This is a genomic window from Ciceribacter sp. RN22, from assembly GCF_024054295.1.
GTDB classification, from domain to species: domain Bacteria; phylum Pseudomonadota; class Alphaproteobacteria; order Rhizobiales; family Rhizobiaceae; genus Allorhizobium; species Allorhizobium lividum.
Genome location: NZ_JAMXLD010000001.1, coordinates 345,966 through 570,324 on the forward strand (window position 1 = coordinate 345,966; position 224,359 = coordinate 570,324).

General features: G+C 62.2%; 218 protein-coding genes, 3 tRNA genes, 1 other RNA gene, 4 pseudogenes and 1 riboswitch (1 of these 227 running past the window's edge). Of the genes and pseudogenes, 119 read left to right on the forward strand and 107 right to left on the reverse strand.

The features are described from left to right. Nucleotides 1-61: 61 nt before the first annotated feature. Genes bioB through NHF53_RS01735 form a run of 5 tightly spaced genes read left to right on the forward strand, consistent with a single transcriptional unit; the run spans nt 62 to nt 5,079 of the window. A complete protein-coding gene (gene bioB / locus NHF53_RS01715; RefSeq protein WP_252832850.1) occupies nt 62-1,048 on the forward strand; it encodes a biotin synthase BioB in 987 nt (328 codons plus the stop codon). Further along, entirely contained in the window at nt 1,048-2,187 is a 1,140-nt protein-coding gene (locus tag NHF53_RS01720) for an 8-amino-7-oxononanoate synthase (RefSeq protein WP_252832851.1), read from the forward strand. Before bioB ends, NHF53_RS01720 begins: the two co-directional genes overlap by 1 nt. Continuing rightward, nucleotides 2,184-2,825: a dethiobiotin synthase gene (gene bioD / locus NHF53_RS01725; RefSeq protein WP_252832852.1), complete on the forward strand. Its 642-nt coding sequence runs from the start codon at nt 2,184-2,186 to the stop codon at nt 2,823-2,825. The genes NHF53_RS01720 and bioD overlap by 4 nt, the downstream gene beginning before the upstream one ends. Continuing rightward, nucleotides 2,822-4,099 carry an adenosylmethionine--8-amino-7-oxononanoate transaminase gene (locus NHF53_RS01730; RefSeq protein ID WP_252832853.1) on the forward strand — a complete coding sequence of 426 codons (1,278 nt, stop codon included), beginning with the start codon at nt 2,822-2,824 and terminating at the stop codon, nt 4,097-4,099. The genes bioD and NHF53_RS01730 overlap by 4 nt, the downstream gene beginning before the upstream one ends. Continuing rightward, nucleotides 4,096-5,079 carry a beta-ketoacyl-ACP synthase III gene (locus tag NHF53_RS01735; RefSeq protein ID WP_252832854.1) on the forward strand — a complete coding sequence of 328 codons (984 nt, stop codon included), beginning with the start codon at nt 4,096-4,098 and terminating at the stop codon, nt 5,077-5,079. The genes NHF53_RS01730 and NHF53_RS01735 overlap by 4 nt, the downstream gene beginning before the upstream one ends. Before the next feature lie 43 nt (nt 5,080-5,122). Here NHF53_RS01735 and NHF53_RS01740 read toward each other — a convergent pair whose 3' ends face one another. From NHF53_RS01740 to NHF53_RS01750, 3 genes are all read right to left on the reverse strand, one after another. Further along, entirely contained in the window at nt 5,123-6,142 is a 1,020-nt protein-coding gene (locus NHF53_RS01740; protein WP_252832855.1) for a GlxA family transcriptional regulator, read from the reverse strand. Then, on the reverse strand, nt 6,139-6,705 hold the full coding sequence (locus NHF53_RS01745) for an isochorismatase family protein (protein ID WP_252832856.1): 567 nt from the start codon (nt 6,703-6,705) through the stop codon (nt 6,139-6,141). Before NHF53_RS01745 ends, NHF53_RS01740 begins: the two co-directional genes overlap by 4 nt. Before the next feature lie 126 nt (nt 6,706-6,831). Continuing rightward, entirely contained in the window at nt 6,832-7,191 is a 360-nt protein-coding gene (locus NHF53_RS01750; RefSeq protein WP_252832857.1) for a DUF488 domain-containing protein, read from the reverse strand. 170 nt (nt 7,192-7,361) lie between these two features. Between NHF53_RS01750 and NHF53_RS01755 the strand changes: the two are divergent. From NHF53_RS01755 to NHF53_RS01765, 3 genes and pseudogenes are all read left to right on the forward strand, one after another. Further along, nucleotides 7,362-7,702, forward strand: a pseudogene (locus NHF53_RS01755) (arsenate reductase). Between the two features lie 8 nt (nt 7,703-7,710). Further along, complete coding sequence (gene ybaK, locus NHF53_RS01760) at nt 7,711-8,184, forward strand: Cys-tRNA(Pro) deacylase (protein WP_252832858.1); 474 nt, start codon at nt 7,711-7,713, stop codon at nt 8,182-8,184. Nucleotides 8,185-8,309: 125 nt separating this feature from the next. Continuing rightward, nucleotides 8,310-9,563, forward strand: a complete 1,254-nt coding sequence (locus NHF53_RS01765) for an aminopeptidase (protein ID WP_252832859.1) — start codon at nt 8,310-8,312, stop codon at nt 9,561-9,563. A gap of 62 nt (nt 9,564-9,625) precedes the next feature. On the opposite strand, the gene NHF53_RS01770 is transcribed toward NHF53_RS01765, so the two are convergent. From NHF53_RS01770 to NHF53_RS01785, 4 genes are all read right to left on the reverse strand, one after another. Then, a complete protein-coding gene (locus NHF53_RS01770) occupies nt 9,626-9,961 on the reverse strand; it encodes a hypothetical protein (RefSeq protein ID WP_114363668.1) in 336 nt (111 codons plus the stop codon). 181 nt (nt 9,962-10,142) lie between these two features. After that, nucleotides 10,143-11,033 carry an EamA family transporter gene (locus tag NHF53_RS01775; RefSeq protein ID WP_114363669.1) on the reverse strand — a complete coding sequence of 297 codons (891 nt, stop codon included), beginning with the start codon at nt 11,031-11,033 and terminating at the stop codon, nt 10,143-10,145. A gap of 158 nt (nt 11,034-11,191) precedes the next feature. Next, the gene (gene xseA / locus NHF53_RS01780) at nt 11,192-12,802 is read right to left on the reverse strand and encodes an exodeoxyribonuclease VII large subunit (RefSeq protein ID WP_252832860.1); all 1,611 of its coding nucleotides are present in this window, start codon (nt 12,800-12,802) and stop codon (nt 11,192-11,194) included. A gap of 87 nt (nt 12,803-12,889) precedes the next feature. Beyond that, nucleotides 12,890-14,722, reverse strand: a complete 1,833-nt coding sequence (locus NHF53_RS01785; RefSeq protein WP_252832861.1) for a hypothetical protein — start codon at nt 14,720-14,722, stop codon at nt 12,890-12,892. A gap of 156 nt (nt 14,723-14,878) precedes the next feature. Between NHF53_RS01785 and NHF53_RS01790 the strand changes: the two genes are divergently transcribed. From NHF53_RS01790 to NHF53_RS01805, 4 genes are read left to right on the forward strand one after another with little or no spacing between them, the layout of a single operon-like run. Further along, on the forward strand, nt 14,879-15,886 hold the full coding sequence (locus NHF53_RS01790) for a glycosyltransferase (RefSeq protein ID WP_252832862.1): 1,008 nt from the start codon (nt 14,879-14,881) through the stop codon (nt 15,884-15,886). 24 nt (nt 15,887-15,910) lie between these two features. Next, entirely contained in the window at nt 15,911-16,615 is a 705-nt protein-coding gene (locus tag NHF53_RS01795) for a class I SAM-dependent methyltransferase (RefSeq protein ID WP_252832863.1), read from the forward strand. A gap of 9 nt (nt 16,616-16,624) precedes the next feature. Beyond that, on the forward strand, nt 16,625-16,987 hold the full coding sequence (locus NHF53_RS01800) for a transporter (protein ID WP_252832864.1): 363 nt from the start codon (nt 16,625-16,627) through the stop codon (nt 16,985-16,987). A gap of 7 nt (nt 16,988-16,994) precedes the next feature. Next, nucleotides 16,995-17,363: a hypothetical protein gene (locus NHF53_RS01805; RefSeq protein ID WP_252832865.1), complete on the forward strand. Its 369-nt coding sequence runs from the start codon at nt 16,995-16,997 to the stop codon at nt 17,361-17,363. An 8-nt stretch (nt 17,364-17,371) separates the two neighbouring features. Here NHF53_RS01805 and NHF53_RS01810 read toward each other — a convergent pair whose 3' ends face one another. Beyond that, nucleotides 17,372-18,358, reverse strand: a complete 987-nt coding sequence (locus NHF53_RS01810; RefSeq protein ID WP_252832866.1) for a Gfo/Idh/MocA family protein — start codon at nt 18,356-18,358, stop codon at nt 17,372-17,374. 181 nt (nt 18,359-18,539) lie between these two features. Here NHF53_RS01810 and NHF53_RS01815 point away from each other — a divergent pair, with 181 nt between their 5' ends. Next, nucleotides 18,540-19,490: an aldo/keto reductase gene (locus NHF53_RS01815; protein ID WP_252832867.1), complete on the forward strand. Its 951-nt coding sequence runs from the start codon at nt 18,540-18,542 to the stop codon at nt 19,488-19,490. 7 nt (nt 19,491-19,497) lie between these two features. Further along, nucleotides 19,498-19,941 (forward strand): GNAT family N-acetyltransferase, encoded by a 444-nt coding sequence (locus NHF53_RS01820; protein ID WP_252834879.1) that lies wholly within the window; start codon nt 19,498-19,500, stop codon nt 19,939-19,941. Between the two features lie 15 nt (nt 19,942-19,956). Here the strand turns inward: NHF53_RS01820 and NHF53_RS01825 are convergent, their stop codons facing one another. Then, nucleotides 19,957-20,847, reverse strand: a complete 891-nt coding sequence (locus NHF53_RS01825) for a LysR family transcriptional regulator (RefSeq protein WP_252832868.1) — start codon at nt 20,845-20,847, stop codon at nt 19,957-19,959. Nucleotides 20,848-20,983: 136 nt separating this feature from the next. Here NHF53_RS01825 and NHF53_RS01830 point away from each other — a divergent pair, with 136 nt between their 5' ends. Next, on the forward strand, nt 20,984-21,982 hold the full coding sequence (locus tag NHF53_RS01830) for an aldo/keto reductase (protein ID WP_252832869.1): 999 nt from the start codon (nt 20,984-20,986) through the stop codon (nt 21,980-21,982). A 9-nt stretch (nt 21,983-21,991) separates the two neighbouring features. Here NHF53_RS01830 and NHF53_RS01835 read toward each other — a convergent pair whose 3' ends face one another. Beyond that, complete coding sequence (locus tag NHF53_RS01835; protein ID WP_252834880.1) at nt 21,992-22,732, reverse strand: helix-turn-helix domain-containing protein; 741 nt, start codon at nt 22,730-22,732, stop codon at nt 21,992-21,994. A 281-nt stretch (nt 22,733-23,013) separates the two neighbouring features. On the opposite strand from NHF53_RS01835, the gene NHF53_RS01840 reads away from it, so the two are divergent. Further along, complete coding sequence (locus tag NHF53_RS01840; RefSeq protein ID WP_252832870.1) at nt 23,014-23,922, forward strand: DMT family transporter; 909 nt, start codon at nt 23,014-23,016, stop codon at nt 23,920-23,922. A 47-nt stretch (nt 23,923-23,969) separates the two neighbouring features. Here the strand turns inward: NHF53_RS01840 and pheT are convergent, their stop codons facing one another. From pheT to infC, 5 genes are all read right to left on the reverse strand, one after another. After that, entirely contained in the window at nt 23,970-26,393 is a 2,424-nt protein-coding gene (gene pheT, locus NHF53_RS01845) for a phenylalanine--tRNA ligase subunit beta (protein ID WP_252832871.1), read from the reverse strand. A 13-nt stretch (nt 26,394-26,406) separates the two neighbouring features. Continuing rightward, complete coding sequence (gene pheS, locus NHF53_RS01850; RefSeq protein ID WP_252832872.1) at nt 26,407-27,492, reverse strand: phenylalanine--tRNA ligase subunit alpha; 1,086 nt, start codon at nt 27,490-27,492, stop codon at nt 26,407-26,409. Between the two features lie 133 nt (nt 27,493-27,625). Continuing rightward, nucleotides 27,626-28,030: a 50S ribosomal protein L20 gene (rplT, locus tag NHF53_RS01855; protein WP_112685882.1), complete on the reverse strand. Its 405-nt coding sequence runs from the start codon at nt 28,028-28,030 to the stop codon at nt 27,626-27,628. Nucleotides 28,031-28,066: 36 nt separating this feature from the next. Next, nucleotides 28,067-28,270 carry a 50S ribosomal protein L35 gene (gene rpmI, locus NHF53_RS01860; protein ID WP_112685884.1) on the reverse strand — a complete coding sequence of 68 codons (204 nt, stop codon included), beginning with the start codon at nt 28,268-28,270 and terminating at the stop codon, nt 28,067-28,069. A 213-nt stretch (nt 28,271-28,483) separates the two neighbouring features. Further along, the gene (infC, locus tag NHF53_RS01865; RefSeq protein ID WP_114363856.1) at nt 28,484-29,020 is read right to left on the reverse strand and encodes a translation initiation factor IF-3; all 537 of its coding nucleotides are present in this window, start codon (nt 29,018-29,020) and stop codon (nt 28,484-28,486) included. A gap of 181 nt (nt 29,021-29,201) precedes the next feature. Here infC and NHF53_RS01870 point away from each other — a divergent pair, with 181 nt between their 5' ends. Together NHF53_RS01870 and NHF53_RS01875 are read left to right on the forward strand one after the other, a co-directional pair. Further along, nucleotides 29,202-30,008: a carboxylesterase gene (locus tag NHF53_RS01870; protein WP_252832873.1), complete on the forward strand. Its 807-nt coding sequence runs from the start codon at nt 29,202-29,204 to the stop codon at nt 30,006-30,008. 107 nt (nt 30,009-30,115) lie between these two features. Further along, nucleotides 30,116-30,736, forward strand: coding sequence for a transglutaminase-like cysteine peptidase (locus NHF53_RS01875; protein WP_114363682.1), 621 nt, complete (start codon nt 30,116-30,118; stop codon nt 30,734-30,736). A gap of 21 nt (nt 30,737-30,757) precedes the next feature. Here NHF53_RS01875 and NHF53_RS01880 read toward each other — a convergent pair whose 3' ends face one another. Both NHF53_RS01880 and mbfA read right to left on the reverse strand, forming a co-directional pair. After that, nucleotides 30,758-31,945, reverse strand: coding sequence for an MFS transporter (locus NHF53_RS01880; protein ID WP_252832874.1), 1,188 nt, complete (start codon nt 31,943-31,945; stop codon nt 30,758-30,760). Between the two features lie 111 nt (nt 31,946-32,056). After that, a complete protein-coding gene (mbfA, locus tag NHF53_RS01885) occupies nt 32,057-33,043 on the reverse strand; it encodes an iron exporter MbfA (protein ID WP_114363857.1) in 987 nt (328 codons plus the stop codon). A gap of 217 nt (nt 33,044-33,260) precedes the next feature. Between mbfA and NHF53_RS01890 the strand changes: the two genes are divergently transcribed. Together NHF53_RS01890 and NHF53_RS01895 are read left to right on the forward strand one after the other, a co-directional pair. Then, entirely contained in the window at nt 33,261-33,740 is a 480-nt protein-coding gene (locus NHF53_RS01890) for a group III truncated hemoglobin (RefSeq protein ID WP_252832875.1), read from the forward strand. Nucleotides 33,741-33,921: 181 nt separating this feature from the next. Beyond that, complete coding sequence (locus tag NHF53_RS01895; protein WP_114363685.1) at nt 33,922-35,028, forward strand: TRAP transporter substrate-binding protein; 1,107 nt, start codon at nt 33,922-33,924, stop codon at nt 35,026-35,028. Between the two features lie 430 nt (nt 35,029-35,458). On the opposite strand, the gene NHF53_RS01900 is transcribed toward NHF53_RS01895, so the two are convergent. The 5 genes from NHF53_RS01900 to NHF53_RS01920 all read right to left on the reverse strand — a co-directional run bounded on the left by NHF53_RS01900 (nt 35,459) and on the right by NHF53_RS01920 (nt 38,920). Further along, nucleotides 35,459-36,487 (reverse strand): histone deacetylase family protein, encoded by a 1,029-nt coding sequence (locus NHF53_RS01900; RefSeq protein ID WP_114363686.1) that lies wholly within the window; start codon nt 36,485-36,487, stop codon nt 35,459-35,461. A 171-nt stretch (nt 36,488-36,658) separates the two neighbouring features. Further along, the gene (locus tag NHF53_RS01905; RefSeq protein ID WP_252832876.1) at nt 36,659-37,045 is read right to left on the reverse strand and encodes a hypothetical protein; all 387 of its coding nucleotides are present in this window, start codon (nt 37,043-37,045) and stop codon (nt 36,659-36,661) included. Between the two features lie 154 nt (nt 37,046-37,199). After that, nucleotides 37,200-37,742, reverse strand: coding sequence for a GNAT family N-acetyltransferase (locus tag NHF53_RS01910; RefSeq protein WP_252832877.1), 543 nt, complete (start codon nt 37,740-37,742; stop codon nt 37,200-37,202). A 24-nt stretch (nt 37,743-37,766) separates the two neighbouring features. Next, complete coding sequence (locus NHF53_RS01915; RefSeq protein ID WP_252832878.1) at nt 37,767-38,345, reverse strand: helix-turn-helix domain-containing protein; 579 nt, start codon at nt 38,343-38,345, stop codon at nt 37,767-37,769. Between the two features lie 53 nt (nt 38,346-38,398). Then, nucleotides 38,399-38,920 (reverse strand): MarR family winged helix-turn-helix transcriptional regulator, encoded by a 522-nt coding sequence (locus NHF53_RS01920; RefSeq protein ID WP_252832879.1) that lies wholly within the window; start codon nt 38,918-38,920, stop codon nt 38,399-38,401. Between the two features lie 114 nt (nt 38,921-39,034). On the opposite strand from NHF53_RS01920, the gene NHF53_RS01925 reads away from it, so the two are divergent. Beyond that, nucleotides 39,035-39,424: a DoxX family protein gene (locus tag NHF53_RS01925; RefSeq protein WP_252832880.1), complete on the forward strand. Its 390-nt coding sequence runs from the start codon at nt 39,035-39,037 to the stop codon at nt 39,422-39,424. Nucleotides 39,425-39,429: 5 nt separating this feature from the next. Here the strand turns inward: NHF53_RS01925 and NHF53_RS01930 are convergent, their stop codons facing one another. Beyond that, entirely contained in the window at nt 39,430-39,831 is a 402-nt protein-coding gene (locus NHF53_RS01930) for a ketosteroid isomerase-related protein (protein WP_252832881.1), read from the reverse strand. A gap of 82 nt (nt 39,832-39,913) precedes the next feature. Here NHF53_RS01930 and NHF53_RS01935 point away from each other — a divergent pair, with 82 nt between their 5' ends. From NHF53_RS01935 to lepA, 3 genes are all read left to right on the forward strand, one after another. Further along, nucleotides 39,914-40,507 carry a GNAT family N-acetyltransferase gene (locus NHF53_RS01935; RefSeq protein ID WP_252832882.1) on the forward strand — a complete coding sequence of 198 codons (594 nt, stop codon included), beginning with the start codon at nt 39,914-39,916 and terminating at the stop codon, nt 40,505-40,507. Then, nucleotides 40,504-41,379 (forward strand): carbon-nitrogen hydrolase family protein, encoded by an 876-nt coding sequence (locus NHF53_RS01940; RefSeq protein WP_114363694.1) that lies wholly within the window; start codon nt 40,504-40,506, stop codon nt 41,377-41,379. The genes NHF53_RS01935 and NHF53_RS01940 overlap by 4 nt, the downstream gene beginning before the upstream one ends. 72 nt (nt 41,380-41,451) lie before the next feature. Continuing rightward, nucleotides 41,452-43,275, forward strand: a complete 1,824-nt coding sequence (lepA, locus tag NHF53_RS01945) for a translation elongation factor 4 (protein WP_252832883.1) — start codon at nt 41,452-41,454, stop codon at nt 43,273-43,275. An 80-nt stretch (nt 43,276-43,355) separates the two neighbouring features. Here lepA and NHF53_RS01950 read toward each other — a convergent pair whose 3' ends face one another. The 6 genes from NHF53_RS01950 to NHF53_RS01975 form a co-directional block, all read right to left on the reverse strand. Then, nucleotides 43,356-43,637 (reverse strand): hypothetical protein, encoded by a 282-nt coding sequence (locus NHF53_RS01950; protein ID WP_252832884.1) that lies wholly within the window; start codon nt 43,635-43,637, stop codon nt 43,356-43,358. A gap of 138 nt (nt 43,638-43,775) precedes the next feature. Continuing rightward, nucleotides 43,776-44,129: a carboxymuconolactone decarboxylase family protein gene (locus NHF53_RS01955; RefSeq protein ID WP_129333198.1), complete on the reverse strand. Its 354-nt coding sequence runs from the start codon at nt 44,127-44,129 to the stop codon at nt 43,776-43,778. Nucleotides 44,130-44,244: 115 nt separating this feature from the next. Beyond that, nucleotides 44,245-44,451, reverse strand: a complete 207-nt coding sequence (locus NHF53_RS01960) for a heavy-metal-associated domain-containing protein (RefSeq protein WP_252832885.1) — start codon at nt 44,449-44,451, stop codon at nt 44,245-44,247. A gap of 127 nt (nt 44,452-44,578) precedes the next feature. Next, nucleotides 44,579-44,989 carry a Cu(I)-responsive transcriptional regulator gene (gene cueR / locus NHF53_RS01965; protein WP_114363699.1) on the reverse strand — a complete coding sequence of 137 codons (411 nt, stop codon included), beginning with the start codon at nt 44,987-44,989 and terminating at the stop codon, nt 44,579-44,581. A gap of 15 nt (nt 44,990-45,004) precedes the next feature. Continuing rightward, on the reverse strand, nt 45,005-47,500 hold the full coding sequence (locus NHF53_RS01970) for a heavy metal translocating P-type ATPase (protein WP_252832886.1): 2,496 nt from the start codon (nt 47,498-47,500) through the stop codon (nt 45,005-45,007). 155 nt (nt 47,501-47,655) lie between these two features. Then, on the reverse strand, nt 47,656-48,114 hold the full coding sequence (locus NHF53_RS01975; protein ID WP_252832887.1) for a YcgN family cysteine cluster protein: 459 nt from the start codon (nt 48,112-48,114) through the stop codon (nt 47,656-47,658). A 172-nt stretch (nt 48,115-48,286) separates the two neighbouring features. On the opposite strand from NHF53_RS01975, the gene NHF53_RS01980 reads away from it, so the two are divergent. The 3 genes from NHF53_RS01980 (at nt 48,287) to NHF53_RS01990 (ending at nt 51,684) form a co-directional block, all read left to right on the forward strand. Next, complete coding sequence (locus tag NHF53_RS01980) at nt 48,287-50,455, forward strand: transglycosylase domain-containing protein (RefSeq protein ID WP_252832888.1); 2,169 nt, start codon at nt 48,287-48,289, stop codon at nt 50,453-50,455. Nucleotides 50,456-50,552: 97 nt separating this feature from the next. After that, on the forward strand, nt 50,553-51,140 hold the full coding sequence (locus NHF53_RS01985; protein ID WP_252834881.1) for a DUF1214 domain-containing protein: 588 nt from the start codon (nt 50,553-50,555) through the stop codon (nt 51,138-51,140). After that, nucleotides 51,133-51,684 (forward strand): DUF1254 domain-containing protein, encoded by a 552-nt coding sequence (locus NHF53_RS01990; RefSeq protein ID WP_252832889.1) that lies wholly within the window; start codon nt 51,133-51,135, stop codon nt 51,682-51,684. Before NHF53_RS01985 ends, NHF53_RS01990 begins: the two co-directional genes overlap by 8 nt. Before the next feature lie 33 nt (nt 51,685-51,717). Here the strand turns inward: NHF53_RS01990 and NHF53_RS01995 are convergent, their stop codons facing one another. Then, on the reverse strand, nt 51,718-51,915 hold the full coding sequence (locus NHF53_RS01995) for a hypothetical protein (RefSeq protein WP_170141876.1): 198 nt from the start codon (nt 51,913-51,915) through the stop codon (nt 51,718-51,720). A 380-nt stretch (nt 51,916-52,295) separates the two neighbouring features. Between NHF53_RS01995 and NHF53_RS02000 the strand changes: the two genes are divergently transcribed. After that, entirely contained in the window at nt 52,296-53,297 is a 1,002-nt protein-coding gene (locus tag NHF53_RS02000) for a DUF2336 domain-containing protein (protein ID WP_254007817.1), read from the forward strand. Nucleotides 53,298-53,383: 86 nt separating this feature from the next. Here the strand turns inward: NHF53_RS02000 and NHF53_RS02005 are convergent, their stop codons facing one another. Beyond that, a complete protein-coding gene (locus tag NHF53_RS02005) occupies nt 53,384-54,082 on the reverse strand; it encodes a type 1 glutamine amidotransferase (protein WP_252832891.1) in 699 nt (232 codons plus the stop codon). 143 nt (nt 54,083-54,225) lie between these two features. Here NHF53_RS02005 and NHF53_RS02010 point away from each other — a divergent pair, with 143 nt between their 5' ends. After that, complete coding sequence (locus NHF53_RS02010; protein WP_252832892.1) at nt 54,226-54,531, forward strand: SelT/SelW/SelH family protein; 306 nt, start codon at nt 54,226-54,228, stop codon at nt 54,529-54,531. 45 nt (nt 54,532-54,576) lie between these two features. On the opposite strand, the gene NHF53_RS02015 is transcribed toward NHF53_RS02010, so the two are convergent. Further along, entirely contained in the window at nt 54,577-55,014 is a 438-nt protein-coding gene (locus NHF53_RS02015) for a BA14K family protein (RefSeq protein ID WP_252832893.1), read from the reverse strand. Between the two features lie 291 nt (nt 55,015-55,305). Here NHF53_RS02015 and NHF53_RS02020 point away from each other — a divergent pair. Then, nucleotides 55,306-55,390, forward strand: a tRNA-Leu gene (locus NHF53_RS02020). Between the two features lie 146 nt (nt 55,391-55,536). Here NHF53_RS02020 and NHF53_RS02025 read toward each other — a convergent pair. The 5 genes from NHF53_RS02025 to NHF53_RS02045 form a co-directional block, all read right to left on the reverse strand. Further along, nucleotides 55,537-55,926, reverse strand: coding sequence for a VanZ family protein (locus NHF53_RS02025; RefSeq protein ID WP_252832894.1), 390 nt, complete (start codon nt 55,924-55,926; stop codon nt 55,537-55,539). Nucleotides 55,927-56,021: 95 nt separating this feature from the next. After that, nucleotides 56,022-56,354, reverse strand: a complete 333-nt coding sequence (locus NHF53_RS02030; RefSeq protein ID WP_252832895.1) for a hypothetical protein — start codon at nt 56,352-56,354, stop codon at nt 56,022-56,024. 107 nt (nt 56,355-56,461) lie between these two features. After that, nucleotides 56,462-57,316, reverse strand: a complete 855-nt coding sequence (locus tag NHF53_RS02035; protein ID WP_252832896.1) for an NlpC/P60 family protein — start codon at nt 57,314-57,316, stop codon at nt 56,462-56,464. Nucleotides 57,317-57,325: 9 nt separating this feature from the next. Continuing rightward, a complete protein-coding gene (locus NHF53_RS02040) occupies nt 57,326-57,676 on the reverse strand; it encodes a helix-turn-helix domain-containing protein (protein ID WP_148156548.1) in 351 nt (116 codons plus the stop codon). An 86-nt stretch (nt 57,677-57,762) separates the two neighbouring features. Then, a complete protein-coding gene (locus NHF53_RS02045) occupies nt 57,763-59,154 on the reverse strand; it encodes a M17 family metallopeptidase (RefSeq protein ID WP_252832897.1) in 1,392 nt (463 codons plus the stop codon). A 145-nt stretch (nt 59,155-59,299) separates the two neighbouring features. Between NHF53_RS02045 and NHF53_RS02050 the strand changes: the two genes are divergently transcribed. Then, nucleotides 59,300-60,124 carry a tetratricopeptide repeat protein gene (locus NHF53_RS02050; protein ID WP_114363711.1) on the forward strand — a complete coding sequence of 275 codons (825 nt, stop codon included), beginning with the start codon at nt 59,300-59,302 and terminating at the stop codon, nt 60,122-60,124. A 28-nt stretch (nt 60,125-60,152) separates the two neighbouring features. On the opposite strand, the gene NHF53_RS02055 is transcribed toward NHF53_RS02050, so the two are convergent. The 10 genes from NHF53_RS02055 to NHF53_RS02100 all read right to left on the reverse strand — a co-directional run bounded on the left by NHF53_RS02055 (nt 60,153) and on the right by NHF53_RS02100 (nt 69,889). Next, a complete protein-coding gene (locus NHF53_RS02055; RefSeq protein WP_252832898.1) occupies nt 60,153-60,794 on the reverse strand; it encodes a LysE family translocator in 642 nt (213 codons plus the stop codon). A gap of 21 nt (nt 60,795-60,815) precedes the next feature. After that, a riboswitch (ZMP/ZTP riboswitch) is annotated at nt 60,816-60,898 on the reverse strand. A gap of 40 nt (nt 60,899-60,938) precedes the next feature. After that, nucleotides 60,939-61,925, reverse strand: coding sequence for a type II secretion system F family protein (locus NHF53_RS02060; protein WP_114363713.1), 987 nt, complete (start codon nt 61,923-61,925; stop codon nt 60,939-60,941). A gap of 10 nt (nt 61,926-61,935) precedes the next feature. Continuing rightward, a complete protein-coding gene (locus NHF53_RS02065) occupies nt 61,936-62,949 on the reverse strand; it encodes a type II secretion system F family protein (RefSeq protein ID WP_252832899.1) in 1,014 nt (337 codons plus the stop codon). A 5-nt stretch (nt 62,950-62,954) separates the two neighbouring features. Then, nucleotides 62,955-64,460 carry a CpaF family protein gene (locus NHF53_RS02070; protein ID WP_252834882.1) on the reverse strand — a complete coding sequence of 502 codons (1,506 nt, stop codon included), beginning with the start codon at nt 64,458-64,460 and terminating at the stop codon, nt 62,955-62,957. 30 nt (nt 64,461-64,490) lie between these two features. After that, nucleotides 64,491-65,780 carry a CpaE family protein gene (locus NHF53_RS02075; RefSeq protein ID WP_252832900.1) on the reverse strand — a complete coding sequence of 430 codons (1,290 nt, stop codon included), beginning with the start codon at nt 65,778-65,780 and terminating at the stop codon, nt 64,491-64,493. 33 nt (nt 65,781-65,813) lie between these two features. Next, nucleotides 65,814-66,554 (reverse strand): CpaD family pilus assembly protein, encoded by a 741-nt coding sequence (locus NHF53_RS02080; RefSeq protein WP_170141881.1) that lies wholly within the window; start codon nt 66,552-66,554, stop codon nt 65,814-65,816. A gap of 12 nt (nt 66,555-66,566) precedes the next feature. Next, nucleotides 66,567-68,159: a type II and III secretion system protein family protein gene (locus NHF53_RS02085; RefSeq protein ID WP_374590988.1), complete on the reverse strand. Its 1,593-nt coding sequence runs from the start codon at nt 68,157-68,159 to the stop codon at nt 66,567-66,569. After that, a complete protein-coding gene (cpaB, locus tag NHF53_RS02090; protein ID WP_252832901.1) occupies nt 68,156-68,977 on the reverse strand; it encodes a Flp pilus assembly protein CpaB in 822 nt (273 codons plus the stop codon). The genes NHF53_RS02085 and cpaB overlap by 4 nt, the downstream gene beginning before the upstream one ends. 89 nt (nt 68,978-69,066) lie before the next feature. After that, entirely contained in the window at nt 69,067-69,579 is a 513-nt protein-coding gene (locus NHF53_RS02095; RefSeq protein ID WP_252832902.1) for a prepilin peptidase, read from the reverse strand. Between the two features lie 133 nt (nt 69,580-69,712). After that, nucleotides 69,713-69,889: a Flp family type IVb pilin gene (locus NHF53_RS02100; RefSeq protein WP_252832903.1), complete on the reverse strand. Its 177-nt coding sequence runs from the start codon at nt 69,887-69,889 to the stop codon at nt 69,713-69,715. Between the two features lie 485 nt (nt 69,890-70,374). On the opposite strand from NHF53_RS02100, the gene NHF53_RS02105 reads away from it, so the two are divergent. From NHF53_RS02105 to NHF53_RS02135, 7 genes are all read left to right on the forward strand, one after another. After that, nucleotides 70,375-70,743 carry a pilus assembly protein N-terminal domain-containing protein gene (locus NHF53_RS02105; protein ID WP_244658798.1) on the forward strand — a complete coding sequence of 123 codons (369 nt, stop codon included), beginning with the start codon at nt 70,375-70,377 and terminating at the stop codon, nt 70,741-70,743. 137 nt (nt 70,744-70,880) lie between these two features. After that, nucleotides 70,881-71,489 carry a TadE/TadG family type IV pilus assembly protein gene (locus NHF53_RS02110; protein ID WP_252834884.1) on the forward strand — a complete coding sequence of 203 codons (609 nt, stop codon included), beginning with the start codon at nt 70,881-70,883 and terminating at the stop codon, nt 71,487-71,489. A gap of 107 nt (nt 71,490-71,596) precedes the next feature. Continuing rightward, a complete protein-coding gene (locus tag NHF53_RS02115) occupies nt 71,597-72,106 on the forward strand; it encodes a TadE/TadG family type IV pilus assembly protein (RefSeq protein WP_114363864.1) in 510 nt (169 codons plus the stop codon). A gap of 115 nt (nt 72,107-72,221) precedes the next feature. Then, entirely contained in the window at nt 72,222-73,442 is a 1,221-nt protein-coding gene (locus NHF53_RS02120; RefSeq protein ID WP_252832904.1) for a phosphopentomutase, read from the forward strand. Continuing rightward, entirely contained in the window at nt 73,439-74,431 is a 993-nt protein-coding gene (locus NHF53_RS02125) for an adenosine deaminase (RefSeq protein ID WP_252832905.1), read from the forward strand. The genes NHF53_RS02120 and NHF53_RS02125 overlap by 4 nt, the downstream gene beginning before the upstream one ends. A gap of 160 nt (nt 74,432-74,591) precedes the next feature. Continuing rightward, complete coding sequence (gene upp, locus NHF53_RS02130; protein WP_112686250.1) at nt 74,592-75,221, forward strand: uracil phosphoribosyltransferase; 630 nt, start codon at nt 74,592-74,594, stop codon at nt 75,219-75,221. 155 nt (nt 75,222-75,376) lie between these two features. Continuing rightward, nucleotides 75,377-75,892: a TIGR02281 family clan AA aspartic protease gene (locus NHF53_RS02135; RefSeq protein ID WP_252832906.1), complete on the forward strand. Its 516-nt coding sequence runs from the start codon at nt 75,377-75,379 to the stop codon at nt 75,890-75,892. 23 nt (nt 75,893-75,915) lie between these two features. Here NHF53_RS02135 and deoA read toward each other — a convergent pair whose 3' ends face one another. The 10 genes from deoA to NHF53_RS02185 all read right to left on the reverse strand — a co-directional run bounded on the left by deoA (nt 75,916) and on the right by NHF53_RS02185 (nt 85,115). Then, nucleotides 75,916-77,226 (reverse strand): thymidine phosphorylase, encoded by a 1,311-nt coding sequence (deoA, locus tag NHF53_RS02140; RefSeq protein ID WP_252832907.1) that lies wholly within the window; start codon nt 77,224-77,226, stop codon nt 75,916-75,918. A 3-nt stretch (nt 77,227-77,229) separates the two neighbouring features. Beyond that, nucleotides 77,230-78,003: a deoxyribose-phosphate aldolase gene (gene deoC / locus NHF53_RS02145; protein WP_252832908.1), complete on the reverse strand. Its 774-nt coding sequence runs from the start codon at nt 78,001-78,003 to the stop codon at nt 77,230-77,232. After that, a complete protein-coding gene (locus NHF53_RS02150) occupies nt 77,990-78,805 on the reverse strand; it encodes a purine-nucleoside phosphorylase (protein ID WP_252832909.1) in 816 nt (271 codons plus the stop codon). The genes deoC and NHF53_RS02150 overlap by 14 nt, the downstream gene beginning before the upstream one ends. Beyond that, nucleotides 78,802-79,194, reverse strand: a complete 393-nt coding sequence (locus NHF53_RS02155; RefSeq protein ID WP_252832910.1) for a cytidine deaminase — start codon at nt 79,192-79,194, stop codon at nt 78,802-78,804. The genes NHF53_RS02150 and NHF53_RS02155 overlap by 4 nt, the downstream gene beginning before the upstream one ends. Before the next feature lies 1 nt (nt 79,195). Next, a complete protein-coding gene (locus tag NHF53_RS02160) occupies nt 79,196-80,167 on the reverse strand; it encodes an ABC transporter permease (RefSeq protein WP_252832911.1) in 972 nt (323 codons plus the stop codon). 11 nt (nt 80,168-80,178) lie between these two features. Further along, nucleotides 80,179-81,282 (reverse strand): ABC transporter permease, encoded by a 1,104-nt coding sequence (locus tag NHF53_RS02165; protein ID WP_252832912.1) that lies wholly within the window; start codon nt 81,280-81,282, stop codon nt 80,179-80,181. A gap of 7 nt (nt 81,283-81,289) precedes the next feature. Beyond that, nucleotides 81,290-82,810 carry an ABC transporter ATP-binding protein gene (locus NHF53_RS02170; RefSeq protein WP_252832913.1) on the reverse strand — a complete coding sequence of 507 codons (1,521 nt, stop codon included), beginning with the start codon at nt 82,808-82,810 and terminating at the stop codon, nt 81,290-81,292. Between the two features lie 68 nt (nt 82,811-82,878). Next, nucleotides 82,879-83,871 carry a BMP family protein gene (locus NHF53_RS02175; protein ID WP_114363731.1) on the reverse strand — a complete coding sequence of 331 codons (993 nt, stop codon included), beginning with the start codon at nt 83,869-83,871 and terminating at the stop codon, nt 82,879-82,881. 237 nt (nt 83,872-84,108) lie between these two features. Then, nucleotides 84,109-84,759 (reverse strand): peptide-methionine (S)-S-oxide reductase MsrA, encoded by a 651-nt coding sequence (gene msrA / locus NHF53_RS02180; protein ID WP_252832914.1) that lies wholly within the window; start codon nt 84,757-84,759, stop codon nt 84,109-84,111. Between the two features lie 38 nt (nt 84,760-84,797). Beyond that, on the reverse strand, nt 84,798-85,115 hold the full coding sequence (locus NHF53_RS02185; protein WP_252834885.1) for a hypothetical protein: 318 nt from the start codon (nt 85,113-85,115) through the stop codon (nt 84,798-84,800). A gap of 185 nt (nt 85,116-85,300) precedes the next feature. Between NHF53_RS02185 and NHF53_RS02190 the strand changes: the two genes are divergently transcribed. After that, a tRNA-Ser gene (locus tag NHF53_RS02190) sits at nt 85,301-85,390 on the forward strand. Between the two features lie 49 nt (nt 85,391-85,439). On the opposite strand, the gene NHF53_RS02195 is transcribed toward NHF53_RS02190, so the two are convergent. From NHF53_RS02195 to NHF53_RS02225, 7 genes are all read right to left on the reverse strand, one after another. Then, nucleotides 85,440-85,892: a CoxG family protein gene (locus NHF53_RS02195; RefSeq protein WP_252832915.1), complete on the reverse strand. Its 453-nt coding sequence runs from the start codon at nt 85,890-85,892 to the stop codon at nt 85,440-85,442. A gap of 74 nt (nt 85,893-85,966) precedes the next feature. Continuing rightward, nucleotides 85,967-87,271, reverse strand: a complete 1,305-nt coding sequence (gene pncB, locus NHF53_RS02200; protein ID WP_252832916.1) for a nicotinate phosphoribosyltransferase — start codon at nt 87,269-87,271, stop codon at nt 85,967-85,969. A 186-nt stretch (nt 87,272-87,457) separates the two neighbouring features. Then, nucleotides 87,458-88,420: a glyoxylate/hydroxypyruvate reductase A gene (locus NHF53_RS02205; protein ID WP_252832917.1), complete on the reverse strand. Its 963-nt coding sequence runs from the start codon at nt 88,418-88,420 to the stop codon at nt 87,458-87,460. 16 nt (nt 88,421-88,436) lie between these two features. Beyond that, entirely contained in the window at nt 88,437-90,065 is a 1,629-nt protein-coding gene (locus NHF53_RS02210) for an ABC transporter ATP-binding protein (protein ID WP_252832918.1), read from the reverse strand. Continuing rightward, on the reverse strand, nt 90,062-91,210 hold the full coding sequence (locus tag NHF53_RS02215; protein WP_252832919.1) for an ABC transporter permease: 1,149 nt from the start codon (nt 91,208-91,210) through the stop codon (nt 90,062-90,064). The genes NHF53_RS02210 and NHF53_RS02215 overlap by 4 nt, the downstream gene beginning before the upstream one ends. A 1-nt stretch (nt 91,211) precedes the next feature. Beyond that, nucleotides 91,212-92,309 (reverse strand): microcin C ABC transporter permease YejB, encoded by a 1,098-nt coding sequence (locus NHF53_RS02220; protein WP_252832920.1) that lies wholly within the window; start codon nt 92,307-92,309, stop codon nt 91,212-91,214. A 160-nt stretch (nt 92,310-92,469) separates the two neighbouring features. Next, nucleotides 92,470-94,320: an extracellular solute-binding protein gene (locus tag NHF53_RS02225; protein WP_252832921.1), complete on the reverse strand. Its 1,851-nt coding sequence runs from the start codon at nt 94,318-94,320 to the stop codon at nt 92,470-92,472. Nucleotides 94,321-94,508: 188 nt separating this feature from the next. Between NHF53_RS02225 and mepA the strand changes: the two genes are divergently transcribed. The 6 genes from mepA (at nt 94,509) to NHF53_RS02255 (ending at nt 100,515) form a co-directional block, all read left to right on the forward strand. Continuing rightward, on the forward strand, nt 94,509-95,576 hold the full coding sequence (gene mepA / locus NHF53_RS02230) for a penicillin-insensitive murein endopeptidase (RefSeq protein ID WP_252832922.1): 1,068 nt from the start codon (nt 94,509-94,511) through the stop codon (nt 95,574-95,576). 92 nt (nt 95,577-95,668) lie between these two features. After that, on the forward strand, nt 95,669-96,049 hold the full coding sequence (locus tag NHF53_RS02235) for a methylglyoxal synthase (protein ID WP_114363766.1): 381 nt from the start codon (nt 95,669-95,671) through the stop codon (nt 96,047-96,049). Between the two features lie 34 nt (nt 96,050-96,083). Continuing rightward, the gene (locus tag NHF53_RS02240) at nt 96,084-97,106 is read left to right on the forward strand and encodes a glucokinase (protein ID WP_252832923.1); all 1,023 of its coding nucleotides are present in this window, start codon (nt 96,084-96,086) and stop codon (nt 97,104-97,106) included. A 116-nt stretch (nt 97,107-97,222) separates the two neighbouring features. Further along, nucleotides 97,223-99,016: an ABC transporter ATP-binding protein gene (locus tag NHF53_RS02245; RefSeq protein ID WP_252832924.1), complete on the forward strand. Its 1,794-nt coding sequence runs from the start codon at nt 97,223-97,225 to the stop codon at nt 99,014-99,016. A gap of 14 nt (nt 99,017-99,030) precedes the next feature. Then, nucleotides 99,031-99,855 (forward strand): 4-hydroxy-tetrahydrodipicolinate reductase, encoded by an 825-nt coding sequence (gene dapB, locus NHF53_RS02250; RefSeq protein WP_252832925.1) that lies wholly within the window; start codon nt 99,031-99,033, stop codon nt 99,853-99,855. 24 nt (nt 99,856-99,879) lie between these two features. After that, on the forward strand, nt 99,880-100,515 hold the full coding sequence (locus NHF53_RS02255) for a 2,3-bisphosphoglycerate-dependent phosphoglycerate mutase (RefSeq protein ID WP_252832926.1): 636 nt from the start codon (nt 99,880-99,882) through the stop codon (nt 100,513-100,515). Between the two features lie 16 nt (nt 100,516-100,531). Here NHF53_RS02255 and phnF read toward each other — a convergent pair whose 3' ends face one another. After that, the gene (gene phnF / locus NHF53_RS02260) at nt 100,532-101,269 is read right to left on the reverse strand and encodes a phosphonate metabolism transcriptional regulator PhnF (RefSeq protein ID WP_252832927.1); all 738 of its coding nucleotides are present in this window, start codon (nt 101,267-101,269) and stop codon (nt 100,532-100,534) included. 83 nt (nt 101,270-101,352) lie between these two features. Here phnF and phnG point away from each other — a divergent pair, with 83 nt between their 5' ends. The 14 genes from phnG to phnN all read left to right on the forward strand — a co-directional run bounded on the left by phnG (nt 101,353) and on the right by phnN (nt 113,623). Further along, complete coding sequence (gene phnG / locus NHF53_RS02265) at nt 101,353-101,826, forward strand: phosphonate C-P lyase system protein PhnG (RefSeq protein ID WP_252832928.1); 474 nt, start codon at nt 101,353-101,355, stop codon at nt 101,824-101,826. Beyond that, the gene (gene phnH, locus NHF53_RS02270; protein WP_252832929.1) at nt 101,826-102,434 is read left to right on the forward strand and encodes a phosphonate C-P lyase system protein PhnH; all 609 of its coding nucleotides are present in this window, start codon (nt 101,826-101,828) and stop codon (nt 102,432-102,434) included. Before phnG ends, phnH begins: the two co-directional genes overlap by 1 nt. Before the next feature lie 3 nt (nt 102,435-102,437). Then, nucleotides 102,438-103,544, forward strand: coding sequence for a carbon-phosphorus lyase complex subunit PhnI (locus NHF53_RS02275; protein ID WP_252832930.1), 1,107 nt, complete (start codon nt 102,438-102,440; stop codon nt 103,542-103,544). Next, nucleotides 103,541-104,431, forward strand: a complete 891-nt coding sequence (locus tag NHF53_RS02280) for an alpha-D-ribose 1-methylphosphonate 5-phosphate C-P-lyase PhnJ (RefSeq protein ID WP_252832931.1) — start codon at nt 103,541-103,543, stop codon at nt 104,429-104,431. The genes NHF53_RS02275 and NHF53_RS02280 overlap by 4 nt, the downstream gene beginning before the upstream one ends. Beyond that, on the forward strand, nt 104,428-105,204 hold the full coding sequence (phnK, locus tag NHF53_RS02285; protein WP_252832932.1) for a phosphonate C-P lyase system protein PhnK: 777 nt from the start codon (nt 104,428-104,430) through the stop codon (nt 105,202-105,204). Before NHF53_RS02280 ends, phnK begins: the two co-directional genes overlap by 4 nt. 12 nt (nt 105,205-105,216) lie before the next feature. Continuing rightward, on the forward strand, nt 105,217-105,924 hold the full coding sequence (phnL, locus tag NHF53_RS02290; protein ID WP_252832933.1) for a phosphonate C-P lyase system protein PhnL: 708 nt from the start codon (nt 105,217-105,219) through the stop codon (nt 105,922-105,924). Next, nucleotides 105,921-106,541 carry a DapH/DapD/GlmU-related protein gene (locus NHF53_RS02295; RefSeq protein ID WP_252832934.1) on the forward strand — a complete coding sequence of 207 codons (621 nt, stop codon included), beginning with the start codon at nt 105,921-105,923 and terminating at the stop codon, nt 106,539-106,541. Before phnL ends, NHF53_RS02295 begins: the two co-directional genes overlap by 4 nt. A gap of 116 nt (nt 106,542-106,657) precedes the next feature. Beyond that, entirely contained in the window at nt 106,658-107,515 is an 858-nt protein-coding gene (phnC, locus tag NHF53_RS02300; RefSeq protein ID WP_114363779.1) for a phosphonate ABC transporter ATP-binding protein, read from the forward strand. A 72-nt stretch (nt 107,516-107,587) separates the two neighbouring features. Beyond that, nucleotides 107,588-108,493, forward strand: a complete 906-nt coding sequence (phnD, locus tag NHF53_RS02305; protein ID WP_252832935.1) for a phosphonate ABC transporter substrate-binding protein — start codon at nt 107,588-107,590, stop codon at nt 108,491-108,493. Nucleotides 108,494-108,597: 104 nt separating this feature from the next. Beyond that, nucleotides 108,598-109,560, forward strand: a complete 963-nt coding sequence (gene phnE, locus NHF53_RS02310; RefSeq protein ID WP_252832936.1) for a phosphonate ABC transporter, permease protein PhnE — start codon at nt 108,598-108,600, stop codon at nt 109,558-109,560. Nucleotides 109,561-109,578: 18 nt separating this feature from the next. Then, the gene (gene phnE / locus NHF53_RS02315) at nt 109,579-111,066 is read left to right on the forward strand and encodes a phosphonate ABC transporter, permease protein PhnE (protein WP_252834886.1); all 1,488 of its coding nucleotides are present in this window, start codon (nt 109,579-109,581) and stop codon (nt 111,064-111,066) included. 103 nt (nt 111,067-111,169) lie between these two features. Next, on the forward strand, nt 111,170-111,859 hold the full coding sequence (locus NHF53_RS02320; RefSeq protein WP_252832937.1) for a DUF1045 domain-containing protein: 690 nt from the start codon (nt 111,170-111,172) through the stop codon (nt 111,857-111,859). Nucleotides 111,860-111,878: 19 nt separating this feature from the next. Next, nucleotides 111,879-113,018, forward strand: a complete 1,140-nt coding sequence (locus tag NHF53_RS02325; protein WP_252832938.1) for an alpha-D-ribose 1-methylphosphonate 5-triphosphate diphosphatase — start codon at nt 111,879-111,881, stop codon at nt 113,016-113,018. Nucleotides 113,019-113,035: 17 nt separating this feature from the next. Further along, nucleotides 113,036-113,623 (forward strand): phosphonate metabolism protein/1,5-bisphosphokinase (PRPP-forming) PhnN, encoded by a 588-nt coding sequence (gene phnN, locus NHF53_RS02330; RefSeq protein ID WP_252832939.1) that lies wholly within the window; start codon nt 113,036-113,038, stop codon nt 113,621-113,623. A 3-nt stretch (nt 113,624-113,626) separates the two neighbouring features. Here phnN and NHF53_RS02335 read toward each other — a convergent pair whose 3' ends face one another. The 8 genes from NHF53_RS02335 to pcaD all read right to left on the reverse strand — a co-directional run bounded on the left by NHF53_RS02335 (nt 113,627) and on the right by pcaD (nt 119,945). After that, nucleotides 113,627-114,682, reverse strand: a complete 1,056-nt coding sequence (locus NHF53_RS02335; RefSeq protein WP_252834887.1) for a 3-carboxy-cis,cis-muconate cycloisomerase — start codon at nt 114,680-114,682, stop codon at nt 113,627-113,629. Between the two features lie 2 nt (nt 114,683-114,684). Then, nucleotides 114,685-115,890, reverse strand: a complete 1,206-nt coding sequence (gene pcaF / locus NHF53_RS02340; protein ID WP_252832940.1) for a 3-oxoadipyl-CoA thiolase — start codon at nt 115,888-115,890, stop codon at nt 114,685-114,687. A 10-nt stretch (nt 115,891-115,900) separates the two neighbouring features. Then, the gene (locus tag NHF53_RS02345) at nt 115,901-116,590 is read right to left on the reverse strand and encodes a CoA transferase subunit B (protein ID WP_252832941.1); all 690 of its coding nucleotides are present in this window, start codon (nt 116,588-116,590) and stop codon (nt 115,901-115,903) included. Further along, on the reverse strand, nt 116,587-117,294 hold the full coding sequence (locus tag NHF53_RS02350; RefSeq protein WP_252832942.1) for a 3-oxoacid CoA-transferase subunit A: 708 nt from the start codon (nt 117,292-117,294) through the stop codon (nt 116,587-116,589). Before NHF53_RS02350 ends, NHF53_RS02345 begins: the two co-directional genes overlap by 4 nt. Nucleotides 117,295-117,371: 77 nt before the next feature. After that, on the reverse strand, nt 117,372-117,989 hold the full coding sequence (gene pcaG, locus NHF53_RS02355) for a protocatechuate 3,4-dioxygenase subunit alpha (RefSeq protein WP_252832943.1): 618 nt from the start codon (nt 117,987-117,989) through the stop codon (nt 117,372-117,374). A 1-nt stretch (nt 117,990) separates the two neighbouring features. Next, nucleotides 117,991-118,731, reverse strand: a complete 741-nt coding sequence (pcaH, locus tag NHF53_RS02360) for a protocatechuate 3,4-dioxygenase subunit beta (protein ID WP_374590991.1) — start codon at nt 118,729-118,731, stop codon at nt 117,991-117,993. Further along, a complete protein-coding gene (gene pcaC, locus NHF53_RS02365; protein WP_252832944.1) occupies nt 118,712-119,146 on the reverse strand; it encodes a 4-carboxymuconolactone decarboxylase in 435 nt (144 codons plus the stop codon). The genes pcaH and pcaC overlap by 20 nt, the downstream gene beginning before the upstream one ends. A 10-nt stretch (nt 119,147-119,156) precedes the next feature. Next, nucleotides 119,157-119,945, reverse strand: coding sequence for a 3-oxoadipate enol-lactonase (pcaD, locus tag NHF53_RS02370; protein ID WP_252832945.1), 789 nt, complete (start codon nt 119,943-119,945; stop codon nt 119,157-119,159). 91 nt (nt 119,946-120,036) lie between these two features. Between pcaD and pcaQ the strand changes: the two genes are divergently transcribed. Beyond that, nucleotides 120,037-120,960, forward strand: coding sequence for a pca operon transcription factor PcaQ (gene pcaQ / locus NHF53_RS02375; RefSeq protein WP_252832946.1), 924 nt, complete (start codon nt 120,037-120,039; stop codon nt 120,958-120,960). Nucleotides 120,961-120,966: 6 nt separating this feature from the next. Here the strand turns inward: pcaQ and polA are convergent, their stop codons facing one another. Continuing rightward, the gene (gene polA, locus NHF53_RS02380) at nt 120,967-123,954 is read right to left on the reverse strand and encodes a DNA polymerase I (RefSeq protein WP_252832947.1); all 2,988 of its coding nucleotides are present in this window, start codon (nt 123,952-123,954) and stop codon (nt 120,967-120,969) included. Between polA and NHF53_RS02385 the strand changes: the two genes are divergently transcribed. The 7 genes from NHF53_RS02385 to dnaJ all read left to right on the forward strand — a co-directional run bounded on the left by NHF53_RS02385 (nt 123,937) and on the right by dnaJ (nt 133,091). Then, nucleotides 123,937-124,434: a hypothetical protein gene (locus tag NHF53_RS02385; RefSeq protein ID WP_252832948.1), complete on the forward strand. Its 498-nt coding sequence runs from the start codon at nt 123,937-123,939 to the stop codon at nt 124,432-124,434. The two genes, polA and NHF53_RS02385, sit on opposite strands and share 18 nt — an antisense overlap. 320 nt (nt 124,435-124,754) lie before the next feature. Then, the gene (locus NHF53_RS02390; RefSeq protein WP_252832949.1) at nt 124,755-126,152 is read left to right on the forward strand and encodes a dipeptidase; all 1,398 of its coding nucleotides are present in this window, start codon (nt 124,755-124,757) and stop codon (nt 126,150-126,152) included. Nucleotides 126,153-126,398: 246 nt separating this feature from the next. Further along, entirely contained in the window at nt 126,399-126,857 is a 459-nt protein-coding gene (locus NHF53_RS02395) for a YbaK/EbsC family protein (protein ID WP_114363796.1), read from the forward strand. Nucleotides 126,858-127,060: 203 nt separating this feature from the next. After that, complete coding sequence (locus NHF53_RS02400) at nt 127,061-129,286, forward strand: transglycosylase domain-containing protein (RefSeq protein ID WP_252832950.1); 2,226 nt, start codon at nt 127,061-127,063, stop codon at nt 129,284-129,286. Between the two features lie 259 nt (nt 129,287-129,545). Beyond that, a complete protein-coding gene (dnaK, locus tag NHF53_RS02405; RefSeq protein WP_114363798.1) occupies nt 129,546-131,459 on the forward strand; it encodes a molecular chaperone DnaK in 1,914 nt (637 codons plus the stop codon). Between the two features lie 83 nt (nt 131,460-131,542). Then, on the forward strand, nt 131,543-131,938 hold the full coding sequence (locus NHF53_RS02410) for a hypothetical protein (RefSeq protein WP_252832951.1): 396 nt from the start codon (nt 131,543-131,545) through the stop codon (nt 131,936-131,938). A 4-nt stretch (nt 131,939-131,942) separates the two neighbouring features. Beyond that, complete coding sequence (dnaJ, locus tag NHF53_RS02415; protein ID WP_252832952.1) at nt 131,943-133,091, forward strand: molecular chaperone DnaJ; 1,149 nt, start codon at nt 131,943-131,945, stop codon at nt 133,089-133,091. 80 nt (nt 133,092-133,171) lie between these two features. On the opposite strand, the gene NHF53_RS02420 is transcribed toward dnaJ, so the two are convergent. Further along, nucleotides 133,172-133,429, reverse strand: coding sequence for a hypothetical protein (locus tag NHF53_RS02420; RefSeq protein ID WP_252832953.1), 258 nt, complete (start codon nt 133,427-133,429; stop codon nt 133,172-133,174). A 90-nt stretch (nt 133,430-133,519) separates the two neighbouring features. Here NHF53_RS02420 and NHF53_RS02425 point away from each other — a divergent pair, with 90 nt between their 5' ends. Beyond that, a complete protein-coding gene (locus NHF53_RS02425; RefSeq protein WP_252832954.1) occupies nt 133,520-134,137 on the forward strand; it encodes a TetR/AcrR family transcriptional regulator in 618 nt (205 codons plus the stop codon). Between the two features lie 11 nt (nt 134,138-134,148). On the opposite strand, the gene NHF53_RS02430 is transcribed toward NHF53_RS02425, so the two are convergent. Together NHF53_RS02430 and NHF53_RS02435 are read right to left on the reverse strand one after the other, a co-directional pair. Beyond that, nucleotides 134,149-134,358: a SlyX family protein gene (locus tag NHF53_RS02430; protein ID WP_252832955.1), complete on the reverse strand. Its 210-nt coding sequence runs from the start codon at nt 134,356-134,358 to the stop codon at nt 134,149-134,151. Between the two features lie 76 nt (nt 134,359-134,434). Beyond that, nucleotides 134,435-134,722 (reverse strand): hypothetical protein, encoded by a 288-nt coding sequence (locus NHF53_RS02435; protein ID WP_252832956.1) that lies wholly within the window; start codon nt 134,720-134,722, stop codon nt 134,435-134,437. Nucleotides 134,723-134,910: 188 nt separating this feature from the next. On the opposite strand from NHF53_RS02435, the gene recF reads away from it, so the two are divergent. The 3 genes from recF to NHF53_RS02450 are packed head-to-tail and all read left to right on the forward strand — an operon-like array spanning nt 134,911 to nt 137,346. Beyond that, the gene (gene recF / locus NHF53_RS02440) at nt 134,911-136,035 is read left to right on the forward strand and encodes a DNA replication/repair protein RecF (protein WP_252832957.1); all 1,125 of its coding nucleotides are present in this window, start codon (nt 134,911-134,913) and stop codon (nt 136,033-136,035) included. 44 nt (nt 136,036-136,079) lie between these two features. Then, on the forward strand, nt 136,080-136,844 hold the full coding sequence (moeB, locus tag NHF53_RS02445; protein WP_252832958.1) for a molybdopterin-synthase adenylyltransferase MoeB: 765 nt from the start codon (nt 136,080-136,082) through the stop codon (nt 136,842-136,844). A gap of 22 nt (nt 136,845-136,866) precedes the next feature. Continuing rightward, entirely contained in the window at nt 136,867-137,346 is a 480-nt protein-coding gene (locus NHF53_RS02450) for a GNAT family N-acetyltransferase (RefSeq protein ID WP_252832959.1), read from the forward strand. Between the two features lie 3 nt (nt 137,347-137,349). Here the strand turns inward: NHF53_RS02450 and NHF53_RS02455 are convergent, their stop codons facing one another. Then, nucleotides 137,350-138,354: a D-glycerate dehydrogenase gene (locus NHF53_RS02455; protein ID WP_252832960.1), complete on the reverse strand. Its 1,005-nt coding sequence runs from the start codon at nt 138,352-138,354 to the stop codon at nt 137,350-137,352. A 196-nt stretch (nt 138,355-138,550) separates the two neighbouring features. Here NHF53_RS02455 and NHF53_RS02460 point away from each other — a divergent pair, with 196 nt between their 5' ends. After that, on the forward strand, nt 138,551-139,084 hold the full coding sequence (locus tag NHF53_RS02460; RefSeq protein WP_252832961.1) for an SH3 domain-containing protein: 534 nt from the start codon (nt 138,551-138,553) through the stop codon (nt 139,082-139,084). Here NHF53_RS02460 and NHF53_RS02465 read toward each other — a convergent pair. Beyond that, nucleotides 139,077-140,069, reverse strand: coding sequence for an adenosine kinase (locus NHF53_RS02465; RefSeq protein WP_252832962.1), 993 nt, complete (start codon nt 140,067-140,069; stop codon nt 139,077-139,079). The two genes, NHF53_RS02460 and NHF53_RS02465, sit on opposite strands and share 8 nt — an antisense overlap. A 381-nt stretch (nt 140,070-140,450) precedes the next feature. Here NHF53_RS02465 and NHF53_RS02470 point away from each other — a divergent pair, with 381 nt between their 5' ends. Further along, nucleotides 140,451-141,395 (forward strand): AEC family transporter, encoded by a 945-nt coding sequence (locus NHF53_RS02470; RefSeq protein ID WP_252832963.1) that lies wholly within the window; start codon nt 140,451-140,453, stop codon nt 141,393-141,395. 98 nt (nt 141,396-141,493) lie between these two features. Here NHF53_RS02470 and NHF53_RS02475 read toward each other — a convergent pair whose 3' ends face one another. Then, the gene (locus NHF53_RS02475) at nt 141,494-142,054 is read right to left on the reverse strand and encodes a cytochrome c family protein (protein WP_252832964.1); all 561 of its coding nucleotides are present in this window, start codon (nt 142,052-142,054) and stop codon (nt 141,494-141,496) included. A gap of 152 nt (nt 142,055-142,206) precedes the next feature. Here NHF53_RS02475 and NHF53_RS02480 point away from each other — a divergent pair, with 152 nt between their 5' ends. Both NHF53_RS02480 and NHF53_RS02485 read left to right on the forward strand, forming a co-directional pair. Then, nucleotides 142,207-142,965 (forward strand): 3-deoxy-manno-octulosonate cytidylyltransferase, encoded by a 759-nt coding sequence (locus NHF53_RS02480; RefSeq protein ID WP_252832965.1) that lies wholly within the window; start codon nt 142,207-142,209, stop codon nt 142,963-142,965. Between the two features lie 10 nt (nt 142,966-142,975). Next, a complete protein-coding gene (locus NHF53_RS02485; RefSeq protein WP_252832966.1) occupies nt 142,976-143,830 on the forward strand; it encodes a prephenate dehydratase in 855 nt (284 codons plus the stop codon). Between the two features lie 49 nt (nt 143,831-143,879). Here NHF53_RS02485 and nudC read toward each other — a convergent pair whose 3' ends face one another. Together nudC and NHF53_RS02495 are read right to left on the reverse strand one after the other, a co-directional pair. After that, nucleotides 143,880-144,839 carry an NAD(+) diphosphatase gene (gene nudC / locus NHF53_RS02490; protein WP_252832967.1) on the reverse strand — a complete coding sequence of 320 codons (960 nt, stop codon included), beginning with the start codon at nt 144,837-144,839 and terminating at the stop codon, nt 143,880-143,882. Beyond that, a complete protein-coding gene (locus tag NHF53_RS02495; RefSeq protein WP_114363812.1) occupies nt 144,836-145,246 on the reverse strand; it encodes an HIT domain-containing protein in 411 nt (136 codons plus the stop codon). Before NHF53_RS02495 ends, nudC begins: the two co-directional genes overlap by 4 nt. Before the next feature lie 92 nt (nt 145,247-145,338). On the opposite strand from NHF53_RS02495, the gene ffs reads away from it, so the two are divergent. From ffs to NHF53_RS02520, 5 genes are all read left to right on the forward strand, one after another. After that, nucleotides 145,339-145,435, forward strand: an RNA gene (gene ffs / locus NHF53_RS02500) — signal recognition particle sRNA small type. A 74-nt stretch (nt 145,436-145,509) separates the two neighbouring features. Beyond that, nucleotides 145,510-147,375, forward strand: coding sequence for a DNA polymerase III subunit gamma/tau (locus NHF53_RS02505; protein ID WP_252832968.1), 1,866 nt, complete (start codon nt 145,510-145,512; stop codon nt 147,373-147,375). A 34-nt stretch (nt 147,376-147,409) separates the two neighbouring features. Further along, entirely contained in the window at nt 147,410-147,733 is a 324-nt protein-coding gene (locus NHF53_RS02510; protein WP_114363814.1) for a YbaB/EbfC family nucleoid-associated protein, read from the forward strand. Between the two features lie 122 nt (nt 147,734-147,855). Then, complete coding sequence (gene recR / locus NHF53_RS02515; protein ID WP_252832969.1) at nt 147,856-148,461, forward strand: recombination mediator RecR; 606 nt, start codon at nt 147,856-147,858, stop codon at nt 148,459-148,461. 33 nt (nt 148,462-148,494) lie between these two features. Further along, nucleotides 148,495-149,736, forward strand: a complete 1,242-nt coding sequence (locus tag NHF53_RS02520) for a lytic murein transglycosylase (RefSeq protein ID WP_252832970.1) — start codon at nt 148,495-148,497, stop codon at nt 149,734-149,736. A gap of 6 nt (nt 149,737-149,742) precedes the next feature. Here NHF53_RS02520 and NHF53_RS02525 read toward each other — a convergent pair whose 3' ends face one another. Then, the gene (locus NHF53_RS02525) at nt 149,743-151,371 is read right to left on the reverse strand and encodes an MFS transporter (RefSeq protein WP_252832971.1); all 1,629 of its coding nucleotides are present in this window, start codon (nt 151,369-151,371) and stop codon (nt 149,743-149,745) included. 256 nt (nt 151,372-151,627) lie between these two features. On the opposite strand from NHF53_RS02525, the gene rimP reads away from it, so the two are divergent. The 9 genes from rimP to NHF53_RS02570 all read left to right on the forward strand — a co-directional run bounded on the left by rimP (nt 151,628) and on the right by NHF53_RS02570 (nt 162,792). Then, nucleotides 151,628-152,236, forward strand: coding sequence for a ribosome maturation factor RimP (gene rimP / locus NHF53_RS02530; protein WP_252832972.1), 609 nt, complete (start codon nt 151,628-151,630; stop codon nt 152,234-152,236). Between the two features lie 47 nt (nt 152,237-152,283). After that, nucleotides 152,284-153,891 (forward strand): transcription termination factor NusA, encoded by a 1,608-nt coding sequence (nusA, locus tag NHF53_RS02535; protein ID WP_114363818.1) that lies wholly within the window; start codon nt 152,284-152,286, stop codon nt 153,889-153,891. Then, entirely contained in the window at nt 153,891-154,577 is a 687-nt protein-coding gene (locus NHF53_RS02540; protein ID WP_252834889.1) for an RNA-binding protein, read from the forward strand. Before nusA ends, NHF53_RS02540 begins: the two co-directional genes overlap by 1 nt. A gap of 98 nt (nt 154,578-154,675) precedes the next feature. Then, nucleotides 154,676-157,330 (forward strand): translation initiation factor IF-2, encoded by a 2,655-nt coding sequence (infB, locus tag NHF53_RS02545; protein WP_252832973.1) that lies wholly within the window; start codon nt 154,676-154,678, stop codon nt 157,328-157,330. A gap of 74 nt (nt 157,331-157,404) precedes the next feature. Further along, nucleotides 157,405-157,815 (forward strand): 30S ribosome-binding factor RbfA, encoded by a 411-nt coding sequence (gene rbfA, locus NHF53_RS02550; protein WP_112686128.1) that lies wholly within the window; start codon nt 157,405-157,407, stop codon nt 157,813-157,815. Between the two features lie 6 nt (nt 157,816-157,821). Further along, nucleotides 157,822-158,751: a tRNA pseudouridine(55) synthase TruB gene (gene truB, locus NHF53_RS02555; RefSeq protein ID WP_114363820.1), complete on the forward strand. Its 930-nt coding sequence runs from the start codon at nt 157,822-157,824 to the stop codon at nt 158,749-158,751. 152 nt (nt 158,752-158,903) lie between these two features. After that, nucleotides 158,904-159,173: a 30S ribosomal protein S15 gene (gene rpsO, locus NHF53_RS02560; RefSeq protein ID WP_112686132.1), complete on the forward strand. Its 270-nt coding sequence runs from the start codon at nt 158,904-158,906 to the stop codon at nt 159,171-159,173. Nucleotides 159,174-159,555: 382 nt separating this feature from the next. After that, nucleotides 159,556-161,700, forward strand: coding sequence for a polyribonucleotide nucleotidyltransferase (pnp, locus tag NHF53_RS02565; RefSeq protein ID WP_252832974.1), 2,145 nt, complete (start codon nt 159,556-159,558; stop codon nt 161,698-161,700). 75 nt (nt 161,701-161,775) lie between these two features. Further along, complete coding sequence (locus tag NHF53_RS02570; RefSeq protein WP_252832975.1) at nt 161,776-162,792, forward strand: class I SAM-dependent methyltransferase; 1,017 nt, start codon at nt 161,776-161,778, stop codon at nt 162,790-162,792. 87 nt (nt 162,793-162,879) lie between these two features. Here the strand turns inward: NHF53_RS02570 and fabI are convergent, their stop codons facing one another. From fabI to fabA, 3 genes are read right to left on the reverse strand one after another with little or no spacing between them, the layout of a single operon-like run. Continuing rightward, a complete protein-coding gene (fabI, locus tag NHF53_RS02575) occupies nt 162,880-163,686 on the reverse strand; it encodes an enoyl-ACP reductase FabI (RefSeq protein WP_252832976.1) in 807 nt (268 codons plus the stop codon). Between the two features lie 4 nt (nt 163,687-163,690). Beyond that, nucleotides 163,691-164,914: a beta-ketoacyl-ACP synthase I gene (gene fabB / locus NHF53_RS02580; protein WP_252832977.1), complete on the reverse strand. Its 1,224-nt coding sequence runs from the start codon at nt 164,912-164,914 to the stop codon at nt 163,691-163,693. A gap of 43 nt (nt 164,915-164,957) precedes the next feature. Continuing rightward, on the reverse strand, nt 164,958-165,473 hold the full coding sequence (gene fabA / locus NHF53_RS02585; protein WP_112686142.1) for a 3-hydroxyacyl-[acyl-carrier-protein] dehydratase FabA: 516 nt from the start codon (nt 165,471-165,473) through the stop codon (nt 164,958-164,960). A gap of 302 nt (nt 165,474-165,775) precedes the next feature. On the opposite strand from fabA, the gene irrA reads away from it, so the two are divergent. Continuing rightward, entirely contained in the window at nt 165,776-166,195 is a 420-nt protein-coding gene (gene irrA, locus NHF53_RS02590; RefSeq protein WP_114363825.1) for an iron response transcriptional regulator IrrA, read from the forward strand. A gap of 6 nt (nt 166,196-166,201) precedes the next feature. Here irrA and NHF53_RS02595 read toward each other — a convergent pair whose 3' ends face one another. Then, entirely contained in the window at nt 166,202-166,840 is a 639-nt protein-coding gene (locus NHF53_RS02595) for a trimeric intracellular cation channel family protein (protein ID WP_252832978.1), read from the reverse strand. 97 nt (nt 166,841-166,937) lie between these two features. Between NHF53_RS02595 and NHF53_RS02600 the strand changes: the two genes are divergently transcribed. After that, on the forward strand, nt 166,938-167,411 hold the full coding sequence (locus NHF53_RS02600; protein ID WP_252832979.1) for a hypothetical protein: 474 nt from the start codon (nt 166,938-166,940) through the stop codon (nt 167,409-167,411). Nucleotides 167,412-167,425: 14 nt separating this feature from the next. Here NHF53_RS02600 and NHF53_RS02605 read toward each other — a convergent pair whose 3' ends face one another. Further along, nucleotides 167,426-168,211, reverse strand: coding sequence for a YdcF family protein (locus tag NHF53_RS02605; RefSeq protein WP_252832980.1), 786 nt, complete (start codon nt 168,209-168,211; stop codon nt 167,426-167,428). Between the two features lie 131 nt (nt 168,212-168,342). On the opposite strand from NHF53_RS02605, the gene NHF53_RS02610 reads away from it, so the two are divergent. Then, complete coding sequence (locus tag NHF53_RS02610) at nt 168,343-168,537, forward strand: hypothetical protein (protein ID WP_112686152.1); 195 nt, start codon at nt 168,343-168,345, stop codon at nt 168,535-168,537. A 620-nt stretch (nt 168,538-169,157) separates the two neighbouring features. Here NHF53_RS02610 and NHF53_RS02615 read toward each other — a convergent pair. Then, a tRNA-Ala gene (locus NHF53_RS02615) sits at nt 169,158-169,233 on the reverse strand. Nucleotides 169,234-169,380: 147 nt separating this feature from the next. Beyond that, nucleotides 169,381-169,767: a TIGR02300 family protein gene (locus tag NHF53_RS02620; RefSeq protein ID WP_114363830.1), complete on the reverse strand. Its 387-nt coding sequence runs from the start codon at nt 169,765-169,767 to the stop codon at nt 169,381-169,383. Between the two features lie 348 nt (nt 169,768-170,115). Here NHF53_RS02620 and cmk point away from each other — a divergent pair, with 348 nt between their 5' ends. After that, on the forward strand, nt 170,116-170,775 hold the full coding sequence (gene cmk / locus NHF53_RS02625; RefSeq protein ID WP_252832981.1) for a (d)CMP kinase: 660 nt from the start codon (nt 170,116-170,118) through the stop codon (nt 170,773-170,775). A gap of 143 nt (nt 170,776-170,918) precedes the next feature. After that, on the forward strand, nt 170,919-172,625 hold the full coding sequence (rpsA, locus tag NHF53_RS02630; RefSeq protein ID WP_112686158.1) for a 30S ribosomal protein S1: 1,707 nt from the start codon (nt 170,919-170,921) through the stop codon (nt 172,623-172,625). Nucleotides 172,626-172,708: 83 nt separating this feature from the next. Here the strand turns inward: rpsA and NHF53_RS02635 are convergent, their stop codons facing one another. Next, nucleotides 172,709-173,329, reverse strand: a complete 621-nt coding sequence (locus NHF53_RS02635; protein WP_252832982.1) for a hypothetical protein — start codon at nt 173,327-173,329, stop codon at nt 172,709-172,711. 1,305 nt (nt 173,330-174,634) lie between these two features. On the opposite strand from NHF53_RS02635, the gene NHF53_RS02640 reads away from it, so the two are divergent. Then, nucleotides 174,635-174,970 (forward strand): DUF6665 family protein, encoded by a 336-nt coding sequence (locus tag NHF53_RS02640; RefSeq protein WP_252832983.1) that lies wholly within the window; start codon nt 174,635-174,637, stop codon nt 174,968-174,970. Between the two features lie 73 nt (nt 174,971-175,043). On the opposite strand, the gene NHF53_RS02645 is transcribed toward NHF53_RS02640, so the two are convergent. Together NHF53_RS02645 and NHF53_RS02650 are read right to left on the reverse strand one after the other, a co-directional pair. Then, complete coding sequence (locus tag NHF53_RS02645; RefSeq protein ID WP_252832984.1) at nt 175,044-175,670, reverse strand: ribonuclease D; 627 nt, start codon at nt 175,668-175,670, stop codon at nt 175,044-175,046. An 80-nt stretch (nt 175,671-175,750) separates the two neighbouring features. After that, nucleotides 175,751-177,271 carry an alkaline phosphatase family protein gene (locus tag NHF53_RS02650; protein WP_252832985.1) on the reverse strand — a complete coding sequence of 507 codons (1,521 nt, stop codon included), beginning with the start codon at nt 177,269-177,271 and terminating at the stop codon, nt 175,751-175,753. A gap of 613 nt (nt 177,272-177,884) precedes the next feature. Here NHF53_RS02650 and NHF53_RS02655 point away from each other — a divergent pair. The 11 genes and pseudogenes from NHF53_RS02655 (at nt 177,885) to NHF53_RS02705 (ending at nt 189,353) form a co-directional block, all read left to right on the forward strand. Further along, entirely contained in the window at nt 177,885-179,315 is a 1,431-nt protein-coding gene (locus NHF53_RS02655; protein WP_252832986.1) for a phosphomannomutase, read from the forward strand. A gap of 3 nt (nt 179,316-179,318) precedes the next feature. Further along, a pseudogene (locus NHF53_RS02660) lies at nt 179,319-180,194 on the forward strand (cisplatin damage response ATP-dependent DNA ligase); the annotation flags it as partial. A gap of 125 nt (nt 180,195-180,319) precedes the next feature. Beyond that, nucleotides 180,320-181,099 (forward strand): DeoR/GlpR family DNA-binding transcription regulator, encoded by a 780-nt coding sequence (locus NHF53_RS02665; protein ID WP_252832987.1) that lies wholly within the window; start codon nt 180,320-180,322, stop codon nt 181,097-181,099. A 102-nt stretch (nt 181,100-181,201) separates the two neighbouring features. Next, nucleotides 181,202-182,722: a glycerol-3-phosphate dehydrogenase gene (gene glpD, locus NHF53_RS02670; protein WP_252834890.1), complete on the forward strand. Its 1,521-nt coding sequence runs from the start codon at nt 181,202-181,204 to the stop codon at nt 182,720-182,722. A 41-nt stretch (nt 182,723-182,763) separates the two neighbouring features. Further along, nucleotides 182,764-183,840: an ABC transporter ATP-binding protein gene (locus tag NHF53_RS02675; protein ID WP_252832988.1), complete on the forward strand. Its 1,077-nt coding sequence runs from the start codon at nt 182,764-182,766 to the stop codon at nt 183,838-183,840. An 11-nt stretch (nt 183,841-183,851) separates the two neighbouring features. Beyond that, on the forward strand, nt 183,852-184,922 hold the full coding sequence (locus NHF53_RS02680; protein WP_252832989.1) for an ABC transporter ATP-binding protein: 1,071 nt from the start codon (nt 183,852-183,854) through the stop codon (nt 184,920-184,922). Between the two features lie 3 nt (nt 184,923-184,925). Then, the gene (locus NHF53_RS02685) at nt 184,926-185,792 is read left to right on the forward strand and encodes a carbohydrate ABC transporter permease (protein ID WP_114363841.1); all 867 of its coding nucleotides are present in this window, start codon (nt 184,926-184,928) and stop codon (nt 185,790-185,792) included. Between the two features lie 15 nt (nt 185,793-185,807). Continuing rightward, nucleotides 185,808-186,626, forward strand: a complete 819-nt coding sequence (locus tag NHF53_RS02690; RefSeq protein ID WP_252832990.1) for a carbohydrate ABC transporter permease — start codon at nt 185,808-185,810, stop codon at nt 186,624-186,626. Nucleotides 186,627-186,639: 13 nt separating this feature from the next. After that, entirely contained in the window at nt 186,640-186,921 is a 282-nt protein-coding gene (locus tag NHF53_RS02695) for a DUF2160 domain-containing protein (RefSeq protein WP_114363843.1), read from the forward strand. A 70-nt stretch (nt 186,922-186,991) separates the two neighbouring features. Beyond that, nucleotides 186,992-188,713: an ABC transporter substrate-binding protein gene (locus tag NHF53_RS02700; protein ID WP_252832991.1), complete on the forward strand. Its 1,722-nt coding sequence runs from the start codon at nt 186,992-186,994 to the stop codon at nt 188,711-188,713. A gap of 148 nt (nt 188,714-188,861) precedes the next feature. Next, the gene (locus NHF53_RS02705; protein WP_252832992.1) at nt 188,862-189,353 is read left to right on the forward strand and encodes a hypothetical protein; all 492 of its coding nucleotides are present in this window, start codon (nt 188,862-188,864) and stop codon (nt 189,351-189,353) included. 143 nt (nt 189,354-189,496) lie between these two features. Here NHF53_RS02705 and NHF53_RS02710 read toward each other — a convergent pair whose 3' ends face one another. After that, entirely contained in the window at nt 189,497-191,227 is a 1,731-nt protein-coding gene (locus tag NHF53_RS02710; protein ID WP_252832993.1) for a recombinase family protein, read from the reverse strand. Nucleotides 191,228-191,487: 260 nt separating this feature from the next. Then, nucleotides 191,488-191,826 (reverse strand): hypothetical protein, encoded by a 339-nt coding sequence (locus NHF53_RS02715; RefSeq protein ID WP_252832994.1) that lies wholly within the window; start codon nt 191,824-191,826, stop codon nt 191,488-191,490. A 302-nt stretch (nt 191,827-192,128) separates the two neighbouring features. Here NHF53_RS02715 and NHF53_RS02720 point away from each other — a divergent pair, with 302 nt between their 5' ends. Then, nucleotides 192,129-192,674, forward strand: coding sequence for a transposase (locus NHF53_RS02720; protein ID WP_252832995.1), 546 nt, complete (start codon nt 192,129-192,131; stop codon nt 192,672-192,674). Between the two features lie 16 nt (nt 192,675-192,690). On the opposite strand, the gene NHF53_RS02725 is transcribed toward NHF53_RS02720, so the two are convergent. From NHF53_RS02725 to NHF53_RS02755, 8 genes are all read right to left on the reverse strand, one after another. Beyond that, the gene (locus tag NHF53_RS02725) at nt 192,691-193,104 is read right to left on the reverse strand and encodes a phosphomannose isomerase type II C-terminal cupin domain (protein ID WP_252832996.1); all 414 of its coding nucleotides are present in this window, start codon (nt 193,102-193,104) and stop codon (nt 192,691-192,693) included. Nucleotides 193,105-193,129: 25 nt separating this feature from the next. Then, nucleotides 193,130-194,518: a nucleotide sugar dehydrogenase gene (locus tag NHF53_RS02730; RefSeq protein WP_252832997.1), complete on the reverse strand. Its 1,389-nt coding sequence runs from the start codon at nt 194,516-194,518 to the stop codon at nt 193,130-193,132. Nucleotides 194,519-194,680: 162 nt separating this feature from the next. Beyond that, nucleotides 194,681-195,235, reverse strand: coding sequence for an NUDIX hydrolase (locus NHF53_RS24245; protein ID WP_374590994.1), 555 nt, complete (start codon nt 195,233-195,235; stop codon nt 194,681-194,683). 64 nt (nt 195,236-195,299) lie between these two features. Continuing rightward, entirely contained in the window at nt 195,300-195,914 is a 615-nt protein-coding gene (locus tag NHF53_RS02735; protein WP_252832998.1) for a response regulator transcription factor, read from the reverse strand. Between the two features lie 5 nt (nt 195,915-195,919). Next, nucleotides 195,920-199,645 carry a PAS-domain containing protein gene (locus NHF53_RS02740; protein ID WP_252832999.1) on the reverse strand — a complete coding sequence of 1,242 codons (3,726 nt, stop codon included), beginning with the start codon at nt 199,643-199,645 and terminating at the stop codon, nt 195,920-195,922. Nucleotides 199,646-199,875: 230 nt separating this feature from the next. Next, a complete protein-coding gene (locus tag NHF53_RS02745; protein ID WP_252833000.1) occupies nt 199,876-200,427 on the reverse strand; it encodes a heme NO-binding domain-containing protein in 552 nt (183 codons plus the stop codon). Nucleotides 200,428-200,431: 4 nt separating this feature from the next. Next, nucleotides 200,432-201,610, reverse strand: coding sequence for an FIST signal transduction protein (locus NHF53_RS02750; protein ID WP_252833001.1), 1,179 nt, complete (start codon nt 201,608-201,610; stop codon nt 200,432-200,434). 134 nt (nt 201,611-201,744) lie between these two features. Next, nucleotides 201,745-202,896: a mannose-1-phosphate guanylyltransferase gene (locus NHF53_RS02755; RefSeq protein ID WP_252833002.1), complete on the reverse strand. Its 1,152-nt coding sequence runs from the start codon at nt 202,894-202,896 to the stop codon at nt 201,745-201,747. A gap of 222 nt (nt 202,897-203,118) precedes the next feature. Between NHF53_RS02755 and NHF53_RS02760 the strand changes: the two genes are divergently transcribed. From NHF53_RS02760 to NHF53_RS02780, 5 genes and pseudogenes are all read left to right on the forward strand, one after another. After that, entirely contained in the window at nt 203,119-204,510 is a 1,392-nt protein-coding gene (locus tag NHF53_RS02760; protein WP_308218620.1) for a phosphomannomutase, read from the forward strand. A gap of 117 nt (nt 204,511-204,627) precedes the next feature. Next, on the forward strand, nt 204,628-206,034 hold the full coding sequence (locus NHF53_RS24135) for an HlyD family secretion protein (RefSeq protein ID WP_252833003.1): 1,407 nt from the start codon (nt 204,628-204,630) through the stop codon (nt 206,032-206,034). Nucleotides 206,035-206,036: 2 nt separating this feature from the next. Next, complete coding sequence (locus NHF53_RS02770; RefSeq protein ID WP_252833004.1) at nt 206,037-207,608, forward strand: glycosyltransferase; 1,572 nt, start codon at nt 206,037-206,039, stop codon at nt 207,606-207,608. Nucleotides 207,609-207,922: 314 nt separating this feature from the next. Continuing rightward, entirely contained in the window at nt 207,923-208,306 is a 384-nt protein-coding gene (locus tag NHF53_RS02775; protein WP_256481250.1) for an RES family NAD+ phosphorylase, read from the forward strand. A 285-nt stretch (nt 208,307-208,591) separates the two neighbouring features. Further along, a pseudogene (locus tag NHF53_RS02780) lies at nt 208,592-209,659 on the forward strand (IS481 family transposase); the annotation flags it as partial. Here the strand turns inward: NHF53_RS02780 and NHF53_RS24140 are convergent. Together NHF53_RS24140 and NHF53_RS02790 are read right to left on the reverse strand one after the other, a co-directional pair. Then, nucleotides 209,618-212,407 carry a hypothetical protein gene (locus NHF53_RS24140; protein WP_308218621.1) on the reverse strand — a complete coding sequence of 930 codons (2,790 nt, stop codon included), beginning with the start codon at nt 212,405-212,407 and terminating at the stop codon, nt 209,618-209,620. The pseudogene NHF53_RS02780 and the gene NHF53_RS24140 overlap by 42 nt on opposite strands. A gap of 187 nt (nt 212,408-212,594) precedes the next feature. Further along, the gene (locus NHF53_RS02790) at nt 212,595-213,539 is read right to left on the reverse strand and encodes an AraC family transcriptional regulator (protein ID WP_252833006.1); all 945 of its coding nucleotides are present in this window, start codon (nt 213,537-213,539) and stop codon (nt 212,595-212,597) included. A 1,419-nt stretch (nt 213,540-214,958) separates the two neighbouring features. On the opposite strand from NHF53_RS02790, the gene cydD reads away from it, so the two are divergent. From cydD to cydX, 5 genes are all read left to right on the forward strand, one after another. Beyond that, entirely contained in the window at nt 214,959-216,656 is a 1,698-nt protein-coding gene (cydD, locus tag NHF53_RS02795; protein WP_252833007.1) for a thiol reductant ABC exporter subunit CydD, read from the forward strand. After that, a complete protein-coding gene (cydC, locus tag NHF53_RS02800; protein ID WP_252833008.1) occupies nt 216,653-218,314 on the forward strand; it encodes a thiol reductant ABC exporter subunit CydC in 1,662 nt (553 codons plus the stop codon). The genes cydD and cydC overlap by 4 nt, the downstream gene beginning before the upstream one ends. A gap of 126 nt (nt 218,315-218,440) precedes the next feature. Next, nucleotides 218,441-220,042, forward strand: coding sequence for a cytochrome ubiquinol oxidase subunit I (locus tag NHF53_RS02805; protein ID WP_252833009.1), 1,602 nt, complete (start codon nt 218,441-218,443; stop codon nt 220,040-220,042). Between the two features lie 4 nt (nt 220,043-220,046). After that, nucleotides 220,047-221,198 carry a cytochrome d ubiquinol oxidase subunit II gene (gene cydB, locus NHF53_RS02810; RefSeq protein ID WP_252833010.1) on the forward strand — a complete coding sequence of 384 codons (1,152 nt, stop codon included), beginning with the start codon at nt 220,047-220,049 and terminating at the stop codon, nt 221,196-221,198. 13 nt (nt 221,199-221,211) lie between these two features. Next, nucleotides 221,212-221,310, forward strand: a complete 99-nt coding sequence (gene cydX, locus NHF53_RS02815; RefSeq protein ID WP_252833011.1) for a cytochrome bd-I oxidase subunit CydX — start codon at nt 221,212-221,214, stop codon at nt 221,308-221,310. 81 nt (nt 221,311-221,391) lie between these two features. Here the strand turns inward: cydX and NHF53_RS02820 are convergent. Together NHF53_RS02820 and NHF53_RS02825 are read right to left on the reverse strand one after the other, a co-directional pair. Then, nucleotides 221,392-221,508, reverse strand: a pseudogene (locus tag NHF53_RS02820) (transposase domain-containing protein); the annotation flags it as partial. Nucleotides 221,509-221,581: 73 nt separating this feature from the next. After that, nucleotides 221,582-222,376, reverse strand: a complete 795-nt coding sequence (locus NHF53_RS02825) for a helix-turn-helix transcriptional regulator (protein WP_252833012.1) — start codon at nt 222,374-222,376, stop codon at nt 221,582-221,584. A 200-nt stretch (nt 222,377-222,576) separates the two neighbouring features. Between NHF53_RS02825 and NHF53_RS02830 the strand changes: the two genes are divergently transcribed. Together NHF53_RS02830 and NHF53_RS02835 are read left to right on the forward strand one after the other, a co-directional pair. Then, nucleotides 222,577-223,665, forward strand: coding sequence for an ABC transporter ATP-binding protein (locus tag NHF53_RS02830; RefSeq protein WP_252833013.1), 1,089 nt, complete (start codon nt 222,577-222,579; stop codon nt 223,663-223,665). Nucleotides 223,666-223,706: 41 nt separating this feature from the next. Then, nucleotides 223,707-224,359, forward strand: the 5' portion of a protein-coding gene (locus NHF53_RS02835; RefSeq protein ID WP_148160587.1) for a spermidine/putrescine ABC transporter substrate-binding protein. 508 nt of this gene lie beyond the right edge of the window; only the first 653 of its 1,161 coding nucleotides appear in the window; its start codon is at nt 223,707-223,709; the stop codon falls past the right edge of the window.

The window sequence follows — 224,359 nt, forward strand, 5'->3', positions numbered from 1 at the left end:
TTTAATAGATAATCTATTATTTGCCAAGCCTCGACGTTGGAAAATACGCGGAGATGCAGCCATGCACGATCTGAACCGGCAACAGAACACAACCATCGATGGCTCAGGTCCGGCCTGGACGTTCGAGGACGCCCGCGCCCTCTACCTGCAGCCATTCAACGATCTGCTCTTTCAGGCGCACAGCCTTCACCGTGAAAATTTCGATCCCAACCGGCTGCAGTTCAGCAAGCTCATCAACATCAAGACGGGTGGCTGTCCCGAAGATTGCGGCTACTGCAGCCAGTCGTCGCATCACGAGGCCGGCCTGAAGGCCTCGAAACTGCTCTCTTGCGCGCAGGTGCTCTCCGAGGCGCAAAAGGCGAAGGACGCCGGAGCGACGCGCTACTGCATGGGAGCCGCCTGGCGTAGCCCGAAGGCCCGCGACGAGGCGGCGATCGTCGCCATGGTGAAAGGGGTCAAAGCACTCGGCCTCGAAACCTGCATGACGCTCGGAATGTTGTCGCCCGAACAGGCGCAGACCTTCGCCGAAGCAGGCCTCGACTACTACAACCACAACGTCGACACCTCCGAACGCTTCTACCCCGAAGTCATCACGACCCGTCGATTCGAAGAGCGGCTGGAAACGCTCGCCCATGTCCGAGAGGCAGGCATCAAGGTCTGCAGCGGCGGGATCATGGGGCTCGGTGAAAGCGAGGACGACCGCATCGACATGTTGGTCACGCTCGCGAACCTGCCGTCTCCGCCGGAGAGCGTGCCGATCAACATGCTCATTCCGGTACCGGGCACAAAAATGGCCGATGCGGCGCCGGTCGATCCGATCGCATTCGTCCGCATCGTCGCCCTTGCCCGGTTGCTAATGCCCCGGTCTCATGTGCGCCTGTCGGCCGGGCGTAGCGACATGTCGGACGAGCTGCAGGCTCTCTGCTTTTTCGCTGGTGCGAATTCGATCTTCGTCGGGGACACCCTGCTGACGGCGGCCAATCCCGGGGAGGACAAGGACCGAAGCCTCTTCCGCCGGCTGGGCCTGACGGCCGAGGACAACCGCTGATGCTCGAGCAGCTGGCTCGCTACGACACCAAGCTCAGGCAGCTCGAACAGAAGGATCGCCGCCGCCGGCTCTGCGCCGAGGCCGGCGTCGACTTCTCGTCCAATGACTATCTCGGCCTCGCCGCCTGTCCGAGGCTGGCGGCCGCAACGATGGCAGCCTTGGAGCGTGGCGTACCGCTCGGCGCCGGCGGGTCACGGCTGCTGCGCGGCAATCATGAGGAACATGAGGCGCTGGAGGCCGAGGCAGCAGCCTTCTTCGGCAGCGAACGAGCGCTCTATTTCGGGAGCGGTTACGCCGCCAATCTTGCTGTCCTCTCCACATTGCCGCAGCGCGGCGATCTCGTGCTGTACGACGCCCTCATCCATGCGAGCGCGCATGCGGGGCTCAAGGCGGGACGGGCAGAAGCCGTGGCCGTTCGGCACAATGATGCCGACGCCTGCGAGGAGGCGATCCGGCGCTGGCGACAGGGTGGTGGCATCGGTACGCTCTGGATCGTGGTCGAGAGCCTCTATTCGATGGACGGCGACCAGGCACCACTTCAGGACCTGATGGCGATCGCCGATCGCCACCACGGATTTCTCTTGGTCGATGAGGCCCATGCGAGCGGCGTATGGGGACCGGGTGGCCGCGGCCTTGCGGCAGATCTCGAAGGGCGGGAGAACGTTCTCGTCCTTCACACCTGCGGCAAAGCCCTCGGCGTTTCAGGCGCAGTCATCGCCGGAAGCGCCATTTTGCTCGACTATCTCGTCAACCATGCCAAGCCCTTCATCTATTCGACCGCGCCATCGCCGCTTCAGGCGGCCTCTCTCCGCGAAGCTCTCAGAATACTCCGCGAGGAACCGGAAAGACGACAGCGCCTCCACCGCCTCGTTCGTCTTGCCGACGGGCTCAGCGCCGGTCTCCTCGGCGCATCGAGTGGTTCCCAGATCCAGCCGGTTGTCGTCGGCTCGAACGGTCGGGCTGTCGCTCTTGCCGAGCGACTGAGGCGGGATGGCTTCGACGTGCGGGCAATTCGACCGCCAACCGTCCCGGCCGGAACGGCGCGACTGCGCATCTCGATCACCTGCAATGTCAAAGAGGATGACGTCCGCGCGCTCTTCGATCATCTTGCCGCCGCACTTGCGGAGATATCGTCGTGAGCGCGCGCTACGTCGTCACCGGCACCGACACCGGGATCGGCAAGACGGTCTTCTCCGCCGCACTGACGGCCGCACTCGACGGTTTTTACTGGAAGCCCATCCAATCCGGCCTCGACGATGAAACGGACAGTCAAACCGTCGCCCGCCTGGGGGGACTCGCGCAGAACCGCATCCTGCCGGAGCTCTGGCGGCTTCGCACGCCGGCTTCGCCGCACATCGCAGCTGAAATCGATGGCGCCAGTATCGATCCGGACGCGATCGATCCTCCGGCGGTCGATGGCCCACTGGTGATCGAGGGCGCAGGTGGCCTGATGGTTCCGCTGACCCCGGACCGGCTATTCATCGACGTCTTCGCGCGTTGGGGGCATCGCGTCATCCTCTGTACCCGGACACGTCTCGGGACAATCAATCACACGCTGCTTTCGATCGAGGCTCTGCGGTCACGGCAGATTCCGGTTCTCGGCGTCGCGTTTGTCGGCGATCCGGAGGAGCGCGTGGAAGAAACAATCGTTCACCTCGGACGGGTTCGGCGCCTCGGGCGAATGCCGTTCCTTACTGATCCGAATCCGTCGACGCTCGCCCGCGCCTTTCGCGACCACTTCGACCTTTCGATCTTCGAGCCGGAGAGCAGACCATGAATGCTGCGAAATCGTCGCCTGTCTGGCACCCCTTTACCCAGCACGGTCTGGAGCAGCCCTTCAAGCGGATCGTAAGGACCGAGGGCTCCAGCCTGATCGACGAGGATGGGCGGCGGCTTTTCGACGGGATTTCCTCCTGGTGGGTGATTACCCATGGCCATCGCCACCCGGCGATCATGGCGGCAATCCGCGCAGCGGCAGACAACCTCGACCAGATCATCTTCGCCGAGTACAGCCATGAACCGGCCGAAGCGGTAGCCGCCGGCCTGATCGAACTTGCGCCGCCCGGCCTCACCCATGTCTTCTACTCCGACAGCGGCTCCACCGCGGTGGAGGTCGCCATCAAGATGGCGCTTGGTTATTTCCATCACCGCGATGAGCGAAAGGCCCGGATCATCGTCATGGAACACAGCTACCACGGCGACACGGTCGGCGCGATGTCGGTCGGTGAGCGCGGCGTGTTCAACGCGCCCTACCAGCCCCTGCTGTTCGATGTCGGCCGACTCCCCTTTCCCGCGACCGGTCACGGACAGCAGACGCTCGACGCGCTGGAGCAGCTCTGTCGCGGTGGCGACGTGGCCGCCGTACTCGTCGAGCCCCTGGTGCTCGGCGCCGGCGGGATGAGACTCTATGCCCCTTCGGTTCTGGCCGAGATCGCCGCCATCGCCAGCCGTTCCGGCGCGCTCCTGATCGCGGACGAGGTGATGACCGGCTGGGGTCGCACCGGCACGTTGTTCGCCTGCGAACAGGCCGGCATCACGCCGGACATTCTCTGCACGTCGAAGGGGCTCACGGGCGGCGCACTGCCGCTTGCCGCTACGCTCAGCAAACCGGAGATCTTCGACGCGCACCGCTCGACGGATCGAAGCCGGACATTCTTTCACTCCAGCTCCTATACCGCCAATCCGATCGCCTGCGCCGCGGCATTGGCCAATCTCGACATCTGGCGGCAAGAGCCCGTGAAAGAACGGATAGCCGTGTTGGCCAGTTTGCAGGGCGAAAAGCTCGCCCGTTTCCGCAACGACCCGCGTTTCTCGGAGGTACGGCAGATCGGGACGATTACGGCGCTCGATCTTGCAACACCGAGCACCGGCTACCTCTCCGACGTCGGGCCGAGATTGCGTCGGCTGTTTCGCGAAAGAGGACTGCTCATCCGCCCGCTCGGCAATGTCATCTACCTGATGCCACCCTACTGCTCGTCCGCCGAAGAACTCGACCGTGCCTATGCCGCAATCGACGAGTGCGTCGACCTGATCCGGAGCGCCGACCGATGATGCGGTCGAGCCGGATGGCCGGTTTCGGCCACAGCGTTCCCGAACGCATCGTCGAGAATTGCGAGATCGAACATCGGCTCGGCCTGGAGGCCGGCTGGATCGCGAGGCGAACCGGCATAAGGCGCCGCCGTTGGGCGGAGCCGCAGGATAACCTCACCGCGCTTGCGGCCCGGGCGGCTGAGGATGCACTCTTGAGCGCCGACGTGGACCGGCGCGACATCGGCCTGACGCTGCTTGCGACCTCGACACCCGATCATCTGGTGCCGCCGTCTGCTCCGTTGCTCGCTTACAACCTCGGGCTTACCCGTTGCGGCGCGGTGGATCTTGCCGGGGCCTGCACCGGGTTCCTGCAGGCGCTGGCACTGGCCGACAGCCACGTGGTGCGCCATGGCAGACCGGTGCTGGTGGTCGCGGCGAATATCCTGAGCCGCCGGATCAACCCCGATGAACGGGCATCAGCCGTCCTCTTCGCCGACGCGGCCGGTGCCGTCGTACTTGCGCCTTCGGATGACACCGACCGAGGATTGCTCTCCCTCGATCTTGCCAGCGACGGCAGCCAGTACGGCCTGATCGGAATCCCGGCGGGAGGCAGCTCGCTACCTTTCCGGCCGGACCTTCCGGACGACCAGTGCCGGATGAGCATTCGCGACGGAAAAGCCGTTTTCGCTTCCGCCGTCAGGATGATGTCGGAAACGGCCACGGCGGCCGTCGCACATGCGAGGCTGCAAATGACCGACGTGACCCGCTTCATTCCCCATCAGGCGAATGCCCGCATGACGGACGCGCTTTGCGAAAAGCTCGCGATCGGAAAGGACAGGACCGTCGAGACGATCGCCGAATTCGGCAATTCGTCGGCGGCAACGATCCCGCTTTCGCTCTCGATCAGCCATCGGAATCATCCCCTCGCGCGCGGAGAAACCCTGCTCTTGAGTGCCGCGGGCGCCGGCATGACCGGCGGATCCCTTGTCTGGCGAATATGAAGCGCGGCGGCCGGACAGTAACTGCGGAGGCATTTTCTCTGCGTTACGCGCGGTCACGCTCGCGCGGCAATTTCCTGGCGCGGCTCGGAGGTGCGGAATGTAGGCGGTTCCAGGCGCGACGGAACTGTCGCGTCGACGCGAAGCCCGCCCGCTCCGCCACGCTTTCCATGTCGAGCCGCGTGCCTACCACGAGCTCGTGCGCCAGGGCGATACGCATGCGGTTGACATAATCGCTGACGCTCATCCCCGTATGCTCATTGAACAGGCGCGAGAGATTCCGAGGACTCGTAGCCGCCACGCGGGCGAGTTCGTCGACCGACCAGTCCCGCGCGGGATCGGTCGCCACGGCGTCCTGCGCGCGATGGATCGCCGGATGAATGTGATTGCGCCCCTCGAGCCAGGGCGAGATCTGAGGATCGGCACCACCGCGCCGCAAGTAGACGACGAGATAACGGGCGACGGCGAGCGCCGTCGCGTGCCCCGCCTCCTTGGCCACGATGTGCAGCATGAGGTCGATGCCGGCGGTGATCCCGGCACTCGTCAGCCGCTCTCCGTCCTCGACATACAAGCGGTTCTCCTTCACCCGCGCCGTCGGCGCGAGCCGGATCAACTCGGACGTGGTCTCGTGGTGGGTGGTGCAGTCGTAACCATCGAGAAGCCCGGCGCGGGCAGCGAGCAACGCGCCCGAACAGATCGAGACAAGCCTCCGGCCGGGACCAACGGCACGTTTCAGCCAGGCGACGATTGCCGCTTCGAGCCGCGCATCGTCGGCGCGGCTGTTGAAGGCTTGGCCGAGCGGCTTGTCGGCAGCACCCGAGACAACCACCAGCGAACCTTCCGGCAGATTGTCCGGCAGAGGCTCGATCGCCGCAAGATGCAGACCGATCGAGCTCCCGACCGCCGGCGCCGGGCCGATATAGTGAACGGAGAAATGTACCTTGTCCTGGACGAGGTTGGCCTTGCGCAGCACTTCCATCGGACCGGCGACATCGAGGAGCAGCGCGCGGGGTGGCACGACCATATAGACCGGAACATCCCTGCGATGCTGCGTGTCGATTGTCATGCGGCAACCTTCTCGGCAAGACCGGAAAGGGCTTCCTGGACGGTGGCGATGCGGGCGAAGCGGCCCGCAAGCACGAGCTCGGTGCGGGCTCGGATCTCGTCAGCGCTCCACTCGCGACTGCCGGCGTCCGTCATCGGGAAGGTGAGCGTCGCCTCGCTGACATAATCGACAGCGTAGCCGAGGTCGGAGGCGTGGCGCGTCGTGGTTTCACAGCACTGCTCGGTGCGGATGCCGGAGATGATCACCTTGCGGATGCCGTTCCGAACGAGCCAGACGTCGAGGCCACTTCCGACGAGCGCGCTGTGACGCCGTTTGCGAAAGACTGCGTCCGGCTGGATTGTCAGTGGCTTCAACGTCGTGACGTTGCCGGATGCCTCCGAGAACGGCCCTTCGTCCTCGACGTGGAAAATCTGCACCACCGGAACGCCCGCAGCCTTGGCACCATCGATCAGCGCCTGCTGGCGGGCAATATAGCCGGCGAGGCCGTCTTCCCGGAAATACGGCCGGTGGCGAAAGGACTCCTGGGCGTCGATGACGATCAGGGCGACATCATGTGCGGACATTTCATGCATCTCCATGCGTTGAACATAGGGAAATCCTAGCGACATTCACACGGAGAAAAATTCCCCTTACTGACAAAGATGGGACATTTCACGCCAACTTCTCAGCATCAGCACGGACAAAGTTCGTCAGGTGTTCCCGGCGAGCCAGTCCCTCAGGGCGACGGCGTTGTTGCGCACCTCGTCGCGCGCGGCGTAGAGCAGCGTGATCGGTCCCTCGTCCAGATGATTGCGGAGGACATCCGCGGCGGACTTTGCCGCAGGCGCCTTCAGCTCGGCGAAATAGGCGGCGCGGAACTCCTCCCAGTCTTCCGGTTTGCCGTGGAACCGCTTGCGCAACGCGTCACTCGGGGCAATGTCCTTCAGCCAGAGATCAGTGCCGGCCTTTTCCTTGGCGATCCCGCGGGGCCAGAGCCGGTCGACAAGAATGCGCGTTCCGTCCGTATCGGCCGCGGGCTCATAGACGCGCTTCAGCATGATCTTTGCCATGGTCGGCAATCCTCCCTTCACCCACGTCGTCGAGTATTGAGGCGCAAACGGGCAACACTGTCAAAGCCGTTTCCTGCCGTTCCGGTCATTTGAAAGGCCGTGACGTTTTGCTATGCCATGGCCATCAGAATCGGGACGGCGACCGGCCCGAAGGCGCAGCAGGACGGCACATGCGAGTTACGCTCTACGGCATCAAGAACTGCGACACCATGAAGAAGGCGCGTACCTGGCTGGATGAACAGGGCATCGACTACGCCTTTCACGATTACAAATCGTCCGGGATTGACCGCGGCAGTGTCGAGCGGTGGTGCGATGCCGCCGGCTGGGAAACCGTGCTGGAACGACGTTCCGCAAGTTGCCGGAGGCGGAAAAGGGCAATATTGGCCGAGAGCGGGCGATCGCGTTGATGCTTGAGCAACCATCGATGATCAAGCGGCCGGTCCTGGAGACCGAGGGACGTGTACTCGTCGGCTTCAAGCCGGACCTCTATGACAATTTCTTCGCCGGCTGAGGTTCCCGATGTCCAAAACCACGCGCGCAACTCAGGTACTGGCGAAAGCGGGCATCGCCTTTTCCGTTCACCTCTATGACTACGATCCGGACGTCGAACGCATCGGTCTCCAGGCGGCTGAGGCGATCGGCGAGGAGCCGCGTCGCGTGCTGAAGACGCTGATGGCCGAGGTCGACGGCAAGCCGGCCTGCGTCGTCGTGCCCTCTGACCGTGAGGTCAGCATGAAGAAGCTCGCAGCGGCCTTCGGCGGCAAGTCGGCGGCGATGATGAAGCCGGCGGATGCCGAGCGGCTCACCGGCTATCACGTCGGCGGGATCAGTCCCTTCGGCCAGAAGAAGGTCGTGCCGACCGCCATCGAGGAGAGTGCACTCGCCGAGCCGCATGTCTACATTAATGGTGGCCAGCGCGGCGTGCAGGTCCGCCTCGATCCGAAGGACGCCCAGCGGGCACTCAAGGCGATCGCCGCCGCCGTGATCGCGTGACGAGGGCCCTCTTGTCTGGCCAAGACAGGCGATGAGCCATTCCGGGCACTTACGCGCACTTCAATTTCGCCGCAAAGACCTCTAAGTCTTCGTGTGACATGTTCCAACAGAATGGCAGGTTTCCCATGACAATTGCGCCCGATTTCAACACCACAGTCGATCCGGCAAAGCTCGAGAAGCTGGCCGAAGTGGCCGTCAAAGTTGGCTTGAACCTGCAGAAGGACCAGGAACTGGTCATGACTGCGCCGCTCGCTGCCATGCCGCTCATCCGGCTCATCACCAAGCACGCCTACATGGCGGGCGCGAGCCTCGTCTCCACCTTCTACTCCGACGAGGAGACGACCCTTTCCCGTTATCGGCACGCTCCCGACGCGAGCTTCGACCGGGCCGCCGGCTGGCTCTATGACGGCATGGCGAAAGCCTACGCCAGCGGCGGCGCACGGCTGGCGATCGCCGGTGACAACCCCATGCTGCTCTCCGGCCAGGACCCGGCAAAGGTGGCACGCGCCAACAAGGCGAACTCGATCGCCTACAAGCCGGCGCTGGAGCACATCTCCAACTTCGACATCAACTGGAACATCTGCTCCTATCCGAATCCGTCCTGGGCGACGCTCGTATTCCCCGGGCTTCCGGTCGATGAGGCCGTCCGCAGGCTCGCCGATGCGATCTTCGCCGCCTCGCGGGTCGACCGCGACGATCCGGTCGCAGCATGGGCGGAACACAATGCCGAACTCCACAAACGCTCCGCCTGGCTGAACGGCGAGCGCTTCGCTGCGCTACATTTCACCGGTCCCGGCACCGACCTGACGGTCGGGCTTGCCGACGGCCATGAGTGGCACGGCGGCGCGTCGGTCGCCAAGAACGGGGTCACCTGCAACCCGAACATTCCGACTGAAGAGGTCTTCACGACACCGCACGCGCTGAAGGTGGAAGGCCATGTGTCGAGCACGAAGCCGCTGTCGCACCAGGGCACGTTGATCGACGAAATTCAGGTTCGGTTCGAGGGCGGCCGTATCGTCGAGGCGAAGGCCTCAAAGGGCGAGGAGGTCCTGCTGAAGGTGCTCGACACCGACGAAGGCGCCCGCCGACTCGGCGAAGTGGCACTGGTGCCGCATTCCTCGCCGATCTCGGCCTCCGGCATCCTGTTCTACAACACGCTGTTCGACGAGAATGCCTCCTGCCACATCGCGCTTGGCCAGTGCTACTCCAAGTGCTTCCTCGATGGCGCCTCGCTGACACAAGACAAGATCGCGGCACAGGGTGGCAATTCCTCGCTGATCCACATCGACTGGATGATCGGCTCGGACAAGGTCGACATCGATGGCGTCAGGATTGACGGAAGCCGCGTGCCGGTGATGCGCAGAGGCGAGTGGGCCTGAGGCTGCAATCGCTTTCGGCAGGCGGCAGAAGCGCGCACTTCGCCGCCTCGAGAGCTCGAGCGTCAGTAGTGATAGATGATCCGGCCGCCGTTCATCGCGGTCTGGACCCAGATGACATTGTGCAGGGCGATGCCACGCCGCGACAACGCCTCGCCGAGGATCGGGTCGCTTGCCGCTTCCGCCTGAGCGGCGCGCATGAGTGCCGCAGAGGGATGTCGCACGAAGAGCGGAACATCCCCGTTCCTCCAGCGATAGCCCGCACCGACCTGCACCGCCGTGACACCGTCGTTGTATACCTTTCCGAACAGGATCGACGCGAGTTCGGCATCGCCCGCAAGTGCAGGCGTACCGACGGCCAGCGAAAGACCCGTGAGAATTATTCCCGCTATCCGCTTCATGATCTCATACTCCTCGCGCGACGGTCGGCATAAACGCAGCCAACGCCTCCGTGTTTGCTGACGATACGGATACACATAGGAAGTCCGAAGGGCGTTTAAATGGCGGCGATGCGGGCCTTCCCATCAACCGAGGAAAAGTCCGTCGCTGATGCAGACCGGCATCACTCGCTCCGCTGTCACCTCAAGACGCTGGTACGGACTTCGTCGCCGGTAGCGGCGACGCCGTCGCCCGTTGAGCGAGCCAGACGCTCGCCAGCACGACGAGGAACCCGAGGAATTGCATCGGCGACAGGCCCTGGTCGAGAATCAGCCAGCCGAGCAGGGTGGCGACCATCGGCGACAAAAAGCCCAGAGAGGCGACCGCCGACGGCTCCAGCCGCACGAGACCCCGAAACCACAATATGTAGGTGAGCGCAGCGCCGATCAGTCCGAGATAGGCGATGCCGGCGATATTCGTGAAGGAGAGTGCGGGCAAAGACGGCTCCAGCGCGAAGGCAAGGGGCACCAGAAGCAAACCGCCCGCCGTCAATTGCCAGGCCGTCGCCGTCAGGCTCGATACCGGCGGGCGCCAGTGACGCGTCAGCACCGTGCCCGTCGCCATGGAAACGGCACCACCCAGTCCCGCGGCAATACCGATTGGGTCAAGCGCCGCCTTGGGCGTCAACACCAGAAGGCCGACACCGACAAGCCCCGCAAGTCCCGCGATGATGGCGGCCGAGCGCACCGGTGTCGTCAGCACGAGACGAGCGAGCCCTATGACGATCAACGGCTGGACCGCACCCACGGTCGCAGCGACACCACCGGGGAGCCGGTATGCGGAGACGAAAAGCATAGCCCAAAAGATCGTAAAGTTGAGCGCGCCGAGCACCAGCATCCGCCACCACCAAAGCCCGCTTGGAAATTGACGCACGAGCATAAGCAGGACGAGCCCCGCCGGTAACGCCCGCAACATGGCCACCGTCAGGGGGTAGCCGGCGGGGAGCATGGTCGTCGTCACGATATAGGTGCTCCCCCATATCGCCGGCGCAATTGCGGTAACGGCAACTGTCGTGATGTCGGTGGATCTCGCCATCGGCTCTGCCCTCCTGTTTAGGGAACGGCATGCTTACGCCGATTTATCTTTATAACAAGATATATTCACGCAGTTGTGATGGTGGACAGAGAAGGGTCGAACGCGTGTCACGCTACATCTGGTCACCCCCACTCGGCGGGACAAATGCCTCGTGCTGGTCAGAAAAGGCTTCCCTGGCCGGTCGGCGGCTCGCTCTTCTTCGGAGACCTGGTCGACGGAGGTCCGGTTCTCGCCTCGCTGACTGAGGCGGCAGCGGCTTCCCCCGATTCTCCGGTGACAGCCGACACGCGGCCGTCGGCGAATTCGATGGCGATCGCGGTCCCCGTCGTCAGTGCGGCGGCTCGGGACACCGGACGATCACGGGCGTCTCGAATGACGGCGTAGCCGCGCATCAGAACATTCTTGTAGGAAAGTGACTGCAGCATGCGGTCATGCGCTGTGATCGCATGCCGGCGCTGCCGGGCCTCCGTCGTCACGGCGGCATCGGCGCGAGCGACCAGCCCCGCCAGCCGGTCGCGGGCACGCCCCGTCTGTGACTGCAGCCGCGAGGGCATGGCCGTGAGCGCGGCATCACACCGGCCGAGCCGCATCTTCAACCGATCGACGATCCGCTCGACAATCCGCTCTGCGAGCGAGGCGCGTTCGTTGAGACGCTGACGCCGCTCGACAATCCGCCTTGCCAGCACGTCGGCGCTGAGCCGCGAGGCGGTACGCTCGAAGCTGCGGCGCTTGTTCATCGTGTTGAGTTCGAGACTGCGCCCGAGGCCACCTGCGGCTTCATCGAAGCGGCGGCGCGGCAGTGCCAGCAACTGGTCGAGTGACGGGAGGGCGCGAGCAAGCGAACGCAGGCCCTGTCGCCGATTATCCATCTGGCGGCTGCAGGCGCCGGAGAGCCTTGCGCCAAGATTCGCCACCTGCGCCTCCAAGTCGGCCTTTACAGGTACTGCCATTTCGGCAGCACCTGTCGGCGTCGGCGCCCGCACATCCGCGGCATAGTCGATCAACGTCCAGTCCGTCTCGTGGCCCACTGCGGAAATCAGCGGGATCGCACTTTCGGCTGCAGCGCGCACGACGATCTCGTCGTTGAACCCCCAGAGGTCCTCTAGGCTGCCGCCGCCCCGCGCCACGATCAGAACATCGGGCCGCGGTATGGACCCGCCCGGGTCGATCGCGTTGAAGCCGTGGATCGCGTTTGCGACCTCCTCACCGCAGCCTTCGCCCTGCACCTTCACCGGCCATACCAGCACGTGGACCGGGAAACGGTCGGAGATGCGGTGCAGGATATCGCGGATGACCGCACCGGTCGGCGAGGTGACGACGCCGATTACCTTCGGCATGTAGGGAAGCAACTGCTTGCGGGCGGCATCGAACAGACCTTCCGCAGCAAGGCGCCGCTTGCGCTCCTCGATCAGCGCCATCAGCGCGCCAGCGCCGGCCGGTTCCAGTGCCTCGATGACGATCTGGTATTTCGAAGAGCCAGGGAAGGTGGTGACGCGGCCGGTCGCAATGACTTCCATGCCCTCTTCCGGGCGGTACTTCAGTTTCGAGAACGTGCCCTTCCAGATCACCGCATCGATGCGGGACTTGTCGTCCTTCAGGGAGAAATAGGCATGGCCCGAGGAATGGGGGCCGCGATAGCCGGAGATTTCGCCGCGTACCCGGACGTGATCGAAGGCGCTCTCGATCGTCCGCTTGATCGAACCCGAAAGCTCCGAAACGGTAAATTCTGTGAGATTGGTGGGCGAATCATCACTGAAAAAATTGGCCATGCAGGCTTACTAGCCCAATTGACGGCAAAGATCAGCCTCGAAGCGAGGCTTCGACGGTCGAAGAGTGTTTATCCAACCACGGCTGCGTCATTCAGCCGGCAGGTCGACCCTGTAGAGCTGAAATCCTGATCCCTCCGCATGCGGCAAGGCTACGAGGTAGGGCGGAATTTCACCACGGCCAAGGGCCGCATAGAGCCCGTCCGGCTTCATCGCCGCCAAACGTTTGGTCTGTGCGTTGCCGGGACAGTAAGCGATCATGCCGACCTTTGCCCCGCGAAGGAAGGCGACGGCCTCGCTCGGAGTCGCGAGCCCGATATGCAGTTCCGTCAGCATGCCTCCCTGATTGCGATGGTAGGGAGCCGAAAGCACGCGGTGGGCAGTAAACCGCAGGATATCGGAGCCGCTGTCCGAGGGTGCCGCCACCGTGGTCGGCGGTACTTCCGTCATCGGCGCAATAGCGGCACGGCTTTCACAATCCGCTGATATCTGCGCCCCCTGCACACTTCCACCGCTTCGAAACCGGTTGGCGACACCATCCGTCCCCTCGGCGGTGAGCACACCGAGAAAGGCCCACACGCTCGGCACCGCCATCAGGGCGCCGCCGAGAAAGAAGAAGCCGGCGCTCATATTCTCGGGATCGGCATGGGCATGACGGCGGAGTTCCGAGACCAGCACGGCCAGCGGCAGGATTGCCAGAAGATTTGCGAAGACGGCGCCGCGTACCTGGATCAGGGCGATCCCCCAAGCCGCGGCCACCAGGGCGAGAAGGATCGTGTGCAGTTCGACGCGGTCGCGCAGCATGATGCGCGAAAGGCAAACCATCAGGGCGAAGAAGCCAACTGCATAGAAGCCGCCGAACGTCCCAGGCTCGCTGCTCAGCTCGCTGAGCACGGATTGTGCTTCGATCACATTGGACAGCCAGAGCTTGACCAGCAACGGATCAAGATCGGCAAGGGGATTGCGCAGGCACTGCGGTGCGAGGACGAGCGCCGTCGCAGCCACGATCACGCCGTTGCCTGCAAGCGCGGCGAAACGCAACTCACGGCGAGCTCCGCTCGCGAGCAACGCCGAAAGAAACAACAATGCGCCACCGGCTGCGGTAATCCCGTAATAGCCGACTGAGAGACTGTCACAGGTGACCTCGCCATAGCGACTCGGCGGGACGGTAGCGAAGAAGAAGACCGTTACGCCGATCGTAATCGCCAGGGCGAATGCGCGTGCCGCGGCTGCGAACTCGCGTCCGTGCCAGACCCACAGCACTGCCACCAGCAGACAGACGACGGCGACAATGGGCGTTGTCTCCGCGCCGATGGCGATCGCCAGGGCGGCAGCCGTTCCGGCCAATGCGAAGCTCCACGGCTTGTAGTCGGCATCGACCAGCATGGCGGCCATTGTGGCGATGAGGACGAACTGGACGTTGTGGTGGTCGATCGCCCCCGGCAGAAACCGGTTCGACGTAACGACCAGAATGGCCGTCATCGCAAAGGCGATCTGCATCACCTGCGGCCCGCCTATTCTTCGACCGGCGAGCCCCATCATCGCCAGCAACGGGATGGCGAGCGACAACGGCCAGACCAGCAATGCCGCGGCCTCGGCCGCAGTCTCCGGCAGGAACTGCCGGAAAGACGTAATGAGCGCAGCGATCGGCAGGTCGATCAGTCGCGACCAGTGCATCGACGTGCCTCCGCCGAGGCCGAGGCGATGCTGCACATTGTCGAACCAACCCTGCCCCGCAAGGAGATCGCGAACCACGACGAGGCGCATCACATCGTCGTTGTCCGCTCCGACGTAGTCCTTCGCTCCCGGCAGATTGAGAAGGGCGAGTGCGGAGATCGTCACCACCGCGTAGAAGAGGAGCGACAAGCCATAGCGCGACCAGAACGGCCCGCGCTCGTCTTTCGTGATGTCGATGGCCGCCATGCCGGAACTGCTCCCTCGCCGTCGCACCGGCGGGGCCGGACGGCGGAAATTTCAGATGTCACATGCCGGCGAAACCTAGCCTTAACCTTCTCAAGAAATAGTAAAACCGGGCCTCGGATAACCCGGAGCGCCGGCTGTGTTTTGCGAGTAACGAGTATGCACGTATCCGGGTCGGAAAATCTCGACATCGCTGTTTTGCTGCCCTGCTACAACGAGGCGGCAACGATCGGAACCGTCGTCCGCAACTTCCGGCAGACCCTGCCCGACGCGCGCATCTACGTCTATGACAACAATTCCACGGACGGGACGGCGCTGCACGCGGTGCTTGCCGGCGCGACCGTCTTCCGCGAGCGCCGCCAGGGCAAGGGGCACGTCGTGCGCCGCATGTTCTCCGACATCGATGCGGATGTCTACGTCATGGCAGACGGCGACGGCACCTATGCCCCGGAGGACGCCGAAGAACTCGTCCGCACACTCATCACCGAGCGCGCCGACATGGTGGTCGGCATACGCCGCGGCGTGCACCAGGATGCCGGTCGCAACGGTCACGCCTTCGGAAACCGACTTTTCAACCGCCTCTATCGTTTCCTTTTCGGGCAGGATTTCACTGATATCCTCTCGGGCTACCGCGCCTTCTCGCGGCGCTACGTCAAAAGCTTCCCTGCCGTTTCCGGCGGCTTCGAGATCGAGACCGAAATGTCGGTCCATGCCTCACGCCTGAAGCTTCCCGTCTGCGAGCTCGAACTCGATTACGGTCGGCGGCCGGAAGGCTCCCACTCGAAGCTGTCCACCTTCCGCGACGGCGCGAAAATCCTCTGGATGTTCGCCATGCTGATGAAGGAGACGCGCCCCTTCGCCTTCTTTGGTACCTTCTCCGCGACGCTGATGACAGCAAGTATCGTCTTCATGACACCGGTCCTTTACGCCTATTTCCAGACCGGGCTGGTGGAGCGCATGCCGACCTGGGTGCTCTCGCTCGCACTGATGATGATGTCGCTTCTCTTCCTCACCGCCGGCACGATCCTCGATTCCGTCGCCCGCTCGCGCGCCGAGCAGTTGCGTATCCACTACATGACGCTCACTCGCTATTCCAAACCGGCCCGCAAACAAGACCACCGGAATCAAAGCGCCCCAGCCTCCTCGGACAAGAGCCATGCCGCCTGAAGACAGTTTCGGAGAAACCAACGCATGAACCGCGAGATGACGAACCGGATCCGGTTCATCATTGAGGACCTGCTGCCGCCGGTTCTCAAGGACTCTTCCCTCTTCCTATGGGCGGCCAAACGCGTGTGGGGCGAACACATCGTGCATCTGGCCGAGTTTCGCGCGCGGGCACCCTTTCTGACCGATGAGGAATATGCTGAGCTTTATCGCAATCACCCGCGGGTGCATGCAGGAACGGACAACTCAAAGGCATGTATCGACCGCATCTGCCAGTCGATTGTCGGCGAAAGTGTTTGCGACGTCGGTTGCGGCACCGGAGCCTTGCTGACCAGCGTCCGCAACACCAACCCCGGTCTCGCGCGTCTCACGGGTGTGGATTTCGTCATCGATGACGCTGCAGCCCTGCCGGGCATCGAATATGTCGCCGCCAAAATCGAAGCTCTGCCCTTCGCCACCGGTGAGTTCGACACGGTGGTGTGCACACACGTGATCGAACACTTGCTCGACTATCGGCAGGCGATCCAGGAGTTGCGCCGCATTGCCCGCAAGCGACTGATTATCGTGGTACCGCGAGAGCGAGAATACCGCTACACCTTCAACCCGCATTTCAACTTCTTCCCCTACCTTCATTCGTTCCTGCGGGCGATGTATCCCATCCCCAAGAGCTATCAGTGCGTGGATATCGGACGTGACATCTACTACTGCGAAGACCGGCAGAGCACCTTGTGAGGTTACGCCATGCTGACATCACTTTCTCCCGGCCTCTGGTTCGCGCTGGCAGGAACCCCTCTACTGATTGCTACGGGACAAGTTCTGTTCAAACTGACCAGCGGCACGACCGGAGACCTCAGTGTCCGTGGGCTTGTCGATCTCGCCCTCAATCCGCTGCTCATTGCAGCCCTCGCGATCTACGGCGCCGGCACCCTCATCTGGATCTACGTCCTGAAGAGCGTGCCCCTTACGATCGCTTACTCCTTCATGGGCCTCACATTCTTCTTCGTACCCTTGCTCGCCCAGATATTTCTCGGTGAGAGCATTACGCCCCGCTACGCGGTCGGCACTGCGCTGATCATTGCAGGGCTGATCACGATCAACTCATGATGTCCTGATGGGCCTCCTCCGGTTCTCGCTCGCCCTCATTTGCGGCCACGCGGTCGACGCGCTACTCCTCGTGACGCTCCTGCCGGTGGTCGCTCCGATACCCGCCGCTCTTGTGATCTGGCCAGTGGGCCTAACCATGTCCCTCTGGATGAACGAAACACCTACCCTTGGTCGGATTTTCGGCGACGACATATTCAACCGCAGGCGCCTGCGACCGACAATCTCGCTGGCAAGCGCACTGAAACTCGGGCTTTATGCCGCACTCGTTCTCGACATGCCGACAATACATCCGGTCACGTTGCAAGTGCTCTGCGCAATGGCAACGTTTGCCTTCACGCTTTTTGGCTACTGGCGCTTCTTCAACCGTAATGGCTAAGATCGCCCTTACACCGGCTCCCAGCCATCCTTTTCGCTCGCACGATAGATCGCGTCGATGAACCGCTGGTTGGCGCGCGAGTTCTCCAAGGTCACGATCTCCTCCGGCTCGCCCGCCGCGGCACGCGCGAAAGCCTCTGCCTCGCAACGGTACTGGCGGCTGTCCTGGAAACGGAAGACCTGCGAGAGATTATGCGACTGGTTCGTCAACTCGACCTCTTCCGGACCCCAGCGGTCGGCGTTGAAGGGCGAGCGCACCTCGATAAAGCCGTCGGTGCCGTGGAAGACCATCAGCTGGCGGTTTGCCATCTGCGTCGAAATGTAGAAACTGAGCTCGAAGCCGTCGAACTCGGCCTTCACGCTCGAATAGATATCGGTGCCGAAGACCGGGTCGCGCTCGGTGACCGCCTGGACGCGCAACGGCTCCTTGCCGGTTGCAAACCGTGTGGTGATCGTCGGATAGACGCCGATGTCCGGAAGCCCGCCGCCGCCGAGCTCGGGTACGTTGCGCATGTTCGCCGGATCACGATTGAAATACGTAAACGCGCCCTGCACGTGGCGCAGCCGGCCGATCGCCCCCTCCGACAGCAGTGCCCTCACCTTCCGCCAGACTGGTGCATAGGTCACCATAAAGGCCTCGGAAACAATGACCTTGTTGCGGTCGCGGGCGGCGATCACCTGGTCAATCTCCTCCGCCTTCAGCGCGATCGGCTTTTCGCACAGCACGTGCTTGCCGGCATTGGCGGCCTTGATCGCCCACTCGACATGCTGCGACGTCGGCAGCGGAATGTATGCGGCGTCGATGAGATCGGAGGCGAGCATCTCGTCGTAGGATCCGAAGGCATGGGGCACGGAAAAGCGATCGGCCACGGCGCGCGCCTTCACGAGGTCACGGCTCGCGATCGCGGAAACGACGCAGTTCTCGGCGTCCTGGATCGCGGGAATCACCAGTTCCCGGGCGATCTTTGCGGTCGATAGAATTCCAAAGCGCAGCATGGGGATCCCTCCTGAAACGATGCTGCGGCAACCTATCGATTGCCACTGAACGAGGCAATGGCGCCCGGACGGTTGTCCTCCCATCAAAGAAATTCGATGGTCGATCACAGCCACCATTGCTAACCTTCCTTCTCCAACCGGGCCGCAAGAGGCCCTCCCCACGAAGCCACGGAGTTTTCCCATGCAGAAGCGTCCGCTCGGCCGCACCGGCCTTTCCATCGCCCCCGTCGTATTCGGTGGCAATGTCTTCGACTGGACTGCGGATGAGAAGACTTCGTTCGCGCTGCTCGACGCCTTTTTCGATGCCGGGTACAACACGATCGATACGGCGGATGTCTACTCGGCCTGGGTCGACGGCCATGTCGGCGGTGAGAGCGAGACGATCATCGGCAAGTGGCTGAAGCGCGGCCACGTTTCACGAGACCGCGCGGTGATCGTCACAAAGGTCGGTTTCGACAACAACGGCAGAAAGACGGGCCTCAGCGCAAAGTGGATCGCCGAAGCAGCGGAGGCCTCGCTCAAACGGCTTGGTACCGATTACATCGACCTCTATCTTGCCCACAAGCCGGACCCCGACGTGCCGCACGAGGAAACGCTCGAAGCCTTCGCGAAACTGAAGCAGCAGGGGAAGGTCCGGGCGATCGGCTGTTCGAACTTCGATGCCACGCAGCTGCAGGCCTCATTCGATGTCGCGGCCGACCAAGGCCTGCCGCGCTACGATGTCGTGCAGCCGGAATACAATCTCTACACCCGCCAGGCCTTCGAGGGGCCTCTTGCCGACCTCTGCATTGCGCAAGAGATCGGCGTGATCAGCTACTACGCGCTCGCCGCCGGCTTTCTCACCGGCAAGTACCGCAAGCCGGAGGACGTCGAAGGTTCATCACGAAGCTATCGTGTCGGCGATTACCTGAACGAAAAGGGTTTCAGAATTCTGGCGGCGCTCGACAAGGTCGCGGCAGAAACCGGCACCAGCCCGGCCACCGTCGCCATCGCCTGGATCGCCGCCCGGCCGGGTATCACCGCACCGATTGCTTCCGCAACCAGCCTGAAGCAACTCGAGAGCCTGATTGCCGCCGGAAAGCTTCAGCTTTCTGCCGCGCAGATGGCACTCCTCACCGAAGCCGGAGCATAAGATGTTCATGCCCATGGAGATACGTGACGCGCAGCCTGGGAACGAAGCCGCCTGGCGGCGCCTCTGGCACGACTATCTGACCTTCTACAAGGTTGACCTGCCGGACGAGGTTACCAGGCACACCTGGACGCGCATCCTCGATCCGTCGTCCCGCGTCGCAATGCGGCTTGCCTTCGTGGACGGCGAAATGGCGGGCTTTGCCATCCACCACTTTCACGACTCGACATGGTCGATGACGCCGGACTGTTATCTCGAAGATCTCTATGTCGACGAGCGCTTCCGCGGACGCGGCATCGGACGGGCATTGATCGACGACCTGATCGCGCTCGCCAAGGTAAAGGGCTGGTCACGGCTCTATTGGCATACTGACCGAGATAACGCGACGGCACGTAAGCTCTACGACACTTACGCCGAGGAAGACGGACATGTGCGATACCGCGTCCGTCTGTGAGCGAAAGCAGCCAGCCTACGCGCCGAAGCGGTAGAAATCCACGAACGCCCTGAGCGCCGGCCGCATCTGCCGACGCGACGGATAATAGATGTAGAAGCCGTCGAAAGACGGACACCAGTCCTCGAGGACGCGCACCAGGCGGCCCCGCTTCAACTCCTCCGCAATCCGCTGGTCGAAGAGATAGGCTATCCCGGCTCCGCCGAGACACGCCTGCAGCATGAGCCGGTCGTCCGAGAGGATCAGGGGGCCGTCGACGTCAACGACCAGTGATCGCCCTTCCTTCTCGAACTCCCAGCGGTAGATCGCACCGCTCGAAAAGCGACGCCGGATACAGGGATGTCGCAGCAGGTCACGCGGATACACCGGCATCGAGTGAGTGCAGAAATAATCCGGCGTTGCGACGACCGCGCCTGAAAGCGATCCGCTCGCCTTTACCGCGATCATGTCCTGCTCCAGGCTCTCGCCGAGTCTCAGTCCGGCGTCGTAACCCTTCGCGACGAGGTCCTCGTACCGATCCTCGGTGACGAGCTCGACGGTAATATCCGGGTAGCGCTGCAAAAACGCACCCAGCCGGGGAACGATCACGTGGTCGGCCGCAAGTCGCGGAAGGGTGATACGCAGGTTGCCGGCCGGCCTCTCGCGTATCTCGGCAAGAGCGGTCAAGGCCGCATCGATCTCGCCGAGTGCGGGTGCCAGACTGTCGAGCAGGCGCCGCCCCTCCTCCGTCGGGCGCACACTTCGGGTCGTTCGTCCGAGGAGCCGAACCCCGAGACTATCCTCCAGACGTGCCACGGCATGGCTCACCGCTGAAGGCGCGATCTTCAGCTCCTTCGCAGCGGCGCGGAAGCTCCCATGCGCGGCGACGGCGGCAAGAACAGCGAGTTGCGAAAGCTGGGTCCGGTTCATTGTTACAACAGATAGAACAAGGCGTTTCATTTTGCAGCAATTATCAGAGCGATGCACGCCAACTATTTTGAAGTCGTGCCCAGAGACCGAAGGCTCTGCGGCACCAACGTCATCCGACGACACGAAGGAGCAACAGATGAAGACACGCAAACTCGGAAGTCTTTCCGTTTCCGCCTTCGGGCTTGGCTGCATGGGCATGAGCCATGCCTACGGACCCTCCGCTGACGAGAGCGCGGCGATCGCCACCCTGCATCGTGCCGTCGAGCTCGGCGTCACACTCTTCGACACTGCGGAAGTCTATGGACCGTACAAGAACGAGGTGCTCGTCGGAAAGGCCCTGCGGCCCCATCGCGACCGGGTCGTGATCGCCACGAAGTTCGGGTTCCGCATCGATCCAGCGAAACCGTCCGACCAGATGATCACGGGTACCGACGGCCGGCCGGAGAACGTTCGCGCCGTCGCCGAGGCCTCGCTGAAGCGGCTCGGCACGGACGTGATCGACCTCTACTATCAGCATCGCGTCGATCCGGACGTTCCGATCGAAGACACGGTCGGCGCCATGGCCGATCTGGTGCGGCAGGGCAAGGTCAAGGCTCTGGGACTGTCGGAAGCGAGTGCCGCGACGATCCGCCGTGCCAATGCGGTCCATCCGATTGCAGCGGTCCAGAGCGAATACTCGCTCTGGACACGTGATCCGGAGGAGAACGGCGTCCTCGACACGTGCCGGGAACTCGGCATCGGCTTCGTACCCTTCTCGCCACTCGGCCGCGGCGTACTGACCGGCGCATTGAAGACGCTCGACGGGCTTGCGTCCGACGACTTCCGTCGCTCGCTGCCCCGCTTCCAGGCGGAGAACTTCGACGCCAATCTCTCCCTGGTGAGACTGCTCGAGCGGATGGCCGAAGAGAAGGGCGTCACGCCGGCGCAACTTGCCCTCGCCTGGGTCCTGGCCCAAGGGGACTTCATCGTGCCGATCCCCGGAGCCAGCAAAATCCCGCATCTGGAGCAGAACATTGCGGCTGCAGATGTGCCGTTCTCGGAACAGGACGTGGCCGCTCTGAGCGAGCTCCTGGCACCCGGAAAGGTCGCCGGCGCGCGCTATCCGGAGAAGATGACGAAGATGTCCGGACGATGAGATGCCGGCTTAGGCGACACCGCGGCGGTAGGCGGAGGGCGTTGTTCCGGTCACCGCCTTGAACATCCGCGTCATATGGCTCTGACTGCTGAAGCCGCAGGCCGAAGCAATCTCGGCAAGGGGATCACCGTCCGCAAGCATCCTCCTTGCCCGATCGATACGCCGGTTGAGGATGAAGCCGTAGGGCGAGACCCCGCAGCTCTGGCGGAACATGCGCTGCAGGTGGAATTCGCTCAGCCCGGCGACGCCTGCGAGTTCCCGAAGGGTGATCGCGTGTTCAAGGCGGGCCTCTATGTAGTCGATCAGCCGCCGCCGGACCACCGGAGAGAGGCCACCGCGCAGAGAGACCGGTTGCGCTCCGCCGTAACGCGGGTCAGAAAACAGGCAGGCGATCGCTGCGGTGATCGCCTCCTCCGCCCTGAGGGCGTCCCCGGTCTGCGTCGCCGCCGCCAGACGCTGCAGACTTTCGGCGAGCCGGGGCGCATCGTCGAACGTCGCCTCGGGAACGGTCATCAGCCGCGCGTCGCGGTCGAGCGTCTCGGAGAATTGCCGGCGCAATTCGTCGTCCGTGACATAGAGATGGACGAATTCGAAGGTGTCATTGATTTCCCAGTCCGAAGACGCGCCCTGCGGCATCAGGCAAAGCGCGCCCGGCCAGCCATGCGCACGACCGGCATCAAGCCGCCATGTTCTTTCGCCGCCCCGCAGATAGAGACTGAACGTGTGACCGTCCGGCCGTTCGTAATGCATGCGGTCGAAGCTGTTGCGCCAGATCGCCGTCGACTTTCCGGCGCCGAGATTCAGCCCACCGAGCCGCTGGGTGCGGGGTGAGGAAGAAAGCATGCTGTAGACTGACGGGCGTTGCTGCATGGAAAGCCTGTTGTAGAAACGAGCCCATTTTACAGCAAGTTCGACGGACGACCACACGGAAGTCGTGACTGCGGCTCCCTTTCGATGCAGTTCGCCGCAAGATCGTGCAAGCCCGGACACCGGAATGGTCCTAGGTGTGACCCGAAATTCAGGGAACCACCATGACCAATTATCTGCTCTTTTCCTCCACCGTTCTGATCTGGGGCACAACCTGGATCGCCATCGCCCTCCAGATCGGGCCTGTTCCGGTGCTGGTATCCGTCTTCTATCGTTTCGCCGCCGCCGCGCTGATCCTCGTCGGCGCCTTGATCTTGACCCGCCGGATGAAAGTTCCGCCGCTGAGACAGCAGCCGTTCATTCTGGCACAGGCGCTCTGCCTCTTCTGCTGCAACTTCCTCTGCTTCTATTACGCTGCGGCCTATGTCCCGTCCGGCCTGATATCGGTGGTATTCTCGCTGGCAACCATCTTCAACGCCATCAACGCCCGGATATTTTTCGGTGATCGGGTCAGCCCCCGCACGCTTCTCGCGGCAATGTTGGGCGCCACTGGCCTCGTGCTGCTCTTCGGGCCGGACATATTCGTCGCGTTCAATCCGGACAGCTGGAAAGGCATCGGGCTCTCGGCGCTCGGCACGATGTTCTTCTCACTCGGCAACATGGCGTCGCGTCGCAATAGTGCAGCCGGCATCAGTCCGGTGACAGCCAACGCCTGGGGCATGAGTTATGGCGCCCTCACGCTCCTCGGCCTTGTCCTCATCACCGCAACCCCCGTTGTGATGCCGCCGGATATCACCTATCTCGGCGCGCTGCTCTATCTCTCGGTTGTCGGCTCCGTCGTCGGCTTCACGACCTATCTGATGCTGGTCTCACGAATCGGCTCGCAGAAGGCTGCCTATGCGACCGTTCTCTTTCCTGTCGTCGCGCTCACGCTGTCGAGCATCTACGAGGACTATCGCTGGACCGCGATCAGCGTCGCCGGCCTTCTTCTGACCCTTGCCGGCAACGTCGTGATGTTCGTGCGTCTGCCGATACGGGCGAAGGCGATCGGGGCAGAGCCGGGCAGAGCCTGAGCAAGAAAAGGGCGGTCGACCCGCCCTTTTCGCCTGTCCCCATCCGATCAGGCGCGCAAGGCACCGCCGGTTGTCTTTTCGACATTGGCGATGATCTTCTTGGTCAGCGCCTCGAAGTCCTCGTCGGTCAGCGTCTTCTCGACCGGCTGGATCAGCACCTCGATTGCAACCGACTTGCGGCCCTCGCCGAGAGATGCCCCCTCGAAGATGTCGAAGACGTTGACGCCGGTGATCAGCTTGCGGTCGGCGCTGCCGGCGGCCTTGATGATCGCGCCGGCCTCGACGGTCTTGTCGACCACGAAGGCGAAGTCGCGCTTGACCATCTGGAAGGGTGAAAGCTCCAGCGCCGGCTTGGTGCGGGTCGCCTTCTTCTTCGGTTCCGGTATCGCGTCGACATAGACCTCGAAGCCCGTGAGGGCGCCGGTGACATCGAGGGCCTCCAATGTCTTCGGATGGAATTCTCCGAAGTATCCGAGGATCACCTTCGGCCCCATCTTGATCGTCCCGGAGCGTCCCGGATGATACCACGACGGCGCGCCGGGCTCGATCTGGACGTTCGCCATCGGCAGCCCGCAGGCCTCCAGCACGGAGAGCGCATCGGCCTTTGCATCGTAGACGTCGACCGGCTTTCCACCGCCCTTGGCGGCGTTCGACCACATGCGGCCGGCGCCGGCAAGCGAGGCCGTGCCGCGGCGGACACCGGCAGCGACGCGGCGCTGCCCTTCCGGCGTATCATTCTCGTACGTGCCTGAAACCTCGAAGATCGCCACGTCGCCGAAGCCGCGGTCGGCATTGCGCTGGGCCGCAGAGAGCAGGCCCGGCAGCAACGACGGCCGCATGTCGGACATGTCGGCAGCGATCGGGTTTGCAAGCCGCAGTTCATGGTTCCCACCGCCGAAGAGCGTCGCCTGCTCATGCGAGATGAAGGACCATGTAACGGCCTCCAGCATGCCGCGAGCGGCCAGCGCGCGTTTGGCCGTGCGGGTGCGGATCTGCAACGGTGTCAGAATTCGACCGTTCACCGCCCCGGCGCTCGGCAACGGCGCGGGCTTAATGTTGTCGACACCGTGTATGCGCATGATCTCTTCGACAAGATCGGCCTTGCCGTCGATGTCCGGCCGCCACGAAGGAGCGGCAACCGTGACCACCTCGCCCGCGCCTTGGACTTCGAAGCCGAGACCGGTGAGGATTTCGCGACCTTCCTCGTTCGAGACGGTCAACCCCGTCAGGCGCTTTACTTCGGAGAACGGGAACTCGACCACCGTCTTCACATGACCCTTGTAGCCGGTGACCTTAGCGGCCGCCGCCGTACCCCCGCACATTTCGAGCACCAGTTCGGTGGTGCGCTCGAGGCCGGGGACCATGTATTCCGGATCGACCCCGCGCTCGAAACGGTAGCGGGCATCGGTGATGATGCCGTGGCTGCGGCCGGTCTTGGCGATGTTGATCGGGTCCCAAAGCGCCGACTCGATCAGCACGTTGACCGTGTTTTCGTCACAGCCGGAATGCTCGCCCCCCATGATGCCGCCGATCGATTCCGGACCGTTGTCGTCCGCGATGATGACGTTGGCCGGGTTGAGCTTGTAGGTGCGGGTGTCGAGCGCGAGGATTTCCTCGCCCTCGCGGGCACGGCGTACCACGAGATCGCCATTGACCTTGTCGGCATCGAAGACGTGCATCGGCCGACCCTGGTCGAAAGTCATGTAGTTGGTCACGTCGACCAGTGCGGAAATCGGACGAAGCCCGATAGCGAGAAGCCGCTGCTGCATCCATTTAGGGCTCGGGCCATTCTTCACGCCGCGAACCAGGCGGTAGGCGAAGCCGGGGCAGAGCCGCTCATCGTCGAGCACGATCCTGACCTCGACAGGCGTCTCGCCTTCGACCTTGAAATCCGGCGCCTTCGGCAGTTTCAGCTTGCCGAGACCGGAGGCGGCGAGGTCGCGGGCAATGCCGAAGATGGACGTGCAGTCGGGACGGTTCGGCGTGAGATTGATCTCGATGACCGGATCGTCGAGGCCGGCATAGGACGCGAACGAGGTGCCGACGGGCGCATCCGCCGGCAGGTCGATGATGCCGTCGTGATTGTCGGAGATGTTGAGCTCCTTTTCGGAGCACATCATGCCGTGGCTTTCCACGCCGCGGATCTTGCCGACGGCGAGCGTCACGTCGATGCCGGGGACATAAGTCCCGGGGCGGGCAAGCGCACCGACGAGACCGGCGCGGGCATTCGGCGCGCCGCAGACGATCTGCACCGGCTTGCCGTCGCCGGCGTCGACGGTCAGGATCTTGAGGCGGTCGGCCTCCGGATGCTTATCTGCCGTCAGAACCCTGGCGATGACGAAGGGCTTGTAGGCCGCCTTGTCATCGACATCCTCGACCTCGAGGCCGATCGCGGTCAGCCGCTCGCAGATCTCGTCGAGCGTGGCATCGGTTTCCAGGTGTTCCTTCAGCCAGGAGAGTGTGAATTTCATCGTTCTATCCTCCTCACGCGCTCAGGCCGCCGAACAGCGTCGGCACGTCGAGCGGGCGGAAACCGTAGTGGTTCATCCAGCGGACATCGGCATTGAAGAAGTCGCGCAGGTCCGGCATGCCGTATTTCAGCATGGCGATGCGGTCGAGACCCATGCCCCAGGCGAAGCCCTGGTACTCGTCGGGATCGAGGCCGCCGGAGCGCAGGACGTTCGGATGCACCATCCCGCAGCCGAGAATCTCCATCCAGTCCTTGCCCTCGCCGAACTTGACGATCGGCCCCGAGGAACGGTCACACTGGATATCGACCTCGAAGGACGGCTCGGTGAAGGGGAAGAAGGACGGCCGGAAGCGCATCACGACATTGTCCACCTCGAAGAACGCCTTGCAGAACTCTTCGAGCACCCAGCGCATGTTGGCGACGTTCGTGGTCTTGTCGATGACGAGGCCCTCGACCTGATGGAACATCGGCGAATGCGTGGCGTCGGAGTCCTGACGGTAGGTCTTGCCGGGAATGACGATGCGGATCGGCGGCTTCTGCGCTTCCATGGTGCGGACCTGCACCGGCGAAGTGTGGGTGCGCAGCACCTTGCGCTCACCGTTTGCGTCCGGCTGCAGGAAGAAGGTGTCGTGCATTTCGCGGGCCGGATGACCTTCGGGGAAGTTGAGCGCCGTGAAATTGTAATAGTCCGTCTCGATGTCCGGGCCTTCCGCGATCGAGAAGCCCATGTCCGCGAAAATCGCCGTGATCTCGTCGACGATCTGGCTGATCGGATGAATGCGGCCGCGCTCCGCCGGCGAGGAGCGGACAGGCAGCGAAACGTCCACCGTTTCGGCAGCAAGGCGGGCCGCAATCGCCGCGTCGCGAAGCTCGGCCTTGCGCACGGTGATCTGCTCGGACACCTCATTCTTCAGCGCGTTGATTGCCGCGCCCCGGGTCTGGCGTTCCTCCGGCGTCATCGAGCCGAGCGTCTTCAGCAGCTCGGAAATCGAACCCTTCTTTCCAAGAGCTGCGACGCGCAGCGCCTCGATTTCCGCTTCACCGTCTGCGGCGGCAATATCGGCCAGAAGGGCCGTTTTCAAACTGTCGAGATCGGACATGTCCCTTGTTCCTGCCCCTGATTGCCGGAACCGCCCTGCGGCCGGCATGACACCGAGAAAGAAAAAACCCGCGCCAGCCCTGCCAGCGCGGGTTTCCCAATCGAATTTTTAGAAAGCTTGGGAAGCGCTGGTCTTAACGAACCGCGCTTTCAAACTCGTTGGCCGAGCCGTCTTCCTTGAGGTACTCGAGGGCCTTCTTGGAGGCGGCAACGAGCGCACCGAAAGCTTCCGGCTCGCGGATGGCGAGGTCGGAAAGAACCTTGCGGTCGACTTCGATGCCGGCCTTGTTGAGGCCATCGATGAAGCGGCCGTAGGTGAGGCCGAATTCGCGGACGGCAGCATTGATGCGCTGGATCCACAGAGCGCGGAAGTTGCGCTTGTTCACCTTGCGGTCGCGGTAAGCGTACTGCTTGGAACGGTCAACCGCGGCCTTTGCGGCGCGGATGGTGTTCTTGCGGCGGCCGTAGAAGCCCTTGGCTGCCTTCAAAACCTTCTTGTGCTTGGCGTGGGCGGTAACGCCGCGTTTTACGCGTGCCATGTCATGATCTCCTTAGTAATCCAGTAGAGCCGGGTCTCAGAGACCGTTCGGCAGGTAGTTCTTGACGACCTTCTTGCCGTCAGCGTCGGCGAGAACCATGGTTCCGCGCGCATCGCGAATGAACTTGTTGGACCGCTTGATCATGCCGTGGCGCTTGCCAGCAGCAGCTGCCAGCACCTTGCCGGTGGCGGTGACTTTGAACCGCTTCTTGGCAGCAGACTTCGTCTTCATCTTGGGCATTTTGCTACTCCATTGTTTTTGTATCGAAAGGAACAGACGACGCCCCTTTCAAGCATTAGAAACGGCCACGGCATGCCCTGCCGGACCGTTCGGACGCGCGCTTATAACCGCACTCGGTCAAAAGCGCAACGGGTTCAGCCGGAGGAATCGGCCGAAAGACGTGAAAAGCCGCCGGCAGGCGGCGGCTTCGATTGCTAAGCGCGGGCTTTCACCTTACCTCGGCGCCAGCACCATCATCATCTGGCGACCTTCGAGCTTCGGTTCAGCCTCCACCTTGGCGATCGCCTGGGTATCTTCCTTCACCTGCTGCAGAAGCTTCATGCCGAGTTCCTGGTGGGCCATTTCGCGGCCGCGGAACTTCAGTGTCACCTTGACCTTGTCGCCTTCCTCAAAGAAGCGGCTCATCGCCTTCATCTTTACCTCATAGTCATGGGTGTCGATGTTCGGCCGCATCTTGATTTCCTTGACCTCGACAATCTTCTGCTTCTTGCGCGCTTCGGCCGCCTTCTTCTGGTTGGCGTATTTCAGCTTGCCGAGGTCCAGGATCTTGCATACCGGAGGTTCAGCATTCGGCGAGATCTCGACGAGATCAAGACCGGCCTCTTCGGCCATTCGAAGGGCTTCGTCCGTCGGCACGACGCCGAGGTTCTGACCTTCTTCATTGATAAGCTGAATTCTGGGGATCCTGATCTCCCGGTTTGAGCGCGGCCCTTCCTTTACGGGGGCGTCGGCTTTGAAAGGTCTGCGAATGGTCGTATTCTCCTCATTGGTTTCCGAATGCGGCACTGCCGGCCGGAGCGAAATCTCGTCTTTCCGTCGCTCTCGCAGTTACCGCGGCAAGGCTAATAACACGCTTCGGAAAGAAAATCACCTAGTGTGCTCGCAAGAACGAATCAGTTTTATGAATGCGTGGCGAGATTTGGAGTTCCTCATGACAGACATCAAGACCGAGCCCCGACTGCAGCATCTTGTTGTGGGCTCGGGCGAGGCAAGCCGTGAGATCGCGATGCTGATCCGACCGGCTTCCGATCGGACCGCCGACCCCGCGCTGATGTGGCTCGGCGGCTACCGCTCCGACATGAGCGGGACCAAGGCAGAGGAACTCGACCGCCTCGCAGCCCGCACGGGACGCCAGGCGATCCGCTTCGACTATTCCGGGCACGGCGCCTCGGGCGGCGATTTCAAGCTCGGCACGATCTCGCGATGGCTCGAGGAAGCGCTCGCCGTCCTCGACCACGCAGCACCGGAAAGTGTGGTGCTCGTCGGCTCTTCCATGGGTGGATGGATTGCCCTGCGTCTCGCCCAGGAACTCAAGCGCCGCGGGAAAGAAACGAGGCTCGAAGGCATGGTGCTGATCGCACCGGCGCCCGATTTCACCGTCGAGCTCGTGGAGCCCAATCTCAGCACCGCAGAGCGCCGATCACTGGAGGAGTGCGGCTATTTCGAAGAGCCGTCGCAATATAGCCCCGAACCGAACATCTTTACCCGAGCTCTGATCGACGACGGGCGCAACAACCGGGTACTCACCGGCATCATCGAGACCGGCTGTCCGGTGCACATCCTGCAGGGGATGAAGGATCCCGACGTGCCTTACACCCACGCGCTAAAGCTCATCGAATTCCTGCCCGCCGACGACGTCGTGCTAACGCTGATCCGCGATGGCGACCACCGGCTCTCCCGCCCTCAGGATATCGAGCGGATGAACGCTGCGATCCTCGGTGTTTCCGAAGGAAGGTGATGCATTTTAACCATAGCTGCGAAATGCCCGTCTTCAGCGTTGCTAATGATTGACTAACACGCCCGTCCCGCATTAACTCTTCGTTAACGATATAAAGGGACGGGTTCATGAGGAACGGTTCGCGCGTGCTTGCCGCGGCATTGGCGGCGACGGCATTTTTTGCGCCCATCGACAGCGGCTTTTCCGCGCCGGCGGCGCCGAAGGCCATGCTCACCGGAGCCCTCACCTCGCAGCCGATCGGTCACTATGAATTCTGCCGCAGCCACCGCGACGAATGCAATTTTCATGGCCGCGCGAACGCGCCGGCGCCCCGGATTACGGACCGTGGCTGGAGCGTCCTGCGTAACATCAATAGTTCGGTGAACGCCTCGATCACGCCGATGACGGATTCCGACATCTATGGTCGCGAGGAGGTGTGGGCCTACCCGACCGACGTCGGCGACTGCGAGGATTTCGTCCTGCTGAAACGCAAGAAGCTGATCGAAGCGGGTTTCGATCCTTCCGACCTTCTCATCACCGTCGTGCGCAAGCCGGACGGCGAGGGTCACGCGGTCCTGACGGTGCGCGCAGCCCAGGGCGACTACGTCCTCGACAACCTGAATGACGACGTCAAGCTCTGGACCGCGACGCCGTACACCTATCTGAAGAGACAGGCGAGCTTCGACAGCGGCCGATGGGTGACGATCGAGAACGGCACGACCGATCTGATGGTCGGCGCGCTGAAGTAGGCAACGCCAAATCGCACCTTCTCAGTCGCTCGACGCCTGAAGCGGGCGGAGACGCGAAAGCAGCACCATCGTCCCGGCGGAAATGCCGGCGACGCAGAGCAGAGACAGGATCGCGGCACCCGCCCCGGCTCGTTCGCTGACGAACACGATCGAAACCGGTGCGGCGGCGGAAAGCACCATGCGCACCCCCGAGAGAACTCCCATCGTTCGTCCGTAGCCCGCGGTGCCGAAATAATACAGCGGCAGCACGCCACGGACGATGGACGTCAGCCCCTGACCCGCACCGTAGACGACGGCAAAGGCGATCGGAATTGCCACGAGCGGCAGTGCGAGCGACGACGACAGGAGCGCGAAGGAAAAGAAGAGTGCACCAGACGCGACGAGCGCCGTCGTTACAGGGGTGAAGAGCCGACGTTGCGAATACTCGATGAGTCGTGCGAGCACCTGTGACGGCCCTATCAGGCTGCCGGCGAGCGTCGCGACGGCCGGAGAGAATCCGGCGGCGCCAAGCACCACGAGCAGCGAGACACTCACCGCCGAGATCAGGAAGCCGCCGGAGGCAAGGCTGATCGCCATCAGCGCCATCTGCAGCCCCGCGCCGCCGTCCTTTGTACTCCTTTTCCCTTCCACGGTCGTTCGCGCTTTCCGCGGCGGGCGATAGGCAGGAACCGCCAGATGTACCGGCAGCGCGAAGAAGAGATTAATGGCGGCGAGAACCAGATAAACGTCCCGCCAGTCCATCAGGGTCAACAGCCACTGATCGAGCGGCCAGAATACAGTCGACGCGAAGCCGGCAATCAGCGTAACCAGCGTAACGTGGCTCCTCGCCTCCTGGCCGTAGCGCTGGGCGAGCGCGGCAAAGCCGGCATCATACTGTACGGCGAAGGCGACGAACTCCGCGAGAAAGGTAATGGCCGCAAACTGCCACGCGTTCTGCATCACGGCATAAAGTACAAGCGCGAGTGTCGCAGCCAACGTTCCAAGTATCATGACCGGCCGCGCCCCGAAGCGGTCGATCGAGCGTCCGAAGATCGGCGCCGAAACCGCCCCAGCGAGCAACCCGGCTGAAAACACTCCGAAAACAAAACTCGTTTCCCACCCGAAATCGCGCGCGATCGCAGGAGCGAGGACTGAAAAGGAATAGTGGAGCGTTCCATAGCCGACGGTCATGGAAACGCCCAGACCGATGGTCAGGGGAGACGGTTTCATGGCAGGCGGTCAGGCTAGCTGCGTCGTCGCAAGTTGGCAACGGCCGCCGGACCGTAAAGCAAGACGGCATTCCGCCGGACGCCGCCTGTCGGGCGCCGTCCGGATGGCGGGTTAGCTGTTGCCGATCAGGATACCTGCGGCGAGCACGAGCGAGCCGCCGAGCACGACCTGCATGGCTGCGCGCAGGAACGGCGTTTCCATGTACTTGTTCTGGATGAAGGCAATCGCCCAGAGTTCGATGAAAACGATCACCGCCGCCGTGATCGTCGCCGTCCAGAAGTGCGGGATCAGATAGGGCAGTGCGTGGCCGAGGCCCCCGAGGGCCGTCATGATGCCGGAAGCGAGACCGCGCTTCAGCGGCGAACCGCGTCCGGAAAGCTTGCCGTCGTCGTGCGCGGCTTCGGTGAAACCCATCGAGATGCCAGCGCCGACGGAGGCCGACAGACCGACAAGAAAGGTCTGCCAGGTATCACCGGTCGCGAACGCCGCCGCGAAAATCGGCGCCAGTGTGGAGACGGAGCCGTCCATTAGGCCCGCAAGACCCGGCTGAACATATGTCAGGATAAACTGCCGTCGGGCGGTCTGAGCCTCTTCATGAGCGACCTCGGCCGGAACATGTTTTTCGCCGAGCATGCGGGCGGTTTCTTCATGTCCCTGCTCGGCCAGCGCCAGATCGCCGAGCAGACGGCGCGTTGCGGCATCGCTCGTCCGTTTCGCGGCCTCGGTGTAGAAGCGATAAGCCGATTGCTCCATCGCCTCCGCCTCGTCGCGGATTTGCTCAAGTGTTTGATTTGCCCGCAGCCAGTCGGGCTTGCGGGTGTAAAAGTCGCTGACATGTTCGCGGCGGATCAGGGGAATGCGCTCGCCGAACCGCTGACGGTGCATCTCGATCAGCATGTTCCGGTGGGAATGTTCGACCTCCGCCATATCCTCGAACACCTTGGCGGACTGCGGGTACTGGGCTCGCAACTGATCGGCGTATGCAAGATAGATCCGCGCGTCGTCTTCCTCGGAGGAGATCGCAAGGGCCAGCATCTCCTGCTCGCTCAGGCTCGCGAACGAGCGTTTGGAAGAGGATGGGAAGAATCGACCGAGCATGAATATCTCCATTTAGAATAATTCTAACTTACCTATTCCGGCAACGGGGTCAAGGGTCGAGCGCCGTCGTTCAAGGGGCATATCGCCGCATTGCGCTGAGCGTCTCACGCTCTAGATGCGCGGAGTAGATTCGCGCCCATGTTACTTCTCGTGGAGCGCCTTACATTTGACAGGTATCAAAATGATTCAGAAGAGACAAACCGGGGGAGGTTAATCCATGACCATCGAACTGACCGCCCGCGCAGCGCATGTTGCCGGCATACGCGAGCGCGCCCAGGCCGAGATGGAGCGCCGCGGTGTGAACGCGGCATTCATCGACCTGCTGGTCGAGACCTTTTACGGCCGCATCCGCGCCCATGAGCATCTGGGACCGGTCTTCGAGCACCGGCTTGCCGGCCGTTGGCCGGATCACCTGGCAAAGATGAAGAGCTTCTGGTCGTCGGTCGCATTCAAGACGGGGACCTATGGCGGCAAGCCGGTCCAGGCTCATCTCGGCGTCGAGGGCGTCTATGAGGGCGTGTTCGCCGAGTGGCTGACACTCTTTCGTGCGACACTCGACGATATCGCGCCGAGCGAAGAAGCCGCGCAATGGTTCATGGCGACCGCCGAACGCATCGCCCGAAGCCTCGTATTGGCGATGTTCTACAATCCCGCGCTCGATGACCCTGCGAACAGGCGACTCACATCGACGCAGTGAAGAACGGCCACCAGTCGATTTCAAACGCACGGCGGCCCGCTTGCGAAATCTTCATAAAAGAATGTCGCCATCGCCGACCGAAATTTGCGCGAACGGCCTTGCACCCACGACGATGAGGTGATTTATCCCGCGCCGGGAGAGAGGAAGATTTTACCCTATAACGACTATAAGGCTTCCCATCATGAACCGTCGCACGTTCTTCAAGCAGGCCGGCACCGCCGGACTGGGTGCCGCCTCGGCCGTGGCGCTTGCCGCACCCGCGATTGCGCAGCAGAACCCAAAACTCACCTGGCGCCTCGCCTCATCCTTCCCGAAAAGCCTCGACATCATCTTCGGTGCCGCGGAGGACATTGCACGAAGCGTCGCGGAAGCAACCGACGGCAACTTCACCATACAGAGCTTCGCCGCCGGCGAGATCATACCGCCGCTGCAGGCAGCCGATGCGGTGGCGGCCGGCACCGTCGAGATGGCACATACCTGCTGTTACTACTACATCGGCAAGGACCCGGCGTTCGCCCTCGGCACGGCGATCCCCTTCGGCTTGAATGCCCGCATGACCAATGCATGGTTCACCGCCGGCGGCGGCAATGACCTGCTCAACGCCTTCCTCGCTGGCTATAACCTCTATGCATTGCCTGCCGGCAATACCGGCGCACAGATGGGTGGCTGGTATCGGAAGGAAATCAAAAGCATCGAGGACCTGAAGGGCCTAAAGATGCGTATCGCCGGTCTGGCCGGCGAGGTGATGAGCAAGGTTGGTGTCACGCCTCAGCAGATCGCCGGTTCAGACGTCTATCCTGCGCTCGAGAAGGGGACGATCGACGCCACGGAGTTCGTCGGGCCTTACGACGATCTCAAGCTCGGCTTCTACAAGGTCGCCAAGTATTACTATTATCCGGCGTGGTGGGAAGGCGGGCCGGCGGTTCATGCCTTCTTCAACCGCGAGAAGTTCAACGAACTGCCGAAGAACTACCAGCGCATTCTCTCGGATGCCTGCGCAAGCGCCAACGCAAACATGCTTGCTCGCTATGACGCATCGAATGCCGCGGCCCTGCGCAAGCTGGTCGCCGAGGGTGCCCAGTTGCGCGCCTTCAGCTCCGATATCCTCGACGTCTGCCACAAGGCCGCCAAGGAAACCTACGCCGAGCTCAGCGCCAAGAACGAGAACTTCAAGACGCTCTACGACAGCCAGCAGGCCTTCAAGCAGGATGCCTATCTTTGGGCGCAGATCGCGGAGTACAGCTTCGACACCTACATGATGCTGCAGCAACGCGCCGGCACACTCTAGCCGGCGGCGCTAATTCACTGCGAAGCGAAGGCTCCTGACGCGCGTCCGGGGCCTTTCTCGTCTCACCGACGCACGGCGGCGGCGGAATGTGCTGCCCGACAGACCCAGCCGAGGCGGAGCCCACGACCGGCTGGGGGGTGGGGGTTGGACGCGGGCTCCTAACCACCTCAGGGGGTGGCTGGGCGGACCATATCAGTTGCACGCGTGGCGTTTAGCCCTTCCTCGCGAATGCACCGCTATTTCAACGGAGCTCATTAAAAGCAGTCTAACGATCGGGCTGAGACTGTCTCTATTCGAGACAGGAACGAAGGGAGGAGGAAGGCCCTCGCCGGCTTCGGGTCTGTCCGGCATTCGAAAGAGACACCGCTTTTGCCAGCAACCGCCGAAGAGAGCGTATTTCCCGTGACCTCCCTTCGGATGGCAGAAATCGTCAGTTTTCCAGCCCTTTGAGCACGTTGGCGACGTTGTGCCCGATCTGCGGAACGCCGTATCCTCCTTCCATGACCGTCAAGACCGGCAGACCGGCGGCGGCGATCATCTCGCCCATGCGAAGATAGTCGTCGCTCTTCAGTTTGAAGAAACTGATCGGATCCTCCTCGAAGGTATCGACGCCAAGTGAAAGGACGATCGCCTCAGCACCGCAAGAGCGGATGCGCGTTAGCGAATCCGCAAGAGCGGACGACCAGACATCCCATGCCGTGCCGGAGGGCATCGGATAGTTGGCGTTCAGTCCTTCACCGGGTCCCTCGCCTGTCTCGTCGGCATATCCCATGAAGAACGGGAAGGCGTCCTGCGGCTCCCCGTGGAGCGAGGCGAAGAAGATGTCACCGCGGCGATAGGTTATGTCCTGCGTGCCGTTGCCGTGGTGAAAATCGACGTCGAGGATCGCGACTTTTCCCGCACCGCTATCGATCAGGCGCTGGGCGGCAACGGCGGCATTGTTGATGAAGCAGTAGCCGCCAAAGAGATCAATACCGGCATGATGGCCGGGTGGGCGGCAAAGCGAGAAGGCGAAGCGGTTGCCTTGGGCAAGCCAGTCGGCGCCGGACAAAGCCACGTCCATCGAGGCAATGGCCGCCTCATAGGTGCCGCCGGAAATCGCCGTTTCGGCGGAGTTGGCATAATAGCCGACGGCACCGTCTATGTTCTTCGGAACCCGCCCGGTCTGGCTGCGGCGGCAAGGGAAGGACGTGGCTATTGCCTCGCCTTCGACGCCTTGCGCCTGCCAACGTTCCCAGCAGGTGCGTAGGAACTCCAGATAACCAGCGTCGTGGACCTTGAGGGCTGTCTCAAGTCCATGTTCTTCGGGCGCGGCGACATCGGCAAATCCCGCCTCCTTCACCGCAGCCAGGATCCATTCTGCACGGAACGGGCCCTCGAAGGGCTTGACCAGCAGGCCGCCATGCAACTCCGTCTTCGCATCCCGTAGCTTGTGCTTCTCCGAATAGAAAACCCGCATACTCGCGCCCCGTTGTCGATATGGGACGCACGCTAGCCTTGCGGCCGAGGGCTGGCAAGGCGGGGACGGAGGCCAGCTGCCTCTTCAGCCGTTCCAGAACCGGACCACGCCCGATGTGGACCTCGGGCAATCCAGACCCGACCGATCATGAAGTTCTCGGCAGCCTCATCATCACTCGACGAGGTTGATTTCCTCAGTCTCGCCGCCGGAGCAAACGTAGCAGCAGTCACTGCAGCTCTCGGCATTATCTGGTCCGGTTCCCCAGTAGGTACCACGGTCACCGGAAACCCAGGCGCCGTAGCAGATCGATTCACCCTCGTCGCAGGAAAGCGGAATCTGTTTAGTCTCGCCGTCATCGAGATAAAAGACCTGATTGTTCCCCGGCCAGACATAGTCGCGATCCTGGCTGTAAAGTTCGACTTCCACCGCGTTCGGATGTTCGTTGCGCATGACAAAGGTGACATCGGCGGCAAGCGCAGGCACAGCCGCGGAGAAAAATATACTAGCCGTCAGAAGAAGACCCGCAGGCCTGCGTATTGCCGAAGCGAAAGGCGTCATAAGATATCCCCCAGTTCCCGAGTGTTTTCTGCCAACGAATCGCTAGCATGACGATCCGGCCTTACGGGAGAGGTGAAACAGCGCGGAGTGCGCCCTTTTTTGGCACAACCCGTGACTCTGGTTCAGCCTTCAGAGCCAAAGCAGTCTGGGCCGATCACACGTCTGCAGCCGGGGTGAGACGTTTGTAGAAGATCGTGGTCGCGCAATAGCGACCGTCAGGAAACAAGGCGTAGTCCGGAACTACACCGGAACGTACCCAGCCGAAGCGCTCGTAGATTGCCTCAGCCGGCTCTCCGGTCGCAGTGTCCAGAACGAGCAGCCAGCGTCCGCGTTCCATCGCCTCCTGCTCGGCAGCCATCATAAGCAGCCGCGACAGACCGCGACCGCGGGCGGCGCGGTGCACGAGAAGCTTCATCAGGTCCGCCCGATGAGGCTGGTTCGGCTTCAGCGCGAAACCGACCTGCACAGTCCCCATGACACGCCCGACGTCGTCCTCGGCAACGAGAAGCAGCACCTCATTCCGACCGACAGCGGAGGCAACTCCCCGCCAATACGCCACCGCGTCGGCATCCGCCAACGGCGCCATGAAACCGACCGAGGCGCCGCCGTCGACACAGTCGCAGAGCACGTCACAAAGGTCGGGGACACGGGCAAGCGCTTCTTCTTCTTCGTTCAGCAGGCGAATGAGGGTGGACATGAAAGGCTCCGGGAGAGGTTTGCGTCAACGTGGGCCGAGGTCGATGACCACGGCATAGCGGGCGGGTTTGCCGGTCGGGTTGCGAAAAGCATGCACCTCACCGACGTTCATGTGCAGACAATCGCCGGCAGCCAGGCGATAGGTCCGTTCGCCGACCGTCAATTCCATTTCGCCCTCGAACAGCCACACATGCTGCCATTGGGTGCGGCTTGCCGGCTGGCTGCCGAAACGGACCTCCGCCGCAGGCGGAAACTCGACCTCGACGACATCCACCCGTGCGCCGGTCCCTGCCGGCGCCACCGTCCTGCGCAGATAGCCGCTTTCCGGATCGCGCCAGATCGGCTGGTCGACACGGCGCGCCAGAGGCTCGGACGCGTCGCCGGCGGTATCGAAGAAAACCGACAGCGAAAGGCCAAGCGCCGAACAGAGCCTCGCCAGCAACACGGCCGTCGGGCTCGCCTCCGCGCGCTCGATCCGCGAGATCATCGCCCGGCTGACGCCGGACATTTCTGCAAGCTGGTCGAGCGTCAACCCGCGCTCGCTGCGCAGCGTTCTGACGCGCGTTCCAATCGACCGGGCGAGCTCTTCCTCAGCATCTTCCATTATATAAGATCTATATGATCTCATATTGGAGTCAAGAGAGCTCGTCGACGCATTCAGGTGTCGAGCGCTATCGCCAGTTTCGCCAGAAGGCGCCCCAAGTCTGCCTTTTCTTGCTCGTCGAGGCACTTCAGCAGATCGGCCTCGACCGCCATGTCGGCGCGAAATGCTGCCTCAGCCCGCTCGCGACCGAGAGTCGTCAGTTGCACGGGAAGGCTGCGCCCGTCCTCGGCGCTCGGGGGTCGCTCGACGAGGCCGGCCTTCTCGAGACGCGCGAGCCTCGGGGTCAGGCCACCCGATGTGATCATCAATTGCTGAAAAAGCTCTGTCGGACGAAGACGATAGGGAGGGCCCGACCGAAGCAGCGTCGCGAGCACGTCGAACTCACCTGTATCGAGCCCATGCTCGGCAAACACCGCCTCGATGGGCGGCCGAACCTTCAGCGTTATCCACCGCGCGCGACCGAGAATCGCCATGCCGACCGTGTCCAGGTCCGGGAGCTCCTTTGACCACTGGCGCCTGCGCACGCCAACGTGATCATGCTGCAGATCCTGCTCCGAAGCAATTTGTCTTGCCATAAAGATATTTCCTCATTATCTTTCCAGAAAGATAAAGCGGCGCGAGGCTCTTCTCAAGAGAAAGATACACCGCGAAGGCACTTCGGACCTGGAACCGAGAGAGGAGAACGACCGATGAAAGAGGAAATGATCGCCCTTTGGGCCGGGCGCGGCCTGTCGCTGATTTTCGTGCTGTTCATGCTCGGGGCTTCCGTAGCGCCCAAGTTACTCGGCATGCCGGTTGCGGAAGAGACGCTCGCGGCCCTCGGCTGGCCGCCCGGTTATGCGAAGATGATCGGCGTCATCGAACTGACCTGCGTGGTGCTCTACCTGTTTCCACGTACCAGCCTGCTCGGCGCGGTGCTGATGACCGGCCTCCTCGGAGGTGCGATCGCGACACAGTTGCGCGCCCAGAACCCGCTCTTCACCCACGTGCTCTTCAGTTTCTACATCGCCGCCTTCATGTGGGGCGGACTGTGGCTACGCATGCCGGCCGTACGGGCGGCTTTGCCCTTTCTGCGCTGACCGCGTCAGCCCCCGACCTGACGGATCCAGTCAGGAAGGTTGTAGTAATTGGATATCCGCGCGACCTTGCCGTCCCGCAGTTCGAAGAAGGCTCCGGCCGGAAGAACGTATTTCTGGCCATTCGCTTCGGGAAGCCCCTCGTCCGTCACGAGGTATTCGCCATTGACGATGAATTCGGCGGCGCCGCGCCGTCCGTCCGCGCTCGTCATGACCACCATGTCGGTGAGTTCTTCCCTGTAGCAGCGGTTCATATGTTCCATGAAGCGTGCGAAAGCGGCCTTGCCGACCTGGCGCTCACCCTGATTGATGTCATGAACGACGTCGTCGGTCAGCAGTGCCAGAAAGGCTTCCATGTCGCCGGCGTTGAAGGCTTCATAGTAGGCGCGGATCGTGTCGGCAGCGGTCATGGGCATTCCTCGTGGAGAAGCGGGACTTGGATCGAAGGTTCCGGGACGGTATAACCGCTCGCAAACGGACTGAAAACACTTCATGGCCCTCACGATCCAATCCTTTTCCGGCGGCGACGTGGCCGCGTTCGTCGATGACCTCGCACGGTTGAGGATCGCCGTGTTCCGGGATTTCCCCTACCTGTATGACGGCGACCTCGCCTACGAGCGCAACTATTTGGCCACGTATTCGCGATCCGAAGGCTCAGTCTTCGTACTTGCAATCGATGACGGTCAGGTCGTCGGTGCGGCCACAGGAACCCCGATGGTCGGAGAAACGGACGAGGTGAAGGCACCCTTCCTGGCCGCCGGGCGCGACCCGGCCGAGCACTTCTACTTCGGCGAAAGCGTGCTCCTCTCCGACTATCGCGGCCGAGGCATCGGCGTGAAATTCTTCGAAGGCCGCGAAGCGCAGGCGAAAAAACTCGGCCTGCGCTATACCACCTTCTGCGCCGTCGAGCGCGCTGCAGACCATCCGCGAAGGCCCGCTGACTACGTGCCTCTCGATTCTTTCTGGACGAAGCGCGGGTACACCCATCATCCTGAACTTCGAACGACCTTCTCCTGGCGCGACCTCGACGAGGCCGAGGAAAGCCCGAAGCCCCTCTCTTTCTGGATACGGGACCTCCGTTCATGACCAAGATCACGCTTGCCAGTTGCCAGTACAAGATCGACCTGATCGAGACATGGGAGGATTACGTCCTCCACCTCACCCATCTTGTCCGCGCAGCGGTCGACAGCGGGGCAAAGCTCTTGCTGCTGCCCGAATATTCGGGCCTCGTGCTCGCCGGCCAGCTCGACCCGCAGACACGGTCGCACCTGCACGGCTCCATCGCCGGCATCCAGCCGATGATCCCGGACTGGCTCGAACTGTGCGAGAAACTCGCCCGCACCCACGGCATCGTCCTGCAACCGGGCTCGGCGCCTGTGCGCGACCCCGATGGAGAATACCGCAACCGGGCCTGGCTCTTCGGTCCCGACGGGCTGATCGGCCACCAGGACAAGATCATCATGACCCGCTTCGAGCGGGAACAGTGGGGAATTGCGGCAGGTGAGGAAGGGCTCCGCAGTTTCGAAACGCCTCTCGGCACGCTCGGCATCCTCATCTGCTACGACAACGAATTCCCGATGCTGGGCCGCAAGCTCGCGGACATGGGTGTCGAACTTGTTCTCTCGCCGAGCTGCACCGACACCCTGGCCGGGGCCTATCGCGTTCGTATCGGCGCGCAGGCGCGAGCATTGGAAAACCAGATCGCGGTGCTCGTCTCACCGACAGCAGGCAATGCGCCATGGTCCCCCGCCCTCGACGAGAACAGGGGGCGTGCGGCCCTTTACGTTCCGCCGGACTACGGCATGCCGCCTTCGGGTGTCTTTGCGGAGAGCGAGAGCGACGATGTCAACGAAAGCCGGTGGCTGATAGCCGAGATCGATCTTGCAGAGGTGTTGCGACTGCGAACCGAGGGCCAGGTCGCCACGCGACGCGATTGGCCCGAACAATTTGCCGTTTGATCGAGCATTTGTGGGCGTCTCGCCGAACTTCCTGCTAGTCGGCCCCATCCGTCACTGCTATATGCGCTGCCCATGAGCACATCGTCCCGTACGCCCCTTGACCATATCCGCAACTTCTCGATCGTGGCCCACATCGACCACGGCAAGTCGACGCTGGCCGACCGGCTGATCCAGACCTGCGGCGGCCTCGCCGAGCGCGAGATGTCGGAACAGGTTCTCGACTCGATGGATATCGAGCGCGAGCGCGGGATCACCATCAAGGCGCAGACCGTGCGCCTGCACTACAAGGCGAACGACGGTGAGACCTATGTGCTGAACCTCATCGACACCCCCGGCCACGTCGACTTCGCCTACGAGGTGTCGCGCTCGCTCTCGGCTTGCGAGGGATCGTTGCTCGTCGTCGACGCCTCTCAAGGGGTCGAGGCCCAGACGCTCGCCAACGTCTATCAGGCGATCGACAACAATCACGAACTGGTCACCGTACTCAACAAGGTGGACCTGCCCGCCGCCGAGCCCGAGCGGATCAAGGAGCAGATCGAGGAAGTCATAGGCATCGATGCTTCGGAAGCGGTGCTGATCTCGGCCAAGACCGGCCTCGGCATCCCCGACGTGCTAGAAGCGATCGTCCACAAACTGCCGCCGCCGAAGAGCGAAGGCGGCGAGAAGGCGCCGCTCAAGGCGCTGCTGGTCGACAGCTGGTACGACACCTATCTCGGCGTCATGGTTCTGGTGCGCATCCTCGACGGCGTGCTGGTGAAGGGCCAGCAGATCCGCATGATGGGCACAGGCGCGAAGTACACGGTCGAGCGCGTCGGCGTGCTCACCCCGAAGATGGTCAATGTCGACAGCCTCGGTCCGGGCGAGATCGGCTTCATCACCGCCTCGATCAAGGAAGTCGCCGATACCCGCGTCGGCGACACGATCACCGACGATAAGCGCCCGACGGCACAGGCCTTGCCTGGCTTCAAGCCCGCCCAGCCTGTCGTGTTCTGCGGCCTGTTCCCGGTCGACGCCGCCGATTTCGAGGACCTGCGCGCAGCCATGGGCAAGTTGCGTCTCAACGATGCGTCCTTCTCCTTCGAGATGGAATCGTCCGCTGCCCTCGGCTTCGGCTTCCGTTGCGGCTTCCTCGGCCTCTTGCATCTCGAAATCATCCAGGAGCGCCTGGAGCGCGAATTCAACCTCGACCTCGTCGCCACCGCCCCTTCGGTTGTCTACCAGATGACGCTGACGGACGGCACCGAGAAAGAACTGCACAACCCGGCCGACATGCCGGACGTCGTGAAGATCGCGGAAATCCGTGAGCCGTGGATCAGGGCGACGATCATGACGCCGGACGAATATCTCGGTGGTATCCTGAAGCTCTGCCAGGACCGCCGCGGCATCCAGACCGAACTCACCTATGTCGGCAACCGCGCGATGATCACCTACGAGCTGCCGCTCAACGAAGTGGTCTTCGACTTCTACGACCGGCTGAAGTCGATCTCCAAGGGCTATGCCTCCTTCGACTACCACATCCTCGACTATCGCGAGGGCGACCTCGTCAAGATGTCGATCCTCGTCAACGGCGATCCGGTTGACGCGCTGTCGATGCTTGTCCATCGCTCGGCCGCCGACCGGCGCGGCCGCGGCATGTGCGAGAAGCTGAAGGAGCTCATTCCGCCGCACATGTTCCAGATCCCGATCCAGGCCGCGATCGGCGGCAAGGTCATCGCCCGCGAAACCGTGCGCGCGCTCCGCAAGGACGTGACGGCGAAGTGCTACGGCGGCGACGCCACCCGCAAGCGCAAGCTGCTCGACAAGCAGAAGGAAGGCAAGAAGCGCATGCGGCAGTTCGGCAAGGTCGAAATCCCGCAGGAAGCATTCATTGCAGCGCTGAAGATGAACGACGAATAAGGGCAGCCGCCCTCGCCGAGACATGATTCTGCCGCCCGCCTCTTTCGAGGCGGGCGGCTTGTTGTTTCTATCGGCCCGACTCAGGGCTGCGAGCTACCTGCAGGCGGGTTGGTCGGCACGGTTGCCGGAGCCGCGGGTGTCGTCGGCTGAACGACCGGTGCGGTGTCGGTCGCAGACGGCGGCGTCGAGGACGTCGTCGACTGGTCGACGCCGGGCCCGCCGCTCATCAGCGACCACACGACGAGGCCAAGGACAATGGCCGCACCGATGGCAGCCCAGGTCCAGGTGCCGCCGCGCGAGGTCCGTGGCGGCGGGTTCCTGACGCCCGGCGGGTCACGATTGAGGTCTGGATCATGGGTCATGGCACTTCCTCCTCTCGGTCCTGGAAGGAAATGCAGATCGGCGCGAATGGTTCCAACAGGCCGGCGCACCGCACTTCGCGGAGCGAGCGCACAGGTCAGCGTTCCTCGCGGCATGGCCTAAGTCTGTCGTCCAACCGCTTACTCGGCCGCGCCGCCGAACTGCTCCCAGGCGCTCATCGCATGCGCCGCATACATCAGCGACGGTCCGCCGCCCATATAGACGGCCATGCCGAGCGTTTCTTCGAACTCCGCCTTGGTGGCACCGAGCTTCACCAGCGCATCGGTATGAAAGCCGATACATCCGTCACAACGCGTGGCAATCGCGATCGCCAGTGCCACGAACTCCTTGGTCTTCTTGTCGAGCGCCCCGTCGCGGGTCGCGGCCGACGCCATGGCGGAAAAGCCGGCCATGACGTCAGGAATGTCCTTTCGCAGTGTTTTGGTCTGGGCGGAGATGTCCTTGGTGATGTCGGGATAGTATTTCGTGACCATCGGGGGAGCCTTTCCTGTTAACACATAGCGATATGCCTATGCCTTAACCGGAGGTCAACGCCTCAGCCTTGAGGAAGATCAAATCCCGACGAGATTGCGGACCTCCGGGCCGCCGTCAGCCTCCAATCCGCTCCGGAGTATAGCCGGCCTCGCGGATCGCCGCCTCGGCTTTCACGGCATCTCCGGCAACACGAACCTCGTGCGAAACGAGATCGACCGAAACCTCAGCGCCGGGCAGCGCGTCGGCGAGTGCGGCCTTCACGGACTTGGCGCAGTGGCCGCAGGTCATGTCCTCGACACGGAAGAGATTGGGTTCGCTCATGCTGTCTGTCCTTTCTCTGATGCCATTTCGGCACGGTTACCATCAGTGATGCACTCTTCCACCATGGGAAGGTCAAGCGAAAATCGCGACTGTCCTGCAGGATCTTTCTCGACGTTGTCAGGCCGGGCTAGTGCCCCCTGCGTTGCGCGTCCGGACCGGCAAGATCAGCAAGAATCGGGCAGTTGGGCCGATGGTCGCCCTGGCAGCAATCGGCCAGTTCGGTCAGCGTGGCGACCATGGACTTCATGGCCGCGATCTTCTCCTCGAGGTCGGCGATGTGGGCAAGTGCCACCGTCTTAACCTCCGCACTCGCGCGACTCTTGTCGTCCCAGAGCCGCAGCAATCGCTCCGTTTCCTCGAGCGAAAAGCCGAGGGAACGGGCGCGGCGAATGAACCGCAGGCGATGCACTTCCTCTTCGCCGTAAAGACGGTAGTTCGAGGCCGTCCGGCTCGCCGGCCGCATGAGGCCAATCTCTTCGTAGTACCGGATCATCTTGGCGGAAACGCCGGAGGCCTCGGAGGCTTCACCAATATTCACGTCTCGTCCTCCTCATCAGGAAAGCCGGGTCACCTGCGCCCGCTTCAAGCGGAGCGCATTGGTGACCACGAAAACGCTCGACAGGCCCATAGCACCGGCCCCGATCATCGGCGACAGCAGAAGGCCGAAGGCAGGGTAGAGCAGACCCGCGGCCACTGGGATCAGAAGAACGTTGTAGCCGAAGGCCCAGAACAGGTTCTGCTGAATGTTCCGCATGACCATACGGCTCAGTTCGATCGCATGAACGACCGAGCCGAGATCGCCTCCGACGAGCACGACGTCCGCGCTTTCGATGGCCACATCCGTCCCAGTTCCGATGGCGAGGCCTGTATCCGCGCTCGCCAGCGCCGGCGCGTCGTTGATACCATCACCGACGAAGGCGACCGTGAGCCCCTTGGCCTTCAGGTCCCGGATGACGTTCACCTTGCCTTCCGGCAACACCTCGGCGATCACGTCGTCGATGCCGGCGGCGTGGGCGATCGCCTCAGCCGTTCCGCGGTTGTCGCCGGTCACCATCAGCACCTTGAGCCCCATTGCTTTGAGCGCTGAAACCGCAGCCGGACTTGTCTCCTTCAGGGGATCGGCAACGGCAATCGCGCCGGCGAGTACGCCGTCTACGGCCACATAGAGCGGGGTCTTACCCTCGGCGGCAAGCCGACGAGCGGTATCTGAAAAGAGTTCGACCGAAAGTCCGAGTTTGGCCATGAGCCGGTCAGCACCGGCCGCTACCTCACGTCCGGCCACGACGCCGGTGATGCCGAAGCCCGGCACTGCATCAGCCTTCTCAACGGCAGCCGGCGCGAGCTTGCGGGCCTCTGCCGCCTTGACGATCGCCTCGGCGAGCGGATGTTCCGATCGCGCTTCCAGGCTCGCCGCAAGCATCAGGACCTCGTCGTCGGCGAAGCCGTTCGCCACAACGAGATCCGTGAGCTCCGGCCGGCCTTTTGTGATGGTACCGGTCTTGTCCATGACGACGACATCAGCCTCGCGCAGCTTCTGCAGTGCCTCGCCTTTGCGAAACAGCACGCCCAGCTCCGCCGCCCGCCCCGTGCCGACCATGATCGATGTCGGCGTAGCAAGCCCCATCGCACAGGGGCAGGCGATGATCAGCACCGCAACCGCCGCCACCAGACCGTAGGTGTAGGCGGGTTCGGGCCTGAGGAACAACCAGACCACGAAGGTAAGTGCGGCGATCGCCATGACTACCGGCACGAACCAGCCCGTCACCCGGTCGACCAACATCTGGATCGGCAGTTTCGATCCCTGCGCTTCGCCGACCATACGAATGATCTGCGAGAGCATGGTATCGGCGCCGACCTTTTCCGCGCGGAAGCGGAAGCTCCCACTCGTGTTGATCGTGCCACCGATGACAGTCGCACCTGCGCTTTTCTCGACAGGCACGGGTTCGCCGGAAATCATGGACTCGTCGATATAGGAGCCGCCGTCGATCACGGCGCCGTCAACCGGAATACGCTCGCCGGGGCGGATCACCACGACATCGCCCACGATGACGGCCTCCGTCGCGACATCGACCGTGACGCCGTCGCGTTCGACACGAGCCGTCTTCGCCTGAAGGCCAGCAAGTTTGCGGATCGCCTCGCCGGTGCGACCCTTGGCGCGCGCCTCCAGCAATCGGCCGAGCAGAATGAGCGTGACGATCACCGTCGCCGCCTCGTAATAGATGTTGCGCGCTTCGTAAGGCAACAGTTCGGGCGCGAACGTCGTCACGAGCGAATAGCCATAGGCCGCCGACGTTCCAATGGCCACGAGTGAATTCATGTCCGGTCCGCCACGCAGGAGCGCAGGAAAACCTTTCAGATAGAAGCGGAGACCCGGCCCAAGCAGAACGGCAGTCGCTAGGGCGAACTGGATGTAGTTCAGGAGATTTCCAGGAAAGATCTCCATCAGCGTGTGATGCAGCGGCGGGTAGAGATGGCTTCCCATCTCCATGACGAAAAGTGGCAGGGTCAGGATGAACGCAATAACGAAATCACGGGTCAACGTGCCGATCTCGCGGGCGCGCGCCGCCTGCGCGGCGTCACCGTTGTCAGTGTCGGCGACAAGCTTGGCGCCATAGCCTGCCTTCCGGACCGCGTCGAGCAAGGCCGGGACCTGGGTCTTGCCTCCAAGCACGGAGACGGTGGCTTGCCCCGTTGCTAGATTGACCGCGGCGCCCTCGACGGCCGGCACGGCCTTGAGCGCCTTCTCGACCCGCCCGACGCAGGAAGCACAGGTCATGTCCTCGATTTCGAGTTCGACCGTCTCCGGCTTCGCCTCGTAGCCGGCAGCATGAATCGCCGTGAGAAGCTTCTCCGCCGAGAAGCCGTCCCGCGGCTTCACCGTCAGGGTCTCGGTCGCGAAGTTGACGACGCTCTCGGCCACACCGGGCACAGCGGCGGCCGCCTTCTCGACGCGTTTGACGCAGGACGCGCAAGTCATGCCTTCGATAGGCACCTCGATGGGAGCGGCGCGCGATGACATTTGGTTCCGTCTTGTCGGCAGTTCGTTCATGATTTTCACCTCTGCCATCCTAGATGGACCTTCCCATCATGGGAGGGTCAAGAGGCAAAAGCGAAATTTTCCGAAGATTCGATAACCAGGCCTGACAGAGGAGAAGGCGCTATGTCCTTCCGCACGCTCGTTGCCGGCTGCGCCTCGCTACCGGTTCAGGATTCTCCAACCCTGAGGGGCCAGTCGACAATGTAGTCCTCGAAATCCTCGACCGGCACGACCTCCTCACTCACGGTGCGACCACGGACCGAAATTCCGGCCCGGTGAACCGTCTCGCGATCACCGGACACCAGATAGTGCCACCAGTAGAGATCCTCACCCTCGGAGATCAGCCGGTAGGCGCAAGTGGGCGGCAGCCACGAAATCGTCTCCACCTCGTCGAGGGTGAGACGAATGCAATCGGGAACCGTGGCCTGACGGTTCTCGTAGTCCTTGCATCGGCAGCTGTGGGCGTCCAGCAACCGGCAGGCAACCGAGGTGAACGCGACTTCCCCGGTATCCCAGTCTTCAAGCTTGTTGAGACAGCAAATCCCGCAGCCGTCGCAGAGGCCTTCCCATTCCTCTGCCGTCATCTCCGCAAGCGTCTTGCGTTTCCAGTAAGGGATCTCGTTCATCATCGTACCTTGCGGGAGCGGCTGCGTGGCGCCGCTTTCTTCTTGTTCTTTGGGCCCGAATGGACCATGTATCAAGTCTATGCCGACGGCTCCATGCCTCGACGCCCTCCTGTGGCGTGCGGCGGCGGCCTCGTCAAGCTTTCAACGCGTCGTCAACGGGGAAAGTTCTAAGGTGCAGGAGCCAGAACCGCCGAAAAGGAGACCGCGCAGGAAGAGCCATATCCTGCTGCGGATCGATTCCTGGATCGACTCGACCGTGTGGAATGCTGGTTTCGCCGCCGGCGAGGCCTGGGAGGAGATTACCATCTTCTTCCGCCGTTTCCGCGTGCACGGATGGAAACGGGCGGTTTTCGAGGTGTTGGGCGAAGCCATGACTCTCGGCACCGCGGGCAGCGTGCTGCTGCTGGCGCTCGCGATGCCGGCCTTCGAAGAAACCAAGAAGGACTGGCGCAACCGCGGCAATTTTGCCGTCACCTTCCTAGACCGCTACGGCAACCAGATCGGCCATCGCGGCATCATCCACGAGAACTCGGTGCCGATCGATGATCTGCCCGATCACCTGATCAAGGCGGTGCTGGCAACCGAGGACCGCCGCTTCTTCGACCATTTCGGCATCGACTTCCTGGGCCTCGTCCGCGCCATGAACGAGAACGCGCGCGCCGGAACGGTGGTCCAGGGTGGATCGACGCTCACGCAACAGCTCGCCAAGAACCTCTTCCTGACGAACGAGCGCTCGCTCGAACGCAAGATCAAGGAAGCCTTCCTGGCGCTATGGCTCGAAGCCAATCTGACCAAGAAGGAAATCCTGTCGCTCTATCTCGACCGCGCCTACATGGGCGGCGGAACATTCGGTACGGCGGCGGCAGCACAGTTCTATTTCGGAAAGAACATCACCGAGGTCAATCTCGCCGAATCCGCCATGCTCGCAGGGCTCTTCAAGGCGCCGGCGAAATACGCGCCGCATGTAAACCTTCCGGCGGCACGGGCGCGTGCCAACGAGGTTCTGTCCAACATGGTGCAGAGCGGCATTATGACCGAGGGGCAGGTGATCGGTGCGCGACGCAATCCGGCAACCGTCGTCGACCGCGATGATGCCGAAGCACCGGATTACTTCCTCGACTGGGCTTTCGATGAGGTACAGCGGATCGCCGCACGTTTTCCGGAGCATTCGCTGGTGGTGCGAACGACGATCGACATGGGGCTGCAAAAGGCGGCCGAAGCCTCCGTCTCCTCCAGCTTGCGCGAATACGGCGAGACCTACAATGCCAAGCAGGCAGCCCTGGTGCTGATCGAGAACGGCGGGGAGGTTCGCGCGATGGTCGGCGGCCGCGACTACGGCGAAAGCCAGTTCAACCGCGCCACCAAGGCGCTGCGGCAACCCGGTTCGTCCTTCAAGGTCTACACCTATTCACTGGCGATGGAATCAGGCCTTACCCCGGACTCCCCAATCGTCGATGCTCCGATCTCATGGGGCAACTGGAGCCCACACAACTACGGCAACAGCTATGCGGGACGGATCGACATCAAGACTGCGCTCGCCAAGTCGATCAACACCATTCCCGTCCGGCTCGCCAAGGAAAAGCTCGGGCCAAAGGCGATCGACAACATCATGGCGGAGGCCAAGAAGTTCGGTATCGAGACGCCCATCCGCAAGGACGTGACGATCCCGATCGGGACCTCGGAAGTCACCGTACTCGACCAGGCCACGGCCTACGCCGTGTTTCCCACCGGGGGTTATCAGTCGCGCCGTCACGGCATCGCGCAGATCATGAACTATGACGGCGACGTGCTCTACGATTTCTCGCGGGACGAGCCGCCTCCGCAGCGGGTGCTCTCCGAAACCGCTGCTGCCTACATGAACCAGATGCTGACACGCGTTCCCTATGTCGGGACCGCGCGCCGGGCTGCTGTCGACGGCGTGTTGACCGGCGGCAAGACGGGCACCACGCAGGCCTATCGCGACGCCTGGTTCTGCGGCTTCACGGGGAATTACACGGCTGTCGTATGGTTCGGTAATGACGATTATACCTCGACCAACAACATGACCGGCGGTTCGGTCCCGGCGATGACCTTCAAGAAGCTGATGGACTATGCACACCAGGGCATCGAACTGCGTGCCATTCCCGGTGTCGAAAATCCGACACCGGACTCCTCCTCCACCAAGGTTGCCGCAAAGCCGAAGGAGGGCGATCCCGCGGGCCTTCCCCCCCTCACGAGACCCCGGTCCCTGTCGGCGGAATCGACAAAACTTATTCGCGAGATCGGCCGGATGCTGAAAGATGCTGATCCTGTCAGCCCTCCCCGCAAGGTCGCATCCGCCGCCAGCCGCGATCCGGGATAGGCACGAAGAAAGTAGCCCGGGAACGTTGGTGGCGTTTGAACTTCAAGGGTTTGAATGGTACCGCTTGCAGCCAGATAACATGGAATTGGTCGACAAGGTGTTCCGGGTTCCTTTCCTCATTGCCGTCGCGCTGGCCATCGCTTTCGGCGGAGGCATCCTCTCGGCGATCTGGGCACTGCAGGCATCGGCCGGCTTCGGGGCGATCCGATTGGGTGTGTGGCACGCATTTCCGGAGGCCCAGACAGCTTCGGCCGATCCCTATGCCCGATCACATCGGGCCAGAGCCGGACGACTTCTCTACGGTTCGGCCGAAGGCCTGGTCTTTACCGCGACGGAAGACCCGCAAGGACGACGGCTCAACACCGGGTGCACTTATCGCCTGCACGGCCGTACGCCGACCGCACGCACCTGGACGCTCTACGCGGCAAATGCGGCCGGCCGGCCGCTACCGACTCCCGCTGCATTGCCCTCCTCCTTCAATGCCAGAACGGTGCTGCGGCACCAGGACGGCAGCTTCGAGATTCTGGTCTCGCCCGAGCCTCAGCCCGGCAATTGGTTGACGCTACCACAAACAGGCTCCTTCTCGCTGGTGCTCACTCTTCTCGATACGCCGGCGGCCGGAAGCTCCGGCCTGATCGGCCTCGACATGCCGGAGCTGGAACGGATCGGGTGCGACAATGGCTAGGAAGCTTCTCTTTGCAGCCGCGACGGGGCTCGTCGGAGCGGCACTGCTGCACATTCTCATTATCCTCGCGCTTCCGAGCTTTACCGGCAAGGACGCCTATACGCGGGTGCAAGCGGAAGGGCCGGAAGACACCTTCTACAGCCTCCCGGATACCGCCGAGGGCGAGAGGCTTGCCAATCTCGATCCCTATGTGAAGATAGCGGTCTGCCATTTCGACGTCACAACCCAGCCGGTCAGGCTTCTTGCGGGCAAGGGCCCCGGCTTCTGGTCACTCGCCATCTACGACAGCCGGTCCGACGAGGTCTTCAGCATCAACGACCGAACGTCTGTAGACGGTGGCGTCGATGTACTCGCCGCTTCGACCGTCCAACTCGGGCGGATACGAAAGGCCCTGCCGGACTCTCTTTCGCAGACGATCACGGTCGAGCTCAAGGACCCGCTCGGCTATGCGGTCCTGCGAACCATGGCTCCTCAGGCGAGTTTCGAGGAAAGCGCGAGAGAATTTCTCGCGGGCGCGGTATGTACGCCATTCTCCAACTACTGAGAGCGGCGATTTTCTCTCCACCGATCGGAGCGATCAGTGGGGCAGCGGGTCCTTCCCCTTCGGCTGAGGTGCGCGCTGCCCATCGGTGAACAGGTCGTTGGTGCGAATGAGATGTCCGTCGCGGTACTCGTAACGCACACCTGTAAAGAGCAGGATCACCGCCTCGTGATGCTCCACCCGCCGCTTCGGCTGGCGTGCCAGCCTTTCTTCCAATTTTACGATCTCCGCCATGCTCGTCTCCATTTCCAGGCCGAGAAGGATGAAGAAAACGATTTCACCCCGCCCTCGGTCCGAGGGCCGGCACAGCCCGGCAGCGCTTCCTTGTTGGGTCAAAGCCGGGTCATCTGCGCCTTTCTCAAGCGCGAACCGACGATGGGACGATACTCACTGCCCACCAGACGGGGCACGCCTAACACGTGTGCCTGCAAGCGAATCGGCGTGCAGCTTCACGACTATGGCCCAATTCACGCACAGCTTAGTTAACAGCTTGCTAACAAATTTGTTCTAGTTTGACTCACATCTGTTTTGCGTAAGGTTAAGGTCTTGTCGTGGTCGATCGCTTTCGGGAACTCGAGAAGCCCCAGGGGTTGCGGAAGAAGGACGTTGTTCTGATGGCGACCGTCACCAGCTTCGAGAACGTCCGGCATCCGAGGAAGAGCGAGTTGAGACAATTCGCTGAACTCTTTGCGCCGCTCTTCCAGGCCTCCTCCGAAGACGCCCGGCGTCAGGCGGTCGCCGCACTGTCGCAGAACCCGAACATCCCGCCTACCGTGGCGCTTTTCATCGCCTCGCAGCCGATCGCGGTCGCAGCCCCCTTTCTCGCTTCGTCACCGTGCCTTTCAGACGATCTCCTGATCATGATCGCACGGACACAGGGCGCTGCGCATGCCCGCGCCATCGTGCGCCGGCAGTCGCTTTCGCCCACCGTCATTGACGCACTTGTCGGACTTCGTCACAGCATGGGGCCGGACCGATCCGACGGTGACGAAACTGTCTCGCAGCAAGCTCGACCGGACCACAGCGAAGCACTGCGCGAGCGCATCAAGCGGCTTGCAAATCACCTCAACGCCGCTGCTTCCGATCGGCTGGGTGTGCGTACCATCACGTCGATGCAGGAGGCATTGCTGGTCCGCTTCGCCCGTAACGGCGAGGCGGATCACTTTTGTTCGACGCTTTCCGAGGTACTTTCCGCAAGCCGGTGGCTCGCCGAACGCATCATGCTCGACATTTCCGGTCGCCAGCTCGCCGTGACATTGGCGGGCGTCGCCATGCCATCCCGCGAAGCGGTCTTCGTGCTTGAACACCTCTACCCTCACCTTCGCGAAACCGCGGACGAGCGGACTCGCGCGCAAGCGCTGCTCAAGGATCTGGATCCCGTCGAATGCGCGGATCGCGTCGAGGCCTGGCGCCGCGCCGACAGCTACACCTACCGCCAAGGCGCCGCTGCCACGACCATGTCTTCGAGCGCCGGCGGCGCGGAACGGATACCGGCCGACCCTGCAGCGACTCGGATCAAAGACCCTGCATCGGGCGGCGTCTTGCCGGACCGCCGCCACACGGCGATCGTCGGCGACAATCACGCCCGCAAGGTGCTCAGGGCGCGGCAACGTTAGGCGGCACCTCGGCCATTCGGATATACCGTGGCGGAGGGCCCGGATTGCGCCCCTTCGGCGATGGCCGGCGTCAAGTCGCTCCAGCTTCAGATCTGGCGGACCCAGGCACGGGCGATCTCGAGGCCGGCAGCATCCGCCTGAGCGCCATGTGTGGCGGCATGCTCGGAATGGCGTGCAAGCCATCCCGGCTCCTTGCGCTCGACGTGAGCCGGAAAGAGCCGGATCCATTTCTCGACGACCGTTTGGTTCGCCTCGAAGTGGAACTGCATGCCGTAGGCGGCCCGGCCGACGCGGAAGCCCTGGTTCCTGGCGATATCATTCTCAGCAAGACGGATCGCACCCTGCGGGAGCGTGAACGTGTCGTCGTGCCACTGGAACGAAACGAATTGCCGGCCTAGATGGCCCAAGACTGGATCGCTCCTCGCGCCGTCGGCCAGCATGATATCCCTCCAGCCGAATTCGGGTGCGGCGCCGATGAGGTTCTCGCCGCCATAGGCGCGCGCGAGCACCTGGCTACCGAGGCAGATGCCGAGGACCGCCTTTCCGGCCTCGCCGAAACTCCTCATCACACCGGCAAGCGCCGGCAGATACGGATGGGTGTGATCGTCGCGGGCATTCTGTTCGCCACCGAAGACCACCAGAGCGTCGTGGTCATGGACGTCGGCCGGCAGAGGTTCGCCGGCAAAGGCACGGATCACGTCAAGCTCGGCTCCTGTCTCGCGGAGCGCGACCCCGACCAGCCCGTGTTGGGTTGAAGGCATGTTCTCGACAATAGCCACGCGCATGCTTGCGATCCGTTCCGATTCAGATAGAGCCAGCGTCAGATGACCATGACGGCGCGGCAGGTTCAAGAGCCTTGAACCCGAGACGTTGAGCCGGTGGACCACCCGCGGCCAGACCGATATCATCGCCGAAAAAAGAGAGAGACATGTCGACCAAACCCCGCATCACCATTCTTTACTGCACCCAGTGCAACTGGCTGCTGCGCGCCGGCTGGATGGCCCAGGAGCTGCTTCAGACATTTCCCGACAGTCTCGGCGAGGTGGCTCTCGTCCCCGGGACCGGCGGCAATTTCGAGATCCGGATCGACGGAACCCTTGTCTGGGAGCGCAAACGAGACGGCGGCTTTCCCGGACCGAAGGAACTGAAGCAGCGAATACGCGACGTCATCGAACCGGGCCGCGATCTCGGCCACGTCGACCGGGCTGGCCAGAGCCCGAAGAACGCGGGCTAGAGAAGGCCGAATGTACACCCGGCCTTCTTCGCGGTTCGGCCCCGCTCACCGATAGGGTGAGCGGCAGATGTGGAAGTAGCCGTCGTAGCCGAGATAGCGGTTCGTCCGCGGATTGTAAGAGCGATAGCGCTCGAGGCACCACCGCACGTGATTGTCCCAGGAGCGCGGCACACGGTAGATCGGAGGCGGAGGGGGACGACGATAATGCCAGTAGGGTGGCGGGGGCGGAACCGGACGGTAATAAGGTGGATCCGGCTGGTAAATCGGCGGCGGCGGTGGTGGTGGCAGCCAACGCGGTGGCGGCGGATGGCGCCACGTGTCGTAGCAGCCGTAGCGATCACAGACGACCGCCGCCTGTACGACATCGGTGGATGCCGCTTCCCGCCCGCCGGGTATTGCAGGCATCGTGGCGCTGGCCGGCGCAGGCAGCGCACTTGCTGCAGCCAGCAGGCCGCCAAGCAAGAAATTCCGGATCCTGTACATGAGCGTCTCCCCCGTCCTCCGCCTGTCCGGACACCACCCGGTCGGGGGCGCAATGACAGGTCGATCCGAACGATCTGTTCTCCACCTGCCCGATCTTGGGGGCGATCATGGCTTTTCGAAGACGCCCCCCGAAGCGCTGTTCCACGCCAGCGCACCGACCACAGGTCGCCCATCGTTTCGCGGAGAACCAACGGCACATGGAGCCGCCGCACAGCTTTCTCGACCGATGACACGAAAACTTCAAAATGCCTGTTGACAGCAAGAGGCGACCCCCTTACATGCGTGACCGTCGCCCAGATGGCGGAATTGGTAGACGCGCAGGTTTCAGGTACCTGTGCCGCGAGGCGTGGAGGTTCGAGTCCTCTTCTGGGCACCAAATTCCCCTTTCAAGCCGTAGCTACGGCGTTGAAAACACGAGAAAAGCCCGGTTCGTCCGGGCTTTTCTCGTTTCTGACGCCAGTGAGACCATGCGGCGCCCGCACACGGGGAGAAGTCGTTCACCGCGGGCTGAGAAACCTCGTGTCAGTCCTTGCGAGCGGGCACAGGGCGGGCGGCAAGCGGTGGGCGCACCAAGGCTACGACGTACGACGTCACATAGCCCACAGCCACTCCGACCAGAACGCCGAACGACTTCACGAGTGCATCCTCGACGTGGGCGTGTCGTGTCGGCGAGATCATCTGCAGAATTTCAAAGAGAACGGCACCGCCGATCAGCAGCAAGCCCACTCGCTTCCAGTGATCCGGGTAAGCCAGCACGAAGAGCATCGCGACTGCGGCAAAGGCGGCGGCGCGATCGAGGTTGACCGTCGTCAGAGTGTGTGGCCTGAGACCAATCGGACTTATCGTGACGAAGAAGACGGTGAAAAGGAGGGACCAGGCAAGCACCCTCGATACTGATGAAAACTTGAACATCCCCGCAACCTAGACCCATGCCGAGGCGGAGGAAAGGCCTGCACGGAAAGGCACCCTTGCTTTCCTCGCAAGGCTCGCACCCCAGATGCAGGCACTTATTTCTCGATGTTGCGCGGATTGACACCCGGATACCAGGAGCCGGTCAGCGGTGGATTGCGGCTCTCGAAGGTGACACCGTCGCGGGTGCAGCGGTAGACGAGCACGGGCAGACTGTCGGAGAAACCGACATCGTCCCGGTTGCGAAAGCTGCGGGTTGCTGTCGTGCATCTGTATTCCGGCTCCTTCTGCAACACATCCGGGGCCGTAACGCCGGGCAGATCCTTGAAATAGCCGGAGGGGTCGACCAACCGCCTCTCGTCTGCAAGACAGGACGGTACGGCGACAATGACACCCAGGGCAGAACTCAGTACTGCCGAAACAATCTTCATGGACCTGCCCTTCCGGTTTCCTGCCGACGGCTGATCTGCAGATCGACAGTCAGGTGTCATATAGGAGCCGGAGCCGGCAAGCGTAAGACCGCCACCGGGGCGCACGATCATGTGACGGGCCTGCGATAACCGGTCGGAACGTCATAGAGCCAGGCGATACGCTTCACCGCGGCCTCGAAATCCTCGCGCGCAACGGTCATGGTATGACCGTTGGCGTGAAGCAGGGTCTTCTCGTCTTCCATGATTGCCACATGGCCTTTCCAGAAGACGAGATCACCGCGTTTCAGATCGCCGCGTCCGATCTCGACGCCGAGTCCGGCGGCCTGCATGTCGGTGTCGCGGGGCGCCGAACGGCCCGTCATCATCAACGACAGCTGGACGAGACCGGAGCAATCGATACCAAAGCCGGAACGTCCGCCCCACAGGTAGGGTGTTTCAAGAAAGCGGGCGGCGATGGCCACGTAGTCGTCGCTCGCATAGGTGCCGATCGGCAAGCAGTGCCCCGCCACGATCGCCCGCCTGTCCGCGACCAGGAAGTAGCGAGTGCCCCGGGTCTCGGCCTCGCCCACGACCGCGACGCGACTTCCCATCGAAAGGGCAGCAGAAGCGGGGAAGCGCAGATCCGCGCCGGGATACAGAAAGGTACGGGGGACGACTACATGATGGGTCGGTGACGCGTCCGGGGGTGCAAGCGCTCCGTCTGGCAGGTAGCCGACATAACCGTCACTCGCTGCCTTCACCCATGCCCAGCCCTCGGCGCGGTCGAAGACCGTCACCTCTTCTCCGAAGAGAACCTCCGTGTCTATGCCTGATGCTGGATCCGGCTTGGGACGAAGGCCTGAAACCGGCGAGACGATCCTGGCCGGCTCACCCGTAACGAAGCGACGGGCGGCGACCTGCCCCTCCAGCCTCTTTTCAGCCAAGTCCTCGCGATAGGCGTTCAATCGTCTGTCCAGTGCCATAAGACCCTCTCAAAGCGCCAGCGCTCGCCCCTTTTCGATGACGAGGTCACCGAAGTGCTCGAGGTAGAGTGCACCACCAACGGTGCGCTTGATAACGACGTTGCGACGATCACGATCATCCCGCACGCGCTCGACAAGGCCCATCTCTCCCATGGTATCGAGCGCACGGGTGATCACCGGCTTGGTCACGCTGAGCGCTGCCGCAAGCCCGCGCACCGTGTGAGGCGGCGGTACGAGGTAAATGTGCAGGAGAATCGCCATCTGCCGAAGCGTGAGATCGCGATTGTCCTGCTGCACCTGCTGCAGCGTCACCCTGTGCCACAGGCTCAATGCCTCGGTTGCGGTCAGTTCCACACTCATCCGACGTCATCCGGGTTCACGACGCACTCTTTTCCGGCAATCGGCCGTCGTTGGCAAGGCTCGCTGTTGGGTAAGCGCCCGCCGCGTCATCGAACGCTGGAGCGCAGATAGCGGTAGAGCGCGCGGATCGCCTGGGCCTCGCCACCGACCGGAGAATGCGGACGCTCCGAAGGCGCCCAGCCGAAGATGTCGAAATGGGCCCAGCTCCTGGCGCGGCTCACGAACCGCTTGAGAAACAGGGCTGCCGTGATTGCTCCTGCCATGCCGCCGGCCGGCGCGTTGGTGAGGTCGGCGATCTGGCCCTTGAGGCTCTTGTCGTACCCCATGTAGAGCGGCATCCGCCACAGCGGATCGTCGGTTTCGAGGCTCGCGTCGATGAGTTCGGCGGCAAGTTCCTCATCGTCTGTGAAGACGGGCGGCAGGTCCGGCCCGAGCGCCACGCGCGCCGCGCCGGTCAAGGTCGCCATGTCGATGAGGAGATCGGTTTCCTCTTCGTCCGCATAGGCGAGTGCATCGGCGAGGATCAGCCGCCCCTCCGCGTCCGTGTTGTCGATCTGTACGGTCAATCCCTTGCGGCTGCGATAGACGTCACCGGGGCGGAACGCATTCCCTCCGATGGAATTCTCGACGACAGGGATGATGACACGCAGGTCGACCTTCAGCTTGGCGTCCATGATCATCAGCGCCAGCCCCAGGACATTGGCTGCGCCGCCCATGTCCTTCTTCATCAGCAGCATCGATGAAGCAGGCTTGATGTCCAGACCGCCGGTGTCGAAGCATACTCCCTTGCCGACGAGAGTGACGCGGCGATGTCCGTCCTTGCCCCAACGCATCTCGAGCAGACGCGGCGCCTCGGCACTCGCCCGACCCACGGCATGAACCAATGGGAAATTCGCCTTCAGGAGGTCATCGCCGACAACGACCGACACCTCCGCCTTGTAGTGTTCGGCAACCGACCGGAACACACGTTCGAGCTCGACGGGCCCCATGTCGTTGGTCGGTGTGTTGATGAGGTCTCGCGCGAGAAAGACACCGGCAAGTTGCCGTTTGATGTCAGTCGCGTCGGCATCCTGCGGGATCAACAGCTTCGGCCCGGACTGAATCTCCTTGCGATAGCGGTCGTAGCTGTAGCTGCCGAGGCCGTAGCCGAGCGCCAGGCGATTGGCCGTGAGGGGCGCGGTCTCGATGTGCCAGTCGCCGGCAGGAAGCTGGCGGGCGAGCTTGCCGGCGAGAAAGGGCGTCGCCGAAGGATTGGTGCCGAGGCCGAAGAGCGCGCCTCCGAGATGGCCGTCGGCCGTCGGAACGAGAAGCAGCGCCCCCGCCTCTGCGGTGAAGCCCGCCTTGCGCGCCCAATCAAGCGCGATCGGATCGATCGTGCCGGTCTCGACATGGGCGGGCGTCACGGCGAAGATCGGAAGGGTCTTCCCGCTCTTCGTGCTGAAGGGGCTTTTTCGGTCGATATATTGGTAGGGCGCCATGGATGCTCTTTCTGCGGAATCAGTCGAGGGTGCCGACATTAACGCTCCGTTAGGGTTAACAGATTATTGCTGGTCACATGTTGCGTCGGATGTCACCTGCAGGTTCTGCCGACGCCGGAAGTGCCGCATCAGGGGGAAGTGAATCATGGGGGCCAGGAGAACCACATCACGTCGCGTGACGATGACCGCCAAAGTCTGCATTCTTGCGCTCGCGACAGTCATGGCCGGTTGTGCGACCACCGCCAAGAAGGACCCGACCGTCACCGGGTCAATCCCCACGCTCACCAAGCCGGTCGAGACGATGACGGCGAGCGAACTCGCCGCCGCCGCCGAGCGGATCGGCTCGGCCTATGATCGTAACCCCAAGGACAGGCAAACGGGTCTCACCTACGCCAGCATCCTGATGATGACCGGCCGCGATACCCAGGCGCTGGCCGTGATGCAGCAGGTGGCAATCGCTCATCCCGCCGACCGAGACGTACTCGCCGCCTACGGCAAGGCGCAGGCGGCAGCCGGCCAGATGGAGCAGGCATTGTCGACCATATCGAGAGCACAGACGCCCGACCGGCCGGACTGGCGGCTCTATTCCGCCGAAGGCGCCGTTCTCGATCAGCTCGGCCGTTCTTCCGAAGCTCGCAGCCGCTATCGCATGGCTCTCGATCTCAAGCCGAACGAACCGTCCGTGCTTTCCAATCTCGGCATGTCATACGTGCTGTCCGGCGACCTGAGAACGGCAGAGACCTATTTGAAGTCGGCGTCGCAGCAGCCGACCGCCGACAGCCGCGTTCGCCAGAATCTCGCCCTGGTGGTAGGCCTTCAGGGACGTTTCGACGAAGCCGAGCGTATTGCGCGCCAGGAACTCGATCCGCAGCAGGCCGAGGCAAACGTCGCCTACCTCCGCTCGATGCTCGCACAACAGAATTCCTGGAAACAGCTTGCCGCGAAGGACGCCGACACCCGGACCAACTGACGCGGTCATGACGGGACCACCCGAGACTTCACCAGACGCGTGAGGAGATTCCCTCTGCGGCAAGCCGTGTGCCGAGGCCAGCCATGACCGCACCGGCACTTCGGTCGATCCAGACCTTTGCACGAGCGTAGGCGCGGCGCGGCCCACTCGCGGAAAAGACAAGCGCGACGAGCAGATACCATCCCGCTTCTACACCGAAGAGCATCGGCACCAGTGCAAGCATCAGCCAACGCTCCGGCTGGGCGGGAAGAAGTGCGGCGAAAATACTGCCGTAGACGATAACGGTCTTGGGATTGCTGAGCTGGGTGAGAAGGCCGGCCACAAGAACGCCGCCAAGCGACGTTGCCCGCACCGGTCCACCGTCCTCAAACACGAGCGGGGCGGACGCGTGCCGAAAGATGCGCAAGCCGAGATACACAAGATAGATGCCACCGAGTATCTTTGCGAGTACGAAGACTGCTTCGGCCCGCAGGAGGAGTGCGCTCAGACCAAGCAGCGCCAGTCCTCCGAGGCACGCACCCCCGGCACCCATGCCGAGCGCTGCGGCAATACCAGCCGCCCGTCCCTTTGCTATTGCTGTGCGGCTCACCAGAATGAAACTCGGTCCGGGGCTTATCGCTCCAATCAGGATCGCGCCGAGAATACTGAGGAAGATCACTTGAGACGACATGGGACAACTCCAGAAGTTGGATGTTTGTGCCCAGGCGAGCGGCGTTCGTTTCGCCCGCGCTCCCCGATGGTCATCCATCTCTGTCGCCAGTCGCGCGGGTGACAATAGATAGCGGCTTTCGTCACCAGTCGCAATCTGCTTGCCTCAGAAGCGGTCGGACACCTGAATGCCTGCCGGTCCGAGAATGACGGCGACGAGCACCGGCAAGAAGAAGAGGATCATCGGCACCGTCAGCTTGGGCGGCAAGGCGGCCGCCTTTTTTTCTGCTTCGTTCATGCGCTCATCGCGGCCCTCCTGCGCGAGGACGCGAAGCGCCTGCGCGACCGGCGTCCCGTAGCGCTCGGCCTGGATCAGGGCCTGGGTAACACTCTTCACGCCATCCAGCTGGGTGCGGTTGCCGAGATTTTCCAGTGCCGTTCGGCGGTCCTGCAGGAAGGAAAGCTCGGCGGTCGTCAGAACCATTTCCTCCGCGAGCTCCGGCGACTGAGTACTCATTTCGTCAGAAACACGGCGCATCGCAGCCTCGATGGAGATCCCTGACTCGACGCAGATCAGCATGAGATCAAGGGCATCCGGCCAAGCGCGCTTGATCGAGAGCTGCCGCTTGCCCATGCGGTTGGAGACGTAGATGTTGGGCAGATAGAAGCCGATATAACCACCGACCACCGTCACCAGCATACGAATGGCAAACGGCCTTTCTGCGAGATTGCCGAGCACGAAGATCCAGACGGCCGTCAGCGTCAGTGTCAGGAAAGGCAGAAGAAACCGAGCAACGAGAAAGATGTTGAGAGCGTTCTGCGAGCGGAAGCCCGCGGCTTTCAGCTTGTCCATCGTGGCGTCGTCGACCAGCGCCTGCCGCAGGTTGAACTTCTCGACGATCTGGCGGACGGAATGGTTATGGGCGGCACGAAGGCTTGTCTTGCCGCGCGCGCCGTCTGCATTCATGCGGGCGCGTTCGCGGGCTCGGATCTGATCCCGTTCGGTCGACACCGCCTTCATGCGCTTTTCGAGGTCGCCGCGCTCGAGATAGGGAATGGCGATCGTATAAAGCGTCGCAAAGACCGCGATGGCCACCAGAACGGCGACAACCAGCGCCGGGTCGGTCAGTCGAGCGGCGAGATCCTGCGTCATGGCGTGCGTCCTAGATGTCGAAATTGATCATGTTGCGCATCACCAGGATACCTATCGACATCCACACCGCGGAAATGCCGAGAATCATGTGGCCGCGGGGATCAGTGAACAGGATCATGATGTAATGGGGCGAGGTCAGATACACGAGAAGTGTGACGATGAACGGCAATGCACCAATGATGACGGCAGAAGCTTTCGCTTCCATGGAGAGCGCATTCACCTTGGCCTTCATCTTCTTGCGCTCGCGCAGCACGCGCGAGAGGTTGGCGAGTGCCTCGGAAAGATTGCCGCCGGCCTGGGACTGAATGGCAATGACAATCGAGAAGAAATTGATCTCCTGCAACGGCATGGTCATGATCATGCGTTGGCAGGCTTCCGGGATGCTCAGGCCGACCTGCTGGGACTCGACTACGCGGCGGAACTCGCCCTTCACTGGCTCCTGCCCGTCGGAGGCGATCAACCTCAACGCATCGTTCAGGGGCAGACCGGAACGGATCGAGCGAACCATGACGTCCAGCGAATTCGGAAACTCTTCCAGAAACTTCTTCTGGCGGCGGCGAACGAGAAAGCCGACGATCCACCGCGGCAAGCCGAGCCCAGCGACGAATGCCGAACCGAGCGTGACGAGCAGCGGCATGCCGGACAGGAAGGTGAGGACGAGCACAGCAACACCGAAGGCTGCACTCAAGAGGTAGAACTGCGTGAGCGAGATGGACAGCCCGGCCTGAACGAGGCGCGACTTGATGTCGGCCTTCGCCATCTTCCTGTTCTGCTCCTGCTGTTTGCGCTCGAGATCCTTGAGCGAATCCTGAACGGACTTTCGGCGTTTGGAAATTTCCTGTACGCGGTCCCGTGCCGCCTTGATCTTCGCCAGATCGGTTTCAGCCGACTTGACACGGCTGATACGGCTTTCCGTCTTCTTTTCGACCTCGATCCGCGAATAAAGCACGCCATAGGCAAGTGCACCGGCAGCAACCGCCACCAGGGCTATGATGAGCAAAATGGTAGGCTCGAGTCCGAACATGAGCGTCAGACCCCCTTGCTCTTCTGTTCCATGGCGTCGAGAGCGGCGGCAAGCCTGCGCTCTTCATTGTAGTAGCGTGCGCGGTCCCAAAAATGCGGCTTGCCTATGCCTGTCGAGACGTGGCGCCCGATGATCCGGCCATTGGCATCCTCCCCCTCGATCTCGTAGCGCACGAGGTCCTGAGTGACGATGACGTCGCCTTCCATGCCGATCACCTCGGTAATATGAGTGATCCGGCGTGAACCATCGCGCAAACGCGCGGCCTGGATGATGACGTCGATGGAGCCGGCGATGATCTCTCGTACCGTCTTCGCCGGCAGGCTGAAGCCACCCATGGCGATCATCGATTCCATTCGGCTCAGACACTCGCGCGGCGTATTGGCGTGGATCGTGCCCATGGAGCCGTCGTGGCCGGTGTTCATCGCCTGAAGCAGGTCGAACACTTCCGATCCGCGCACTTCGCCGACGATGATACGCTCGGGCCGCATGCGCAGGCAGTTCTTCACGAGATCACGCATGGTGATCTCGCCTTCACCCTCGATGTTCGGCGGGCGCGTCTCAAGGCGGACAACATGCGGCTGCTGCAGCTGGAGTTCGGCGGTATCTTCGCAGGTGATGACGCGCTCGTCGGTGTCGATATAGCCGGTGAGGCAATTGAGAAGCGTGGTCTTACCCGAACCGGTACCGCCGGAAATGACGACGTTGCAGCGAACACGCCCAATGATCTGCAACACGTCCGCGCCTTCGGGCGTGATCGCACCAAACTTCACCAACTGGTCGAGATTGAGCTTGTCCTTCTTGAACTTGCGGATCGTGAGCGCCGGGCCGTCGATCGCGAGCGGCGGCGCGATGACGTTGACACGGGAGCCGTCGGGCAGACGCGCGTCGCAGATCGGACTGGATTCGTCGACGCGTCGACCGACCTGGCTGACGATGCGCTGGCAGATGGAGAGGAGCTGCGCATTGTCCCGGAACCGGATATCGGACTCGATCGTCTTACCGCCGACTTCGATGAAGGTCTGTCCGGCGCCGTTCACCATGATATCGGCGATGTCGTCTCTCGCAAGCAACGGTTCGAGCGGGCCGTAGCCGAGCACGTCGTTGCAGATGTCCTCGAGCAGCTCCTCCTGCTCCGAGATCGACATCGCGAAGTTCTTGATCGTGATGATGTCGTTGACGATGTCGCGGATTTCTTCGCGCGCGCTTTCGCCGTCAAGTTTTGCCAGCTGCGACAGGTCGATTGTGTCGATCAGGGCAGAAAAGACCTGGCTCTTCGTGTCGTAATAGTCCTGGGTGCGCGCCGGCCGCTTGCGGCCGGCGGCAGGCGCCTGCATCGGTGGAGGCGTCACCTGCTGACGGCGCGTCGCGTCCTGGGCGACGGGAGGCGCTTCCGCGATGATCGCGCCGGCCGACGACGTACTCTCGGAAACCGGGGCAGGCGCCACAGGGGTCGCAGCCATACCTGCACCAGGGCCGGCCTTTCCGAATCCGTCGCCGCGTCTGCCGAACATAGCCACTTTACGTCATCCCCACGCTTGAACTTACTTTCTGCCGAGAAGTCCCAGGACCTTCCCGAGACCCCCCTTCTTCGGTTTCTTGATCGTCGCACGCCCCGTCACGAGGTGCGCGATCTGCGAGAGCGTCTCGGCCGTCGGAGACTTCGCGTCCGTCTCCGAAATCATCCGCCCACTGTTCGCCGCGTTACCGAACAGCTGCGCATCGAACGGAATGATTGCGATCGGTTCGATCTCCAGCGGCTCGAAGAAATCGCTCGGCGCGATCTCGGGCCGCTTCGGCATGCCGACCTGGTTCAATATGAAGTGAGGCGGCTTGTCGTTGGGACGCAGCTTCTTCAGTGCATCAAACATGTTCTTCGCGTTGCGCAGGTTGGCGAGGTCCGGCGCGCAGGTGATGACCACTTCATCGACCTCGGAAAGGACCGTTCGGGTCCAGTCCGACCACGCATGCGGCAGATCGAGTACTGAGACGGGCGCGCTCCGCTGCAGGAGTTCCAGCAGCGGCTGAAAGGCGTCGCGCGAATAGTCGTAGGCTCTGTCGAGGAGCGAAGGGGCAGCAAGCAGCGAAAGATGCTGCGAGCAGGTCGTGAGCAGACGGTCCAGGAACACCTCGTCGAGACGTTCCGGTGCAAAAACGGCTTCGGCGATACCCTGCGCCGGATCCTGGTCGAAATCGATGTTGGCCGTACCATAGGGCAGATCGAGGTCGGCGAGGATCGTCTCCGTGGAGAAGAGGTTCGATATGCCGAAGGCGCAATTGTGTGCGATGGTCGAGGAGCCGACGCCACCCTTGGCGCCAATGAAGGCGACGGTGCGCCCGAGCGGTTCGGCATCCGGGTCGACGAAGATCGCGGCAATAGAGGAGATGACCTCCGCCATGGAAACCGGGCCGACGATGTATTCGGATATGCCGTTGCGCATCAGCTCCCGATAGAGGGGGATATCGTTGTAGCGGCCAATAATGACGACCCGGGTGGTCGGATCGCAGACCTCGGCGAGCGGGGCGAGCTCCGCCAGCAGCGTGGACGACGGCGAGTCCGTCTCCAGAATGATCAAGTTCGGTGTCGGAGAGGAGGCGAACATCGCAGCGGCAGCGGCAATGTTGCCGCTGGTGATCCTGAGGCTCACCTTTGCCATCCGCCGGTCCTGGGCGCATTTTTCCATGACGCCGCGCGTGCTCTCCGCGATGCAGAAAGCGTGAACCGAGATGCGCGGCAGCGGACGCAGGTGCTCCAGATCAGCCGCAATTGCTGTCGGCTCGGCGTCCTGATTCTCACGAGAGCCTGTCTCGATATCGTATTCAATCGCGTTCATGCGTTTCCCCTGCCCCCGTATCCACTGCGCCGCCTACTTGGACGCCGTGTCCTTGCCTTCCCGGTAGAGACCAATCACCTTCGAGCGGCGAGCGGCGTCGATCGGGGCCACGCCGCGCGGTGCGATCAGATCCATGGGATTGGCGACTTGCGCTGCGAGATTGTTCTGGGTGGCGCAACCGAAGTTGTGCCAGTTGCGGTTCATGACGGTGTTGTCGGCGAGATCTTCCGGCCACTGGCCGCACTCATCGGTTACGGCTGTCGAGGCGACGAAGCTCAGACGAACAGGGGCAGCATCGCCGGAGGCCGCAGCCTGGTACGTCGTTTCGATGATGCGCGGTGCCGGGATTCCCTTGCCAACCAGTTCGGCGCGGATCTGCCTGCGCATGATCGATGCGGCCGCCGCGTTCGGAGAGCCCTGTGGGACCATAATCTGGATCGTTCCCGTCGACATGCTCAGGTAGTCCTGAGCGAAACCCGCGATCGTATCCTTCGTGTTGATCGTGAGATTGCGGTCTCCGGAGGCGATCGGGATGTCGAGCGTGTGCTCCACCTCGGTGACGGTGATCGGATGGCGGGTCCGGTAATCATCCGGAATGGAGCCCGTAGTCATACCGTCGCGGTTGGCGCCACACCCGGAAAGAACCATCGTCGCGCCGGCGATGACGGCGGCCAATGCGACCCTGCCGAGACGGGGACTGATCCTTGCTGGCGTCGATGCAGGCATGGTCTTGTGTCTTTCTTTCGAAGCGGAAGAAGCGCTGTTCTCAGACATCTGCATCTCCGATCACTTGTAGATGAAGCCGACGGTGCCGTGATATCGGCCGGTCACGTCCGCTTCCTTGCGGCCGTAGACCTTGTTGACGCGGTTCAGGAAGAAGGTCGCGCCGTCGTTTTCCGGGTTGAAGTTGTCGTCGGGGCGGGCGAGCTGGTTACGGGCAACCGGCCGCACGAGATAGGGCGTCGCGATGATGACCAGCTCAGTTTCGTTGCGCTGGAAATCCTTGCTGCGGAAGAGAGTGCCGAGGATCGGCACCTTTGATAGCCCGGGAAGACCGGACATCGCCTGGCGGATATTGTCCTGAACGAGGCCAGCGATCACGATCGAACCGCCGGACGGCAGTTCCACAGAGGTCGAGGCCTCGCGGCGTCGGATCGACAGGTAGGTCGAACCGGGGATACCACGGGAGGTGTTGCCGGTCACGACCGAGGCTTCGTATGTCGGTTCGGAAACGTTCGTCTCGATCTGCAGGCTGATGCGGCCGGGCGCCAGCACGACAGGACGGAAGTTGAGCTCGATCCCGTAGTTTACTGTGTCGGTCGTCCGGGAAACGGTGGTTTGGCCCGTATCTGCATCCGTGGAGACCTCTTGTTCTGCCGGAAGGCGGAATTCGCCACCGACATAGAACTTGGCGCGCTCGCCCGAAATCGCCGTCAGGCTTGGTTCGGCAAGCGTGCGCATGACGCCCGCCTGCTCCATGGCATTGAGATAGCTGCTGACCGCATAGCTGCCGATTGAACCGAACGCGGTCGGGAGAACACCTCCGATCGCGTTGGAGACGTTGACTGCGTTGCCGAGATTGGCCGGGTTCTGGAAAGATATTCCGCTGCTGCCGTCGGAAACACTTCCGTTGAAACCGAGCTGCTTCAGAACCTGCCGGCTGACTTCGGCAACCGTGACCTTGAGCGTCACCTGGTCCTCGCCCTCGATGGTCAGCAGGTTGACGATCTGCGAGACCTGCCGATCTTCCGCGAAGATGGCAACAGCCCCGTCGCCACTGCTTCCGCTTGTCGCCGTCTCGTTGCGGGTGGTCGCCTCGCCGCCTTTCAGGAAGGCGCGAGCCAGCCCCTCTGCCCGCTCCGCGTCCTGCGGGGTGCGAACGGTACCCGTCAGCACGATGTTGTCGGATACGATCTCGACCTTGATGTCGGATTCGGGGATAAACCGGCGAAGGTTGTTCTCGAGGCCTGCGATATCCCGCTCGATCTCGATGTCGAGGCTGACGATCTCCTCACCATTCGGTCCGAAAATGAAGATGTTCGTCTGACCGACTGCCTTGCCGAACAGATAGATGCGCCGGGACGTCCGGGTCACGGCATCGGCCATCGACGGGTCAGCGACCAGGATGTCGTGAGCGTCGGTCGGCAGATCGACGACGAGGGCCTTGTTGAGGCCGAGCTTGACGGTACGCCGCGCGCCGGCACCGACCCTGGATATCGATATGACACTCTCAGATGCGGCCGATGCGGCCGGCAGGTCGAAAAGGCCTGAAGCAATATTACCCGGCATGCCGGAAAACGCCATGGAGAAGGCGATGCCGCCGGCGAGCGAGGCCCGGATCCTGTGTCTGAAGTCTGTCACCTTGGCGTTCCCGTTCATTGCATCTTTACCTCGGCGTCCTTCACGACATTGCCGTTCTTGATCACCTGGATCGCGGGCATTCCGGAGCTGCCGCTCAACAGGTAGTCGGCGGCAGACGTATCTTCTTCCTGGGCGTCGGCCACGGAGCGCAGCGCCAGCGACAGACGATCGGCCATCTGCTGTGCGACGGTTATGACCTTGGCCTGGTCGGGTGTCAGCTCGAGCGTGGCCGTGGTGCCGATCACCGATTTGGAGCCGTCGTCCTTCTCCTCAACCTGTTGGTCGATGGCGAGCACGCGCACGTTGGCAAGCACCGTCTCGGTCAGATAGTTGCCACTGCCATTGCCGCTCTTGTCCGAGCGGACCATGATCACGTCGACGCGGTCGTTCGGGAGGATGAAACCGCCGGCGCCGGTAGCGACCGAGATTTCCGTCGAGACGGCTCGCTTGCCGGACGGCAGAAGTGACGACATGACACGGGCGGAGGAGTCGGCGATCTTTTCGCGCCGGATGGGTTCGCCCTCGAAAAGCGGCATGCGCACGATGACGCCGGCGAGCTCCGTCAGAGCCTGCGGGCGGTTGCTTTCCGTTATGAAGCCTTCAACGACACCTGATGACGGCCAGGCCATCCAGTGCATCGACTTCTCGTCCAGCCGGGAACCGACCGGCAAATTGGCCGCCGACACGAGGACGTTGACGGTCTCTTCCTTCTGCATCACCGCCTCGGTCTGCTGCATGATGACCGTCTTCGGTCCCGACATGCGCATGGCGAGCATGCCGGCGGCGCCGGCTGCCACGACGGCGACTGAGAGAATGATGACACGGGCGGGCTTCATGATCGATCCTTGAGGGACTCAGAGAATTGCCCCCTCAGAATGATCAGGAATTCGTGTAATTATGGTTAACGACCGACTTACGCGGATGGTTAACGAAGGCTTTCCAAAGCCTGCAACATCAGCGGCGATTGCGCGTACGCAGATAGCCCCCCGATGGCGATCGCTATCCCATAGGGAATCTTCTTGGCCGACAGGATCGAGTGTGGAACGGGAAGCCCCAGGGCAATGACCAGATTGGCCTGGGCGCGCAGCATAAGGATGAGGATCGTGAGCGCGCCGCCTGCGTATCCGACATAGGCGAGAAAAACAACGAGCGACTTCGTCAGGCCGAACCAGATTGCGGCAGCGGTCAAGAGCTTGGCATCTCCTCCACCCATGACGTTCAACGCGAAAAGGACAAATCCTGCGGCAAAGACGAGAACGCCTGCTGACAGGTGCAGCGTGAAATCAGACCAGCCAAGCCCGACAAAGGGCGCGACGAGAAGGAAGGCACCAAGAAGGATCGCCGGGATGCGATTCGGAATGGTCATCTCGAAGAAATCCGTAAATGCCGCCAACGCGAGGCAGATCGGAAACACTACGAAGATGATTGCTTCAACCATAACTAATATCCTGACGCTCGATCCATCCTATGCAGTCAGCGGTGAAGAATTGCTGAAAGGTCGTCTACAAGAACACTGCCATAAAAAAAGGCCGCCCTGTAGGGCGGCCCTTGGATCTGCTCAAACCAGATTATCAGCTCGCCGTAGCGTTGAGCTTGGTCGAGATGTTGTGGAACTGGGTGTTCAGCTTGTTGCCGAGCGTCGTGGCACCAGTGATGAGGGCGACGGAAATGAGGGCGGCGATCAAGCCATATTCGATGGCGGTCGCGCCGGATTCGTCTTTCAGGAAACGAGCGAAAATCTTGGACATGGGTCTCTCCTAACTCCGCAGAGGGTTGTTCAGCACTTCCTGCAACTGTTCGCCGTTGCTCGGATGAGTGCAAACTAACGCTGGCCCATTGCCATCGGCTTAAAAAACTACGTTACCAAAGGCTGAATTCGCGGAAGCCCGAGGTTTGGTAAACGACGGCTTGCCGTATTTCGGCGCATTCGAGAAAATGCTCCGCAACCGCCGCATGTAACGGGATAAAGACATGCTGGCGGCGCGACGCCACTCCGGACGACAAGGCCCCAATGGTCATTCCGACTTGTCCCGTTCGTGAACAATGTTGGCTTTGCGCGTCCGGTGGACCCAGAAATCTTCAGGGGTTACGGGCAGCGGTATTCGGCATGCGTCGATTTAACCGTTCATTCACCAATCCCGAGCATCCTTAGGAAGGCGTTTCGCTACCCATAGTGCACAGAAGGCCCGCAGGTATGATCCTCCGTATCGGTTCGTTTTCGATTGTCGTCGGCATGCTGGCGGCCGGTCTGGCCACGCCGGCGCTTTCCGCAGACGAGATGATGCGTGTCTATATGAATCAGGCGCGGGTCCTCAAACTCGATCGTCCGGTCAGCAAGGTCATCGTCGGGAATGCCGAAGTTGCTGATGCCACCGTTGCCGATGCAAAGACCATCGTCCTGACCGGCCGCGCCTTCGGAACCACCAACCTCGTTCTCCTCGATGCCGACGGAAACGCGATTGTCGACGAGCGCATCCTCGTGTCCATCGACGAAGGCAATACCGTGCGTGTCTTCAAGGCAACTGAACGTACCGTTCTCTCGTGCACACCGAACTGCGAGATCCATGCTCAGGTTGGCGACTCTTCCGCCGCTGCCCAGTAGATCACTGACCGGCGGCATTCCGAAGAATTCACTAAATTTTCCGAGGCTCGCGCAACCAAAAATCAAGGTTTCGCGGCGATGATGCCCGCTTGACATCCAGACACTGGTCGAAAGCGATGAATGCAGGCACGAGTGACATGAGCGGCGGCTTGGTCGAGCGGCAGCGCAAGAAAGGGATATGGCGGCGGTTTCGGCGCTCGCGCGACGGTGCCGCGGCGATCGAGTTCGCGATCCTAGCCATCCCCTACTTCATGATCATCTTCGCCATTCTGGAGACCTTTGCCGCGTTTACGGCCGAGCAACTGGTCACCAACGCCGCAAATACGCTGGCCCGCGAGCTGCGTACCGGCAAGATCACCTATAATCTCGGACGAACCACGGACAAGACGTCGGTGGAGTTTCGCCAAGCGTTCTGCGACGAGATCTCGATCATGATCGCGTGCTCCGCAACCGAGGTTTCGACGCCGTCCTCGCTCTATCTCGATGTCCGGACCTTCACCAAGTTCAGCGACATTCCGACTACGATCCCGCGGGTTTCCACGGCGGCCTTCGCCGATATCGACACGTCCGCATTTGCATACAGTCCAGGTGGACCAAAATCGATCAACATGCTGCGGGCCTACTATCGCTGGACCGTTCTCACCGACCTCGTCCGTCCTTACATCACGACCGTCCGCCCTGTCGATGGTTCGAGCTACTTCCTGATCGTCGCGACGACCGCCTTCCAGAACGAGGACTATCCGTGAAAGCTCCCGGCCACTGCAGCAAGGAACACGAGTGCACCTCCTTCACCCGCAGGGTCTCACAGTGTCTGACCCACGCATTCGGGCGTTTTTCCGCCGATGAGAGTGGCATGGGCGCAGTCGAATTCGCCCTTCTCATGCCGCTTCTCATCTTCGTGTACCTCGTCTCCTTCGAACTGACGATCGGCCTCAGCGTCAACAAGAAGGTTACCAATGCCGCAAGCGCGGTAGCCGATCTCGTTACCCGCCAGACAAACGTCGACAAGACCTATCTTGCATCCATGGACGACGTGGCGCAGGCGATCTTCGTGCCCTACGGAGCAAGCGGCCTCAGTCTTAAGATCACCGGTATCAAGATCGACGGCAGCAGCAAGGCGACCGTCGCGTGGTCATGGGCGAACGACGGAACGACTCCGTACGCCGCAGGCAATGCTATCACCGTGCCGTCCAGCATGCTTTCTGCCGATACTTTTCTCGTCCATTCCGAACTTACCATCCCCCATGAGCTTCTCATGTACCTGCCGAACATGTCCGGCAGCGAGATCAAGAGCATTACGCTCGGCAAGGACTTCTATTATCGCCAGCGCGTCGGCACCGAGATCACCTGCTCCGATTGTTGAGCGCAGCGCCGCGGGCAATTTGCCAAGCCGCCCTTCAAGCGCTATGCATGCGCTTTGAATACAAGGCTTTCTCTGCTGCATTTCGACTGTCGATCGCGGCAGCTTCGGGTGGACAATGGCACGGGCTTTTCTTTTCGTACTCGATTCCTTCGGCGTCGGAGGCGCACCCGACGCCCGTGACTACGGTGACGACGGTGCGAATACGCTGGGACATATCGCTGAGTTCTGTGCGGCGGGAGCCGGCGACCGCAAGGGCTTGCGCTCAGGGCCACTCTCGCTTCCCAATATGTCGTCGCTGGGCTTGGTGACGATAGCGAAGCTGGCGAGCGGGCGGGCCCCGGCCGCGATGCCGATGCCAGACCGCGTCTTCGGGCTGCATGGCGCGGCCAGCGAAGTTTCACGCGGCAAGGACACGCCATCGGGTCACTGGGAAATCGCCGGCACGCCGGTGATGTTCGACTGGGGCTACTTTCCGGCCGAGGGCGATGCCTTTCCGCCGGAGCTGGTCGAAGCGATCTGCCGGGAGGCGGAGCTACCCGGCATTCTCGGAAATTGCCACGCCTCCGGAACGGAGATTATTGCCCGCCTCGGGGAGGAGCACATCCGGACCGGCAAGCCGATCTGTTACACATCGACGGATTCTGTGTTCCAGATCGCCGCCCATGAGAGCCACTTCGGCCTCGAACGGCTGCTGAACCTCTGCCGCATCGTCCGCAAGTTCGTCGACCCGCTGAATATCGGCCGTGTCATCGCGCGGCCTTTTGTCGGCGAAACACCGGCGACCTTCGTGCGAACCGGCAACCGCAGGGACTTCTCGGTGCCGCCGCCGGAGCCGACGCTTCTTGACCGGATCGTGGAGGCGGGCGGAAAGGTGCATGCCGTCGGCAAGATCGGCGACATCTTCGCCCATCAGGGTGTCAGCGATCTTACCAAGGCGAACGGCAATATGGCGCTGATGGACGCAACGCTCGACGTCATCGATCGCGCCGAGGATGGCGATCTCGTCTTCACCAATTTCGTCGACTTCGACATGCTCTACGGGCATCGCCGGGATGTACCCGGCTATGCGGCCGCTCTCGAGGCATTTGACCGACGGCTGCCGGAAGTTCATCGAAAGCTGCGCCCCGGCGACATGGTGGTACTCACCGCCGACCACGGCTGTGACCCCACCTGGCGGGGAACAGACCACACTCGCGAACGCGTGCCGATCATGGCTTTCGGTCCGGGCATCAAGTCGCGCCTGGTCGGCATTCGCAGTACTTACGGCGACATCGGCGAGACGGTTGCCGCCCATCTCGGAATTCCTGTCGGACGGCACGGACGGAGTTTTCTTTGACATTGCATCTTAAGAAGGCAGAGCTGCACTGCCATATCGAAGGCGCGGCTCCGCCGTCGCTCGCCCTTACGCAGGCCGAAAAATACGGCATCGACACGGACGGCTTCATTCGTGAAGGTGTCTATGTCTGGAACGATTTCACGAGCTTCATCGCCTGCTACGATGCGGTTGCTTCCGTCTTCCGCACGGCGGAGGACTACGCTCTTCTCGCCGAAACCTATCTGATGGACCTTGCTGCGGCGAACACGATCTACAGCGAGCTCTTCATTTCGCCGGATCACGGCGAGGCGGTCGGACTGCCGGCATTGGACTATATCGAAGGCTTGGCTGCCGGCATTCGGTTGGCCAAGGAGAAGACCGGCATCGAATGCCGGATGATCATCGTCGGTGAGCGCCATCTCGGCCCTGAAAATGTTGTCAGCCGCGCGAAATTTGCCGCGAAGCTCGATCATCCGCTCGTCACGGGCTTCAATATGGCAGGCGAAGAACGCATGGGCCGGGTCGCCGACTACGCTCCTGCCTTTGACATCGTGCGCGAGGCCGGACTCGGCATCACCATCCACGCCGGAGAACTCTGCGGCGCCTTCAGCGTCGCAGATGCTCTGGAGATCGTTCGCCCGACCCGCATCGGCCATGGCGTCCGGGCGATCGAGGAGCCCGATCTCGTGAAGAGGCTTGCCGATCTGGGTACAGTCCTGGAGGTCTGTCCCGGCTCGAACATCGCGCTCAAGGTCTTCCCGGACTACGACAGCCATCCCTTGCGGGAATTCGTCAACGCCGGTGTCCGCGTCACCTTGAATTCCGATGACCCACCGTTCTTCCACACGTCGCTCGTGCAGGAATACGAGACGGCATCGCGCGTAATGGGCTTCACGGACGAGGAAATCAACGCGATGACGCGGACTGCGATCGAGGCTGCCTTCGTCGACGAAGAAACGCGCAAGGTTCTCCTGGCACAACTCGAACCCACCCCGATGGCACGCGAGTAACACCTGCGAAATCTCCGTGCCGCGTCCCCCGCGAGCATTCCCGCGCGATCGGCCGGCTACAGCTGGGGATGATCTTCCAAAACGTCGCACTCCCCTTGCGGCGCGTGCCTGGAACGTGGAAAACAGTCTGATGCGCAAGACAATAAGAGAAGGCACAACCATGGACGGCGTCAAAGTCATCGATCACCCGCTCGTGCAGCACAAGCTGACCATCATGCGCCGCAAGGAAACTTCTACGGGGAGCTTCCGCCGGCTGCTGCGGGAGATCTCCACACTGCTCTGCTATGAGGTCACACGCGACCTCGAACTGAAGATGGAGACGATCGAGACGCCGCTGGCCGAAATGGAGTCGCCTATTCTCGAAGGCAAGAAACTTGTGTTCGCTTCTATCCTGCGCGCCGGCAACGGCTTGCTGGAGGGTATGCTCGAACTCGTGCCGTCCGCCCGTGTCTCGCATATCGGCGTCTACCGCGACCACGAGACGCTGCAGCCGGTGGAATACTACTTCAAGGCCCCCGAGGACATCGCGGAGCGACTGATCATCGTCGTCGACCCCATGCTCGCCACCGGAAATTCCTCGATCGCCGCTATCGACAAGCTGAAGGAACGCGGCGCCCACAATATCCGTTTCCTCTGCCTTCTCGCAGCGCCCGAAGGGATCAAGAACTTTCGTGAGGCGCATCCGGACGTACCTGTCTTCACCGCGGCAATCGACAGCCACCTGAATGAGAAGGGATATATCGTACCGGGACTGGGCGATGCTGGCGACCGGATGTACGGAACGAAGTAGAATTAGACCAAACTTAACCATCGGACCGAAAAGCGGTCGCCTGGACTTCTCCGGCGGCCGCTTTTCGTCGGCGTGTTAGCCAGTTCTTCAGGCGACTTCACGAACACTTGTGGCCATTCCGGTTCCATCGTGGAATCACGAGAGTGGTGACAAGCATGCTGATGCGCAGTCTGATGTTCGTGTTTCTCTCGGGTGTCGTCGCCCTGCAGATGTCGTCTTCCTTCGAGAGCTGGCAGAGCAAACTCGAGAACGCTCCCGTGGCGAGCGAAATGGCCTCCGTCAAGAACGCTGCCCTTTCGCCCGGCACATCGGTCCTGAAGGCAGATGCAGCGGGTCATTATCGCGGCCTCTTCAAGCTCAACGGAAAACCGGTCGAGGGGATGGTCGACACCGGCGCGTCCGCTGTCGCAATCAACGAAAGCACTGCCCGCCGTCTCGGCTACAGCGCCGCCTCCCTTGATTTCCGCTATTCGGTGAACACGGCCAACGGCCGGAGCGAGGCAGCAATCATCAAGCTGAGACGTGTCGAGGTCGGCTCAATCAAGGTCGAGGACGTTGAAGCCCTCGTGCTGCGCGACGATGCACTCTCCGACACGCTGATCGGGATGAGTTTCCTCAGTCGCCTGAGCAGCTACAAGGCGGAGCGCCGATCATTGACCATGGCTCGTTGACCGCCGGTCGAAACACCGAAAGCCTATGCCATCCTTTTCAGAATGACGGGCCTCGTGGGCGGATCCTCCTGCGCAATGGCATAACTTGCCTGCACCGTCTGGGCGGCACGTTCACCGCTGTCATGATCGGCGGCGTGGACGGTCGCGATCATGTCTCCCTTCGAGACCCGCGTGCCGATCGGCAGCAAGCCGCTCAGCCCGACGCGGGGATCAATCGAGTCGGAGGGCTTGGTGCGGCCACCACCGAGTGCAACGACAGCAAGGCCGAGTGCGCGTGTATCGCAGGTTGATATCCAGCCCTCCCGGGCGGCCAAGACCGGGATTTCGATTGCTGCTGCAGGCAGATGGACATCCGACCGCTCGATGAAGTCGGCAGGCCCGCCCAGTGCGCGGACCATCCTGCCAAAGACCTCTGCGGCTCTTCCCGAATAAAGCGCGCCGCGGCAACTCGTCTCCGCCGTCGCAGCATCCGGTGCCAGCCCTGCATTGACCAGCATCTCCGCGGCCAGGGCCAGCGTCACCGTCTCGAGCCTTGTGCCCGCCTTCCGTCCCAGCAGAAAATCGACGCAGTTTCGAACCTCGATCGCGTTGCCGGCACAATCGGCGAGCGGCTCGTTCATATCTGTCAGCAAGGCCGATGTCTTGAGGCCGGCGCCATTTGCCACACGAACGAGGGAGCTTGCGAGCTCTTCGGCCTCGGCGAGACTCGTCATGAAGGCGCCATTGCCGACCTTGACGTCGAGCACCAGCGTCTGGAGCCCCGCCGCCAGTTTCTTCGACAGGATCGACGCCGTGATGAGCGGAACGGATTCGACCGTCGCCGTCACGTCACGTATGGCGTAAAGCCGCCGGTCCGCAGGGGCGAGGTCGCCGGTCTGGCCGATGATCGCACAGCCGACCTCTTCCACCGTACGATGGAACGTGGCGGCATCCGGCATGACCTGGTAGCCCGGAATCGACTGCAGTTTGTCGAGCGTACCGCCCGTATGGCCAAGGCCACGCCCGGAAATCATCGGGACCGCAAGACCACAAGCGGCTGCGATCGGCGCAAGCATCAGCGATACGTTGTCGCCGACGCCTCCGGTTGAATGCTTGTCGGCGATCGGTCGCCCCACTTCGGGCCAGGCGAGGACCTCACCCGAATCACGCATCGCGACTGTCAGGGCGACGATCTCTTCCGCCGTCATACCGCGGAAGAAGACCGCCATGGCGAAAGCGGCAATCTGGCCTTCCGACAAGGTGTCATTGCTGAGAGCGGCGATGAATTCCGATATCTCTCCGCTCGTCAGCACGGCGCCGTCGCGCTTGCGACGAATAACTTCCTGAGGCAGCATCCGTCAGTACCCCGCCCTTTCTTCAAGGGACTGGCCCTCGCCGAGGATCGAGAGAATGTCGTCCAGAAGCCCCGACGCCCCGAACCGGAAGGTCGACGGCATAACCCAGTCGTCCCCCATGATGGTCCGCGCATGCCGCAGATAAAGCGCCGCATCGGCAACGCTCGATACGCCGCCCGCCGGCTTGAAACCTACCTTGCGCCGGCTGTCGCGGATGGCGAGCAACATGATGTCGGCGGCCTCCAGTGTGGCATTCACGGCGACCTTGCCCGTTGATGTCTTGATGAAATCGGCCCCTGCGGCAATCGCAAGCTCCGATGCACGGCGAATGAGGCTCGCCTCCTTTAGCTCTCCCGTTTCCAGGATCACCTTGAGAAGCACACGCTCACCGCAGGCAACCCGAATGGCCTCGACCATCTCCGTCACCGCAGCCTCGTTGCCGGCGATCAACGCGCGATAGGGGATGACGAGGTCGATCTCGTCCGCGCCGTCATCAATGGCGTCCGCCGTCTCGGCCACCACCTCGGCAACCGAAAGCTCGCCCGAGGGAAAATTGACGACGGTCGCGATCCTGACCGGGTTGTCTGCACCAAGAATCGCACGCGCCTGGGCCACGAAGCGCGGCCAAATGCAGATGGCTGCGGTGTGGCCATACGCAGTCTGCGCCTTGGCGCAGAGTTCGACTATCGCCTGCGGCGTGCACTCATCCTTGAGGTTCGTCAGGTCCAGCAAGGACAACGCGACGGCCGCATTCGCTCTCAGTTCATGGATTTCCAAGATCAGCTCCTTCGCTCGCGATCATCGCCTTCAGTACTGCCGCCAGTCGCCTGCCGCCGATCGGCGCCATGTCCTTGGTTTCTTCATGGCTGAGTTCGGCACCCGTCATGCCGGCACCGTAGTTGGTGATCACCGACGCCGCAGCGACACGCAAGCCGAAAAAGCGGGCGAGGATCACTTCCGGCACGGTGGACATCCCGACGGCATCAGCGCCGAGTATCCGCGCCATGCGGATTTCCGCCGGCGTTTCGAAGCTCGGGCCAGAGAACCACATGTAGACGCCGCTCGCGAGCGGGACGTCGACCGCGGCCGCCGCGTTACGCATCGCCGCGGCGAGTTCGCCGTCATAGGCGGATGTCATTCCAACGAAGCGTTCGTCGCGCTCCTCGCCGATCAATGGATTTCGGCCGGAGAAATTGATGTGATCGGTGATCTGCATCACCGAGCCCGGCGGCAGATCCTCCCGCAGCGATCCAGCGGCGTTGGTGAGGATCAGCGACTGAACGCCCAAGCCCTTCAAGACCTGGATCGGCAGGCGCATCGCACCGGCATCACCCTTCTCGTAATAATGGACGCGTCCGGCGAGCATGATCACAGGGACACGGTCCAGCCACCCCGCCACCAGTTCGCCGGCATGACCCGAGACGCCGCTGACGGGAAAACCCGGCAGATCACTGTACGAAATGCGCACCGGATCGGTGACCTCGTCCACCAGCGAGCCGAGACCGGAGCCGAGAACGATGCCATAACGCGGCATCAGGCCATTCAGTCTCTCGACAAGGAGATCGATGACATCCCTCATCCAAGGCTCTCCGTCTTGAACGCGAAAGGCAGAAGCTCGTCCATCGTCAGCGTCTTCTGTACGCCGCCGTCATCGCAGAGATAGATGCGGGTTTCGGGTCCGGCGAATTCGGCGATCTTCTGACGGCAACCGCCGCAAGGCGGGCAGAGCGCCAGCTTTTCGGCGATGACCGCCATTTCGACGATCTTCCTGCCGCCGCCCATGATCATGCAACCGATTGCCGTCGGTTCGGCACACCAGCCTTGGGGAAAGGAGAGATTCTCGATATTCGCACCGGCATAGACCTTCCCGTCGTCGGCGCGGATCGCTGCGCCGACCGGAAACTTCGAATAGGGCGCGTGGGCATATTTCATCGCATCGCGGGCTGCCTCGAAAAGATCCTTGGACATCTCAACGCTCCTTTACATAGGGTACGCCACCGGCCTTCGGCGGATTTGCCGAGCCGATGAGGCCGGCGAGCAGCACGCAGGTCAGGATATAGGGCAATGCCTGGAAGATCTGAACCGGTACCTCGCCAATCCCCGGAACCGACTTGCCCTGCATGAAGTTCGCGAGCGCATCGAGGAAGCCGAAGAGGAGACAGGCGAGCATGACAGGCACCGGACGCCACTTTGCGAAGATCAGCGCTGCAAGGGCGATATAGCCCTTTCCGGCCGACATGTTGTTGATGAAGGCCGCCGACTGCGCGATCGCCAGATAGGTGCCCGAGAAGCCACAGAGGAAGCCGGCAACGAGCACGGCACGGTAACGCAGCCACGTCACCGAAATACCGGCCGTGTCAACCGCGCCCGGGTTCTCGCCGACGGCGCGCAGACGCAGACCGAAACGCGTGCGGTAGAGTACCCACCAGGAGAGCGGAACCGCCAGGAAGGCGAGATAGGTCAGCAGGTTGTTACCGGAAATCACATTCGCATAGAGCGGCCCTACGAACGGTACCTCGCGGAGCGCATCGGCGCCCGGAAGCATGATCGGGCCGAAGCGGGCGTCGGCGGGCAGGCCGGGCGTTCGACCACCCTGGCGGAACCAGGCCTGGCCGAGGACGGCAGTCAGGCCGGCGGCCGCGAAGTTGATCGCAACGCCCGAGACGATCTGGTTGCCCCGATTGGTGATCGACGCAAAACCATGCACCAGCGAGAAGGCAAGCGATACGGCGATCCCGCAAGCGAGGCCGACCCAGGGTGAACCGGTTGCATAGGCAGCTGTCGCGGAGGCAAATGCCGCGGCGAGCATCTTGCCTTCGAGTCCGATGTCGAACACGCCTGCGCGTTCGGAGAACAGTCCGGCGAGTGCCGTGAAGATCAACGGGATGGAGAGACGGACTGTCGAGCCGAGAATGCTGACGAGAATATCGAAGTAATCCATGACAGCAGCCCTCAACTTCTCGCCAGTTGCTGATAGATGCGAACGATCGCCGGCCGGAACATGTATTCGAGCGCGCCGGCAAACAGGATTACCAGACCCTGGATGACAACGATCATGTCGCGGGTAATGTTCGGCATATCGAAGGAGAGTTCGGCTCCTCCCTGATAGAGAATACCGAACAGGATAGCTGCAAGCACGATGCCGACCGGATGGTTGCGCCCCATCAGCGAAACTGCGATCCCGACGAAGCCGGCGCCGCCGACAAATTCGACCTGCAGACGGGCCGATGCCCCCATGACCGGATTGAGAGCCATCATGCCGGCAAGTCCGCCGGAAATCAGCATGGTGATGACGACGATCTTCACGTACGGAATGCCGGCATAGGCGGCGGCTGATCGGCTGATTCCGAGGGTTCGCATCTCGTAGCCGAACTTGGTGCGCCAGATCAGCACCCAGACCACCGCGCCCATCACCAGTGCAATCAGGAACGAGACGTTGAAAGGCGCCGGACCGAGCTTCAGCCCGAACAGAGCCATCAGCCAGTCAAGCTTCGGCAGCTGTCCGCCCGGGAGAAAGGTTCTCGTTTCCGGTGCCATCTTGCCGGGCACGATCAGCACGTTGACCAGAAGATACACCATCAGCGCCGCGCCGATGAAGTTGAACATGATCGTGGTGATGACGATATGGCTGCCACGCTTGGCCTGCAACCAGGCAGGAATGAAGGCCCAGGCGGCGCCGAAGACGGCCGCTGCGGCCACTGCGAACGGCATAGTCACATACCACGGCACATAGTGGTCGAGGGAAAGCGCCACCAAGGCCGCACCAAGTCCACCGACATAGGCCTGGCCTTCCGACCCGATGTTGAAGAGGCCGGCATGATAGGCGACCGCGACGGAAAGGCCGGTGAAGATGAAGTTGGTGGCGTAAAACAGGGTAAAACCGATACCCTCGCCGCGGCCGAGTGCACCCTGCAGCATCAGAACCAGTGCATCGTAGGGATTTTCACCGATTATCCAGACGACGAGACCGGAGACCAGAAAGGCGAGAATGAGGTTGATCAGCGGCAGCAGCGCGTAGTTGATCCAGTTCGGAAGGGGTACGGAAGCGGTGCTCATCTCAACCTCAAGCGGCAATACCGGCCATCATCAGGCCGAGCGTCTGTTCGCCGGTATCCGGCGTCTTCTCGCCGACGATCTTGCCGGCGAACATCACCAGAATACGGTCGGAGAGCGAACGGATTTCGTCGAGTTCCACCGAGACCAGCAGCACGGCCTTGCCGGCATCGCGCGTTTCGACGATACGACGATGAATGAACTCGATGGCGCCGATGTCGACGCCGCGCGTCGGCTGTCCGACGATCAGCAGTTTGGGGTCGCGCTCGATCTCACGAGCGACGACGATCTTCTGCTGGTTGCCGCCGGAGAAATTGGCGGTCTTCAGTCGCGAGTTCGGCGGCCGGATGTCGTATTTCTCGATCTCGTCGAGAGCGGCACGGCGCACAGCGTCGGGATCCAGGAACAGGCCTTTGCCATAGCGCTCGTCGTGATGGTAGCCGAGGATGGCGTTCAGGCTCTCCTCGAACGGAAGCACGAGGCCCATGTGGTGACGGTCCTCGGGAATATGGGCCAGTCCGAGACCGCGCAGTCGTGCCGGATCGAAGCCGGCGACCGGCTCGCCGTTGATCAGTATTTCGCCGGAGGTCGGTTTGCGAATTCCGGTTATAGCTTCGAGAAGCTCGCTCTGTCCGTTGCCTGCGACACCCGCGATGCCCACGATCTCGCCGGCGCGGACGTCGAAGGAAACGTCATCAACCATGGTGACGCCGCGGCTGTCCTTGACAGTCAGGTTCCTGACCGAGAGGAATACCTCGCCGGGCCTGGCGGCTCCCTTTTCGACATGCAGGAGCACACGGCGACCGACCATCAGTTCGGCGAGCTCCTCGACCGTCGTCTCCGACGTCTTGCGGGTCGCGACCATTTCTCCACGCCGCATGACCGAAACCGTATCGGTGATCGCCATGATCTCGCGCAGCTTGTGCGTGATGAGAACGACCGTCTTGCCCTGATCGCGCAGCACTCCGAGAATCTTGAAAAGGTGATCGGCTTCGGAGGGCGTCAGCACGCCCGTCGGCTCGTCCAGGATCAGAATCTCGGCGCCGCGGTACATGGCTTTCAGGATTTCCACGCGCTGCTGCAATCCGACCGGCAATTCCTCGATGACAGCGTCCGGATCCACCTCGAGCTCGTAATCCTCTTCCAGCTTCTTCAAGGCAGCCCGCGCGGCCTCCGTTCCCTTGCCGAGAAGCGCGCCCCCTTCCGCACCGAGCATCAAGTTCTCGAGGACCGTAAAATTCTCGACCAGCATGAAATGCTGATGCACCATGCCGATGCCGGCAGCGATCGCGGACTGACTATCACGGATGGCGACAGGTCTTCCATTGACGTGGATCGCGCCGCTGTCGGCCTGATAGAAGCCATAAAGAATCGACATCAGTGTCGATTTGCCAGCGCCATTTTCGCCGATGATGCCGTGGATCGACCCCTTGGCAACCGTCAGGTTGATATTCTTGTTGGCATGCACCGCGCCGAACTTCTTGTCGATTCCGATCAGTTCGATCGCAGGCGCCTGACTCGTTGCGTTCATTCCGGGTCCCCTAGACATAGTAAGGGCGCAGTGCGGTCGAAGAGACCGCCCTGCGCCCGCAGTTCAGATCACTTCGGGCAGGAATTGTCCGACATGTAATCGTGAACCTTGACGGTTCCGGCGATGATGTCGGCCTTCGCCTTCTCGACAGCCGCCTTCATGTCTTCGGTGACGAGCTTGGCGTTGTTGTCATCCAAGGCGTAGGCAACGCCGTCTTCCTTGACGCCGAGGGCCTGGGTGCCGGCGGCGAACTTGTCAGCCTTGGCATCGGCATAGGCGTTGTAGACGGCGAGGTCGACACGCTTAACCATCGAGGTCAGCACCGAACCCGGGTGCAGGTGGTTCTGGTTCGAATCGACGCCGATCGACAGCTTGCCGTTATCCGCCGCCGTCTGCAGCACGCCGAGACCCGTCGCCCCCGCAGCCGCGTAGATCACGTCCGCACCCTGGTCGATCTGGTTCTTGGTGAGTTCACCGCCACGCACCGGATCGTTCCACGCGGCACCGGTCGTGCCGGTCATGTTCTGCAGGACCTCAATGGACGGGTTGGCCGCGCGGGCCCCCTGCTCGTATCCGCATTCGAACTTGCGGATCAGCGGGATATCCATGCCGCCGACGAAGCCGACCTTGCCGGTCTTGGAGGCCATGCCCGCCAGAATGCCGACGAGGTAAGACCCTTCCTCTTCCTTGTAGACTACCGAGCGAACGTTCGGCAGATCGACGACGGAGTCGACGATCACGAACTTCGTATCGGGAAACTCGGCAGCAACCTTTTCGATCGCCGAAGTCCAGGCGAAGGAGACGGCAACGACGGGGTTGTAGCCCTTCGAAGCGAAGTTGCGGATCGCCTGTTCGCCCTGGGTATCGCCCGTCGGCTCAAAATCACGGTAGTCAATGCCGGTCTCGGCCTTGAACTTTTCCGCGCCGGCATAAGCTGCCTCGTTGAAAGACTTGTCGAACTTGCCGCCCGTACCATAGACCAGCGCCGGCTTGACATCTGCTGCAAGCGCTGTTGCAGACATGCCCGCCAAGGCAATCAGACTCAAAAGGGTTTTCTTCATTGCTTAGCCCTATTCTTTCTTTCTAATTAACATATTGGGTCCTCCCGCAAGCGCTTCGACACCCACGACTGCGGAACCACCGACCCGCCCAATGGGTCCCGGCTGGCCAGCATCCTTGCATGGCTTTTGGAAAAATTCATCCGGTTTTTTTCAGTTGGTAAAGATTCGTCGACGCGCCGTGCGACGGGCGCCACGGACGCGAAAAATCAAACCAGATCAAAGCGGTGACGCCACCTGCTACGCGGCGGGACAGGTCACACCGATCCCCTTCAGGCCGCAATAGCCCCCTGGGTTCTTGGCGAGATACTGCTGGTGGTAGTCTTCGGCGTAGTAAAACTCGGGAGCAAGCGCGACCATTGTAGTAACGGTGTTCTTGCGGTCCGCCGCGATCAGCGCCTGCTGAAACCCGTCACGCATCCTCTGCGCACGCTCGAAGTCTTCGACGGCCTCGACAAAGATCACCGAACGATAGGTAGTTCCAATGTCGTTTCCCTGCCGCATGCCCTGGGTGGGATCGTGATTTTCGAAGAAGATCTTGAGAAGATTTTCGAGCGGAACTGCATCGGGATCGTAGACAACCTTGACCACCTCGGCATGGCCGGTCAGTCCCGTCACTGTTTCCTGATAGGTCGGGTTGGGCGTGAAGCCACCCTGGTAGCCCGCGGCCGTCACCCACACGCCCGGCGTTTGCCAGAAGAGGCGCTCCGCCCCCCAGAAACAACCCATGCCGAGATAGATGGTCGCCATGCCGTCCGGGTAGGGCCCCTTCAGAGGTCGACCATTGACGAAATGGGTCGTTGCCGTCGGAATGGGCGACGACCGACCGGGCAAGGCTGCCTCCGGCGTCGGCATCGTCATCTTCTTGTTGAACATGTCGATCAGGAACATCTGAATCTCCATTCTGCGCCCGAGAACGGCGCTGTGGCTCAGGCGGCAAAACGCCCCGCGGGCGACCGCCTCTTGTATCCGATCATCCACAGCATCAGCGAGAGGGCGAGAAAGACTGCGAAAGCCGGGAGCGGCAGAAGCCAGCGTATGGCAAAGCCCCAGGCATTGGGTCCCCACTCGCGCTGTACCGTGTCGCTGACGACACTCAGCGTATTGGGGCTCAGCTCGAGCCAGGCGATGCCGAGCGGCGTAACCATCACCTCGGAGGCGGAGACGGAGGCGATCGAGTCCAGGATACCCGCCACAACGGCGATGCAGAGCGCGACCAGGCTCAGGAAGCGGAACAAAAAACGTATCAATCTCTTCTCCGCCGGTCCGCGCATCCGTACCGCGACACTTTAGGGCGCACTGTGATGATTACATAGGGTTTCGGAAGGGCAAGTCAAAATTCTGTCAGATTCAGGTTGATCCCGGACGAATCCTCGGTATATATCGCGCCCGACCGGCCGCATTGCCTTCTTCGGCATACTGGCTGTCAAACGGACAGGTGGCCGAGTGGTTTAAGGCGCACGCCTGGAACGCGTGTGTACGTGAAAGCGTACCGAGGGTTCGAATCCCTCCCTGTCCGCCATCTCCCCTTAATCTTCCTCTACGCTTTCAAGCAAACGGCAGGCCTGAGCCTAGATAGGTTGACCGACGACGAGCTCCGCGAAGCGTGAGAAGAACTCGCCTGCGAGCTTCTTGGCCGTCGAGTCGATGAGCCGGCTACCGAGCTGGGCGATCTTGCCACCGACTTCGGCCTTGACGTTGTAAGTGAGTATGGTTGCAGCCTCTCCATCCGCCGCAAGTGCGACTTCGGCGCCGCCCTTGGCAAAGCCCGCGATTCCGCCTTTCCCCTCGCCGCTGATCGTATAGGAGCGTGGCGGGTCAAGGTTCGAAAGTGCAACAGCCCCTTCGAACTTCGCCTTGATTGGACCGATCTTCAAAACGACCTTCGCCGACATGTCGGTATCGCTCGTCTTGTCGAGGCTCTCGCAGCCGGGGATGGCCTGCCGGAGAATTCCGGGGTCGTTCAGGGCCTGCCAGACGGCGCCGATCGGCGCCTCGATACGTTCCGTTCCGCTCATGTCCATCGGCCGATCCTCCCGTTTCGCAAGCTCCTCACGTGCAGTTTACAGGCGCCTCGATCCGCTTGGCAAGGCGGCGATCAGACGACGACAGGCTGTTCGACCCGACCCACGCCGCCGAAGAATTTCAGGTACCGTTCGATCTCCGCGGAATCGCCAGTCGCCTTGCGCGGATTGTCGGAGAGTTTGACAGCCGGTCGGCCGTTGGCCTCGCTCACCTTGCAGACGAGCGAGATGGGTTTCAGGCTCTCGATCTCGCGCGGCGCACAGCCTGCAAAGTCGTTGGTGAGATTGGTTCCCCAGCCGAAGCTCATCCGGACCCTGCCCTCGAAATGCCGATAAGTGTCGACAATCGCATCGACATCGAGCGCATCCGAAAAGATCAACAGCTTCTGGCGTGGATCGCGGCCCATCTTCCGCCACCACTCGATGATTTCCTCGCCACCCTCGATGGGCGGTGCGCTGTCAGGGCGAAACCCGGTCCAGTCGGCAACCCAGTCGGGCGCATCGCGCAGGAAGGCCGCTGTGCCGAACGTATCCGGCAGCACGATCAGCAGGTTGCCGCCGTAGAGCTGCTTCCAGTCGCGCAGCACCTGATAGGGAGCGGCTGCGAGTTCGGCGTCGTTCCGTGCAAGCGCCGCCAGGACCATGGGCAATTCGTGGGCGTTGGTGCCGACCGCCTCGAGGTCGGAGTCCATCGCGAGCAGGACGTTGCTGGTGCCGGTGAAGGCGGGGCCGATCCCCTCCTTCAGGGCTTCGACGCACCAGCGTTGCCAGAGGAAACTATGCCGGCGGCGCGTACCGAAATCGGAGATTCTCAATCCCGGGAGGTCACGCAGGCGTTCAACCTTCGCCCACATCTTGGCCTTGGCACGGGCATAGAGTACGTCGAGCGTAAAGAGACCCAGCGACTTCATGACGGCACGCGAGCGCAGCTCATTGATGATCGAAAGCGCCGGAATCTCCCACATCGTGGTCTCCTTCCAGCGTCCATGGAAGTGCAGAACGTACTGACCGTTCTTCTTGGACAGCTCGTATTCCGGGAGTTGAAAATCGGCAAACCAGCTCAGAAACTCCGGCTCGAATATCTGCGACTTGCCGTAGAACGTGTTGCCGGCGAGCCAGATCGCCTCCTTCTTCGTGAGGCGCAGCGAGCGGGCATAATCGAGTTGCTCGCGCAATTCTCCCTCGTCGATCTCGTCGGCGAGACGTACGGTCGTCGTCCGGTTGATCAGGCTGAAGGTGGCGTCGACGTCCGGATACTGTTTCCAGATCATCTGCAGCATCAGAAGCTTGTAGAAGTCGGTGTCGATCAGGCTTCGGACAATGGGATCGAGCTTCCAGGTGTGGTTGTACACACGGCTTGCGATATCGGTCTTGGTCATCGGATGTCCGCCCTGCCAGGAACGGCCGGGTCAGGCCGCCAGTTCACGAGCCGGCCAGAGGGTCGACTGCTTCCGACGCAACCTTATCGAAAAAACCGCTGCCAAAGTCCATAGCAGAACGGAGACTTATGCCTGCCGGCCACGACGCGGCCGGGGCCAATATTCCCCGCAAACACATGGCCGAGGTCAGTAGCCCGCCTTGCGGTCAACGACATGCTGGAGCGGCATGCCCGATTCGAACCGCTCGATCTGTTCCTCGACATGAGCAAACAGGGCCTTGACGTCGGAGGCGGCGGCTGCGTGCGGCGTTACAATCACGTTTTCCATGCCCCACAGCGGGCTTTCCGTGGAAAGCGGCTCCTGTTCGAATACGTCAAGCGAAGCTCCCCCGAGGACATCGTTTTCAAGCGCGGCAATAACATCGGCCTCGACCTGGCTGCCGCCCCGCCCGGCATTGATGAAGACCGGCTTGCCGAGCGCACCGCCCTGACGCAGCCGGGCGAACAGACGCGCGTCGTAAATGCCCCGCGTATCGGGCGTGAGCGGCAACAGGCCGACAAGGATGTCGGTCCGGCCGAGGAATGCATCGAGGCCGGCGGCATCGAAGGTCTCGACACCTTCGATCAGCTTCGCGGTACGGGACCAGCCGATGACGTCGAAGCCCATGACCTTGAGTTTTCGGACTGAGTCCTGACCAAGAACGCCCAGCCCCATAACGCCGACGGTCAGATCGCGCGCCTCCGGCTGCGGATCGATTTCGCGCCAGACCCGCGCTCGCTGCTGCATCGCATAGGCCGGAACGCGGCGCAGATGGGCGAGCGCCTGCAGCACGACCCATTCGCTCATGCGGTCGGTCAGGCTGCGATCCACGAAGCGCACAACGGGCAAGTCCGGCAAGTCATAGGCCGAGAGAATGTGATCCACACCGGCTCCACCGGAGAAGATCACTTTCAGGCCGCTTGCGCGAACGAAGAGCTGCGGGTCCGGCTTCCAGACCACCGCATAGGGAATGCCGCTCAGATCGCGACCGGCATTTTCGGGCAGCGCCATATCGATGACTTCGCGGCCGGCGAAGGCGTTCGTGAGCGCAGCCATGACGCTGGCACGGCCGAACTTGAGATCAATGACGACGGGGCTCTTCTCGGCCATGGGATACCTTATCCTGCTACTCACTGATTGCGGCGGTCCTGACCGCCTCGAGATTGAAGGCCGCGGCGAGCAGAGCCCGTGTGTATTCGTTTTTTGGCGCGCCGAAGATGTCCGCGGCCGGCCCCTGCTCCACCACCTGCCCTGCGCGCATGACGATGACGTCGTTTGCAAGCGCCTTCACGACGCGCAGATCGTGACTGATGAAGAGGTAGGCGAGGTCGTGGCGCTTCTGCAGGTCACGCAAGAGGTCGACCACTTGCGCCTGTACGCTCATGTCGAGCGCAGAGGTCGGTTCGTCGAGCATGACGAAACGCGGCTTCAGCACCATGGCGCGGGCGATCGCTATGCGTTGACGCTGGCCGCCGGAGAACTCGTGCGGGTAGCGCCACCGGGTCGCGGTGTCGAGCCCCACTTCCTCGAGTGCCCAGCAGACCCTTGCATCGCGCTCATCCGCAGAAAGATCGCGTTCGTGAACCTTCAGTCCCTCGGCAATGATCTCGCCGACCGACATGCGGGGGCTCAGGGAACCATAGGGATCCTGGAAGACGATCTGCAGGCGGTTGCGCAATGGACGCATGTCCTTGTGCGAATAGCCGTCGATTTCCTGGCCGATGAAGCCGATGCGCCCCGTCGAGGAAATCATGCGCGCGAGCGCCAGACCAAGTGTGGTTTTGCCCGAACCGGATTCGCCGACCACGCCGAGCGTCTGCCCGGCCCGGAGCACCATGTCGACACCATCCACCGCCTTGACGTGATCGACGACCTTGCGCAGGAAACCCGCCTTGATCGGAAACCAGACACGAATGTCCTTGCCTTCCATCACGATCGGCTTGCCGGGATCGGTCGGCGGAGGCTCGCCGCGCGGCTCGGAGGCCAGGAGATGACGCGTATAGGCATGCCGCGGGTTCGAGAAGATTTCTTCAACGGGACCGCTTTCGACGATACGTCCCCCGGTCATGACGCAGACGCGATCGGCGAACTTGCGGACAATGCCGAGGTCATGGGTGATGAATAGCATCGACATGCCGTGGGTGGCCTTCAGCGAACGCAGGAGCTCGAGGATCTGTGCCTGAACGGTAACGTCGAGCGCGGTCGTCGGCTCGTCGGCGATCAGCAGCTTCGGACGGTTGGCGAGCGCCATGGCGATCATCACGCGCTGGCGCTGCCCGCCCGAAAGCTCGTGCGGATAGGCGGCAAGTCGCTTCTCCGGATCACGAATGCCGACCTGACGCAACAATTCCAGCGTCCGGTCGCGCGCCGCCGATCCGCTCGTCGCCTGATGCAGGGCGAGTACTTCGCCGATTTGCTTCTCTATGGTGTGGAGCGGATTGAGCGAAGTCATCGGCTCCTGGAAGATCATCGTGACATCGTTGCCACGCACACGACGAAGATCAGTCTCTGGAAGCTTCAGCAGGTCACGACCCTCGAAGAGGATCTCGCCCGACGGATGGCTTGCCGCCGGGTAAGGCAAAAGTCGCAGGACAGAGTTCGCCGTTACGGATTTGCCGGATCCCGACTCGCCGACCAAGGCGACGACCTCGCCCGACCGGACGTCGAAGCTCACGCGATCGACCGCGAGCGTTTCTCCGTCGCCCTGGCGGAAGGCGACCGAAAGGTCCCGGACCGAAAGAAGCGCCTCCATCATTTGAAGGCCTTTCTCGGATCGAAGGCATCACGCACGGCCTCGCCTACGAAGATCAGCAGCGAAAGCATGATCGACATGGTGAAGAAGGCGGTGAGACCGAGCCACGGCGCCTGCAGGTTGCGCTTGCCCTGCGCGATAAGTTCACCGAGCGACGGAGAGCCGGGCGGCATGCCGAAGCCGAGGAAGTCGAGCGAGGTGAGCGTGGTGATGGAGCCAGACAGAATGAACGGGAGGAAAGTCAGCGTCGCAACCATCGCATTGGGAAGGAGGTGGCGGAACATGATCGTCCAGTTGCCCACCCCTAGCGCGCGGGCGGCATTCACATATTCGAAGTTGCGGGCCCGCAGGAACTCGGCGCGGACGATCCCGACGAAGCTCACCCACGAGAAGAGCAGCATGATGCCGAGCAGAACGAAAAAGCCGGGCGGCAGGATCGCCGCGATGATGAGCAGGATGTAGAGCACCGGCATGGACGACCAGATCTCGATGAAGCGCTGCATCAGGAGGTCCGTCCAACCGCCGAAGTACCCTTGCACGGCACCGGCCGTGACGCCGATGACTGCCGAACAGAGGGTGAGCGCAAGACCGAACAGCACCGAAATGCGGAACCCGTAAATCATGCGGGCCGTGACGTCCCGGGCCTGATCGTCGGTGCCCAGCCAGTTGAGGTTCCCGAGTACGCAGCCCGGATCATCGGCGCCCAGCGGATAGCCTTTGCAGCGCTCCTCCTTGCTCATCAGCCAGAAGGGCGGCGTCGGCGCCGAATGGGGAATCTCGGAGTTTACCGTGCGATAGGAGTAGCGGATCGGCGGCCAGACCATCCAGCCGTTGGCATTGATCTCGTCGGCGACGAAGGGTGAACGGTAATCAGTGACCGCCAGGAAACCGCCGAACTTCTCCTCCGGGTAGTCGACGAGAACCGGAAACAGGAGTTCGCCCTTATAAGAAGCAACGAGCGGCCGATCGTTGGCGATCAACTCGGCAGAAAGACTGAGCACGAAGAGGATCATGAAGATCCAGAAGGACCAGAAGCCCCGCCGGTTGGCCTTGAAGTTTTCGAGGCGCCTGCGGTTGGTTGGAGAAAGCCAGGGCTTCCTGCCCGGCCCCACGGTACCCTTGACCGCGATCGGTTCGGAAACGGACATCTCAGACGTCCCTCCGTTCGAAATCGATGCGCGGATCGATCCAGGTATAGATCAGGTCCGAGACGAGGCCGACGAAGAGGCCCATCAGCGAGAAGATGTAGAGCGTGGCAAAGACGATCGGATAGTCGCGATTGACCACCGACAGATAGCCCAGACGGCCGAGGCCATCGAGCGAGAAGATATTCTCGATCAGCAGCGAGCCAGTGAAAAAGGCCGAGATGAAGGCGCCCGGAATGCCTGCGATAACGATCAGCATGGCGTTGCGGAAAACGTGGCCGTAGAGCACCTGGCGCTCGGAGAGCCCCTTGGCGCGTGCCGTGATCACGTACTGCTTCTTGATCTCGTCGATGAACGAATTCTTGGTGAGCAGGGTCGTGGTGGCGAAGGCCGAAAGCGAGAGTGCGATCAGCGGCAACGTCAGGTGCCAGAAATAGTCGACGATCTTCTCCCACCAGGAAAGCTCGGCGAAATTGTCCGAGACGAGTCCGCGCAGCGGAAACCAGTCGAAGAAGGAACCGCCGGCAAAAAGCACGATCAGCAGGATACCGAAAAGAAAGCTCGGAACCGCGTAGCCGATGACGATGACCCCGGACGTCCAGACGTCGAAGGGCGAGCCGTCCTCCACCGCCTTCTTGATGCCGAGCGGGATCGAGATCGCGTAGGAAATGAGCAGGATCCATACACCGAGAGAAATCGAGACGGGCATCTTCTCAACGATCAGGTCGACGACAGACGTGTTTCGGAAGAAACTTTCTCCGAAATCGAAGCGAATATAGTTCCACATCATCTCGGCGAAGCGTGTGAGCGGCGGCTTGTCGAAGCCGAACTGCTTCTCCAGCTTGGCAATGAGTTCGGGATCGAGACCCTGCGCACCGCGATATTTCGAACTCGTTTCGTCCGCCCCGAACTGCTGCTGGCCGACGAGATCGCCGCCGCCCGTCAGGCGCTGGTCGGCGCTGTCACCCTGGCCCGTCAGTTGTGCGATCACCTGCTCGACGGGCCCGCCGGGTGCGAACTGTATGACCAGGAAGGAAATGCCCATGATGCCGACGATAGTCGGGATCATCAGGAGCAGTCGCCGCAGGATATAGCCGCTCATCGAACTGATGCTCCGGTCGGGCGGAGGCTTCTCACGCCAAAATCCGTCTCATGCCCTGCGATCAACTCGTTGGTCCTTTCCCGCCACGGCCTCACTCGGCGAGTGGCGATTCGCACTATCCATTCCTAGCCGGTCAGGGGAACGGCGCAAGCCCTGCCCGTCATTGCGCCGCACCTTTGGCCCACCAGATCTGGGGAAAGCCGATGCCATAGGCCGGGAGCGGTTCCGGGCGCCCGAACTTGTCCCAGTAGGCGATTCTGGACGATCGCATGGTGTAGGAAGGCACGACATAGTTTCCCGTCAACAGAAGCCGGTCGAGCGCCTTCACCGTCGCAACCAGCGTCTTCCGGTCCTTCACGAACGCGATCTCATCAACGAGCTTGTCAATCGCAGGATTGCTGATCCCTGCGTAGTTCCGGGAACCGGGCACGTCGACGGACTTCGACCCCCAATATTCGCTCTGCTCATTGCCAGGGTTGAGACTTTGCGCCCAGCCCAGATAGATCATATCGTAGTCGAAGCTGCGGACACGATTGGTGTACTGCGAAGCGTCGACGGTTCGAACAGACACTTCCACGCCGATCTTCCTCAGATTATCCGCAAAAGGCAGGGCGACCTTTTCAATCGTCGGCCCGTTCAACAGGATTTCGAAGGAGAGCGGAACACCGGTAGAGGCGAGGACCATCCGCCCGTTGCGCAGCTCGTAACCCGCTTCCTTCAGAAGGCCGATCGCCTTGCGCAGATTTTCTCTCAGCTTCGCCGGATCTCCGCCGACCGGATTGCTGTATCCCGTCGAAAACACCTCGGGTGGCACAGCGTCCTTGAGCGACCGCAGGATTTCCAGCTCCTTGCCGTCCGGCAGCCCTTTCGACGCGAGTTCCGAACCGTAGAAATAACTATCGATCCGCTGGTATTGGCCGAAGAAAATCGTCCGGTTCAACTCCTCGAAATCAAAGGCGTAGTTGAGAGCTTTACGAACGCGAATATCCTCGAATTTGTCCCGACGCATGTTCGGTATGAAGCCCATCAGAATGCCGGAAGTCTTGTATTCGTTATCCAGCACCTCGCGCTTGACGCGCCCATCGGCAACGGCCGGGAAATCGTAGGATCTTGCCCAGCGCATCGCTGAATTCTCGGTCCAAAAATCCACGTTGCCCGAACGGAAGGCTTCGAACTCGACATCGATATCCGCGAAGTAGGTGTAGGTCTGGCCGCGGAAATTGTCGTAGCCGATGTTGACGTTGAGATCCTTGCCCCAATAGTCGTCGCGAAGTTCGTAGCGGATCTTTGCACCGGGCGAAAAAGCAGCGATGCGGTATGGGCCGGACCCCATGATCGGCTCGAGAGTGGTCTTGGCTATGTCTCGAGGCTTGCCATCAGCCCCCTTGGCCTCCCACCAGTGCTTCGGAACGATATCGAGTTCACCGATGATGACTGGCAGTTCGCGGTTGTTCTTCTCATCGAAGGTGAAGGTGATTTCCCGCTCGCCCGTTTTTTCCGCCTTCAGCACGTGGCGGTAGTAGTTTGTGTAGAGCGGATTGAGTTCCTTGAACTTGTCAAAGCTGAAGACGACGTCCTCGGGTGTGACGGGGGCGCCATCCGCCCATTTCGCCTCCGGGCGCAACCGGAACTTCACGAAGGAGTAGTCGTCCGGAAAGGCGACGGCCTCGGCAAGAAGCCCGTAAACTGCATCGACTTCGTCCATCGAAGGTTTAAGCAGGGTTTCCGTGACGAGCGACAGACGCGGCGTCAGCCCCGCGGCCAGTTCCCCTTTGTCGAGCACCGGATTGAAGCTGTCGAACGTGCCCGATGCGGAGAGATTGAGATCGCCGCCCTTCGGCGCGTCGGGATTGACGTAGGAGAAGCGTTGGAAATCCTTCGGGTATTTCGGCGGCTCGATCACCGAGATCGCGTGGCGCCATTCAAGCTCCTCGGCAGTCACGCCCTCCGGCGCGGCGAATAACGCCGATACGAGAGCGAGAATGCCCGTTCCGACAAGAGCCAACTGCATGCCAAATCCCCCCTTAATTCTATAGAGTTTCGACCACCATAAGCAAAACAGCGGCAAAAAACAGGCCTCGGACGATCGCGGCGGCAGAGAGCGCGGCAGGTCACGGATTCACCAAACTCCGAATCCACGTTACACTTGACGGCAAATCACCTGCGGCGGCCAGCACTGGCTCTCGGCGGATTGAGGATATGAGATTGCAGACGAGAATGAGGCTGATCCGACTGGCGGCGATCGCGATAGCCGCACCGCTTCTTACGCTTCCGGAAAGCGGAAAGGCCTCCGAGCAGGTAACGGCCAAGCAGATCTTCGGCGGCATCGAGCTTCCGAGCCGGGCAGCGCCGGCGCCTTACGGGTTCTATTCGAAGGGGTGCATTTCCGGCGCTGTTGCGCTTCCCACCGACGGCCCCACATGGCAGGCCATGCGGCTCTCGCGAAACCGTCGCTGGGGGCACCCGCTGATGATTTCGCTGCTTGAACAGCTCGCGCACGATGCGCCCAAGGTCGGCTGGCCGGGTCTGCTCGTCGGGGACGTCTCGCAGCCGCGCGGTGGGCCGATGATGAATGGCCACGCCTCTCACCAGATCGGTCTCGACGCCGATATCTGGCTCACCCCGATGCCTGACCGCCGGCTCAGCGCGCAGGAACGTGAAGACCTTCCCTTCACCTCCATGCTGCGCAAGGACAAGTTTCTGACCGTCGATTCCCGGCTTTGGACGCCATCCCATGCGCGCCTCATCATGCTGGCGGCGAGCTATCCGCAAGTCGAACGCGTCTTCGTCAATCCCGCAATCAAGAAGAAGCTCTGCGACACCTGGACCGGTGATCGCTCGCTGCTCGGCAAGGTGCGGCCGATCTACGGTCACGACGCGCATTTTCATGTGCGCATCAAGTGCCCGGTCGGCGCGAGCGGATGCAAGTCCCAGGCGGCACCTCCGCCCGGAGACGGCTGCGACAAGTCCCTTGCCTGGTGGTTTACCCCCGAGCCCTGGGCGAAACCGAAAACGGATCCCAAGAAGCCCGCGCCGAAACCGCGGGAGATCGGTATTTCCGACCTGCCGAAATCCTGCGTCGCAGTGCTGAAGGCTCCTTCTGTCCCGAGTGAAGGCGAGGTGACATACAGCGGCGCCGCCACTCCGGTAGCCGCTTATGCCTCGGCACCTGCAGCGAACACACCCGCCGCAATGGAGGCAGGCGATCCGGCAGACATCGTGCCGGCAGAGGTTCCGATTCCGCTGCCTCGCCCCCTCGGCCAGTGACGTCTTCTCGCGTAGGTCGGCGCCACCTTTTCAAGGCGGCAATCGTGCTATAGAAGGCTTTCAAATCGATTTAAACCCAACCGGACCGACCAATGCCCGAGCGCCAATGCATCGCCCTCATCGCGCATGACCAGAAGAAGGACGAGCTCGCCGAGTTCGCCCGCCGCCATGCGCGGACGCTTTCCAGGTTCCGCATCGTGGCGACAGGTACCACCGGCGGAAGAGTGGCCGAGGCATGTCCGGAACTCGACGTCGCGCGCATGAAGAGCGGACCTCTCGGTGGCGACCAGCAGATCGGTGCGATGATCGCCACCGGCGAGGTGCAGATACTCATTTTCTTCGTCGATCCGTTGACCGCAATGCCACACGACGTGGATGTGAAGGCACTGATGCGGCTTGCCACCGTCTACGACATTCCGATGGCGTTGAATCTCGCGACCGCCGAGATATTGATGAGCGCAAAGAAAAACTGACGCAGCGCCCGATTTGGATCGCAGGAGCCGGCCTATGCCCAAGATCATCGAAAACGAGCAGCTTACTTTCCCCATCCTGATCGGCGACATCGGGGGAACCAATGCGCGCTTTTCGATCCTCATCGACACCTATGCCGAACCTCGGCAGTTTCCGATCGTCCACACGGCCGCCTTCCCGACGATCGAAGAAGCGATCCAGCAAGGCGTGCTCGACAGGACCTCGATCCAGCCTCGCTCAGCGATCCTCGCGATCGCCGGCCCGATCAATGACGACGAGATCCCGCTGACCAATTGCGACTGGGTCGTCCGTCCGAGGACGATGATCGAAGAGATGGGGTTCGATGACGTGCTGATCGTCAACGACTTCGAGGCGCAGGCGCTCGCCGTCGCTTCACTCTCCGACGAGAATCGCGAGCCGATCGGCCCGCTCTCCGCAAGTCCCATCGCCTCCCGTGTCGTGCTGGGGCCCGGCACAGGTCTCGGCGTCGCCGGACTGCTGCATGCGCAGCACACCTGGTTTCCGATCCCGGGTGAAGGTGGGCACGTGGACGTGGGCCCGCGCAGCGACCGCGATTTCCAGATATTCCCGCATTTGGCGCGGATCGACGGTCGCATCTCAGGAGAACAGCTCCTCTGCGGTCGTGGCGTCGTCAACATCTATGACGCGATCTGTGCGGCCGATGGCGTGGAGCCGCGATGGACCGACCCGGCCGACGTCTCGACACACGGACTGGCCGGCAGCGACGTACAGGCTGCCGAGACCCTCTCGCTCTTCGTGACTTATCTGGGTCGGCTTGCCGGGGATCTCGCCCTCATCTTCATGGCCCGGGGCGGCGTGTTCCTTGCCGGTGGCATTCCCCAGAAAATACTGCCGGCGCTCAAGCGTCCGGAATTCCGCGCCGCCTTCGAAGACAAGGCCCCGCACACCGGGCTGATGCACACGATCCCGACCTTCGTCGTCACTCACCCGCTCGCCGCGCTGTCAGGCCTCGCGAATTTCGCACGGACGCCTGCAAATTTCGGCCTGGCGACCGACGGCAGGCGCTGGCGCCGCTGACGATCAAAGGGGGGCATCCGCTTTTTTGTGGCCAACGGGGTTGCGACTGGCTATAGAGCGCCTAGGCCACAGCGTCCGCGGGTCCGGACGCGCAGTTCCACGGGGAATGCCTTTATTTGGAAGCCAGCAGGACACACAAGACGCCCGTCAGCTCGAGCAGCATCACAACCGTTCTGAAGCGTATCATCGCCGAGAACGGCCGCGATCACGTTAAGGGCTACATCTTCGCCGTCCTCTGCCTTGCGGTAGTGGCGCTCACGACCGCGTTCACCGCATGGATCATGGAGACGGTGGTGAACGAAGCGTTCGCCAACCAGAGAGCGGACATCGTCTGGCTCATCTGCGGCGCCATTCTCGGCGCCTTCATGCTGCGCGGCCTCGCAAGCTATGGGCAGGCGGTCACTCTTTCAAAGATCGGCAACAACATCGTTGCCCGCTATCAGCGGCGTCTTTTTTCGCACCTGATGACCCTGTCACTCGGCTTTTTTAGCGAGTCCCGCTCGGCTCATCTTGCGGCGCAGATCAGCCAGAACATCAACGGCATCCGTGATGTCCTCAATCTTACGGTCACGTCGACTGCGCGCGACCTGCTCACCCTGATTGCGCTGATCGGCGTCATGTTCGCCAAGGACTGGCTGCTGACACTGATCGTCTTCGTCGTGGCGCCCCCCCTGCTCTACGCGCTGCGCTACCTCTCCAAGCGGCTGCGCGCGGCGACGCGCGAGTCGATCATCTTCAACAGCCACGTGCTGGGCGCCATGCAGGAGACGATCCAGGGCATTGCGATCGTCAAGGCCTTCACGATGGAAGAAGAGCTGGACCGCAAGGTCCAGGGCACGATCGCCGCGGCCGAGCGCCGCGCGAACCGCATCGCCCGGCTCAGCGAACGAACGTCACCGCTCACGGAAACCTTTGCGGGGGTCGCCATTTCCAGCGTGCTTGCCTATGCGGCGTTCCGCTCGATCTATGGCGGCGTGCTGCCCGGCGCCTTCTTCTCTTTCATCGCGGCGCTGCTGATGGCCTACGAACCGGCGAAGCGGCTCGCCAAGCTGCAGGTGCAGATGGAGCGCGCCGTCGTCAATGCTCGGATGATCTACGAAATCCTCGACATGGAGAGCCCGCAACGCGACAGGCGGGACGCAACCGAACTCAAGGTCGGCGAGGCACGTATCGAATTTCGTAACGTCAAGTTCGCCTATGGCAACAACGAGCCGGTGCTGAAGGGCATCGACTTCGTCGCCGAAGGCGGAAGGACGACGGCGCTCGTCGGCCCGTCCGGTGCGGGCAAGTCGACCGTCATTACGCTCGTTCCGCGGTTCTACGATCCCGCAGAGGGTGAGATTCTGATCGACGGCCAGAACATCGCTTCAGTGACCAAGGCATCGTTGCGCAGGCACATCGCCTACGTATCGCAGCAGCCCTATCTCTTCGAAGGGACGATCCGCGACAACATCCGCTACGGCCGGCCTGAAGCGACGGATGCGGAGATCGAGGAAGCCGCCCGCCTCGCCTACGCCCACGACTTCATCATGGCTCAGCCAATGGGTTACGACACCCCCGTCGGGGAAAACGGCGTCACACTTTCCGGCGGTCAGCGGCAGCGGCTGTCGATCGCCCGCGCGCTGGTTCGCAACGCACCGATCCTGCTGCTCGACGAAGCAACATCGGCACTCGACACAGAATCGGAAGCGGCCGTCCAGAAGGCTCTGGACGAGGCAATGACCGGACGCACGGTCATCGTCATCGCCCACCGGCTTTCAACGATCATCAAGGCTGACAAGATCATCGTAATGCAGGGCGGGACGATCGCCGAGGAAGGGACCCACCAGTCGCTTGCACAGCGTCCCAACGGGCTCTACGCTCGGCTGAACCAGCTGCAGCCGGGCAGCAGCAACAACGAATTCTTCTGAGGTCGGACCACCCCATGAGTGATGCCATGAAACTCGTCGTCGTCGGAGCCGGTGGCCGCATGGGCCAGACGGTGCTGCGCCTCATCCAGGGGACGGAAGGTGCCGTGCTTCACGCCGCCGTCGAGCGTCCCGGCTCGCCGGCGATCGGCAAGGACGCCGGGGAACTGGCCGGGCTCGGGTCCATCGGAGTCCCGGTGAGCGACGATCCACTCGCCGCCTTCGTCCATGCCGATGGCGTGATCGATTTCACGTCGCCAGCGGCCAGCGTCGAATATGCCGGCCTCGCCGCGCAAGCGCGGATCGTCCATGTCGTCGGCACGACCGGCTGCACGGCGGAGGACGACGCGAAAATCGCAGCGGCAGCGCGCCACGCACGCATCGTCAAGTCCGGCAATATGAGCCTCGGGGTCAATCTGCTCTCCGTCCTGGTGAAACAGGCAGCACAGGCGCTCGACGCGGCGGGCTGGGATATCGAGGTGCTGGAAATGCATCACAAGCGCAAGGTAGACGCGCCGTCCGGGACGGCGCTTCTGCTCGCACGGGCGGCCGCCGAAGGGCGCGGTATAGACCTTGCAACTCATTCCGTCCGTGTGCGCGATGGCCATACGGGGCCGCGCGAGGATGGCAGCATCGGCTTTGCGACACTGCGGGGCGGCTCGGTGATTGGCGAGCACACCGTGCTCTTCGCCGGCGAGGGCGAGACGATAACGCTCTCCCACAGCGCCGGCGATCGTTCACTTTTCGCGCGCGGTGCGCTGAGGGCGGCGCTCTGGGCGCGTGACAAGAAGCCCGGCCTCTATTCCATGCTCGATGTTCTCGGGCTTTCTTCGTCCATCTAGATATTTCCTGCGGAGGATTTTCCCATGAGCGGTACTCTCGTGCTGGTTCGTCACGGCCAGAGCGAATGGAATCTCAAGAACCTGTTCACCGGATGGCGCGATCCGGGGCTGACCGAACTCGGCGTCCAGGAGGCTGAAGCCGGGGGGCAGGCTCTCGCCGATTACGGGATCAAGTTCGACATCGCGTTTACCTCCGCATTGTCGCGGGCGCAGAAGACTTGCGAAATCATCCTGAACAAGATCGGCCAGCCCAGCCTCGAGACCATTCGGGACGAAGCGCTGAACGAACGCGACTACGGTGACCTCTCAGGTCTCAACAAGGACGACGCCCGTGCAAAGTGGGGCGAGGAACAGGTCCATGTCTGGCGACGGTCCTACGACGTGCCGCCTCCGGGCGGCGAGAGCCTTCGCGACACCGGCGCCCGCGTCTGGCCTTACTACATGACCGACATCCTTCCGCGCGTGCTGCGCGGCGAAAAAGTTCTGGTCGCAGCCCACGGCAATTCGCTGCGTGCGCTCGTCATGGTCCTCGACCGTCTCTCCAAAGAGCAGATCCTCAAGCTCAACTTGGCGACCGGCGTGCCGATGGTCTACAAGCTCAATCCGGACTCGACCGTCGCCAGCAAGGAAGTGCTCGGCGACATGTCCGGCGCCCACTGAGGCGCCGCTTCGCCGGTCAACTTGCGATCGTGAACTGGACGCGGTCAGCCGGAAACCGGGTGACCGCGTACTGTATCGGGACTCCCGAAAGATCCGTATTGACGGCCCTCGTCACAAGCAGGATCGCTCCCGGCGTGAGCTCGAGAGCCGCAATGTCAGCGGCTTCGGCATGGGTCGCGGAAATCTCGGTAACGGAGCGCAGATAGTCGCCCAGCCCCAGCGCCGCGAGTGCTTCCGTGATCGAACCGCTGCGGGCGAAGACCTCGCCAATACCCTTGAAGCGCTCGGCGGGAAACCAGGCGGTCGAGCGCGATACTGCGCGGCCGTCGGCTTTGCGCAGCGCCTCCAGCCGGATAACCGGCGTCCCCGCCTCGAGCGCGAGCCAACGGGCAACCTCCAGGTTAGCCGGCTCTATTTCCGACGACAGCAGTAATCCCTGCAGATCGCGCGCCTGATCGCCTATGCCCTCGGTGAACCGAGTCCTACGCGAGATCGGAAAATTGAAACGTTCCTTGCGAACGATCAGGGTCCCGCGCCCCTGCACCGCCTGCACGATGCCCTCCTGCGCCAGCGATGCAAGGGCGCTGCGCACCGTGTGGCGATTGACGCCGAACTGGCCGGCAAGCACCATCTCCGGCGGCACCATGCCGGTTTCGTCGAATTCTCCCCGCGAAATGGCTTCTCGGATTCTGTCGGCAATCTGACGCCAGAGCGCGACGCCCGCCTGTCTTTCCACTCGTTTCAAATCCGTCATGTCACACGCTTGTCACGCTCGTTGGATATCCATAATCTCAGTTGTATGGTTGTCTATATTAATAGACATTTTGGAGCCTGGCAATGGATGTCAACAAACAAAGTGTAGCGGGCGAGGCAGGTGGCGATCGCAAACATGCAATCGACCTGCTCAGCCGTGCAAGCCGCGCAGAACTGACTGCCGCCTGGGCGGCGCTTTCGCTGCAACCGAGCGTCCAGATGCTGCGGGGACCGGAGACCGGACTTGTCATGGTTCGGGGCCGCATCGGCGGCGGCGGCTCGCCCTTTAACCTCGGAGAGGCGACGGTCAGCCGTGCGACGGTACGATTGGCAAACGGCATCGTCGGCTTCGGCCATTCGCTCGGCACCGATCGCGAAAAGGCGAGACTTGCGGCCATCTTCGACGCCCTCTGGCAACAGGCCGATACGCGTGACTTCGTGGAGGCGCACCTGCTGTCGCCGATTGCCGCCCGCATCGCTGCGGAAGACCGGCGCAAGACCGAGGAAACCGCGGCCACGCGCGTCGATTTCTTCACGATGGTGAGAGGAGAGGACTGATGACTCTCAGAACAGAAGCGCTGACCGGTGGCTACATCGACCCGGTCCACGATGCGCAAAGCACGTTTCGCATGTTGATGGATGGCATGGCCAGGCCGGGAACGACAAAGACCATCGTTCCGCCCGTCGAGCCGCCCGCCCCCTTGGGTTCGGCGGCGGGCGCCATAGCGCTCGCACTCTGCGACAACGACACGCCCGTCTGGCTTTCCGCCAGTATGGCGAAATCGCCGATCGCCGAGTGGATCGGCTTTCACACGGGTGCACCGGTAACGCGCGAGAAATCGGAAGCACGCTTCGCCTTCTTCGGCGCAGGCTCGCCCGTCACATCCTTCGGCCTCTTTGCGCTCGGCAGCCAGGAATATCCGGACCGGTCGACGACTGTGATTATCGAAGTCGCCGGTCTCGAGAGAGGTCCTCGGCTTACCCTGACGGGGCCGGGTATCCGCGAGAGCGTGGAGATCGCACCCGTCGGCCTTCCAGATATGTTTCTCCGGCAATGGGCCGACAACCGAGCGCTCTTTCCGCGCGGGATCGATGTCGTCCTGACGGCCGGGCGACAGGTTCTCTGCCTGCCGAGAACCTGCAACATCAGCATCGGGGAGATCTGACGAATGTATGTCGCCGTCAAAGGTGGAGAAACCGCGATCGCGAATGCCCATCGCCTGCTGGCAGACCGGCGTCGCGGGACCCGCGACCTTCCGTCCGTCACGATCGACCAGATCAGCGAGCAGCTTGGCCTTGCCGTCGATCGTGTCATGGCGGAAGCCTCGCTCTACGACCGCGCGCTCGCTGCGCTCGCCATCAAGCAGTCGCGCGGCGATCTCATCGAAGCGATCTTCCTCCTGCGCGCCTATCGCACGACGTTGCCCCGCTACGGCTACTCGGTTGCCATAGACACTGCGGACATGAAGATCGAGCGCCGCATCTCTGCCACCTACAAGGATCTTCCGGGCGGGCAACTCCTGGGCCCGACGTTCGATTACACGCATCGCCTTCTCGATCCGGATCTGATGGGGGATGGGGCGGTTGAAGAGCCGGCCCTCAAGGATAGTGAGTCCGAAAGAATAATGCGGGTCTCGGAGATCCTGGCGGAAGAAGGGCTGGTCGAGCCCGACGGCGACATGCCCGAGGACCACGTGACGGGCGACATCACCCGCGAGCCGATCGATTTTCCGATGCCGCGTGACCTGCGCCTTCAGGCACTTGCCCGTGGCGACGAGGGTTTCCTGCTTGCCCTCGGCTATTCCACCCAGCGCGGCTACGGCCGGACTCATCCCTTCGCCGGCGAAATTCGCATCGGCGAAGTCGAGGTGGAGATCGACATTCCCGAGCTCGGCATTGCCGTCTCGCTCGGACGCATTCAGGTGACCGAGTGTCAGATGATCAACCAGTTCAAGGGATCGGCGAAAGCACCGCCGCAGTTCACGCGCGGATACGGACTCGTGTTCGGCCAGAGCGAACGCAAGGCGATGGCCATGTCTCTTGTCGACCGCGCCCTGCGCGCGGACGAATTCGGCGAAGACATCGTCGCCCCAGCACAGGACGAGGAATTCGTGATCTCACACTCCGACAACGTCCAGGCGACCGGCTTCGTCGAACATCTGAAGCTGCCGCACTATGTCGACTTCCAGGCCGAACTCGAACTCGTGCGTCGCATGCGGGCAGAATACGAGGCCGGCCGGTCCAATCGTTTCACCGACAAGGAGGCTGCGGAATGAGCGCCGTTCCAGAGCTCGCCCAATACAATTTCGCGTATCTCGACGAACAGACGAAGCGGATGATCCGGCGGGCGATCCTGAAGGCGATCGCGATCCCCGGCTACCAGGTCCCGTTTGCGTCGCGTGAAATGCCGATGCCCTACGGTTGGGGGACTGGGGGCGTGCAGGTCACGGCCTCGATCATCGGCGCCAACGACGTGCTCAAGGTAATCGACCAGGGCGCCGACGACACCACCAATGCAGTGTCGATTCGTGCCTTCTTCCAGAAGGTCGCCAATGTCGCGGTCACCACGCATACGCATGAGGCGACCATTATCCAGACACGCCACCGCATCCCGGAAAAGCCGCTCAACGAGAACCAGGTGCTCGTCTATCAGGTGCCGATCCCGGAACCGTTGCGCTTCCTCGAACCGCGCGAGACCGAGACCCGGAAGATGCATGCGCTCGAGGAGTACGGGCTCATGCACGTGAAACTCTACGAAGACATCGCCAGGAACGGCCATATCGCGACGACCTACGCCTACCCGGTGAAAGTCAACGGCCGATACGTCATGGATCCGTCCCCGACGCCCAAGTTTGACAATCCGAAGATGCACATGTCGGACGCCCTGCAGCTCTTCGGAGCCGGACGCGAAAAGCGCATCTATGCGGTACCGCCTTACACCGAGGTGGTGAGTCTCGACTTCGAGGATCACCCCTTTGAGATCCAGAAATTCCATCAGCCGTGTGCGCTCTGTTGCGCAGAAGGCGTCTATCTCGATGAGGTGGTGCTCGACGATCGGGGCGGGCGCATGTTCGTTTGCTCGGACACCGATCACTGCGAGGAACGACGTGAACAGGGTCATGTCGGACACTTGCTCGCCACGCAGAAGGAGGTCGCGGAATGACCGATACACCGCTCCTGAAAGTCCGCGACGTCTCGAAATTCTACGGCAACCGGATCGGTTGCAGCAACGTGGCCTTCGACCTCTGGCCCGGGGAAGTGTTGGCAATCGTCGGGGAGTCCGGTTCAGGCAAGACCACCCTCCTCAACTGCCTTTCGACACGGCTGATGCCGACCACCGGCACCGTGGAGTACCATACACGCGACGGCAGCTATCGCGACCTGTATCACATGAGCGAAGCCGAGCGGCGCTTCCTCATGCGCACGGACTGGGGCTTCGTCCACCAGAACCCAGCCGATGGGTTGCGCATGACTGTGTCTGCCGGAGCCAACGTCGGCGAGCGGCTGATGGCGATCGGCAATCGACACTACGGCAACATTCGCGAAACCGCCGGTTCGTGGCTCGAGCGCGTCGAGATCAGCAACGACCGCATAGACGACCAGCCGCGCGCCTTTTCCGGCGGGATGCGTCAGCGCCTGCAGATCGCCCGCAATCTTGTCACCGCCCCACGCCTCGTCTTCATGGACGAACCGACAGGCGGCCTCGATGTCTCGGTGCAGGCGCGCCTTCTCGACCTCGTCCGCGGCCTCGTCAACGATCTTGGCCTTTCGGCGATTGTCGTCACGCACGACCTGGCGGTCGCGAGGCTCCTCTCCCACCGCATGATGGTGATGAAGGATGGCATGGTGATCGAACAGGGCCTCACTGATCGTGTGCTCGATGACCCCCGCGAGCCCTACACGCAATTGCTCGTCTCCTCGATCCTGCAAGTCTGAACGGAAAGCGCCATGGCAACGCCCCTCGTCGTCTCCGAAGTCTCGAAGAGCTTCACCATGCACCTGCGCGACGGCATCCGCCTGCCGGTCGTCGCGAACGTCTCCTTCTCGATCGCCGAAGCCGAATGCGTCGTCCTCGGCGGCCCTTCAGGCATCGGCAAGAGCTCGATCCTCAAGATGCTCTATGGCAACTATGCCGTGGATGCCGGACAGGTGCTCGTGGAGCACTGCAGTCACATTGTCGACATAGCGACCGCCGATCCGCGCATGATCATGGACATCCGCCGCACCACGGTGGGCTATGTGAGCCAGTTCTTGCGGACCGTCCCACGTGTCGCCGCAATCGACGTCGTCGCAGAACCCCTGGTCGTTCGCGGCACCGGCGTGGATACCGCGCGCATCCGTGCCGGCGAACTGCTGGAACGGCTCAATCTGCCGCAGGACCTCTGGCAACTGCCGCCTGCGACCTTCTCCGGCGGCGAGCAGCAGCGAGTGAACATCGCCCGCGGCTTCATCACCGATCATCGCATCCTCCTTCTCGATGAACCGACGGCCTCGCTCGACGCCACGAACCGGGCCGTGGTGGTGGACATGATCCGCCAGAAGAAGGCGGACGGCGTCGCCCTGCTCGGGATCTTCCATGACGAGGAGGTGCGCGAGGAGGTGGCCGACCGCATTCTCGACGTGACCGCGTTCTCGCCGAGAAAGGCAGCCGCATGAGCAAGAAGCTCGGGCACGATCCGCTTGTTCACGAGACCGCACATGTCGTGAACTCGGTACTCGGAGGCTATACCGAGATCGCCGAGCGCTGCCGCCTCGATGAGGTGGAACTCGGCGATTATTCCTACATGATGCAGGATAGTTCCGCCTGGTGCACTACCATCGGAAAATTCGTCAACATCGCCGCGGCAGTGCGCATCAACGCACCCAATCACCCGACGTGGCGGGCGACACTGCATCACTTCACCTACCGGGCGGCATCCTATTTCGACGGTGCGGAGAATGACGAAGAGTTCTTCGCATGGCGTCGCGAGAACCGTGTGGTGATCGGCCATGACGTATGGATCGGACATGGGGCGACGATCCTTCCGGGTGTTCACGTCGGAAACGGTGCCGTGATCGGTGCTGGAGCCGTCGTTTCCAAGTCCGTTGCGCCCTACGCGATCGTCGGCGGCGTTCCCGCCCGGCTCATCCGCGAGCGCTTTCCGGAAGATGTCGCCACCAGAATGGAAGCGCTCGCCTGGTGGGACTGGAGCCATGACCGGCTGCACATCGCTCTTGAGGATTTCCGGCGGCTGGATGGTGCTGCCTTTGTCGACAAATACGGGAAATCGTAAGTCTCTTCAAAAGGATATCAGATTTTACAATACCTACACAAATCTGACATCCGCACTTCATCCCCGTCCGATACAGGCTTTACCAATCACACGCACAGAAGATCGGAAGCGCCAAGATGAGATTTGAGCTGAAGAACCTCACCCGCCGCTTCGGGGATAATGTTGCGGTCAATGCCGTCAGTCTCGATATCCCGCAGGGACAGATGGTGGGGGTAATCGGTCGCTCCGGCGCCGGCAAATCGACGCTGCTGCGGATGATCAACCGCCTCGTCGACCCCTCCTCCGGGTCCATCCACTTCGGTGACGCGGAGGTCTCGTCACTGCGGGGGCGGACACTACGCAACTGGCAGCGCGACTGTGCGATGATCTTCCAGCAGTTCAACCTTGTGCCTCGGCTGGACGTCCTGACCAACGTTCTGCTCGGTCGGCTGAACCACCGTTCCACCGCGCTGAGCATTCTCAACTATTTCACACGCGAGGAACGGATCATGGCGATTGCCGCCCTCGAAAGGCTCGGTATCGAGCAGACGGCACTGCAGCCGGCCGGCACGCTTTCCGGCGGCCAGCAGCAGCGCGTCGCGATAGCGCGAGCTTTGATGCAAAGACCGAAGATGGTGCTCGCCGACGAACCGATCGCCTCGCTGGACCCCCTGAACGCCAAGATCGTCATGGACGCGTTGCGCGACATCAATGTCCGGGAAGGCATTACGGTCATCACGAATCTACATACGCTCGATACGGCCCGTACGTACTGCGACAGGATCGTCGGCATGGCACACGGATCGGTGGTCTTCGACGGCCGGCCGGAGGCTCTGACGGCGGACACCATACGGCAGATCTATGGTTCGAACCGGGACGGCAGCGGTGTCGACGAGGGTGTGACGTCGACGAGCATCGAGATCAAGCGTCCGAAGGCGATGACCGATGTCCTGCCGGCTGCAGGATTTCGCCCCCTTGCCGCCGCCGATGCCTGAGCGGCCCCAGATCGTCCGCACAAGAGTTACTTCCACCACCCTATCCGAGTACCGGAGAAACAGGAGAGACCCATGTTGAAGAAGACCCTTCTTGCCGCCGTCGCGCTCGTCGCCGTGGCCGGTGCAGCTGCTGCGGAAGACCTCAAGGAATTCCGAATCGGCATCCTCGGTGGCGAAAACGAAGCCGACCGCCTGCGCAATTTCCAGTGCATGGTCGACAAGCTGCCGGCCGCCATCGGCGTCGAAAAGGTCGCGCTGTTCCCGGCCGCTGACTATGATGGCGTAATCCAGGGTCTGCTCGGCGGCACCCTCGACTACGCAGAGCTCGGCTCTGCCGGCTATGCCAAGGTATACCTTGCCGACGCAAAGGCTGTTGAACCGATCCTCACCACCGTTCAGACCGACGGCTCGATGGGCTATCACTCGGTCATGGTTGCCCGCAAGGACAGCGGCATCACCAAGCTTGGGGACATGAAGGGCAAGAAGCTCGGCTTCGCCGATCCGGATTCAACGTCTGGCTACCTGGTTCCGACCGTTACCCTGCCGGAGGCTATCGGCGCCCCTGTCAAGGAATTCTTCGCTGAAACCGGCTTCGGCGGCGGACACGAAAACCTCGTTCTCGAAGTGCTCAAGGGCACCTTCGACGCCGGCACCACCTGGGCCTCGGGCGTCGGCGAATTCAAGGACGGTTACACCTCGGGCAATCTGCGCAAGATGGTCGACAAGGGCATCCTGAACATGGACGACCTCGTTCAGCTGTGGGAATCGCCGCTGATCCCGAACGGTCCGATCGTTGTGCGTTCGTCCATGAACGACGACATGAAGACCAAATTCAAAAACTTCATGATGGGCCTACCGAAGTCTGACCCGGCTTGCTTCGCTGCCATCCAGGGTGGTGACTACGCCGGCTTCGCCGAGGTCAATGTCGACTTCTACAAGCCGATCATCGACGCCCGCAAGGCAACCATCGGCGGCTGATATCCTGATACCGAAAAAGGCCGCCGGGTGCGTGAGGCATCCGGCGGCTCTTGTTGAATGCACGTCGCCGCCGCGACGACGTGATCAAAAGCGGACCGCCTGCCATGAGTTCCTTCACCTACAAACCCGCGCTCAGCGAGAAGGGCGCGCTCATCGAGAACCATTGGCAAGATCTTGCCAGAGGCCGTCGTTTCTACACGATGCTCTCGTTCACGGTGCTCGCCCTGGCGCTGACGGGTTCGCTCTGGTTTGCCAACGAAACCAATTCGGGCAAGTTCTTCGACCGGCTGCCGCATCTCTTCGACTTCGTCGGCGACCTGATGCCTCGCGACGGCGTCGAAGTCTGGCGCGCACTCCTCGACCTGCCCTCCCCCTATTTCGACGGGAGCCTCAAATACGACTATCTTGAAGGCCGTTTCTACGTCACCGACAGCCTCTACATACCCGAGTACGTCTACAAGATGACGGAAACGCTGAATATCGCGTTGCTGTCGACGATCATCGGGTTCGGCTTCGGCTTCCTGTTGTCGTTTCTTGCGGCAAAGAATATGACGCCCAATTCTTGGGCCCGCGTTCCCGTGCGGCGTTTCATGGAACTGCTGCGCGCCTTTCCCGAGATCGTTCTCGCCGGCTTCTTCCTGGCTATCCTCTCGCTCGGTCCGATTCCGGCGATCATCGCGGTTTCGATCCACACGGTCGGCGCGCTCGGCAAGCTCTTCTTCGAAGTGATCGAGAACGCGGACATGAAACCGGACGAGGGGCTGAGGGCGGTCGGTGCATCGTGGCTGGAACGCGCCTGGTTCGGCATGGTGCCACAGGTCATGCCGAATTTCGTCAGCTATTTCCTGCTGCGCTTCGAAATCAACGTGCGCGCCTCCACGATCATCGGCGCCGTCGGCGGCGGCGGCATCGGGGAACAGCTGCGTCTTTCGATCAGCCGCGGTCACGAGGCGAAGACGCTGGCAATCGTTCTCCTGCTCTTCGCGACGATTATTGCAGTCGACCAGCTTTCGGCCTGGCTGCGCCGCAGGCTCGTCGGCGATCAGGCCTTCCAGGCAGTGATATAGGAGCGAACCGTGAAAACGATGAATGTCTCCGAACTCGAAGCCGTCGCTGCTCGTCATCCACAACTCCTCTTGCCGTCTTTCTGGTCACGTTTCCGCTTCGCAGTGATCGGAGGAGCCATCGCCCTCTACTTCGTGTTCTGCTGGTGGTTCTTCGCCATCGGTCAGGTGCTCGGCACTGCCAACTGGGGCATCGCCGCCACCTATCTCGCCGACTGGATATCCTATGAGGTCCGGCCGGACATAGTGGTTCGTGCGGACGGGACAATGCAGATCGAGTTCTCACGCTACGATCCGATCGGCCCCAACCCCCAGCCCGAGTGGCTCGAGGCTGAGCGCGAAACGATTACGCGCACGGTGGAAATTCCGGCGACGGCGATGCAAGCCAAGCCGAAATCTTCATTCAGCTTCGTCGCTCCAAGCAATGCAGGCAAGCAGCAGGAGATTGCCGAGGCTCGAACAGAAACACGTACCGAAGAGGTGGTTACCCATGCGGTCGTGTCCATGAACTCGACCGACTGGATCGACGTCGTGCCAGAACATGTCGAGGTCCATCGCGGAAATGAAAAGCTTGACATCACGCTCAGCAGCAACGGCGGTGTGAGAGCTGATCGCGACTTGCCCGCTTGGGCGACGCAGCGCGCGCCTGGCGAAAAGATCGTTCTCGCCTTCGGTTTCTCGGGCTGGGCGGAAATTCGCGACGATGCGGTTAAGATCCACAAGCGCTTTCTCGGATGGGAAAACTTCTTCTTCGATATCGACTCGCCTTTCTTCGGCAAATCGGCGGGAGAAGTCTTCCAGCTGCTGCTGTTCGGAGAGCGCCTCGACCCGAACCGCAGCAATATCTCGCTCGCTCTGGAAAATTTCCTCTACAATCCCTCCTGGCAGCATCTCGATGTCTGGACCAAGCTGCTGCAGACAATTGTCATGGCCTTTGTCGGGACTCTCTTCGCGACGATCGTTGCCTTTCCGCTCTCGTTCGTTGCCGCCCGCAACATCACGCGCAACCGCATCGTCAACCACGCAGCCAAGCGCTTCTTCGATTTCCAGCGCTCGGTCGACATGTTCATCTGGGCGCTGTTCTTTACGCGTGCATTCGGTCCTGGACCGCTTGCGGGGATTTCCGCGATCTTCTTCACCGATACGGGAACGCTCGGAAAGCTCTACGCAGAAGCGCTCGAAAACATCGACGACAAACAGCGCGAAGGTGTGAAGTCCGTCGGTGCAGGCCCCTTGGCTGTTCAACGCTTCGGTGTGCTGCCGCAGGTTCTGCCGGTCTTCGCCTCCCAGGCGCTTTACTTCTGGGAGTCTAACACCCGGTCAGCCACGATCATCGGCGCCGTCGGTGCCGGCGGTATCGGCCTGAAGCTCTGGGAGGCGATGCGGACCAATCAGGACTGGGAGAACGTCGGCTACATGGTCCTGCTCATCCTCATCGTCGTCTTCATCTTCGATTCGATCTCGAATGCCCTGCGTTCGCGTCTCATCGGCAGGCGGTCGACTTCATGAGGCTCGCCACCTCGCCATTGCTGTGCATCCGGCATCGGTGCCTCGCAAATGCCACGGCGCACGCTTTACTCTCGCTGCAGTAGCAGTCCGAAGGAATCAGTCTTTGCGTTACGCGCTCTATTTCACACCGCCCGAACGGGACCCGCTGACGCTGGCGGCGGCGCGCTGGCTCGGCCGCGATCCGTTCAGCGGAGAACTTCTGCCGACGACGGAGGCCGAGGGATTCGATGTCGAAGAACTGGTCAACCTTACCGCGGAGCCGCGACGCTACGGTTTCCACGCAACGTTGAAGGCGCCCTTCTCTCTTGCAGCAGACCGGAGCGAAGACGAACTCATCGATGCGTTCGAACGCTTTTGCAGGAAGGCACCGGCCTTCACGGTCCCCTCGGTTCTGATTGGGCAACTCGACCGCTTCTTCGCACTCGTTCCGGAGCAGCCGTTCCTGCCGCTGCAGGCATTTGCTGCCGAGGTTGTCGACGCCTTCGAGCCCTATCGCGCACCGTTGAACGACGCGGATATCGCGCGGCGCAAGCCGGAGGCCTTGAACGAGGCTCAGCGCTCCAATCTTGTCCGATGGGGCTATCCCTACGTCATGGAGGAATTCCGCTTCCACATGACACTGACCGGACCTGTCGAACCCCGCCGAGCGGCGGCGGTGCGCCGCCTTCTCGATGCCAGCTTCGCCGACTTCGTCGGCCGTCCGCTCAGCATTTCCGGTCTCGCCCTCTATGTCGAAGAAGAGCACGGGACTCCCTTCACCATTCATTCCTGGCTGCCTTTGTCCGGCGCCTGATCGAAAGGACAACCGACCGATGACCATCGAATCCGTGTTCACCAATGCCCGCATCGTCCTTAAGGACGATATCATTTCCGGCACGCTTGTCGTTCGCGACGGTCGCATCTCCTCCTTCTCGGAAGGCAAGTCGACCGTCGGAGAGGACATGGAAGGCGACTACATCATTCCGGGTCTGGTCGAACTGCACACAGACCACCTGGAAGCGCACTACTCGCCGCGGCCAGGCGTGCGCTGGGACAAGATTTCGGCGATCCAGGCGCACGACGCACAGGTCGTGACCTCCGGCATAACCACAGTCTTCGACTGCCTGCGAATGGGTTCCGACGAGGACGGCGGCTTCATGAAAGGCGAGATGCGCGAGATGGCAGACGCCATTCAGACCGCCGGGCGCGAGGACCGGCTGCGGGCGGAGCACCTTCTGCATCTGCGCTGCGAGGTTTCGGCTCCGGACGTCCTGGAGCACTTCTCCGATTTCGAGCGCGACCCGCACGTGCGTCTGGTCTCATTGATGGACCATGCGCCTGGGCAGCGCCAGTTCCAGACGATGGAGCAGTACACGCTCTACTACAAGAAAAAGCGCGGCCTCTCGGAAGATGCCTTTGCGCAGTTCGTCGCGCGCCGTCAGGAATCCTCCGCGCGCTATGCTGCCCCACACCGCGATGCCCTGGCCAAGAACTGCACCGAACGCGGCATCACCATCGCGAGCCACGACGACGCAACGCTCGACCACGTTGACGAGGCGATCGGCTACGGCGTCAAGCTTGCAGAGTTTCCGACCAGCTTCGACGCGGCCGAAGCCTCCCACAAGGCGGGCATGAGCGTGCTGATGGGAGCTCCGAACATCGTGCGCGGCAAATCGCACTCCGGCAACATCGCCGCCCGAGATCTTGCCGAACGCGGCGTTCTGGACGTATTGTCTTCCGACTATGTGCCGCTCAGCCTGCTGCACGCTCCTTTCGTACTTGCCGACGCACTGCCAAACCTCTCTCTGCCGCAGGCGCTCGCGATGGTGACGGCGACACCCGCCAAGACGGTGGGACTGTCCGACCGCGGTCGCATTGCCGAGGGGCTCCGCGCCGATCTGGTCCGGGTGCGCCGGCGGGCAGGTGTGCCGGTCGTTCGTGCGGTCTGGCGAGAAGGACGGCGGGTCGCCTGATGACAAATGGAGCGTCGATGTCCCCTCTCCCGGAATCTTTCGGGACGTTCGTGGCGGTCGTCGGGCCGAGCGGTGCGGGCAAGGACAGCCTGATCTCATATGCTCAAAGACGTCTTGCGGGGCGACCGGACATCCACTTCGTCCGGCGCCTCATCACACGTGACAGCGAGGCCGGCGGCGAAGATCACCTCGCCGTCACCTCGGAGGACTTCGAGGACATGCGTGAGAACGGAGGCTTTGCCGTTCATTGGGACGCCCATGGTCTCCGCTATGGGATACCGGCTTCCGTCAAAAATGAATTGGCTCTCGGGCATGTGGTCGTCGCCAATGGCTCCCGCTCGGCGCTCGACGACTTCGCCGAGGCCTTCCCGCGACTGCTCGTCGCGAACATCGTCGCAAGGGCGGATATCCTGGCACATCGGCTGCAGCAGCGCGGCAGGGAGGGCGAGGCCGACGTCAGCAAGCGACTCCAGCGAGGCCCGCTGGCAATTCCCGAGGGTTTTCAAACCGTGACAATCGACAATAGCGGCGCTCTCGCCGATGCTGGCGAGAAACTGACGGGAATACTCATGAATTTGCTCGCGGAGCGCACCGGCGTCGCCTGACGTTCAGTCAGGATCTCCAAGCCGCTCGATCGCCGCAAGCAAGTCCTGCCCGTGGACGAGCGAGAGCCCCGCCGCCTCGATCATCTTCGGCATGAGCAGCCATTCCAGCGTCCAGGCGCTGCCCGACCGCTCCTGTTCGTGGACAAGCGCGTGATGAACGCCGGCGAGCAAGGTTGCATTGTAGCGCGCGAGCGCAACAAGTATTTCGGCCCTCACCGGGTTCTGCTTGTGCGGCATGGCGGAGGAGCCACCACCTCCCGAGATATCCGCCTCGTCGATGCCGTTCTGGACCATGAGCGCGAGATCCTGCCCGATCTTGCCGAAGGCGCCGGTGAGACGCGACAGGAAGCCGGCAAAATCCGCGATCCGGCCCCTGTCCGTATGCGGCACGTAATCGGGGACGAAAAGCCCGAGATCGAGGGCCATTGCCTGCCGTATCGCGGAGATCCGGTCTCCGAATTTCTCCGACGTCCCCGCCGCACCTGCGAGCGTGAGGATCAGGACACGTTCGCGCTGGTGCCGCAACTCCGCAGCCAGATGTCCGAGGGGGCTCTTCCAGGCTCTCAGCCGGTCACCGACAGTAATTGGCACCGCCACCTGCATGCGCGTCCGCGCCAAGAGCCGATTTCCACCGAAGCACGACTCGAGCACATCGAACTGCGAGCGAATACTTATTAGCCGGCTATCAAAAACATCAAAAACGGAGGCGAGCTTCAGGGCCGCGGCGGTGTCGATGACATCCTGACTGGTCGCACCGAGATGGATGAACCCGCCATGCGGCTCGCCGGCCGCGCGGCGCAGCTGACGGACCAACTCCGGCACCACCACGCCATCGCGTGCCGTCGCACTCGTCAGCGCTTCCATGTCTGGAACGAAACGCGCGCAGACGGACTCGATGGCCGCCGCGGCTTCCTCGTCCACCATACCCGCTGTCGCCTGAGCCCGCGCAAGCGCCGCCTCGAAGCGCAGCATGGCGCCCACGTCCGCGTCAGTGCCGAGCAAACCGGCAATTTCACCGTCACCGAGCAGGCCGTCGAGATAGGTGATCCCGGTGAGCATGGTCACACCCGTTCCAGGGCGATCGCGATACCTTGACCGACCCCAATGCACATCGCAGAAAGAGCATAGCGACCGCCTGTCAATGCGAGCTCGAGCGCCCCCGTGCCGGTGATGCGGGCGCCGGACATGCCGAGCGGATGTCCAAGCGCGATGGCCCCACCGTTGCGGTTGACCCGCGGATCATCATCCGGGAGGCCGAGCTGGCGAAGCGTCACAAGCGACTGGCTTGCGAAGGCCTCGTTGATCTCAATGACATCGAACTGCGCAACATCCATGTCGAGACGAGCCATCAGCTTCTGCGAAGCGGGCGCCGGGCCGATGCCCATGACCCGCGGAGGCACGCCGGCCGTTGCCCCACCGAGGATGCGGGCGACCGGCGTCAGACCATGCCGGTGGGCGGCCTCTTCCGAGGCGATGATGAGAGCTGCGGCACCATCGTTGACGCCCGAGGCATTCCCTGCCGTAACGGTGGCCCCATCCAGCTGGTTGACGGGCTTCAGCCGCGCGAGCGCCTCCAGACTCGTGGCGCGCGGATGTTCGTCGCGATCGACGACGACATCCTCCCCTTTTCGCTGCGGAACGGTCACGCCCGTAATCTCCTTCGACAGACGACCGTTCGCCTGGGCAGCCGCCGCCTTTGCCTGGCTGCGGACCGCGAAGGCATCCTGATCCTCCCGTGCAACGCTGCACTCGATTGCGACATTGTCACCCGTTTCGGGCATGGAGTCGACACCATACCGGCTCTTCATCAGCGGGTTGACGAACCTCCAGCCGATGGTGGTGTCGTAGATCTCCGCATGGCGGGAAAAGGCGGTGTCCGCCTTTGGCATGACGAAGGGCGCGCGGCTCATGCTCTCGACGCCGCCGGCGATCATCAGGTCCGCCTCGCCCGATTTGATCGCGCGCGCGGCGGTAATGACCGCGTCCATACCCGAACCGCACAGGCGATTGATGGTGGTGCCGCTGACCGACACCGGTAATCCGGCGAGAAGCAGCGACATGCGCGCCACGTTGCGATTGTCCTCGCCGGCCTGATTGGCGCAGCCGAAGATCACGTCATCGACGGCTTCCCAATCGACCGAGGCATGGCGCTCCATCAGTGCCTTCAGCGGCACGGCGCCGAGATCATCGGCCCTGACCGCCGACAGGGCACCGCCGAAGCGGCCGATGGGCGTCCGGATATAGTCGCAGATAAAGGCGTCGGTCATGATGAAGTCCTTAGAGTGCCGGCACGACAAGGTCGGCGACCGGACGGTCGGTATGGAGTTTCGCGCCGGTCATGGCCTGGAGTTCGTCCATGGTCATGGCCGCCAGCTTTTCCCGCACCACGAACTTGCCGCCGACAATGTCAATGACTGCATGGCTCGTATAGACACGGGTGATGCATCCAACACCGGTCAGCGGAAACGTGCAGCGCTCGACAAGTTTCGGCTGACCATCCTTGGTGACGTGTTCGGTGATCACAAAGACCTGCTTCGCTCCGTGTACGAGATCCATGGCTCCACCCACCGCGGGCACTCCCTTGGAACCGACACGCCAGTTCGCGAGATCGCCATTCTGGGCAACCTGGTAGGCCCCGAGAATGGCGACATCCAGGTGTCCGCCACGTACCATGGCGAAGCTGTCGGCATGGTGAAAGAAAGATGCTCCGGGCTTCAGCGTCACCGCCTTCTTCCCGGCATTGATGAGGTCCCAATCTTCCTCACCTTCCGGTGGCGGCTCACCGAAATTCAGGATACCGTTTTCCGTGTGGAAGATGGCTTCTCGGCCCTCCGGCTGATAGCGGGCGACCATTTCCGGAAAGCCGATCCCGAGATTGACATAGGCGCCGTCGGCGATGTCCTGCGCGGCACGCCAGGCGATCTGGGCGTTGGAGAGCTTCTTGTCTTCGCGCGCAACGGTCGTCATGCGTAGGCCACTCCGGCTCGTATGAGCACTTCTTCCTGCTGTGGATTTGCCACCTCGACGAGGGCGTTCACGAATATGCCGGGCGTCACGACATGCTCGGGATCGATGCCTCCGGCGGGCACGATCCTCGAGACCTGCGCGATCGTTCTCGCTGCCGCCATGCACATCAGCGGATTGAAGTTGCGGCCGGCCTTGTTGTAGGTGAGATTGCCGTGGGTGTCGCCGAGTTCGGCCTTGACGATCGCAAAATCGGCCTTGAGCCAGCGCTCCTGGACATAGTGCCGACCGTCGAATTCAGCGACGGGTTTGCCTTCCGCGAGTTCGGTACCGTAGGCGGTCGGCGTATAGAAGGCCGGGATGCCGGCACCGCCAGCGCGGATACGCTCGGCAAGCGTGCCCTGCGGAACCAGTTCGAGCTCGATCTCGCCGGCGAGATACTTTTCCGTGAAGGCGCGCGGGTCGGACGAGCGTGGAAAAGAACAGACCATCTTTCGCACCATGCCCGCATCGATCATGGCCGCAATGCCGATGCGGCCGTTGCCGGCATTGTTGTTTATGACCGTCAGGTTCTTCGGCCCCTTGTCGATCAGGGCGTGGATCAGCTCGATCGGCGCCCCGGACCCCCCGAAGCCACCAATCATCACGGTGGCGCCGTCACCGATTTCGGCAACGGCTTCGGCCACATCTGCAATTGTCTTGTTCATTTCAAGGCCCCTTCCGGCCCGTCCGGCAAGCACCGGCGATGTCGCGTGCCGGCTTGCCGAAAATGACGTTTGCGGGTTCAGATGTCGAAGAACACCGTTTCGTTTTCGCCCTGGAGATGGATGTCAAAGGTGTAAGTGTCGCCGTCACGGGCAGCGATCAGCGTCGGGACCCGTACCTTGTGCTCGATGCGCACCAGCACCGGATCAACGGCATTCGCTTCCGCTTCGTCGGCGAAATACATGCGCGTATGAAGGCCAATATTGATGCCGCGGGCGACGATCCAGAAGGTGATGTGGGGAGCCATGAGCCGACCATCGCGAAACGGCACGCGCCCCGGCTTGATCGTTTCGAAAATGTACTCGCCAGTCTCCATGTCGGCCGGACAGCGGCCCCAGCCGGCAAAGTTCGGATCTGCCTTTCCGCGCGTTTCCGAAGGGCTGTTATAGAGCCCGTCGGCATCGGCCTGCCAGATCTCGATGAGCGCGTCCTTGAGCGGCGTGCCCGATCCGTCGATGACGCGGCCGCGGATTGTTATGCGTTCGCCCCTTGCGCGTTCGTTGTAGAGCGGACCGGCACCGAGGTCCTTTTCGAATACCCCTTCGATGCCGGTAAAATTGGGCGTGCAACCGATATGTACGTAAGGACCGGCCGTCTGCGACGGTGATTCCTTCAGATAACCGAGCGGCTGAACCATCTCAGTTGCCCTCCTTGCGATTGTCGAACATCGTCGAACGCCGTCCGCGCAGGACGATGTCGAACTTGTAGGCGCGCATGTCCATCGGGATCGTCGCGTTGAGGTCGAGTGGTGCAATCAGACGCCTGATCGCTTCCTCATCGGGAATCGTCTTGACGATCGGGCAGATCCAGATCAACGGGTCACCCTCGAAGTACATCTGGGTAATCAGGCGCTGGGCGAAGCCGTGGCCGAAGATCGAAAAATGGATATGCGCGGGGCGCCAGTCGTTGACCCCGTTCGGCCAGGGATACGGGCCCGGCTTGATCGTCTTGAACCAGTAGTTGCCGTCCTCGTCGGTGATAGTGCGCCCGACACCACCGAAGTTCGGGTCGAGGGCCGCGAGGTAGGTCTCCTTCTTGTGACGGTACCGTCCTCCAGCATTTGCCTGCCAGAACTCGACCAAGGCACCAGCAACACCCTTGCCACGCTCATCGAGCACTCGCCCATGCACGAGAATGCGCTGGCCAATCGGACTTTCGCCGGGGCGCGCATAATTCTGGATGAGATCGTTGTCGAACTCGTTCAGCATGTTATGGCCGAAGACCGGCCCAGTGATCTCGCTCCTCGTCCCCTCCAGCGAAATCAGCGCGCGCTGGGGCGAGCGAAGAACCGTGGTCTTGTACCACGGCGCATAGGCCGGCGGATGCATTTCGCGGTCGCGGGGAAAGAATGCCCCCGTCTCAGGCATGGTGTTCTTCACGTCTCTCCTCCATCCCACCGTTCGACATTTCCATCTCCTCCAGCGTCGCCTTGGCTACCTTGATCGCGTGATTGGCAGCCGGCACACCCGCATAGATCGCCACATGGAGAAGCGCCTCCATGATGTCTTCCCTGCTGGCGCCGGTGTTGGCGGTCGCACGAACATGCAACGCAACTTCCTCGTGGTGGCCAAGTGCGGCCAGCAGCGCGATGGTGACCATCGAGCGCTCGCGCTTGGTCCAGGTTGACCGAGACCAGACATGGCCCCAAGCGGCCTCGGTAATGAGGTCCTGAAAGGGCTCATCGAAGGCGGATCTCTGTGCCTCGGTCCGGTCGACGTAACCGTCTCCCAACACGCGCCGGCGTGTGGCCATGCCCTCGCGATAACGGGGAGACTTGTCTGCGGCCTCGTTCATGAACGTCCTTTCATGCCTTCCTGACAAAGGGTTCGATCAACGCGGCCAGCCACTGTGGCTGCTCCACGCAGGGGATGTGACCGCATCCTTCGATGACTTCGAAGCGGGCACCAGGGATCATGTCGGCCATGCCGCGGACGAGGTCCGGGGGGGTGGACCCGTCCCGATCGCCGACGACGCAGAGCGTCGGAACGGTGATCGTCGGGGGGATCGCGGAAAGGTCCGTATCGCGGATCACCTCACAAGTGCCGATATAGGCTGCCGCTGACTGTCGCTCCAACATCAGGCGATAGCCGGCGAGGTCCACCCGCCGCTCCTCATGGAACGAACTCGTGAACCAACGCTCCATGACGCTGTCAGCAATGCCGGCAAGACCGCTCTTGCGGATCGCTTCTATCCGGCCGTCCCAGGCTTCCGCAGTGCCAATCTTCGGTGCCGTGTCGCAGAGCACCAGCTTGCGCACCAAATCCGGTCGTTTGCGCCAGAGACCCTGCACGACCATTCCGCCAACCGAAAGGCCACAGAAGACCGCTTTGTCGATGCCGACATGATCCACGAGGCCGACAAGATCGTCGACGAGATCCTCCATTACGAACCCGGCAGCGCCCAGACCGGTAAGTCCGTGCCCGCGGGAATCATAGAGGAGCACGGAGACATCGTCGCCGAGTTCATCGAAGAGCGGCAGCCAGATGCGGAAATCGGTCCCCAGCGAATTCGAGAAGACAATGGTATGCCTGGCACCGGGATCGCCGATGAATTCATAGTGAACCGTAATTCCGTTGATCGCGGCAAAGGCCATGACTTTCTCCTCTGAGTGGAAAGGTAGCTAATGATTTTTGTTCGGTAAAATGATATTTTGGCCAAATTCCATAACCAGATCGGCATGATTCATGGACGCAAGGATCAAGTTTCGTCACCTGCAGACCTTCCTGGAAGTGGCCCGTCAACGCAGCGTCGGCAAGGCCGCAGACGCGCTCGCGATCACCCAACCGGCAGTGACACGCACCGTCCGTGAACTGGAGGACATTCTTGGAGTGTCCCTCTTCGAACGCGAAGGCCGCGGAATCCGCATCTCCCATTTCGGCGAGATCTTCCTGAAGCATGCCGGTGAAAGCCTTGCCGCCGTGCAACGCGGAATGGACTCCGTGGCACAGGCCCTGAAGTCGGAGGGCCCCCCTGTTCGGATCGGAACGCTGCCGACCGCTTCGGCGACCTTCATGCCAGGGGCCGTGGCACAGTTTCTCGCAAGCGGCACCGGCAGCCAGGTGACGATCGCCTCAGGCGAGAACAGGGCACTGCTCAGTTCGCTGCGGCTCGGCGAGCTTGACCTCGTGGTCGGCCGGCTGGCGGCGCCGGAGGTCATGACAGGCCTCTTCTTCGAACCGCTATACACCGAGGAAGTCGTACTGGTCGTGCGCGCTTTGCATCCGTTGCTTGCCCGGCGCAATTTCACCCTCAATGCGCTCGCGAGCTTCGTCGTCCTGATGCCACCGTCCGGAGCGGTCATCCGCCCCTTCGTCGACCGGCTTTTCCTCACCAACGGCATCCCGGAGCTCCCGCGCACGATCGAAACGGTTTCCGACTCCTTCGGTCGCGCGTTCGTCGCACGCAATGATGCCGTCTGGATCATCTCGCGCGGCGTCGTCGCAGATGAGCTTTCCAGCGGACGGCTGGTTGCTCTCGATATCGACACGAGCGAAACACGGGGCGCCGTCGGGTTGACCACCCGCGACGGGGTCGAGCCGAGTGCGTCACTCTCGTTGATGATGCAAGCGATTCGTGACCACGTGTCAGCCCAGCAGGGACACCTCTAACGCCGCTCAGTGCGCCTCGTCCCAGTTGGTCGCCGCACGGGCGTCAACCTTCAACGGCACCTTCATCGAGATCGCCGGCATGGCTGCTTGCTCCATCACGGACACGATCAGCGGCATCGCGCCGGTGACCGCTTCTTCTTCGACTTCGAAGATCAGTTCGTCATGCACCTGCAGCAGCATGCGCACGCGCTCTGCAAACCCTGCGGCCGCGAGCGCCGGCTCGACCTTGATCATCGCGCGGCGGATGATATCGGCAGCCGATCCCTGGATAGGCGCGTTGATCGCCGCGCGCTCGTTGAATGAGCGGACCTGGGGATTGGAGGATTTGATCTCCGGGTAATGCGCGCGTCGACCGAAGATGGTCTCGACATAGCCGTTTTCGCGAGCAAAGGCCTTGGTCGATTCCATGTAGTCCTTGATGCCGGGGAAGCGCTCGAAATACTTCTTGATGTACTCACCTGCCTCCGAGCGCTCGATGCCGAGCTGGTTGGCGAGGCCGAAGGCGGAGATGCCGTAGATGATGCCGAAGTTGATCGCCTTGGCGCGACGACGCACCTCGGCCGGCATGCCTTCGACGGGAACGCCGAACATCTCCGAAGCGGTCATCGCGTGGATGTCGATGCCATCGGCGAACGCCTGACGCAGTTGCGGAATGTCGGCGACGTGGGCAAGCACGCGAAGCTCGATCTGGCTGTAGTCGGCCGAGACAAGGCGGTGACCTGGCGTCGAAATGAAGGCGGTCCGGATCTTCCGGCCTTCAGCGGTCCGCACGGGAATGTTCTGCAGATTGGGCTCGGACGACGAAAGCCGGCCGGTGGTGGTTGAAGCAAGCGAATAGCTGGTATGCACGCGCTTCGTCTGCGGATGCACGTAACCCGGCAGCGCGTCCGTGTAGGTGGACTTGAGCTTGGTGAGCTGGCGCCAGTCGACGATCTTGCGCGGCAGCTCGACGCCGGCCGCAGCCAGGTCCTCGAGCACTTGCGCGGACGTCGACCATTGACCGGTCTTGGTCTTCGACCCACCCGGCAGACTCATCTTGCCGAACAGGATGTCGCCGAGTTGCTTGGGCGAACCGATGTTGAAACGCTCGCCGGCAAGCTCGTAAATCTCGGCTTCGTAAGCCGCAGCCTTCTGGGCAAGCTCGCCGGAGAGGCGCGAAAGAATCTGGCGATCGACGGTGATGCCGCGCTCTTCCATGCGCGCGAGAACCGGGATGAGCGGCCGCTCCAGCCGTTCGTAGACCTTGGTCAGGCCATCGGCGGCAAGCCGCGGCTTCAGCACCATCCAGAGCCGCAAGGTGACGTCCGCATCCTCCGCCGCATAGGCGGTCGCGCTGTCGATGTCGACCAGGTCAAATGTCACTGACGACTTTCCGGAGCCCGCGACCTCCTTGTAGGCGATCGGCGTGTGGCCAAGCCAACGCTCCGAAAGCGCGTCCATTCCGTGATTGGTGCGGCCCGCCTCGAGGACATAGGAGATCAGCATCGTGTCATCGAAGCTCTCGATGACGATGCCGTGCCGCTTCATCAGCAGGTAGTCGTATTTTAGGTTCTGGCCGACCTTCAGGACCGAAGGGTCTTCCAACAGCGTCTTTAGGGCAGCGAGCGCCTCGGCCATCGGAATCTGTCCGTCGGCATGGCCTCCGCCCAGCAGATCGCCGACACCCGTCTTGTGGGCAAGCGGTACATAGGCCGCACGGATCGCCGTTGACCCAGCGGAGTGCGCGTTGTCGGCAATCGCCAGTGAGAAACCGACGAGTTCGGCAAGCATCGGGTCGAGCGAGGTCGTCTCCGTGTCGAAGGCAACGAGGCCAGTTTCGCGTGCAACCGCAATCCATGTCGCCAGCGTCGGCAGATCACGAATCGTCTGGTAGCCGCCGATATCGATCGTCTTCCCGTGGAAAGCGTCCGCGCGGACTTTGGCAAGATCAGCAGGCGTCGGGCCGCTGGGAACGGCGGCCGATGCGATTGCCGAACCCGCGACGGGGGACGCAACGGCCGCGGCTCCGTTCTCAGCCGGCCGTTCACCGGCGTCGAGATCAGGTCCGTGTGCAGCCGAACCCCACTCGATCTTCACCGGCGCCGGCTCGATCGCGCTTGCATCGCAGCCGCAAGCCTCCGCCACGCGACGGGTCAGGGTATTGAACTCCATCGTCTTGAGAAAGCCGATGAGCAGAGGGCCGTTCTGGTTTTCGAGCACCAGTTGGTCCAGCGGTACATCAAGAGACACGTCAGTACGAAGGGTGACGAGCGTGCGCGAAAGCCGCGCCAGATCTGCATTTGCGACGATGTTCTCGCGCCGCTTCACCTGCTTGATCTCGCCGGCCCTCGCAAGCAGCGTATCGAGATCACCATACTCTTCGAGCAGCTGGGCGGCCGTCTTCGGCCCGATTCCGGGGATGCCTGGAATGTTGTCCGTCGAATCGCCGGTCAGCGCCTGCAGGTCGATCATCTTCTCAGGCGGCACGCCCCACTTCTCGATGACATCCGGGATGCCGATCTGCTTGTCCTTCATGCTGTCATACATGTGGACATTGGGGGTCACGAGCTGCATCAAATCCTTGTCGGAAGAGATGATCGTGACGTCGGCGCCGACGGCCTCCGCCAGGCGCGAATAGGTCGCGATAATGTCGTCGGCCTCGAAGCCTTCCTTCTCGATGCACGGAAGGTTGAAAGCACGGGTCGCCTCACGGATCAGTCCGAATTGCGGCACCAGGTCCTCCGGCGGCGCCGAGCGGTTCGCCTTGTACGCGTCGTAGAGCTCCTTGCGAAACGTCTTGGAGGAATAGTCGAAGACAACGGCGAAATGGGTGGGCGTCACGCCGACGGAAGTATCGCGCGCATCCGTCAACAGCTTCCAGAGCATGTTGCAGAAGCCGGCGACTGCGCCCACCGGCAGGCCGTCCGATTTTCGGGTGAGTGGCGGCAGGGCGTGGAACGCCCTGAAGATGAAACCCGAACCGTCAACGAGGAAAAGATGATCGCCTTTTTTCATAGACGCATGGATAGCCTGCGAGGCCGCAAAGGTCCATTGCAGTTTGTTGAACCTCGCCTATTCTGGATCGGCGACAGGCCGCCGCAATCCGAGGGAAAGACAATGAACCAGATCATCAGAACTTACATCTTCTATGGCCTGATCATGTCGCTGTACGCCGCCATGTCGTGGATGCTAGGAGATTCCGCATCGCTCATCTTCCTGAAGGCACTCGGTAGCGGAATGTACCTGCTGTCACAGGAGGGACTTCGCGCCCATTTTCCCGAACAGCATGACGCGACACGCAGTCTGGCGACATGGATCGAATTCAAGCTCCTGAACGCCGTCTTGTTCGGGACCGTGATTACATTCCTCAATTTCAGGCCGGACGCACCACTCGACACCACTTTTCGCGGCTTCGTGGTCGCCGCAGGCGTGATGGCAGCGCTTGATATCGGCTTCCTTCTCTACAGGCGCCGGAGGCCCGAACGACCTTCCTGAGAATCTTACAAATTTGTAATCCAGCATTCCCTTGAAAAGCCGCATTCTGCATCTCATCTCTTGGTCATCGGCGACTGATCACGCCGTAGTCTGAAAGAGGCCCGTCCCCCGCCGCTTCAGACTTGGGCAAAGGCCTTATCCCCCTCTCCGGGCCTTTGTCCCAGCTTTTCGGCGAAGCCGCCGTGGCCCCTCCTCCAAGCCACGGCGGCTTTGCTTTTGCCGATGATCATCGTTCGACACATCAATTTGTCGTCTGCCAGCCTCGTCACCCGACATGGTTTCGGCTATCGTCCGCCCGATTCAAACGACAGGACAGGATGATGAGCGACATTTCCGCCGTACTCGACTGCGCCGACAAGGCGCTTCCCCAGAGCCTCGACAGGCTTTTCGATCTCGTCAGAATCAAATCGATTTCGACCGACCCTGCCTACAAGGCGGATTGCCGCAAGGCGGGGGAATGGCTGGTGCGCGAACTGACGGCGCTCGGCTTCGACGCCTCGGTCCGGGACACGCCCGGCCATCCGATGGTGGTGGCGCATCATGCTGCGGCGTCACCGGATGCACCGCACGCCCTGTTCTACGGACACTACGACGTTCAGCCCGTCGACCCGCTCAATCTTTGGGAAAACGATCCGTTCGAGCCGGCGATCAAGGAGATCGAAGCCGGCCGCAAAGTGATCACCGGTCGCGGCACCTCCGACGACAAGGGGCAGTTGCTAACCTTTGTGGAGGCATGCCGAGCCTACAAGGAGATCAACGGGACGCTCCCGGTCCGCATCACCATTCTTTTCGAGGGCGAAGAGGAATCGGGATCTCCTTCGCTGAAGCCGTTCCTCGCCGCGAACGCCGAGGAACTGAAGGCCGACTTCGCGCTTGTCTGCGACACCAGCATGTGGGACGGTGAAACGCCGGCGATCGCCGCGGCGCTTCGCGGGCTCGTCGGAGAGGAGATCGTCATTTCCGCCGCCGACCGCGACCTTCATTCCGGCCTCTTCGGAGGTGCCGCGGCAAACCCGATTCACATTCTCGTTGACGTGCTTGCGGGCCTGCATGACGAAACGGGCCGGGTGACGTTGCCCGGTTTCTACGACGGCGTCGAAGAAACGCCCGCCAACATCAAGGCCTCGTGGGAAACCCTCGGCCGCACGGCCGAAAACTTCCTCGGCCAGGTCGGGCTTTCGGTCCCGGCAGGGGAGAAAGGCCGCTCCGTGCTAGAGTTGACCTGGGCGCGCCCCACGGCCGAAGTCAACGGAATCACCGGTGGCTATACCGGTGAAGGCTTCAAGACGGTTATTGCGGCGAAGGCCTCGGCCAAGGTTTCCTTCCGGCTCGTCGGAGACCAGGATCCGGCAAAGATCCGCGAAAGCTTCCGTGCCTATGTCCGCTCGAAGATCCCGGCGGACTGCTCGGTCGAATTCCATGAGCATGGCGGTTCGCCGGCAATCCAGCTCTCGTACGATTCGCCGGTGCTGACGAAGGCTAAAAACGCACTGTCGGAAGAATGGCCGAAGCCGGCCGTGGTCATCGGCATGGGTGGCTCAATCCCGATCGTCGGCGATTTCCAGAAAATGCTCGGGATGGACTCGCTGCTGGTCGGCTACGGGCTGACCGACGATCGCATCCACTCGCCCAACGAGAAGTACGACCTCAAGTCCTTCCACAAGGGCATCCGGTCGTGGATCCGCATACTGGACGCGCTCGCGACGAGCGCCAGGTAGCCGAAAAAGCAAAAGGCCGGGGACGACCCGACCTTTTCTTCCATTTCACCGGTCCTGCCAGTACATCCGTGGTCAGGACCGGAAATGGGTGATGCCTCGCTTCTCGGCGCGTTCAACTTGCGCCGACCGACCTCATGACGACGATGCTGTCGCCTCGAGGTTAACATGAGGTTAATACGAGCGATCTTGAATGCTCGGCACCGCCTAAGCTTTATTGATGTCACATCGATTGTTCTGGAAACTGCAATGAGCCTTCAGTCTGTCAAAGATTTCTTCAGCCGCCACGCCCCCGAGATCGCCGTCATCGAAACGGAAGCAAGCTCGGCGACTGTTGCGCTCGCCGCCGAGGCGCATGGGGTGGAACCCGACCAGATCGCCAAGACGATCTGCCTGCGGATCGGCACCGAGCCGGTGCTCGTGGTCGCTGCCGGAACGAAGCGTTTGGACAATCGCAAGTTCAAGGACCGGTTCGGTGTCAAACCGCGGATGCTCGATGCCGAGGAGGTGCTGGCGACCACCTCTCATCCGGTCGGCGGAGTCTGCCCCTTCGGGCTGCCCTCGCCGATCAAGATCTTTTGCGACGTTTCACTTCAGGTCTTCGACGAGGTTGTCCCAGCAGCGGGTGCGACCAACGCGGCCGTTCGGATCGCCCCGCAGCGCCTGACTGCGCTGACGGGGGCGGAATGGGCCGATCTCTGCCAGTGATCGGCGCACGCGGTGAGAACGACTAGTGCCTTGAAAGACATAGATATTCGTCAGGCCCTTCTTTAACCTCCCCTTAAATCGCCGCATTTAAGGTTGAAGGCGGCCGCGATTAGACAAGGTGCCGATGTCGCCTCTGGACGGTCGCTACGACGCCCGGGGACAGATGACGGCGGCGCCAACATCAGGAGCACTACCGGCAGCGAATGGCAGGACGAGGCAGAGCGGACAAGCGTGTTGAGCCGACCTTCGAAGGAGGGCGCGGTGATGATGATTTTCGGCTGTCTGCCGGCGACCGCATCACACGCGGATCCTCTGCCGGGAAGGGCGGCAGCAAGCCGAGATCTCGCAAGCCGACCCGGTCTCGTCCGAAGCGCCAACGCGAAGGGGGGCTGAGTGGCCTTCTGCGCAGAATAGTCTACTGGTCGGTCGTACTCGGGCTATGGGGCGGCATCGTCTTGGCCGGGATTGTCGCCTATTACGGCGCACGGATGCCGAGCGCGAGCACCTGGTCGATTCCGGAGCGCCCCCCGAACATCAAGATCGTCTCCGTCGAGGGCGAGGTGATCGCCAACCGCGGGATGACCGGCGGCGAGGCTCTCGCGCTCGAGGACATGTCTCCCTACATTCCACAGGCGGTGATCGCGATCGAAGACCGCCGCTTCTACTCCCATTTCGGCGTGGACCCCTTCGGGCTCGTCCGGGCGATCATCAACAACGCTCTGCCCGGACGCGGGACCCAGGGTGGCTCCACGCTGACGCAACAGCTTGCCAAGAACCTTTTCCTCTCGCCGGAACGGACGATCGAGCGGAAGGTGCAGGAAGTGTTGCTCGCCTTCTGGCTCGAGCACACGTACACCAAGGACCAGATCCTCGCGATGTACCTGAACCGCGTCTACTTCGGTTCCAATGCCTACGGTGTCGAGGCGGCGTCGAGGCGCTATTTCAACAAGTCGGCACGCGAAGTGAACCTTGGCGAGGCTGCGCTGTTGGCGGGATTGCTGAAGGCGCCATCCCGGCTGTCGCCCGCGCGCGATCCCGAAGCCGCAGAGGCTCGCGCCCAGGTCGTTCTCGGCGCAATGCGCGAGGCCGGTTTCATCACCGACGACGAGATCAAGACGGCCATGTCGCAGCCGCCTACCCGCGCGAAGCGTTACTGGTCGGGTGCCGGCCAGTACGTGGCCGACATGGTGATGGACGACGTGCGCACGCTGGTCGGAGCGGTCGAGGACGATCTGGTCGTCGAGACGACGATCGACATGTCGCTCGAAAAGAAGGCGGAAGCGGCGCTCCTCGACACGCTCGCTCGTGACGGCGAAAAGTCGAAGGCGTCCCAGGCAGCCCTGGTTTCGATCGACGGCACCGGAGCGATCCGCGCCCTCGTTGGTGGCAGGGACTACGCCGAGAGCCAGTTCAACCGCGCTGTCAAGGCGAAGCGTCAGCCGGGGTCCGCTTTCAAGCCGTTCGTTTATGTCTCCGCACTTGAAATCGGACTGCGGCCGGAATCGGTCCGCAACGACGCGCCGATCAGGATCGGCAAGTGGACACCGGAGAATTATGACCAGAAGTATCGCGGTCCGGTCACGTTAACTTCCGCGCTCGCCAACTCCCTGAACACCATCGCCGCCGAACTCGTGATGGAGGTCGGCCCCGAACACGTGGTCAAGGTCGCCCACCGCCTCGGCATCGAATCCGAGTTGCAGGCGAATGCGTCGATCGCGCTCGGAACCTCGGAAGTGTCGTTGCTCGAACTTACGTCGGCCTATGCTCCTTTCATGAACGGCGGCTACAAGGCAACCCCGCATGTGGTTCGCCGCATCACGACACCCGACGGCAAGATCCTCTATGAAAATGACTACGCCAATCCGCCGCAGGTTCTCAGCGAGCAGATCGTCGCGGCAATGAACATGATGCTGACGCATGTCATCGAGGACGGTACAGGCAAGAACGCACGCCTGAAGGGCTGGCCGGCTGCCGGCAAGACCGGAACCACGCAATCCTTCCGCGACGCGCTTTTTGTCGGCTATACCGGGAACCTGACGACGGGCGTCTGGTTCGGAAACGACGACGGCACCTCGATGAAGAAGGTGACGGGCGGCGGTCTGCCGGCGAAAGCATGGCACGAGTTCATGACGGACGCTCATTCGGGTCTGACGCCGATGCCCCTCGGCGGCGCACCCTACGAACCGCAAGACATGCAGCAGCAGCCGGAACCGCTTTCGATCGGCTCGATCATTTCGGAGGTCTTCTCACCCGCCGAGGAACGCTATCCCGCCGTTCCCGCAGCCCCCGTCTCGCCGGCCGCGGCGGAGGGCAATGCCCCGGGGATGCGGCAGGCGCCGATTCCGCCCGGCGAAGTAGGCCGCGGGGATGCGACACCGCCGCAGGCCGCTCGGCGAACGACACTTCTCGACATCATCATGGGACAGTGAGCGGCAAGCTGCATCAAGGTCCCCGACGGCTGGCACCCGCCACGTCCGGTACCGGCGAAAACCGCCTCCCGCGGTGACGCCCAATCTGTTCTTTTTACTGGATTACAGCCGATTTGGAGCCTTGCAGTCGGAAAAACCGCTTCTTATATACGCGACATAACCGCAGACGAGACTGCGATTTTAGGACCATCCACGTCGAGGGGCTGTCAGGGGAATGCCTGTTCGGGGTTCCGACAGCTTGCTTCAAGGAGAGAATGACATGGCAAAAGTAATCGGTATCGACCTTGGAACGACCAATTCCTGCGTCGCCGTGATGGACGGCAAAGACGCCAAAGTTATCGAGAATTCCGAAGGCGCGCGCACCACGCCGTCGATGGTGGCATTTACCGATGATGGCGAGCGCCTGGTAGGTCAGCCGGCAAAGCGCCAGGCCGTGACCAATCCGACCAACACGCTTTTTGCGGTGAAGCGACTGATCGGCCGCCGCTACGAGGACCCGACCGTCGAGAAGGACAAGGGCCTCGTCCCGTTCCATATCGTCAAGGGCGATAACGGCGACGCGTGGGTCGAGGCGAACGGCAAGGGTTATTCCCCGTCTCAGATCTCCGCCATGGTCCTTCAGAAGATGAAGGAAACGGCCGAATCCTATCTCGGCGAAAAGGTCGAGAAGGCCGTCATCACCGTTCCCGCCTACTTCAACGACGCCCAGCGTCAGGCAACCAAGGACGCCGGCCGCATCGCGGGCCTCGAAGTCCTGCGCATCATCAACGAGCCGACGGCGGCCGCATTGGCCTATGGCCTCGACAAGAAGGAAGGCAAGACGATTGCCGTCTACGACCTTGGCGGCGGTACCTTCGATATTTCGATCCTGGAGATCGGCGACGGCGTCTTCGAAGTGAAGTCGACCAACGGCGACACCTTCCTCGGCGGTGAAGACTTCGACATGCGTCTCGTCGAATACCTCGCCAACGAATTCAAGAAGGACAACGGCATCGACCTGAAGAACGACAAGCTTGCTCTGCAGCGTCTGAAGGAAGCGGCCGAAAAGGCGAAGATCGAGCTCTCCTCGGCGCAGCAGACCGAAATCAACCTGCCGTTCATCACGGCCGACGCTTCCGGTCCGAAGCACCTGACGATGAAGCTCACCCGCGCCAAGTTCGAAAGCCTGGTCGACGATCTCGTCCAGCGCACCGTTGCACCGTGCAAGGCGGCCCTGAAGGACGCGGGCGTTTCCGCCAGCGAAATCGACGAAGTGGTTCTGGTCGGTGGCATGAGCCGTATGCCGAAGGTTCAGGAAACCGTAAAGCAGCTATTCGGCAAGGAGCCGCACAAGGGTGTAAACCCGGACGAGGTGGTCGCCATGGGTGCCGCCATCCAGGCCGGCGTCCTGCAAGGTGACGTCAAGGACGTCCTGCTTCTCGACGTGACCCCGCTGTCGCTCGGCATCGAAACGCTTGGCGGCGTCTTCACCCGTCTGATCGATCGCAACACGACGATCCCGACCAAGAAGAGCCAGGTCTTCTCGACGGCTGATGACAACCAGCAAGCAGTGACCATCCGGGTGTCGCAGGGCGAGCGCGAGATGGCGGCCGACAACAAGCTGCTCGGTCAGTTCGACCTCGTCGGCCTGCCGCCGGCTCCACGCGGTGTGCCGCAGATCGAAGTCACTTTCGACATCGATGCCAACGGCATCGTCCAGGTGTCTGCGAAGGACAAGGGTACCGGTAAGGAACAACAGATCCGCATCCAGGCCTCCGGTGGCCTTTCCGACGCCGACATCGAGAAGATGGTCAAGGACGCCGAGGCGCATGCCGAGGATGACAAGAAGCGTCGTGCAGGTGTCGAAGCGAAGAACCATGCCGAAAGCCTGATCCATTCGACGGAGAAATCGCTGAAGGAATATGGCGACAAGGTTTCGGAGAGCGACCGCAAGGCGATCGAAGATGCCATCGCCGCCCTCAAGACCTCTGTCGAGGCTTCCGAGCCCAACGCCGACGACATCCAGGCCAAGACCCAGTCGCTCATGGAGGTTTCCATGAAGCTCGGTCAGGCGATCTACGAAGCCCAGCAGGCGGAAGCCGGCGAGGGTGGAGCATCTGCCAAGGGCGATGACGACGTCGTCGACGCCGACTACGAGGAAGTCAAGGACGAAGACGCGAAGAAGTCCGCCTGATGCGGAGGCCGACGAAGCGTCTGACACTCGAGAGGCTGGCCTTCGGGCCAGCCGCATTTTCGTTGATCCTCTGCGCGACGGCGGTGACCGCAAGCGCTGAAACCGCTGCTCGCCCGGAAGATGTTTTTCGCAAGGTTAGCACCGCGGAAGCGAGCGTTGTGCGCGCACTCGGTCGTCGGGACAGCAATGCGCTGGCGAAAACCGTCGGTGAATTGGGTCAGCTTATTGACGCCGCCCTGAAGCGCCGTGAACAAGGGCAGGAAGCGACCGCCTGCGACATGGCTGCGCATTCGCTTGCGTTCGCGGCGGTCTCTGCCGCCGAGGGCCTCTCCAACCAAGGAGAGGGCCGGCGCGTTCTCTTTCAGGATGCGATATCGGCAGCAGCGGATTTCCGTCAGGATGTGCGGGCGTGCGAGAAGCTGATAGGAAGGAACACCAGCAGCCACACGAGTGTGGAGAAGGCCTTGAGAGCTTTGTAAGACCATGGCAAAAGCAGATTACTACGAAACCCTCGGGGTTGGCCGCACCGCGGACGAGAAGGAACTGAAGAGTGCCTTTCGAAAGCTGGCGATGAAGTATCACCCGGACAAGAATCCGGGAGACCAGGATGCCGAGCGGAAGTTCAAGGAAATCAACGAAGCCTACGAGACGCTGAAGGATCCGCAGAAGCGCGCAGCCTACGATCGCTTCGGTCATGCGGCGTTCGAGCAGGGCGGCATGGGCGGCGGCGGTTTCCAGGGAGGCGGCTTTGCCGGCGGCGGTTTCTCCGACATTTTCGAAGATATCTTCGGCGAGATGATGGGCGGTGGACGTGGCGGACGAGCCCGTTCCAGCGGCGGCCGCGAACGCGGCGCCGATTTGCGCTACAACATGGAAATCACCCTCGAGGAAGCTTTCACGGGCAAGACGGCGCAAATCCGCGTGCCAACCTCGATTACCTGTGACGTCTGCACGGGGACCGGGGCAAAGCCGGGAACGAAGCCGACGACCTGCGCCACCTGCCAGGGTAGCGGCCGGATTCGAGCCGCCCAGGGCTTCTTCTCCATCGAGCGGACTTGCCCGACCTGTCACGGTCGCGGTCAGACGATCTCCGACCCTTGCACCAAGTGCTACGGACAGGGCCGAGTCACCGAGGAGCGCTCGCTCTCCGTCAACATACCTGCCGGCATCGAGGATGGAACGCGTATTCGTTTGCAGGGAGAAGGTGAGGCAGGATTACGGGGCGGCCCTGCCGGAGATCTCTACATCTTCCTTTCGGTCAAGCCGCATGAATTCTTCCAGCGCGACGGCGCCGATCTCTATTGTTCGGTCCCGATCTCGATGACGACCGCTGCGCTCGGCGGCACGTTCGATGTGGTCACGCTCGACGGGACGAAATCGCGCGTAACGGTTCCCGAAGGCACGCAAGCCGGCAAGCAGTTTAGACTGAAGGCGAAGGGAATGCCGGTGCTGAGATCGTCGCAGACGGGTGATCTCTACATCCAGATCCAGATCGAGACACCGCAGAAGCTCACCAAACGTCAGCGCGAGCTGTTGCAGGAGTTCGAACAGATCTCGTCGAAAGAAAACAACCCGCAGTCCAGCGGCTTCTTCGCCCGGATGAAGGACTTCTTCGATACGCTCAGCGACTGAGCACGAAGGTATGCAGACGTTGGAAAGGCCGGGGGATGCGTTCTCCCGGCCTTTCTTGTTCTTGACCATTGGTCAGTCACCTATGGGCGCGGCAACCGGGCGACAAACCAGCCGAAGTGTCGCTGAATCGCCGGCGCGATACCGTAGATGATCGAGAAGACCATCACCGGTGCGATCACCAGCGTACGTTGCCAGAGGGGCCAACTCTCGGTCAGCGGCAATACGATATAGAGCAAGGTCGTGATGAGCGGATAGACGGCAGCCAGCATGATCACTGCGAGGCGGAACTTCGAAGGGACCGGCGCCCTGCCGGCCTGGGCGGAATTGACATGTGCCATGAGAAACTCCATATGAACGGAACGTTTCGTTCTATATAGAAACGGACCGTTTCGTTCAAGTGCTTTTTTGTGCTATCGTCGGACATCGAAATGGCTACAGCGATGAACGACGACCAAGATCTCACCAAACGCCGCACCTCGATCGGGGCCCAACGCAATCCGGCGAGCCAGGAGGCGATCCTGCAGGCTGCCGCCGAAATTCTTGCCGAGCACGGACCGAAGTCATTCTCCATTGAAGCTGTCGCCAAGCGCGCGAAGGCCGGCAAGCCGACGATCTACCGGTGGTGGCCGAACAAGGCGACCCTCCTTCTCGACGCCTACCATCGTCAGAAGAACCCCCATCTGCATGCAGATTCCGGTGACCTGCAACGTGACCTCACCTGGTTCCTGACGGAACTCTTGGCCTTTTGGCGTCGAGGCGGCAGTGGCGCGATTTTCCGTTCCGTGATCGCCGAAGCGCAGACTGATCAGGCCGCGTGCGAGGCGCTGGCGGCCTATCTGGCGGAGCGCCGCAAACATTTGGGAGCGCAAATCCGGGCGGCTCAGGCGCGCGAGAATATCGGCGCAGAAGTGAACCCGGAACTCGTAGCGGAAATGCTCTCGGCCTTTGCCTGGATAAGGCTACTGACCAACCGCCTCGAAATTGACGAGGAAGAGGCTGGAAAGGTGGTAAAGACCATTCTCGACGGCATCCGGGGTCGAGGATAACCTGTCCGCGATCAGTAATGCGGCGGCCGGGTGATCGCCGGCGCGTCGAGTGATTGTTCCTCCAGCGCCAGAAAGCGTTCCGTCAGCCTGTCGAGCTTGGCACGGGTCTGCTCGACGACCTTCCACTGGCTGGCAAGCTGTTCGGAAAGCTCCTCGATCACCCGTCCTTGATGGGCGAGCATCTCCTCGAGACGCATGATGCGGTTCTCTTCTTCTGACATGGCACTCTCCGCCTCGGGTTGGTCTCACGCGTTCATGCAGAAAACCGGCTCGATGAGTCAATTGCTCCCGTCCGAGCTAACGTTGTTTCTTCTTCCTGTAAGGCATCAGCATGATCGCCGAGGCAGTCACGGCCGCGGTGAAGGTCAACGCCAAAGGGGCGCCGATGAGGACTGCCGGCAGGATCGGATTTTGCGCATGAACGATCCGTGTGCCAAGCCCGCCGACGTCAAGCCATATCAGAAGGACGGTAACGCCAACGCCCAGAAGGGCGCCGAAGGCGGCATTGAGCGCGAGGAAGCGCAGCATTTCCCAATGATCCCGGCGCGCCTCCTCGGGTGTCAGTTCGTCGCGATCGGGCATCATAGGCTACGCCTTCAGGTCTTCGTGCTGCTCATTCATCTCGTTTCGATAATATATGAGGGTGGACTTGGATCGCCACCGGCAGATCGTCGCGCCGTCCCACGTGCTCGTGCAGGGCGGAAAATTGACGCTCGTCCTTGCCTTCGCAGGACATTCCGCCTAGGTCGTGGGGAACACTGAAACCGGCAACGATGACGCATCGAGTTTTTCTCCGCGAGCTGAAGCTTACCGACTTCCGCAACTATGCGAGGGTGTCGCTGCCGCTCGACAGCCGCCATGTCGTCCTCACCGGCGAAAACGGGGCCGGCAAGACCAATCTCATGGAAGCGGTCTCCTTTCTCTCTCCCGGCAGGGGGCTTCGCCGCGCGGCTCTTGCAGATGTCGCGCGCGTCGGCGCAGCCGGTGGGTTTGCGGTCTTCGCCGACCTCGAGGGAATGGAGGGTGACGTCGAGATCGGCACCGGCACAGATGGCGGAGAAGACGCTCTGGTGCGGCGCCTGCGCATCAACGGCACAGTCGCAAAATCCGTCGATGAACTCACCGATCACCTCCGCGTGCTCTGGCTGACACCCGCCATGGACGGTCTCTTCACCGGTCCTTCGGCCGATCGGCGGCGGTTCCTCGACCGTTTGGTCCTGTCGCTCGATCCGGCGCACGGCAGACGCGCGAGCGATTTCGAGCGGGCGACGCGCGGGCGCAACCGCCTCCTCGCCGAAGGGCGCTTCGACCCTGCCTGGCTCGGCGGCGTTGAACGACAAATGGCGTCCCTTGGGGTGGCAATGGCGCTCGCGCGCCAGGAGATGCTGGGTTTGCTCACGGCCCTCGTTGACGCCCAGGATCTGTCCTCGGCATTTCCTTCCGCCAGCCTTGCGCTCTCCGGCTTCCTGGACGATGAAATTGCCGCTCCGGCGATCGATCTCGAAGACCGCTACGCGGCAATACTGGCGGAAGGACGCTACCGTGATGCCGCCGCTGGACGAACGCTCGAAGGTCCTCACCGCAGCGATCTTCTCGTGCGTCACCGTGAGAAGAACATGGAGGCCGAGCGCTGCTCTACGGGAGAACAGAAGGCGCTGCTCGTCGGCCTGGTGCTTGCCCATGCACGGCTCGTCGCCAATATGACCGGACACGCGCCGATCCTCCTTCTCGATGAGATCGCCGCCCATCTCGACGAGGGTCGACGCGCCGCGCTGTTCGACCGTATCGATGCGCTCGGCGGTCAGGCGTTCATGACGGGAACAGACAAGTCGATGTTTTCCGCGCTCGGTGACCGAGCCCGGTTTGTCACCGTGAACGACGGCCACCTCAGCGTCTGACCGGGATACTTTCTCCGCCACGCAAAGCGTGCCATCATCCACTCATGGAAGCACTGACCCCCGAAGAGATATCCCGTTACAAGCGTCACATCCTGCTCTCCGAAGTGGGCGGAGTTGGACAGCAGAAGCTCAAGAGGGCACGCGTGATGGTCGTCGGTGCCGGCGGCCTGGGTTCGCCGGTTCTCCAGTACCTCGCGGCAGCCGGCGTCGGCACGCTCGGTATCGTCGATGACGATCGCGTCTCGCTCTCCAATCTGCAACGGCAGGTGATTCACGACAGCGGCACAATCGGCGAGATGAAGACCCGAAGCGCCGCGGAGGCAATTGCCCGGCTTAACCCGCACGTCACGGTCCTTTCCTACGAGGAACGGTTTTCAGCCGACATGGCGGAGCACCACCTTGGGCGCTTTGACCTCCTGATCGACGGCTCCGACAATTTCGACACGCGCTATGCGGCCGCCGATGCGGCCGAGCGCGCGCGCGTGCCGCTGGTTACCGGGGCAGTCGGTCGCTTCGACGGATCGCTGACCGTGCTGAAACCTTATGAAGCCGGCCCTGATGGCCTCGCCAATCCGACCTATCGCGACCTTTTCCCCTCCGCTCCGCCACCCGGGTTCGTACCCGCATGTGCAGAGGCCGGAATCATCGGCGCCCTCACCGGCGTCATCGGCACGCTCATGTCCATGGAAGCGATCAAGCTCATTACCGGCATTGGCGAGCCGCTCGTCGGCAGGCTCTTGCTGTATGATGCTCTTGCCGGACGCTTCGACACGGTTCGCTACAAGCGCCGCGCACCATCGGGCAGTTGACCAAGGGGGCAAAGGGGCTGCAATGGCAATCCAGATAGCGCGTATCGATGACCACTTCGAACGGTATGACGAACTGCTGCAGGTCATTCTCTCGGCCTTCGCGTACATGGAAGGCGTCGTTGATCCACCCTCCTCCGCGACACGGCTGACGCCTCAGGTGCTACAAGACAAGAGTGGCAGCGAAATCGCCTATGTGGCTCTCGAGGGCGATCAGATCGTCGGCTGCGTCTTCCTGCGACCGGAGCCGCCGGAGACGCTGTATGTCGGGAAGCTGGCCGTCCTGCCGGATGCGCAGGGAAAAGGCGTTGGAGCTCGGCTTTTGATGCTTGCAGAGCAAATAGCGCGGGCGGAGGGCCTTTGCGCCTTGCGGCTGGAAGTGCGGGTCGAGCTCACCCGCAACCGGAGCTATTTTGCAGGCTACGGTTTCGTCAAGACGGCCGAGAACCGGCATCCAGGCTTCGACCGAACGACTTCGATCGAGATGCGCAAGGCGCTCTCGTGACTCTTACGCCCGACCGGGCAGAACCCGGTTCGGTGGTCGGTGCCCGTCGAAGAAGGTGCGAATGTTGATGATGACCTTGTCGCCCATGTCGATGCGGCCTTCGATGGTGGCGGAGCCCGTATGGGGGAGAAGCACGACCTTGCCCTCGGCTGCAAGCTTCACCAGCTTCGGATTGATCGCTGGTTCATTTTCAAAGACGTCGAGGCCCGCGCCGGCGATCTTGCCCTCGCGCAAACACTGGATCAAGGCGGATTCGTCGATAATGTCGCCGCGAGCGGTGTTGACGATGTAGCTGGTCGGCTGCATCAGCGCGAGCCGGCGTGCCGACAGAAGATGGAAGGTGGCAGGCGTCGACGGGCAGTTGACCGAGACGATGTCCACACGAGCGAGCATCTGGTCGAGACTGTCCCAGTAGGTTGCCTCGAGCGCTTCCTCGGTTGCCGGATTGACCCTCTTCCGATTGTGGTAGTGGATAGAGAGGCCGAACGCCTTGGCGCGGCGGGCAACGGCGGTACCGATGCGCCCCATACCGATGATCCCGATCCGCTTGCCCCATATCCGGCGTCCGAGCATCCAGGTCGGCGACCATCCCGCCCAGTCACCAGGATTTTCGATCAGGATTCGTGCGCCTTCGACGAGCCTGCGTGGCACGGCCAGAATAAGGGCCATGGTCATGTCGGCAGTGTCTTCTGTCAGCACGTTCGGCGTGTTGGTGACCGTGATACCCTTGCGGGCCGCAGCGTCGACGTCAATATGGTCGAAGCCGTTCGAGAAGCTGGCGATCAGCTTCATCTGAGGACCGGCCTGCTCGATCAGTGCCGCGTCTATCCTGTCGGTGACCGTCGGCACGAGAACATCGGCCGTCTGCACCGCAACCACCAGCTCCGGCTGCGTGCGGGGTCTGTCATCTATGTTGAGCTCGGCATCGAAGAGTTCGCGCATGCGGGTTTCCACAGCGTCCGGCAGTTTCCGGGTTATGTAAACCTTCGGTCTTTTCTTGTTCGTCATGGGAACGTTCGATACCTTGTTCAGAGGTCATTAACCAAGTGCGATGATAATCCCACCACTCAGGGCAATTTCTACCAAACCCGCCAGCGAAGACAAACAAAACTCGCAACGGCGGACTTGGGTTTTCGTCGCAGAGCCGCCATGGCGGCGCGAGCCCACCGGAGAGATCCCGACCTCGTTGGATGATGGAACGACCATGCGTGAACTTGTGCTTCGAATCGGTCTTGTTGCAAGTCTGGTCTTCGCAGCGACCGTCGCAGCTCCTGCAGCCGCCGGAGCCCAGGCGTCGAAAGGCCTGAGCGGCCTGCCCCTTCCACGTTTCGTCAGCCTCAAGGCCAAGCGCGTCAACATGCGCATCGGACCGAGCACCGACTACGCGGTCTCTTGGCTTTATCTCAAGTCCGGGCTGCCCGTCGAAATTATCCAGGAATACGACAACTGGCGACGCATCCGTGACGCTGACGGGACCGAGGGCTGGGTGAACCAGTCGTTGCTTTCGGGTGAACGAACGGCAATCGCCGCACCGTGGATGCGTGGCGACAATGTCTATGTAAACCTGCGGCGCGATTCGCTGCCGACCGCGGCCGTCGTGGCCAAACTGGAACCAGGCGTCGTCCTAACGCTGGACGAATGCAACGGAAACTGGTGCCATGCCGAGGCAAACGGCGTCGAAGGCTGGGTCTCGCAGGCGGAGATCTGGGGCGCCTATCCCGGCGAAGCCTTCAAATAAGCCCGAGTTCCCGGCCGGCCTGCTCCAGCGAGATCAGCGGGCGCGGGCCGATCTGCTGGATGACGACACCGGCGGCAAAGCAACCGAGACGTCCGCAGTCATAAAGCGAGCGCCCCTGCGTATAGCCGTAGAGGAAACCGGCTGCGAAGAGATCGCCCGCGCCAGTGGTGTCGACAAGCTCATCGATATGCATTGCATCGACCCGGATACGTTCTGCCCCCTTCACGATCACGGCACCCTTCTCACTCATGGTAACGGCCGCCAGCTTGCAGTCCCGGGCCAGTCGCTCCAGTGCAAGGTCGAAATCGTCCGTTTCGTAGAGCGCAAGCACCTCCTGCGTGTTCGAAAAGACGATGTCCACCGTTCCCGAGCGCATGAGATCGAGAAATTCCGCGCGGTACCGATCAACGCAAAAGCTGTCGGAGAGCGTCATCGACATCTCGCGCCCATTTTCATGAGCGATGCGCGCGCAGTCGAGGATGGCCTGCTTCGCACGCGGCGGATCCCATAGATATCCTTCGAAATAGGTGACCTTCGATGACGCGACGACCTCCGCCTCGACATCCTCGGGCCCGAACTCGACGCAGGCGCCGAGATGAGTGTTCATCGAGCGCTCTCCGTCACTGGTCACGAAGATCATGCTGCGCGCGGTCGGCGGATTGTTGCCCTTCGGCCGGGTCTCATAGTGGACGCCCTGGGCGCGGATGTCGTGAATGAAGATCTTGCCAAGCTGGTCGTCGGCCACCTTGCCGAAATAGGCAGCCTTGCCGCCGAGATTTGCAATGCCGGCGGCGGTATTGCCCGCGCTGCCACCCGAGGCCTCTACCGCCGGCCCCATCAGAGCGTAGAGCCTCTCCGCCCGCTCCGCATCGATCAGGTTCATGGCTCCCTTGGTGATCTCGTTTTCCGTCAGGAACCTGTCGTCACATCTGGAAATGATGTCGACAATGGCGTTGCCCACGGTGAGCACATCGAACTTGACCATGAAATGCGGATCCCCTCTGAGACATGTCCGTCGGAGGTCATAGCGTTTTTTCCGCGGTTGGGAAGGCCAAACGCCAGCCTGCGACGATTTCACGACGTCACACGGCCGTTACATGGGGCGGCTAGAACTCCTTACGCGCCGAGATGCGATTCCCCGTCTCCCGGCATGCCACCGAACGGAGCGATCATCTCCGGACACCGGATTGCCGCCGGCCACGGATGTACTGGCGGCGTCGCAATCCGGCAGTTGGTGCGGCAATGCCACAAAGCTCATAGATTAGCGTCCGGAAACGTACACCCTCCGGGCTTACGACTGGTCGTCGTGGAACTGCAACGTTAGAGTGGCGCGTCTTCCACCTCCCCTCCGAGAACATCTCCCCGAATGCCCGAGATTACCCTTAACGTCCTGCCGGTCTTCATACTCATTCTGATCGGGTGGACCCTGGTCAGAACGGGGCTGCTCAAAGACGAACTCGGAGATTCGCTCGGAGAGTTCGTCTTCAAGGTCGCGGTCCCGGTTCTACTCTTTCGAACGATCGCCGAGGCCGACTTTCACGGCGCCTCTCCTTTCCGACTCTGGATTGCCTATTTTGCCGGCGTCGGGGTGACCTGGACCGTTGGTCATCTGATCGCAACGCGCATCTTTGAGCGCGATGCGCGTGTCGGCGTGCTCGCCGGGGTTTCCTCAGCCTTTGCAAACAACGTCTTCATCGGACTGCCACTCGTCAGCCGCATCGTCGGCAGTGATGGCATCGTCGCGCTTTCCATTCTGCTCGCGGTCCATCTGCCACTCATGATGATCATCGGCACGGTTCTCATGGAGCAGGCCGAACGAAAGATCAGCGGCGGCAGTTCACGTGGCCTGCTCGCCATCCTCACGCAGATTGGCGGCAATCTTGCCCGCAACCCGCTGGTCATCGGACTTGCAGCCGGCGTCGTGGCTCATGTCTCCGGCCTGCAGATCCCCGGCGTCCTGGACGGCGTGGTCAACCAGATCGCTGCGATGGCCGCGCCGACGGCACTGCTTTCCCTCGGCATGGCCCTCAACAAGTACGGAATCTCCGGGAACTTCCGCATTGCCGGTGCCACTTCGGCGTTGAAACTGCTGTTGATGCCCGCCTGCGTTTGGGGGGCTTGCCGCTTGGTTGGCCTCGGTCACGAGTGGACGATGGCGATGGTGCTGACGTCCTCGGTGCCGACCGGTATCAATGCATGGCTGATCGCTAACCGTTTTGGCGTCGGGCATGGCCTCGCCGCCTCGACGATCACCCTGACAACGGCGGCCGGCGTAGCAACCGTCAGCTTGTGGGCCTGGCTACTGAGCTGAGCGGTTGCGTCAGGCGAGTGGGCGAAAATAGCTGGGTTACAAACGAAGATGCCCGGCGCAGGGCCGGGCATCATTTCCGAGATCGCTCGAGAAGCCGATCAGTTCGTCGGCGTCGGAAGCGGAGCCGGCGCGTCAGACAGGGAGCGCAGATAGGCTATGAGATCCGCGCGTTCCTTTTCGTTCTTCAGGCCGGCGAAACCCATGGCCGTGCCGGCGACAAGCTTCTTCGGCGCGGTGATGAAGTGATTCAGGTTGTCATAGGTCCAGGTGGTCGAGCCGCCCTGCGAAAAGTCCTTCATCGCAGCCGAGTAACCGAAGCCCTCGTGCGAAGCGACCGGGCGGTCGACCACGCCGTAGAGGTTCGGACCGACCTTGTTCGGTCCGCCCTTGGACGCATCATGACAGCTTGTGCACTTCTTGAAGACCTTTTCGCCAGCGGCGGCGTCGGCGGTTGCCAGCAGGGTCGCGATCGGGGTTTCCGCAGCGGCTGCGGCCTCGGCACCAGCTTCAGGCTGCGCGGCACCTTCAGCGACGATGGCGTAACCTTCCTTTTCCGGCTTCTCCGAGCGGAAGATGCCTTCAGAGGCGATGGACACCGTCAACAGAACGAAGACGGTCCCAAGCAGAGCTCCAACGCCCATGTTCACATATGAGTTCATCTGCAAACGCTCCCCATGCAGCCGGCGGTCACGAACCGGACGATCTTGAAATCGGGCGGAACCTATGTCTTTTGCTTGACAGTTGCAACACGATTGTGGTCCCGGAATTGGGACTTTTTGACACTTTTCCTGCGGGATTAGAAGGGCCGGCAATGAACAAACCCGTTTTCGAGAAGACACTGGTATTGATACCGGCCCGCATGGCATCGACCCGTCTGCCCGGCAAGCCGCTCGCTGACATCTGTGGCCAGCCGATGATCGTACAGGTCGCGCGTCGCGCTCGCGAAGCCGATGTCGGGCGGATCATCGTGGCGGTCGACGATCCCCGCACCTTCGAGGCGGTCGAAAAGGCCGGCTTCGAGGTCGTCATGACCCGCGCGGATCACCCCTCGGGCTCGGACCGCATCTATGAGGCGCTGACCAAGGCCGATCCGGACGGCCAGGTCGATACCGTCATCAACGTACAGGGCGACCTGCCGACGATCGAGCCCGAGACAATCCGTGCAGCCCTCCGGCCACTCGAAAACGATACAACCGACATCGCGACCTTGACCGTCGAGATTACCGACGAGGAAGAAAAGACCAATCCGAATGTCGTCAAAGTCGTGGGCTCGCCGCTTTCGGAAGGCCGCCTTCGGGCGCTCTATTTCACCCGTGCGACCGCTCCCCATGGCGCCGGACCGCTCTATCATCATATCGGTCTTTACGCGTACCGCCGTGCGGCACTCGAGAAATTCGTTTCGCTGCCACCCTCACCGCTCGAAAAACGCGAGTCGCTCGAACAGTTGCGGGCGCTTGAAGCGGGTATGCGGATCGATGTGGAGATCGTCAATTCGATCCCGCTCGGCGTCGACACCCCTGCGGATCTCGACAAGGCTCGACAGATTCTCGCTGCCAAAGACAACCAGTAACGGACTCGCCATGACGAACAAGACCAACAAGATCGCATTTCAGGGCGATTTCGGCGCAAATTCCGACATGGCATGCCGCGACATGTTCCCGGACATGTCGCCACTTCCCTGCCCAACGTTCGAGGATGCCTTCGTGGCCGTCGAGAACGGCGACGCGGACCTCGCCATGATCCCGATCGAAAACACCATCGCCGGGCGGGTGGCCGATATCCATCACCTGTTGCCGGAGTCCCGCCTGCACATCGTCGGCGAGTACTTCATGCCCATCCGATTCCAGCTGATGGTGCTTCCCGGTGTTGCGAGGGACGAGATCCGCACGGTGCACAGCCATATCCACGCGCTCGGACAATGCCGCAAGATCATCCGCAACAATGGCTGGAAGCCGGTCGTCGCCGGCGACACCGCCGGTGCGGCAAAGCTGGTCGCCGAAACCGGCGAGCGATCCATGGCAGCCCTTGCACCGCGACTTGCCGCCGATCTCTATGGTCTCGAAATCATTGCCGAGAATGTCGAGGATACCGAGAACAACGTCACCCGTTTCGTCGTCCTGTCCCGCGACGAGACCATTGCCAAGCGTTCTTTGCCTGACGAACTCATCGTCACCACCTTCATCTTCAATGTCCGGAACATTCCGGCCGCACTCTACAAGGCGCTCGGCGGTTTTGCGACGAACGGCATCAACATGACGAAGCTGGAAAGTTATCAGATCGGGGGCAAGTTCGTGGCGACCCAGTTCTATGCGGATATCGAAGGCCACCCGGATGACACGCCGGTCATGCAGGCCCTGGAAGAACTGCGCTTCTTCTCGGAAAAAGTCCGCATTCTCGGCGTCTACAAGGGCCACCCGATGCGGGGCAAGCTCTAAGTCCGCTCTCCCCTGGACCGCACGATTTTCGCAATTTCCGGGGGACGCCTCAACGGGGCCAGTCCAGCCAGTCCCGCAGCAGACGATTGGCGATCGTTCCCTCGATCGGCGTCGTCCAGCCGTTGGCGGCGCGCGACGCCATCATCTCTTCGACCTCGGTCCTCGTGAACCATCGGCAGTCGGCAAGCTCGAAGGTATCGCGGCTGACCTCGCTGGAAAGCGCCTCGGCAAAACACCCGATCATCATCTGATGGGGCATGGGCCAGGGCTGCGAAGCGTGATAGCGTACCCGGCCGATCTCGATTCCCGCTTCCTCGTAGGTTTCGCGGCGAACCGCATTCTCGATTGTCTCGCCCGGTTCCACGAAGCCAGCCAGGCAGGAATACATGCCGTCCGGGAAGCGATGATTGCGACCAAGGAGGCACAGATCGCGCGTCTCGTCGATCACCAGCATGATCGCGACCGGGTCTGTCCGCGGGAAAATCGTGTGGTCGCAGGCCTGACAGACCCGTTTGTACCCGCCGATTCGGCCTTCCGTCGCGCTGCCGCAGCGGCCACAAAACCGGTTGTCCATGTTCCACTGAAGAAGACTGAGTGCCTGCGCCGCCTCGCCCTGCAGATCCTCGCCGACCAGGTCGTCGCGAAAGAGCGAACGGGCGTCAGCAGCCTTGTAGTGATTGGCGAGTTCCTCTGCCGCACTGCGCACGGGCACGGCGAGCCGCGGCTCGCCTGTCGGCTGGAATCCCAGGAGAACAGCGTTGTCGAAGTCGGGATCAAGCTCCGGCAATTCATAGGGCGCGAACAGCGGATCAAGAACCTGCCCGTCGTGCTTGAGGATGAGCTTCGGCCCGGCGAATGCAAGAATGTGGGCGCCTTCAACCGCGAGCGCCTGCTCCAGGCAGTCCTCTTCCCGGTGTTCGCTACATCGGTCGAGCCCATTCCTGGAAAAGGCGGTAAGCGTGCTGGCTTCGGGATGCGGAGTGTCGAGATCGAAGATGGATTTGCTCATGACTGAAGGGCTTCGAGAAGCTTCCGTTTGAATTCACCGCAAGGCTGCGCCTCATAGGGAACGGCCGAACCGTGTCCCCAGACGGGGCCCGGCCAATTCGCGTCCCCTTCGAAGCGGGCGATAACGTGAACATGAAGCTGTCGAACAATATTGCCAAGAGCGCCGACGTTTATTTTGACAGCGCCAGTCGCCCTCTTGAGCGCGGACGCCACCAGATTCTGCTCGAAGGTCAACACTGCCTGGTCGAGCGGCGTGAGGTCGAAGACCTCGCTGACATCCGGACGTTGCGGCACGAGGACGAGCCATGGCCAACGGCTGTCGCGCATGAGCCGGACATCGCAGAGGCCGAGCAGCGTCAGGCGCTCACTGTCGCGCGTCAGTCTCTCATCGAGCTCGAACTTGACCAAGAATGCCTCCTTTTCCAGCGTTTCTCCATAGATAGCAGTTTTTTGGCGGCTTGGCTTGCATTTGCTTCCGTAATTGCCGATATGTGCTCTCGGGAGGTTGGTGGTGGACGAGCCACTCGCCAACCGGGTCAGGTCCGGAAGGAAGCAGCCCTAACGAGCCCGGCACGGGTCATCGTGCCAGCCTCCCACCTTCCGTTCTACATGGCCGGCAGGATGAAGGGTCGAAAGACCCGAACGGGACGACTCTAACGCTGGCAGGAGCGATGAGCGACTTCGAGCCGACAGCAGCACATGCAAACGGCGGCGCCGCAGGATACAGAGTCCTGGCCCGCAAGTATCGTCCCAAGGATTTCACCGATCTGATGGTCGGCCAGGAGCCGATGGTCCGCACGCTCACGAATGCGTTCGAGACGGGTCGTATCGCGCAGGCCTACATGCTGACGGGTGTTCGCGGTGTCGGCAAGACGACGACCGCCCGTATCCTGGCGCGCGCGCTGAATTACAAGACTGCAGAGATCGACAAGCCGACGATCGACCTCAAGCTCCCGGGCGAACATTGTCAGGCGATCATGGAAGGTCGTCACGTCGACGTCATCGAAATGGACGCGGCCTCGCATACCGGTATCGACGACATCCGCGAGATCATCGAGCAGGTTCGCTATCGCCCCGTCTCGGCCCGCTACAAAGTCTACATCATCGATGAAGTGCATATGCTCTCGACGGCAGCCTTCAACGGCTTGCTGAAGACACTCGAGGAGCCGCCGGAACACGTCAAGTTCATCTTCGCAACGACCGAGATCCGCAAGGTGCCGATCACCGTGCTCTCCCGCTGCCAGCGCTTCGACCTGCGGCGCATCAGTGCGAGTGATCTGGTCGGCCTGTTCTCGACGATTGCGGCCAAGGAAGGCATCGTCGCCGACGAGGAAGCCCTTGCGATGATTGCGCGTGCTGCCGAGGGGTCGGCACGCGACGGACTCTCGCTGCTCGATCAGGCGATTGCCCACGGCGGCGGGACGGTCAAGACGGATGCGGTGCGCGCGATGCTCGGGCTTGCCGATCGTGCCCGCATCGTCGATCTCTTCGAACATGTGGTGCGCGGCGACGTCGCGGCTGCGCTCTCCGAGTTCGGCAGCCAGTACGAGTCGGGCGCCAGCCCGACGGTCGTTCTGACCGACCTCGCCGACTTCACCCATCTCGTGACACGGCTCAAATACATACCGTCGGCGGCTCAGGACGCCTCCCTCAGTGAGGTGGAGCGCGTTCGCGGGGCCGAGCTCTCGACCAGCATCAGCGTTTCGACGCTCTCCCGCATGTGGCAGATGCTACTGAAAGGGATCCCGGAAGCGGAAAATTCCGCGCGCCCTGCCGGTGCCGCGGAAATGGTCATTATTCGGCTTGCGCATGCGGCTCATTTGCCATCGCCGGAAGATGCTGCGCGCCGGCTTGCAGAATTGGCGGAAGGAGGCCAAGCCGGCAGCCATTCCGCTGCACCCTCGGGAGGCAACGGCGGTGGCGCCCAGGCGTCCTATCGCACGGCTGCTGTCGCCGGGCAGATGCCGGATCGCGCGATGCAGCCAACTGCACCAAGACCGACCGCCCATCTCCAGAGTGTGCCGACACCTGAATTGCAGCCAGTTGTCCTGGGGCGCATCGAAACAAAGCCGACACCAGTCCCCAAAGTTCCCGTCAAGTCGCTTGAGGATATCGCCGAGCTCTGCACACAGAACCGTGACCCGAAGCTCAAGGCTCTCCTGCGTTCCTATGTCCGGCTCGTGGGTCTGGAGCCCGGGCGCCTCGAGATCAATCTGCCACCCGAAGCGCCGAAGACGCTTGCAGGGGACCTGCAGCGGCGACTCGAGGAATGGACGGAAATCCGCTGGATGGTCATCCTGTCGCGCGAAGCCGGCCGGCCGACACTTGCGGAAACCGAAAGTTCGAATCGCGAGGCGAGGCTCCTCGATGCACGCCAGGATCCGGACGTGGCGGCGATCCTGACCCGCTTCCCCGGGGCGAGGATCACGGACGTGCGCATTCGTGCCACCGGCAACGAGGATGAGACGCTGGACATCCCTTCGGCAGCCGAGTCCGCCGAGGGCGACATTCTTCCGGGCGACGACATCGAATTCTAAGACGGCATTCGCCAATATTTCAGGGAGACGGACGATGCGCGACATCATGGGCATGATGGGCAAGGTCAAGGAAATGCAGGCCAAGATGGAGAAGATGCAGGCGGAGATCGCCGCTCTCGAAGTCGAAGGCAAATCCGGCGGCGGTCTTGTGACCGTGACGATGACCGGCAAGGGCGAGCTCAAGGGCCTCAAGATCGATCCTTCACTCTTCAAGGAAGAAGAGGTCGAGATCCTCGAGGACCTGATCGTTGCCGCCCACAAGGACGCCAAGGACAAGGCCGAAGCCGTAATGGCGGAAAAGACCAGGGAGATGACGGCCGGTCTCCCAATCCCGCCCGGCATGAAGCTGCCGTTCTGATGCGATATCTGATCGTGGCAGCCGTGCGGCGATCGGCTATTCCTCCGCACTTCGTCTTCCCACTGGCGAGGGCTGCGTTGAAGGCATTTCCGTTTCGCGCAGATATTCGCTAGAAACCGCTCATGGCAAAGCGAGTCACCGGCCCCGAAATCGAGAAACTGATCCAGCTGCTGGCGAAGGTGCCCGGGCTCGGACCGCGCTCCGCCCGCCGGGCGGCGTTGCATCTCATCAAGAAGAAGGATCAGTTGATGGGACCGCTGGCCCACGCGCTCGGCGACGCCTACGACAAGGTCAAGATCTGCTCCCACTGCGGCAATGTCGATACGAGCGACCCTTGCACCGTCTGCACCGACGATCGTCGCGACCAGACGGTGATCATCGTCGTAGAAGACGTCTCCGACCTCTGGGCGCTGGAGCGCGCGGGCGCGATGAATGCGGCCTATCACGTGCTCGGCGGCACGCTGTCGCCGCTCGACGGCGTGGGACCGGATGATCTCAACATCCGCGGCCTTATCGACAGGGTGTCCAAAGGCGGCATCCGCGAGGTCATCATCGCGGTCAATGCGACCGTCGAGGGACAGACGACCGCTCACTACATCACCGATCATCTGGCGGGGCTGGACGTCAAAATCACCCGTCTCGCCCATGGCGTTCCCGTGGGTGGTGAGCTCGACTATCTGGACGAGGGAACGTTGTCGGCGGCACTGAGGGCGCGCACGGCGATCTGAAATCTGCCCCAATTGCGGGTGATGCGAGGTTCCATGAGACGACACTCCGCCATCCTCTTCCTCCTTCTGCAGCTCCTTTCTCCGCTTCCCGCCGCAGCACTCGACAAGGGCGCAATCGAGGCGAGGTTCCAGGCGTGGTTGCAGCAGGATCTGTGGCCGCTCGCGCAGAAGTCAGGCGTCAGCCGTAACGCGTTCGAGCGCGCGACTGCCGGCCTCCATCTCAACTGGAACCTGCCGGATCTTGTGCCGCCGGGCAGCAAGCCCCCGAAGGAACGCAAGCAGAGTCAGGCGGAGTTCTCTTCACCGGGAGCCTATTTCTCGGAGAAACGGCTGCAAGGACTTGCCGCCACCGGTCGCAGTCTCGCGACGCGGCACGCCCGCACCCTTCAGAAGATCGAGACGACCTACGGCGTTCCGGGATCCGTCGTGCTCGCGATATGGGGACGAGAAACGGGCTTCGGCCAGGCGAAACTGCCCTATCCCGCGGTGGAGGTGCTTGCAACCAAGGCTTTCATGTCGACCCGCAAGGACCTTTTTCTGCGCGAGCTGATTTCTGCCCTTCACATGATCGATGGTGGCGATGTCAGCGCCGGCGAGATGATGGGCTCATGGGCCGGGGCCCTCGGCCAGCCGCAGTTCATGCCGACGAGCTACCTCGAGCACGCGGTCGATTTCGACGGCGACGGCCGTCGCAACATATGGGCTTCCGTTCCCGACAGCTTGGCCTCCATCGCCAACTATCTCGTCCACAAGGGGTGGCAGAGGGGACGCAGCTGGGGTTACGAGGTCGCCATTCCGGAGGGCGTCTCCTGTGCCCAGGAAGGGCCGGACCGTGCACAGCCTCTCTCCATCTGGGCGGCAACGGGTATCCGACGCATCTCGGGCAAACCGTTTCCGGACCGTGAGGCGACGGCTTCCACGATGATGCTCGTCCCAGCGGGAACGCATGGACCCGAATTCCTGGTCACACCGAACTTTTACGTGCTCAAGGAGTACAATAACTCCGATCTCTACGCGCTCTTCATCGGCAATCTCGCCGATCGCATCGCCTATGGCAGCGGTCCTTTCGTCGGCAAGTGGGGTGACGTCGGCAAGATGCTGCGCTCCGACGTCCTGGCCATGCAGGAGGCCCTCGTCGCGAAAAATTACGATGTCGGCAAGGTCGATGGCCTGCCCGGCTACAAGACCCGCAGGTCGCTCGGCGAGTGGCAGGCGAAGGGCGGTCTGCGGCCGACCTGTTTCCCCGACGAGAGCCTGAAGGCGAAGCTTCGCTGACGATCCTCAGTGCGGCTCGATGTGCGTCTGGTGGAAAACGTCATCGGCCGGCGGAATACCCTGCCGCTCGATCATCCGATGAACGCGGGGCTTTGAAGTGCCCCGGTGAAGAGCAAGCAGGCGGTCGCTCGTTTCCGCGTCCGCCTTTGTCCGCCGCTGGTTATGACGCACATAATCCACCCAGGTCGGCGTGTGATAGGTCTCGGTCCAGACCTCCGGATTTTCGAGATCGCGCATCAGCGCCCAGTTGCGGGCGCCGTCACGAAGACGAATCCGGCGCCTTTCAACCATCAACGAAAGGAATTCGTGCACGTCGTCATCGTCGATCTCGTAACCGATCTGCACGACGATGGGACCGCTGCGCGGCTTTACGTCGAGCCGGAGTTCCGGCTCGTTGAAGCGGTTGAGCGGATCGAGATCGAGCGATGCAAAGGGCGGCATTGGCAGCCGGAACCCGATTGCGACGCCGACAATCATCACCAGTGCAGACGCAAGGAGAGCATGTCCGACGCTGTTGGTTTCGGCCACGTGACCCCAGAGCCAGCTGCCGGTCGCCATGCCGCCGAAGGTAGCTGTCTGGTAGAGCGAGAGTGCCCGACCGACCACCCAGCGCGGCGTGGAGAGCTGCACGACCGTATTGAAGAGCGAAAGTGCGAGGACCCAACAGGCACCGGCAAGCAGAAGGGCCGCCCCGGTGAGCCAAGCCGACCCGCTGATGCCGACGACTGCGGTACTAAGGGCGAAACCTGCGAACGACAATCGCACGATGTCCTCGCTCGAAAGGAGTTCCCGTAGCCGGGCACTCGATAGTGCACCTGCGATCGCACCTGCGCCAAAGGCGCCCAGCAGAATGCCGTAGGTGAGCGGCCCACCTGCGACCATGTCGCGGGCGACCACCGGCAGGAGCGCGAGGATCGCGACCGCCGTCAGGCCGAAGACGAAACTGCGGAAAAGCACCTTCATAATATTCGGCGACATCGCGACGTAGCGAAGTCCCGCAGAGATGGCGGCACCCAGCTGCTCGCGAGGCAAGGTCGTCTGCGGAACTTCCGGACGCCAGCGATAGAGCGCATAGGCGAGCGGCAGGTAGCTGAAGGCGTTCACGAGGAAGGCTGCAGCAGCGCCAAGTGCGGCGACGATCATGCCCCCGAGCGCCGGCCCGACACTTCGGGTAATGTTGAAGCCCATACTGTTCAAGGCGACGGCAGCCGGGAGATCGCTTCGCGGCACCATATCGCCGACGGAGGCCTGCCAGGACGGATTGTTGAGCGCCGTGCCGCTGCCGATCAGGAACGTAAAAAACAGCAGCGACCACGGAGAAATCTGTCCGACAAAGGCAAAGGCGGCGAGCAAGACCGAAACGGCCAGCATGAAAAACTGCGATAGCAGCATGACCTTGCGGCGATCAAAGCTGTCGGCGACGGCCCCGGAGAGCAATGAGAACAGCATGATCGGCAAGGTGTTGGATGCCTGCACAAGGGCGACCATATTCTCCGAGCGGGAAATGGACGCCATCAGCCAGGCTGCTCCCACGCCCTGGATGAGACCGCCGAGATTCGACGAGATGCTTGCAACCCAGATCGTCCGGTAGAATTCGTTCTTCAGTGGCGCCAAGGGCGATTTGCGGTCCGACACGTCCTGTTCACCTGCGACTTTCGAAGCGGAGCGGGCCACTATATGCAAATCTGAAGCACGCTGCCTATCTCTCGCGATCTCGAACGAGAAAATAGCACCGGGACGACGTGGTTCCTCGCAAAGCTTGCATTTGCGCGCAAGCAAGCGTATATCGTGCCTAAATTCTTGATCGATAGATGAAGAGTGGGGCCGCAAGGACCCGCTCTTTTTTGTTAGCGGTCGGGAAAGCTGCAGAATTCATCCAGGAGGATGACGCGTGTCGGAACAAGTACCGGCGCCGCAGGACCGCGAGCCGCGCATTGTCACGGAAACCGGTCTGGATCGGCGCATCGCTGAAATCATTGAGCCCGTGGCCGTCGCCATGGGCTTCAAGCTTGTGCGGGTTCGGCTCCTGAACCAGAACGGCCTTACCCTCCAGATCATGGCCGAACGCAACGACGGCACCATGACGGTCGAGGATTGCGAAAAGCTCTCGATGGCGGTTTCGCCGGTTCTCGACGTCGAAGATCCGGTCGACAAGGCCTATCATCTGGAAGTATCCTCCCCGGGTATCGACAGGCCGATGGTGCGCAAGTCCGATTTCGAACGCTGGCAGGGCCATCTCGTCAAATGCGAAACGTCGATTCTGGTCGACAACCGCAAACGGTTCCGCGGAAAGATCACGGCAGTGGACGGGGACGGTTTTACCATCGAGCGAGACCAGATCGCATATGGCGAGGAGCCGCGCGTAACCATTCCGTTCACAGCGCTGGCGGAAGCGAAGCTGATCCTGACGGACGATCTTATCCGCGATGCGCTGAAGGCCGACAAGGCCGCTCGAGCCCAGGCCGCGAACCAGAATGACGACGAAACCCCGATAGACTAACCGCCTCGAGGGCCAGGCCCCGGCAGTGAAGACGGAGACATAAGACAATGGCAGTCAGTGCTAACCGGCTCGAGCTCTTGCAGATCGCTGACGCGGTCGCGCGTGAGAAGGTGATCGACCGCGAAATCGTGCTTGCCGCTATGGCCGATGCAATCCAGAAAGCCGCTCGCTCGCGCTACGGCTCCGAAACCAACATTCGCGCCGATATCAACTCCAAGACCGGCGAGATCCGTCTGCAGCGCCTTCTTGAAGTTGTCGAGAAGGTCGAGGACTATTCCACGCAGATCGCTCTCGAGCTTGCCCGTGACCGCAATCCGGACGCCAAGATCGGTGACTTCATCGCCGATCCGCTGCCGCCGATGGATTTCGGCCGCATCGCCGCCCAGTCCGCCAAGCAGGTTATCGTGCAGAAGGTGCGCGAAGCCGAACGGGATCGCCAGTACGACGAGTTCAAGGATCGTGTCGGCGAAATCGTCAACGGTACCGTCAAGCGTGTCGAATACGGCAATGTGATCGTCGATCTCGGCCGCGGCGAAGGCATCATCCGCCGCGACGAGATGATCCCGCGCGAGACCTTCCGCTATGGCGACCGCGTGCGCGCCTATGTCTACGACGTACGCCGCGAACAGCGCGGTCCGCAGATCTTCCTGTCGCGTACCCATCCGCAGTTCATGGTGAAGCTCTTCACCATGGAAGTGCCGGAAATCTACGACGGCATCATCCAGATCAAGTCGGTTGCCCGCGACCCGGGTTCGCGTGCCAAGATTGCCGTCATTTCGAATGACTCGTCGATCGACCCGGTCGGCGCATGCGTCGGTATGCGCGGCTCGCGCGTCCAGGCCGTCGTCGGCGAATTGCAGGGCGAGAAGATCGACATCATCCCGTGGAGCCAGGATCCGGCTTCCTTCATCGTCAATGCGCTGCAGCCTGCCGAGGTTTCCAAGGTCGTTCTCGACGAGGATGCCGAGCGCATCGAGGTCGTCGTTCCGGACGAGCAGCTTTCGCTGGCCATCGGTCGTCGCGGCCAGAACGTCCGCCTCGCCTCCCAGCTCACCGGCTGGGACATCGACATCATGACCGAGCAGGAAGAATCCGAGCGTCGTCAGAAGGAATTCAACGAGCGGACCAACCTCTTCATGGATGCGCTCGACGTCGACGAGATGATCGGTCAGGTGCTCGCCTCCGAAGGCTTCGCCCAGGTCGAGGAGCTCGCCTATGTCGATCTCGACGAAATCGCGTCGATCGAGGGCTTCGACGAGGACACCGCCCAGGAAATCCAGTCGCGCGCCCGCGATTATCTGGAGAAGATCGAGGCGGAAATGGACGCCAAGCGCAAGGAACTCGGCGTTTCCGACGACCTGCGCCAGATCGACGGCATGACGGCCCAGATGATGGTCGCCCTCGGCGAGGACGGTATCAAGACGATCGAGGACTTTGCCGGCTGCGCAGCCGACGATCTCGTCGGCTGGAGCGAGCGCAAGGATGGCGAGACCAAGAAGTTCGAAGGACTGTTCTCGAAGTTCGACGTTTCTCGCGCGGAAGCCGAAAACATGATCGTTCAGGCCCGGTTGGCGGCCGGCTGGATCACCGAGGAGGATCTCGCCGCTGAGGTCGTGGACGAAGAAGTGGCCGAGGACGAAGACAAGGCCGAATGATGCGAGGCGATGCGCCGGAAGGCTTGCCGAATGACGATGTCATTGAGAGTGCGGACATGAACGGCCGCACGTGCATCGTCACGCGGCAGAGCGGAACGCCGGAGACGCTGATCCGCTTTGTCGCCGGTCCAGACGGCAGCGTCGTCGCGGATTTGAAGCGGCAGCTTCCAGGTCGCGGATGCTGGGTTTCGGCAAGCCGCGAGGCGGTCGACAAGGCGGTAGCAAAGAAGCTTTTCGCGCGCGCGCTGAAGGCGGATGCGAAGGCTGATCCTGATCTCGGCCAACGTGTGGACCGCCTGCTCGTCGCCCAGCTTGCAGGGATGATGAACATGGCTCGCAAGGCGGGCCAGTTCATCACCGGCAGCGCCAAGGTCGACTTGGCGGTTCGCAGCGGCGAGGCCATCGCGGTGTTTCATGCGGCAGATGCCGCAGCCGACGGTGTGAGAAAGATCGACCAGGCACGCAAGGCCTGGCACCTCGGAATGGAAACCGATGCGGAGATACCCTCCTTTCGTCTCCTGTCCGAGGCGGAAATGGAAGAACTGATGGGCCAGAATGCTTTTATCCATGCTGCGGCGCTTGCAGGGCAGGCGGGTGAAGGTGTAGTGAAACGCGCAAACCTGCTCAAGACGTATCGCGGCGGCGCGCCGCAAACGACGGGTGGCGCCGGCCAGAAACCACAATGACGCGGTCACCGGCTCGGCCGGCCACTGCATGGATGAACAGGAATTAGCGACGCGGTCGATGCAGGACATCCGGCCGCGCTCGAAGGAACGGGAACGGAATGACCGACAACAAAGACGACAAGACACTCAGCGTAACGGGCAAGAAGACTCTCACCCTGAAACCTTCGGGGGTGAGCCAAGGTACCGTGCGCCAGGATATCGGTCGCGGTCGCACGAAGGCGGTTGTGGTCGAGACGCGGAAGCGGCGCCTGACCCGCCCCGAAGACGAGAAAGCCTCCGCTCCTGTCCCGCAGGCACGCCCCGCAGAGCCGGCTCCGGCTGCCCCGCGGCCGGCCGCGCCCGCTGCTCCGCGCGTTCACCAGCCGAGCGCGCCGCAGCAGCGCCCACCGCAGCCGCAACAGCCCGTTCGTCAGGAGCGCCCGAGAGGTGCCGTCCTTCACGACCTGTCCGCCGGAGAGATGGAAGCGCGTCGCCGCGCCCTCGTGGAGGCGCAGGCTCGCGAGGTCGAGGAAACCAAGCAGCGCGCCATCGACGAAGCGCGCCGCAAGGCGGAAGCAGAAGAGGCTGCCCGCCGTGCCGCCGAGGATGCCGCGCGTCGTGCGGTGGAAGTGAAGGAAGAAGGGACGCAGGCACAGGAAGCCGAAGCTCCGGCACCGGCAGCAGTTCCTGTTCGTCCTGCCGAAGTTCGTCCCGCGGCCCCGCGCCCCGCAGCGCCTTCAGCTCCTGTCTTCGGCCGCAGCCGGAAGGAAGAGGAAGAGGAAGAGGAACGCGGCGCCGCTCGTGGCCCCGCGCGTGGCAAGGTTGTCGCGCCGGCCCCGGCAAAGGTTCCCGCCCGGCCCAAGGGTGAAGAGGATCGCCGGCGTGGAAAGCTGACCGTCACCACGGCCGATGTGGACGAGGAAGGCGCGCCGTCGCGCGGCCGTTCGCTCGCATCGATGCGCCGCCGCCAGGAAAAGTTCCGCCGCAGCCAGATGCAGGAACCGCGCGAGAAGATCGTGCGTGAGGTCGTGCTGCCGGAGACCATCACCATCCAGGAATTGTCGCAGCGTATGTCCGAACGCGCGGTCGACGTCATCAAGTACCTGATGAAAGAAGGCCAGATGATGAAGCCCGGCGACGTCATCGACGCCGACCTGGCAGAAATCATCGCAACCGAATTCGGCCACACCGTCAAGCGGGTCTCCGAGTCCGACGTCGAGGAAGGTATCTTTGACGTTGCCGACGAGGAAGGCGAACTGCTTCCGCGTCCGCCGGTCGTCACCATCATGGGCCACGTCGACCACGGCAAGACCTCGCTGCTCGACGCCATCCGCAACGCAAATGTCGTGGCAGGCGAAGCCGGTGGCATTACGCAGCACATCGGCGCCTATCAGGTCGAGCAGAACGGTCAGAAGATCACCTTCATCGACACGCCCGGTCACGCCGCCTTCACTGCGATGCGTGCCCGTGGCGCGCAAGCGACCGACATCGCCATCCTGGTCGTTGCGGCCGATGACAGCGTGATGCCGCAGACGATCGAATCGATCAATCATGCCAAGGCGGCCGGCGTTCCGATCATCGTTGCGATCAACAAGATCGACAAGCCGACGGCAAATCCGCAGAAGGTCCGCACGGAACTGCTGCAGCATGAAGTCTTCGTCGAATCCATGGGCGGTGAAGTTCTCGACGTCGAGGTTTCGGCGAAGAACGGCACCAATCTCGACAAGCTGCTCGAGGCCATCCTGCTGCAGGCCGAAATCCTCGACCTCAAGGCCAATCCGAACCGCACGGCCGAAGGTACGGTCATCGAAGCCGAACTCGACCGCGGCCGCGGCGCCGTCGCGACTGTCCTCGTGCAGAAGGGTACGCTTCGCCCCGGCCAGATCATCGTCGCCGGCGACCAGTGGGGACGCGTGCGTGCGCTCGTCAACGACAAGGGCGACCACGTCAAGGAAGCCGGTCCGGCCATGCCGGTCGAGGTTCTCGGTCTTTCCGGCACGCCGGCAGCCGGCGACAAGTTCGCCGTTGTCGAGAACGAGGCCCGCGCTCGCGAAATCTCCGAGTACCGTCTGCGTCTGGCACGCGACAAGGCGGCGGCCCGCCAGTCGGGTTCTCGCGGTTCGCTCGAACAGATGATGAGCCAGCTTCAAACTTCCGGCATGAAGGAATTCCCGCTGGTCATCAAGGGCGACGTGCAGGGTTCGATCGAGGCGATTGCCGGCGCGCTGGACAAGCTCGGCACCGAGGAGGTGCGTGCGCGCATCGTCCACTCGGCGGTCGGCGGCGTCACCGAGTCCGACATCTCGCTTGCCGAGGCGTCGAACGCTGCCATCATCGGCTTCAACGTCCGCGCAAACACGCAAGCCCGTCAGGCGGCTGAACGCGGCGGCATCGAGATCCGCTACTACAACATCATCTACGACTTGGTGGATGACGTGAAGGCGGCGATGTCGGGTCTTCTCTCGCCGGAACGGCGCGAGACCTTCCTCGGCAATGCGGAGATCCTCGAGGTCTTCAACATCACCAAGGTCGGCAAGGTCGCGGGTTGCCGCGTCACCGAAGGCAAGGTCGAGCGTGGCGCAGGTGTACGCCTGGTACGCGACAACGTCGTCATCCACGAAGGCAAGCTCAAGACGCTCAAGCGCTTCAAGGACGAAGTCTCGGAAGTACCTGTCGGGCAGGAATGCGGCATGGCCTTCGAGAACTACGAAGACATCCGTGCCGGGGACGTTATCGAGTGCTTCCGCGTGGAGCACGTTACGCGCACGCTCTAAAGCCGGCGATCACAATCCGAACAAGTTGCGGGCGCCGGCGATCCGGCGCTCGCTTTGTTTAAGGCAGGATGACGATGACCAGACCAACCTCTTCCGCTCCATCCCAGCGCATGCTCCGCGTCGGAGAACAGGTTCGCGCCGCGATCACCCAGGTTCTGCAGCGCGGCGAAGTACGCGATCCACTGATCGAAAAGACCGTGATTTCCATCTCCGAGGTCCGCATGTCGCCGGATTTGAAGATTGCCACGGCCTATGTGACGCCGCTCGGCGTCCCCGACCACAATGCGGTCATCGATGCGCTGAACCGCAATGCGAAGTACATTCGTGGCCGCCTCGGCCCGCAACTGCGGCAGATGAAGTACATGCCGGAAGTTCGCTTCCGCGATGATACCAGTTTCGACAACTACCAGAAGATCGATGCGCTGCTGCGCTCGCCCGAAGTCAGCCGAGATCTCGACGCCGACCGAGACGACGAACAAGAATAGAGACGCATGTCCAAGCCTCGCAAGCCCAAGGGCCGCCCCGTTTCGGGCTGGCTGATCCTCGACAAGCCTGCCGATTTCGGTTCAACGGAAGCGGTTTCCAAAATCAAGTGGCTGTTCAACGCCCAGAAGGCCGGCCACGCCGGCACGCTCGATCCGCTCGCCTCGGGCATGCTTCCGATTGCGCTCGGTGATGCGACGAAAACCGTTCCTTACGTCATGGACGGCAGAAAGATCTACGAGTTCACCGTCACGTGGGGCGAAGAGCGCTCGACCGACGATCTCGAAGGCGACGTAACGCAGACATCCACGGCTCGGCCGACCGAAGAGGCGATACGAGCGCTACTGCCACGGTACACCGGCGTCATCTCGCAGGTGCCTCCGCAGTTCTCTGCAATCAAGATCGCAGGCGAACGCGCCTATGACTTGGCACGTGACGGCGAGACCGTCGACATCCCGTCGCGCGAAGTCGAGGTTCACCGCCTGACATTGCTGAAGTGCGAGAAGGACCAGGCACATTTCGAGGTGGAATGCGGCAAGGGCACCTATGTGCGCTCGCTTGCCCGCGACTTCGGCCGCGACCTCGGTTGCTACGGCCATATATCTCTCCTCCGGCGCACCTATGTCGCCCCCTTTGCGGAAGAGACCATGGTTCCGCTGGCGGACCTTGTCGCACTGGAAAAAATCGAGGACCGCGACGAGCGGCTGGCGGCGCTGGACGAATTTCTCATCGACACCAGCGAGGCGCTCGCCGCCTTGCCGCAGATCAGGGTGAGCGAGGATCAGGCGCATCGTCTTCGCATGGGCAATCCGATCATCCTGCGCGGTCGCGATGCACCAGTTGCCGAGCCGGAAGCGGTGGCACTTGCCGCTGGGAAGCTGGTCGCGATCGGCGAGATTGCCGGTGGAGAGTTTCATCCACGGCGGGTTTTTACCTGAAGCGGCAGCCTGTAATCAGCGCTTCCAATTCTCGCCTGAATGGTTTATAGGCAGCGCCAGCATGGCGGTCCGTCCACCTGCTTTTCATGGCCAATGCTGGACGACATCTCGGCATATGGCGTCTTCTCTCCTGACATTGAAAGGATACTGCGATGTCGATTACTGCAGAGCGCAAGGCTGCCCTGATCAAGGAATATGCGACCAAGGAAGGCGACACGGGTTCGCCGGAAGTACAGGTCGCGATCCTGACCGAGCGGATCAACAACCTGACGGAACATTTCAAGGGCCACAAGAAGGACAACCACTCCCGCCGTGGCCTTCTGACCCTGGTTTCCAGCCGTCGTTCGCTTCTTGACTACCTCAAGAAGAAGGACGAGGCCCGCTACAACGGCCTGATCGCTCGCCTGGGCATTCGCCGCTAACATGTTCCGGCGGACTTCCTTGCGGAGGTCCGCCGGCTTTCTATCGGGACTAATGTCCCGAAGGCCCGGCCGGAGCGAGACTGCTCCCGGGCAGCAACATAGGGCGGGCCGGATGGGCCGGTGCCGCCAGAACCAACCGATGACCTGTCATGGGGCAGGATTGCCGGGTGCTTTTGCCAGGATGGTCTGGCACGCGCAACGAGGCTTCGGCTTCGAGAGCGCGCGGGGCGTGATGGCGCGGAATATCGTACCGCTGACGCCATGAGCCACCTGAAGAGCTTCCTGCTGTCTTGCCCGTGATACGTCAGCATTCCCGCGGCCGCGACGGCCTGTTCCGCAAGAAGGAACATGAGCGCTGCTTTCCGCGGAGAAGGAAAAGACAATGTTTGACATTCATAGCGTAGAAATCGAGTGGGCAGGCCGCCCGCTGAAGCTCGAAACCGGCAAGATCGCCCGTCAGGCCGACGGCGCCGTTCTCGCGACCTATGGCGAAACCGTCGTTCTCGCCACCGTCGTTTCGGCCAAGGCGCCGAAGCCCGGCCAGGACTTCTTCCCGCTCACCGTCAACTACCAGGAAAAGACCTATGCTGCCGGCAAGATCCCGGGCGGTTACTTCAAGCGCGAAGGTCGTCCTTCCGAGAACGAGACGCTCGTTTCCCGCCTGATCGACCGTCCGATCCGCCCCCTCTTCCCGGAAGGCTACAAGAACGACACGCAGGTCGTCGTTACCGTCATCCAGCACGACCTCGAAAACAACCCGGACATCCTGTCGATGGTCGCCACCTCGGCTGCACTCACGCTCTCCGGCGTACCCTTCATGGGCCCGGTCGGCGGCGCCCGCGTCGGCTACATCAACGGTGAATATGTTCTGAACCCGCATCTCGACGAGATGGACGAATCGAGCCTCGATCTCGTTGTCGCCGGCACGCAGGACGCGGTGCTGATGGTCGAATCGGAAGCCAAGGAATTGCCCGAAGACGTCATGCTCGGCGCGGTCATGTTCGGTCACCGCGGCTTCCAGCCGGTCATCGATGCGATCATCAAGCTCGCCGAAGTCGCTGCCAAGGAGCCGCGTGAATTCGAGCCGGAAGATCATTCCGCGCTCGAAGCCGAGATGCTCTCGATCGCCGAAGCCGAACTGCGTGACGCCTACAAGATCACGCAGAAGGCCGAGCGTTACGCCGCTGTCGATGCCGTCAAGGCCAAGGTGAAGGCTCACTTCCTTCCGGAAGAAGGCGAAGCCAAGTACTCGGCCGAAGAAGTCGGCGCCGTCTTCAAGCACCTGCAGGCGAAGATCGTCCGCTGGAACATTCTCGACACCAAGAGCCGTATCGACGGTCGTGATCTCGAGACCGTTCGCCCGATCATCGCGGAGGTCGGCCTCCTGCCGCGCACCCACGGTTCGGCCCTCTTCACCCGTGGTGAAACCCAAGCCATCGTCGTTGCCACGCTCGGCACAGGCGAAGACGAGCAGTATGTCGACAGCCTGACCGGCATGTACAAAGAAAACTTCATGCTGCACTACAACTTCCCGCCCTACTCGGTCGGTGAAACGGGTCGCATGGGCTCCCCGGGCCGTCGCGAAATCGGCCATGGCAAGCTCGCCTGGCGCGCAATCCACCCGATGCTGCCGACCGCCGAGCAGTTCCCCTACACGCTGCGCGTCGTCTCCGAGATCACGGAATCGAACGGTTCGTCTTCGATGGCGACCGTCTGCGGCACCTCGCTCGCTCTCATGGACGCCGGCGTTCCGCTGTCCAAGCCCGTCGCCGGCATCGCCATGGGCCTCATCCTCGAAGGTGATCGTTTCGCCGTTCTTTCCGACATCCTCGGCGACGAAGACCACCTCGGCGACATGGACTTCAAGGTCGCCGGCACGGCGGATGGCATCACTTCGCTGCAGATGGACATCAAGATCGCCGGTATCACCGAAGAGATCATGAAGGTTGCACTCGGCCAGGCGCAGGGCGGTCGCAAGCACATCCTCGGCGAAATGGCGAAGGCCATCACCGAGAGCCGCGGCCAGCTCGGCGAATTCGCGCCGCGCATCGAAGTTATGAACATTCCGGTCGACAAGATCCGCGAAGTCATCGGCTCCGGCGGCAAGGTCATCCGCGAAATCGTCGAGAAGACCGGCGCGAAGATCAACATCGAAGACGACGGCACCGTCAAGATTGCCTCGTCCTCCGGCAAGGAGATCGAGGCTGCCCGCAAGTGGATCCACTCCATCGTGGCAGAGCCGGAAGTTGGTGCAATCTACGAAGGGACGGTCGTTAAGACCGCGGACTTCGGCGCGTTCGTCAACTTCTTCGGCGCTCGCGACGGTCTCGTCCACATTTCGCAGCTCGCTTCCGAGCGCGTCGCCAAGACCACGGACGTCGTCAAGGAAGGCGACAAGGTCTGGGTCAAGCTCATGGGCTTCGATGAGCGCGGCAAGGTCCGCCTGTCGATGAAGGCCGTAGACCAGACGACCGGCAAGGAAATCGTTGCCGAGAAGAAGAAGGACGAAGGCGAGGCTGCCGAATAAGCACGTTTCGTCCCCGATCCGAGGCGCGGGAGAAATTCCGCGCCTTTTTTGTTCGCCGAGAGAGAAGACCGAGCCATGAGCCGCGATGCCCTGAAGACCCTGTTCCACCCCTTCGCTTCCGACGTGTTGCCGATGCCGCAGGCAGGAGAACGCTTTCTCTTCCTCGGTGCTGAAGCCGGAATTGCCCCTCCGAGCGGCTTCGCGGCGGCGGTGGTCGCGGTGCAGGGGCTACGCCCGTCCTTCCTCCAGTTGGAGGCTGCAGGCGCCGAGCCACTGCCTCTGCCGGAGGGAGACGGCTACGATGGCGCTCTGGTCCTTTGCGGAAAGCATCGCGGCGAGAACGAGAACCGGATTGCCGAAGCGTTGAAGCGTGTGAAGGCGGGTGGCCTCGTCGTCGTGGCAGGCGGCAAGGAAGATGGCGTTCAGCCGCTACGCAAGCGCCTTGATGCACTTGGGCTCGTCGTAGACCATATGCCGAAGTACCATGGTGTGGCGCTATGGTTCGTTGTTCCCGAGGAGCGGTCGGCGGCGGTCGGCGTGCTCGAGGCGGCCCATGTCACGGTTGACGGCCGTTTTCGCACCGTTGCCGGCATGTTCTCCCACGACCGCATCGATGCCGGTTCAGAGCTGCTCGCAGGCCGCCTGCCGGAAAACTTCGACGGCAATGCTGCCGATCTCGGAGCCGGTTGGGGCTATCTTTCCGTCATGCTTGCGGAGCGCTCCCCCCGAGTCAACCGTATCGACCTCTTCGAAGCCGATTACCAAGCGCTCGAATGCGCCAAGGCCAACATGGCGGCGAACTGCCCGGACGTCTCTGCACGTTTCTTCTGGCAGGATCTCGCGCGCGAGCCGATCAGGGAGAAATACGACCTGGTCATCATGAATCCGCCCTTCCACGAGGGACACGCAGCCGAACCATCGCTCGGCAAGGCGTTGATCACCGCCGCCAGTCAGGCACTGCGTGGTGGCGGAACGCTGATGCTCGTCGCCAACCGCGGCCTTCCCTACGAGGCGACTCTCGGCGAGCACTTCCGCGAACACGGAGAGACCTGCCGCAACGCCCGCTACAAGGTTCTATGGGCCAAGAAATAAGGGCCTGACGGCTCGGTCCCATGAAACGGCAGAAGCCCGGTGCTGCGATCAGCGCCGGGCTTCTCTATTCTTCGTCTTTCCGGAAATTTATTCCGTGTCGGCCTTGTTCAAGAGATCGACAGTCGGCATCGACGTGATGTTGTAGCCGGAGTCGACGTAGTGGATCTCTCCGGTCACGCCACGCGAGAGGTCGGACAGGAGGTAGAGAGCAGAACCACCCACGTCTTCGATCGTCACCGTCCGGCGGAGCGGCGAATTCTTCTGCTGCCAGGACAGCATCGCGCGGGCGTCGGCGATGCCTGCACCGGCAAGTGTGCGGATCGGACCGGCGGAGATGGCGTTGACGCGGATGCCGCGCGGACCATAATCGCCGGCGAGATAGCGCACGGACGCCTCCAGCGCCGCCTTGGCCACACCCATGACGTTGTAGTTCGGCATGATGCGAACCGAACCACCGTAGGTCAGCGTCAGCATCGATCCGCCGTCTGACATGATCTCGGCGGCACGCTTGGCAATCTCCGTGAACGAGAAGCAGGAGATGACCATCGTGCGCACGAAGTTCTCACGCGAGGTATCCGCGTAGAGCCCTTTCAATTCGTTCTTGTCGGAGAAGCCGATCGCGTGAACGACGAAATCCAGCGTGCCCCAGCGCTCCTTCAGGGCCGCGACAACTGCGTCGACGGAAGCGAGATCCTCCACATCGCAAGGCAGGAGGAAATCCGAGCCGAGTTCGGCAGCAAGCGGCTTCACGCGCTTGCCCAAAGCTTCACCCTGGTAGGTGAAGGCGAGTTCGGCGCCGGCACCGGCAAGCGCCTTGGCAATACCCCAGGCGATAGAGTGGTTGTTCGCGACGCCCATGATAAGGCCGCGTTTTCCCTGCATAGAGGCAATCATTCCGTTATCCATTGTGACGCTGGAACACGAGCGTGGCGTTGGTGCCACCGAAGCCGAAGGAGTTCGACAGAACGGTGTCGATCTTGGCGTTGTCGATCCGCTTGCGAACGATCGGGACTCCGTCGAATTCCGGGTCCAGTTCGCTGATGTGCGCGCTTTCGCCGATGAAGCGCTCCTGCATCATCAGAAGCCCATAAATCGACTCCTGGACACCGGCAGCGCCCAGCGAATGACCAGTCAGCGACTTGGTCGACTGGATATGCGGGATCTTTGCCCCGAACACTTCGCGGATCGCGCCGATTTCCTTGGAGTCACCGACCGGTGTCGACGTGCCGTGGGTGTTGATGTAGTCGATCTCCCCCTTCACCGTCGAGAGTGCCTGCCGCATGCAGCGGATGGCGCCTTCACCCGACGGTGCGACCATGTCGTAGCCGTCCGAGGTCGCTCCGTAACCGACGATTTCCGCGTAGATCTTGGCGCCGCGGGCCTTGGCGCGTTCCAGCTCTTCCAGAACGAGAACGCCGGCGCCGCCGGCGATGACGAAGCCGTCACGCGAGGCGTCATAGGCGCGTGATGCACTGCCGGGCGTGTCGTTGAACTTCGAAGACATCGCACCCATGGCATCGAAGAGGTCCGACATGGTCCAGTCGAGATCCTCATGGCCACCGGCGAACATCACGTCCTGCTTGCCCCACTGGATCATTTCGGCCGCATTGCCGATGCAATGCGCCGAAGTCGAGCAAGCCGACGAGATCGAGTAGTTTACGCCATGGATCTTGAACCAGGTGGCGAGCGTCGCCGACGCGGTCGACGACATGGCCTTAGGCACGGCAAACGGGCCGATGCGCTTCGGGCTGTTGTTCTGGCGGGTGATGTCGGCTGCCTCGACGATGGTGCGCGTGGACGGACCGCCCGAGCCCATGATGATGCCGGTGCGTTCGTTACCGCTGATATCGGATTCCTCAAGCCCCGAATCAGCGATCGCCTGCTTCATCGCGACGTGGTTCCATGCCCCCCCCTGAGAGAGGAAACGCATCGCGCGGCGATCAACAAGATCGGTGGGGTCCAGCGTGGGCTTCCCCCAGACTTGGCAGCGGAAACCGTGCTCGGCAAAATCGGGAGAGAAGGAGATTCCGGACTTCGCATTGCGCAGGGATTCCGTAACCTCTGCGGCGTCGTTCCCGATGGAGGAAACGATACCCAGACCCGTAACAACTACCCTTCTCATCTCAACAGACCTTCTCGTTATCACAATTGGACGGTGCCTGAGATCAGGCCGTCTTATCCTTCGACAAACCTACGCGAAGGTCGGTCGCCTGGTAAATGATCTCGCCATCCGCCTTCAGCCAGCCGTCGGCAGTCCCCAGCACGAGGCGGCCGCGCATGACCCGCTTGAAGTCGATGCCGTACTCCAAGAGCTTGGTGTGAGGACGGACCATACCCTTAAACTTCACCTCACCGGTGGAGAGCGCCATGCCGCGGCCCTCTTCACCCAGCCAGCCGAGAAAAAAGCCAGTCAGCTGCCACATGCCGTCGAGCCCGAGGCAGCCGGGCATGATCGGATTGCCTTGGAAGTGGCAGGGAAAATACCAATCGTCCGGGTGGACGTCGTATTCGGCGCGGACATAGCCCTTGTCGAATGCGCCGCCGGTTTCCGAGATGTCCGTGATACGATGGACCATCAGCATCGGTGGCAGGGGGAGCTGCGCATTGCCGGGGCCGAAAAGCTCGCCGCGACCACAGGACAGGATTTCTTCGTAGTTGTAGCTGGATTGTCTCGGTTTCATTCTTCTTCGTCGTCCCCAGGCTTGCGCGAATGTTGGACCCATAGAGCAAGATAGGGACAAAATGAAGTCCCACAATCGCCCCTGTCGGCCGTTGGACAGCCTTGCTCTCGCCTCAAGCCGCATATTTCAGCCGTGGCCATACAGGAAGCATCGCGGCGCGGCCAGAGTCAATCGGAGGAAAATACCGTATCTCCGGCGCCCTGCCGCCGTATACCTGCACTGAAGTATTGAAAGCCTCCCGCTTAGAAGTTATATCGCTAAACAAGAAGACCAGCATTCGAGTAGAACCGGAGAGCAACTCCATGATGGCAGAACGCCTCAAGGAAACGGAAGCGAGACTGCGTCGCTCTGGGCTTCGTCCCACGCGCCAGCGCATTGCGCTCGCCAGCCTGCTCTTCGCCAAGGGTGATCGACACCTGACGGTCGAGGAACTGCACGAAGAAGCCCTTGCGGCTGACGTTCCCGTGTCTCTTGCGACCGTCTACAACACCCTGCACCAGTTCACGGAAGCCGGCCTTATCCGCGTGCTCGCCGTCGAAAGCGCCAAGACCTATTTCGACACCAACGTCTCGGACCATCATCACTTCTTCATTGAGGGAGAGAACGAAGTCCTCGACATCCCGGTGAGCAATATCGTGATCGACAACCTGCCGGAACCTCCCGAAGGTCTGGAGATCAGTCACGTCGACGTGGTCATCCGCCTGCGGCAAAAGGGCGCGTAATCCCCCTCATCGCAATACGTCCTCCGGCGACCTGCCGGGCCTCGGTTTGTAGCGTGGAAAGCTCCAGCCGAAGCGCAGGGCACCCCCGCGAATCGCGAATGCCGTCAGAGCACCAGCCCCGGACGCCACGAAAACCGGCGCTCCAGCGACTGTCGCTCCAGTAAATACACATGCTCCGGCAAGGCCCGCCGTGACGTATATCTCGGGACGAAGCAGAACCGAAGGCTCGCCGGTGATGATATCGCGCAGGATGCCGCCGGCTGCTGCCGTCAGGGTGCCAGTGACGATCGCCACGGTCGGCGAGCCGGAGGCCGCCAGACCTTTGGCAGCGCCCATGACGCAATAGGCCGAAAGCCCGATGGCATCGAGCCAGATCAGCAGTCGATAGCGAGATTCGAAGAGGTGTGCGGTGAAGAAGACCAGTGCACCCATCGACACGCAGACGAGGATGTAGCCGGGATCGATCACCCAGAAGACCGGCAGACTGCCGAGTACGACGTCCCGCAGCGTGCCGCCGCCAATGCCCGTTACGGCAGCGAGGAACAGGAAGCCGATCACGTCGAGTTCCTTGCGCGATGCCGACAATGCGCCAGTTGCGGCGAAGACGGCCACGCCTGCGTAGTCGAGAAAGCCGAGCAACGTCATCGATAGCCTTTCTGAGTTTCACCTCGGGTCAGGGCGGCACAAGCCAAGGACGTCATCATGCCGGTCGATTGGCCTCTCATTCGTTCGGACGGTTGCCGTGAAACAATTGCTGCTTGCCTTCCTGCAAACTGCGCTTCTGCTTGGCGCGCCTCTTGCGGCCACCGCTCAGCAGAGTCTCGTCAGCGATCCCGAGATCTACGAGAAAGACCACTTTCGCTCCCAATGCAAGGTCGTCGAGTTTGGCGATGGCTTCATCCGACGACTTGACATCAACAACGACGGGATCATTGACGCGATCTCCGACCACGGCGCGTACACGTGCGACGGTGAACGTGGACCGGCCTGCAACGAGGACGGATGCCCCCACAATTTCTACGTCCAGGTCAAGGAGGGCGGCTACCTGCTGATCGCAACCGCGCAGGTCTACGGCTACGACTTCGTCAAGCGGTTCGGCAACATGGTCTTCGTTTTCAAGATGCATCCGCGCTTCTGTGAGCGAACCGACAGCGCTCCGTGCGAGATGACTGTTCGCGTGCGCGGCACGAAATTCGTGACGATCAGCAGGAAATAGTTCGACGATAGACACTACGGCAACACTGACGCCGTCCGTCCAGTCAGATAATAGGCCAGAAGGCCGATCCACTCGCGCATGGCAGTGGCCGTTTGCTGGGCGTTGAGCATCGGCTGCGTGAAGTCGAGGCGCAGGATGGCGCTTCCGCTCGTTCGATAATCGGTCGGCCACGGTGTCACGTCTATCCCCGCCTTGCGGAACAGCGCGAGAGATCGCGGCATGTGGAAGGCGGAGGTGATCAGAAGACATCCCCGCAATCCCGGATCGGCCAACAGCCGACTGCTGTTGACGACATTCTCGAAGGTCGTTCGCGACGCCGACTCGCTGATCAGGCGACTTTCGCTGATGCCGAAGCCGGAAAAGAAACGCCGGGCGGCGGCGGCGTCACCCTCGTAAGCGCCGCTGAAAGAGCCGTCGCCTCCGGAAACAAGAATGCGCGACTGCGGAAACTTCAATGCAAGGCGCAGCGCTTCGACGAAGCGATCGGCGGCCTGATTCAGCTCAAAACCGCCCCGCGTGGTCGTTACCTCTGTCTCGAAGGCGCCACCGAGGACGATCATGCAACCAACTTCCTCCGGGTCCCGCACCGGTCGCGGAATTTGCGCCTCCAGCCGTTGCAGAGCCACAGTCCCGGCAGAGGTGTAGAGCGTCACGAAGAGCAGGGCCAGAGCCGCACCGAGGAAAAGAAGTCCCGCCCGCGATCGACGCGCCGCAACACACGCAGCACCGGCAAAGGCGGCAAGGAATGCGAGGGACAGTGGCTGGGCGACGATCCAGAACAGCTTCGACGATAGGAACATCGATCTATTACCCGTTCGATTTTGGCAAACCGCAAATGCCAGGTTAGCTCAATAAGCTTCGCTCAAGATAACGAAGCGAAAGTAGTCTGAATAAAGTGATCCAAATATGAAGGCGTCGGGCCGGAGATTCCATGCGCTTCGCAATAGACATTCTGGATGAAGCCGGAAACAATCGAATCTATGTCGGTGTCCCGCTCGGTGTGGACGAGGGCAAGCTGCGCGTCCAGTTGAAGGATCGCGAGGCACGCTTCGACGTCACACGCATCACCGACTGGTGCCAGATCGACAGAGGTCAGAGCAACGGCCGCGGAGAACTCCTCGGCTAGAGCATTTCCGGCTAATTCGGAGTCGTTCTGACGGAGCGAATTTGCGGCAAGACCAAGCGAAGACGCGAAGAGCATATCCATCGATATGGTCGAGCGGCTCCGCGCCGGTATTGACGCAAAATCGCCCGTCTCTTCGGGTTTCCGATTGGCGGGCGCCCGATGGCGATCCGGTCTTGCCCGATGGCGGGCATCGCGCTGCGACCGTGTCACCACCGAATCGCACACGCCAATCGAGAAACAGAACCGACCCCGAATTTGCCGGAAATGCTCTAGCAATGAAGCGCATGCGCGCATCGTCGTCCGCATCGCCTTCTCGTCACCTTCCTGACGACAAGATCCCGAACGGAATGTATGGCTGATTGCTCGCAACGCGACGATCGCATACCCCAGAGGCACTGGAGCGTTACTCGATCGCGGAACGAGTGCCCGACGCCTCACTTCCAACGGGGCGCCGACCCATCCGCACAACTCAGCGCGGATAAACAGGCGTCTGAAAAATCAGATAGAGACTGCGGGAAAAACCGGGCAAAGGGTCAACGGTCTGATGCTCGGCATCAAGCATAGATCGTCCCGCATCTCGGCGACCGTTCTTCAAGGCAGATCGTTAAAAATGGAAGGTTTGGTGGAGCTAAGCGGGATCGAACCGCTGACCTCTTGCATGCCATGCAAGCGCTCTCCCAGCTGAGCTATAGCCCCATCAAGGGTCCGGCATCTGCCGGTTCCGGGAACCTTTCGGGCTTCGCTGCCCGGCGGGTGGCGGCTTATTACTTCCGGATTCGGAAGATGGCAAGCCGAAAAATGACCGGCCCGGAAACTTTTATCTCCGGGCCGGTAAACACATGATCAGACGTCGTCGTCGTCGCCGGCCACACCGATGATGCCGGTCATGTCCTCGTCGTCGTCGTCCTCATCCGCCTCGAGGAAGGTGTCGTCGTCGTCATCACCGAGTTCGACCTCGTCATCGCCGAGGTCCGGCAGATCATCGCCCGAACCGGCGTCATCAGCATCTTCGAGCGAAACCAATTCGACATCCGTATTCTCGGTATCGACTTCCGCGACTTCCTCCTCCTCGGCCTTTTCCATGATCGAAGCAACGGAGGTTTCTTCGAAATACGACAACGGCCAGGACTTGCCGGTGTAAGGTGATACGATCGGATCCTTGTTCAGATCGTAGAATTTCTTGCCGGTGTCGGGGCAAGTGCGCTTAGTTCCAAGTTCTGCTTTCGCCACTGTTAAAGCCTCTTGAATTCCTGAAGAATAACGGCGTTCGTCGCCAATCCGGCATTCAACCGGTCAAACTGTTAGCCGGTCCCCTTAATCGTTGCAATCTCTCCTGTCAAAGGCAATCTTCGCCTGCAGGTTTCCAGCATTTTGGCACGGCGGGGATGACCATTCGCGCCACATATGGTAACGACCCGGCGTTTCAGCAACTCCGCCGCAGCATCCGCAGCGCGCCGGCCCCGCGCCGACCCTCAGAGAGCCGCAAAGGACGCCCAGTATCGAAGTCGTCTTTCTCCGACTTCATTTCCTGATGACGAACATGGGCGTGACGATCGAAGCGCTCGAAAGTGAACCTGCATGACCTCTTCCTTTACCATAGCCATCGATGGTCCGGCAGCCGCAGGCAAGGGAACGCTCTCCCGCCTGATCGCGGCGCATTACGGTTTTCATCACCTTGACACGGGCCTCACCTACCGCGCCACGGCAAAGGCTCTTCTCGACGCCGGCTTGCCGCTCGACGACGAGACTGTTGCCGAAGAGATCGCACGCGGACTGGACCTCTCGGGACTCGATCGAGCGATCCTTGCCCGGCACGAAATCGGAGAGGCTGCATCCAGGATCGCAGTCATGCCTGCCGTTCGTCGTGCGCTCGTCGAGGCGCAACGACGCTTCGCGGCCAAATTGCCCGGCACCGTGCTCGACGGCCGGGATATCGGCACGGTCGTCTGCCCGAACGCGCCGGTGAAACTCTACGTCACGGCCTCACCCGAGGTGCGAGCCAAGCGCCGCTTTGACGAGATCGTCGCCGGCGGAGGCTCGGCGGTCTTCGACGAGGTTTGCGCCGACGTAAAGAAGCGCGACGAGCGCGACATGGGACGGGCCGACAGCCCGCTGCGGCCCGCCGAAGACGCGCACTTGCTTGATACCTCAGAAATGAGTATAGAAGCGGCGTTTCACGCGGCCAAGTCGATAATCGATGCTGCCTTGGCGCAGAAACAGGGATCTGGAAGCCGGTGAGCCGGCTCCATATATGACGGATTTCGCCGACATCGTCGTCCCCGCGCCGGACAGCCCCAAGAGGGCGGGCGAGATGTATGGCAAGTGCAACGCTAACCCCCGGCGCAGACCCGTGCCCTGATGTGGCACGTTTAGGAGATTTCATGTCTGTTTCTACCCCCACGCGGGAGGACTTTGCCGCCCTCCTCGAAGAGTCCTTTGCCAAGACCGATCTTGCCGAAGGCTATGTTGCCAAGGGCATCATCACGGCAATCGAGAAGGACGTCGCCATCGTTGATGTCGGCCTGAAGGTCGAAGGTCGCGTTCCGCTCAAGGAATTCGGCGCACGGGCCAAGGACGGCTCGCTGAAGGTCGGCGACGAAGTCGAGGTCTATGTCGAGCGCATCGAAAACGCGCTTGGTGAAGCCGTTCTTTCGCGCGAAAAGGCTCGCCGCGAAGAAAGCTGGGTCAAGCTCGAAGCCAAGTTCGAAGCCGGCGAACGTGTCGAAGGCGTCATCTTCAACCAGGTCAAGGGTGGCTTCACCGTCGATCTGGACGGCGCTGTCGCGTTCCTGCCGCGCAGCCAGGTCGACATCCGCCCGATCCGCGACGTTACCCCGCTGATGCACAACCCGCAGCCCTTCGAAATCCTCAAGATGGACAAGCGCCGCGGCAACATCGTCGTTTCGCGTCGTACCGTTCTGGAAGAATCCCGCGCCGAGCAGCGTTCTGAAATCGTTCAGAACCTCGAAGAAGGCCAGGTTGTCGACGGTGTCGTCAAGAACATCACCGACTACGGTGCGTTCGTCGACCTCGGCGGCATCGACGGCCTGCTGCACGTCACCGACATGGCGTGGCGCCGCGTCAACCATCCGTCGGAGATCCTGTCCATCGGCCAGCAGGTCAAGGTTCAGATCATCCGCATCAACCAGGAAACCCACCGTATCTCGCTCGGCATGAAGCAGCTCGAAGCGGATCCGTGGGACGGCATTGCCGCCAAGTACCCGGTCGGCAAGAAGATCACCGGTACCGTCACGAACATCACCGACTACGGTGCGTTCGTCGAGCTGGAACCGGGCATCGAAGGCCTCATCCACATCTCCGAAATGTCCTGGACCAAGAAGAACGTTCACCCCGGCAAGATCCTGTCCACGAGCCAGGAAGTCGACGTTGTCGTTCTCGAAGTCGACCCGTCCAAGCGCCGTATCTCGCTCGGCCTCAAGCAGACGCTGGAAAATCCGTGGCAGGCCTTCGCCTACAGCCACCCGGCCGGCACCGAAGTTGAGGGCGAAGTCAAGAACAAGACCGAATTCGGTCTGTTCATCGGCCTCGAAGGCGATGTCGACGGCATGGTTCACCTGTCGGACCTCGACTGGAACCGTCCGGGCGAGCAGGTCATCGAAGAGTACAACAAGGGTGACGTCGTCAAGGCTGTCGTTCTCGACGTCGACGTCGAGAAGGAACGCATCTCGCTCGGGATCAAGCAGCTCGGCCGCGACTCGGTCGGTGAAGCTGCCGCTTCCGGCGACCTGCGCAAGAACGCCGTCGTTTCCTGCGAAGTCATCGGCATCAACGATGGCGGTATCGAAGTGAAGCTCGTCAACCACGAGGACATCACTTCCTTCATCCGTCGTGCCGATCTCTCCCGCGACCGCGACGAACAGCGTCCGGAGCGTTTCTCGGTTGGTCAGGTTGTCGACGCTCGCGTCACCAACTTCTCCAAGAAGGATCGCAAGGTCATGCTGTCGATCAAGGCTCTCGAGATCGCAGAAGAGAAGGAAGCCGTCGCTCAGTTCGGTTCGTCCGACTCCGGCGCTTCGCTCGGCGACATCCTGGGCGCCGCACTCAAGAACCGCGGCAACGCCGAATAAGCGCTCGCGATTTCAAGAGAACGATAACCCGCCGGTCTATCGACCGGCGGGTTTTCTTTTGCCGAACTGCGGAAAACCACCCGTCAGGACAGCATCGACATGGTGAGGTAATGCGCCAGTACCGTTTCGCCGCCGAGAGCTGACACCGGATCGGCGATTGCTTCGTCATCGACTTCTTCATCGACGTCGTTCTCGCCGTTTTCCTCCGATCCAGTGGTCTGCCCTGAACCAGGCTGCTCTTCCGACCCGTCTTCGCCTCGACGGTCATCGTCCCTATCCTGCTCGCCGCTTCGGCCGCGTTTCGCCGCCTCCTCAGAGAAGACGGCATCATCCGCGAAAAGGGCGTATCCAAAGAAGGGGAAGGCCGGACTATCCCGCAGCAGCGCTGCCGCAGGCATTCGCCCTTCCGCGGTCGCCGGAGGCGGCGCCGGAGCGTCTCCCGGCAGCGCCGATTGCGCGCGGGCTTCCCCAATCTCGTCGCCGCCGGCTTCCTGACCCAACGATGCCGCTGGCGTGGATGTCTCCGCCTTGCGATCCGGCGCAGCGGCCGCGATCGCCTTGCGGGCAGGTGTTTCGGCAGGCCCGGCCGTTTGCTCCTCATGCTCCAGCACATGCTTGAGCAGGCGCGCAAGGGTCGCGATGTCCGGATCACCCTCTGGTTCCTCAAGCCAGCCAGGGAATCCCGGGCTCAGACCTGGAGGCACAACACCTTCCCCGCCTTCTGGATAGGGTCCCGGAGGTAGCCTGTTTCGCACGGCTGCAAAGGCGCCATCCGTCTCGATCGAGGCGGGCCACCTCCGCGGTTCGGACGTGCGCATCCGGACATCACCTGATCGCATGGTCTGGTCGCGAACAATGTCGCCGGCGTCACCGGCAGGAGCACGCTCGCCCGGTTCTGGGCCTTGTAGAGCCACTGTTCGACTGGCGTCTGGTTGCGGCAATGACAGTTGCCGACCGGCTGAAGCAACCGGTGGCGTCTTCGAACGCGGTTCATCGAACACAAGCGGCCCATATTCCTTCGCCCGGCCCGGCAATTCCTCGCGCGTTGCCGTACCTTCGATGTTTCCGGCCGACGGTGCTGCGGCCGTGACTCCGCGGACGGCTCCCGCCTCCCGCTGGAACGTTGCTTTGGCAGCAGCCTTCCCGTCTGCCATATCTATCTCGGCTCCGGATCCTTCCAGCGAAGCGGCGTGCGACGGCGACGCTCGTTGCGGCACGTACGATGGCGCCAGGCGGGTGGACCAGGGTGCCTGCTCGCTATTCTGCCTGTAAGATGATACCACGCGCCCCGCTGCGGGATCGGGATCGTTCCCCCGGCTCGCTTCGAGGGCGATCGCAATCGTCGCAGCGTCCAGGCCTGCAGGGTTGCGCAGAGCGGAAAGGACCGTCTCCAAACGGAGCCCCTTTGCCAGTTGTGCGAGCTGGCTCCCCAAGGCGCTCCGTTCCTCCTTCGGGAGACCGTTGATCGCCAATAGAAGGCGCACGACAAAGCTGCCATTGCTCTCGTTCTCTCCGCGAGAGAGACCAAGTCTTTCTCCCAAGCGATCGGCAAGCCCAGCCAGGTTACCGGCAATGCGCTCTTGGGCCGAAAGGACGAGGATTGCCAGTCGTCCCTCGAGCGTTGGGCTCCTCTGGGAGATTGACGCCGTGCCGAGCTCCGCCGAAGGCGAAGGAGACGTCATCGTCCGGCTTGCCTCGCTTCTGCTCACTGGAAGTGGTGTATCGGCCATGGAAGAGTGTATGGCGCTCGCGGCGGGCAGCATCGGCACTTGTCTCGCATCAGAAAACGGGGGCGGGAACCATAGCAGTGTCGCGCCGCGCTCATGCGGGCGGATGGCTGGTCGCCGGGTGCAGCGCGTTTCACGCCGAAGGCGGGGTATCCATCAGACCGATGCGATTCTAAGAAACGTCCGTTAACGAAGCGTTAGCCATAAATCCGGGCGATTGTGCTTGCCTCGTTCGAGTTTGCAGGCGACTCTGCACCGGTTCACCTTGCCGAGGAAGGAAGCATGCCTCTGCGTCCGCCCCCTCTGTCGACCTCCGTGGCCGGCGGCAGTCCGCTCAGCGCCCTCGAATACGAGCTCATGGCTGAAAAGGCCGACGCCTTGGCTCGTGCGGGAGTGAGCGTCGAGAAGGCGCTGGAGGCCCTCAGAGCCTGTCCAGCCATCCCGGAGAATATCAGCGAGCGCCGGAGGCTTCTCGAAGAGGCCGCCGACCTCGTCTGGTCATTTCTTGTCCAGCGGGAAATCTGCGGCTTTCGCAGCCAGGCCGATGCGATCAAGCGCTATGATATCCCGCACGAAGTGATGATCCGGTTGGGTGCCGCGAGCAGGCCCACGAAGTGAAAGCGACCTTCGTCAGACTTTCCAAACTGCCCGCTGATGGCGGGAGCTGGGAACGCAGCTCGCCAACCGCAAATCAGCTGTGTGCGAAGATATCCGTCTCTTCCCATCCGAGAAGATCGAGTTTGGCCCGTGTGGGCAGGAACTTGAAGCATGCCTCGGCATGCTCCATCCGGCCGTCTCGGATCAGGCGCTCGGTGAGCTTGTCGCGCAATGCGTGCAGATAGAGCACATCGGACGCCGCATATTCGAGTTGCGCTGGCGAGAGCATTTCGGCCGCCCAATCGGACGATTGCTGCGCCTTCGAAATATCGACCTCGAGCATCTCCTTGAGATTGTCTTTGAGACCGTGGCGATCGGTATAGGTGCGCGAGAGCCGCGAAGCGATCTTCGTGCAGAAGACCGGTGCGGTCGTTACGCCGAAGGTGTGGAAGAGAACGGCGATATCGAAGCGCCCGAAGTGAAAGATCTTCTGGCGTTCCGGATCGGCGAGCATCGCCACGAGATTGGGCGCCTCGGTCTGTCCGGCCGCGATACGAATGATATCCGCCGTCCCGTCACCGGGTGAAAGCTGTACAACGCAAAGCCGGTCTCGCCGCGGCACCAGTCCGAGCGTCTCGGTGTCGATGGCGATCGCGCCCGTATAGCGGCCAGCATCGGCGGCGGATATGTCACCTTCGTGATAGCGGATCGTCGGGGCCATCCATGTCTCCAGCGTGAGCAGTTGTCTTGTCCGGCTGGCTATAGCCCAAAGCGCGTCGTCGCTCTACCGGTTTCGTAATGTCACGATCGCCGCGGTCGACTGACAGGTCCTTCTTCGGTGAGCTCGACATAGGCAAGTGTCTGGTCAAGATGGCTGGCTCGCAACGAGAGCAGCTTCTCGGCATAGCGTAGCCGGATCGTGGCATATGCCGGGTCATCGGCGACGTTCTGCAGTTCCATCGGGTCCCTCGCGAGATCGAAGAGCAGAGGCGACAGGCCTGCGAAGTGCACGTACTTGAATGCCTCGTCGCGAATGACGGCGAGATTGCCGCGACTGGAAGGGAGGCCGAAATGGTCCTCTGCAGTGCCCGTTGCGACCTCGCGGAAATCGAACTCCCAGAAGGCGGCATCGCGCCAGCCGGCGGGTTGCGCGTCCTCGATAAACGGCAGAAGCGACGCGCCGTCCTGATGGTTGCGCGGTTCAACGCCGAGGCGTTCGCACAGGGTGGGCATGATATCGGCAGCTGAGGTAAAAGCGTCGACCTGCCGCCCGACTGCGGTCGCCTGCGGGTCTCGGACGACAAGCGGAATATGGTAGCTTCCCTCATGGAAGCCGCCCTTTCCGAGAAGCCAGTGATCCCCCATCATCTCGCCGTGGTCGGAGGTGAATATGATGATCGTCTCGTCCCAGCGGCCGCTTTCGCGCAGGGCGGAGAATATTCTTCCGAGTTGGGCATCGACTTCGGCAATCATGCCGAAATAGACGGCACGAATGACATCGAAATCCTTCTTGCTCCAATCGGAAACAAGTCCCGAAGCGCCATAGACGAAGCTCGACTTGCCGAGGAACTGGTGACCATAGGCAAGCAACGGGTGAAGCGCCCGTTCGTCCTCGCGCCGGGCCGCCCTCGCATAGGCCGGGCCGTCGCCAGGTACAAACATCTCATTGTAAGGAGCCGGAACGCAGAAGGGCGGATGTGGCCGGAGAAATGATACGTGCGCAAACCAGGGCGTGTCCTGTTGGTCCATCCAGCGGAGGAAACTCTCCGCGAGGAAGGCTGTCTGCGTCTCCTCCGCGTCATAGTCCGGCGCCCCGTTGTTCGCATCGCAACCGTCTTTGTCTCCCGTCCGGTGAACGTCGCGGGTGAACGCCGCCCCATGTCCGCGGCTCCGGAGCCAGCTCAGCCAATGCTTCTCGTTCTCAAGCAGGATCTGGCCGGTCGTAAAGCCGGGCAAGACTCCCTCGTAAGTCGTCAGATGCGGATCGTTCCGATGAAGCGTCCTCGGGTCGGGCGAAACGTCGGTGTAGCCAAAGAGGGTTGGATCGTAACCTGCGCGCCGTGCCGCCAGCGCAATGTTGTCGAAACGCGCGTCCAGCGGCGAACCATTGCGGCAGACCCGATGATTCATCTGGTAAAGCCCCGTGTAGATCGAGGCCCGTGCGGGCGAGCAGGGGGCGGCGCCAGCGTAATGCCGCCGGAACAGGACGCCCTCCGCCGCCAGTCGATCGACATTGGGTGTCCGCACCACCGGATGACCGACCGACGAAATGCAGTCGCCACGCCACTGGTCGGCGGTCACGAGCAAAATATTGGGCTTCATGCGGGAAACACTCCGAACGATGTATAACAGCGAGCCGGCAGCCGTGCCGTTCGCCACAATCCTCTCGATCATCACCTCTGGCAAACGGAAAAATGCACGTGAAACACGCGATAGGAGGTCCGGCGACGGGCGAGCCATGCGTCTTTGGCAGGTGGGCAACGACGCAGCCGCCCGTTTTCTTTCCCGCTCAGCCGAATACCCTGTCCGACATTCGCCTTTCTCGGGCCCGATGATGACTGGACACGCAGCGCAGATCACAAGCCATGCATCGATCGCAGTGCTGCGTTGCAGCAAATGCGCTGTTCATCCAAAGCGATACGGATATACTCCAAATCATCGAAGCGACGCACTCCTCCTCCCAGCGTCGTCAGATAGGATCGGCAATACTCCTCCTCCTCCCAATTGCCGATCAAGTTTGAGAGCCCAGCGCACCTCCTCCCGCGCTGGGCTCTTTTCATTTTGCCGGCCAACTTCATCATCCTGTAACCTTTGCATTATCCGGGCGAGCCGTACCTCGTTCCGCCGCAGGAACCTGCGGGCAGTTGAGCGCGTTCGCTGCTCGACCTATAAGGACGTCGAGACCAAGCGACCACAGCGGGAGGATCAGAAGGGCATGGCTGTAAAATTCGGAACGAGCGGGCTCCGCGGTCTTTCGACCCAACTCGTGGGAAGCGTGTCCGCGCTCTATGCCACGGCCTTTGCCCGGTTCCTTGTCGGCTCGAACCACCTGCCCGCCGGCGGGGTGGTGGCGGTGGCTCGCGACTTCCGCGAATCGAGCCCCGAGATTGCTGCGACGGTCATGGCGGCGATCCGTCGGGCAGGTCTCGTCCCTGTCAACTGCGGCTGGATTCCGACGCCCGCGCTCGCACTTTACGCCCAGAAGATCGGTGCGGCGGCAGTCATGGTCACCGGTTCACATATTCCCGCCGACAGAAACGGGATCAAGTTCTACCGGCCGGACGGCGAAATCGACAAGGACGACGAGGCGGCCATCACCCGCCTTGCGACAGAGCTTGCGCGTGACGAAGCCGCCAACAGGGTCGAAAGAGGAATGGGCGAAAACCAGGAAGCCGCGGCGACGGAGTTGTTTCTGGAACGCAATCTCTCGGTTCTGCCAAGCGGTGCACTCGAAGGGCTGCGGATCGGCGTCTATGAACACAGCAGCGTCGCCCGTGACATGATGACGACTGTCTTCGGGCAATATGGCGCGACCGTCGTTCCACTCGGTCGCTCCGAAACGTTCATCCCGGTCGATACCGAAGCGGTCTCCGCAGAGACGGAGGCCTTGCTCCTGAAATGGTCTGTCGACCACAGGCTCGACGCGATCGTTTCGACCGACGGCGACGGTGACCGCCCGCTGGTGGCGGACGAAACCGGGCGCCCACTCCGTGGTGACCTCCTCGGGCTGGTCACTGCACATTACCTCCATGCAACGACGGTCGTGACGCCCGTTACATCCAATTCCGGCATCGAGTCGATCGGTGGATTCGAGGTGATTCGAACCCGCGTCGGCTCTCCTTTCGTCATTGCCGAGATGAACAGGGCGCTGACCCGAGGCGACAAAGGAGTGATCGGCTTCGAAGCCAATGGTGGCACGATGCTGGGCTCCGCCTTCGAGCTCGATGGGCGAGCCATCGCGGCCTTGCCGACCCGCGACAGCTTCCTGCCGGCGCTGGCAATCCTCGGATCTGCCGTCGCGAACGGATGGTCGCTTTCGCAGCTCGTCGACAGGTACGATCTCCCGATTGCCCTCAGCGACCGAATTGAGAATTTCGCCGCCGAGCGAAGTGCCGCTTTGATGGACCACCTGCGGCACTCGAGTGAGACACTTTCAAGTTTCCTTGCACCCATCGGAAAGGTGAAGTCGTCGACTGACATTGACGGACTTCGTGTCACGCTCGACGACGGACGAGTGATCCACTTCCGCCCGTCGGGGAACGCACCCGAGATGCGCTGCTATGTCGAGGCGCCGACGGCGGAAGCGGCGCAGGGGCTGCTGCGAGAGGGGCTTGAAGCCATTCGGGCCTGGCAACCCGCGAACTGAGTGCTCTATTCCCGCTCCGGCGACGATATATCGGCTACCTTTCCCGACGTGGTCGACTCGGTCCTCTTCGAAGGGGTCATCGACGGCGAGCTTCTGGTGGGCAGCACGTCTCGGTCGGGAGAACCGACGAGGACGTTCTCCGACCTTCAGCAGCGGTTGAATCGCAAGAGCGTATCATCCCGCCTGATGCAGGACTATCCGGCCTTCCTGCGCGCTTATGACGTATTGTTCGAAGGGAAGGAGGATGTCCGTGGAGAAGTGTTCCTCGCCTGACGTGAACGGCTCACGCGCCTGATCGATCAGGCGCCGGAGGAGCGTTTCGACCTCTTACCGATTGCGCCCTTCTCGAGCTGGGAGGAACTGGAAAGACACCGACGCAATCCTCCCAATCCGGTCATCGAGGGCGTCATGATCAAACGCCTCGACAGCACCTACCAGGCGGGACGCGTCAAAGGTCCGTGGTTCAAGTGGAAACGCGAGCCGCTGAACGTCGATGCCGTGCTGATGTACGCGCAGCGAGGGCACGGCAAGCGCTCCAGCTACTATTCAGACTTTACGTTCGGCGTGTGGGCGGCGGGCGAGGACGGAGACACGCTGGTCCCCGTCGGGAAGGCCTATTTCGGTTTCACCGATGCCGAACTGGACGTGCTCGACCGTTACGTCCGCCACAATACCGTCGACCGCTTCGGCCCCGTACGGGCGTTGCGCGCCGAGCCCGACCATGGCTTCGTCGTCGAGGTCGCCTTCGAGGGCATCAATCGTTCGACCCGGCACAAATCAGGTGTCGCCATGCGTTTTCCCCGCATTGCGCGGTTAAGGACAGACAAGCTGCCGCGCGACGCTGGCCGCCTGGAAACGCTCGTGAGGCTGCTCGGCTGACGGGTTTTATCAAGCGTCGCTACCAGGCAAAAGCGCAGACGAGCAGAAACCCGGTTGCACTCGGGCGGACATGGGTGCATTTTCGTCTCACACGCGATTACCGAAAGAAACGAAAGGCAACCGAAATGTACCTTACTGGTCGGCAGGCCGAGATCGTCGAAATGGCAAAAGCCAATGGGCGCGTGCTCGTCGAGGAGTTGGCGCTACGTTTCTCCGTGACACCGCAGACGATCCGCAAAGACCTGAACGACCTCTGCGACGCGCGTGTTTTGTCACGTATCCACGGCGGAGCGACACTTCCGTCCGGCACCGTAAACATGAAATACGAGGCTCGCCGGCAGATCGCCGCCCAAGAGAAGCAGGCTATCGGCGTCGCCGCCGCGAAGCTCATTTCCAACAATGCCTCGCTATTCATCAACATCGGCACGACGACGGAAGCAGTCGGAGAAGCTCTCGCGGGCCATCAAGAACTGATGGTCATTACCAATAATATCAACGTTGCCAATAAGTTGAGACTTCTTCCAGCGATTGAAGTGGTCATTGCCGGCGGCGTCGTCCGCGCTTCCGACGGCGGTATCGTCGGGGAGGCAGCCGTCGATTTCATCCGACAGTTCAAGGTCGACTACGCCGTGATCGGGGCCTCGGCCATCGATGCCGACGGTGCCCTTCTCGACTATGACTTCCGCGAAGTGAAAGTGGCGCAAGCGATCATAGCCAATGCTCGTCACGTCATTCTCGTTGCGGATTCGACGAAGTTCGAACGCACCGCGCCCGTCCGTATCGCCCATCTTTCCCAAGTCCATACCTTCATAACCGACCACTGCCCTCTCGAATCCATCCGTCGCATTTGCTCGGAGAACAATGTCGAACTGATCGAAGCTCCAGCCCCGGGCAGCGCAGCATAGAAGCGCGAAAACTTTCGTTTGACATTCGATTTATTTTCAATTTAATTGTCTTGTGTTTTCGCAATTGCGCTAATTTGTGCAATGCGCAAAATTTCGGGGAAAATGGTGGTCCAAGGGCTTTACGACATCTTCGTTATTGGCGGCGGCATCAATGGATGCGGTATCGCGCGAGACGCTGCGGGGCGAGGATACTCGGTCGCGCTGGCGGAGATGAACGATTTCGCTTCGGGTACCTCATCCGGCTCGACGAAACTGATCCATGGCGGATTGCGCTACCTTGAGTACTACGAATTCCGCCTCGTGCGGGAGGCGCTGATGGAGCGCGAAGTGCTCTGGGCCATGGCACCTCATATCATCTGGCCTTTGCGCTTCGTCCTTCCCTTCCAGAAGGGCGGCATTCGCCCCGCCTGGTTGATCCGGCTCGGCCTTTTCATCTATGACCACCTGGGTGGGCGGAAGCTCCTGCCTGCAACGGCGACGCTCGACCTACGCCGAGATCCGGCCGGCCGGCCCCTCAAGCCGCTGTTTGGCAAGGCGTTCGAATATTCCGACGGCTGGGTGGACGACGCTCGCATGGTCGTTCTCAATGCCCGCGACGCCGCCGACCGCGGCGCCCGCATCTTCAACCGCTCCCGCGTCGTATCCGCGCGACGGACCGCAGACTGCTGGTCGATAGACATCCAAGATCGCGAAAGCGGAACTGTCACCACTGTCAGAGCCCGCATGCTCGTGAATGCCGCCGGCCCATGGGTCGACAAGGTGCTTTCCGAGGCTGTCGGCAACAAGGGGGCGCACAATGTCCGCCTTGTTCAGGGGAGCCATATCGTCGTCAGGAAGAAATTCGACGACCCGCGTGCCTACTTTTTCCAAAACCCCGACAATCGCATCATTTTCGCGATCCCCTACGAGCGCGACTTCACGCTGATCGGCACGACGGACCGCGACTATACCGGCGATCCACGCGACGTGAAGATAACGCCAGAAGAGGTCAACTATCTCTGTTCGGCGGCAAGCGAGTACTTCGCCGAACCGATTCGCAGTGACGACATCGTCTGGGCATATTCAGCTGTTCGTCCGCTCTACGACGACGGAGCAAGTAAGGCGCAAGAGGCGACCCGGGACTACGTCCTGAAAGTCGAAGGGAATACGGGCGAGGCGCCGCTGCTCAACGTCTTCGGGGGCAAGCTTACGACCTACCGGCGGTTGGCCGAGCACGCAGTAGAGAAGATCGGCGAGAAGATCGGCGTCAAAGGAACACGGTGGACCGCGCGCAGCAACCTGCCCGGCGGCGACTTTGCTCCGACCGCCTACGCGGCGGAAGTGCGCAGGCTCAAGGAACACTATCCATTCCTCAATGAGCGCCACGCAGAGCGCCTCGTCCGTTCCTACGGTACGCGTGCGCATGACTTGCTGGGCAGTGCGAAGACAATAGCGGATCTCGGCCGGCACTTCGGCCACGACCTCTACGAGTGCGAAGTCCGCTGGCTCATGATACAGGAATGGGCCCGGACGTCCGAGGACGTGCTGTGGCGGAGGACGAAGCTGGGGCTCAGGCTCTCGCAGGAAGAAGCGAAGAATTTGGAGGAGTACATGGCTGCCGTTCCGGCGAAATTGGCCGGATAAGGCGCATGTGGTCCCGTCGGTGAGGAGGCACGGGAACCGTAATGCTCGAACTGCGGAATGCCGCGAAGGTGGTGGGCGGAGACTTTCACATCCACCCGACCGATCTTGTTCTTGAACGAGGTACGTTGAATGTCCTTCTAGGGCCAACGCTCTCGGGCAAGACATCATTGATGCGCCTGATGGCAGGGCTGGACAAACCGACGAGTGGCGCGATTCTTTTCGACGGCGCCGACGTGACTGGCGTGCGCGTCCAGAACCGCAACGTCGCAATGGTGTACCAGCAGTTCATCAACTATCCTGCGCTCACGGTTTACGAAAACATCGCCTCGCCGATGCGCATTGCCGGCAAGGATGCGGCAACCATCGACCGCGAGGTGCGGCGGGCGGCCGATCTCTTGAAGCTCACGCCCTACCTCGACCGGACACCTCTCAATCTTTCCGGCGGCCAGCAGCAGCGCACGGCGCTCGCGCGTGCGATCGTCAAGAATGCGAGCCTCGTCCTTCTCGACGAGCCTCTTGCCAACCTAGACTACAAGCTTCGCGAGGAACTTCGCGAGGAACTCCCGCGTATCTTCGCCGAATCGGGCGCGATCTTTGTTTACGCGACGACAGAGCCGTCCGAAGCGCTGCTTCTCGGCGGCAATACCGCGACGCTTTCGGAAGGCCGTATCACGCAGTTCGGCCGAACCATCGACGTCTATCGCAAACCGACCGATCTCGTCACCGCCCGGACTTTCGCCGATCCGCCGTTGAATACGCTTGCGGTTGTGAAGTCGGGTGGCATGTTCCGCGTCAACGATGCCGATGCGTTTACGGTTCCGGCGCATCTTTCGCCGATCGCCGACGGCCCCATGACCATCGCCTTCCAGCCACATCATCTGTCACTGCAACCGTCTACTGCGGCGGTGCAGCTGTCGGCGCGGACACAGATCTCCGAGATCGCCGGCTCCGAAAGCTTCGTCCACGTCGGCTTCATGGGCGCCCGATGGGTCGCCCTGATGCACGGCATTTACGACATCGACCCGGATCAGGTCGTCGAGCTTCATCTCGACACCCGCCATCTGATGGCCTTCGCCCTTGACGGCAGGGCAATCGGCCTGGCCGACACGACTGCCTGAGGAGAGCACAAATGGCAAAGATCTCCCTGGAACACATTCGCCACGCCTACGGCCCGACACCGAAGTCCGAAAAAGACTACGCGCTGAAGGAAGTGCATCATGAATGGAATGACGGCGGCGCATACGCCCTTCTCGGTCCTTCGGGTTGCGGCAAGACGACCTTGCTCAACATCATATCGGGACTCCTCAGACCGTCAGAGGGACGCATCCTCTTCGATGAGCTCGACGTCACCAACCTTTCGACGCAGCGCCGTAACATCGCGCAGGTCTTCCAGTTCCCGGTCATCTACGACACGATGACGGTCTACGACAATCTCGCCTTCCCCCTGCGCAACCGACATGTTTCCGAAGCCGAGGTCGACAGCCGCGTGCGCGAGATTCTGGAGATGATCGACTTGACGGACTGGGCCAAGCGTACGGCGCGAGGCCTTACTGCCGACCAGAAGCAGAAGATTTCGCTCGGCCGCGGCCTCGTTCGCAACGACGTCAACGCGATCCTCTTCGACGAGCCGCTGACGGTCATCGATCCTCATATGAAGTGGGTTCTGCGTTCTCAGTTGAAGCGCCTTCACAAGCAGTTCGGCTTCACCATGGTCTATGTGACGCACGACCAGACCGAGGCGCTCACCTTCGCCGACAAGGTCGTCGTCATGTATGAAGGCGAGATCGTGCAGATCGGAACGCCGGTCGAGCTGTTTGAACGGCCGAGCCACACCTTCGTTGGCTATTTCATCGGTTCGCCGGGCATGAATTTGCTGCCGGCGAAAGTGAATGGCAATTCGGCCACGGTCGGGGACCAGACGATCGTGCTCAGCACGGCTCCGGACGTCGGCGCGGCGAACAAGGTCGAACTCGGCATCCGCCCTGAGTTCGTACGCCTGGGGCGCGAGGGCATGCCCGTCGACATCGTCAAGGTCGAAGATATCGGCCGCCAGAAGATCGTTCGCGCCCGTTTCGCAGGCCACTCCGTGGCGATCGTCGTCCCGGAGGACACCGAGATACCCGCCGAGGCGCGGATCACGTTCGAGCCCGCGAGAATAAACATCTACGCCGACTCCTGGCGTGTCGGGACGGAGGGCTGATCGATGCAGAAAACATGGAACAACAAGGCCTGGTTTCTGGTACTGCCGGTACTTGTGCTGGTCGCCTTTTCCGCCGTCATTCCACTGATGACCGTGGTCAACTACTCGGTTCAGGATACCTTCGGCAACAATGAGTTCTTCTGGGCCGGCACCGACTGGTTCATGGAAATCCTGCATTCCGACCGCTTCTGGGACGCGTTGCTGCGCAACCTGATATTCTCGCTCGTCATTCTGGCGATCGAGATTCCGCTTGGGATCTTCATTGCCCTCAACATGCCGAAATCCGGCCTCGGCGTGCCGGTCTGCCTCGTGTTGATGGCCCTGCCACTGCTCATCCCATGGAACGTCGTAGGCACCATCTGGCAAGTCTTCGGCCGCGTCGATATCGGGCTGCTTGGTCGTTCGCTTGAAGCCCTAGGCCTCGACTACAACTATGTGCAGGACCCGACCGACGCCTGGATTACCGTCATCGTCATGGACGTCTGGCACTGGACGAGTCTGGTCGTATTGCTCTGCTACGCTGGCCTGGTCTCTATCCCCGATGCCTACTACCAGGCCGCCAAGATCGACGGCGCGTCCCGCTGGTCCGTATTCCGCTACATCCAGCTTCCGAAGATGAAGCGCGTGCTGCTTATTGCCGTGCTGCTGCGCTTCATGGACAGCTTCATGATCTATACGGAACCGTTCGTCGTCACCGGTGGTGGCCCCGGCAACTCCACCACCTTCCTTTCGATCGACCTCGTCAAGATGGCGGTCGGTCAGTTCGACCTCGGCCCGGCCGCGGCGATGTCGATCATCTACTTCCTGATCATCCTGCTGCTATCATGGATCTTCTACACGGTCATGACCAGCCATGACGCGCAGAACTAGGGTGGAGACGAGACAATGAGTGCTACAAATACCCGCAACGGCTTCTCCTGGGTCATCCCGACGCTCTACATCGTCTTCCTGATCCTGCCGATCTACTGGCTCGCAAACATGAGCTTCAAGGAAAACGCGGAGATCATCGGTACCTTCTCGCTGTGGCCGGAGAATCCGACCCTTCGGAACTACAGGGTAATCTTTACCGATCCCTCCTGGTACAGCGGCTATATCAACTCGATCATCTACGTCGTGCTGAACACGGTGATCTCGGTGACCGCGGCTCTGCCGGCAGCCTACGCCTTTTCACGCTACCGTTTCCTCGGCGACAAACACCTGTTCTTCTGGCTGCTGACCAATCGTATGGCTCCGCCCGCTGTCTTTGCACTGCCTTTCTTCCAGCTCTATTCAGCCTTCGGGCTCATCGATACCCATATCGCGGTCGCAATTGCTCACTGCCTGTTCAACGTGCCGCTGGCGGTGTGGATTCTCGAAGGCTTCATGTCTGGTGTGCCGAAGGAAATCGACGAAACTGCCTATATCGACGGTTACTCTTTCCCGAAGTTTTTCGTGAAGATCTTCATGCCGCTCATCGCCTCGGGCATCGGCGTTGCGGCATTCTTCTGCTTCATGTTCTCGTGGGTCGAGCTGCTGATTGCCCGCACGCTCACCACGACCAACGCCAAGCCGATCGCCGCAACCATGACTCGTACGGTGTCAGCGTCCGGGATGGACTGGGGCGTACTCGCTGCGGCAGGCGTCCTCACCATCATCCCCGGCGCCTTGGTGATCTATTTTGTCCGCAACTACATCGCCAAGGGCTTTGCCCTGGGCCGCGTCTGAGGAGAAAACCGTCATGAACCTCTCGTGGATGGCATGGACGCTGCCGACGGCGCTCTTCTTCGGCTCCATTCTGCTTCTGCTGATCACAATGGCGATCTGGGAGTATCTCTCCCCCGGCGGAAATCCGCGGGTCGGCATCCTGCACTTCGAAACGACCCGCGGAGACCGACTGTTCGTTTCGCTGCTCGGGTCAGCCTTCATACATCTCGCTTGGCTCGGGCTCGTCGGCCCGAACCTCTGGTGGGCTCTCGCCCTGTCTGCGGTCTACGCAATCGGCGTCTTCCGTTTCGTCTAGGGCAAGAAAGATGGGCGCGGACACCGCGCCCGGCATTCGCATCTGCAATCGCAAACCCTGGGAGGATATAATGCGACGGCACTTTATGACGACTACGGCAGCCATGCTGCTGGCACTGACCGGCACCGCCTTCGCCGGAATGGATGAGGCAAAACAGTTCCTGGACAAGGAGGTGGGCGATCTCTCGACGCTGTCGCGCGCCGACCAGGAAAAGGAAATGCAGTGGTTCGTCGATGCGGCGAAGCCCTTCGCCGGCATGGAAATCAAGGTTGTTTCCGAAACCCTTACCACACATGAATACGAGTCCAAGGTGCTGGCTCCGGCCTTCACCGCCATCACCGGCATCAAGCTCACCCATGACCTGATCGGCGAGGGCGACGTTGTCGAGAAGCTGCAGACTCAGATGCAATCGGGCGAGAATATCTACGACGCCTACATCAACGACTCGGACCTGATCGGTACCCATTGGCGCTATCAGCAGGCCCGCAACCTGACCGACTTCATGGCCAACGAGGGCAAGGACGTCACCAACCCCGGCCTTGATGTCGACGATTTCATCGGCAAGTCCTTCACCACGGCGCCGGACGGAAAGCTCTACCAGCTGCCCGACCAGCAGTTCGCAAACCTTTACTGGTTCCGCTACGACTGGTTCAACGACGAGAAGAACAAGGCGGATTTCAAGGCGAAGTATGGCTACGACCTCGGCGTTCCGGTCAACTGGTCTGCTTACGAAGACATCGCCGAGTTCTTCACCGGCCGCGAGGTCGACGGCAAGAAGGTCTATGGCCACATGGACTACGGCAAGAAGGACCCGTCTCTCGGCTGGCGCTTCACCGATGCCTGGCTCTCTATGGCAGGTAACGGCGACCGAGGCATTCCGAACGGCAAGCCTGTTGACGAATGGGGTATCAAGGTCGACGAAAACTCGCGTCCGGTCGGCTCCTGCGTCGCTCGCGGCGGCGACACCAACGGTCCCGCGGCCGTCTATTCGATCCAGAAGTATCTCGACTGGATGAAGGCCTATGCACCGGCTGCTGCCAACGGCATGACCTTCTCCGAATCCGGTCCGGTTCCGTCTCAGGGTGAAATCGCCCAGCAGATGTTCACCTATACCGCGTTCACGGCCGATTTCGTCAAGGAAGGCCTGCCCGTCGTGAACGAGGACGGTACGCCGAAGTGGCGCTTTGCTCCGTCGCCGCACGGCGTCTACTGGAAGGACGGTATGAAGCTCGGCTATCAGGATGCAGGCTCGTGGACACTCATGAAGTCCACGCCTGACGACCGCGCCAAGGCCGCATGGCTCTACGCCCAGTTCGTGACCTCCAAGACTGTCGACCTGAAGAAGAGCCATGTCGGTCTGACCTTCATCCGCCAGTCGACCCTCGACCACCAGTCCTTCACCGACCGTGCGCCGAAGCTTGGCGGCCTGATCGAGTTCTATCGCTCGCCGGCTCGCCTGCAATGGTCGCCGACCGGCACCAACGTTCCCGACTATCCGAAGCTTGCACAGCTGTGGTGGCAGGCAATCGGCGATGCCTCCTCGGGTGCGAAGACTGCGCAGGAGGCCATGGACTCGCTCTGCGCCGAGCAGGAGAAGGTCCTTCAGCGCCTGGAACGTGCTGGCGTGCAGGGCGACATCGGTCCGAAGCTCGCGGAGGAACACGACCTTGAGTACTGGAACAAGGACGCCGTCTCGAAGGGCAATCTCGCTCCGCAGCTGAAGATCGAGAACGAAAAGGAACAACCGATCACAGTCAACTACGACGAACTCGTCAAGAGCTGGCAGAAGTAATCGGAATCCGGCACACTGGGCGCTGCCCGTGTCACCAACGACAAGAGCCGCCGGTGTGTAACAGCACCGGCGGTTTTCTACATCTCCCAACGTGCCGGGTTACGATGCCGCAGGGATGGTCGAGATCCCGCGCAACATGGAGGGCGATATGAAATCTAAATCAATTGCAGTGCTTATCCCTGTCGTTCTCGCCGGCGGTTCCCCGGCGTCCGGTGCGGAGTGGCAGCATTATGTCAATGTGCGCTTTGGGACGAGCGCGGACGTGCCGTCGAGCTTTCTCCGGGCACCGCCTCCGGACAACGGCGACGGGCAGCAGTTTAGGAGCTCCGACGGAGGCAGTGTCACGGTTTTCGGCGGCATGAATCCGATGGCTGGATCGCTTGCCGACTACCGTCGTTTCCTCAAGGATGTTCTGGAGGATGACGGCTGGACGCTAAGCTTTACGCCCGAAGGTCGCACGTGGTTCGTCCTTTCCGGCAATCGCGACGGCGAGATTCTTTATCACCGCGTCGAACACCGGACAGCCTGCGGGGCGGACCTGTTGCACCATATCGAATTCCGCTATCCCGGCAATCGAGCGACGGCCTGGTCCGCGATCGTCGAACGCGGAGCGGCAACGCTGGACGGTCCGTGCGAGTAGTGTCCGGCTCGCGGCTTGACCTGTGTCGATTGCTGTTCCGGCGTCCGTGCCGATAGGCATTGACCTGCCCCTTTGACCAACTTCGCTTTATGTTTTCGGTTTGGGGTTAGTGTGATCACGAACGAAGTTGACGGCGCTGCAGTTCATTGGGTTACGGATCTGGCTTTCAGGTTTGAGATCGATAAACGCCAAAAGCCCCACGAGGGGGCTTTGAGGGATTTCTGGGAAGGTTGGTTGCGGGGGCTGGCTTTGACAGTTGGCATAAGAGAGCCACACCTCTGACTTCCTTCGGCTTTTGCGAGACCGAGGATGCCGAACAGCTCGCCGCGTAGCTCCGCATGCACCTCGCCCCGCTTGTCGCCGGGGAAGAGCACGATCTCGCCGATCAGAGAGCGGAGTGCTTCGGAAGCTTCGCGCCCGCCGTGCGGATCGTTGAGAACCGCGGTGAGACGCTCCACCCTGAGCCGGTAGAGATTGCCAATGTTGGGATGAATGTCCGGGACATTGTCGGGGATGTCGTTCAGCCTTGTCGTGATCTCCGCCTTCTGCCGCTCCAGATCATCCATGCGCGCCTTCATCGACGGCTGGTACATGCCGTCCTCGATGGCTGAGATGATGCCGGCAATCGCCCGCTCGATCTTGATGAGCGCCTTGCGGTCCTTCTCCTGGGCGATGCGGCGCTTCTGGTTGAGCGCATTGGTTTCGGCCGCATAGGCTTTGACGGCTTCGGCGACCGCTTGCGGCGAGACGAGCTTTTCCTTGAGACCGGCAAGAACACGAGCCTCCAGCTTGTCGCGCATGATCGAACGATTGTTGGTGCAGGTACCGCGCCGATGATGGTTGAGGCAGGAATAGCGGTTCGGAACGATGACCCCGACCTTGCCGCCACAGCACCCGCAGATGAGAAGGCCGGAGAGAAGATGAACCGGCCTGTTGGTCAAATGCAGGCGCTTCATCCGTGCCTCTGCCGTCGCTGCCTGGTTCGATCCGAAGAGCGCTGATATCTGCTCCTGTCGTGTCCTGACAGCATTCCAGAGGTCGTCATCGACGATCTTCAGGTGGGGCACTTCCTTCCTGATCCACTCCTCTTCCGGGTTGGGACGGGAGATGCGCTTTCCCGTGGACGGGTCCTTGACGAAGCGCTGGCGGTTCCAGACGAGAACACCGGCATAGAGCTCGTTGTTGAGGATGCCGGTGCCCCGGCTCACATGCCCCCGGATACTGGTGTCGCCCCATTGCCGGCCAAGGGGACCGGCGACACCTTCGCGGTTGAGGTCGGTGGCAATGGCCTTCGGGCTCTTGCCAGAGGCAAATTCCCGGAAGATGCGCCGGATGACAGTGGCTTCCTCGGTGACGACCTCGCGATCTCCCCGGAGCGGCTCACCATTGGCGTCGGTCTTCTTCAAGACCCTGTAGCCATAGCAGAGCCCCCCACCGGCCTTGCCGTTCTCGACCCGACCCCTGAGTCCGCGATGGGTCTTCATGGCGAGGTCCTTGAGGAAGAGGGCATTCATCGTACCCTTCAGCCCGACATGCAGTTCAGAGATTTCTCCCTCGGCCAATGTGACGATCGTGACGCCGGCGAACCTCAGATGCTTGTAGAGGGTGGCAACGTCCGCTTGATCCCGGCTGATGCGGTCCAGCGCTTCGGCCAACACCACGGTGAACTTGCCGCTCTGCGCGTCACGGACAAGCTGCCGCAGACCGGGCCGCAGGATCGTGCTGGCGCCGGAGATGGCAGCGTCCTCGTAACGTTCTGTGATCTGCCAATGCTCACGCGCCGCGTAAGCATTGCAAAGCCGGAATTGGTCCTCGATCGAAGCCTTGCTCTGACCGTCCGAGGAATAGCGGGCATAGAGGGCAACACGGGTCATGGGCATGTCTCCTTGTTGATCGCGACGCTGGCGGCATGTTCAGCGGCATTCGCAACGGGCTGCATCCGTAGACGATGCGGGCGCGGCAGCCGCGCCCGCACTCCGCCTTTCCTGCTTCCCGGCCGAACGCCGGAGTAAAGACGGCCGGTCAAGGCTGGCGCGGTACGCGCCACCGCGTCAGCGGCCTGGCCTTGAGGGGACGGCTTTGCTCTGGCCCGTTTCAGCGGAACCAGGCAAAGGCCCCAGTCGGCTCTGCCGCATCAGTCGACGGAACCGGCCTGCCCTGCCCCCACCTGTGGTTCGGTGATCACCTCGACCACTTCTCGCAGGCGGATGAAGTCGCCGAGCTTGCCGTCGAGATCGTTGAAAAGGGAGACGAGCGCCTGCGGCGTCACCGGCACCGTTTCCATGCGGACGATCTTCATGTCCGGTAGCGGGTCATTGCGATCCTTCTCGGCAAGCAATTCCCTGCGAAAGGTCACGACGTCCTGCCGCGCCATATCCTGCGTGTCGCAGAAGCGGCGGCTGGTCCTCGTGAGGTCACCGCCGTAGACATAGGTGTAGAAACTGCAACTCGATGCCTGCTGTGAGTTCGACATGACGGTTTCCCCTTGTTGCAATGACAAGGGGTCGCGGATGCAGATCGGACAAAAGTGGGCCTGTCTGCCCCGGTGTCGTTCGATCGGCTTCCTGAGAGCATTCGCGGTTCGCCCCCGCGTCCATGCTCATTGACCCCTGGGATCGGGGAGTTCGAAACCGTGCAACACGGCCCTGTGGCCTTTAGTTCGGAGAACCTGTTGCATACGTCACAGGCTCCTATGGTGTAGCCGCGCTTGCCTCAGCGCCCAGTTGAATAGCGCTTATCATCTCTGACGTCACGCACCAAACGGAAGAGAACGCCATGAGTAAATCATACGATTATTTTGTTGGCCTCGATGTTTCGCAAAGAATGACGTCCATTTGTGTCATCGATATCGACGGCAAGAAATTCTGCGAGGGAAAATGCAACACCCGGCCCGAAGACATTCGTGGCTGGCTGACCAATCGGGTTGACGCCGACAAGACGATGAAGATCGGCCTTGAGGCCGGCAGTATGAGCAGCTGGCTCTATAGCGGACTGGTGAAAAGCGGCTTCGACGTCGTCTGCATGGAGACATTCCAGGCTCGCCGGTTTCTGGCCACCTATCGCAACAAGACCGATAAGAACGATGCCCGTGGTCTGGCGCAGCTCGTCCGGATGGGTGGTGAAGACTTCCTCAGAGTTGTCAGCATCAGGTCTCAGGCATCGCAGGAAACGCGGGTACTTCTGGCGATGCGCGACCACCTGGTCAGCCAGAAGGTCGGTCTTGAAAATCATATCGCCGTTGACAGAGTCAGCTCTCAGTGGAAATCAACAGCCGGTTTGATTACATTGGCCACAGTGGCTGCTCTTGGATGTCGGAACTAGCCGGGGTCGGACTTGGTCAGGCCCGAACTTCGCGCTCGGGCCGGTTGTAAATGTCATCGAGACGGACGATGTCGTCTTCGCCCAGGTAGTCGCCCAATTGGACCTCGATGATCTCGACCGGGGTCTTGGTCAGGTTCTCGAGGCGATGCACCGCCCCTTTCGGGATCACCACCACGCCGCCGGGCTTCACCTTGAGCACCGTATCGTCGACCGTGATCGTGGCGGTGCCCTCAATCACCACCCAGCGCTCGGCGCGGTGGTGGTGATATTGCAGGGAGAGCCGCCCTTTCGGGTTTACTCGGATACGCTTCACCTGATGCGCCGTGCCGCGGTCGAGGCTCCAGAACGCCCCCCAGGGACGCTCCTCGTGAAGGGGCGCATCAGCAGGCACGGCCGAGGCGTTGGCGGGGATGATCGAATGGATGGTCATGGGAGTGCTCCTATTTGTGAAGTGGTTACCAGCCGATGCCGCAGAGGTTTGCGGGCTGATCCGCGCGCGATTTCCAAAGACGGGCGACGTCGATCACCGGTTTGTCGGTTGCAGCGGTCAGCGCGCGGTAGGGTGGGTGGGCCTGCGTGACGATGACTGCGTCAGCCTCGGCCACCGCCGTAGCGGCGTCCTTGGCAAGCATTCCGCCGAGGGAGGTCGCCAATTGCCCGAGCCCCTTCGAGCCATGGGCGACGTAAGCCAGTTGCGCCTCGATCCGGGTCTCGGCAGTGATCGCTGGGTCATGGGCCACGACCGCGACGCCTGCCTCCAGCAATTCGGCCATCACCTCGAGGATGGGGCTTTCGCGCAGATCGTCCGTTCCCGACTTGAAGGCGAGACCGAGGACCGCGACCTTCCGCGCACCCGTCGCCTTCACCAGCCGCGCGGCCTCGGTGATCTGGGCCGCGTTCGACCGGTCAAGCGCGGCGATCAACGGCAGATCGACACCCAACTTGCCGGCGATGTGCGTAACCGCGCGGACCTCCTTCGGCAGGCACGAGCCGCCATAGGCGAAGCCGGGCGTCAGGTAATAGGGCGAGAGGTTCAGCTTGGTGTCACGGACGAAAATCTCCATGACTTCGTGGCTGTCGACCATCAGCGGCTTGCAGAGCCGGCCCACTTCGTTCGCAAAGGTGACCTTGGTCGCGTGCCAGACGTTGTCGACGTACTTCACCATCTCGGCCACCTCGATCGACGTGATGATCGGGTTCGCGTCCACGTCCGCATAAAGCTGCGCCATCAGGCTGGCTGTAGCGGAATCGGTGACGCCGATCACGGTCTTCGGCGGCGTGTGAAAGTCGGCCACGGCGACACCCTCGCGCAGGAATTCCGGGTTGAAGCACACGCCGAAGTCGTGTCCGGCCTTCAACCCCGAGGACGCCTCTATCTCGGGAACCATCACGCCCATCGTCGTCCCCGGAGGGATCGAGCAGCGCATGACCACCACATGGAAGGCACCCTTGCGGCGCAGGCCTTCGCCGATCGACCGCGCGGCTGCGCGGATGTAACAGTCGTCGCAGCCACCGTCCTCGGCCGTGGGAGTGCCGACCGAGACAAAGGTGATGTCGGTCTCCGATACGGCGGCAGCCAGGTCGTCGGTTGCCGAGATCAGGCTCGCCTCGACCCCCTGCGACAGGAGCCGCTCGAGGTCATTTTCATGGATCGGCGAACGCCCCTCGGCGATAGCGCGCACCTTCACCGGATCGACGTCGACGCCGATGACGCGGTGGCCGAGGCCGGCGAGGCAGGCTGTGGAGACCGCGCCGACATAGCCGAGGCCCACGACCGAAACGGACGGGCGCGCGGGCACACACAGGGTGGGATGAAATGCCTTTTCAGTGGGTTGGTACAGCATGGCGATGTCTCCATTTGCTCTGGAGAAGTTGTCGCAGATGATTGGTCGCAAAGCCTGCGCGCCCCGGGATGGCTCGAGGGGCAAGGGGGTGGGACGATTGACCGTAGGGCGAGCCGGCCTGCCCGCTTCGGCGCATGGACCGATCCGAACGGATGAGCGCGCTTACCCCTTCATGCTGCCGGAAACGTCCGGCGACGGCGAACGAGGTGCCACCCAGCGACATGGTGAGGCGCAGCGAGACGTCTCCGATAGACATCTCCCGATGCCAGGACCTCGCGCCCGGCGACCTCGACCACCCTCCCTGCGCGCCGGCGGGGCCGCTGGGAGGAACAAGAAATGATGTCCATGCCGGCCCATGTTGATTGCCGCTGTCGGTAGAATGGCCCAGGGCCACGGGCGCGGGTGAAAACCCGTCTCTTCGACAGGCTTCCGCAGTGCTGCAACCTCGACCGCCTTGCCGGGATCGGGGAAACGTCCCGGAAAGCTGAGGCAGGTGCGTCGGCGTCCGTGCCGCCGACCTCTGGGCGCCAGGATATAGCCAACGGGCAGGACCGGTACGACAGTGGCAATGGTACGGAGTTCGAACGGCCGGAGATCGGGAATGACCCGGGCGGGCGCAACCTCCACCACCTCATGAAGGACGCGCGGGTGGGAAGAGAGGCATCGAGATAAACAGGAACGCTGCGCACCTGCCACAGCACCCTGGCGACAGGCCACGGGTCAGCGCCTAATACCCCTTCGGCGCCGACTTCACCGGCCAGAGGACAACCGCCCAGCGGCTTCAGAACAGCCCTGCTTCCTTGGCGATCATCGCGGCCTGGGTGCGGTTATGGGCACCGATCTTGCGGTAGAGCGTCTTGACGTGAATCTTTACGGTCGGTTCCCGGATACCGAGGTCGCGGGCAATTTCCTTGTTCGCCTTGCCCTCGCACAGCCTCTGCAGCACCTGCAGCTCGCGCGCGGAGAGCATTTCGGCAAGGGGATTCGTCGGCGTCAGTTCGGGGGTAGCGGTCATAAAGTCGATCGGAGCATATTGCTCGCCCATCGCCATGAAGCGGACTGCGTTGACGAGCGACTTGGCGGGAAGTGTCTTCGGCAGGAAGCCCGCAGCCCCCATCTCCAGCGCTGCCTCGGCCACCTCGCGCGGCGCGATCCCTGACATCAGCGCGACGTGTGCGCCCTTTCCCTCGGAGAGAACGCGCCGGAGCCCCTCAAGTCCGTTCATTCCCGGCATCCCGTAATCCAGGAGGATCAGGTCAAAGGCTTCGCCTCCCGCGACAGCGGCAAGCGCCGAGTGAAGATCGCGGGCGGGCGTGACATCGATCTTTTCTTGTCGGAACCAGAGGTCGAGCGTGTCGCGCAAGAGATCATGATCGTCGGCGATGAGAACCCGCATGGCTACTAACCCTTTGGTTGTGCCCTGAGTATGGCAGTTTCGGCCGTTTTGACAAGCGTGGCGCGATCAATGGGCTTGGCAAGGACCGCATCGAACCGAGCCCCGCTGCGACCCGCAATGCCGGCAAGGGCCGTGACGAGGATCACCGGCATGGTCGGAGCGAGCTTCCCGATGGTCTCGGCCAGTTCGGCTCCTGTCATGCCGGGCATGTCGTAATCGGTGATCACCAGATCCCAGGCCGCCGGATCACTCTCGACGGCGGCGATCACGTCGGCGGGTACGGTAGTGGGCGCGACTTCGGCGCCTGCGGCTTCCAGCATCGCCGTCAGCACGTCGAGCACATCTTTCTGGTCGTCCACGACGAGAATGAGGCGTCCTTCCAGCTGCCCGGTCAAACCCTCGACCGCTGCGCGGGCGGCCACCGTGGTCTCGCTCCCGACGGGCCAGAGAATGTCGAACCGGGTGCCTGCACCGGGCGCCGTCTCAAGCCGGATCGCGGCCGCATTCGCCTTGACAACCGAAGCGACGATCGCGAGGCCAAGACCGGTGCCCTTGTCGCCCTTGGTCGACACGTACGGCTGGAAGGCGCGCTGGGCGAGATCGGCGGGCATGCCAGGGCCGGTATCCGTGACAGTCAGGCAGGCATAGCGGCGAGACGGGTCGGGAGAACCAACGGCGAAAGTCCCGGTCAGGCTGGCCGGGCTGGCCTCGGACAGGGTCACGGAGATCTTGCCGGGTTGCCCCTGCATCGCGTCACGGGCGTTGATCACGAGGTTCAGCACGATTTGCAGGATGTCAGTCGGATCTGCCACCACCTCGACCGCCGCCGCGGGCAATGACAGCGACAGGCGGTGCGGGGCTTTGAGGCTTGCGCGTGCGAGGTCCGTCGCCTCTCGCACCAGCTGACGCAGGTCCAGGCGCCGGCGGTCGGATGGGCGGGCGCCGAGGGTCAGAAGCCGTTTGACCAGACCGGCGGCCTGTTTCGTCGCGACCTCGATCCGGCGTGCCCCGGCCGCAATGATGCTGCCCGATTCGGCCGCCGTCTCGATCAGCGACGCGCTGCCCGAAATCGTGGCGAGAAGGTTGTTGAAGTCATGTGCGAGACCGACCGCCATCTGTCCCACCACCTCGCGCCTTTGGGCGAGGTGCAGCTCCTCCCGCAACCTTTCGCGCTCGGACGCCTCGCGACGTCGCACACTGACATCTCGGGTGATGCAGAGGATGCCACCATCCTCTTTCAGCGTGAGCGACACATCCTGATCGACCGGCTGCCCGTCAAGCCTCCGGCCCATGATCTCGCCCGCCCAGCTGCCTTCCGCAAACAGGCGCGGCATGGCGTTGGCGACCATCCAGGCCGCCTCGTCCGGCGCGTAGAGCATCGACCAGGGCTTGCCAATCGCCTCGGCCTCGTCCGAGAAACCGAACATCCCGAGATGCGCACGGTTCATGTAAAGGAAACGTCCATCCGCGTCCGTGATCGCGATCCCGTCGTGGCTGGCCTCCATGGCCGCCGACCGGTCGGCGAGCGCGCGCTGTTCGGCACGTTTCAACGCGGTGATGTCGACGCGAACGCCCACCCGGCCGCCATCCGGCGTTGCCTTCTCGAAGATGCGCAGCCAGCGCCCGTCAGTCAATTGCCGCTCGATCTCGCTATAGGGTTGGCGGTGCCGGGCAAGGCGGGCGGCCAGCCATTCCTCTTCCCGCCCAGCAGCCTCCGCGTACTGGCCTTGCGCAAGCCCGTATCGCAGGATGCTTTCGAAGCTGGCCCCCGGCACGATTGCAGGAGCTGAACGGGCATAGATCTCGCGATAGCGATCATTGCAGATGACGAGCCGGTCGTCGGCATCGAAGAGCACGAATCCATCCTGCAGAACCCCAAGGGCGGCCTCCAGCGTGTCCCGGGCCTGTGCCGCCCCGCGCGCGGCCTTCTGTAGCGCCTCGGCATGCATCCGCTGTTCCGTCACATCGGTTTCCACGGCCATGAAGCCACGAAGATTTCCCGCCACATCCCGAAGAGGCTGGATGTCGAGCGCGATCCAGTAGGCTCGCCCGTCGCGCGATCTGTTCAAAATCTCGGCCTGAGCCGCCTCCCCCCTGTCCAGCGCACTCCGCAACTGGGCCACGGTCTCAGGATCGGTTTCGGCCGTCTGCAGGAAGCTGCCGGCGCTCCGCCCCTTCACTTCGTCAAGCCGCCAGCCCGTCGTCCGCTCGAAGGCCGCATTGACCCATTCGATCCGCCGCTCGGTATCGGTGACGACGACAAGGTTCGTCGTCCGCCGGGCAATCTCGGACAATCGTTCGATCTCAACCGTCTGCTTCCGGGCCTCGGTGATGTCACGCAAGACGAACAGATAGCCTTCCGTCCCCATCGCCGCGGCCGAGAGCTGCCACCAGTGCTCCCTTTCGCCCACAAGCGCGAAGGGAAAGCTGCGCGTGCCCGGCACCTCGCCCGCGTCGATCTCCGCCAACACCTTGCGGCCCTCCGCCGCAAGCTCGGCGGGCAACACCTCTTCCATCTGCCGCCCTGCAAAGGCGGCGCCGACCGCATCCGGGACAAGGATGACTCCGGAATGCCAGGTGACGAACCGTCCTTTGCGGTCGAGCTCGACAACAAGGTCGGGCATGGCCGCAAGCACGGACGAGAGCCGGGTACGCTGCGCCGCTGCCTCCGCATAGGCTTCAACGAGCAGCGCCTCGGCATCGCGGCGCGCAAGGACCGATGCGATGACCTTGGCGACCGAGCGCACAAGGTGCACCTCGCCCGGCAGGAAATTGCGGTGCTCGCGCACCGCGTCATAACCGACGAAACCCCGGAAAGTGCCATCCTGGATCATGGGCACGGTCAGAAGCGAGCGGATCCCCTGTTCCACAAGAATGTGTTTCTCGGGCGCGTCATCACTCATGGCGGCCACGTCGGGGATCAACACTTCGCGGCCAGCGTCGAACTCCTTGCGCCAGTGTTCGATCATGCTGGCGGGAATTTCCTGCAGCATCTCGCGTACGGACTCGATCCCCGGGGCGCACCATTCGTGAGTATTGTCAATGAAGTCGCCTTCGGGGCGGAGGCGGAAGACATAAACCCGGTCAGTCCGGGTCACTGCACCCATACGGCCAAGCGCCTCATCGATGGCGGCATCGGCTCCGGCCAAGGGCGCGCCCAGAAGGTCGTCGAGAATGCCCACCACTTCGCCCTGCATGTCGGTCAGGCGGGCAAATGCGCGATAGACGGCTTCCAGCGGCGCATCAAGCACGCCCGTCGCCCCCGGTTCGACCGCGCGCCCTTCGATCAGCGATACGAGGAGCGCGTTTCGCCGCGCCTCGCGCAGCGCGATCAACCGCTGCGCCGCGAGCGTCGCCACCCTTTCGAGGAGCCGAAGGTCGGCAGGAGAAAACCGTCCTTCACGCTCGCATCCCAGCATCAGCGCGCCGGAACCCTCCCCCGGAATCAGGAGCGGCGCTATCAGGACCGAGGCATAGCGGCCGATCTGGCCCGGCAGCTCCCGCCCGCCCGCAAGCGGAACGAGCGAAGTCAGTCGGCGGGCGCGGTCGAGGAAGCCAGCCGGTAACGGCAGCATGAGGTCGGCATGATCGGCTCGCGCCGAAGCCGAAATTCGCACGCCGTCGCCCGTCGCCTGCAGAAAACAGGCATCGAAGATGTCGAACCCCCGTTGCAGGACACCCAACAAAGCCTGCATCGCCTCGGCCGCGCCCGACTTGCCGGAGAGCGACACGAGCACCTCGGACAAGATCGACTGTTCCTTCAGGGTCACCGCCTCGCGCGCTCGAAGCGCCTGGGTTTCGGCAAGCGCCGCTCGGACAGCCTCCGTCTCCAAAATCAGCCGCTGGTTCGCCTCATATAGCTCGCGGCTCTTCTCTTCGAGCAGCGCCTCGGCTTCTACGCGCGCCCGCTTTTCCCGGTCGTAGCGCGCGCGCGAAACCTTGGGTGCGGCAGTGCCATCGGTCATGTTCCAGACCCCAGACGGATACGGAACTCCGCCTCGGTCATGCGGGCGTCGAGCCGATCCGTCCGCGTAATGCTCGCCGTCTCACCGAAATGGCTTATGCAGGCCTCGATGAGACCCTGGCAAAAATCGGCCAGCGGGCGGGGCGAGCGATAGGTGAGGTCCAGCGCATCGGGACCCCTACGGCGGACATCGAAGGTGGGCAGATCGGCGTCGGGGTGAAGCTTGAGCACCTCGACATGGATTTCTTGCTCAACCGCAGCCAGCATGTCGAGACTGCCTTTGCGACCAGCAAAGATATGCGGGTAGCTCCGGGAGAAGCTCTTCATCATCCAATGACCGAAAAGCCGCTGCAGTTCTGCTTCTGCGATCCCGCTTTGCTGCGAGAACCCCTTGATAAGGGTCATCAGCTCCTCGCAAGGGTACCTGCCGACGCTTGTGTAGGCCCCTCCGGACGGCAGCGCAGCGCGGTCGATCACATCGTCTACAACGCCTTCGCCCAACGTATCCTCAGCCATCGCGAGAAGTTCGATGAACACGATCCCTTTCATCCCTCTACTCCACAAAGGTGGTGCATGAGATCATCAGGTTGCTGTGCTTCGCCGGGCGGCCGGTCGGAACACCCTGTTCGCCGAAGGTGAACATACCAAGCCAGGGCACATCGCCAAGCGCAGCATTGATGCCGGCGCGAACCTCATCCATCCGGTGGCGGACGGCCAGCATGCAGCCGCCGCAAAAGACCACCAGCGCACCCGACAGCTCCCCGCCGGCCTCGTCGCGCGCCTGTCCGGCCACACGCCCCGCGCGAGCGACAAGGCTGTCGGCTGAGCCCTGCATCTGCCAGAGACAGTCGCCTTCCGCCACATCGGCGAAAAGGTCGAGCGATCCGTCGGGATGAGCGACGGCGGGATGGGCAAGGAGATGGAACGGAACCCCAGCGACGTCCCGGGTCACCCGGCCAAGCGGCCAGAGCGTCGAGGCTGCGAGGATCGAGAGCGGTTCGGCTCCCGCCATCGGCACCGTGTGCCCCGTCCAGCGGTGATAGACCTCGGCGGCCGGACGGCCGTCGATCTCCCGAAGACGACGTCCCTCCACCCGCGTGACACGGCCGCTTTCGCCGGTTGGCGCATAGCCGCTCTGGTAAGCCGAAGCGAGCGGCGTGGACGGGAACAGCACTGAGATCACTACACCGTCGGCGTGCGTGGCGAGGGGACCGAACTGCGTCCATTTCCCGCTAACGTCATTGTCGGCCGCACTGCCGCCGACAATGGGGGTCCTGGACCCGACGACGGCGCGGATTCCGGCGATGACCAGCTCCTCGCGGCCCGGAGCCACGGTGAGCCAGACGAGGTCGGGGACTTCACCGGACCGGCCAGCCGCCGCCAGCGCGGCTTCAGTCACCAGCCGTGCAGTTCTCCCGACATCTGCGCCAAGTTCCGCCGAAGCAGTCCCGTAACTTCCCGCCCGGTCCCATATGGCAAGCGCACCGACCGCACTGCCGCTGTCGATGTCGACACCTGTCTGCGACATGATCCCGAGACAGGAGGATCCGCCGTGCACTGCCCCAGCCAGACGCCGCGCGCCGGGGGCCAGTGCCTCGGCCGGCATTCCGATGGCAAAATGCAGCGCGACGAAATCAGGCGGCCCGTGACGGCCGATCTCCAGTCCCGCCGCAATGTCTTCGACCGCGCGCGCGGGATCGTCCGTGCAAGATTGAGCCGTTCTGATCTGCATGCCCGCCTCCATTCGCGCCAGAGTAGCAGAGCGACTCCACCTGTCCAAGTACGCCGACGGAGAGGGCAACCTATCCGAACGGATAGGTTGCCCCCGTATCCGCTGCCCTCAGTCGGAAGGCAGGACCCATCCTGTCACTCGGCCGCGATGCCATGGAGAAAACGTTCCGGGCCGGCGGCAGCGACGGGCGACCGGGCAAAGCCTTCCGCCTGTGTGGCGTGGCGAGCCTTCAGCCGGGCAACCGCCTCCTTCACCTCCTGGACACGGGCGCGGGGGGCAACGAGGATCGCATCCTCCATCGCCACCACGATCATGTCCTTCAGCCCGATCGCCACCACCTCCAGGTTGGTGGTGTCGGATCTGAGCAGACTGTCCGCACAGCCGATGGCAGTCACGTCCCCGGTCGTCACCAGGCCATCGACCGTCGACGCGCATTCGCGCCATATTGCGTCCCAGTCGCCCAAGTCCGACCAGCCCGCGGCGAAGGGGACGACACAAAGGTTCGCCATCCGCTCCATCACCGCGAAGTCGACCGAGACGTCCTCGGCCTCGCCCCAGGGCCTCTCGGCCAGATGGAGCTCGCCCAAGTCCCGCTGCGCCTCCGCCAGCGCCGCCGAGACCGGTGCGATCAGACCAGGCGAAAGCGTCGCGAACGCACTGATCAGCGTGCCGGCCGTCGCCAGGAAGATACCCGCATTCCAAAGGTAGTTGCCGGCCGCCAGCATCACCTCGGCCAAGGGAGCCTCGGGCTTTTCGACAAAGCGCCGGAGCGGTAGCGGCCGGGGAGAGAAATCGCCGGCGTCGGCCGCAAGCTCCAGCCAGCCGTAGCCGGTTTCAGCCCGCGTCGGGCGGATGCCGAAGGTCACGATCCTGCCCGCTTGCGCGGCCTCGACGCCGGCCCGAACCGCAGCCCTGAAGGCTGGCGCATCCGGGATCGCGTGGTCTGATGGCGCAATCAGCATCAGCGCACCGGGATCCGTCGTCGCCAGATGGAAGGCGGCCGCGAGGATCGCAGGCGCCGTATTGCGCGGGCAAGGCTCGACGATCAGGCAGGCCGGGGTGATCCCGGCATCTTGGGCCTGGTCCCGCGCCAGGCGCAGGAGCGGTGAGGCTGTCACCACCAGCGGCGCGGCCCAGCCATCGCCGGAAAGCCTGAGAAGCGCGTCCTGATAAAGCGTCCGTTCACCCATCAACCGGGTGAACTGTTTCGGCATTGCCTTTCGAGACAGTGGCCAGAGCCGGGTGCCGGAGCCACCGCACAGGAGAACGGGAGTGATCGGGGTCATCGTCGGGCCTTTCGGGTTGAGGATTGCACTGCCCTCGTACCATCTGCCTGCCCCGGCCTGCCAATGCGCGGCGGGATGCAATGGCGCCGCGGTTGCGTCCTTTCCTCTCCTTTCGGATAGGTACACCGATCCGCCGGCGCCCTGCGCTGACCGGTCGCGGGGCTTACCTTCAGCAGGACGGGCGGCTTTACTAGGCATCATCCCATGCTCACGAGGTCCCCAATGAACGCCCGTTGCCCGACGCCCCTGCCCAACCTCACCTGCTTCAAGGCCTATGACATCCGGGGCCGACTTGGGAGCGAATTGAACGAACACTTCGCTCACAGGATCGGCCGGGCCTTCGCCGAGGTGCTCGACGCCCGCCGCGTTGTCATCGGTCGAGACTGCCGTGCTTCCTCCGAGGCTCTGGCCACCGCTGTGATCGAAGGGCTTCTTGCCGCGGGGGTCGAGGTCATCGACCTGGGCCTCTGCGGGACCGAGGAGATGTATTTCGCCACCACCCACTACGGCGCCTGCGGAGGGATCGAGGTGACGGCCTCCCACAATCCGATGGACTACAACGGGATGAAGCTTGTCGGGCGCAGTTCGGCCCCGCTTGATCCGGCGACGGTCATGCCCGCCATTCGCGCGCTTGCAGAAAGCGGCCAGTTCCGCCCCCGCCGCCACGGCGGCAGAGTGACCAATGCCGAAGGCTCGCGTGCTGCCTATGTCGCCCGGGTGCTGTCCTTCGTCGACGTGACCGCGCTACGCCCCTTGCGTATTCTTGTAAACGCTGGAAACGGGGTCGCCGGACCGACCTTCGACACCCTCGCCAAAGCGTTGCAGGTCTCGGGTGCACCACTGGAATTCATCCGGTTGCACCACGACCCGGACGGCACCTTCCCGAACGGCATCCCGAACCCGCTCCTGCCGGAGAATCAGCCCACGACGGCCGGCGCCGTGATTGCACATGACGCCGATTTTGGCGTGGCCTGGGACGGAGATTTCGACCGCTGCTTCCTCTTCGATCACGAGGGCCGCTTCGTCCCCGGAGAATACGTCGTGGGCCTGCTGGCCCAGGTCTTCCTTGCCAAGGAGCCCGGCGCGACCATCGTGCACGATCCGCGCGTGCAATGGAACACCCAAGCCGTCGTCGCGGCCGCGGGCGGCAGGGCCTATCCCTCGCGCACGGGGCATGCCTTCCTCAAGCAGGCCTTGCGCGATACCGGCGCGGTCTATGGCGGAGAAATGTCGGCACACCACTATTTCCGCGACTTCATGTCCTGCGACAGCGGCATGATCCCCTGGCTTCTCGTGGCCGAGCTGATGGGCCGTACAGGACGCAGCCTTGCCGACCTGCTGGCAGAGGCCCGCGCGGCCTTCCCATCCTCGGGAGAAATCAATTTCCGCGCGACAGACACTGCCGCCGCGACGGCCCGTGTTGAAGCCGCCCTTGCCTCGGAAGCCATGGCAATCGACCGGCTCGACGGCCTCTCACTCAGCTTTGCTGATTGGCGGCTGAACCTGCGCTCTTCGAACACCGAACCGCTCCTGCGCCTGAACATCGAGACACGGGGAGACATGAAAGGCCTTCAGATGCGCGTCGCACAGGTCTCCGGGCTCATCCACGACTGACCTACCCGAACGGATAGGGTTACCCACCCGCTGTGCCGCCGGGCCATACTCCTGCGGCGCGGCATTCGGTGTCTGCCCATGCTAGAACGCGTTCGAACAAAGCCAAGGAGACAGGCAGTGGCACCCGGCAAGGACCGTCAAAGCGAAGACAATGCGAAGGACGCTGTTTCCGCCGCCGGCGCGACCACGCCCGGCTTTTCGATCTCGCACGAACGCCCCGCCCCCGAGACGGAACCCCATGTCATCGCCCCCCTGATCGTGGCCTTGCCCGATGGCCGCCGCCTGACTGCGCGGAAATGGTCGCTCTCCGGTATCCGCGACGAAATTCTTTCGGCCGAAGACCTGACCGGCGCACGGCTGATGATCCCGTTTCAGGGCATCGAAGTCGGTTTCCCGGTGCGTCTCGCCCCCTCCGCCGATGGTTCGGTCTGGGCCTTCGAGGGCCTTACCGGTCGCCAGCGCGAGGCGCTGGGGCTCTTCTACCGCAACCTGATATCCGGCAAGATGGCCGCGACCGATGAGATCATCACCGCACTCGACACGCCGGTCGATCTGATCCCGATGGGCGAGACCGAAGAGGAAGAGGCCTCAGGCAAGGCCAGGATGAAGCCTCGTCCCCTGCGGATCGTCTGGAACATCGTCTACTACGTTGCCCTCTTCGCGGTGGTCGTCGGATACCTCGGATCGTTTGCCTGGGAGCGGCTGGACCATGTGGCCCTCTCGAACGCTCGCTACATGGCCCCCATCCTCGAAATCGCCGCCCCTGCGAACGGCTTTGTCGCCGGAGTGATCGTGCCAGAAGGCACCCCGGTTCCCGCCGGGGCGGAACTGATGCGCCTTTCAGACCCGGAGACCGACAGCGGCCTCGCCGAGGTGCGTAGCCAGCTTGCGCAAGCGAAGGACCGGCTTGCCGACGTCGACGCGCGCCTCGCAGCCCACAAGGCGCAACGCCCCGTGGCCCGCCGGGCGGCGACCGACCCCTCCGCCTTCGACGCTGGTATCTCGGTCACACCGGGCGACTACCACGACACCCGCCTGAGGCTGGAACAGGAGCGGCGTCTCGTCGAGCTGGAGCTCCGCGCTGTCCGGGCCGACCGGGCGCGACTTGATGAACGTAACCGTGCACTGGTGATCCATGCTCCGGAGACGGGCACGGTCAGCCACATAATGGTGCAGGGGGGAAGCTACCAGCGCGTCGGCGCACCCCTTCTGGTCTTCGAAACCGACGCACCCCGACAGGTTCTCGGCTGGCTCGACGCCTCCGAAGCCGCCCATGTCTGGCAGGGAATGCGAGCCACCGTCCGGTATTCAGTCGCGGGCGAGACGCACAGCGCCCCCGCGACCGTCACCACGATCGAAGCCGGGACCGACCCACTGCGACCCGACGCTTACGGGCTTCTTGTCCGCCTGGACCTGCAAGGCCTTACGCTCGCCGAGACCCGCACCCTTCTGCCCCATAACGCAGCGGTCGAGGTTCGCCTGCACCGCGATCTCGCCCGGCGCTGGTTCGGGATCGGGGACTGACGATGCAGGTTCCGCAGGGCCACTACGCCTTTTCCAAGCACCTGAACGCGTGGCTTTCCGACCTCCGCCGACCGGCGCCCCGCGGCTTCGCAAGGTGGACCCCGGCCTTCCTGACCCACTACGCCGCACTCTGGGCCATGATCGCCGCGCTTGCCACCCTCACCCCCAACCGCTTCTTCGATCCCGACCTCCGCCACATTACCATTGCCCTCGGGCTCCTCGGCACCTGGCGCTTCGGCTGGTGGTTCACCCACGCCGTCCGCGCCGAATACTACCGCAGACTGAAATGGCCACCGATGCGCCGCGCTGCCTCGGCGCTGTGGGCCGCGGGCTGGCGACCGCGCCGGCTGCACATCCAGATGACGACCTATTACGAGGAGCCTGCGATCACGCGCGCCGTCATCGGCTCGATCCTGGAACAGATCCGGCGCGAGCGGATCCCGACCTCGCTCTGGATCGGCACGGGCTCGGCCTATGACGAGCTGATCATCCGAGAATATGTCGAAACCCACGGCGCCGATCTTCCCCCGGGCATGGCCGAGCTGATCTTTGTCCGCCAGAACCAGCCGGGCAAGCGGATGGCCATAGGCCTCATCTTGCGCGGCATCGCACGGCGGGGCGTGAACCCGGACGACCTTGTGATCTTCATGGACGGCGATGCGGTCTATGGCGGGGACGTGCTGGAAAAGACCCTTTCCATGTTCGGTGCCGACCCCGAATTGCAGGCGCTCACCACCGATGAGGAGGTGCTGTGCTACGGCCCCCGCTGGATCGGTGCCTGGCTCGAGATGCGCTTTGCCCAGCGACGGCTGGCGATGCAGAGCCATGCCGTTTCGAACCGCGTCCTGACGCTCACCGGCCGGATGAGCGTCTTCCGCGCCCGCTACATCGTGGATGCAAGGTTCATCCGCACCATCGAGGCCGACCATCTGGACCACTGGCTATGGGGTCGGTTCCGCTTCCTCTCTGGCGACGACAAGTCGACCTGGTACCACCTGCTGTCGAAGCGGGCGAAGATGATCTACGTTCCCGATGCAACCGTCTACACGATCGAGGTCATCAAGGGTTCGGGCCTCGAACGCATGGTTCAGAACTTCCGGCGCTGGTCCGGCAACATGCTCCGAAACGGCGCCCGCGCCATCGCCCTTGGCCCCCGCACCGTGCCCATTTTTATCTGGTGGTGTGTCGTCGACCAGCGCATCGCGATGTGGACGATGATGGTCTCGCCGATCATGGCCGTCTTCGCGACAATGTTGGAGCCAATCTACATCTGGAATGTGCTGATCTGGCTTGTCGCCTCTCGCCTCTTGCTTTCGAGCTTCCTGTACACCTACGCCCGCAAGCCCGACCTTTCCTGGCCCTTCATCCTCTACTTCAACCAGTTCATCAACGCGGGCGTGAAGATCTACATGATCTTCCATCTCTCAAAACAAAAATGGTCAAACCGCGGCAACCAGAGCGCAGGCGAAGGCGAGGGCCTGAAAGAGCGCATCGCGCTCTTTCAGCTCGTCACGACCGTGGCGGCATTCGTTACCGGCCTTGCTGTCTATGCGGGAGTGCTGTCTTCCAACTGATCTGTTGTCAGGTTTGGGTGAGGCGGGAAGTCTTAGCTCGACTTTGTACATTGCGCGGCGAAGCACAGTGCCTGTATCATGCGCTGGGCTTGATGGGGTTGTCTAATCGCAGTTGGGGCGTCGAGATTGAATTTCTCTGTAGATCGCTGCCGGGTGCCTAGTTGTCTTCGCGGTCGACATCAGGCACCGCATGATGGAGCTTCGCGGGACGAGCCTTCAATGTGGACGACGCATTCAGCTGAGACAGCGATGCAACCCCATCAACGGAATGGCTCGGCTCACGTCCCGGCAGGGGCGCTTCAAGCGCTCAGCTTTTGAGCCCTATTCGATGCTATGCTGTCACTGTCGCTCCTGCGGTTGGATTGAAGAGCTCTCCGGTCTTGAGCATGGTGTGCATGATGACCGCAAGCTTTCGTGCGACAGCTACAGCAGCTCTTTTGAAGCCGGGTGACGACTACAACGCCGCGCAAGCGTTTGCCAATGGACTCCATGAAGGTCTTCCTGACCTCGACGGGATCGCCTATCGCGCGAGGCACAATAATGGTCAGATTTGTTACGCGCTGTTCGATCGCGTCGCGCCCGATAACCTGCTGATCACCGATAGCCGCCGATTCATTGATGAGCACGCCGTGACCGACGAGTTGATGCGCAAACACAATGCAAGCTGGGACCCACTCTCTCCGTTGCCGCCGCTTTGATCCATGTCACCAGACTGCGCTGGCCCAAGCCCTGCACGGGTACTCTTTGATCGAATCCCTCACGCCACGCGAAAGACTGTGACGCTGGCCGACTTCGGAATGACAGCTTTTCCAGTGCGTTAAACGCAAAAACCGCCCCTGGATGACAGAGGCGGTGCGCGAGATCGGCGGTTAATCGCTTGTTATATGGGTGTAATGAGCGACTTATGTGTCCGGGCTGAGAGATAGGTGACGAATTGTACCGGAGACATGGGTAACACTTTTCGCTTTTTGCGGGAGGTGTTGATGCCGTGGAGAGAGACTTCGGTGATGGAGGAACGTCTTCGTTTTGTCGCCCGGCTTCTTGAGGGCGAAGGGATGAGCGAGGTGTGCCGGGACTTCGGCATATCCCGCAAGACTGGCTACAAGATCTTCAATCGCTACAGGCAGGACGGTCTGGAGGCGCTGACGGACCGATCCCGGCGTCCGGTGCGCTATGCCAATCAACTGCCTGATCAGATCGAGGCGATGATCACCGCATCGAAGAAGGACAAGCCGCACTGGGGAGCGCGTAAAATCAGGGAGCTCCTGGTGCGCAAGCTTGCAGGCGACGTGCGCATCCCCTCGACAAGCACGGTGCATGCGGTTCTCGATCGCCACGGGCTGGTCGCCCATGCCCGCAAGCGCCATCGCAACAAGGCCCAGGGCACGGACCTGTCCCATGCGCTCGTCCCCAACGATCTGTGGTGCGTCGACTTCAAGGGCGAGTTCAAACTGGGGGATGGCCGATACTGTTACCCGTTGACGGTGACCGACCAGGCGTCACGCTATCTTCTGGCCTGCGAGGCCTTCTCGTCGAACAAGGAGCTTCCCGTCTTCGAGGCTTTCCGCCGGCTGTTTGCCGAGCGTGGCCTGCCGGGCGCGATCCGCAGCGACAACGGCGTCCCCTTCGCCAGCCCGAACGGCCTCTACAATCTGTCGAAGCTTTCCGTCTGGTGGCTCAGGCTCGGCATCGCCATCGAGCGCATAAAACCGGGCCATCCGCAACAGAACGGCCGGCACGAACGCATGCATCTGACGCTCAAGAAGGAAGCCACCCGTCCAGCGGGAATGAACATGCTCCAGCAGCAGGCGCGATTCGACGCTTTCATCAGCGAATTCAATACGGAACGGCCCCATGAGGCGCTCGACATGAGAACTCCGCAAGACATCTACACCGCCTCCGCGCGACCCTATCGAGGACTGCCGGAGATCGACTATCCGTTCCACGACAGAGATGTCCTCGTGACCACGTGCGGGCGCATCTGCATGCATCGCAAGAAGATCAACATCTCAATCGTAGCTGATCGTCTCGCCGAGATCGATGAGCCCGTCGCCATCGGAATCATTCAGCGTGCCAGTCTTCTCGATCGTCATGCCCGGCGTCTGGTCCGGCGGAACGACGACAGTGTCCGGAGGGCTGTCGATCGGCGGTCCCGAGGGCGGCGTGCCAGTGCCGGTTGCGGTGTTCTCCACCCGGCCGGCGTCGATGTCGGCCTGCGTCGGCGTATAGGTGGCGGTGAAGGTGACGCTCCCGCTCGGCGCCAGCGTCTGCGGACCGGGCGTCACCGACACACCGGCATTGGTGAGCATGGGGTCATTGACGGTGACATTCGTCAGCGTCACGTTGCCGGTGTTGCGAACCAGGAACGAGTAGCTGATCGTCTCGCCGAGATCGATGAGACCGTCACCGTCGAGGTCGTTGAGCGTGCCGGTCTTCTCGACCGTCAGCGCCGGAGCAGCCGCAACGTCGGTGTCGGTCGCCGTATTGTTGCTCGTATCGGGGTCAGGCACGGCAGGCGGATTGGTCACCGTGGCCGTGTTCACCAGATCGCCGGTAAAGTCTGCGGGAACTGTCAGGATCAACCGGAAGGTGACGGAGGCACCCGCCGGCAGACTGACCTTCGCGTCACTGATCGCGCCTGTACCGCTTGCCGTTCCGCAGACGCCGCCATTCGTTGCACTGCCGCAAGTCCAGGTCGCCTCGGTGACGCCGGCAGGCAGCGGATCGCTTACCGATGCGTTCTGAACGCCGAACGGCCCGCTGTTAGAGACCACCATCGTGTAGGTGACGCTGGTGCCCGGCGCATAGGTGTCGCTGCCGTCGGTCTTGGTGATCTGCGTGTTCGCGGGAAGGCTGACCGCCGTGACCGGGCACTTGGCGCCGTCGCCGACACCCGCTGGCGCGTCCGAAATGAGTGTCGCCACACCCGTCGCAATGTCGAACTGGTAGAATCCGCCGCTGTTGTAACGGCCGAAAATACCGTTCGAGGCGCTGATCAACGACCCGAAGCCGGCGGTTGCGGACAGGCCCGACGGCCCGATGGCAGTCACCGCTCCGGTGTTCGGATTGATCGAATAGACGATATCCGAAACCTGGTCATGCGTGTAGATGAGCCCGTTGTACCAGGCCAGGTCCGAGTTCGCGATAGAGCGGTTGAGTGTGATGCTGGTGGCCGCACGGGTGGTCAGGTCGACGCGCCACATAACGTTGGTGGTGGAATTCTCCTTTACGTAGTAGTAGCCGTCCGGACCAATGACGCCCGAGGCTATCCCTCCCGAACCGTTATTGATGCCCCCGCCGACAATGGGGCCCTGATCGCTGACGGAGCCATCGCTGCCGATCCGCAACAGGCGGTACCTGCTCGTAGTGGTGTCCCAGCGCGTCGCGTAGATGTAGTTGCTGGCGACGTCGTAGCCCATCGCATTGTAGCCTGGGCTGTACACTGCACCGATGCCGGGGAAGGTGAACGGGTTGGTGCTGGTATCGGCCTTATGAAGCCGCGTGGGCGCGCCGATACCGAAATACATGGTCGAATCGCACACGAAGTTCGGCTGAGCGCCGAAGGTGACCGAGGTGCTGCCCGGAGGGTTGACACCGACGACCGACGTGATGTTGGACGCGTCGTTGGTATAGGTCCCGGCGGAACTGGACGTGACCGGCACCGTCGCTGTGCACGACGCCATGCCGGCGGTGAGATTTCCCGAGACATCAATGGTCGATCCACCGACGGGAGCCGTGACGACGCCCGAAGGGCAGTTCGTGCTGATCTCGTCGGATGCCACCCTGAGGCCGGCGGGAAGGGCATCGGTGAAGGACCACCCTGTCTTCGACCCCAGTTCACTCGTGTTGGTGATCGTGAATGTCAGGGTCGAAACTCCGCCGACGGCGACGTTGGTCGGACCGAACTGCTTGTCGAGCTGTGGTGTCGTGTCGAGAACACTGATGTTGTCGAAGGCATGATCGTTGCCGACGCCGGTGGCCGTATTGTTCACCATCCGCACGCCGAAGGAGGAGCCGCTGATAAGGACAGCGCCGTTTGACGTATAGGTGCCCGTGCTGACCGCACCCGCAGCCGCCACGCCAACCGCTGGGACGTTCTGAGTCGTTCCACTGGTGCAGGCATTGATCTGCGATCCGGCCGGGCTCGCGACGCCGCCATCATTTACCAGAGAGAACTGCAGCAGAGGGGCAGCAACGCTGCAGTTGACCGCAGCCACGTCGACGCTGAACGACAGAAAACGGTTGTTCGTCGGGAACGGAATATTTGTCGCGGTCCGGAATTCCACCTGACCACCGGTGAGAGTGGCTGACGAGGTGAAAGCCGAGACCGCATAGTTCCCCTGCGCGGCAGTCTGGCTCTGGCCAGCATGCAGGCCGAGCGCCCACGAAAGCTGCTGCGTCCGGTTCCATGCGTTTTGACCGCCGCATTCGGAGACTTGCGTCGCGCCGTCGGTCGGCTGGTTCGCCGAGGCGATCCAGCCGTTGCAGTTCGTCAGCCAGTCGGGGTCGGCCGAGTAGGTCTGCCCGGAGGTGCTGGTATAGGCATTCAGCTTGACGACCGGCGTCGAGCCGGGCCGGTTCTGAAAATTGTCGCTGTAGATTGCGACAGGGGATTGGGGTTGCCCGGGCGTTCCCGGCTGGGCGAAGGCCGGGCCGGCGGCACAGACCGCGCCGAGCGCCGCAAGCACGTATATCGGGGAAGCCGAAACACCGCGCTTCGGCGAAGCCAGGTGAAAGAAACGCGATGAGCCACAATTCGAAAACGAAGTTGTGGCCCGCAAAAATCCCGAAATCTTCATTTGTCGCCCTCAGTTCAGCGACTCGGTACGCCGGCGCCGCGCCACCTCCCCCGAGGGGACGCGCAGAGCGTTTCCGGCGCCGAGTCATCAATTGACGCGAGCAGACATGAGGGCCCTTCTCAGGTCTTTCGGGAAATGTTCGTTCTTTTTCAAAAAATACCGATGCCGGCAGGAAAGGACGATGTTGTCACTTTTGCGCCACGGCGGTGTCGCCCGCGAAGTTGCGCGACCTATGGGACCGTTGCACCTCTGCGGGTGTACGTTGCCTGTGCTTGCGCATGGATGACGTGAGGTGACTCTGGTTTGAAAAGCCGCTCAGGTAGGCGGCCTCCGCGACCGACATGTCGGGATCAGAGAGGAGGTTTTCCGCATAGTCGAGCCGCATGCCCAGCACATACTGGTGGGGGCTCTGGCCGAATGTCGCCTTGAACAGCTGGATAAAGCGGCCGGTAGAGAGCCCCGCCAGAGCCGCCAGCGCCGGAACCGACAGCTTCCTTGCGAAATTCTCCTGCAGAAAACTCTGCACCTCCCGCGCCGCCCGCGGATCCAGCCGCCCACGAACATCCTCCCGCCTGCTGCTGCAACTGTAACGCCGGAGAATGTGAAGGCCCAGCACCCTGAGCAGCGCATCGAGAGACAGGCCATTCGCGCCGGCTTCGCGAATCAGCTCGTCCCTGAGCAGCTTTGCGAGCGACAGGGCGACGGCATCGGGTTCACGATAAAGACCCGGGGCCAGGCTCGACGACGCCAGGTCGGCCTCGCTGCCGGCGATCTCGTGCATGATCTCATCGCCGAGCGATACGATGACTCCTTCGCATGGCTCCGACCATCGCAGCTGGCATTCACAACCGACCGGCGCGACCACAATCGTGCCACAAGGTGTTCGTAGCGTCGCCATGTTGCCGTCCCCCACGGCAATCGCGAGATCCCGCGACGCGGCGAGAAGGACAGCCACGAAATGTCCCTCGGCCGAGAGCTCGAAGGAGCCTGCCGGGGAACGAAAATGCGATGCTGCGCCGTATGCGGTCGCCGCGCCGACCCCGATATCGGGAGGAACAGAAAGGTGGAAGCCGTCAGCTCCATCTTGATTGGAGATGGTATCTCTATTCGCCTCGACGGCGTCGCTGAGCATTGCCTGCTTACCCCTCGTGGTACCTGGAAAGCATACTCGGCCGAGTGAGCACATAGATTTCAGGCATCCAGATCGGCTCCAGGGTTCCCAAAAAGCTGACTATAAAACTGCATGAAACGGCAACCGCCCACAACCGTAAATCTACGTGGGTAAGTTCCGTGCGGCGGCTTACCGTGCCGCGCGGCGACCTCTCGCGACGTTCATCCGCAACCCCGACGACCTCTCTCCCGCGTCACGGCGTTGCGCCCGCGACAGCTCCGATTTGCGCGGATTTTCCTGCGCTTTTCACGTTGAGCCGGGCGAAACCTCCCGTCATTCCCTGCCGGCGAGGGGTTGATCGCGGGCACGAGGCGATGCTGCCCATGAACAGAATCCGGCCCTGGAAGTTTGCTTGCAGCGGCGTGCCCGAATCTTCGAAAACGTTTTCAATTCTTAAGAAAGCACCAATCGAGAAACTTCACGTACTGTCACGCATTTGTTGCTGTATTGATCTGGGTCATTGCGGGGCAGCAAACGCGCGAAGTATCGTTTATGCTAGCGGAGGTGTTCGCACTCGTCGGTGCCGGAGTGCCGCCGAATATAAGAAAACGTAAAGGTGGAGGAATAATGCTGCGTCGCACTGAAATGTTGTCTCGTCTGTTGTAGAGAGTACGCGATGGCCAAAGAAACATGGACGTGCGACTCTTGTGGCGACGTGCTCAGCGACACAGGGGATAACCCTTGGAAACGCCTGAACGTTTCGATTATCCGGCACAATGGCAAGCCGATTATCGACGAAACCGTCGAACTGTGTCCGACGTGCCAGCGCAAATTGCTGGACGGGCTCCGCCCAGTACTCGCGAGAGTGGCACGCCGGCGAGGCGATGATTCAGCGAGCCCGAACGCGCCCTAGCGGGTCGCGCAGTGCCCAGTGGCAGGACCGAAATCGCTCGGTCGCATCAAAGCGACCGAGCTTGGCTGCCTTGTAACCGGAGGCAGACTGATGATGTCCGTGGAGATGGTGTCGCGGTGGTCACCGGTGTTTTCCGGTAGGGTCGGGTTGTTCGAGCTCAACCTGACGGAAAGACCGCCGACGACCGACGACATAGATCAATATCTCGACCGTGCTGGCCGGACAGAAGCCGGGAATCCGAGAGGTCGACGACGGTATTCGGCTCGTCAGCTTCATGCACGACGATCTGGGATATGTCGACCTTGAGCAGAGGACCTCGCAAACCATCGACAACCCGTTCGGCACGCGGTGGTCAGCCATGTCTTAGGTACACGATGTGACCTATGTCTTCAGATTGGACGTGGGGAAATTGATAGCGGGAGAGCGCTCCCAGCACGCCGCCGCGACAATTTGGAATTTGATCAAGATCAGTTGCGCGAATACGGTCGCCCGGAAACCCGCAGGCCAGATATCTCCGCAGGCGCGCCTTGTCCAAGACCACGAAGATCGAGAGCGACCCCGCCCGCCGGCGGCTGATGCAAATGGCACACCGCGATCGCAGTGCCATGGCGATAGCGAGCGGCCTGTCTGTTCTTTCGGCTTTGCTCTGGCTGCCGCAGGCTTGGCTGGTCAGCCGGCTCCTGGCGGCATTGGTGGAGGGGAGGGCGCCGGTGCCGGGCGCTCCCGTCGCTGCCGGTGCCTTCATCACCCTCGGGGTCCTGCGCCACCTCCTCGACGTTCTGGCGGGGCGGCGGGCCTTCGGTATCGGCCAACGGTTGATCGAGCGGGAGCGGTTCGATCTCGTCGAGCGGGAGAGCCTTGCATCGCCCCTGATTGGTAACGGGCAGACGTCGGCCGCCCTTGCGACCCTGCTTGCCGGCAAGCTCGACGCCCTTCTGCCGTGGGCGAGCCGCTATCGTCTCGCCGCTGTCAGGGTTGCGATCATTCCTGCCGTCATCCTGGTCGTCGTCGCATCGATGTCCTGGCTCGCCGGCATGGTGCTTCTCGTCGCCGGACCGTTGATCCCGGTGTTCATGGCGCTTATCGGGATCGCGGCAAGGCAGGCGAGCGAGAGGCAGATGGCCGCCACCGGAACCCTCAATTCCACGTTGCTCGAATGGCTGAATGCCGCGGCCGACATCCGCCTGCTCAACGCCGAGCAGCAGACGGTCGACCGTTTCCGCCAATCGGCGGAGACCCTGCGGTCGAAGACCATGGAGGTCTTGAGGATCGCTTTCCTTTCCTCGACCGTGCTGGAACTCTTCTCGGCGATCGGCATCGCGCTGGTCGCCGTCTATGTGGGTTTCGCCCTGCTCGGAACCTTTTCTTTCGGTGCCTACGAAACGCCTCTGACGGTGGCGGAGGGTATCTTCATCCTCTTGCTGGCTCCCGATTTCTTCCAGCCGTTGCGCGACCTTGCCGCCGCCTGGCACGACAAGGCAGCCGCACTGGCTGTCGCGGGCGAGCTCGCCGAACGGGATCGCGAACCGGCTCCGCGCATCCTCGGGCGTGGCGCAAGAGCCGACAGCCGTCCTGCGGGCGCGTTGACGATCGCAACCAGGGGGCTCCGTTACGAGGCAGGGGGACGAGAGATCACCTTCCCCGACATCGAGATCATGCCGGGCGAGAAGGTGGCGATCTCCGGTCCGAGCGGGGCCGGCAAGACGACCCTGATCGGTCTGCTGTGCGGGCTCGCGCGGCCGTCCTCGGGCCGGGTCGAGATCGGCGGCAAGCCGCTCGGAGACGACCTCGCTGATGCCTGGAGAGGTACGATCGGTTTCGTTGGCCAGCATCCGCACATGCTGAACGCGAGCCTGCGCGCCAATATCGCCCTCTCCGGTGAGCGGCTCGACAGAGCCGGGCTCGATGCGGCGCTCGCCGCCGCGGCTGCCGACGGTGTGGTGGCCACCCTGCCGCGGGGTGCAGACACCCGCCTCGGTGAAAACGGCAGCGGCGTTTCGGGCGGGGAGGCGCGTCGTCTCACGATCGCGCGCGCCATCTATGCGGATGCAAAGGTCGTCTTTGCCGACGAGCCGACGGCGGACCTCGATGCCGCGACGGCCGAGCAGGTGGTGGAGGCGTTGGAGGCGATCGGCCGGCAGGGCGCGACGCTGGTGGTCGCGACCCATGATCCGCGTCTCATCGCCCGGTTCGATCGGGTGATTGCCCTGGAGGGCGGACGATGACGGCGCTGTTCAGGGTCTTCCGGCGCATCTGGCGGCGACGCCTCGGCGCATTGGCCGTCGGCATCCTGCTCTCGGTCGCCGTTCTCGGAGCGGGGCTGGCATTGCTTGGTCTCTCCGGCTGGTTCATCACCGCGGCAGGCATAGCGGGCCTGGCCGGTGCCGGCTTGACCTTCGATGTCTTTCGACCGAGTGCGGGCGTGCGCTTCCTCGCCCTCGGACGAGCGGTCGCCCGGTACGGTGAGAGGCTCGCCACCCATGGTGCGACGCTCAAGGGGCTTGCCGATCTGCGCGTGGCCTTGCTGGAGGCCATGCTCCGCAAGCCCGCCGTTCTTCTGTCCCGCCTGCGCGGCTCCGAGCGGCTCAACCATCTGACGATCGATGTCGACGCCCTTGACGGCGTCGCCTTGCGGCTCGTCATGCCGGCGGTCGCGGCGGCGATTGTGCTTGCCGCGACGTTCTTCCTGATCGACTGGCTCGTCCTCCCGTCGGTCGCGGTTCTCGAGGTCGGCAGCTACCTCGTCGGTCTCGCCGCCGCACTCATTGTCGCGGCGCGCGCTTCGCGAAAGCCTTCCCGGTTCGCACAGCGCTCGGCGCAGGCCTTGCGCATGCGGTTCATCGACATGATGCGCGGCCGCACCGAGCTCGCGGTCAGCGGCCGTCTGGAGGACTATCGCCGATCGGTCCTCGATGCCCATCACCGGATGCAGCATGCACAGTCGCGGATCGACCTGGTCGAGCGGATATCCGCTTTGCTTCTCGGTCTTGCGGGCAGCGTTGCGGCCGGCGGCGCGCTGCTCGTCGGTGGGCTTGCGGCGAGCCATGGACACATCGATCCGGCGAGCGCGGCGCTGGGTTTCTTTGCGGCGCTGGCACTCGTGGAGACCGCAGCCCCGCTTGCGCGCGGCATCGCCGAGCTCGGCAAAATGACGGATGCGGCGCGGCGGATCGAAGTCCAGCTCGCGGACGAGCCCGAACCATCGCCGCAAAAAACGGCATTGTCGCTGGTCGCTTCCGGCGGCGCGGCCATGCTTTTGGGCCGCGGACTGGTCTATCGCCGCGGAAACCGCGTGCTTTTCGAAGGTCTGGATGTCTCCGTCGGCCGCGGAGAGACGCTGGCGCTCGTCGGCGAAAGCGGTTCTGGAAAGACCACACTTCTCAACATCATCCGCGGCCTCGTGGAGCCCACGGAAGGTATCGTCTGTCTGGAGGGTCTGGCGATCGCAGACCTCTCGGAGGTGGAGCGCGCAGCACGCATCGGCTACCTGCCGCAGCGTGCCACGCTGGTCAGCGGCACGATCGCCGACAATCTGCGCCTCGCGGCGCCGGCGGCCGGTGACGACATGCTCTGGGAGAGCCTGCGGATCGCCGGCCTCGACGAGGTCGTGATTGCCAAAGGGGGGCTCCAGTACTCTCTGGGCGAGGGCGGGCAGGGTCTTTCAGGCGGCGAAAGAAGGCGCCTCGCACTCGCCCGGATGCTGCTGCGTCGGCCCTCGATCATCCTTCTGGACGAGCCGACCGAGGGGTTGGACGTCGAGACCGCCTGCGATATGCTTGCGCGGCTGCGTTCGGCATTTCCGCGAGCCGCGATCGTGGTCGCCGCCCATCGTACAGAGGAACGCGCCTGGGCCGGTCGCGCGCTTGAAATACGTTCTCCGTAGGCGCTTCCGGCACCGGTTTTCCGGGGGCAAACGACGTTGATCCACCTCATGGACGATACCCGGGTCATGGATATGATGGCCCATATCCTTCCAAGCTCAATCCTGAGACCAATCGAGAGCAAGATCATGGAAATCGACATAGTCGAGCTGTCACGCCTGCAATTTGCGATGACGGCAATGTACCACTTTCTCTTCGTGCCCCTCACACTCGGCCTTTCCATTATCGTCGCGATCATGGAAACGGTCTACGTCATGACGGACCGTCCGATCTGGCGACAGATGACGAAGTTCTGGGGCACGCTGTTCGGCATCAACTTCGTGCTGGGGGTGTCCACCGGCATTACCATGGAATTCCAGTTCGGTATGAACTGGAGCTATTACAGCCATTATGTGGGCGACATCTTCGGTGCGCCACTGGCGGTCGAAGGGCTCATGGCCTTCTTCCTCGAGGCGACCTTCGTCGGCCTGTTCTTCTTCGGTTGGGACAAACTCTCCAAGCGTGCCCACCTGGTCGTTGCGTGGCTCGTGGCGATCGGCTCGAATCTCTCTGCCCTCTGGATCCTGGTCGCCAACGGCTGGATGCAGAACCCGGTTGGCGCTGAGTTCAATCCCATGTCGATGCGCATGGAGATGACCTCGTTCTTCGACGTCGTCTTCAATCAGGTCGCACAGGCGAAGTTCGTCCATACGGTCTCGGCCGGCTACGTCACCGCCTCTGTCTTCGTGCTCGGCGTCTCCGCCTGGTACTTGCTGAAGGGGCGCCACACCGAGCTCGCCCGCCGGTCGATCGCGGTTGCGGCCTCCTTCGGCCTCGCTTCTGCACTTTCCGTCGTCGTCCTCGGCGACGAATCCGGCTACTCGGTCACCCATGACCAGAAAATGAAGCTCGCGGCCATTGAAGGCATGTGGGAGACGCAGCCGGCGCCGGCATCGTTCACCCTCGTCGGCATTCCCGACCAGGCGGCGCGCGAAACCCATTACGCCGTTCACATCCCCTATGTCATGGGCCTGATCGGCACGCGCTCGCTGACCGGTGAAATTCCCGGTATCTCCGAACTCGTGCAGCAGGCGGAAGATCGCATCCGTTCCGGTCAGATCGCCTATGACGCACTGATGACCTACCGCGCCAGCAAGGGCGTGGTCCCGGATGAGGTTCGTGCAACCTTCGAAGAACACAGCAAGGACCTCGGCTTCGGCTTGCTTCTGAAGCGCTATGTGGACGACCCGCGACAGGCGAGCGAAGACCAGATCAAGATGGCTGCCAACGACACGGTACCGACGGTCTGGCCGCTCTTCTGGGCCTTCCGCCTGATGGTGGCGCTCGGTTTCTCTTTCATCGCCGTCATGGTCTGGTTCTTCTGGATGGCCTCCTTCCGCAGGATGCAGTTCCCACGTATCGCCCTGTGGCTCGCCGTCATCATCATCCCGACGCCGTGGATTGCCGCCGAGCTCGGCTGGTTCGTCGCCGAATTCGGCCGCCAGCCCTGGACCGTCGACGGTGTCTTGCCGACGGCGCTCTCCGCCTCGCATCTCTCGGTGACGGAGCTCTTGATCACGCTCGCCGGCTTCGTGCTGTTCTACACCGTGCTCTTCGTCATCGAGATGGGCCTGATGCTGAAATACATTCGCAAGGGACCCTATCTCGACGTGCCGGAAACCGATCAATGGCAGAAGCGACACCGCGAGCGGCTGACAAGCCCGTCTGCTCTCACCCAACCTGCGGAGTAAGACCATGATTCTTCATCAACTCCTCGATTTCGAACTCCTGCGTGTGATGTGGTGGGTCCTGCTCGGCGTGCTGCTCGGAGGCTTTGCGCTCACCGACGGCTTCGACATGGGTGTCGGCGCGCTCCTGCCCTTTGTCGGCAAGACCGACACGGAGCGGCGCATCGCCATCAATACCATCGGCCCCGTATGGGAAGGCAACCAGGTCTGGTTCATCCTGGGTGGCGGGGCGATCTTCGCGGCCTGGCCACCGCTCTATGCGGTGAGCTTCTCGGGTTTCTATCTCGCCATGTTTGCCGTGCTCGCGGCGCTCATCCTGCGGCCGGTCGGCTTCAAGTACCGGTCGAAGCGCGACAGCGCGGTCTGGCGGAGTGCCTGGGACTGGGCGCTGTTCGTCGGTGGCGCCGTGCCGGCCCTGATCTTCGGGGTCGCCATGGGCAATGTCCTGCAGGGCGTGCCGTTCCGCTTCAACGAAGACCTGATGATCTTCTACGAAGGGTCCTTCTTCGGTCTGCTCAATCCCTTCGCGCTGCTCGCGGGCCTCGTGTCGCTTGCGATGCTCGTCATGCACGGTGCGGCCTGGCTGCAGTTGAAGGCCGAGGGACCGGTGCGGGAACGTGCCCGGATGTACGGCTCCGTTGCCGCGGTCGTGACCATCGTCGCCTACGCGCTTGCAGGTGTCTGGATGGCGTCGGGGATCGCCGGTTACGCCATCGTCGGCTCTCCCGTCACCGACGGCCCGTCCAACCCGCTGCTCGGCGAGGTCGCGCGGTCGCCCTCCTGGTTTACCGCCTATGCCGCACAGCCGTGGATTGCGGTTGCTCCGGTTCTCGGGTTCGTCGGCGCGGTGCTGGTGTTCCTGGGGTTCAGGGCCGGGCGCGAGGTCTCGACGCTGCTGTTCTCGAAACTTTCGATCGCCGGCATCATCGCCTCGGTGGGACTGACGATGTTCCCGTTCATCCTGCCGTCCTCGCTCGATCCGAAGTCGTCGCTGACGGTCTGGAACGCGTCCTCATCGCATCAGACACTCTTCGTCATGCTGGTGATGGCCGTGATCTTCGTCCCGATCGTGCTCGCTTACACCGCCTGGGTCTACAAGGTGTTGTGGGGCAAGGTGACCGAGGCCGAGATCACCGACAACAGCAGCACCGTCTACTGAGGGAGAAACAACGATGTGGTATTTCGCCTGGCTTCTCGGCCTGCCGCTCGCCGCGATCTTCGCGGTCGTCAACGCCATGTGGCTCGAAATGCAGGAAGACCGTGCGGTGTGATGGGCGGCTCGCCCGAAGACGCCGACACCGCGGTGTGATGAGTTGAAGGCGGGGCGGCGTTTGCCGCCCCGCTTTCGGAGTGATCTGGTAGTTTCGGGGCAATAGTTCATCGATCCGATTGATCGGATTGTCTGCAATGCGCGTGAGGACATCGCGCAGACAGGCCTCAGGGGCGATACCGTTCAGCTTTACGGCTTCGGTGAGAGAAAGAATACCTCACGCCCACGCACCACCGCCTGGAGGCTCGGGCGAATCCCGAAGAGCCGGGAGATCACCCCAAGCTCTTGAGATAGATCGACAGCAGTTGCGTCTGCGAGGAAATGCCGAGCTTGCGATAGACGTTGCGGCGATGAACCTTAACGGTTCCGGTCGAGATGCCGAGCCGAAGACCGATTGATTCCGACGAATGCCCTTGCAGGACGAGTTCGACGATCGCGGCTTCCCGGTCGGTCAGATTGAGATCGCGCCACACCCGATCCACGGAGGGTTGGGCAGCCTTGCGCCCGCTTCTGCCGCGCTTGGCGATAGCAAGGTCGAAGCGCCGACCGAGGTCGGGCCAGGCGTGGCGGACGAGGGCGGCCACCACCGGTTCCGCCTTCTTCAGCAGCGCGAATTCGGCAGCGGAAAATACCCCTGACTGCTCCCGCCGCATCAGCGAGAGAACGACCGTGATGCCGTTGTCGAGCGCGACGAAGAAGCCGATTTCTTCGGCCAGTCCCGTCTGGGCATAGTAGCTGCGGAAGTATTCGCTGGAGAAGAACCGGTCTGGCGCCAGCTCCCGCATGCGCCAGACACCGGGCTTCGGTTGCTGCGCTGCCCTGTAGAAGGGATCGAGCAGATAGGGTCCGGCCTGGTACATGCTGACGAAGACGACATGCTCCTCGGCCGTGAAGGTGCTGTAGAGATCGATCGGACGTTCCTGCCCGCGATAGGCGAAGACGACGATATAGTCGAAGCGGAGCAGGCTCTTCATCAGCTCATGGAAGGCGAGCCCCGCCGCATCCTCGACGGGAGCCCCTTGGCCCACCAGTCGCCCCATGACTTTGAACAAGGCTTCAAGATCCATGCCGACATCCACCCGATTGCAAAAAAGAGCAGCAGATGCTCCTGGGGTATACACCCTCCACATCCGGAAACGGCTTGGAATACCTCTTTCGGGGTATATACCGCAATCGACCGGCTTGAATAGGTTTGACGCAGACGGTGTGAAGCTGGGCGATCGCGAGAAGACCCGGCATTCAGAAAAACAACCGCGGGGAATATGACGTGACAGCGCCTTCGACGAACGACATCGAGTTTCGTTCGGTCGCCAAACGCTATGGCAGCGTGACGGCCGTATCGGACATCAATCTGGCCGTGCCGAAGGGTGCGTTCGTAGCCCTGCTCGGACCGTCGGGTGGCGGCAAGACCACGTGCCTGAGGATGATCGGCGGCTTCGAGCAGCCAAGCGAAGGTACGGTGCTGATCAACGGCCGCGAGATGAATGGCGTGCCGCCCTATCGTCGCCCGGTCAACATGGTCTTCCAGCACTACGCGCTGTTTCCGCATTTCAACGTCGAGGAGAACGTCGCCTACGGGCTGAGGCAACAGCGGCCGAAGCTTGGTGCCGCCGAAATCGCCAACCGGGCGCGCGAGGCGCTGGAAATGGTGCGGCTCGGCGGCTTCGAAAAACGCCGCGTGCATGAGATGTCCGGCGGCCAGCAGCAGCGGGTGGCGCTGGCCCGCGCCATCGTCAACAAGCCCTCGGTGCTGCTGCTGGACGAGCCGCTGGCGGCCCTCGACAAGAAACTGCGCACAGCCATGCAGATCGAACTGCAGACCCTGCAGCGCGAGCTCGGCATCACCTTCGTGCTCGTCACCCACGACCAGGAAGAGGCGCTTTCGATGAGCGACATGGTCTGCGTGATGAACGCCGGCCGCATCGTCCAGATGGACAGGCCTCAGGCAATCTACGACCACCCGGCCGATCTCTTCGTGGCCGATTTCGTCGGCAAGACCAATCGCATCGCCGCCACGCTGGAGGCCGACGGAACGACGATCAGGCTCTCGAACGGCATGGCGCTGGGACGCGACGACAAAGGAACGATGGCACCCGGCGCCGTGACCGTCGCGTTGCGTCCCGAGGCGATCGACCTCGTCCGACAACAGCCGACGCACGCCGGCGGGCTCGCCGGCACGGTCACCCACCGCATCTTCCTCGGCTCGACCGCCGAATATCAGATCGACGTCGACGGGCTGGGCGATTTTCTCGTCACGGCCGACCGGCGCAGCGTGCAGGAAAGCGATCTCGTCGAACCGGGCGAACGGGTCGTTTTGACATTCGATCCCGGCAAAATGCATGTCTTTCCGACCTGAGGAACGGCCGTACTTGTCAAGACAAAAAAGGGAACAGCGTTATGACAAAGTGGTACAGAGAGAATGCCCCGGTGACTGCCGAGCAATTGAGCGACGAATGGATGCGCCTGAAGCGCGGTTCCGTTTCGCGCCGTCACTTCCTCGGTGTTACTGGCCTCGGCCTCGCCGCAGCTGTGCTTGGCCGCCAGCCTGGTGCCTTCAATGCCAATGCCTATGCCGGCGATCTCGGCACGACCATGTCGCTCGCCACCTGGCCGAACTATCATGATCCCGCGACCTTCGAAGCCTTCACTGCCGCGACCGGCGTCGCCGTCGAAGTCAATGTCTTCGGTTCCAACGAGGAAATGCTCGCCAAGCTGCAGGCTGGCGGCACCGGATGGGACCTCTTCGTGCCCACCAACTACACCATTTCGACCTATGTGAAGCTCGGCCTGATCGATCCGCTCGACATGTCGAAGCTGCCTGCCTTCTCTCAAGCCAGCCAGTCGCCGCGCTTCACGTCGGAAGGCGCCGTCGACGGCGTGACCTACGCCGTGCCGAAGAACTGGGGCACGACGGGCATGGCCGTCAACACCGCCAAGATCAAGACCAAGATCACCTCGTGGAAGGACTTCTTCGAGGTGGCCCAGACCGAGGCCGACGGGCGCGCCATGGTTCATGACTACCAGCTGACCACGATCGGCAGCGCGCTGGT

Excerpts from the sequence above, each read along its gene's own strand:
- fabB (WP_252832977.1), bottom strand. The coding sequence starts at position 164,914 with ATGAGAAGGGTAGTTGTTACGGGTCTGGGTATCGTTTCCTCCATCGGG.
- NHF53_RS01730 (WP_252832853.1), top strand. The coding sequence starts at position 2,822 with ATGAATGCTGCGAAATCGTCGCCTGTCTGGCACCCCTTTACCCAGCAC.
- NHF53_RS02155 (WP_252832910.1), bottom strand. The coding sequence starts at position 79,194 with ATGTCCAAGGATCTTTTCGAGGCAGCCCGCGATGCGATGAAATATGCC.
- NHF53_RS02455 (WP_252832960.1), bottom strand. The coding sequence starts at position 138,354 with ATGACGAACAAGAAAAGACCGAAGGTTTACATAACCCGGAAACTGCCG.
- NHF53_RS24140 (WP_308218621.1), bottom strand. The coding sequence starts at position 212,407 with ATGAAGATTTCGGGATTTTTGCGGGCCACAACTTCGTTTTCGAATTGT.
- NHF53_RS02005 (WP_252832891.1), bottom strand. The coding sequence starts at position 54,082 with ATGCGCGTGGCTATTGTCGAGAACATGCCTTCAACCCAACACGGGCTG.
- lepA (WP_252832883.1), top strand. The coding sequence starts at position 41,452 with ATGAGCACATCGTCCCGTACGCCCCTTGACCATATCCGCAACTTCTCG.
- NHF53_RS02770 (WP_252833004.1), top strand. The coding sequence starts at position 206,037 with ATGCAGGTTCCGCAGGGCCACTACGCCTTTTCCAAGCACCTGAACGCG.
- NHF53_RS02210 (WP_252832918.1), bottom strand. The coding sequence starts at position 90,065 with ATGATGGAGGCGCTTCTTTCGGTCCGGGACCTTTCGGTCGCCTTCCGC.
- NHF53_RS02710 (WP_252832993.1), bottom strand. The coding sequence starts at position 191,227 with ATGACCCGTGTTGCCCTCTATGCCCGCTATTCCTCGGACGGTCAGAGC.
- pnp (WP_252832974.1), top strand. The coding sequence starts at position 159,556 with ATGTTTGACATTCATAGCGTAGAAATCGAGTGGGCAGGCCGCCCGCTG.
- phnC (WP_114363779.1), top strand. The coding sequence starts at position 106,658 with ATGAGATTTGAGCTGAAGAACCTCACCCGCCGCTTCGGGGATAATGTT.
- NHF53_RS02205 (WP_252832917.1), bottom strand. The coding sequence starts at position 88,420 with ATGGCCGAGAAGAGCCCCGTCGTCATTGATCTCAAGTTCGGCCGTGCC.
- NHF53_RS01905 (WP_252832876.1), bottom strand. The coding sequence starts at position 37,045 with ATGACGCCTTTCGCTTCGGCAATACGCAGGCCTGCGGGTCTTCTTCTG.
- cydC (WP_252833008.1), top strand. The coding sequence starts at position 216,653 with ATGACGGCGCTGTTCAGGGTCTTCCGGCGCATCTGGCGGCGACGCCTC.
- NHF53_RS02015 (WP_252832893.1), bottom strand. The coding sequence starts at position 55,014 with ATGTACAGGATCCGGAATTTCTTGCTTGGCGGCCTGCTGGCTGCAGCA.
- NHF53_RS02280 (WP_252832931.1), top strand. The coding sequence starts at position 103,541 with ATGAGCGCCGTTCCAGAGCTCGCCCAATACAATTTCGCGTATCTCGAC.
- NHF53_RS02080 (WP_170141881.1), bottom strand. The coding sequence starts at position 66,554 with ATGTCTGAGAACAGCGCTTCTTCCGCTTCGAAAGAAAGACACAAGACC.
- NHF53_RS02225 (WP_252832921.1), bottom strand. The coding sequence starts at position 94,320 with ATGCAGTTGGCTCTTGTCGGAACGGGCATTCTCGCTCTCGTATCGGCG.
- NHF53_RS02325 (WP_252832938.1), top strand. The coding sequence starts at position 111,879 with ATGACCATCGAATCCGTGTTCACCAATGCCCGCATCGTCCTTAAGGAC.
- NHF53_RS01890 (WP_252832875.1), top strand. The coding sequence starts at position 33,261 with ATGACCATCGAACTGACCGCCCGCGCAGCGCATGTTGCCGGCATACGC.
- NHF53_RS01880 (WP_252832874.1), bottom strand. The coding sequence starts at position 31,945 with ATGAAACCGTCTCCCCTGACCATCGGTCTGGGCGTTTCCATGACCGTC.
- NHF53_RS02045 (WP_252832897.1), bottom strand. The coding sequence starts at position 59,154 with ATGGCGCCCTACCAATATATCGACCGAAAAAGCCCCTTCAGCACGAAG.
- NHF53_RS02160 (WP_252832911.1), bottom strand. The coding sequence starts at position 80,167 with ATGGATTACTTCGATATTCTCGTCAGCATTCTCGGCTCGACAGTCCGT.
- NHF53_RS01800 (WP_252832864.1), top strand. The coding sequence starts at position 16,625 with ATGCTGACATCACTTTCTCCCGGCCTCTGGTTCGCGCTGGCAGGAACC.
- bioB (WP_252832850.1), top strand. The coding sequence starts at position 62 with ATGCACGATCTGAACCGGCAACAGAACACAACCATCGATGGCTCAGGT.
- NHF53_RS02395 (WP_114363796.1), top strand. The coding sequence starts at position 126,399 with ATGAGCCTTCAGTCTGTCAAAGATTTCTTCAGCCGCCACGCCCCCGAG.
- rpsA (WP_112686158.1), top strand. The coding sequence starts at position 170,919 with ATGTCTGTTTCTACCCCCACGCGGGAGGACTTTGCCGCCCTCCTCGAA.
- mbfA (WP_114363857.1), bottom strand. The coding sequence starts at position 33,043 with ATGCTCGGTCGATTCTTCCCATCCTCTTCCAAACGCTCGTTCGCGAGC.
- deoA (WP_252832907.1), bottom strand. The coding sequence starts at position 77,226 with ATGCTGCCTCAGGAAGTTATTCGTCGCAAGCGCGACGGCGCCGTGCTG.
- dnaK (WP_114363798.1), top strand. The coding sequence starts at position 129,546 with ATGGCAAAAGTAATCGGTATCGACCTTGGAACGACCAATTCCTGCGTC.
- NHF53_RS02275 (WP_252832930.1), top strand. The coding sequence starts at position 102,438 with ATGTATGTCGCCGTCAAAGGTGGAGAAACCGCGATCGCGAATGCCCAT.
- dapB (WP_252832925.1), top strand. The coding sequence starts at position 99,031 with ATGAGTGATGCCATGAAACTCGTCGTCGTCGGAGCCGGTGGCCGCATG.
- NHF53_RS02605 (WP_252832980.1), bottom strand. The coding sequence starts at position 168,211 with ATGTTCCTATCGTCGAAGCTGTTCTGGATCGTCGCCCAGCCACTGTCC.
- NHF53_RS02010 (WP_252832892.1), top strand. The coding sequence starts at position 54,226 with ATGTCGACCAAACCCCGCATCACCATTCTTTACTGCACCCAGTGCAAC.
- NHF53_RS01805 (WP_252832865.1), top strand. The coding sequence starts at position 16,995 with ATGGGCCTCCTCCGGTTCTCGCTCGCCCTCATTTGCGGCCACGCGGTC.
- NHF53_RS02465 (WP_252832962.1), bottom strand. The coding sequence starts at position 140,069 with ATGGTCAAGTTCGATGTGCTCACCGTGGGCAACGCCATTGTCGACATC.
- NHF53_RS02700 (WP_252832991.1), top strand. The coding sequence starts at position 186,992 with ATGCGACGGCACTTTATGACGACTACGGCAGCCATGCTGCTGGCACTG.
- fabA (WP_112686142.1), bottom strand. The coding sequence starts at position 165,473 with ATGAAACCGAGACAATCCAGCTACAACTACGAAGAAATCCTGTCCTGT.
- pcaF (WP_252832940.1), bottom strand. The coding sequence starts at position 115,890 with ATGACCGACGCCTTTATCTGCGACTATATCCGGACGCCCATCGGCCGC.
- recR (WP_252832969.1), top strand. The coding sequence starts at position 147,856 with ATGGCAAAGCGAGTCACCGGCCCCGAAATCGAGAAACTGATCCAGCTG.
- NHF53_RS01735 (WP_252832854.1), top strand. The coding sequence starts at position 4,096 with ATGATGCGGTCGAGCCGGATGGCCGGTTTCGGCCACAGCGTTCCCGAA.
- NHF53_RS02060 (WP_114363713.1), bottom strand. The coding sequence starts at position 61,925 with ATGACGCAGGATCTCGCCGCTCGACTGACCGACCCGGCGCTGGTTGTC.
- msrA (WP_252832914.1), bottom strand. The coding sequence starts at position 84,759 with ATGTTCCTGATCGACATGTTCAACAAGAAGATGACGATGCCGACGCCG.
- NHF53_RS02825 (WP_252833012.1), bottom strand. The coding sequence starts at position 222,376 with ATGGATCTTGAAGCCTTGTTCAAAGTCATGGGGCGACTGGTGGGCCAA.
- NHF53_RS02750 (WP_252833001.1), bottom strand. The coding sequence starts at position 201,610 with ATGCAGATCAGAACGGCTCAATCTTGCACGGACGATCCCGCGCGCGCG.
- NHF53_RS02665 (WP_252832987.1), top strand. The coding sequence starts at position 180,320 with ATGTACCTTACTGGTCGGCAGGCCGAGATCGTCGAAATGGCAAAAGCC.
- NHF53_RS02640 (WP_252832983.1), top strand. The coding sequence starts at position 174,635 with ATGCCTCTGCGTCCGCCCCCTCTGTCGACCTCCGTGGCCGGCGGCAGT.
- NHF53_RS01795 (WP_252832863.1), top strand. The coding sequence starts at position 15,911 with ATGAACCGCGAGATGACGAACCGGATCCGGTTCATCATTGAGGACCTG.
- NHF53_RS02195 (WP_252832915.1), bottom strand. The coding sequence starts at position 85,892 with ATGGACATGAGCGGAACGGAACGTATCGAGGCGCCGATCGGCGCCGTC.
- NHF53_RS01960 (WP_252832885.1), bottom strand. The coding sequence starts at position 44,451 with ATGAGCGAACCCAATCTCTTCCGTGTCGAGGACATGACCTGCGGCCAC.
- phnN (WP_252832939.1), top strand. The coding sequence starts at position 113,036 with ATGTCCCCTCTCCCGGAATCTTTCGGGACGTTCGTGGCGGTCGTCGGG.
- mepA (WP_252832922.1), top strand. The coding sequence starts at position 94,509 with ATGAGATTGCAGACGAGAATGAGGCTGATCCGACTGGCGGCGATCGCG.
- NHF53_RS02075 (WP_252832900.1), bottom strand. The coding sequence starts at position 65,780 with ATGAACGCGATTGAATACGATATCGAGACAGGCTCTCGTGAGAATCAG.
- NHF53_RS01870 (WP_252832873.1), top strand. The coding sequence starts at position 29,202 with ATGACAGACATCAAGACCGAGCCCCGACTGCAGCATCTTGTTGTGGGC.
- pcaD (WP_252832945.1), bottom strand. The coding sequence starts at position 119,945 with ATGGCCTTTGCCGCGATCAACGGAATTACGGTTCACTATGAATTCATC.
- glpD (WP_252834890.1), top strand. The coding sequence starts at position 181,202 with ATGGTGGTCCAAGGGCTTTACGACATCTTCGTTATTGGCGGCGGCATC.
- NHF53_RS01750 (WP_252832857.1), bottom strand. The coding sequence starts at position 7,191 with ATGGCAAAGATCATGCTGAAGCGCGTCTATGAGCCCGCGGCCGATACG.
- NHF53_RS02165 (WP_252832912.1), bottom strand. The coding sequence starts at position 81,282 with ATGAGCACCGCTTCCGTACCCCTTCCGAACTGGATCAACTACGCGCTG.
- rbfA (WP_112686128.1), top strand. The coding sequence starts at position 157,405 with ATGACCAGACCAACCTCTTCCGCTCCATCCCAGCGCATGCTCCGCGTC.
- phnL (WP_252832933.1), top strand. The coding sequence starts at position 105,217 with ATGGCAACGCCCCTCGTCGTCTCCGAAGTCTCGAAGAGCTTCACCATG.
- NHF53_RS01940 (WP_114363694.1), top strand. The coding sequence starts at position 40,504 with ATGACCAAGATCACGCTTGCCAGTTGCCAGTACAAGATCGACCTGATC.
- NHF53_RS02175 (WP_114363731.1), bottom strand. The coding sequence starts at position 83,871 with ATGAAGAAAACCCTTTTGAGTCTGATTGCCTTGGCGGGCATGTCTGCA.
- NHF53_RS02240 (WP_252832923.1), top strand. The coding sequence starts at position 96,084 with ATGCCCAAGATCATCGAAAACGAGCAGCTTACTTTCCCCATCCTGATC.
- phnE (WP_252832936.1), top strand. The coding sequence starts at position 108,598 with ATGAGTTCCTTCACCTACAAACCCGCGCTCAGCGAGAAGGGCGCGCTC.
- NHF53_RS01820 (WP_252834879.1), top strand. The coding sequence starts at position 19,498 with ATGCCCATGGAGATACGTGACGCGCAGCCTGGGAACGAAGCCGCCTGG.
- pheS (WP_252832872.1), bottom strand. The coding sequence starts at position 27,492 with ATGTCCGATCTCGACAGTTTGAAAACGGCCCTTCTGGCCGATATTGCC.
- NHF53_RS02485 (WP_252832966.1), top strand. The coding sequence starts at position 142,976 with ATGACGAACAAGACCAACAAGATCGCATTTCAGGGCGATTTCGGCGCA.
- NHF53_RS02390 (WP_252832949.1), top strand. The coding sequence starts at position 124,755 with ATGAGCGACATTTCCGCCGTACTCGACTGCGCCGACAAGGCGCTTCCC.
- rpmI (WP_112685884.1), bottom strand. The coding sequence starts at position 28,270 with ATGCCCAAGATGAAGACGAAGTCTGCTGCCAAGAAGCGGTTCAAAGTC.
- NHF53_RS02050 (WP_114363711.1), top strand. The coding sequence starts at position 59,300 with ATGGGGGCCAGGAGAACCACATCACGTCGCGTGACGATGACCGCCAAA.
- phnE (WP_252834886.1), top strand. The coding sequence starts at position 109,579 with ATGAATGTCTCCGAACTCGAAGCCGTCGCTGCTCGTCATCCACAACTC.
- NHF53_RS02170 (WP_252832913.1), bottom strand. The coding sequence starts at position 82,810 with ATGAACGCAACGAGTCAGGCGCCTGCGATCGAACTGATCGGAATCGAC.
- NHF53_RS02420 (WP_252832953.1), bottom strand. The coding sequence starts at position 133,429 with ATGGCACATGTCAATTCCGCCCAGGCCGGCAGGGCGCCGGTCCCTTCG.
- NHF53_RS01775 (WP_114363669.1), bottom strand. The coding sequence starts at position 11,033 with ATGGCGAGATCCACCGACATCACGACAGTTGCCGTTACCGCAATTGCG.
- NHF53_RS02435 (WP_252832956.1), bottom strand. The coding sequence starts at position 134,722 with ATGATGCCCGATCGCGACGAACTGACACCCGAGGAGGCGCGCCGGGAT.
- nusA (WP_114363818.1), top strand. The coding sequence starts at position 152,284 with ATGGCAGTCAGTGCTAACCGGCTCGAGCTCTTGCAGATCGCTGACGCG.
- NHF53_RS02135 (WP_252832906.1), top strand. The coding sequence starts at position 75,377 with ATGCTGATGCGCAGTCTGATGTTCGTGTTTCTCTCGGGTGTCGTCGCC.
- NHF53_RS02385 (WP_252832948.1), top strand. The coding sequence starts at position 123,937 with ATGATCGCCTTTTTTCATAGACGCATGGATAGCCTGCGAGGCCGCAAA.
- NHF53_RS01955 (WP_129333198.1), bottom strand. The coding sequence starts at position 44,129 with ATGGTCACGAAATACTATCCCGACATCACCAAGGACATCTCCGCCCAG.
- NHF53_RS02610 (WP_112686152.1), top strand. The coding sequence starts at position 168,343 with ATGCGCTTCGCAATAGACATTCTGGATGAAGCCGGAAACAATCGAATC.
- NHF53_RS01995 (WP_170141876.1), bottom strand. The coding sequence starts at position 51,915 with ATGGCGGAGATCGTAAAATTGGAAGAAAGGCTGGCACGCCAGCCGAAG.
- pncB (WP_252832916.1), bottom strand. The coding sequence starts at position 87,271 with ATGACCAAGACCGATATCGCAAGCCGTGTGTACAACCACACCTGGAAG.
- NHF53_RS02070 (WP_252834882.1), bottom strand. The coding sequence starts at position 64,460 with ATGTTCGGCAGACGCGGCGACGGATTCGGAAAGGCCGGCCCTGGTGCA.
- NHF53_RS02400 (WP_252832950.1), top strand. The coding sequence starts at position 127,061 with ATGGCAGGACGAGGCAGAGCGGACAAGCGTGTTGAGCCGACCTTCGAA.
- NHF53_RS02570 (WP_252832975.1), top strand. The coding sequence starts at position 161,776 with ATGAGCCGCGATGCCCTGAAGACCCTGTTCCACCCCTTCGCTTCCGAC.
- NHF53_RS01790 (WP_252832862.1), top strand. The coding sequence starts at position 14,879 with ATGCACGTATCCGGGTCGGAAAATCTCGACATCGCTGTTTTGCTGCCC.
- NHF53_RS02595 (WP_252832978.1), bottom strand. The coding sequence starts at position 166,840 with ATGACGTTGCTCGGCTTTCTCGACTACGCAGGCGTGGCCGTCTTCGCC.
- NHF53_RS02115 (WP_114363864.1), top strand. The coding sequence starts at position 71,597 with ATGGGCGCAGTCGAATTCGCCCTTCTCATGCCGCTTCTCATCTTCGTG.
- NHF53_RS01875 (WP_114363682.1), top strand. The coding sequence starts at position 30,116 with ATGAGGAACGGTTCGCGCGTGCTTGCCGCGGCATTGGCGGCGACGGCA.
- rpsO (WP_112686132.1), top strand. The coding sequence starts at position 158,904 with ATGTCGATTACTGCAGAGCGCAAGGCTGCCCTGATCAAGGAATATGCG.
- NHF53_RS02150 (WP_252832909.1), bottom strand. The coding sequence starts at position 78,805 with ATGAGGGATGTCATCGATCTCCTTGTCGAGAGACTGAATGGCCTGATG.
- phnD (WP_252832935.1), top strand. The coding sequence starts at position 107,588 with ATGTTGAAGAAGACCCTTCTTGCCGCCGTCGCGCTCGTCGCCGTGGCC.
- NHF53_RS01825 (WP_252832868.1), bottom strand. The coding sequence starts at position 20,847 with ATGAACCGGACCCAGCTTTCGCAACTCGCTGTTCTTGCCGCCGTCGCC.
- NHF53_RS01740 (WP_252832855.1), bottom strand. The coding sequence starts at position 6,142 with ATGACAATCGACACGCAGCATCGCAGGGATGTTCCGGTCTATATGGTC.
- phnK (WP_252832932.1), top strand. The coding sequence starts at position 104,428 with ATGACCGATACACCGCTCCTGAAAGTCCGCGACGTCTCGAAATTCTAC.
- NHF53_RS01840 (WP_252832870.1), top strand. The coding sequence starts at position 23,014 with ATGACCAATTATCTGCTCTTTTCCTCCACCGTTCTGATCTGGGGCACA.
- NHF53_RS02220 (WP_252832920.1), bottom strand. The coding sequence starts at position 92,309 with ATGAGCGGCTATATCCTGCGGCGACTGCTCCTGATGATCCCGACTATC.
- NHF53_RS01950 (WP_252832884.1), bottom strand. The coding sequence starts at position 43,637 with ATGACCCATGATCCAGACCTCAATCGTGACCCGCCGGGCGTCAGGAAC.
- infB (WP_252832973.1), top strand. The coding sequence starts at position 154,676 with ATGACCGACAACAAAGACGACAAGACACTCAGCGTAACGGGCAAGAAG.
- NHF53_RS02730 (WP_252832997.1), bottom strand. The coding sequence starts at position 194,518 with ATGCTGTACCAACCCACTGAAAAGGCATTTCATCCCACCCTGTGTGTG.
- NHF53_RS02025 (WP_252832894.1), bottom strand. The coding sequence starts at position 55,926 with ATGTTCAAGTTTTCATCAGTATCGAGGGTGCTTGCCTGGTCCCTCCTT.
- NHF53_RS01895 (WP_114363685.1), top strand. The coding sequence starts at position 33,922 with ATGAACCGTCGCACGTTCTTCAAGCAGGCCGGCACCGCCGGACTGGGT.
- NHF53_RS02540 (WP_252834889.1), top strand. The coding sequence starts at position 153,891 with ATGCGAGGCGATGCGCCGGAAGGCTTGCCGAATGACGATGTCATTGAG.
- NHF53_RS02035 (WP_252832896.1), bottom strand. The coding sequence starts at position 57,316 with ATGGCACTGGACAGACGATTGAACGCCTATCGCGAGGACTTGGCTGAA.
- NHF53_RS02335 (WP_252834887.1), bottom strand. The coding sequence starts at position 114,682 with ATGCTCACCGGGATCACCTATCTCGACGGCCTGCTCGGTGACGGTGAA.
- NHF53_RS02715 (WP_252832994.1), bottom strand. The coding sequence starts at position 191,826 with ATGTCGAACTCACAGCAGGCATCGAGTTGCAGTTTCTACACCTATGTC.
- NHF53_RS02065 (WP_252832899.1), bottom strand. The coding sequence starts at position 62,949 with ATGTTCGGACTCGAGCCTACCATTTTGCTCATCATAGCCCTGGTGGCG.
- NHF53_RS01925 (WP_252832880.1), top strand. The coding sequence starts at position 39,035 with ATGAAAGAGGAAATGATCGCCCTTTGGGCCGGGCGCGGCCTGTCGCTG.
- NHF53_RS01765 (WP_252832859.1), top strand. The coding sequence starts at position 8,310 with ATGACAATTGCGCCCGATTTCAACACCACAGTCGATCCGGCAAAGCTC.
- NHF53_RS01990 (WP_252832889.1), top strand. The coding sequence starts at position 51,133 with ATGGCTAGGAAGCTTCTCTTTGCAGCCGCGACGGGGCTCGTCGGAGCG.
- NHF53_RS02085 (WP_374590988.1), bottom strand. The coding sequence starts at position 68,159 with ATGAACGGGAACGCCAAGGTGACAGACTTCAGACACAGGATCCGGGCC.
- NHF53_RS02805 (WP_252833009.1), top strand. The coding sequence starts at position 218,441 with ATGGAAATCGACATAGTCGAGCTGTCACGCCTGCAATTTGCGATGACG.
- upp (WP_112686250.1), top strand. The coding sequence starts at position 74,592 with ATGGACGGCGTCAAAGTCATCGATCACCCGCTCGTGCAGCACAAGCTG.
- NHF53_RS01970 (WP_252832886.1), bottom strand. The coding sequence starts at position 47,500 with ATGAACGAACTGCCGACAAGACGGAACCAAATGTCATCGCGCGCCGCT.
- NHF53_RS02055 (WP_252832898.1), bottom strand. The coding sequence starts at position 60,794 with ATGTCGTCTCAAGTGATCTTCCTCAGTATTCTCGGCGCGATCCTGATT.
- NHF53_RS02295 (WP_252832934.1), top strand. The coding sequence starts at position 105,921 with ATGAGCAAGAAGCTCGGGCACGATCCGCTTGTTCACGAGACCGCACAT.
- NHF53_RS01915 (WP_252832878.1), bottom strand. The coding sequence starts at position 38,345 with ATGGAAGATGCTGAGGAAGAGCTCGCCCGGTCGATTGGAACGCGCGTC.
- NHF53_RS02690 (WP_252832990.1), top strand. The coding sequence starts at position 185,808 with ATGAGTGCTACAAATACCCGCAACGGCTTCTCCTGGGTCATCCCGACG.
- NHF53_RS02030 (WP_252832895.1), bottom strand. The coding sequence starts at position 56,354 with ATGAAGATTGTTTCGGCAGTACTGAGTTCTGCCCTGGGTGTCATTGTC.
- NHF53_RS02755 (WP_252833002.1), bottom strand. The coding sequence starts at position 202,896 with ATGACCCCGATCACTCCCGTTCTCCTGTGCGGTGGCTCCGGCACCCGG.
- NHF53_RS02745 (WP_252833000.1), bottom strand. The coding sequence starts at position 200,427 with ATGAAAGGGATCGTGTTCATCGAACTTCTCGCGATGGCTGAGGATACG.
- recF (WP_252832957.1), top strand. The coding sequence starts at position 134,911 with ATGACGCATCGAGTTTTTCTCCGCGAGCTGAAGCTTACCGACTTCCGC.
- NHF53_RS02520 (WP_252832970.1), top strand. The coding sequence starts at position 148,495 with ATGAGACGACACTCCGCCATCCTCTTCCTCCTTCTGCAGCTCCTTTCT.
- NHF53_RS02100 (WP_252832903.1), bottom strand. The coding sequence starts at position 69,889 with ATGTCCAAGATTTTCGCTCGTTTCCTGAAAGACGAATCCGGCGCGACC.
- rplT (WP_112685882.1), bottom strand. The coding sequence starts at position 28,030 with ATGGCACGCGTAAAACGCGGCGTTACCGCCCACGCCAAGCACAAGAAG.
- NHF53_RS02510 (WP_114363814.1), top strand. The coding sequence starts at position 147,410 with ATGCGCGACATCATGGGCATGATGGGCAAGGTCAAGGAAATGCAGGCC.
- NHF53_RS02470 (WP_252832963.1), top strand. The coding sequence starts at position 140,451 with ATGCCCGAGATTACCCTTAACGTCCTGCCGGTCTTCATACTCATTCTG.
- NHF53_RS01835 (WP_252834880.1), bottom strand. The coding sequence starts at position 22,732 with ATGCATTACGAACGGCCGGACGGTCACACGTTCAGTCTCTATCTGCGG.
- NHF53_RS02790 (WP_252833006.1), bottom strand. The coding sequence starts at position 213,539 with ATGCTCAGCGACGCCGTCGAGGCGAATAGAGATACCATCTCCAATCAA.
- dnaJ (WP_252832952.1), top strand. The coding sequence starts at position 131,943 with ATGGCAAAAGCAGATTACTACGAAACCCTCGGGGTTGGCCGCACCGCG.
- NHF53_RS01745 (WP_252832856.1), bottom strand. The coding sequence starts at position 6,705 with ATGTCCGCACATGATGTCGCCCTGATCGTCATCGACGCCCAGGAGTCC.
- NHF53_RS02120 (WP_252832904.1), top strand. The coding sequence starts at position 72,222 with ATGGCACGGGCTTTTCTTTTCGTACTCGATTCCTTCGGCGTCGGAGGC.
- NHF53_RS02480 (WP_252832965.1), top strand. The coding sequence starts at position 142,207 with ATGAACAAACCCGTTTTCGAGAAGACACTGGTATTGATACCGGCCCGC.
- NHF53_RS02460 (WP_252832961.1), top strand. The coding sequence starts at position 138,551 with ATGCGTGAACTTGTGCTTCGAATCGGTCTTGTTGCAAGTCTGGTCTTC.
- xseA (WP_252832860.1), bottom strand. The coding sequence starts at position 12,802 with ATGGCCAATTTTTTCAGTGATGATTCGCCCACCAATCTCACAGAATTT.
- NHF53_RS02040 (WP_148156548.1), bottom strand. The coding sequence starts at position 57,676 with ATGAGTGTGGAACTGACCGCAACCGAGGCATTGAGCCTGTGGCACAGG.
- cydX (WP_252833011.1), top strand. The coding sequence starts at position 221,212 with ATGTGGTATTTCGCCTGGCTTCTCGGCCTGCCGCTCGCCGCGATCTTC.
- polA (WP_252832947.1), bottom strand. The coding sequence starts at position 123,954 with ATGAAAAAAGGCGATCATCTTTTCCTCGTTGACGGTTCGGGTTTCATC.
- pcaG (WP_252832943.1), bottom strand. The coding sequence starts at position 117,989 with ATGGTTCAGCCGCTCGGTTATCTGAAGGAATCACCGTCGCAGACGGCC.
- fabI (WP_252832976.1), bottom strand. The coding sequence starts at position 163,686 with ATGATTGCCTCTATGCAGGGAAAACGCGGCCTTATCATGGGCGTCGCG.
- NHF53_RS02235 (WP_114363766.1), top strand. The coding sequence starts at position 95,669 with ATGCCCGAGCGCCAATGCATCGCCCTCATCGCGCATGACCAGAAGAAG.
- NHF53_RS01975 (WP_252832887.1), bottom strand. The coding sequence starts at position 48,114 with ATGAACGAGATCCCTTACTGGAAACGCAAGACGCTTGCGGAGATGACG.
- cydB (WP_252833010.1), top strand. The coding sequence starts at position 220,047 with ATGATTCTTCATCAACTCCTCGATTTCGAACTCCTGCGTGTGATGTGG.
- NHF53_RS02255 (WP_252832926.1), top strand. The coding sequence starts at position 99,880 with ATGAGCGGTACTCTCGTGCTGGTTCGTCACGGCCAGAGCGAATGGAAT.
- pheT (WP_252832871.1), bottom strand. The coding sequence starts at position 26,393 with ATGAAATTCACACTCTCCTGGCTGAAGGAACACCTGGAAACCGATGCC.
- phnH (WP_252832929.1), top strand. The coding sequence starts at position 101,826 with ATGACTCTCAGAACAGAAGCGCTGACCGGTGGCTACATCGACCCGGTC.
- NHF53_RS01785 (WP_252832861.1), bottom strand. The coding sequence starts at position 14,722 with ATGGCGGCCATCGACATCACGAAAGACGAGCGCGGGCCGTTCTGGTCG.
- pcaQ (WP_252832946.1), top strand. The coding sequence starts at position 120,037 with ATGGACGCAAGGATCAAGTTTCGTCACCTGCAGACCTTCCTGGAAGTG.
- NHF53_RS02675 (WP_252832988.1), top strand. The coding sequence starts at position 182,764 with ATGCTCGAACTGCGGAATGCCGCGAAGGTGGTGGGCGGAGACTTTCAC.
- pcaC (WP_252832944.1), bottom strand. The coding sequence starts at position 119,146 with ATGAACGAGGCCGCAGACAAGTCTCCCCGTTATCGCGAGGGCATGGCC.
- NHF53_RS02430 (WP_252832955.1), bottom strand. The coding sequence starts at position 134,358 with ATGTCAGAAGAAGAGAACCGCATCATGCGTCTCGAGGAGATGCTCGCC.
- NHF53_RS02735 (WP_252832998.1), bottom strand. The coding sequence starts at position 195,914 with ATGCGGGTTCTCATCGCCGACGATCATGATCTCTTGCGCGACACGCTC.
- NHF53_RS02475 (WP_252832964.1), bottom strand. The coding sequence starts at position 142,054 with ATGAACTCATATGTGAACATGGGCGTTGGAGCTCTGCTTGGGACCGTC.
- ybaK (WP_252832858.1), top strand. The coding sequence starts at position 7,711 with ATGTCCAAAACCACGCGCGCAACTCAGGTACTGGCGAAAGCGGGCATC.
- irrA (WP_114363825.1), top strand. The coding sequence starts at position 165,776 with ATGATGGCAGAACGCCTCAAGGAAACGGAAGCGAGACTGCGTCGCTCT.
- NHF53_RS02350 (WP_252832942.1), bottom strand. The coding sequence starts at position 117,294 with ATGAACAAGACAATTGCAGATGTGGCCGAAGCCGTTGCCGAAATCGGT.
- NHF53_RS02650 (WP_252832985.1), bottom strand. The coding sequence starts at position 177,271 with ATGAAGCCCAATATTTTGCTCGTGACCGCCGACCAGTGGCGTGGCGAC.
- phnF (WP_252832927.1), bottom strand. The coding sequence starts at position 101,269 with ATGACGGATTTGAAACGAGTGGAAAGACAGGCGGGCGTCGCGCTCTGG.
- NHF53_RS01935 (WP_252832882.1), top strand. The coding sequence starts at position 39,914 with ATGGCCCTCACGATCCAATCCTTTTCCGGCGGCGACGTGGCCGCGTTC.
- NHF53_RS02105 (WP_244658798.1), top strand. The coding sequence starts at position 70,375 with ATGCTGGCGGCCGGTCTGGCCACGCCGGCGCTTTCCGCAGACGAGATG.
- NHF53_RS02425 (WP_252832954.1), top strand. The coding sequence starts at position 133,520 with ATGGCTACAGCGATGAACGACGACCAAGATCTCACCAAACGCCGCACC.
- truB (WP_114363820.1), top strand. The coding sequence starts at position 157,822 with ATGTCCAAGCCTCGCAAGCCCAAGGGCCGCCCCGTTTCGGGCTGGCTG.
- NHF53_RS02345 (WP_252832941.1), bottom strand. The coding sequence starts at position 116,590 with ATGACGACCGTTGCGCGCGAAGACAAGAAGCTCTCCAACGCCCAGATC.
- NHF53_RS02695 (WP_114363843.1), top strand. The coding sequence starts at position 186,640 with ATGAACCTCTCGTGGATGGCATGGACGCTGCCGACGGCGCTCTTCTTC.
- NHF53_RS01910 (WP_252832877.1), bottom strand. The coding sequence starts at position 37,742 with ATGTCCACCCTCATTCGCCTGCTGAACGAAGAAGAAGAAGCGCTTGCC.
- NHF53_RS01920 (WP_252832879.1), bottom strand. The coding sequence starts at position 38,920 with ATGGCAAGACAAATTGCTTCGGAGCAGGATCTGCAGCATGATCACGTT.
- NHF53_RS02705 (WP_252832992.1), top strand. The coding sequence starts at position 188,862 with ATGAAATCTAAATCAATTGCAGTGCTTATCCCTGTCGTTCTCGCCGGC.
- NHF53_RS02505 (WP_252832968.1), top strand. The coding sequence starts at position 145,510 with ATGAGCGACTTCGAGCCGACAGCAGCACATGCAAACGGCGGCGCCGCA.
- NHF53_RS02685 (WP_114363841.1), top strand. The coding sequence starts at position 184,926 with ATGCAGAAAACATGGAACAACAAGGCCTGGTTTCTGGTACTGCCGGTA.
- NHF53_RS02450 (WP_252832959.1), top strand. The coding sequence starts at position 136,867 with ATGGCAATCCAGATAGCGCGTATCGATGACCACTTCGAACGGTATGAC.
- NHF53_RS02645 (WP_252832984.1), bottom strand. The coding sequence starts at position 175,670 with ATGGCCCCGACGATCCGCTATCACGAAGGTGACATATCCGCCGCCGAT.
- NHF53_RS02680 (WP_252832989.1), top strand. The coding sequence starts at position 183,852 with ATGGCAAAGATCTCCCTGGAACACATTCGCCACGCCTACGGCCCGACA.
- NHF53_RS02000 (WP_254007817.1), top strand. The coding sequence starts at position 52,296 with ATGGCGACCGTCACCAGCTTCGAGAACGTCCGGCATCCGAGGAAGAGC.
- NHF53_RS01815 (WP_252832867.1), top strand. The coding sequence starts at position 18,540 with ATGCAGAAGCGTCCGCTCGGCCGCACCGGCCTTTCCATCGCCCCCGTC.
- NHF53_RS02215 (WP_252832919.1), bottom strand. The coding sequence starts at position 91,210 with ATGTCCGTTTCCGAACCGATCGCGGTCAAGGGTACCGTGGGGCCGGGC.
- NHF53_RS01900 (WP_114363686.1), bottom strand. The coding sequence starts at position 36,487 with ATGCGGGTTTTCTATTCGGAGAAGCACAAGCTACGGGATGCGAAGACG.
- NHF53_RS01810 (WP_252832866.1), bottom strand. The coding sequence starts at position 18,358 with ATGCTGCGCTTTGGAATTCTATCGACCGCAAAGATCGCCCGGGAACTG.
- NHF53_RS02720 (WP_252832995.1), top strand. The coding sequence starts at position 192,129 with ATGAGTAAATCATACGATTATTTTGTTGGCCTCGATGTTTCGCAAAGA.
- NHF53_RS01720 (WP_252832851.1), top strand. The coding sequence starts at position 1,048 with ATGCTCGAGCAGCTGGCTCGCTACGACACCAAGCTCAGGCAGCTCGAA.
- cmk (WP_252832981.1), top strand. The coding sequence starts at position 170,116 with ATGACCTCTTCCTTTACCATAGCCATCGATGGTCCGGCAGCCGCAGGC.
- nudC (WP_252832967.1), bottom strand. The coding sequence starts at position 144,839 with ATGAGCAAATCCATCTTCGATCTCGACACTCCGCATCCCGAAGCCAGC.
- moeB (WP_252832958.1), top strand. The coding sequence starts at position 136,080 with ATGGAAGCACTGACCCCCGAAGAGATATCCCGTTACAAGCGTCACATC.
- cpaB (WP_252832901.1), bottom strand. The coding sequence starts at position 68,977 with ATGAAGCCCGCCCGTGTCATCATTCTCTCAGTCGCCGTCGTGGCAGCC.
- NHF53_RS02110 (WP_252834884.1), top strand. The coding sequence starts at position 70,881 with ATGAGCGGCGGCTTGGTCGAGCGGCAGCGCAAGAAAGGGATATGGCGG.
- phnG (WP_252832928.1), top strand. The coding sequence starts at position 101,353 with ATGGATGTCAACAAACAAAGTGTAGCGGGCGAGGCAGGTGGCGATCGC.
- NHF53_RS01930 (WP_252832881.1), bottom strand. The coding sequence starts at position 39,831 with ATGACCGCTGCCGACACGATCCGCGCCTACTATGAAGCCTTCAACGCC.
- NHF53_RS02095 (WP_252832902.1), bottom strand. The coding sequence starts at position 69,579 with ATGGTTGAAGCAATCATCTTCGTAGTGTTTCCGATCTGCCTCGCGTTG.
- NHF53_RS02725 (WP_252832996.1), bottom strand. The coding sequence starts at position 193,104 with ATGACCATCCATTCGATCATCCCCGCCAACGCCTCGGCCGTGCCTGCT.
- NHF53_RS02760 (WP_308218620.1), top strand. The coding sequence starts at position 203,119 with ATGAACGCCCGTTGCCCGACGCCCCTGCCCAACCTCACCTGCTTCAAG.
- NHF53_RS01770 (WP_114363668.1), bottom strand. The coding sequence starts at position 9,961 with ATGAAGCGGATAGCGGGAATAATTCTCACGGGTCTTTCGCTGGCCGTC.
- NHF53_RS01830 (WP_252832869.1), top strand. The coding sequence starts at position 20,984 with ATGAAGACACGCAAACTCGGAAGTCTTTCCGTTTCCGCCTTCGGGCTT.
- NHF53_RS02655 (WP_252832986.1), top strand. The coding sequence starts at position 177,885 with ATGGCTGTAAAATTCGGAACGAGCGGGCTCCGCGGTCTTTCGACCCAA.